Annotated in this window: 193 protein-coding genes, 5 pseudogenes and 1 CRISPR repeat array (1 of these 199 running past the window's edge); of the genes and pseudogenes, 67 read left to right on the top strand and 131 right to left on the bottom strand. The window is 74.3% G+C overall.

The window, feature by feature from the left end; all coding sequences use genetic code 11:
• The 4 genes from dxs to O7628_RS21790 all read right to left on the bottom strand — a co-directional run.
• Positions 1-574: the 5' end (the start) of a 1-deoxy-D-xylulose-5-phosphate synthase gene (dxs, locus tag O7628_RS21805; protein WP_074473988.1), read on the bottom strand. Its footprint begins 1,358 nt before the window's first position; the window shows 574 of its 1,932 coding nt (coding positions 1-574); the start codon lies at positions 572-574; the stop codon falls past the left edge of the window.
• Between the two features lie 73 nt (positions 575-647).
• Positions 648-1,811 carry an anhydro-N-acetylmuramic acid kinase gene (locus O7628_RS21800; protein WP_278133196.1) on the bottom strand — a complete coding sequence of 388 codons (1,164 nt, stop codon included), beginning with the start codon at positions 1,809-1,811 and terminating at the stop codon, positions 648-650.
• Positions 1,812-1,901: 90 nt separating this feature from the next.
• On the bottom strand, positions 1,902-3,383 hold the full coding sequence (locus O7628_RS21795) for a TRAM domain-containing protein (protein WP_278133194.1): 1,482 nt from the start codon (positions 3,381-3,383) through the stop codon (positions 1,902-1,904).
• The gene (locus O7628_RS21790; RefSeq protein WP_278133192.1) at positions 3,380-5,452 is read right to left on the bottom strand and encodes an APC family permease; all 2,073 of its coding nucleotides are present in this window, start codon (positions 5,450-5,452) and stop codon (positions 3,380-3,382) included. Before O7628_RS21790 ends, O7628_RS21795 begins: the two co-directional genes overlap by 4 nt.
• A 162-nt stretch (positions 5,453-5,614) precedes the next feature.
• Between O7628_RS21790 and O7628_RS21785 the strand changes: the two genes are divergently transcribed.
• Positions 5,615-6,280 carry a TrkA family potassium uptake protein gene (locus O7628_RS21785; RefSeq protein ID WP_278133190.1) on the top strand — a complete coding sequence of 222 codons (666 nt, stop codon included), beginning with the start codon at positions 5,615-5,617 and terminating at the stop codon, positions 6,278-6,280.
• A 2-nt stretch (positions 6,281-6,282) separates the two neighbouring features.
• Entirely contained in the window at positions 6,283-6,972 is a 690-nt protein-coding gene (locus O7628_RS21780; RefSeq protein ID WP_074473984.1) for a TrkA family potassium uptake protein, read from the top strand.
• 99 nt (positions 6,973-7,071) lie between these two features.
• On the opposite strand, the gene O7628_RS21775 is transcribed toward O7628_RS21780, so the two are convergent.
• The 4 genes from O7628_RS21775 to dut form a co-directional block, all read right to left on the bottom strand.
• Complete coding sequence (locus tag O7628_RS21775; RefSeq protein WP_278133188.1) at positions 7,072-7,779, bottom strand: DUF3159 domain-containing protein; 708 nt, start codon at positions 7,777-7,779, stop codon at positions 7,072-7,074.
• A gap of 31 nt (positions 7,780-7,810) precedes the next feature.
• Positions 7,811-8,194: an OB-fold nucleic acid binding domain-containing protein gene (locus tag O7628_RS21770; protein ID WP_278133186.1), complete on the bottom strand. Its 384-nt coding sequence runs from the start codon at positions 8,192-8,194 to the stop codon at positions 7,811-7,813.
• A 177-nt stretch (positions 8,195-8,371) separates the two neighbouring features.
• The gene (locus O7628_RS21765) at positions 8,372-9,007 is read right to left on the bottom strand and encodes a DUF3710 domain-containing protein (protein WP_278133184.1); all 636 of its coding nucleotides are present in this window, start codon (positions 9,005-9,007) and stop codon (positions 8,372-8,374) included.
• Between the two features lie 25 nt (positions 9,008-9,032).
• Positions 9,033-9,539, bottom strand: a complete 507-nt coding sequence (gene dut, locus O7628_RS21760) for a dUTP diphosphatase (protein ID WP_043962514.1) — start codon at positions 9,537-9,539, stop codon at positions 9,033-9,035.
• 83 nt (positions 9,540-9,622) lie between these two features.
• Between dut and O7628_RS21755 the strand changes: the two genes are divergently transcribed.
• Positions 9,623-10,117, top strand: a complete 495-nt coding sequence (locus O7628_RS21755) for a DUF3093 domain-containing protein (protein WP_278133181.1) — start codon at positions 9,623-9,625, stop codon at positions 10,115-10,117.
• Positions 10,118-10,175: 58 nt separating this feature from the next.
• Here O7628_RS21755 and O7628_RS21750 read toward each other — a convergent pair whose 3' ends face one another.
• Positions 10,176-11,117, bottom strand: a complete 942-nt coding sequence (locus O7628_RS21750) for a hypothetical protein (RefSeq protein WP_278133179.1) — start codon at positions 11,115-11,117, stop codon at positions 10,176-10,178.
• Between the two features lie 230 nt (positions 11,118-11,347).
• Entirely contained in the window at positions 11,348-11,644 is a 297-nt protein-coding gene (locus O7628_RS21745) for a DUF4193 domain-containing protein (protein ID WP_007075406.1), read from the bottom strand.
• 434 nt (positions 11,645-12,078) lie between these two features.
• Here O7628_RS21745 and O7628_RS21740 point away from each other — a divergent pair, with 434 nt between their 5' ends.
• Positions 12,079-12,594, top strand: coding sequence for a LytR C-terminal domain-containing protein (locus tag O7628_RS21740; protein ID WP_178063931.1), 516 nt, complete (start codon positions 12,079-12,081; stop codon positions 12,592-12,594).
• A gap of 32 nt (positions 12,595-12,626) precedes the next feature.
• Here O7628_RS21740 and O7628_RS21735 read toward each other — a convergent pair whose 3' ends face one another.
• Positions 12,627-13,442, bottom strand: a complete 816-nt coding sequence (locus O7628_RS21735) for an inositol monophosphatase family protein (protein ID WP_178063930.1) — start codon at positions 13,440-13,442, stop codon at positions 12,627-12,629.
• Between the two features lie 287 nt (positions 13,443-13,729).
• Here O7628_RS21735 and O7628_RS21730 point away from each other — a divergent pair, with 287 nt between their 5' ends.
• Both O7628_RS21730 and O7628_RS21725 read left to right on the top strand, forming a co-directional pair.
• On the top strand, positions 13,730-15,331 hold the full coding sequence (locus O7628_RS21730) for an RNA polymerase sigma factor (protein WP_074474067.1): 1,602 nt from the start codon (positions 13,730-13,732) through the stop codon (positions 15,329-15,331).
• A gap of 245 nt (positions 15,332-15,576) precedes the next feature.
• Positions 15,577-15,810 (top strand): hypothetical protein, encoded by a 234-nt coding sequence (locus O7628_RS21725; RefSeq protein WP_074474066.1) that lies wholly within the window; start codon positions 15,577-15,579, stop codon positions 15,808-15,810.
• A gap of 84 nt (positions 15,811-15,894) precedes the next feature.
• On the opposite strand, the gene O7628_RS21720 is transcribed toward O7628_RS21725, so the two are convergent.
• From O7628_RS21720 to O7628_RS21710, 3 genes are all read right to left on the bottom strand, one after another.
• Positions 15,895-17,628, bottom strand: a complete 1,734-nt coding sequence (locus O7628_RS21720; RefSeq protein WP_178063928.1) for a DEAD/DEAH box helicase — start codon at positions 17,626-17,628, stop codon at positions 15,895-15,897.
• A gap of 223 nt (positions 17,629-17,851) precedes the next feature.
• The gene (locus tag O7628_RS21715) at positions 17,852-18,502 is read right to left on the bottom strand and encodes a TRIC cation channel family protein (RefSeq protein WP_278133173.1); all 651 of its coding nucleotides are present in this window, start codon (positions 18,500-18,502) and stop codon (positions 17,852-17,854) included.
• A gap of 40 nt (positions 18,503-18,542) precedes the next feature.
• Positions 18,543-18,761, bottom strand: coding sequence for a DUF3039 domain-containing protein (locus tag O7628_RS21710; RefSeq protein ID WP_278133171.1), 219 nt, complete (start codon positions 18,759-18,761; stop codon positions 18,543-18,545).
• A gap of 87 nt (positions 18,762-18,848) precedes the next feature.
• Here O7628_RS21710 and O7628_RS21705 point away from each other — a divergent pair, with 87 nt between their 5' ends.
• Together O7628_RS21705 and O7628_RS21700 are read left to right on the top strand one after the other, a co-directional pair.
• Complete coding sequence (locus O7628_RS21705; RefSeq protein ID WP_278133169.1) at positions 18,849-19,793, top strand: pseudouridine-5'-phosphate glycosidase; 945 nt, start codon at positions 18,849-18,851, stop codon at positions 19,791-19,793.
• Positions 19,790-20,707, top strand: a complete 918-nt coding sequence (locus O7628_RS21700) for a PfkB family carbohydrate kinase (RefSeq protein WP_278133167.1) — start codon at positions 19,790-19,792, stop codon at positions 20,705-20,707. The genes O7628_RS21705 and O7628_RS21700 overlap by 4 nt, the downstream gene beginning before the upstream one ends.
• 74 nt (positions 20,708-20,781) lie before the next feature.
• Here the strand turns inward: O7628_RS21700 and O7628_RS21695 are convergent, their stop codons facing one another.
• Complete coding sequence (locus O7628_RS21695) at positions 20,782-21,138, bottom strand: DUF3099 domain-containing protein (protein ID WP_074473973.1); 357 nt, start codon at positions 21,136-21,138, stop codon at positions 20,782-20,784.
• 125 nt (positions 21,139-21,263) lie between these two features.
• Here O7628_RS21695 and O7628_RS21690 point away from each other — a divergent pair, with 125 nt between their 5' ends.
• Both O7628_RS21690 and O7628_RS21685 read left to right on the top strand, forming a co-directional pair.
• Positions 21,264-21,578, top strand: coding sequence for a hypothetical protein (locus tag O7628_RS21690; RefSeq protein ID WP_246384501.1), 315 nt, complete (start codon positions 21,264-21,266; stop codon positions 21,576-21,578).
• A gap of 12 nt (positions 21,579-21,590) precedes the next feature.
• Entirely contained in the window at positions 21,591-21,902 is a 312-nt protein-coding gene (locus O7628_RS21685; RefSeq protein ID WP_074473972.1) for a hypothetical protein, read from the top strand.
• Positions 21,903-21,913: 11 nt separating this feature from the next.
• Here the strand turns inward: O7628_RS21685 and O7628_RS21680 are convergent, their stop codons facing one another.
• Positions 21,914-23,158: a low temperature requirement protein A gene (locus O7628_RS21680; RefSeq protein ID WP_278133164.1), complete on the bottom strand. Its 1,245-nt coding sequence runs from the start codon at positions 23,156-23,158 to the stop codon at positions 21,914-21,916.
• Positions 23,159-23,215: 57 nt separating this feature from the next.
• Positions 23,216-23,800: an HhH-GPD-type base excision DNA repair protein gene (locus tag O7628_RS21675; protein ID WP_278136377.1), complete on the bottom strand. Its 585-nt coding sequence runs from the start codon at positions 23,798-23,800 to the stop codon at positions 23,216-23,218.
• A 138-nt stretch (positions 23,801-23,938) separates the two neighbouring features.
• On the opposite strand from O7628_RS21675, the gene O7628_RS21670 reads away from it, so the two are divergent.
• Both O7628_RS21670 and dtd read left to right on the top strand, forming a co-directional pair.
• Positions 23,939-25,423 carry a methyltransferase gene (locus tag O7628_RS21670; RefSeq protein WP_278133162.1) on the top strand — a complete coding sequence of 495 codons (1,485 nt, stop codon included), beginning with the start codon at positions 23,939-23,941 and terminating at the stop codon, positions 25,421-25,423.
• A gap of 52 nt (positions 25,424-25,475) precedes the next feature.
• A complete protein-coding gene (gene dtd, locus O7628_RS21665) occupies positions 25,476-25,898 on the top strand; it encodes a D-aminoacyl-tRNA deacylase (protein WP_278133160.1) in 423 nt (140 codons plus the stop codon).
• A gap of 82 nt (positions 25,899-25,980) precedes the next feature.
• On the opposite strand, the gene O7628_RS21660 is transcribed toward dtd, so the two are convergent.
• Complete coding sequence (locus O7628_RS21660) at positions 25,981-26,769, bottom strand: sporulation protein (RefSeq protein ID WP_178067186.1); 789 nt, start codon at positions 26,767-26,769, stop codon at positions 25,981-25,983.
• Positions 26,770-27,017: 248 nt separating this feature from the next.
• On the opposite strand from O7628_RS21660, the gene sigB reads away from it, so the two are divergent.
• Complete coding sequence (sigB, locus tag O7628_RS21655; RefSeq protein WP_091277515.1) at positions 27,018-28,022, top strand: RNA polymerase sigma factor SigB; 1,005 nt, start codon at positions 27,018-27,020, stop codon at positions 28,020-28,022.
• A gap of 133 nt (positions 28,023-28,155) precedes the next feature.
• Here the strand turns inward: sigB and O7628_RS21650 are convergent, their stop codons facing one another.
• From O7628_RS21650 to O7628_RS21640, 3 genes are all read right to left on the bottom strand, one after another.
• The gene (locus O7628_RS21650) at positions 28,156-30,714 is read right to left on the bottom strand and encodes a bifunctional GNAT family N-acetyltransferase/acetate--CoA ligase family protein (RefSeq protein ID WP_278133157.1); all 2,559 of its coding nucleotides are present in this window, start codon (positions 30,712-30,714) and stop codon (positions 28,156-28,158) included.
• 31 nt (positions 30,715-30,745) lie between these two features.
• Positions 30,746-31,927: an acetoin utilization protein AcuC gene (locus O7628_RS21645; protein WP_278133155.1), complete on the bottom strand. Its 1,182-nt coding sequence runs from the start codon at positions 31,925-31,927 to the stop codon at positions 30,746-30,748.
• Between the two features lie 104 nt (positions 31,928-32,031).
• Positions 32,032-32,880, bottom strand: coding sequence for a sulfurtransferase (locus O7628_RS21640; RefSeq protein ID WP_278133154.1), 849 nt, complete (start codon positions 32,878-32,880; stop codon positions 32,032-32,034).
• Positions 32,881-33,036: 156 nt separating this feature from the next.
• Between O7628_RS21640 and O7628_RS21635 the strand changes: the two genes are divergently transcribed.
• Positions 33,037-33,720 (top strand): metal-dependent transcriptional regulator, encoded by a 684-nt coding sequence (locus O7628_RS21635; protein WP_178063916.1) that lies wholly within the window; start codon positions 33,037-33,039, stop codon positions 33,718-33,720.
• A gap of 65 nt (positions 33,721-33,785) precedes the next feature.
• Here the strand turns inward: O7628_RS21635 and O7628_RS21630 are convergent, their stop codons facing one another.
• From O7628_RS21630 to nrdR, 6 genes are all read right to left on the bottom strand, one after another.
• Positions 33,786-34,337, bottom strand: a complete 552-nt coding sequence (locus O7628_RS21630) for a hypothetical protein (RefSeq protein ID WP_278133152.1) — start codon at positions 34,335-34,337, stop codon at positions 33,786-33,788.
• Between the two features lie 136 nt (positions 34,338-34,473).
• Positions 34,474-34,716, bottom strand: a complete 243-nt coding sequence (locus O7628_RS21625; RefSeq protein ID WP_074473963.1) for a DUF5522 domain-containing protein — start codon at positions 34,714-34,716, stop codon at positions 34,474-34,476.
• Positions 34,717-34,828: 112 nt separating this feature from the next.
• On the bottom strand, positions 34,829-35,509 hold the full coding sequence (locus O7628_RS21620; protein ID WP_278133149.1) for a class I SAM-dependent methyltransferase: 681 nt from the start codon (positions 35,507-35,509) through the stop codon (positions 34,829-34,831).
• 130 nt (positions 35,510-35,639) lie between these two features.
• A complete protein-coding gene (locus O7628_RS21615) occupies positions 35,640-36,593 on the bottom strand; it encodes a DUF2332 domain-containing protein (protein ID WP_278133148.1) in 954 nt (317 codons plus the stop codon).
• Positions 36,594-36,728: 135 nt separating this feature from the next.
• On the bottom strand, positions 36,729-42,038 hold the full coding sequence (locus tag O7628_RS21610) for a vitamin B12-dependent ribonucleotide reductase (protein WP_278136376.1): 5,310 nt from the start codon (positions 42,036-42,038) through the stop codon (positions 36,729-36,731).
• Positions 42,039-42,102: 64 nt separating this feature from the next.
• Positions 42,103-42,615, bottom strand: coding sequence for a transcriptional regulator NrdR (nrdR, locus tag O7628_RS21605; protein WP_074473959.1), 513 nt, complete (start codon positions 42,613-42,615; stop codon positions 42,103-42,105).
• A gap of 577 nt (positions 42,616-43,192) precedes the next feature.
• Between nrdR and lexA the strand changes: the two genes are divergently transcribed.
• On the top strand, positions 43,193-43,978 hold the full coding sequence (gene lexA / locus O7628_RS21600) for a transcriptional repressor LexA (RefSeq protein WP_278133145.1): 786 nt from the start codon (positions 43,193-43,195) through the stop codon (positions 43,976-43,978).
• 154 nt (positions 43,979-44,132) lie between these two features.
• Here lexA and O7628_RS21595 read toward each other — a convergent pair whose 3' ends face one another.
• Positions 44,133-45,809 (bottom strand): hypothetical protein, encoded by a 1,677-nt coding sequence (locus O7628_RS21595; protein WP_278133143.1) that lies wholly within the window; start codon positions 45,807-45,809, stop codon positions 44,133-44,135.
• Between the two features lie 109 nt (positions 45,810-45,918).
• The gene (gene hflX / locus O7628_RS21590; RefSeq protein WP_278133141.1) at positions 45,919-47,367 is read right to left on the bottom strand and encodes a GTPase HflX; all 1,449 of its coding nucleotides are present in this window, start codon (positions 47,365-47,367) and stop codon (positions 45,919-45,921) included.
• A 156-nt stretch (positions 47,368-47,523) separates the two neighbouring features.
• On the opposite strand from hflX, the gene O7628_RS21585 reads away from it, so the two are divergent.
• A complete protein-coding gene (locus O7628_RS21585) occupies positions 47,524-49,050 on the top strand; it encodes an NAD-dependent malic enzyme (RefSeq protein ID WP_176734812.1) in 1,527 nt (508 codons plus the stop codon).
• Here O7628_RS21585 and dapF read toward each other — a convergent pair whose 3' ends face one another.
• Genes dapF through O7628_RS21570 form a run of 3 tightly spaced genes read right to left on the bottom strand, consistent with a single transcriptional unit; the run spans position 49,051 to position 51,678 of the window.
• Positions 49,051-49,896: a diaminopimelate epimerase gene (gene dapF, locus O7628_RS21580; protein ID WP_278133138.1), complete on the bottom strand. Its 846-nt coding sequence runs from the start codon at positions 49,894-49,896 to the stop codon at positions 49,051-49,053.
• Positions 49,897-49,903: 7 nt separating this feature from the next.
• The gene (gene miaA / locus O7628_RS21575; protein WP_278133136.1) at positions 49,904-50,887 is read right to left on the bottom strand and encodes a tRNA (adenosine(37)-N6)-dimethylallyltransferase MiaA; all 984 of its coding nucleotides are present in this window, start codon (positions 50,885-50,887) and stop codon (positions 49,904-49,906) included.
• Entirely contained in the window at positions 50,884-51,678 is a 795-nt protein-coding gene (locus O7628_RS21570) for a hypothetical protein (RefSeq protein ID WP_278133134.1), read from the bottom strand. Before O7628_RS21570 ends, miaA begins: the two co-directional genes overlap by 4 nt.
• Positions 51,679-51,830: 152 nt before the next feature.
• On the opposite strand from O7628_RS21570, the gene O7628_RS21565 reads away from it, so the two are divergent.
• The 3 genes from O7628_RS21565 (at position 51,831) to O7628_RS21555 (ending at position 56,512) form a co-directional block, all read left to right on the top strand.
• Positions 51,831-53,039 carry a DUF349 domain-containing protein gene (locus O7628_RS21565; RefSeq protein ID WP_074473951.1) on the top strand — a complete coding sequence of 403 codons (1,209 nt, stop codon included), beginning with the start codon at positions 51,831-51,833 and terminating at the stop codon, positions 53,037-53,039.
• Positions 53,040-53,596: 557 nt separating this feature from the next.
• The gene (locus O7628_RS21560; RefSeq protein WP_178063909.1) at positions 53,597-55,246 is read left to right on the top strand and encodes a cellulase family glycosylhydrolase; all 1,650 of its coding nucleotides are present in this window, start codon (positions 53,597-53,599) and stop codon (positions 55,244-55,246) included.
• Between the two features lie 300 nt (positions 55,247-55,546).
• On the top strand, positions 55,547-56,512 hold the full coding sequence (locus O7628_RS21555; RefSeq protein WP_278133131.1) for a right-handed parallel beta-helix repeat-containing protein: 966 nt from the start codon (positions 55,547-55,549) through the stop codon (positions 56,510-56,512).
• A 49-nt stretch (positions 56,513-56,561) separates the two neighbouring features.
• Here O7628_RS21555 and miaB read toward each other — a convergent pair whose 3' ends face one another.
• On the bottom strand, positions 56,562-58,133 hold the full coding sequence (gene miaB / locus O7628_RS21550; protein WP_278133129.1) for a tRNA (N6-isopentenyl adenosine(37)-C2)-methylthiotransferase MiaB: 1,572 nt from the start codon (positions 58,131-58,133) through the stop codon (positions 56,562-56,564).
• A gap of 52 nt (positions 58,134-58,185) precedes the next feature.
• Here miaB and O7628_RS21545 point away from each other — a divergent pair, with 52 nt between their 5' ends.
• Positions 58,186-58,422, top strand: coding sequence for a DUF2277 family protein (locus tag O7628_RS21545; RefSeq protein ID WP_074473948.1), 237 nt, complete (start codon positions 58,186-58,188; stop codon positions 58,420-58,422).
• Between the two features lie 189 nt (positions 58,423-58,611).
• Here the strand turns inward: O7628_RS21545 and O7628_RS21540 are convergent, their stop codons facing one another.
• On the bottom strand, positions 58,612-59,091 hold the full coding sequence (locus O7628_RS21540; RefSeq protein WP_074473947.1) for a hypothetical protein: 480 nt from the start codon (positions 59,089-59,091) through the stop codon (positions 58,612-58,614).
• A 217-nt stretch (positions 59,092-59,308) separates the two neighbouring features.
• The gene (gene selD / locus O7628_RS21535; protein WP_278133126.1) at positions 59,309-60,298 is read right to left on the bottom strand and encodes a selenide, water dikinase SelD; all 990 of its coding nucleotides are present in this window, start codon (positions 60,296-60,298) and stop codon (positions 59,309-59,311) included.
• A gap of 194 nt (positions 60,299-60,492) precedes the next feature.
• Here selD and O7628_RS21530 point away from each other — a divergent pair, with 194 nt between their 5' ends.
• The 4 genes from O7628_RS21530 (at position 60,493) to O7628_RS21515 (ending at position 63,845) form a co-directional block, all read left to right on the top strand.
• Positions 60,493-61,248 carry an amino acid ABC transporter ATP-binding protein gene (locus tag O7628_RS21530; RefSeq protein ID WP_074473945.1) on the top strand — a complete coding sequence of 252 codons (756 nt, stop codon included), beginning with the start codon at positions 60,493-60,495 and terminating at the stop codon, positions 61,246-61,248.
• Between the two features lie 58 nt (positions 61,249-61,306).
• Positions 61,307-62,242: a glutamate ABC transporter substrate-binding protein gene (locus O7628_RS21525; RefSeq protein WP_278133125.1), complete on the top strand. Its 936-nt coding sequence runs from the start codon at positions 61,307-61,309 to the stop codon at positions 62,240-62,242.
• Between the two features lie 77 nt (positions 62,243-62,319).
• Positions 62,320-62,976, top strand: coding sequence for an amino acid ABC transporter permease (locus O7628_RS21520; protein ID WP_278133123.1), 657 nt, complete (start codon positions 62,320-62,322; stop codon positions 62,974-62,976).
• Positions 62,973-63,845, top strand: a complete 873-nt coding sequence (locus tag O7628_RS21515; RefSeq protein WP_278133122.1) for an amino acid ABC transporter permease — start codon at positions 62,973-62,975, stop codon at positions 63,843-63,845. Before O7628_RS21520 ends, O7628_RS21515 begins: the two co-directional genes overlap by 4 nt.
• A 99-nt stretch (positions 63,846-63,944) precedes the next feature.
• Here O7628_RS21515 and rny read toward each other — a convergent pair whose 3' ends face one another.
• From rny to O7628_RS21480, 7 genes are all read right to left on the bottom strand, one after another.
• Positions 63,945-65,711: a ribonuclease Y gene (rny, locus tag O7628_RS21510; protein WP_074473942.1), complete on the bottom strand. Its 1,767-nt coding sequence runs from the start codon at positions 65,709-65,711 to the stop codon at positions 63,945-63,947.
• A gap of 728 nt (positions 65,712-66,439) precedes the next feature.
• The gene (locus O7628_RS21505) at positions 66,440-67,162 is read right to left on the bottom strand and encodes a regulatory protein RecX (RefSeq protein ID WP_278133120.1); all 723 of its coding nucleotides are present in this window, start codon (positions 67,160-67,162) and stop codon (positions 66,440-66,442) included.
• 14 nt (positions 67,163-67,176) lie between these two features.
• On the bottom strand, positions 67,177-68,223 hold the full coding sequence (gene recA / locus O7628_RS21500) for a recombinase RecA (protein ID WP_043962471.1): 1,047 nt from the start codon (positions 68,221-68,223) through the stop codon (positions 67,177-67,179).
• Between the two features lie 184 nt (positions 68,224-68,407).
• Positions 68,408-68,608 (bottom strand): DUF3046 domain-containing protein, encoded by a 201-nt coding sequence (locus O7628_RS21495; protein WP_074473940.1) that lies wholly within the window; start codon positions 68,606-68,608, stop codon positions 68,408-68,410.
• Positions 68,609-68,610: 2 nt separating this feature from the next.
• Positions 68,611-69,951, bottom strand: coding sequence for an MFS transporter (locus tag O7628_RS21490; RefSeq protein ID WP_278136375.1), 1,341 nt, complete (start codon positions 69,949-69,951; stop codon positions 68,611-68,613).
• 179 nt (positions 69,952-70,130) lie between these two features.
• Complete coding sequence (locus O7628_RS21485) at positions 70,131-70,835, bottom strand: UdgX family uracil-DNA binding protein (RefSeq protein WP_074473938.1); 705 nt, start codon at positions 70,833-70,835, stop codon at positions 70,131-70,133.
• A 74-nt stretch (positions 70,836-70,909) separates the two neighbouring features.
• Positions 70,910-72,247, bottom strand: a complete 1,338-nt coding sequence (locus tag O7628_RS21480; protein ID WP_278133114.1) for an aminotransferase class I/II-fold pyridoxal phosphate-dependent enzyme — start codon at positions 72,245-72,247, stop codon at positions 70,910-70,912.
• A 38-nt stretch (positions 72,248-72,285) separates the two neighbouring features.
• Here O7628_RS21480 and O7628_RS21475 point away from each other — a divergent pair, with 38 nt between their 5' ends.
• A complete protein-coding gene (locus O7628_RS21475; protein WP_278133113.1) occupies positions 72,286-73,530 on the top strand; it encodes a bifunctional pyridoxamine 5'-phosphate oxidase family protein/GNAT family N-acetyltransferase in 1,245 nt (414 codons plus the stop codon).
• Positions 73,527-74,195: a leucine efflux protein LeuE gene (gene leuE, locus O7628_RS21470; RefSeq protein WP_043962465.1), complete on the top strand. Its 669-nt coding sequence runs from the start codon at positions 73,527-73,529 to the stop codon at positions 74,193-74,195. Before O7628_RS21475 ends, leuE begins: the two co-directional genes overlap by 4 nt.
• Before the next feature lie 126 nt (positions 74,196-74,321).
• On the opposite strand, the gene O7628_RS21465 is transcribed toward leuE, so the two are convergent.
• The 9 genes and pseudogenes from O7628_RS21465 to O7628_RS21425 all read right to left on the bottom strand — a co-directional run bounded on the left by O7628_RS21465 (position 74,322) and on the right by O7628_RS21425 (position 84,483).
• Positions 74,322-75,251, bottom strand: a complete 930-nt coding sequence (locus O7628_RS21465; protein WP_278133111.1) for a sporulation protein — start codon at positions 75,249-75,251, stop codon at positions 74,322-74,324.
• 131 nt (positions 75,252-75,382) lie between these two features.
• Positions 75,383-76,450 (bottom strand): hemolysin family protein, encoded by a 1,068-nt coding sequence (locus tag O7628_RS21460; protein WP_278133110.1) that lies wholly within the window; start codon positions 76,448-76,450, stop codon positions 75,383-75,385.
• A gap of 167 nt (positions 76,451-76,617) precedes the next feature.
• A pseudogene (locus tag O7628_RS21455) lies at positions 76,618-77,937 on the bottom strand (hemolysin family protein); the annotation flags it as partial.
• Between the two features lie 231 nt (positions 77,938-78,168).
• The gene (mnhG, locus tag O7628_RS21450; RefSeq protein WP_278133109.1) at positions 78,169-78,588 is read right to left on the bottom strand and encodes a monovalent cation/H(+) antiporter subunit G; all 420 of its coding nucleotides are present in this window, start codon (positions 78,586-78,588) and stop codon (positions 78,169-78,171) included.
• Positions 78,585-78,848, bottom strand: a complete 264-nt coding sequence (locus tag O7628_RS21445; RefSeq protein ID WP_278133108.1) for a monovalent cation/H+ antiporter complex subunit F — start codon at positions 78,846-78,848, stop codon at positions 78,585-78,587. The genes mnhG and O7628_RS21445 overlap by 4 nt, the downstream gene beginning before the upstream one ends.
• The gene (locus tag O7628_RS21440; protein ID WP_278133107.1) at positions 78,845-79,618 is read right to left on the bottom strand and encodes a Na+/H+ antiporter subunit E; all 774 of its coding nucleotides are present in this window, start codon (positions 79,616-79,618) and stop codon (positions 78,845-78,847) included. Before O7628_RS21440 ends, O7628_RS21445 begins: the two co-directional genes overlap by 4 nt.
• Positions 79,619-79,661: 43 nt before the next feature.
• Positions 79,662-81,176, bottom strand: a complete 1,515-nt coding sequence (locus O7628_RS21435) for a Na+/H+ antiporter subunit D (protein WP_278133104.1) — start codon at positions 81,174-81,176, stop codon at positions 79,662-79,664.
• Positions 81,173-81,646, bottom strand: a complete 474-nt coding sequence (locus tag O7628_RS21430; RefSeq protein WP_278133102.1) for a Na(+)/H(+) antiporter subunit C — start codon at positions 81,644-81,646, stop codon at positions 81,173-81,175. The genes O7628_RS21435 and O7628_RS21430 overlap by 4 nt, the downstream gene beginning before the upstream one ends.
• Positions 81,643-84,483 carry a Na+/H+ antiporter subunit A gene (locus O7628_RS21425; RefSeq protein WP_278133101.1) on the bottom strand — a complete coding sequence of 947 codons (2,841 nt, stop codon included), beginning with the start codon at positions 84,481-84,483 and terminating at the stop codon, positions 81,643-81,645. The genes O7628_RS21430 and O7628_RS21425 overlap by 4 nt, the downstream gene beginning before the upstream one ends.
• A gap of 171 nt (positions 84,484-84,654) precedes the next feature.
• On the opposite strand from O7628_RS21425, the gene O7628_RS21420 reads away from it, so the two are divergent.
• A complete protein-coding gene (locus O7628_RS21420; RefSeq protein ID WP_278133098.1) occupies positions 84,655-86,253 on the top strand; it encodes a DUF4139 domain-containing protein in 1,599 nt (532 codons plus the stop codon).
• Between the two features lie 4 nt (positions 86,254-86,257).
• On the opposite strand, the gene O7628_RS21415 is transcribed toward O7628_RS21420, so the two are convergent.
• Positions 86,258-86,605 carry a hypothetical protein gene (locus O7628_RS21415; protein WP_278136374.1) on the bottom strand — a complete coding sequence of 116 codons (348 nt, stop codon included), beginning with the start codon at positions 86,603-86,605 and terminating at the stop codon, positions 86,258-86,260.
• Positions 86,606-86,795: 190 nt separating this feature from the next.
• On the opposite strand from O7628_RS21415, the gene O7628_RS21410 reads away from it, so the two are divergent.
• Entirely contained in the window at positions 86,796-91,421 is a 4,626-nt protein-coding gene (locus O7628_RS21410) for an ATP-dependent helicase (RefSeq protein WP_278133097.1), read from the top strand.
• A 107-nt stretch (positions 91,422-91,528) separates the two neighbouring features.
• On the opposite strand, the gene O7628_RS21405 is transcribed toward O7628_RS21410, so the two are convergent.
• On the bottom strand, positions 91,529-92,893 hold the full coding sequence (locus O7628_RS21405; RefSeq protein ID WP_278133095.1) for a ricin-type beta-trefoil lectin domain protein: 1,365 nt from the start codon (positions 92,891-92,893) through the stop codon (positions 91,529-91,531).
• A gap of 429 nt (positions 92,894-93,322) precedes the next feature.
• Here O7628_RS21405 and rox point away from each other — a divergent pair, with 429 nt between their 5' ends.
• Entirely contained in the window at positions 93,323-94,750 is a 1,428-nt protein-coding gene (rox, locus tag O7628_RS21400; RefSeq protein WP_278133093.1) for a rifampin monooxygenase, read from the top strand.
• A 224-nt stretch (positions 94,751-94,974) separates the two neighbouring features.
• On the opposite strand, the gene O7628_RS21395 is transcribed toward rox, so the two are convergent.
• Together O7628_RS21395 and O7628_RS21390 are read right to left on the bottom strand one after the other, a co-directional pair.
• A complete protein-coding gene (locus O7628_RS21395) occupies positions 94,975-95,565 on the bottom strand; it encodes a phosphotransferase (RefSeq protein WP_278133091.1) in 591 nt (196 codons plus the stop codon).
• A 388-nt stretch (positions 95,566-95,953) separates the two neighbouring features.
• Positions 95,954-97,273: an MFS transporter gene (locus tag O7628_RS21390; RefSeq protein WP_278133089.1), complete on the bottom strand. Its 1,320-nt coding sequence runs from the start codon at positions 97,271-97,273 to the stop codon at positions 95,954-95,956.
• A 196-nt stretch (positions 97,274-97,469) separates the two neighbouring features.
• Between O7628_RS21390 and O7628_RS21385 the strand changes: the two genes are divergently transcribed.
• Both O7628_RS21385 and O7628_RS21380 read left to right on the top strand, forming a co-directional pair.
• Positions 97,470-97,820, top strand: a complete 351-nt coding sequence (locus O7628_RS21385) for a hypothetical protein (protein ID WP_278133087.1) — start codon at positions 97,470-97,472, stop codon at positions 97,818-97,820.
• Positions 97,817-98,242 (top strand): hypothetical protein, encoded by a 426-nt coding sequence (locus tag O7628_RS21380; RefSeq protein ID WP_278133085.1) that lies wholly within the window; start codon positions 97,817-97,819, stop codon positions 98,240-98,242. The genes O7628_RS21385 and O7628_RS21380 overlap by 4 nt, the downstream gene beginning before the upstream one ends.
• Here O7628_RS21380 and O7628_RS21375 read toward each other — a convergent pair.
• The 3 genes from O7628_RS21375 to O7628_RS21365 form a co-directional block, all read right to left on the bottom strand.
• Complete coding sequence (locus O7628_RS21375; RefSeq protein WP_278133083.1) at positions 98,217-98,957, bottom strand: SHOCT domain-containing protein; 741 nt, start codon at positions 98,955-98,957, stop codon at positions 98,217-98,219. The genes O7628_RS21380 and O7628_RS21375 overlap by 26 nt on opposite strands.
• Before the next feature lie 241 nt (positions 98,958-99,198).
• Positions 99,199-100,398, bottom strand: coding sequence for a helix-turn-helix domain-containing protein (locus O7628_RS21370; protein ID WP_278133081.1), 1,200 nt, complete (start codon positions 100,396-100,398; stop codon positions 99,199-99,201).
• Positions 100,388-100,558: a hypothetical protein gene (locus tag O7628_RS21365; RefSeq protein ID WP_278133079.1), complete on the bottom strand. Its 171-nt coding sequence runs from the start codon at positions 100,556-100,558 to the stop codon at positions 100,388-100,390. Before O7628_RS21365 ends, O7628_RS21370 begins: the two co-directional genes overlap by 11 nt.
• A gap of 500 nt (positions 100,559-101,058) precedes the next feature.
• On the opposite strand from O7628_RS21365, the gene O7628_RS21360 reads away from it, so the two are divergent.
• Positions 101,059-102,108, top strand: a complete 1,050-nt coding sequence (locus tag O7628_RS21360) for a hypothetical protein (RefSeq protein ID WP_278133077.1) — start codon at positions 101,059-101,061, stop codon at positions 102,106-102,108.
• Here the strand turns inward: O7628_RS21360 and O7628_RS21355 are convergent.
• Complete coding sequence (locus tag O7628_RS21355; RefSeq protein ID WP_278133075.1) at positions 102,005-103,216, bottom strand: helix-turn-helix transcriptional regulator; 1,212 nt, start codon at positions 103,214-103,216, stop codon at positions 102,005-102,007. The genes O7628_RS21360 and O7628_RS21355 overlap by 104 nt on opposite strands.
• A gap of 683 nt (positions 103,217-103,899) precedes the next feature.
• On the opposite strand from O7628_RS21355, the gene O7628_RS21350 reads away from it, so the two are divergent.
• On the top strand, positions 103,900-104,220 hold the full coding sequence (locus O7628_RS21350; RefSeq protein WP_091277398.1) for a hypothetical protein: 321 nt from the start codon (positions 103,900-103,902) through the stop codon (positions 104,218-104,220).
• Positions 104,221-104,355: 135 nt separating this feature from the next.
• Here O7628_RS21350 and O7628_RS21345 read toward each other — a convergent pair whose 3' ends face one another.
• The gene (locus tag O7628_RS21345) at positions 104,356-104,889 is read right to left on the bottom strand and encodes an alpha/beta hydrolase (protein WP_278133074.1); all 534 of its coding nucleotides are present in this window, start codon (positions 104,887-104,889) and stop codon (positions 104,356-104,358) included.
• A 91-nt stretch (positions 104,890-104,980) separates the two neighbouring features.
• On the opposite strand from O7628_RS21345, the gene O7628_RS21340 reads away from it, so the two are divergent.
• The 4 genes and pseudogenes from O7628_RS21340 to O7628_RS21325 all read left to right on the top strand — a co-directional run bounded on the left by O7628_RS21340 (position 104,981) and on the right by O7628_RS21325 (position 111,033).
• The gene (locus O7628_RS21340) at positions 104,981-105,763 is read left to right on the top strand and encodes an SAM-dependent chlorinase/fluorinase (protein WP_278133073.1); all 783 of its coding nucleotides are present in this window, start codon (positions 104,981-104,983) and stop codon (positions 105,761-105,763) included.
• A 113-nt stretch (positions 105,764-105,876) separates the two neighbouring features.
• The gene (locus O7628_RS21335) at positions 105,877-106,119 is read left to right on the top strand and encodes a CPCC family cysteine-rich protein (RefSeq protein ID WP_091277528.1); all 243 of its coding nucleotides are present in this window, start codon (positions 105,877-105,879) and stop codon (positions 106,117-106,119) included.
• A gap of 63 nt (positions 106,120-106,182) precedes the next feature.
• Positions 106,183-107,028, top strand: a pseudogene (locus O7628_RS21330) (zinc finger domain-containing protein); the annotation flags it as partial.
• Positions 107,029-107,337: 309 nt separating this feature from the next.
• Positions 107,338-111,033, top strand: a complete 3,696-nt coding sequence (locus O7628_RS21325; protein ID WP_278136373.1) for a multicopper oxidase domain-containing protein — start codon at positions 107,338-107,340, stop codon at positions 111,031-111,033.
• Between the two features lie 6 nt (positions 111,034-111,039).
• Here O7628_RS21325 and O7628_RS21320 read toward each other — a convergent pair whose 3' ends face one another.
• The 7 genes from O7628_RS21320 to O7628_RS21290 form a co-directional block, all read right to left on the bottom strand.
• A complete protein-coding gene (locus O7628_RS21320) occupies positions 111,040-111,873 on the bottom strand; it encodes a hypothetical protein (RefSeq protein WP_278133072.1) in 834 nt (277 codons plus the stop codon).
• 67 nt (positions 111,874-111,940) lie between these two features.
• Entirely contained in the window at positions 111,941-112,822 is an 882-nt protein-coding gene (locus O7628_RS21315; RefSeq protein WP_074473914.1) for a PspA/IM30 family protein, read from the bottom strand.
• Between the two features lie 209 nt (positions 112,823-113,031).
• A complete protein-coding gene (locus O7628_RS21310; RefSeq protein ID WP_178063881.1) occupies positions 113,032-113,490 on the bottom strand; it encodes a helix-turn-helix transcriptional regulator in 459 nt (152 codons plus the stop codon).
• Between the two features lie 156 nt (positions 113,491-113,646).
• Entirely contained in the window at positions 113,647-114,222 is a 576-nt protein-coding gene (locus tag O7628_RS21305) for a CinA family protein (protein ID WP_278133070.1), read from the bottom strand.
• Between the two features lie 50 nt (positions 114,223-114,272).
• Positions 114,273-114,875, bottom strand: a complete 603-nt coding sequence (gene pgsA / locus O7628_RS21300; protein WP_278133069.1) for a CDP-diacylglycerol--glycerol-3-phosphate 3-phosphatidyltransferase — start codon at positions 114,873-114,875, stop codon at positions 114,273-114,275.
• A gap of 77 nt (positions 114,876-114,952) precedes the next feature.
• A complete protein-coding gene (gene rimO, locus O7628_RS21295) occupies positions 114,953-116,452 on the bottom strand; it encodes a 30S ribosomal protein S12 methylthiotransferase RimO (RefSeq protein WP_278133067.1) in 1,500 nt (499 codons plus the stop codon).
• An 85-nt stretch (positions 116,453-116,537) separates the two neighbouring features.
• On the bottom strand, positions 116,538-117,461 hold the full coding sequence (locus O7628_RS21290) for an ornithine cyclodeaminase family protein (protein WP_278133064.1): 924 nt from the start codon (positions 117,459-117,461) through the stop codon (positions 116,538-116,540).
• A 168-nt stretch (positions 117,462-117,629) separates the two neighbouring features.
• Here O7628_RS21290 and O7628_RS21285 point away from each other — a divergent pair, with 168 nt between their 5' ends.
• Both O7628_RS21285 and O7628_RS21280 read left to right on the top strand, forming a co-directional pair.
• Positions 117,630-117,944, top strand: coding sequence for an SMR family transporter (locus O7628_RS21285; RefSeq protein ID WP_278133062.1), 315 nt, complete (start codon positions 117,630-117,632; stop codon positions 117,942-117,944).
• 110 nt (positions 117,945-118,054) lie between these two features.
• On the top strand, positions 118,055-118,300 hold the full coding sequence (locus O7628_RS21280) for a hypothetical protein (RefSeq protein WP_278133060.1): 246 nt from the start codon (positions 118,055-118,057) through the stop codon (positions 118,298-118,300).
• Between the two features lie 436 nt (positions 118,301-118,736).
• Here the strand turns inward: O7628_RS21280 and O7628_RS21275 are convergent, their stop codons facing one another.
• The gene (locus tag O7628_RS21275) at positions 118,737-121,205 is read right to left on the bottom strand and encodes a DNA translocase FtsK (RefSeq protein WP_278133059.1); all 2,469 of its coding nucleotides are present in this window, start codon (positions 121,203-121,205) and stop codon (positions 118,737-118,739) included.
• A gap of 113 nt (positions 121,206-121,318) precedes the next feature.
• Between O7628_RS21275 and O7628_RS21270 the strand changes: the two genes are divergently transcribed.
• Entirely contained in the window at positions 121,319-121,798 is a 480-nt protein-coding gene (locus O7628_RS21270) for a YbjN domain-containing protein (protein ID WP_074473905.1), read from the top strand.
• Positions 121,795-123,603 carry a YbjN domain-containing protein gene (locus O7628_RS21265; RefSeq protein ID WP_278133056.1) on the top strand — a complete coding sequence of 603 codons (1,809 nt, stop codon included), beginning with the start codon at positions 121,795-121,797 and terminating at the stop codon, positions 123,601-123,603. The genes O7628_RS21270 and O7628_RS21265 overlap by 4 nt, the downstream gene beginning before the upstream one ends.
• Positions 123,604-123,664: 61 nt before the next feature.
• Here the strand turns inward: O7628_RS21265 and O7628_RS21260 are convergent, their stop codons facing one another.
• The 6 genes from O7628_RS21260 to O7628_RS21235 all read right to left on the bottom strand — a co-directional run bounded on the left by O7628_RS21260 (position 123,665) and on the right by O7628_RS21235 (position 130,528).
• The gene (locus O7628_RS21260; protein WP_278133054.1) at positions 123,665-124,876 is read right to left on the bottom strand and encodes a S1 family peptidase; all 1,212 of its coding nucleotides are present in this window, start codon (positions 124,874-124,876) and stop codon (positions 123,665-123,667) included.
• A gap of 219 nt (positions 124,877-125,095) precedes the next feature.
• Complete coding sequence (locus tag O7628_RS21255; protein WP_074473902.1) at positions 125,096-126,784, bottom strand: ribonuclease J; 1,689 nt, start codon at positions 126,782-126,784, stop codon at positions 125,096-125,098.
• 57 nt (positions 126,785-126,841) lie between these two features.
• The gene (gene dapA / locus O7628_RS21250) at positions 126,842-127,765 is read right to left on the bottom strand and encodes a 4-hydroxy-tetrahydrodipicolinate synthase (RefSeq protein WP_043962432.1); all 924 of its coding nucleotides are present in this window, start codon (positions 127,763-127,765) and stop codon (positions 126,842-126,844) included.
• Positions 127,766-127,811: 46 nt separating this feature from the next.
• Entirely contained in the window at positions 127,812-128,555 is a 744-nt protein-coding gene (gene thyX, locus O7628_RS21245) for an FAD-dependent thymidylate synthase (RefSeq protein WP_278136372.1), read from the bottom strand.
• Between the two features lie 180 nt (positions 128,556-128,735).
• Complete coding sequence (locus O7628_RS21240; RefSeq protein ID WP_278133052.1) at positions 128,736-129,302, bottom strand: DUF2752 domain-containing protein; 567 nt, start codon at positions 129,300-129,302, stop codon at positions 128,736-128,738.
• Entirely contained in the window at positions 129,299-130,528 is a 1,230-nt protein-coding gene (locus O7628_RS21235; RefSeq protein ID WP_278133050.1) for a crosslink repair DNA glycosylase YcaQ family protein, read from the bottom strand. Before O7628_RS21235 ends, O7628_RS21240 begins: the two co-directional genes overlap by 4 nt.
• A 79-nt stretch (positions 130,529-130,607) precedes the next feature.
• On the opposite strand from O7628_RS21235, the gene O7628_RS21230 reads away from it, so the two are divergent.
• Positions 130,608-131,159 carry a GNAT family N-acetyltransferase gene (locus tag O7628_RS21230; protein WP_278133048.1) on the top strand — a complete coding sequence of 184 codons (552 nt, stop codon included), beginning with the start codon at positions 130,608-130,610 and terminating at the stop codon, positions 131,157-131,159.
• Here O7628_RS21230 and O7628_RS21225 read toward each other — a convergent pair.
• Positions 131,081-132,325, bottom strand: a complete 1,245-nt coding sequence (locus tag O7628_RS21225; RefSeq protein ID WP_278133046.1) for a glycosyltransferase family 87 protein — start codon at positions 132,323-132,325, stop codon at positions 131,081-131,083. The two genes, O7628_RS21230 and O7628_RS21225, sit on opposite strands and share 79 nt — an antisense overlap.
• A gap of 35 nt (positions 132,326-132,360) precedes the next feature.
• Between O7628_RS21225 and O7628_RS21220 the strand changes: the two genes are divergently transcribed.
• On the top strand, positions 132,361-132,954 hold the full coding sequence (locus O7628_RS21220) for a GNAT family N-acetyltransferase (RefSeq protein ID WP_278133045.1): 594 nt from the start codon (positions 132,361-132,363) through the stop codon (positions 132,952-132,954).
• 83 nt (positions 132,955-133,037) lie between these two features.
• On the top strand, positions 133,038-134,006 hold the full coding sequence (locus O7628_RS21215; RefSeq protein ID WP_278133043.1) for a sigma-70 family RNA polymerase sigma factor: 969 nt from the start codon (positions 133,038-133,040) through the stop codon (positions 134,004-134,006).
• Positions 134,007-134,024: 18 nt separating this feature from the next.
• Here the strand turns inward: O7628_RS21215 and O7628_RS21210 are convergent, their stop codons facing one another.
• The 4 genes from O7628_RS21210 to O7628_RS21195 form a co-directional block, all read right to left on the bottom strand.
• Positions 134,025-134,927: a carbohydrate ABC transporter permease gene (locus O7628_RS21210; RefSeq protein WP_278133041.1), complete on the bottom strand. Its 903-nt coding sequence runs from the start codon at positions 134,925-134,927 to the stop codon at positions 134,025-134,027.
• Position 134,928: 1 nt separating this feature from the next.
• Positions 134,929-136,008, bottom strand: a complete 1,080-nt coding sequence (locus O7628_RS21205) for a sugar ABC transporter permease (RefSeq protein ID WP_278133039.1) — start codon at positions 136,006-136,008, stop codon at positions 134,929-134,931.
• Positions 136,009-136,078: 70 nt separating this feature from the next.
• A complete protein-coding gene (locus tag O7628_RS21200) occupies positions 136,079-137,323 on the bottom strand; it encodes an extracellular solute-binding protein (protein ID WP_278133038.1) in 1,245 nt (414 codons plus the stop codon).
• 24 nt (positions 137,324-137,347) lie between these two features.
• Positions 137,348-138,376 carry a substrate-binding domain-containing protein gene (locus tag O7628_RS21195; RefSeq protein ID WP_278133037.1) on the bottom strand — a complete coding sequence of 343 codons (1,029 nt, stop codon included), beginning with the start codon at positions 138,374-138,376 and terminating at the stop codon, positions 137,348-137,350.
• Between the two features lie 121 nt (positions 138,377-138,497).
• On the opposite strand from O7628_RS21195, the gene O7628_RS21190 reads away from it, so the two are divergent.
• A complete protein-coding gene (locus O7628_RS21190) occupies positions 138,498-140,612 on the top strand; it encodes a glycogen debranching N-terminal domain-containing protein (protein ID WP_278133035.1) in 2,115 nt (704 codons plus the stop codon).
• Here O7628_RS21190 and O7628_RS21185 read toward each other — a convergent pair.
• From O7628_RS21185 to truB, 7 genes are all read right to left on the bottom strand, one after another.
• The gene (locus tag O7628_RS21185) at positions 140,593-141,075 is read right to left on the bottom strand and encodes a GNAT family N-acetyltransferase (protein WP_278133033.1); all 483 of its coding nucleotides are present in this window, start codon (positions 141,073-141,075) and stop codon (positions 140,593-140,595) included. The two genes, O7628_RS21190 and O7628_RS21185, sit on opposite strands and share 20 nt — an antisense overlap.
• Before the next feature lie 115 nt (positions 141,076-141,190).
• On the bottom strand, positions 141,191-141,958 hold the full coding sequence (gene dapB, locus O7628_RS21180) for a 4-hydroxy-tetrahydrodipicolinate reductase (protein WP_178063863.1): 768 nt from the start codon (positions 141,956-141,958) through the stop codon (positions 141,191-141,193).
• Between the two features lie 119 nt (positions 141,959-142,077).
• Positions 142,078-143,448 carry a pitrilysin family protein gene (locus O7628_RS21175; protein WP_278133031.1) on the bottom strand — a complete coding sequence of 457 codons (1,371 nt, stop codon included), beginning with the start codon at positions 143,446-143,448 and terminating at the stop codon, positions 142,078-142,080.
• Positions 143,449-143,577: 129 nt separating this feature from the next.
• Positions 143,578-145,959, bottom strand: a complete 2,382-nt coding sequence (locus O7628_RS21170) for a polyribonucleotide nucleotidyltransferase (protein WP_178063861.1) — start codon at positions 145,957-145,959, stop codon at positions 143,578-143,580.
• Between the two features lie 434 nt (positions 145,960-146,393).
• Complete coding sequence (gene rpsO, locus O7628_RS21165) at positions 146,394-146,663, bottom strand: 30S ribosomal protein S15 (protein WP_043962418.1); 270 nt, start codon at positions 146,661-146,663, stop codon at positions 146,394-146,396.
• Positions 146,664-147,237: 574 nt separating this feature from the next.
• Entirely contained in the window at positions 147,238-148,173 is a 936-nt protein-coding gene (locus O7628_RS21160) for a bifunctional riboflavin kinase/FAD synthetase (RefSeq protein WP_278133023.1), read from the bottom strand.
• Positions 148,174-148,254: 81 nt separating this feature from the next.
• Positions 148,255-149,139, bottom strand: a complete 885-nt coding sequence (gene truB, locus O7628_RS21155; RefSeq protein ID WP_278133022.1) for a tRNA pseudouridine(55) synthase TruB — start codon at positions 149,137-149,139, stop codon at positions 148,255-148,257.
• 90 nt (positions 149,140-149,229) lie between these two features.
• On the opposite strand from truB, the gene O7628_RS21150 reads away from it, so the two are divergent.
• Together O7628_RS21150 and O7628_RS21145 are read left to right on the top strand one after the other, a co-directional pair.
• Positions 149,230-149,574 carry a hypothetical protein gene (locus O7628_RS21150; RefSeq protein WP_278133020.1) on the top strand — a complete coding sequence of 115 codons (345 nt, stop codon included), beginning with the start codon at positions 149,230-149,232 and terminating at the stop codon, positions 149,572-149,574.
• Positions 149,575-149,675: 101 nt separating this feature from the next.
• Positions 149,676-150,680, top strand: a complete 1,005-nt coding sequence (locus O7628_RS21145; RefSeq protein ID WP_278133019.1) for a hypothetical protein — start codon at positions 149,676-149,678, stop codon at positions 150,678-150,680.
• A gap of 106 nt (positions 150,681-150,786) precedes the next feature.
• Here the strand turns inward: O7628_RS21145 and O7628_RS21140 are convergent, their stop codons facing one another.
• From O7628_RS21140 to rimP, 11 genes and pseudogenes are all read right to left on the bottom strand, one after another.
• Positions 150,787-152,121: an MATE family efflux transporter gene (locus O7628_RS21140; RefSeq protein ID WP_278133017.1), complete on the bottom strand. Its 1,335-nt coding sequence runs from the start codon at positions 152,119-152,121 to the stop codon at positions 150,787-150,789.
• A gap of 708 nt (positions 152,122-152,829) precedes the next feature.
• Positions 152,830-153,039, bottom strand: coding sequence for a DUF6186 family protein (locus tag O7628_RS21135; protein ID WP_176734820.1), 210 nt, complete (start codon positions 153,037-153,039; stop codon positions 152,830-152,832).
• The gene (locus O7628_RS21130) at positions 153,039-153,446 is read right to left on the bottom strand and encodes a hypothetical protein (protein ID WP_043962414.1); all 408 of its coding nucleotides are present in this window, start codon (positions 153,444-153,446) and stop codon (positions 153,039-153,041) included. Before O7628_RS21130 ends, O7628_RS21135 begins: the two co-directional genes overlap by 1 nt.
• Before the next feature lie 64 nt (positions 153,447-153,510).
• Complete coding sequence (locus O7628_RS21125) at positions 153,511-154,551, bottom strand: bifunctional oligoribonuclease/PAP phosphatase NrnA (protein ID WP_278133015.1); 1,041 nt, start codon at positions 154,549-154,551, stop codon at positions 153,511-153,513.
• Positions 154,548-155,045 (bottom strand): 30S ribosome-binding factor RbfA, encoded by a 498-nt coding sequence (rbfA, locus tag O7628_RS21120; protein WP_278133013.1) that lies wholly within the window; start codon positions 155,043-155,045, stop codon positions 154,548-154,550. The genes O7628_RS21125 and rbfA overlap by 4 nt, the downstream gene beginning before the upstream one ends.
• Before the next feature lie 137 nt (positions 155,046-155,182).
• The gene (locus O7628_RS21115) at positions 155,183-155,476 is read right to left on the bottom strand and encodes a DUF503 domain-containing protein (protein WP_074473882.1); all 294 of its coding nucleotides are present in this window, start codon (positions 155,474-155,476) and stop codon (positions 155,183-155,185) included.
• A 90-nt stretch (positions 155,477-155,566) separates the two neighbouring features.
• Positions 155,567-158,023 (bottom strand): annotated as a pseudogene (gene infB, locus O7628_RS21110) (translation initiation factor IF-2); the annotation flags it as partial.
• Between the two features lie 423 nt (positions 158,024-158,446).
• Positions 158,447-158,587: pseudogene (locus O7628_RS32705) on the bottom strand (translation initiation factor IF-2 N-terminal domain-containing protein); the annotation flags it as partial.
• Positions 158,588-158,680: 93 nt separating this feature from the next.
• Positions 158,681-159,013: a YlxR family protein gene (locus O7628_RS21105; RefSeq protein ID WP_074473880.1), complete on the bottom strand. Its 333-nt coding sequence runs from the start codon at positions 159,011-159,013 to the stop codon at positions 158,681-158,683.
• A gap of 16 nt (positions 159,014-159,029) precedes the next feature.
• The gene (gene nusA, locus O7628_RS21100; RefSeq protein ID WP_278133009.1) at positions 159,030-160,073 is read right to left on the bottom strand and encodes a transcription termination factor NusA; all 1,044 of its coding nucleotides are present in this window, start codon (positions 160,071-160,073) and stop codon (positions 159,030-159,032) included.
• Positions 160,070-160,786 (bottom strand): ribosome maturation factor RimP, encoded by a 717-nt coding sequence (rimP, locus tag O7628_RS21095; RefSeq protein ID WP_278133007.1) that lies wholly within the window; start codon positions 160,784-160,786, stop codon positions 160,070-160,072. Before rimP ends, nusA begins: the two co-directional genes overlap by 4 nt.
• Positions 160,787-160,958: 172 nt before the next feature.
• Between rimP and O7628_RS21090 the strand changes: the two genes are divergently transcribed.
• The 6 genes from O7628_RS21090 (at position 160,959) to O7628_RS21065 (ending at position 166,752) form a co-directional block, all read left to right on the top strand.
• Positions 160,959-161,465, top strand: coding sequence for a hypothetical protein (locus O7628_RS21090; protein WP_278133005.1), 507 nt, complete (start codon positions 160,959-160,961; stop codon positions 161,463-161,465).
• Positions 161,462-161,911, top strand: a complete 450-nt coding sequence (locus O7628_RS21085; protein ID WP_074473877.1) for a ferritin-like domain-containing protein — start codon at positions 161,462-161,464, stop codon at positions 161,909-161,911. Before O7628_RS21090 ends, O7628_RS21085 begins: the two co-directional genes overlap by 4 nt.
• A gap of 91 nt (positions 161,912-162,002) precedes the next feature.
• A complete protein-coding gene (locus O7628_RS21080; protein WP_074473876.1) occupies positions 162,003-162,599 on the top strand; it encodes a PadR family transcriptional regulator in 597 nt (198 codons plus the stop codon).
• Positions 162,596-163,468, top strand: coding sequence for an ABC transporter ATP-binding protein (locus O7628_RS21075; protein ID WP_278133002.1), 873 nt, complete (start codon positions 162,596-162,598; stop codon positions 163,466-163,468). Before O7628_RS21080 ends, O7628_RS21075 begins: the two co-directional genes overlap by 4 nt.
• A complete protein-coding gene (locus O7628_RS21070; RefSeq protein ID WP_278133000.1) occupies positions 163,465-166,194 on the top strand; it encodes an FtsX-like permease family protein in 2,730 nt (909 codons plus the stop codon). The genes O7628_RS21075 and O7628_RS21070 overlap by 4 nt, the downstream gene beginning before the upstream one ends.
• Positions 166,195-166,287: 93 nt before the next feature.
• A complete protein-coding gene (locus O7628_RS21065; RefSeq protein WP_074473874.1) occupies positions 166,288-166,752 on the top strand; it encodes a nitroreductase/quinone reductase family protein in 465 nt (154 codons plus the stop codon).
• A gap of 89 nt (positions 166,753-166,841) precedes the next feature.
• Here the strand turns inward: O7628_RS21065 and O7628_RS21060 are convergent, their stop codons facing one another.
• Both O7628_RS21060 and map read right to left on the bottom strand, forming a co-directional pair.
• The gene (locus O7628_RS21060) at positions 166,842-167,555 is read right to left on the bottom strand and encodes a VIT1/CCC1 transporter family protein (RefSeq protein WP_278132998.1); all 714 of its coding nucleotides are present in this window, start codon (positions 167,553-167,555) and stop codon (positions 166,842-166,844) included.
• Entirely contained in the window at positions 167,552-168,409 is an 858-nt protein-coding gene (gene map, locus O7628_RS21055) for a type I methionyl aminopeptidase (protein WP_278132995.1), read from the bottom strand. The genes O7628_RS21060 and map overlap by 4 nt, the downstream gene beginning before the upstream one ends.
• A gap of 128 nt (positions 168,410-168,537) precedes the next feature.
• Between map and O7628_RS21050 the strand changes: the two genes are divergently transcribed.
• Positions 168,538-168,852, top strand: coding sequence for an STAS domain-containing protein (locus O7628_RS21050; RefSeq protein ID WP_074474049.1), 315 nt, complete (start codon positions 168,538-168,540; stop codon positions 168,850-168,852).
• 58 nt (positions 168,853-168,910) lie between these two features.
• Here the strand turns inward: O7628_RS21050 and O7628_RS21045 are convergent, their stop codons facing one another.
• The 8 genes from O7628_RS21045 to O7628_RS21010 form a co-directional block, all read right to left on the bottom strand.
• On the bottom strand, positions 168,911-172,648 hold the full coding sequence (locus tag O7628_RS21045) for a SpoIIE family protein phosphatase (RefSeq protein ID WP_278132993.1): 3,738 nt from the start codon (positions 172,646-172,648) through the stop codon (positions 168,911-168,913).
• A 151-nt stretch (positions 172,649-172,799) separates the two neighbouring features.
• A complete protein-coding gene (locus O7628_RS21040) occupies positions 172,800-173,348 on the bottom strand; it encodes a pyridoxamine 5'-phosphate oxidase family protein (RefSeq protein ID WP_278132991.1) in 549 nt (182 codons plus the stop codon).
• A gap of 92 nt (positions 173,349-173,440) precedes the next feature.
• On the bottom strand, positions 173,441-174,208 hold the full coding sequence (locus O7628_RS21035) for a 3-oxoacyl-ACP reductase (RefSeq protein WP_074473869.1): 768 nt from the start codon (positions 174,206-174,208) through the stop codon (positions 173,441-173,443).
• Position 174,209: 1 nt separating this feature from the next.
• Complete coding sequence (locus O7628_RS21030; protein WP_278136371.1) at positions 174,210-175,556, bottom strand: aldehyde dehydrogenase family protein; 1,347 nt, start codon at positions 175,554-175,556, stop codon at positions 174,210-174,212.
• A 164-nt stretch (positions 175,557-175,720) separates the two neighbouring features.
• A complete protein-coding gene (locus O7628_RS21025; protein WP_278132990.1) occupies positions 175,721-177,085 on the bottom strand; it encodes a glutamine synthetase family protein in 1,365 nt (454 codons plus the stop codon).
• A gap of 23 nt (positions 177,086-177,108) precedes the next feature.
• Positions 177,109-178,701 carry an amino acid permease gene (locus O7628_RS21020; RefSeq protein WP_278132988.1) on the bottom strand — a complete coding sequence of 531 codons (1,593 nt, stop codon included), beginning with the start codon at positions 178,699-178,701 and terminating at the stop codon, positions 177,109-177,111.
• Positions 178,702-178,768: 67 nt separating this feature from the next.
• On the bottom strand, positions 178,769-179,062 hold the full coding sequence (locus tag O7628_RS21015; RefSeq protein ID WP_278132986.1) for a hypothetical protein: 294 nt from the start codon (positions 179,060-179,062) through the stop codon (positions 178,769-178,771).
• Positions 179,059-179,316 carry a hypothetical protein gene (locus O7628_RS21010; RefSeq protein ID WP_278132984.1) on the bottom strand — a complete coding sequence of 86 codons (258 nt, stop codon included), beginning with the start codon at positions 179,314-179,316 and terminating at the stop codon, positions 179,059-179,061. The genes O7628_RS21015 and O7628_RS21010 overlap by 4 nt, the downstream gene beginning before the upstream one ends.
• A gap of 251 nt (positions 179,317-179,567) precedes the next feature.
• On the opposite strand from O7628_RS21010, the gene O7628_RS21005 reads away from it, so the two are divergent.
• On the top strand, positions 179,568-180,365 hold the full coding sequence (locus tag O7628_RS21005; protein WP_278132982.1) for a helix-turn-helix transcriptional regulator: 798 nt from the start codon (positions 179,568-179,570) through the stop codon (positions 180,363-180,365).
• The gene (locus O7628_RS21000; RefSeq protein ID WP_278132980.1) at positions 180,352-180,540 is read left to right on the top strand and encodes a DUF397 domain-containing protein; all 189 of its coding nucleotides are present in this window, start codon (positions 180,352-180,354) and stop codon (positions 180,538-180,540) included. The genes O7628_RS21005 and O7628_RS21000 overlap by 14 nt, the downstream gene beginning before the upstream one ends.
• A 144-nt stretch (positions 180,541-180,684) precedes the next feature.
• Positions 180,685-181,138: direct repeats of the CRISPR family, unit length 28 nt; unit sequence CTGTTCCCCGCGCACGCGGGGGTGATCC.
• A 522-nt stretch (positions 181,139-181,660) separates the two neighbouring features.
• Here O7628_RS21000 and O7628_RS20995 read toward each other — a convergent pair.
• From O7628_RS20995 to pcaF, 4 genes are all read right to left on the bottom strand, one after another.
• Positions 181,661-182,161, bottom strand: coding sequence for a DUF456 domain-containing protein (locus tag O7628_RS20995; protein WP_278132978.1), 501 nt, complete (start codon positions 182,159-182,161; stop codon positions 181,661-181,663).
• Positions 182,158-184,347: an EAL domain-containing protein gene (locus O7628_RS20990; RefSeq protein ID WP_278132976.1), complete on the bottom strand. Its 2,190-nt coding sequence runs from the start codon at positions 184,345-184,347 to the stop codon at positions 182,158-182,160. Before O7628_RS20990 ends, O7628_RS20995 begins: the two co-directional genes overlap by 4 nt.
• A gap of 123 nt (positions 184,348-184,470) precedes the next feature.
• Positions 184,471-185,283 carry an SAM-dependent methyltransferase gene (locus tag O7628_RS20985; RefSeq protein WP_074473862.1) on the bottom strand — a complete coding sequence of 271 codons (813 nt, stop codon included), beginning with the start codon at positions 185,281-185,283 and terminating at the stop codon, positions 184,471-184,473.
• 180 nt (positions 185,284-185,463) lie between these two features.
• The gene (gene pcaF, locus O7628_RS20980) at positions 185,464-186,669 is read right to left on the bottom strand and encodes a 3-oxoadipyl-CoA thiolase (RefSeq protein WP_278132974.1); all 1,206 of its coding nucleotides are present in this window, start codon (positions 186,667-186,669) and stop codon (positions 185,464-185,466) included.
• A gap of 241 nt (positions 186,670-186,910) precedes the next feature.
• On the opposite strand from pcaF, the gene O7628_RS20975 reads away from it, so the two are divergent.
• From O7628_RS20975 to O7628_RS20965, 3 genes and pseudogenes are all read left to right on the top strand, one after another.
• Positions 186,911-187,048, top strand: coding sequence for a hypothetical protein (locus O7628_RS20975; RefSeq protein WP_278132972.1), 138 nt, complete (start codon positions 186,911-186,913; stop codon positions 187,046-187,048).
• Positions 187,049-187,099: 51 nt separating this feature from the next.
• A pseudogene (locus O7628_RS20970) lies at positions 187,100-188,335 on the top strand (dicarboxylate/amino acid:cation symporter); the annotation flags it as partial.
• Between the two features lie 189 nt (positions 188,336-188,524).
• Positions 188,525-189,592, top strand: a complete 1,068-nt coding sequence (locus tag O7628_RS20965) for an NADH:flavin oxidoreductase/NADH oxidase (RefSeq protein ID WP_278132971.1) — start codon at positions 188,525-188,527, stop codon at positions 189,590-189,592.
• Positions 189,593-189,670: 78 nt separating this feature from the next.
• Here the strand turns inward: O7628_RS20965 and O7628_RS20960 are convergent, their stop codons facing one another.
• Positions 189,671-193,195 (bottom strand): ATP-binding cassette domain-containing protein, encoded by a 3,525-nt coding sequence (locus O7628_RS20960; protein ID WP_278132969.1) that lies wholly within the window; start codon positions 193,193-193,195, stop codon positions 189,671-189,673.
• A 236-nt stretch (positions 193,196-193,431) separates the two neighbouring features.
• On the bottom strand, positions 193,432-194,271 hold the full coding sequence (locus O7628_RS20955) for a DUF4081 domain-containing GNAT family N-acetyltransferase (RefSeq protein ID WP_074473857.1): 840 nt from the start codon (positions 194,269-194,271) through the stop codon (positions 193,432-193,434).
• 173 nt (positions 194,272-194,444) lie between these two features.
• On the opposite strand from O7628_RS20955, the gene O7628_RS20950 reads away from it, so the two are divergent.
• Complete coding sequence (locus O7628_RS20950) at positions 194,445-195,041, top strand: PadR family transcriptional regulator (RefSeq protein WP_278132966.1); 597 nt, start codon at positions 194,445-194,447, stop codon at positions 195,039-195,041.
• 254 nt (positions 195,042-195,295) lie between these two features.
• Here the strand turns inward: O7628_RS20950 and ispG are convergent, their stop codons facing one another.
• From ispG to O7628_RS20925, 5 genes are all read right to left on the bottom strand, one after another.
• Entirely contained in the window at positions 195,296-196,468 is a 1,173-nt protein-coding gene (gene ispG / locus O7628_RS20945) for a flavodoxin-dependent (E)-4-hydroxy-3-methylbut-2-enyl-diphosphate synthase (protein WP_074473855.1), read from the bottom strand.
• A gap of 9 nt (positions 196,469-196,477) precedes the next feature.
• A complete protein-coding gene (locus O7628_RS20940; protein ID WP_278132963.1) occupies positions 196,478-197,728 on the bottom strand; it encodes a site-2 protease family protein in 1,251 nt (416 codons plus the stop codon).
• Complete coding sequence (gene dxr / locus O7628_RS20935) at positions 197,728-198,996, bottom strand: 1-deoxy-D-xylulose-5-phosphate reductoisomerase (protein WP_278132962.1); 1,269 nt, start codon at positions 198,994-198,996, stop codon at positions 197,728-197,730. Before dxr ends, O7628_RS20940 begins: the two co-directional genes overlap by 1 nt.
• 43 nt (positions 198,997-199,039) lie before the next feature.
• On the bottom strand, positions 199,040-199,684 hold the full coding sequence (locus O7628_RS20930) for a Uma2 family endonuclease (RefSeq protein ID WP_278132960.1): 645 nt from the start codon (positions 199,682-199,684) through the stop codon (positions 199,040-199,042).
• A gap of 95 nt (positions 199,685-199,779) precedes the next feature.
• On the bottom strand, positions 199,780-200,328 hold the full coding sequence (locus tag O7628_RS20925; protein ID WP_278132958.1) for a GNAT family N-acetyltransferase: 549 nt from the start codon (positions 200,326-200,328) through the stop codon (positions 199,780-199,782).
• Positions 200,329-200,379: 51 nt separating this feature from the next.
• On the opposite strand from O7628_RS20925, the gene O7628_RS20920 reads away from it, so the two are divergent.
• Entirely contained in the window at positions 200,380-201,219 is an 840-nt protein-coding gene (locus tag O7628_RS20920) for a YhjD/YihY/BrkB family envelope integrity protein (protein ID WP_278132956.1), read from the top strand.
• A gap of 56 nt (positions 201,220-201,275) precedes the next feature.
• On the opposite strand, the gene O7628_RS20915 is transcribed toward O7628_RS20920, so the two are convergent.
• Positions 201,276-201,455 carry a DUF397 domain-containing protein gene (locus O7628_RS20915; RefSeq protein WP_278136370.1) on the bottom strand — a complete coding sequence of 60 codons (180 nt, stop codon included), beginning with the start codon at positions 201,453-201,455 and terminating at the stop codon, positions 201,276-201,278.
• 4 nt (positions 201,456-201,459) lie between these two features.
• Positions 201,460-202,341, bottom strand: a complete 882-nt coding sequence (locus O7628_RS20910; RefSeq protein ID WP_278132954.1) for a helix-turn-helix transcriptional regulator — start codon at positions 202,339-202,341, stop codon at positions 201,460-201,462.
• Positions 202,342-202,521: 180 nt separating this feature from the next.
• Here O7628_RS20910 and O7628_RS20905 point away from each other — a divergent pair, with 180 nt between their 5' ends.
• Together O7628_RS20905 and O7628_RS20900 are read left to right on the top strand one after the other, a co-directional pair.
• On the top strand, positions 202,522-202,716 hold the full coding sequence (locus O7628_RS20905) for a hypothetical protein (protein ID WP_278132953.1): 195 nt from the start codon (positions 202,522-202,524) through the stop codon (positions 202,714-202,716).
• Between the two features lie 92 nt (positions 202,717-202,808).
• A complete protein-coding gene (locus O7628_RS20900) occupies positions 202,809-203,078 on the top strand; it encodes a hypothetical protein (protein WP_278132951.1) in 270 nt (89 codons plus the stop codon).
• Positions 203,079-203,258: 180 nt separating this feature from the next.
• Here O7628_RS20900 and O7628_RS20895 read toward each other — a convergent pair whose 3' ends face one another.
• The 3 genes from O7628_RS20895 to O7628_RS20885 all read right to left on the bottom strand — a co-directional run bounded on the left by O7628_RS20895 (position 203,259) and on the right by O7628_RS20885 (position 212,768).
• Entirely contained in the window at positions 203,259-203,672 is a 414-nt protein-coding gene (locus O7628_RS20895; RefSeq protein WP_278132950.1) for a hypothetical protein, read from the bottom strand.
• Positions 203,673-203,719: 47 nt separating this feature from the next.
• Entirely contained in the window at positions 203,720-203,923 is a 204-nt protein-coding gene (locus O7628_RS20890; protein ID WP_278132949.1) for a hypothetical protein, read from the bottom strand.
• Positions 203,924-204,974: 1,051 nt separating this feature from the next.
• Positions 204,975-212,768 (bottom strand): ricin-type beta-trefoil lectin domain protein, encoded by a 7,794-nt coding sequence (locus O7628_RS20885; protein ID WP_278132948.1) that lies wholly within the window; start codon positions 212,766-212,768, stop codon positions 204,975-204,977.
• A gap of 452 nt (positions 212,769-213,220) precedes the next feature.
• Here O7628_RS20885 and O7628_RS20880 point away from each other — a divergent pair, with 452 nt between their 5' ends.
• Positions 213,221-216,406, top strand: coding sequence for a DNRLRE domain-containing protein (locus O7628_RS20880; protein ID WP_278132946.1), 3,186 nt, complete (start codon positions 213,221-213,223; stop codon positions 216,404-216,406).
• Positions 216,407-216,797: 391 nt separating this feature from the next.
• Here the strand turns inward: O7628_RS20880 and O7628_RS20875 are convergent, their stop codons facing one another.
• Together O7628_RS20875 and O7628_RS20870 are read right to left on the bottom strand one after the other, a co-directional pair.
• On the bottom strand, positions 216,798-217,982 hold the full coding sequence (locus tag O7628_RS20875) for an alkaline phosphatase PhoX (RefSeq protein ID WP_278132944.1): 1,185 nt from the start codon (positions 217,980-217,982) through the stop codon (positions 216,798-216,800).
• A gap of 66 nt (positions 217,983-218,048) precedes the next feature.
• Entirely contained in the window at positions 218,049-220,289 is a 2,241-nt protein-coding gene (locus O7628_RS20870) for an MMPL family transporter (protein WP_278132942.1), read from the bottom strand.
• Between the two features lie 109 nt (positions 220,290-220,398).
• Here O7628_RS20870 and O7628_RS20865 point away from each other — a divergent pair, with 109 nt between their 5' ends.
• Together O7628_RS20865 and O7628_RS20860 are read left to right on the top strand one after the other, a co-directional pair.
• Positions 220,399-221,157: a TetR/AcrR family transcriptional regulator gene (locus O7628_RS20865; RefSeq protein WP_278132940.1), complete on the top strand. Its 759-nt coding sequence runs from the start codon at positions 220,399-220,401 to the stop codon at positions 221,155-221,157.
• An 11-nt stretch (positions 221,158-221,168) separates the two neighbouring features.
• On the top strand, positions 221,169-222,794 hold the full coding sequence (locus O7628_RS20860) for an NAD(P)/FAD-dependent oxidoreductase (protein WP_278132938.1): 1,626 nt from the start codon (positions 221,169-221,171) through the stop codon (positions 222,792-222,794).
• A gap of 87 nt (positions 222,795-222,881) precedes the next feature.
• On the opposite strand, the gene O7628_RS20855 is transcribed toward O7628_RS20860, so the two are convergent.
• Both O7628_RS20855 and O7628_RS20850 read right to left on the bottom strand, forming a co-directional pair.
• Positions 222,882-223,520 carry a TMEM175 family protein gene (locus O7628_RS20855; protein WP_278136369.1) on the bottom strand — a complete coding sequence of 213 codons (639 nt, stop codon included), beginning with the start codon at positions 223,518-223,520 and terminating at the stop codon, positions 222,882-222,884.
• Between the two features lie 170 nt (positions 223,521-223,690).
• On the bottom strand, positions 223,691-225,253 hold the full coding sequence (locus O7628_RS20850) for a Rieske 2Fe-2S domain-containing protein (RefSeq protein WP_278132936.1): 1,563 nt from the start codon (positions 225,251-225,253) through the stop codon (positions 223,691-223,693).
• 266 nt (positions 225,254-225,519) lie between these two features.
• Between O7628_RS20850 and O7628_RS20845 the strand changes: the two genes are divergently transcribed.
• On the top strand, positions 225,520-225,741 hold the full coding sequence (locus tag O7628_RS20845) for a DUF2631 domain-containing protein (RefSeq protein WP_096761598.1): 222 nt from the start codon (positions 225,520-225,522) through the stop codon (positions 225,739-225,741).
• Positions 225,742-225,848: 107 nt separating this feature from the next.
• Here O7628_RS20845 and O7628_RS20840 read toward each other — a convergent pair whose 3' ends face one another.
• The 4 genes from O7628_RS20840 to frr form a co-directional block, all read right to left on the bottom strand.
• Positions 225,849-227,120, bottom strand: coding sequence for a DivIVA domain-containing protein (locus tag O7628_RS20840; protein ID WP_278132933.1), 1,272 nt, complete (start codon positions 227,118-227,120; stop codon positions 225,849-225,851).
• Positions 227,121-227,151: 31 nt separating this feature from the next.
• Positions 227,152-228,303, bottom strand: coding sequence for a 23S rRNA (adenine(2503)-C(2))-methyltransferase RlmN (rlmN, locus tag O7628_RS20835; protein ID WP_278132931.1), 1,152 nt, complete (start codon positions 228,301-228,303; stop codon positions 227,152-227,154).
• Between the two features lie 104 nt (positions 228,304-228,407).
• A complete protein-coding gene (locus O7628_RS20830) occupies positions 228,408-229,736 on the bottom strand; it encodes a phosphatidate cytidylyltransferase (protein WP_278136368.1) in 1,329 nt (442 codons plus the stop codon).
• A 326-nt stretch (positions 229,737-230,062) separates the two neighbouring features.
• Positions 230,063-230,620: a ribosome recycling factor gene (frr, locus tag O7628_RS20825; RefSeq protein WP_043962359.1), complete on the bottom strand. Its 558-nt coding sequence runs from the start codon at positions 230,618-230,620 to the stop codon at positions 230,063-230,065.
• Between the last annotated feature and the right edge of the window lie 66 nt (positions 230,621-230,686).

Raw genomic sequence — 230,686 nt, 5'->3', positions numbered from 1 at the left:
TGGTCGGCGCGTACGACCGGCCGTTGTCGTTGACGACGATCACCAGGGGGTTGCCGGAGGTGGCGATGTTGTTCAGCGCCTCCCAGCACATGCCGCCGGTCAGCGCCCCGTCGCCGACGACGGCTACCACGGAGCGCGCCTCGCCGCGCAGCGCGTACGCCTTGGCCAGCCCGTCGGCGTAGGACAGGGCGGTGGAGGCGTGCGAGTTCTCGATCAGGTCGTGCTCGCTCTCGGCCTGGCTCGGGTAGCCGGAGAGGCCGCCGCGCTGGCGCAGCCTGTCGAAGCCGTCCTGCCGGCCGGTGAGGATCTTGTGCACGTACGCCTGGTGGCCGGTGTCGAACAGGAGCCGGTCCCGGGGGGAGTCGAAGACCCGGTGCATCGCCAGTGTCAGCTCCACCACACCCAGGTTGGGGCCGACGTGCCCGCCGGTGCGGGAGACCTTGGCGATCAGGAAGTCACGGATCTCGGCGGCGAGGATGTCCAGCTGCTCGGCGGTCATCCGCTTCACGTCCTGCGGACCCCGCACCGTGGCCAGCAGCCGGCCGTGGTTGGCCGTGTCCTCTTCAGCACTCATGAGCGAAGAGTCTATCGGCCGCCCGGTAGTCCGCAGCCTGGCCGGTGAACGACCCCGCTGACCGGGTGCGCAGTCAGGAGACGATCACCATGCGGCGGGGCGGGGCGACCGGCGGGGCGTGCCGGGCCGGGCCGGCCGGCGTCCAGGAGCCCAGCACGGTCGCCTCGCGGGCCCCGGTCACCGACGGGACCGCACCCGGCAGGCCGTGCCAGGACAGCCAGCCGAGCAGGGCGAACGCGTACGCCTCCTTGGCCTGGGCCGGCACCCCCAGCGCGTCGCTGGTCCGCAGCCGCCACCGGCCCGCGCCGAGGGCGGCCAGCCGGCCCCACAGGGTGCGGTTGCGCACCCCGCCCCCGGCGGCGACGACCTCGGCCACCTGGTGCCGGTCGCACGCGGCGGCCACCGTCCGGGCCGTCAGCTCGGTCAGCGTGGCCAGCACGTCGTCGGCGGCCACGGGCGCGCCGAGCGCGGCGAGCCGCTCGTCGAGGTACCCGGCGTGGAACAGCTCCTTGCCGGTGGACTTGGGCGGCGGCGCGGCGTAGTACGGCTCGGCGAGCAGCAGCTCCAGCAGCCCGGGGTGCACCCGCCCCGCCGCCGCCCGGGCCCCGTCGAGGTCGCAGGGACGGCCGAGGAACCGCCGGGCCGCCGCGTCCAGCAGCGCGTTGGCCGGGCCCACGTCGTACCCGAGGGTCGGCGCGCCGGGGGCGACCACGGTGAGGTTGGCGATGCCGCCCAGGTTGAGCGCCGCCCGGGGCGGGCCGTCCTCGCCGCCCAGCAACAGCGCGTCGAACGCCGGCACCAGGGGCGCGCCCTGCCCGCCGGCGGCGACGTCGGTCGCGCGCAGGTCCGACAGCACCGGCGCGCCCACCCGCGCGGCCACCCGGGCCGGCGCGCCGAGCTGGAGGGTGCCGCGCACGGCGCCGCCGTCGACCCAGTGGAACACGGTCTGCCCCGGCGAGACGACCGCGTCGACCCGCCCGCCGGCCAGCTCCACGCCGCGCGCCGCCGCGTCGGCGAACACCTCACCGAGCCGGTTGTCCAGCCGGCAGACCGCCTCGATCGTGGTCGGGTGCGGCGGCAGCACCGCCTGGATCTGCGCCCGCAGCCCCGCGTCGTGGTCGAGGCCGAGATGCCCGAGCGGCCGCAGCCGCAGCGTCTCTCCGTCGACGGCGAACTCGGCGGCGACGACGTCCACCCCGTCGTACGACGTCCCCGACATCAACCCCACGATCCGCATGTAAGGAAGGGCCCCCTGTTAACGCTTTCTGTATAGGAAGGGCCCCCTGCAATCAACCCCGCGCACCGCGCGCCGGGCGCCGGGCGCCGGTCACCGACCGGGTCGCAGGAGGCCGACCAGCTCGACGTGCCGGGTCATCGGGAACAGGTCGAAGCCGCGCAGCCCCGCCAGCTCCCAGCCGGCCTCGGCGAAGGTGCGCACGTCCCGGGCGAAGGCGGCCGGGTCACAGGCCACGTAGGCCACGGCGCGCGGCCCGGCCGCGACCACGTCCCGCACCACCCGCGCGCCGGCCCCGCTGCGCGGCGGGTCCAGCACCACCAGGTCCACCGGGCCGGTGATCCGGCGGCGGGCCAGGGCGGTCTCCACCCGGGCCGCCACCACCTCGACGCCGGGCAGGTCCCGCAGGTTGTCCCGGGCGGCGGCGACGCCCGCGCCGGCGGACTCCACGACGGTGACCCGGGCGGCCGGGCCGACCCGGGCGGCCACGGCGGCGGCGAACAGCCCCGCCCCGCCGTAGAGGTCCCAGGCCGACTCGCCCGGCCGCGGGTCGAGCAGGTCGAGCACCGCGTCGACCAGGGTGTCGGCCGCCGCCGGGTGCACCTGCCAGAAGCCGGACGCCGGCAGCGTCCACTCCCGGCCGGCGGCCACCTCCCGGACGGTCTGCGGGCCTGCGGAGGGCGGGGCGACGGCCGGGCCGGTCAGGCCGGCGGCCGGGGCGGCGGGCAAGGCAGCCGGGCCGTCGGGCGCGCCGGCGGGCAGGCCAGCCGGGCCGGCAGCCGGGGCGGCGGGCGGGGCGGTCGCAGCGGCGTCGGGGGGCAGGGCGGTGACGGTGACGTCGCCGCCGGTCGAGGCGACCACCTCCACCGCCTCGGCCGCCGGCCAGGGCCGCCCCAGCACCGGCAGCGCCTGGATCGCCGGGTGGGCGATGAGGCAGCGGTCGACCGGCACCACCTCGTGCGAGCGGTGCTTGAGCAGCCCGGCGCGGCCGGCGGCGTCGACCGCGTACCGGACCCGGGAGCGCCAGCCGAGCGGCCCGCCAGGCAGCGCGGCGACCCGGACCCCGAGCCGCTCGATCTCCGCGTCGGTGAGGCCGGCGAGGCGGCGCAGCTGCTCGCGGACCACCGCGGCCTTCCAGTCGAGCTGGGCCGCGGGCGCGACGTGCTGGAGGTCGCAGCCGCCGCAGAGACCCGGTTTCGCGTACGGGCAGGGCGGCGCGACCCGCTGCGGCGCGGCGTCGAGCACCGTCACCGCGTCGGCGCGGACGAACCCGCGGTGCACCTCGGTGACCTCGGCCACCACCCGCTCGCCGGGCAGCGCGTGCCGGACGAAGACCACCTGCCCGTCGACGCGGGCCACGCAGTGCCCGCCGGGGGCGACGGCGTCGACGGTCAGCTCGACCCGCTCGGCCTCCTCCAGCCCGCGCCGCTCGGCCCCACCCCGCCCGACGCCCGCCGGGCGACCGTCGCCGCCCCCGCCGGCCCGGGAGGCGCCCCCGCCGGCCCGGGAGGCGCCCCCGCCGGCCCGGGAGGCGCCCCCGCCGGCCCGGGACGCGGCCACGCCCGGCCGGGTCATCGCCCGTCTCCCTCGGTCTGGCCGCGCTCGCCGGGCGGGGCGGAGGCCACCGGCGGCACCGGCGGGGGCAGGGTGCTGCGCGGGGCGACCCGGGGGCCGCGCGCCGGGCCCCGGGTCAGCGTCGCGTCGAGCCGGTCGAGATTCTTGCCGGCGGTGGAGGCGAGCTGCCACGGCACGCTGGTGACCATGACGCCCGGCTCGAACAGCAGCCGCCCCTTGAGGCGCAGCGCGCTCTGGTTGTGCAACAGGTTCTCCCACCAGCGTCCGACGACGTACTCGGGAATGAAGACCGTGACCACGTCGCGCGGCGACTCCCGGCGGGTGTTGGCCACGAAGTCGAGGATCGGCCGGGTGATCTCCCGGTACGGCGAGTCGACCACGGTCAGCGGCACCGGCAGCTCCCGCCGCTCCCAGTCGGCCTGGAGGTCCCGGGTGTCCTTCTCGTCGACGTTCACCGTCACCGCGGTCAGCGTGTCCGGGCGGGTGGCCCGGGCGTACGCGATGGCCCGCAGCGTCGGCTGGTGCAGCTTGCTGACCAGCACGATGGCGTGGTTGCGGGCGGGCAGCACGCCCCGGACCTCGGTCGGCTCCAGCTCGGCGGCGACCCGGTCGTAGTGCCGCCGGATGGCCAGCATCAGCACGTAGAGCACCGCCATCGCGGCGATGGCGATCCACGCGCCGAGCAGGAACTTGGTGATCAAAACGATGACCAGCACCGCGGCGGTCATCACCATGCCGAAGGCGTTGATCGCCCGGGACCGGATCATCCGGCGGCGGGCCTGCGGGTCCCGCTCGGTGCGCAGGTGCCGGTTCCAGTGCCGGATCATGCCGGCCTGGGAGAGGGTGAACGAGACGAAGACGCCGACGATGTAGAGCTGGATGAGCCGCGTCACCTCGGCCTGGAACCCGACGATCAGCACGATCGCGGCGACGGCGAGGAAGACGATGCCGTTGGAGAACGCCAGCCGGTCGCCCCGGGTGTGCAGCTGCCGGGGCAGGTAGCGGTCCTGGGCGAGGATGCTGCCGAGCACCGGGAAGCCGTTGAACGCGGTGTTCGCGGCGAGGAAGAGGATCAGGGCGGTCATCCCGGCGACCACGTACAGCAGCACCGACCCGGAGCCGAAGACCGTCTCGCCGAGCTGGGCGGTGACGGTCTTCTGCACGTATCCGTCGGGGCCGGAGAGGATCTGCAGGTTCGGGTCCTCGACGAACTGGAGGCCGGTGAGCCGGGCCAGCCAGATGATGCCGACGAGCATGCTCACCGCGATGGTGCCGAGCAGCAGCAGGGTGGTGGCGGCGTTGCGGCTCTTCGGGGCCTTGAACGCGGGCACCCCGTTGGAGATCGCCTCCACGCCGGTGAGCGCGGCGCAGCCGGAGGAGAAGGTCCGCAGCAGCAGGAAGACCAGGGCGAACCCGGTGACGCTGTGCTCGGCCTGGATCTCCAGGCCGGCGCTGGGCGCGCGCAGGTCGTGGCCGAGGACGAAGTACCGGACCAGGCCGGTGACGATCATGCCGCCGATGACGATCACGAAGCCGTACGTCGGGATGGCGAACGCGGTGCCGGACTCGCGCAGGCCGCGCAGGTTCATCGCGGTGAGCAGCACCACCGCGCTGACGGCGATGAGCACCTTGTGGGTGGCCACGAACGGCACCACCGACCCCAGGTTGGCCACGCCGGAGGAGACCGACACGGCCACGGTGAGCACGTAGTCGACGAGCAGCGCGCTGGCCACCGCGAGGCCGGCCCGGGGGCCGAGGTTGACGGTGGCCACCTCGTAGTCGCCGCCGCCGGAGGGGTAGGCGTGCACGTTCTGCCGGTAGCTGGCCACCACCGTGAGCATCACCACCACCACGGCGAGGGCGATCCACGGCGAGAAGAGGAACGCCGACGCGCCCGCGATGGAGAGCGTCAGCAGGATCTCGTCGGGGGCGTACGCCACGCTGGAGAGGGCGTCGGAGGCGAAGACCGGCAGCGCGATGCGCTTCGGCAGGAGGGTGTGCTGGAGCCGGTCGGACCGGAACGGTCGACCGACGAGCAGCCGCTTCAGCAGCGAGGTGGGACTGGCCACAAGCGCTAAGGGTACGACGACGGTTCCGTGGTCACCCGGGGGTGGCGGGGCGGCGGCTCCGACAGGGCGGAGTACCGTCGTCCCCCGCCGGTAACCCCGACGTGGCAGGCTCGCAGGCGAGGGGTCGACGGCGGGCGGATGCGCGCACCTTGGGAGGGACACGTGCATGTCGTGATCATGGGCTGTGGCCGGGTCGGGTCGACCCTGGCCCAGAGCCTGGAGGCCCGGGGGCACTCGGTGGCGGTGATCGACCAGGACGCCGACGCGTTCCGCCGGCTCAGCCCGGACTTCGCGGGCATCACGGTCACCGGCGCGGGCTTCGACGGCGAGGTGCTCCGGCAGGCCGGCATCGAACGGGCGGACGCCTTCGCGGCGGTCTCCAGCGGCGACAACTCCAACATCATCTCGGCCCGGTTGGCCCGCGAGACGTTCGGCGTCTCCCGGGTCGCCGCGCGCATCTACGACCAGCGCCGGGCCCAGGTCTACGAGCGGCTGGGCATCCCGACCGTGGCCACCGTGCGGTGGACGGCCGACCGGATGCTGCGCCACCTGGTGCCCGAGGGCAACGTGGAGATCTTCCGGGATCCGACCAGCACCGTCTCGATCGTCGAGGTGCCGGTGCACAAGGACTGGATCGGCCGGCCGCTGGGGGCGCTGGAGGAGGCGAGCGGGGCGCGGGTGGCCTACCTGATCCGCTTCGGCATCGGCACCCTGCCCACCGGCTCCACCGCCGTGCAGGAGGGCGACCAGGTCTTCATGCTGGTCACCGACGACATCGTGACGTCGGCGACCTCGGTGGCGGGCAGCCCGCCGGAAGGAGCGCACTGAGCATGCGGATCGCCATCGCCGGCGCCGGCAACGTGGGCCGCTCGATCGCGCAGGAGCTGATCGACAACGGCCACCAGGTGATGCTGATCGAGCGCCAGCCCCGGATGCTGCGGCCCGACCGGGTGCCGGCGGCCGAGTGGGTGCTCGCCGACGCCTGCGAACTGGCCAGCCTGGAGGAGGCCAACGTCGCCGGCTGCGACGTGGTGGTCGCGGCGACCGGGGACGACAAGGTCAACCTGGTGGTGTCGCTGCTGGCCAAGACCGAGTTCGCGGTGCCCCGGGTGGTGGCCCGGGTCAACCGGGCCGAGAACGAGTGGCTGTTCACCGAGCAGTGGGGCGTCGACGTCGCGGTGAGCAAGCCGCGGGTGATGGCGGCCCTGGTCGAGGAGGCGGTGACCGTCGGCGACCTGGTGCGGCTGATGACGTTCCGGCAGGGCGAGGCGAACCTGGTGGAGATCACGCTGCCGCCGACCGCGCCGTACGTGGGGCAGCCGATCCACGCCGTGCCGCTCCCCCGCGACGCCGCCCTGGTGGCCATCCTGCGCGGCAAGCGGGTGCTGGTGCCCAGCCCGGACGACCCGATCGAGGCCGGCGACGAGCTGATCTTCGTGTGCACGGCGGAGGTGGAGGACGACGTCCGCGCGGTGATCCTCGGCACGGACAGCATCGAGCGGACCCGCGGCGCGAGCTGAGCGGCCCCGCACCGGGGCGAGGTCCGGCGGCGTCGGCGGGCGCGGCCCGGGCGGGCCGGCGCGGGGGCCGGGCGGGCCGGTGGCCGCCGCCGCGGGGGCTCAGCCGCCGGGCAGGGGCTCCGGGGCCGCCGTGGCCTCCTGCCCCGCCTCCCGCTCGCGCGTCACCCGGCGCACCGTCCAGACGGTGATCAGCAGCAGCAGCGCGTACGGCGGGTAGCCCAGCGCCAGCCGGGCCACGCCGAGCGCGGTGTCCTGGTGGGCGAGGTAGAGCCCGGCCTGCACGCCGACCTTGGCCAGCCACACCACGCCCCACAGGACGGTGAGCTGGGTGAAGGTGCGCACGAGGCGGGGGTCGTCCCGCCACTCGGAGCGCCCCTTGGCCACCAGCACCGACCAGATCCAGCCCACGAGGGGCTGCCTGACCGCCGCCGAGACCAGCAGCGCCAGCCCGTAGCCGATGCCGTAGAGGATGCCGGGGAGGTAGAAGTCGCGCTCGTCGCCGGTGCGCCAGGCGATGGCCGCGCCGATGCCGACGCCGACCAGGCCGTTGACCGCGTGCCGCACCGGCCGGCGCTGGACCAGCCGCAGCGCGGCGATGAGCAGCGCCACGGCCACCGAGGCGATGACGGCGGGGCGCAGCTCGCCGACGATGTTGGCGACGACGAAGACGACCACCGGGATGCTCGACTCGACCAGCCCACGCCAGCCGCCGAGCTGGTCGGCCATCTGCTCGGCGAGGGTCGGCAGCGGCGCCTCGTCCTCCGGGCCGGCGCCGGGCTCGGTCGCCCGCTGGGCTCCGGTGGTCATCGTGGCCCTCCCGTCGGGGTCGTGCGCGTCGTCACTTCGGCGGCTCCAACTCGTAGTACGGGTTGTAGATGACCTTGCGGTCGTCGCGCACCGCCACCCGGCCCCGGGCGGTGAGGTGCCGGCCCGGCTCGATGCCGGCGATGTGCCGCCGCCCGAGCCAGACCAGGGTCACCACGTCGCTGCCATCATATAGATCAGCTTCGAGGGTGGGGAGGTTCGTCCGGGGGGTGTAGACGACCGTGCGCAGCCGGCCGTTGACGCAGACGACCTGACCCCGCGCGCACTGCCGGGCCGGCACGCCGCCGGACTCGGCGCTCTCCCGGCGCAGCTCCTGCGCCTCGATCTCGGCCTCGCTCGCGGTGAGCCGGTGCAGCAGCCGCCGGAACGAGACCCGGCCGCCCTCGTCGGTCGTCATGACCGCCTCAACCCCTCCTCCGCCGGCAGGCCGCGCCGGCACCGGTCCGGCCTGCGCGGGCGAGGCCGTCCCGCCAGCGTACGCCGGCCGGCGCGCGGCCGGGAGCGGCGGCCCGCCCCGGACCGGGCCGGCGGCGGCGCGCCGACGGCGGGCCCGGGCGGGCCGGGCGACGCCCGATCAGGCCTCGACGGGCGGGGCGGCCTGCTCGGCGACCTCGCGCGGCAGGCGCAGCGGCAGCGGCTCGCGCACCGGCTTCGCCTCCTGGCCGCGGTCGACGACGAGCCCGTCCAGACACTCGCGCAGCGGGCCGGCGGCGGACGGGTCGGTCGCGGCGGCGCCCTGGTAGACGCCGCGCACCATCCAGCGGGGGCCGTCGATCCCGACGAACCGCAGGTCGGTCAGGCCGTCCGGGGTGCGCACCCGGGCGTGCAGCTCCGGGCCGTACTCGCCCTGCGCCTCCTGGGCCGCCGCGCCGTCGTTGAACAGCGACTGCCGGATCTCCTCGCGCACCTCGTCCCAGATGCCCTCGGAGCGGGGCGCGGCGAAGACGCCGAGCTGGAGCGCGCTCTGCCCGTGCACCAGCACGACCTGCTGGATCACGCCCTCCGGGTCGGCCTGCACCCGCACCTCCACGTCGGCCACCGCCGGGATGTGCAGGCTGCCCAGGTCGAGCCGCTGCACCCCGTCGGGGGCCTCGGAGACGTCGTACGGGCCGCGCGCCGGGGCCTCGGCGGCGGAGCCGTCGACGACCTCGGCGGACCGCTCGTCACGGGCCTGCCGACCGTCACCGGCCCGCTTTCGGGAGAAGATCACTGCACCCACCCTCCGCTGTTCGCACTCACCCTGCCACCTCTTCCGGCTGCCCGCCGGCCCGGTCCGCCGGCGGCGGGACGAGCCCGGCGTGCCCGCCGGTCGAGCCGTGCCCGCCGACGCCCCGCCGGGACGGCGGCAGCTCGGCCACCGGCCGGAAATCGGCCCGTGCCACCCGCTGCACAACGAGTTGCGCGATCCGATCGCCACGGGCGATCTTCGCCGGTGTCTCCCGATCATGATTGATCAGGTTGACGAGGATCTCACCCCGGTAGCCGGCGTCGACCGTACCGGGCGCGTTGAGCACCGTCACGCCGAGCCTCGCCGCCAGGCCCGACCGTGGGTGCACCAGGCCCACGTACCCCTCGGGGAGGGCGATCGCCAGCCCGGTCGGAACCAGGGCCCGGCCGCCGGGGGGCAGCTCCACGTCCGCGGCGGCCACCAGGTCCGCCCCGGCGTCGCCGGGATGGGAGTACGCCGGCAGCGGCAGCTGCGGGTCGAGCCGCCGCACGGGCACGGGTACGTCGTCGGTCACGGTCTTCCTCTTCCGTCCGTTTCGCGGGGTGCCCCGTCATCCTGCCGGGTCGGCCGGCCGCCGTGCGCCGTACCCTGGCAGGAGTGAGCCGATCGCCCGCCCCGACGCCCGCCGCCACCGCCACCGCCACCCACTATGCGGAGCGGCTCAGCCTGCCGTGGTGGCTCTGGCTGGCCGGGCCGGCCCTCGGCGGCTTCCTCGCGCTGGAGCTGTGGCTGGGCGCGGGCGGCGTGCGCGCCTGGCTGCCGTTCGTGGTGCTGCTGCCGGCGACCGTGGGCGCCCTGTGGTGGCTGGGCCGGATCCGCGTCGTCGTGGCCGACGGCGAGCTGCGGGTGGACGACGCCCGCCTGCCCGTGCGGTTCGTGGCCGACGCCGTCCCGTTGGACGCCGGCGGCCGCCGCGAGGTGCTCGGTGTCGGGGCGGACCCGCTCGCCTTCGTGGTGCAGCGGCCCTGGATCAGCGGGGCGGTCCAGGTGGTGCTGGACGACCCGGCCGACCCCACCCCGTTCTGGGTGGTCAGCACCCGCGACCCGGTACGCCTGGCCGCCACTCTCCTCGCCGCCCGCGACGCCCGCTGAGGCGGCGTCGGGGCGGAGCGGGCGTCAGGGCAGGGCGGGCGTCAGGGCAGGGCGGGCGTCAGGGCAGGGCGGGCGGCGGGCTGGGCAGCTCGCGCCGCTGCCGGCCGAGGTCCTTGCGGAGCTGCTCGCCGAGGGCCCGGGTGGCCCGCCGGTTGAGATAGCTGGCGACCGCCGCCCCGGTGAGGAACGGGCCGAGCGTGGTCAGGTTGCGCCCGAAGCGCTTGAGCAGGGTGTCCCGCAGCTCCTTGCGGGCCGCCGTGCCGAGCACCGCGCTGACGCCGACACCGGGCAGCATCGGGTTGACCCCCCGCTGGCTGGCCCAGGACTGCACGACGGCCACCGTCCGCTGGGTGCCTCCGGCGGGCAGCGGGGCGCCGTACACCTCGTGCAGCTCGCCGATCAGCTTCAGCTCGACGGCCACCACGGCGACCGTCTCGGCGGCCAGCAGCACCGGCGCGGAGAGCAGGGTCGGCGTGACCGCCCACTCGACGGCCGCGACTCCCCCGCCGGCGGCGCCGATCGCGGCGGTCGTCCGGGCGGCGTTGCGCACCAGCCGGTCGGCGAGGGCCTCGTCGTCCAGGCCGGGAAAGTGCCGGCGCAGGGTGGCCAGGTCCCGGATCGGCACGTGCGGGGCGACGTCGGCGACCGCGTCGGTCATCCAGCGGACGGCGGCGCGCGGCTTGAACAGGTCGGCGAGGCCCCGGCCGCGGACCTGGCCGACCAGCCGGGTCAGCAGTTGCCGCCGGCGGGCCGGCGCGATGTCGTCGGCGGTCAGCGCGGCGACCGTCGCGCCCAGTTGCTCCTCCGCGCCGGCGCCGCCCGGCGGGACGGCCTCCGGCCCGGTGTCGTCGCCGTCGGGCGCAGCGGCCTCCGGCCCGGTGCGGTCGCCGCCGGGCGGAGCGGGCGCGGACCCGCTGCGGCCGCCGGCCGGCGGCGCGGTCTCCGGCCCGCCGACGCCGTCGCTGGCGGGCCGCCCGCCGTCGTCGTTGTGCTCGACCATGCGTCGACCTCCCGGGTGCGTCGGCGGGTGGGGGAACCGTCCTGACGAGTCAAGCAGTTCCCCGCCACCGGCGCACGGCGGTGCCGTGGGCCGGTGGCGCACCGGCGGGTGTGGACGTGCCCGACGCCGGCGACTCCCACAGCGGCGGCCTCACCGATGAGGCCGCCGCTGATGTCGCCGGGTCGAGGCGTGGAGATCCCCCGTTGAGGCGCTGGTGTGCCGTGTCGCGGTCAGACGCACTCGCGGCAGATCAGCTCGCCGTTGCGCTCGACCGCCAGCTGGCTGCGGTGGTGGACCAGGAAGCAGCGGGCGCATCGGAACTCGTCCTGCTGCATCGGTAGCACCTTGACCGTGAGCTCCTCGTCGGCCAGGTCAGCGCCGGGGAGCTCGAAGCTCTCGGCCACCTCGGCCTCGTCGACGTCCACGGCGCCCGACTGTGAGTCGACCCGCCGGGCCTTGAGCTCTTCCAGGCTGTCCTCGCCGAGGTCGACCTCGTCGCGACGCGGGGCGTCGTAGTCGGTGGCCATCGGTTTCACTCTCCCATATCGATATGGTCGCTCCCGGTTGTAACGCCGGAAGGCGCTGTTTCGGTTCCACTGCCGGCCACCAACTTTTGTCGGTCACCCGACCCGGCCACCGGCCGAACCGGGTCCGCCAGAGAAACTCCCCCAGCGAGCGCGGTACCTTACCCCCCTCGGGCGAGGCATGTATACCGCCCTCGCGGCTCAGATGTACGCCCCAGACCTCGAAGTTGTTCCCAATGTGACTCAGGCGACACGAAGATAGGGGTAGTACTACCCGCTTCCCGGTTGGCGCGCCGGCATGTCGGACTGTTTCCACGCGACCGCCGGACAACCGTTAGCCTCAGCGGCGTACTCGGCGGCCGGCGGGGCGGCCCACCCGCCCCCGGCCGCCGCCACCCAATCACCGTCCGGGGAGCGCCAGGATGAGCTTTGCGCGAGTGCGAGCACTCGTAGTCGTCGGTCTGCTGGCGGTCGTCGCCCTGGTCATCGTGGTCGTGGCCGTGGTCCGCGACACCCAGGGCAAGGGCGGCGCGGCCGCCGGCTGCCCCGAGGGCGCGCCGCTGGCGGACGTGACCCTGCACGAGAACAAGGACGTGAAGATCAACGTCTACAACGCCACCGACGAGCCGGGCCTCGCCAAGAAGGTGGCGGACGACTTCCGCAACCGCAAGTTCCAGGTGAAGAAGGAGGGCAACGCCAAGCAGCAGCTCGACGGCGTCGCCGTCCTGCAGTACGGCCCGAAGGGCGTCGGCTCCGCCCACCTGTTGCGCGCGTACTTCCTCAACAACGCCGAGCCGAAGTTCGACATCAAGCGCAAGGACGACACGGTCGACGTGGTCCTGGGCAACAATTTCGCCCAGCTCGCCACGACCACCGAGGTCAACCAGTCCCTCGGCGACCTGGGCGCCCCGGTCGCCCCGGCCGGCACCTGCCCGATGCCCGTCGACAAGTGACGGGGCCGGCCGACCCGGCCGCCTCCGGGCGGTCAGGGGCCGCCCGAGGCGTCCAGGTCGGCCAGCCGGTCGTGCAGCGGGGCGAACAGCGCCGGCGGGGCCGCGATCACCAGGTCCGGGCCCGCCGGCCGCCCGCCGAGGCCGCCGACCAGCAGCCCGGCCTCGACGCCGACCAGCGCCCCGGCCGCGTGGTCCCAGAGGTTCAGGCCCTTCTCGTAGTACGCCTCCAGCCGCCCCTCGGCGGCCAGGCAGAGGTCCACCGAGGCGGCGCCCTGCCGGCGCACGTCCCGCACGTGGCCGATCAGCCCCGCGAGCACCCGGGCCTGGTGGGCCCGGCGGGCCGGGTCGTAGCCGAAGCCGGTGGCGACCAGCGCCTGCCCGAGGTCGGTCTCGGCCGAGCAGCGCAGCCGCTCCCCGGCCCGGTACGCGCCGCCCCCGGCGGTGGCCGTCCACTCGTCGCCGGTGAACACGTTGCGCACCACGCCCGCGACCACCTCGCCGTCGACCTCGGCGGCCAGCGACACCGCGCAGTACGGCAGCCCGTACAGGTAGTTGACCGTCCCGTCGATCGGGTCGACGATCCAGCGCACCCGGGCCGCCGGGGTGGCGTCGCCCGCGCCGTACTCCTCCCCGAGGACGCCGTCGTGCGGGCGGAGCCGGCGCAGCGCGTCGAGCACCTGCCGCTCGACGGCCCGGTCGGCGGCGGTGACGACGTCGGTGACGGTGGACTTGGTGGCGGCCACCGACACGCCCTCGGCCCACATCCGGTGGGCGGTCGCCGCCGCGGCCCGGGCGACATCGACGGCGATCTCCAGCAGTTCCCCGGGTGGCGGCACCGCGCGGTCCATAGGTTCGTCCCCTTCCCGCACGACCGGACCCGTCCGGGTCGCGCGCGAGTATCATCCTTACAAAGTCCACATCTGCGCCCAATCGGCGGTCCCGTCAGTCGGTCCGCCGTGCGGCGCAGGATGATCGCGGCAGACGGCGTTACAATTCACCCTGCCCACGCGCCACGGACCGCCAGCCACCGGCCGGCCCGGGACACGGGGGTCCCTCAACGACATCGCCCGGCACCGTGTTCCATGCCGCGTCGGGCAACCCGGCCGTGCTCGCTCTTCGCCTCCGGAAGGTCTTCGTGACAGAACCCCGCCAGACCGGCGCCGACGTTCGCTCGCTCACCGACACCCTGATCGCCCACGCGCAGAGCGCCGGCGGCCAGCTCACGTCGGCCCAGCTCGCGCGCACCGTCGAGTCCGCCGAGGTGACTCCGGCCCAGGCCAAGAAGATCCTGCGTGCGCTCGCGGAAGCGGGGGTGACCGTGGTCGTCGACGGCTCGGCCAGCCCGCGCCGCCGGGTCGCCGCCGCCCGGTCCGCCACCCCGGCGTCCCGGGCCACCACCGCCAAGACCACGAAGAAGGTGGCCGCGCCCGCCCCGAAGCAGGCGCCGGCCGCCGACGACGCCCCCGCGCCGGCGCCCCGGAAGGCCGCCGCGCGCAAGGCGACGACCGAGGCGGTCGCGAAGGCCGCCGTCCCGGCGAAGGTCGCGCGGCCCACGCGGGCCACCAAGGCGACGGTGGCCGCCGCCGCGGGCAAGCCGGCCAAGGCCGCCGGCAAGCCGAAGGGCGAGGGCGCCGAGGGCGACATCGACCCGGAGGAGCTCGCCGCCGAGATCGAGGACGTGGTGGTCGAGGAGCCGGCGGAGCTGGCCCAGGCCGCCGCGGCCGACGCCGCCAGTTCCGCCACCGACAACGACTTCGAGTGGGACGACGAGGAGTCCGAGGCGCTCAAGCAGGCGCGTCGCGACGCCGAGCTGACCGCCTCAGCCGACTCCGTGCGGGCCTACCTCAAGCAGATCGGCAAGGTGCCCCTGCTCAACGCCGAGCAGGAGGTGGAGCTCGCCAAGCGGATCGAGGCGGGCCTCTACGCCGCCGAGCGGCTGCGCGCCGCCGAGGAGGGCGAGGAGAAGCTGGTCCGGGAGATGGTCCGCGACCTCGGCTGGATCTCCCGCGACGGCGAGCGGGCCAAGAACCACCTGCTGGAGGCCAACCTCCGGCTGGTGGTGTCGCTGGCCAAGCGCTACACCGGCCGGGGCATGGCGTTCCTCGACCTCATCCAGGAGGGCAACCTCGGCCTGATCCGGGCGGTCGAAAAGTTCGACTACACCAAGGGCTACAAGTTCTCCACGTACGCGACCTGGTGGATCCGGCAGGCGATCACCCGGGCGATGGCCGACCAGGCCCGCACCATCCGCATCCCGGTGCACATGGTCGAGGTGATCAACAAGCTCGGCCGGATCCAGCGCGAGCTGCTTCAGGACCTGGGCCGCGAGCCCACCCCGGAGGAGCTGGCCAAGGAGATGGACATCACACCCGAGAAGGTGCTGGAGATCCAGCAGTACGCTCGGGAGCCCATCTCGCTCGACCAGACCATCGGCGACGAGGGCGACAGCCAGCTCGGCGACTTCATCGAGGACTCGGAGGCCGTCGTCGCGGTCGACGCCGTCTCGTTCTCCCTGCTCCAGGACCAGCTCCAGCAGGTGCTCCAGACGCTGTCGGAGCGCGAGGCGGGCGTGGTCCGGCTCCGCTTCGGCCTGACCGACGGCCAGCCGCGCACGCTGGACGAGATCGGTCAGGTCTACGGCGTGACCCGGGAGCGGATCCGGCAGATCGAGTCGAAGACGATGTCGAAACTGCGTCACCCGTCGCGGTCACAGGTTCTCCGTGACTACCTGGACTGACCCGAGTTCGTCAACCGCACGTGTCGCTTTGATCACCAGGCGTACAACACTCGATGGTGATCGGCCGGTTGCACGATTGTGATCGTTGACGTGGCACCCTTGGTGCACGGCACACTGTTGCCGCCAGGTGTGACCTCGGTCCCCCGCGGGCACACAGGGAAGGCAAGACCCTCGTCGGGTGTTGCACGATAGGTGAGCAACGACCGACGAGATTGTTCATCGGTGACGACCAGAGGAGGAAGGCGATGACCCCGACCCTCACGCCGCCGCCCGAGACGGTGGCTCCCCCAGCCGCCGATGAACGGTGCGACCGCTGCAACGCTGCCGGCAAGCTCCGTATCACTCTGGCGGGCGGGAGCGAGCTGGTGTTCTGTGGGCACCACGCGAACAAGTACGCGGAGGATCTCGTGAAGATCACCGTGCGCTTCGCGACGGACCCCGAGTTCAGCTGGCGTGGCGCCGATCTGATGGCGAACTGACCGCAGAAGTCCGCATACCGACCACAAGCCGGCCGGAGGCGCCCCACGGGCCCCTCCGGCCGGCTTGACCGTTTCGAACCTCCGTCACAGGGTCTGGACGGTGGCGATCCGCTCCTCCAGTTGTTCGATCGTGGCCTGCGCGCTGGGCGGGCCGCCGCAGAGGCGGCGCAGCTCGGCATGGATCTTGCCGTGCGGCAGACCGGTCCGGTGGTGCCGCGCGGCCACGAGGGCGTTCAGCTGCCGCCGTAGCGCCACCCGGCGCTGGGCGGCGCTCATGGGCTGAGGTGGGGCCGCCGTGGCGGCAGGGGCCGGCTCAGCGGCCCGCTCGGTGGCCCTGCGGCGCTGGGCCGCCAGCTGCTCGGCCTGCCGCTTGGTGAGCAGCAGGGAGACCTGGTCGGCGGTGAGCAGACCGGGCAGCCCCAGGTATTCCTCCTCCTCGGGCGTGCCGGCCTGGGCGGCGGTGCCGAAGGACGCGCCGTCGAAGATCACCTGGTCCAGCTCGGCCGTGGCGGACAGGGCCGCGAACCGCTTCTCCAGCTCCCCGCTGGCCTGGTCGTCGCGCTGGGCGCGCTCCAGCAGGTCGTCGTCGAACCCCTCGCGGTCCTTCGGCTTGCCGAGCACGTGGTCCCGCTCGGCCTCCATCTCGCTGGCCAGCCCGAGCAGGTGCGGGACGCTGGGCAGGAACACCGACGCGGTCTCCCCCGGGCGGCGGGCCCGGACGAACCGGCCGATGGCCTGGGCGAAATAGAGCGGGGTGCTGGCGCTGGTCGCGTAGACGCCGACCGCCAGGCGGGGGATGTCGACGCCCTCGGAGACCATCCGGACCGCCACCAGCCAGCGCTGCTCGGACGCCGCGAACGTCGCGATCCGGGCGGACGCGCCCTGGTCGTCGGAGAGGACCACCGCAGCCTTCTCGCCCGTGAGCCGCTCGATCAGCTTCGCGTACGAGCGGGCGGTCTGCTGGTCGCTGGCGATGATCAGCCCGCCGGCGTCGGGCATCCCCGCGTTGCGCAGCACGGTCAGCCGGGCGTCGGCGGCCCGCAGGACCTGCGGCATCCAGTCGCCGGCCGGGTCCAGGGCGGTACGCCACGCCTGGGCGACGAGGTCCTGCGTCATCGGCTCGCCCAGCCGGGCGGCCAGCTCGTCCCCGGCGTTCGTCCGCCACCGGGTCTCCCCGGAGTACGCCAGGAACAGCACCGGCCGGACCACGTTGTCGCGCAGCGCGTCGGCGTAGCCGTAGACGGCGTCGGCGCGGGAGCGCAGCAGGCCGTCGCCGCCGCGCTCGTAGGTGACGAACGGGATCGGGTTGTCGTCCGAGCGGAACGGGGTGCCGGTGAGCATCAGCCGGCGCACGGCGGGCTCGAACGCCGCCTTCACCCCGTCGCCCCAGGTGCGGGAGTCGCCGGCGTGGTGGATCTCGTCGAGGATGACCAGGGTGCGCCGGGTCATGGTGCGCCGCCGGTGCACCTGCGGCGCCATGCCCACCTGGGCATAGGTGACCACCGCGCCGTGGAAGTCGGCGGAGGAGTGCAGGTCGGCGTTGCGGAACGCCGCGTCGAGCTGGATGCCGACCCGGGCCGCCGCCTGCGCCCACTGGGTCTTCAGGTGCTCGGTGGGTGCGACCACGGTGACCGCCTCGACGGTGCCGTCGGCGAGCAGCTCGGCGGCGATCCGCAGGGCGAAGGTGGTCTTGCCGGCCCCCGGGGTGGCGACCGCGGTGAAGTCGTCGGTGCGTCGCCGCAGGTACTCCACCAGCGCCTTGCGCTGCCAGGCACGCAGGGGCGGGAACGTCTCGAGCGCCGGCGTCCGGGCTGCCACGCGTCAGGCTCCTCTCCGACCGCGCGACGGCGGGCCCCGGTCGAGGGCCACGGGTGCCGCCGCCCATGAAAAGGCCCTCGCGCATCGGGTGCCGCGAAGGCCGGATCAGCATAACCAGCGCGGGCCGGCGGGCCCAGGCGACGCCACGCTGGTCACATCGACACCGCCCGCCACCACCACGACCGGCGATCCGGCGCTCACCCTGGGTCAGCGCCGACCGTCGTCACGAGGCGGGTCCCCGGGTGCCGGTGCGGGGCGGGCGCAGCGCGGCCACCGGGGCGGACCAGCGCCGCCGCAGTGACACCAGGCGCAGCGCGAAGACGAACACCGCCGCGGCGGTCAACCCGGCGGCGTCGGCCCGCCCGAACGCGTCGAGCAGCGCCACGGCGACCGCCCCGGCGAGGGCCGCCACCGCGTAGATCTCCCGGCGCAGCACCACGGGGATCTCGCCGGTGAGCAGGTCCCGGCCGAGCCCGCCGCCGATGGCGGTGAGCATGCCGAGCAGGCACGCGCCGACGGCCGGCACGCCGGCGTCGAGCGCCTTGAGGGTGCCGGTGACGGTGAACAGCCCGAGGCCGGCGGCGTCGAGCACCAGCACGGTGGTGCGCAGCCGGGCGAGCCTGGGGTGCAGCCAGAAGGTGGCGGCGGCGGTGAGCGCGGCCGTGGCCGCGTACCGCCAGTCGGCGAAGGCCAGCGGCGGCACCTCGTTGATCACCAGGTCGCGGAGGATCCCGCCGCCGAGCGCGGCGACGAAGCCGACGAACACGACGCCGAACAGGTCGAGGCGCTTGGCCACCGCCGCGGAGGCCCCGGAGGCGGCGAAGACGGCCACCCCGGCCAGGTCGGCCAGGAGCAGGGCGGTGGAGGTGGTCACCGCCGAAGGTTACGTGGGCGGCCGGAGGGGCCGCCCGTGGTCACTCGCCCCAGGAGTCGTAGATCTCCTTGCACTTCGGGCAGACCGGTGAGCCCGGCTTGGCGGCCTTGGTCACCGGGAACTTCTCCCCGCACAGCGCGACGACGAAGGTGCCCATGACGGCACTCTCGGCGATCTTGTCCTTACGGACGTAGTGGAACATCTCGGGACCGGTGTCGGCATCCTGCAGGTCCGGACGTTCGAGAACCTGTGTGTTCACTTCTGCACCTCCGACTTTCCAGTCTGGCAGGTCGACCTGGCCGGGTCCACCGTAGGCCGCCCCTTCCCGGCCCGTACCGTAACGGACGTGAACAGCTTCCACACCCGCCTCGGCGTCGAGGTGGCCGCCGCCCTGCGCGACCGGCGTCCGGTCGTCGCACTGGAGAGCACCATCGTCTCGCACGGCCTGCCCCGGCCCGACAACCTGCGGGTGGCCCGCGAGATCGAGCAGGCCGTCCGCGCCGCCGGGGCGGTCCCGGCGACCATCGGCATGGTCGCCGGTCAGCTCGTGGTGGGCCTCGACGACGCGGAGCTGACCCGGCTCGCGACCGTCGACGGGGTGAGCAAGCTCTCGGTGCGCGACCTCGCGATCGCCGCCGCGGCCGGCGCGGACGGGGCCACCACGGTCGCCGCCACCAGCGCGGTGGCCGCCGCCGCCGGGATCGGGGTCTTCGCCACCGGCGGGCTGGGCGGGGTGCACCGGGAGGCCGCGACGACCTTCGACGAGTCGGCCGACCTGGGCACCCTGGCGCGCACGCCGATCGCCGTGGTCTGCGCCGGGGTCAAGTCGATCCTCGACGTCGGGGCCACCCTGGAGCGGCTGGAGACCCTCGGCGTCGCCGTGGTCGGCTACCGCACCCGCCGGTTCCCCGGCTTCTATCTCACCGACGCCGGCTTCGACCTGGACTGGTCGGTCGACTCGCCCGCGCAGGTCGCCGACGTGCTGGCGGCACGGGACGCCCACGGGGTGCACGGCGGCGGGCTGATCGTGGCCAACCCGCTGCCGGCCGACGAGCAGCTCGACCCGGCCCTGCACGACCAGACGCTCGCCGAGGGCCTCGCCCTGCTGGAGCGCGACGGGGTGACCGGCAAGGCCGTGACGCCGTACCTGCTCGCGCACTTCCACTCCGCCACCGAGGGCGCGAGCCTCGCCGTGAACGTGCGGATCATCCTGCGCAACGCCGACCTCGCCGCCCGGATCGCGGTCGCCGCCACCGACCGCGCCGCCGCCACCGACCGCGCCGCCGCATGACCGCTGCGCGCCACCCGGCCGGGCCGGGCCGGGTCGTCGTCGTGGGCGACCTGATCACCGACGTCGTCGCGGTGCTGGGCGGGCCGCTGGCCACCGGCTCCGACACCCCGGCCACGATCCGGGTCACCGGCGGCGGGCAGGCCGCCAACACCGCCGCCTGGCTCGCCGCCCAGGGCGTGCCGGTGACCATGGTCGGCGCCGTCGGCGACGACGACGCGGGCCGCGACCGGGTCGCCGAGCTGGAGCGGGCCGGCGTGGACTGCGCCGTCGAGCGGCACGCCGGGCACACCACGGGCACGGTGATCGTGCTCACCGGCGGCGACGAGCGCACGATGGTGACCGAGCGGGGGGCGAACCTGCGGCTGGGCGCCGGGCACGTCGACGCCGCCCTCGCCGCAGCGCCCGACGCGCGGCACCTGCACCTGTCCGCGTATCCCCTGCTGGACGCCTCCTCGCGCGGCGCCGGGCTGCGCGCGCTGGCCGCGGCGCGCGAGCGCGGGCTCACCACCAGCGTCGACGCGGCGTCCGCGGCGCCGCTGCGGCGGGTCGGCGCGGCGGCCTTCCTGACCTGGGTACGCGACGTCGACCTGCTCCTGGTCAACGCCGACGAGGCGGCCGTGCTGGCCGGCGGGCTGGACCCGGCGGCGCAGGCGCGGGCGCTGACGGCGACGGCCCGGCGGGTGGTGGTGAAGCGCGGCGCGGCCGGGGCGGTGTGGGCGGACCGGACGGCGACGGTCAGCGTGGCGCCGACCCGGCGGGTGGTCGTGGCCGACGTCACCGGGGCCGGGGACGCCTTCGCGGCCGGGCTGCTGTCGGCGTGGCTGGCCGGGGCCGGGCCCCGGGCGGCGCTGGACCGGGCCGGCGACCTGGGCGCGCTGGCCGTGTCGAGCATCGGCGCGCGCCCGACGGCCTGACCGACGGCCCGGCCTGCGGGGCCCGGTGGCGCTACCGGCGCGCGCGCCGGCCACCCGGAGGCCGGTCGGGCTTGTCAGGGCTCGGCGTCGATGACCTTGTGCGGGCGCTCCTCGGCGGCGAGGCTCATCGGCGCGGCCGGGTCGGTGTGCCGGGGCTGGAACCGGTTGGCCAACCGGTGCTTCTCCTTCGGCGGCCGGTCGTTGGCCAGCAGCACCGCCAGCCACGGGATGAGCACCATCCCGAGGCCGCACAGCGGCAGCCAGAGCCAGAGCATGGGCGCCTGCGCGCCGACCAGGATCGCGCCGACGATCACGCAGGCCACCCGGACGCCCATCATCACGACGTAGCGGCGCTGCCGGCTGGTGAGCTGGTCGTCCTGGCTGCGGGCCGCGTCGGTGATCAGGATCGGCTGGTACGCCTGACGCTTCACCACGAACCTCCAAGAGGGATCGCCCCCATCCTGTCACCCCGGGGCGTTGATCGGTTCGTCGCGGGGCGTTGATCAGCGAAATCGACCCGCCCCGGCTCGTGTTACGCCCGTGGTACGCTCCGCTCGTGGGCAGCCGGTTCAGCTTCACCGACGAGGCGTTGGCCAACCTGCGGGTCTACGACGTCTCGCCCGGCGAGGTCTGGGAGGCGCTGCACAGCCCGCGGCGGGTCATCCGGCACCTGGGCGACGACGTGATGGTCGTCTACGCCGCCGCCCGCCACGGCCGGCGGCTGGCCGTGCTGCTCGCCGAGGCCGACGGCGCCGACAACGACTGGGACGTGCTCTCCGCCCGGGAGCTGACCGACGCCGAGGCCAAGCGCTACGACGAGGCCGTCCGCCGGTTTCCCGACGACGACGCCGGCCGCAGATTCCGCCGATGAGGAGGCGTGGCGATGAACCGTAACGACGCGACCAAGCAGTTCCACGGCGGTGGCGACCCGCTCGCCGAGCTGATCGACGCCGGCGCGCCGGTGGAGCTGCCCACCCCCGACACCGACGTGCCGATGGTCAGCCGCTCGGTGCGGCTGCCGTTGGAGACCTACGAGCGGGTGCGGGCCGCCGCCGACGCCCGGGGCATCGGGGTGACCACGCTGATGCGGCAGTGGATCGAGGCCGGCCTGGCCGAGCTGGACGACTCGGCGACGGTCTCCCTCGCCGACGTGCGGCGGGCCCTCGCCGCCCTCTCCCGGCCCACCGCCGCCTGAGCCCCGGCCCCTCACCCTTCCGCCACCTGGGGGTGGGCCGGGCCGGGCCGGTCCAGCGGAGATGCGGGCCGCTCGACCGGGCGGCCCCACGACCGTGCCATGTCGCGCACGGCGATCGCCGCCAGCACGGCGGCGGCCGATGCGAGCGCAACCACCGGCGACATGCGCAGCGCCACCGGGGCCAGCGCGACCAGCGCCAGCACCCCGGCCAGCCGGGAGCGGGAGACCCGGCCGAAGATCTCGTACTCGAAGCGGGCCCGGGCGGCCAGGAACAGGGCGGGACCGCCCATGACGAAGACGGGCCACACCGGCTCCATCCGGGCGTAGGGATGGTCGATGACCAACTCGTAGCCGACGCCCGTGACCAGCACGCCGGCCACGATCACCAGGTGGGTCCAGCTCGCCGACTCACCCAGCAGCCCCGGCGACCGGGCCACCCGGATCGCCTCGGTCAGCAGGTGCCCGGCCCGGTGGAAGTAGATCCGCCAGAACAGCGCCGTAACCAGGAACGAGAGGGCGAACGCCGCGAACCCGGTCGCGGCGAAACCGCTGTTGCTGAACGTGAACCCGATGACGAGGATGGTCTCGCCCAGGGCGATCAGGAAGATCTGCTGGTACCGCTCGGCCAGGTGCTCGCCCATCACGGCCCAGCCGGAGACCCGCGTCGGCCCGAGGCGCGGCACCGGCCAGCCGAGCGCCAACCCCGCGTAGTCCCAGGCCAGCGCGGCGGTCCAGCACACCGCCCGGAGGGCCGGCTGCGGCACCAGGGCACCGGCGAGCCAGGGCACCGCGCCGGCCGCGAACCAGGCCATGATGCGCATCGTCACCCTCCGGCGGGGGTGCCGGCGCAGCGCCACGGTGACCAGGAGCGGCCGGCCGATCTGGATCGCCAGGTACGCACAGACGAAGGGCAGCGCCCGCTCGGCGAAGGCGCGGGGCAGGGCGACGGCCATCACCATGCTGCCGAACATCGTGGCCACCACGACGAACTGGATGATCCCGCGCTCCGGCTCGTAGCGGCTGGTGACCCAGGCCGTGAGGGTCCAGACCAGCCAGAGCGCGAGGAACAGCAGCACGGTCTGCGCGACCTCGCTCCACACGTCCCGGCCGGGGGACGTCACCTCGTCGATGATCCGCTGCGACACCCGGGTCAGCGCGAAGACGAACACCAGATCGAAGAAGAGCTCCAGGAAGCTGGCCCGGGGCGAGCTCACCGCGCCCCGCAGCAGTGCCGCGCCCCGCTGGTCCTCCGTCATCGTCCACCCGTCGCCGCCGCCCGACGGGCTCAACGAGCCCGGCCGGCGCGGGTTGCGTCAGCCCTTCGCGGCCTTCGCCTCCGCCTTCATCCGCTGCTTGTGCTCGCGCACCCGGCGCAGCGAGTCCGCGTCGGCCACGTCGGCCACCGACCGGTACGCGTCGGCGTCGCCGTAGCCGCCGGCCGCCTCCCGCCAGCCGGCCGGGGTGACGCCGTACCGCTTGCCGAGCAGCGCGACGAGGATCTGCGCCTTCTGCCGGCCGAACCCGGGCAGCTCGGTGATCCGGCGCAGCAGCTCCCGCCCGTCGGCGACGTCGGCCCAGAGCCGGGCGGCGTCGCCGTCGTACCGGTCGACCAGCACCCGGCACACCTCCTGCGTCCGGGCGGCCATCGCCTTCGGGAACCGGTGCAGGGCGGGCGGCTCGGCGAACACCGCCACCAGCGCGTCCGGGTCGTACCCGGCCAGCTCGCGGGCGTTCGGCTCGTGCCCGAGGCGCTGCGCCAGCACGTACGGCGAGGAGAACGCCTTCTCCATCGGGATCTGCTGGTCGAGCGTCATCCCCAGCAGCAGGGCCAGCGGGCTGCGCTCCAGCAGCCGGTTTGCCTCGGGGTCGATGGGCAGCGAGAACGTCATGCCGTCCATCCTGCCGCCCCGCCGCGACGCCACGACGCCGACTCCCCGGGCGCGGGCCACCCGACGGTCCCGCCGGCTCGCGCCCGGGAAGTCGGATTCCGGGGCGGCGGTGACGCCTGCCGCCACGGCGGCAGGCAGGATGGCGACGTGGACGAACACGACATGCTGCTCTCCCCCGCCGGCGTCGAGGCGCTCCGCACGGCACTGTCCCGCGCCGCGTACACCTCGAACGGCATCGCCGACCGGCTCGGACCGCAGGCGACCGGCGGGATCGCCCGCAACGACTTCCGGGCGGCCCTGCGCGCCACCGCCGACCGCGACCCGCTGGCCACCCTCATCCGGGTGTTCATCTGCGACCAGACCGAGCCGGAGGCCGCGGTGGCCGCCGCGCTCGCCCCGCTGACCGTGGCCGAGGCGCTGGCCGGGGGCCTGGTCGAGCGGCACGGCGACGGGCTGCGCGCGGGCGTCGACCTGGAGCCGTACGCCGACGACTGGTGGGTCCTCGCCGACCTGCCGGTCAGCTCCCGGCCGGGCCGGCCGCTGCACGCCGAGCACGTGCTCGGCATCGGCGGGGCGACCCAGACGCTGATCGGAGCGGCCGTGCGCCGGCCGGTGGAGACCGCGCTCGACCTGGGCACCGGCTCCGGGGTGCAGGCGCTGCACCTGGCCACCCACGCCCGCCGGGTCACCGCCACCGACGTCTCCGAGCGGGCGCTGCGCTTCGCCGCCACCACCGCCGCGCTCAACGGCCAGGACTGGGAGCTGCTGCGCGGGGACCTGGTCGCCCCGGTCGCCGGGCGCCGGTTCGACCTGGTGGTCAGCAACCCGCCGTTCGTGGTCGGCCCCGGCACCACCACCCACGTGTACCGGGACTCGGGCCGGGTCGGCGACGCGATCGGCGCGGAGCTGGCCGCCGCCGCGCCCGGCCTGCTCACCGAGGGCGGCACCATGCAGTACCTGGCGAACTGGGTGCACGTCGCCGGGGAGGACTGGGGCGAGCGGGTGGCCGGCTGGTTCGCCGGCACCGGCCTGGACGCCTGGGTCGTCCAGCGGGAGGTCGCCGACCCGATGGCGTACGTCAACCTGTGGCTGACCGACGTCGGCGAGGCCGCCGACCCGCAGCGGGCGGCGGCCTGGCTCGACTGGTTCGACGCGCACAAGGTGGAGGCGGTCGGCTTCGGCATCGTCTCGCTGCGCCGCGGCGGCCACGCCGACCCGGTGGTGCGGGTCGAGGACCTGCGGCAGCGGGTGGAGCCGCCGATGGGCGAGCGGATCGCCGCCTGGTTCGACCGCCAGGACTGGCTCCGGGCACGCGGCGCCGACGGGGTGCTCGACGCGCGCTACCGGGCCGCCGAGGGGCTCCAGCTGCGGCAGGAGGCGACGATGGGCGACGAGGGCTGGGCGGTGGACCGGCAGGTCCTGGCGATGCCGCACGGGCTGCGCTGGACGGAGGAGATCGACCCGCTGGTGCTGGCCCTGGTCGGCGGCGCGGACGGCCGGCTGCCGCTGCGCGACCAGCTCGCCCTGCTCGCCGCCGCGCACGACGTGGCCCCCGAGGAGCTGGCCGAGGCGGCCGGCCCGATCGTGGCGCACCTGGTGGAACGTGGCATCGTCGAGCCGGTGACCGACTGATGCGCGCGCTGAGACAGTTGCGGATGCCGGCGGCGGCGCGGGCGGTGCGCTGATGCGGGCGGTCGTGCAGACCGTCGGCCGGGCCAGCGTCACGGTCGACGGGGAGGTCGTCGGCGCGGTCACCGACGGGCTGCTGGTGCTGCTCGGGGTGACCCACACCGACACCGGTGAGACCGCCCGCACCATGGCCCGCAAGATCCACGAGCTGCGCGTCCTGGACGGCGAGCGCAGCGCGGCGGACACCGGGGCGGGCATCCTGGTGGTCAGCCAGTTCACCCTCTACGGCGACGCCCGCAAGGGCCGCCGCCCGAGCTGGACCGCCGCCGCCCCCGCCGAGGTGGCCGAGCCGCTGGTAGAGGCGGTCGTGGCGGCCCTGCGCGAGCGTGGCGCCCCGGTGCAGACGGGCCGCTTCCGCGCCCACATGCTGGTGGAGAGCGTCAACGTGGGCCCCCGCACCCTCCTCCTGGACCTCTGACACGCCCGGTGATCAAGAGGTTTGCGTCAGCCGCCGCCCGGAACCTGACGCAAACCTCTTGATCACCGAAGAGGTCCCGGGGTCAGAAGAAGAGGCCGCGGCGCTGGATGGACTGGCGGAGCCAGCCGTCGAGCTGGGCGGCCCAGTCGGTGTTGTGCACGGTGGCGTGGTCGACGCTGAACCGGCCGAAGGCGTCCCGCCCCTCGGTGAACACGCCGCCCCGCTTGTCGATCTCCAGCACCACCTGCACCTGCTGCGGGTCGGTGACGAAGGTGACCTCCAGCTGGTTGATCGCCTGGGCGTACTGGGGGGCCGGGTAGAACTCGATCTCCTGGTAGAACGGCAGGTGCTGGCGTACCCCGTAGATGTGGCCCCGCTCGACGTCGGCGCGGGCGAACCGGAAGCCCAGCCGCAGCAGCGCCTCCAGCAGCGCCTCCTGGGCCGGCAGCGGGTGCACCGCCACCGCGTCCAGGTCGCCCTTGTCGACCGCCCGCGCCACCTCCAGCTCCGTACGCAGCCCCATCGTCATCCCGTGCAGGTGCTGCCCGTACAGCTCGGTGAGCGGGGTCTCCCACGGCACGTCGAAGCGGAACGGGACGTCGTAGCGCTGCCCCGGCTCCAGCCGGAACGCCCCGGTCACCTGGCGACGGTGGAACTCCTGGGTGGTCTCGTACTCGCTGTCACCGCTCTCCACCTCGACCCGGGTGACCAGGCCCAGCGCGACGTAGTCGATGTCGACCGCGTGCTCGCCGCCGGCCACGTGCACGACGCCCTCCAACTGACCGCCCGGACGGCAGTTCGGATTGCTCAGCACCGTCTCCACCGACGGACCGCCCACACCCATCGCCTGCATGAGCCGCTTGAAGACCACGACGCCCTCCACCCTCTCGAAGATCGACCGTTGCACGCCCGACCTGCTGATTCGGCCCGAACGGCCGACTGCCGGCACGGTAGCCGGGCCTGGCAAGGTCATACCCCGGTACCCCTATCCGCTGTCGGTTCCCCGATCGCCTCACTCCCGTTTCACGTCCCGGTTGCCAGAGTGTGTGTCACCGGCGCCGCTGGGCCGGCAACGCGGCACAGACGTGGACACGGGGAGAGACAGAGATGGTCCTTCAGATGATCGAGAACCAGATCGGCCCGGCCGTCACCACCGACGCCGAGGCTGCCGCCGACACCCTGACCGACCTCGACGCCACCGACGAGCGCGGCGTCTCCACGGACCTGGTCCGGGCATACCTCAACGGCATCGGGCGCACCAAGCTGCTCACCGCCGAGCAGGAGGTGGTGCTCGCCAAGCGGATCGAGGCCGGGCTGTTCGCCGAGGAGAAGCTGGCCACCTGCACGCCCGTCTCGACGGAGCTGCGCGCCGACCTGGAGATCGTCGTCGCCGAGGGGCGCACGGCCAAGGACCACCTGCTGGAGGCCAACCTGCGCCTCGTCGTCAGCATCGCCAAGCGGTACACCGGCCGGGGCATGGCGTTCCTCGACCTCATCCAGGAGGGCAACCTCGGCCTGATCCGGGCGGTCGAGAAGTTCGACTACACCAAGGGCTTCAAGTTCTCCACGTACGCGACCTGGTGGATCCGGCAGGCGATCACCCGGGCGATGGCCGACCAGGCCCGCACCATCCGCATCCCGGTGCACATGGTCGAGCAGGTCAACCGGATGGTCCGGGCCCGCCGCGAGCTGGCCGTCACGCTGGGCCGCGAGCCCACCGTCGCCGAGGTCGCCCGCGCCATGGACGTCCCCGAGTTCCAGGTCATCGAGCTGATCTCGTACGACCGGGAGCCGGTCAGCCTCGACCAGGCCGTCGGCGAGGACGGCGAGAGCGCCCTGGGCGACTTCGTCGCCGCCGTCGACCCGGCCGCCGAGCCCGGCGCGGCCGCCGCCGACGGCGAGCTGCGCAACGAGGTGCAGATCGTGCTGGCCACCCTGTCCCAGCGGGAGCAGGCCGTGATCCGGCTCCGCTTCGGCCTGGACGACGGCCGGCAGCGCACCCTCGACGAGGTGGGCAAGGAGTTCGGCCTGTCCCGGGAGCGGATCCGGCAGATCGAGAAGGTCACGCTGCTCAAGCTGCGCGCCCCGGAGCGGGCGCAGCGGCTGGAGGCGTACGCCTGCTGAAGCGGCACGCGTAAGGAGGGGCCCCGGCGGTTCGCCGGGGCCCCTCGCGCATGCGGTGCACCGCTGGGCGCGGGCCCAGCGGTGTTAGGAGGGGGCCCTTCCTATACAAAAGGCGTTAACAGGGGGCCCTTCCTTACAGGCGGCGGGGGCCCGTGTCGGGGCGGGCGCCCGCCGCGCCGACGCCCACCGTGGCGTGCAGCACCGAGATGCCGTCGGGGCGGGCCAGCACCGGGTTGAGGGTGAGCGAACGCACCCGGGGCTGCTCGTCGGCGAGCCGCCCCACCCGCAGCAGCAGCTCCGCCAGGGCGGCCCGGTCCACCGGCGCGGCCCCCCGGTGCCCGCGCAGCAGCGGCGCGGCCCGGGGCGCGTCGACCAGCTCGGCGGCGTCGACGTCGGTCAGCGGCACCGCCCGCCACGCCCGGTCGCCGAGCAGCTCGGTGGCGACGCCGCCGAGGCCGAAGCCGACCACCGGCCCGAACGCCGGGTCCTCCACCAGCTCCACCACGCAGGGCACGCCGGGCGGGACCATCGCCTGCACCAGGACGTCCGCGCCGAAGACCGCCGACATCTCCGCGTACGCCCGGCGCACCGCCGCCGCGTCGGCCAGGTCGAGCCGGACCGCGCCGAGGTCGAGGCGGTGCCGCAGCCCGGGGGCGGCGGCCTTCAGCGCCACCGGGCAGCCGAGCGCCCCGGCGGCGGCGACCGCCTCGTCGGCCGACCCGGCGCGCACCGACGGCACCACGTCGATCCCGTACGCGCCCAGCAGCCCCGCCGGGTCGGCCCCGTCGGCGCGCAGCGCGGCGGCCGCGGCGGCGGGGTCGATCCGGGGCAGCTCGGGCAGCGCGCCGGTCGGCCGGCGCAGCCAGTCGGCGTACGCGGCGACCCGGGCCAGGGCCCGCACCGCCTCCTCCACGCTCGGGTACGCCGGCACCCCCGCCGGCGGTCGCCCGGCGAGGAAGGTCGCCACCACCGGCTTGCCGGCGTCGAGCGCGCCGGGCAGGGCGGCGGCGAAGTCGGCCCCGGTGTCGGTGAGCTGGCCGGGCAGCGGCGGGGCGAAGACCGCGACGAGGGCGTCCACGTGCTCGTCGGCGGCGGCCGCGCCGAACGCGGCGGCGAACTCCGCCGCCCCGGCCCGGGGGCCCACGTCGGACGGGTAGCCGGCCGCCACCGTCAGCCCCTGCGCGGCGCAGGCGGTGGCGGCCAGCCCGGTCAGCGCCGAGGAGTTGCCGACCACGGCGACCCGCCGCCCGGCGGGCCGGGGCTGGTGGGCCAGCAGCACGCCGACGTCGAGCAGCTCGGCGACCGTGTCGACCCGGATCACCCCGGACTGGGCGAACAGGGCGTCGACCGCGACCGCGTCGGGGCCGGGCGCGTCGCCGTTCAGGCCGGGCGGGCGGGCCGGGGACGCCAGCGCCACCACCGGCTTGTCCCGGCCGATCCGCCGGGCCAGCCGGGCGAACTTGCGCGGGTTGCCGAACGTCTCCAGGTACAACATGATCACGTCGGTGCCGGGGTCGTCCTGCCAGTATTGGAGCAGGTCGTTGCCGGAGACGTCGGCCCGGTTGCCGGCCGAGACGAAGCTGGACAGGCCGAGGCCCCGCCGGGCCGCCTCGGCCAGCAGCGCCACCCCGAACGCGCCGGACTGGCTGAAGATGCCCACCCGGCCGGGGGCCGGCAGCGCGGGCGCGAGGGTCGCGTTGAGGCGTACCTGCCCGGCGGTGTTGGCCACGCCCAGGCAGTTCGGGCCGACGACCCGCATCCCGGCGGCGTGCGCGGCGCGGACCAGGGCCCGCTGGGCCGCCGCGCCGTCCGCGCCGGCCTCGGCGAAGCCGGCCGAGATCACCACCAGGCCGTGCGCGCCGGCCGCCGCCGCGTCGGCCACCACCGCGCCCACCGACTCCGGGGCCACCGCGACCACCGCCAGGTCGATCGCGTGGCCGGCGTCGACCGCCGACGGGTACGCGGGCAGCCCGGCCACCGTCGCCGCGCCCGGGTGCACCGGCACGATCGGCCCCGGGTAACCGCCGTCGCGCAGGTGCCCGAGCAGGGCCGCGCCGACGCCCTGCCCGGTGGCGCTCGCGCCGTAGACGGCCACGCCCCGGGGGGCCAGCAGCCGGGCGATGGAGCGGGCCTCGGTGCGGTGCTCCCGGCCCCGCTGCACCGCCAGCGTCGCCTCGGTGGGGGCGATCGGGAAGCTCAGGTGCACCACGCCGTCGGCGTACTGGCGTTGGACCTGGTAGCCGAAGTCGGCGAAGACGCGCAGCATCGCCCCGTTGGCCGGGAGCACCTCGGCGACGAAGCGCACGATCCCGACCCGCCGGGCCGCGTCGGCCAGGTGCTCCAGCAGCACCGAGCCGATCCCCCGCCCCTGGTGGGCGTCCTCCACCACGAACGCCACCTCGGCCTCGGGGGCCTGCGGGCCGAGCCGCTCGTAGCGGCCCACGGCGACGATCCGCCCGGCGGCGAGCACCACGAACGCCTCCCGGTCGACGTGGTCGACGTGCACGAAGCGGTTCAGGTCCCGCTCCGGGATGCGCGGGTACGGCGAGAAGTAGCGCAGGTAGCGGGTGCGCTCGGAGAAGCGGGCGTGCATCGCCACGATCCCGGGCGCGTCGTCCGGGCGGATCGGGCGCAGCCCGACGGTGCTGCCGTCGCTGAGCAGCACGTCCACCGGCTGGTCGACTGTGGTCACCGGTTCCGGCCCCTCCCCGGGCGCAGCCCGGTCAGTCCCGCGGGTCGTACGGGTCGAGGCCGAGCAGCGGGAACACCGCCTTGCGGGTCGCCGCGATGGCCCGGTCCACCGGGTTCGGCTCGCCGGTCGGCTGCCACGGCGCGAACGCGGGGTCGGCGTCGTCGGTCATCCGCAGCGGCACCTCCCGGGCGGGGCGGCGGGCGGCGGCCAGCGCACGCCAGCCGGGCGGGGTGAGCGTCGCCGGGTCGATCGGGTCGCCGGTCGCCACCGCGAGCAGGTGGGTCCAGGCGCGGGGCACCACCTCGACGAGGGCGTACCCGCCGCCGCCGGTGGCCACCCAGCGGCCCTCGCACAGCTCGTCGGCAAGCGCCCGCAGCGCCAGGTAGGTGGCGCGCTGCCCGTCGACGCTCAGGTGCAGGTCGGCGAGGGGGTCGATGCGGTGCCCGTCCGCCCCGCACTGGGTCACCAGGAGCTGCGGCCGGAACGCCCGCAGCACCGACGGCACGACCGCGTGGAACGCGCGCAGCCAACCGGCGTCGTCGGCCCCGGGCGGCAGCGGCACGTTCACGGCGCTGCCCGGCGCGCCCGGGCCGCCCGTCTCGTCGGGGAACCCGGTGCCGGGGAACAGGGCGAGCGGGGTCTCGTGCAGGCTGACGGTGAGCACCCGGGGGTCGTCCCAGAAGATGGCCTGCACGCCGTCGCCGTGGTGCACGTCCACGTCGACGTAGGCGATCCGCTCCGCGCCGAGGTCGAGCAGGCGGGCGATGGCCACCGCCGGGTCGTTGTAGACGCAGAACCCGGCGGCGCGGGCCGGCATGGCGTGGTGCAGCCCACCGGCCACGTTGACGGCCCGCCGCGCCTCGCCCCGCCACACCGCCTCGGCGGCGGCCACGGTGGCCCCGGCGACCAGCGCGCTGGACTCGTGCATCCCGTCGAAGACCGGATTGTCCGATGTGCCCAGCCCGAACCCGGCGAAGAGCGGGTCGCGGGGGGCGACGCGGACCGCGTCGAGGTAGCGCGGGTCGTGCACCCGGGTCAGCAGGGCGTCGTCGGCCGGCTCCGGCCGGACCAGCCGCACCCCGGGCCGGCCCAGGACGCCCAGCTCCCCGGCGAGCGCGACGGTCAACTCGACCCGCACCGGGTCGAGCGGATGGTCACCCATGTCGTAGGCGAGCAGCGCCTCGTCCCACACCACCACCGTGTCCTCGGACATGGGGCCATCGTCGCACGGGCCACCGCCGCCGCCCACCACCCGCGCTGCCGCCGTGGCCGGTGTCTCCCTGGTCGGCGGCCCTCCCGGCCGCCGGGCCCCGGCGGTCAGCCGCCGGTGGCGACGGGGCGGGACGGGTCGGCCACCCAGTTGCTCCACGATCCGACGTAGAGGGCGGCGTCCGGGCGGCCCGCCAGGTGCAGGGCGAGCACGGCCTGCGCGGCGGTCACCCCGGACCCGCAGTACGCCCCCACCGGCGCGGCGTCGGCGACCCCGGCGGCGGCGAACCGCTCCCGCAGCGCCGCGCCGGACGGGAAGCGGCCGTCCGGGCCGACGTACTCCCCGGCGGGCAGGTTCACCGCGCCCGGCACGTGCCCGGCCACCGGGTCGACCGGCTCGTGCTCGCCCCGGAAGCGGGCCGCGGCCCGCACGTCGAGCAGCGTCCCGTCGCCGGTGGCGGCGAGCGCGGCGGCCGCGTCGGCGTCGAGCACCGGCAGCCCGCCCGGACGGACGGTCACGTCCCCGGGGGCCGGGGTGGGCACGTCCGTCGACACGGGCAGGCCGGCGGCCACCCAGGCCGGGAAGCCGCCGTGCAGCACCCGGACCGGCCGGTGCCCGGCCCAGCGCAGCGTCCACCAGGCCCGCGCCGCGCCGAGGCCGTCGCCGCCGTCGTACACGACGACGGGATGACCGGCGCGGACCCCGGCGGCCCGCAACGCGGCCTGGAGGGCGGCGGGGTCGGGCAGCGGATGACGGCCGGCCGCGCCGGGCGGCCCGCACAGCGCGGCGTCCAGGTCGACGAAGACCGCGCCCGGCAGGTGACCGGCGGCGTGGTCCTCGCGGCCGGGCGGGCCGGCGAGCCGCCACCGGACGTCGAGCAGGGCGGGCGGGTCGGCGGAGTCGAGCTCCGCCGCGAGCCGGTCGGCCTCGACCAGCGACTCCTCGGTACCGGACATGCCGTCCAGTGAACACCATTCGGGCGGTCACCTCGCGATTCGGCGGCGGACGATCTCCAGCGGCCGGGGTACCATCGACCTCCGGGAGGTCGCCGACGTGAAGCACCTGGTCGACACGAGTGGGCGCGGAACTGCCTCCGCCGAGAGGGGGAATCGATGCGCCACGATCTAGTGGACACGACCGAGATGTACCTGCGCACCATCCTCGAACTCGAGGAGGAGGGCGTCCCGCCGTTGCGCGCCCGGATCGCCGAGCGGCTGCGCCAGAGCGGTCCCACCGTCAGCCAGACCGTCGCCCGGATGGAACGCGACGGGCTGCTCACCGTCGAGGGCGACCGGCACCTCGCGCTGACCCCGCTGGGCCGCGCGTCCGCCGTGTCCGTGATGCGCAAGCACCGGCTCGCCGAGCTGCTGCTGGTCAACGTCATCGGGATGCCCTACGAGGAGGCCCACGAGGAGGCCTGCCGGTGGGAGCACGTGATGAGCGACGCGGTCGAGCAGCGGGTGTACGACCTGCTCAACCGCCCCACCCGCTCCCCGTACGGCAACCCGATCCCGGGTCTGGAGGAGCTGGGCACCCCCGAGCAGCCGACCGACCGCAGCGACGGCGAGCGCAACCTGGCGTTCCCGGGGCTCACCGGCACGGTGGTCGTGCGGCGGATCTGCGAGAGCGTGCAGACCGACGCCGACGTGCTGCGGCAGCTGCACGCCGCCGGGGTCGACCCGGGCGCGACCGTGACCGTGGCCCAGGAGCGCGACGGCGTCTCCATCGACCGCTCCGGCGACCGGGTCCGGCTGCCCCGCGAGGTCGCCTCCCGGGTCTTCGTCGCCGCCCGCTGACCTGACCCCGCTCCCCGGGCCCGGCGGGAGGGCTCCGTCCGGTGCCCCGGCGCCGGCGCGCCAGTTCACAGGGCCCGGGTGTCGACCGTCCCCGCCAGCGCGACCAGCTTCCCGGCGACCTCCTCGGCCGCGTCGCGCCCGGCGCCCTTCGGCAGCGTCCAGCGCAGCACGGCCAGCCGGTCCTCGGTGGCCAGCCAGCCCACCTCGGCGACCGGCCCCTGCCCCTTCGTCGCCGCCCCGGTCCGCCGGTAGGCGACCTGACCCAGCCGGCTGACCTTCCGGGCCCCCGCGGGCCACACGTCGGCCGTGAAGTCGGCCACGCCGATCGACGTGTCGGTGACGGCGAGGGTCAGCTCCGGCAGCAGCGCCCGCTTCGCGCGCAGCACGCAGGTGCGGGTGTCGTCGCGCGCGCTGGCCGCCGCCACGTCGAACCGCTCCCCGGTGTGCTCCTCGACCACGGCGAAGTCGAGCAGCCGGCACGCGCCGCCGGAGGACGCCGCCGGCACGTCGACCACGACCGGCGCACCCCGGGGCACCGCCACCGGCTCCGCCGCCTCCGCCCCGCACCCCGCCACCAGCAGCGTCGACACGCCCGCCAGGCAGATCCAACCGCGCACGCCAACCTCCGCGCCTCCCGGCGGTTCCCGCCGACGTCCGCCCGACACCGTACGGGTTGTCCGCCTCGGGCGAAAGCCCACGGTCCGCGGCGACCCGCGCGGGCCGAAGCCCGTCGACGGCGGCACCGGCGCAGGATCAGTCGGCCACGTACGGGCAGTGCCGGCAGCCCCGCCCACAGCAGGTGCCCCGGCGGGCCAGGAAACCGGCGGTGAGCACGAACAGGCCGGTCTCCGGATCGGGATAGCCGGCCTGCCCCGCCGCGAGCGCGGCGGCATGCGCGGCGAGGACCCGCTCCCGGTGCGGGTGCTGCGGCGGCAGCCGCGACGGGTGCGGCTCGGTCAACGGCCGGTCCGCCAACGGCACCCGCTCTCCCCCCACCGCCGCAGTGTAAGGAAGGGCACCTTGTTAACGCATTCTGCATAGGAAGGGCCCCTTCCTAACGCCCGTCGGCGCGCCCACCCGGCGCGCCCGCCGTGCGGCCCGCCGCCGGCTACGTCGGGTCGGCGCGACGGGGCCGGCGGGCCAGCAGGTACGCCTGGGGGCCGCACTCGTAGCCCTCCGGCTCCCGGACCAGGCGGGAGTGCACGGCGAACCCGGCGGCGGCGAGCTGCGCGGCGATCCGGTCCGGCGGCAGCCAGTGCACGTCGTAGGAGACGGTGTGGCCGTACGCCTGCTCCAGGCGGATCCGCTTGTCGCCGGCCTTGAACGCGAGCAGCAGCTCGCCGCCCGGGGCGAGCACCCGATGGAACTCCGCGAAGACGGCCGGCAGCACCTCCGGCGGCAGATGGATGATCGAGTACCAGGCGACGAGCCCGGCGAGGCCGGCGTCGGCCAGCGGCAGGTCGGTCATCGAGGCGACGACGAAGCGCACCCCCGGCCAGGATTGGCGGGCCACGGCGACCATCCCCGGGGAGAGGTCGAGGCCGGCGACGTCCAGCCCGAGGCCACGCAGGTGGGCGGTGATCCGGCCGGTGCCACAGCCGACCTCCACGACCGGCCCGGACGTGGCCGCCCGGGTGGTCCCACCACCGCCGACCAGCTCGGCGAAGGTGGCCAGCAGGGCCCGCTCCAACGGCTTGTGCCTCAGCTCACCGTGGACCAGCCGGGCGTAGTCGACGGCCACCTCGTCGTACGCGGCGCGGGTCTCCCGCAGCCAGTTCGGTTCCCCCATGACGGGCGACCCTAGCCGCCGGACACGACGTGCTGCCCGAGTGCCGCGCGCCGAGGCGGGCCGGGTCAGGAGGCGGCGGTGCCTCAGCGGGGAACGCCCTCCGTCTCCACACGTCACCCCGCTCCGGGCGTCACGCGAACCAGGTGACCGCCTGACCGTGCGGCCTCGTCCAGGCCAGCGGCGTGCCGTCCAGCGCGAGCACGTTGTGCAGCGTCCCGTCCGGTGGCTCCGGCAGCGCGCCGTGCCCCAGCACCTGCGGGGTCTCGTTGGCGAGCCAGTGGCCGGGCAGTGTGCGTACCAGATCGGCGAAGGCCGCCCGGCGCGGAGCCGGCACCAGATAGAGCACGCTGGTGTGGAACACGACCAGGGTCGCGCCGGCGGGCGCCCGCGCGGCCAGCGCCGGCAGGTCGTCGACGAGATCGCCGCGGACGAGCAGCGGCGGGTCGGCCGCCGCGACGGCCGACGCGGCCCGCAGCCGGGCGCGGCGGTGGGTGTGCTCGGGCCAGACGAGGGCGTCGAGCCAGGCGACGTCGGCGGGGTCGGTCACGTCGAGGGGGTTCAGGTCCAGCCCGGCCCGCCACACCACCTCGGGCCGGCGGGTCGGCGGCGCGACGCCGGTGAGCGCGCAGTCGAGGACGGGCTCGCCGTCGCCGAGCCGGTGGTCGCCGTAGCGGTAGGCGTACCGGTCGGGGTAGAGGCACAGCCCCGCCGACGCGCCGACCTCCAGCAGCGCGAGGGGCTGCGGCAGCGTGGCCAGCACCGGCAGGAGCGCCGCGCACCGGCCGGCCTCGTTGGTCTGGGTCGCGCGGGTACGCAGCTGCGCCGCGACCGCCGGCCAGTTGGCCGCCGCGAACTCGCCGAACCCGGCCGGGTCCTCGACCGGCCCGCCGAGCAGCCGGACGACGGCGAACAGCAGGTTGGGCTGCCGTTTGGCCGCCGGCACCGTGCCGAGCAGCGCGAGCAGTCGACCGTCGCGGGCGACGGCGTGGGCCAGCCGCTCGTACGCGGGAGACACGCCGCGCGCCTCGCGGTCGGCGAACTCGACGTAACTGGCGGCGACCGCCGCATCCACACCTGTCGTCATCGCCGAAGGCTAGCCGCTCTGCGGGGTGTGAGAGAGGCACCCCTCTCTACCGTAGGCGTTAACAAGGTGCCCTTCCTTGCACCGACAGGTCGGGCCCGGGCGCTGGCGCGCCCGGGCCCGACCTGCCTGCAACACTCAGCTACAGCCGCTGGTGGACCCGCAGCCCTCGCAGACGTAGCAGCTTCCGGCCGGGCGCATCTTCGTGCCGCAGGTGAAGCACAGCGGCGCGTCGGCGGCCTTGCCGATCACGGCCTCCAGCAGCTCCGTGCTGGAGCCCACCGACGGGGCCGGCTTGGCGGCGGCGACGTCGGCCAGCTCCTGCGTCGGCTGGGCGACCGCCCCGACCGTGGCCGGCTGGCCCGGCGTAGCGGTCTCCGGCGACTCGACCGGCGCGGAGGCCGCCATCGCGGTGAGGTCCGCACCGCTGACCGTCGCGCTCTCCGCCTCCGCCTCGGCCCGCAGCTGGGCGGCCCGCTCCTTGGCGGTGAAGATGCCCAGCTCGGCGCGGCGCTCGTACGGCAGGAAGTCCAGGGCCAGGCGACGGAAGATGTAGTCCATCACCGAGGCGGCCATCCGCACGTCCGGGTCGTCGGTCATGCCGGCCGGCTCGAAGCGCATGTTGGTGAACTTGCTGACGTACGTCTCCAGCGGGACGCCGTACTGGAGGCCGATGGAGATGGCCACCGAGAAGGCGTCCATCACGCCGGCCAGGGTCGAGCCCTGCTTCGACATCTTCAGGAAGACCTCGCCGAGGCCGTCGTCCGGGTACGACGAGGCGGTGAGGTATCCCTCCGCGCCGCCGACGGAGAAGCTGACCGTCTCCGAGGGACGCTTCTTCGGCAGCCGCTTGCGCACCGGGCGGTACTCGACGACCTTCTCCACGACCTTCTCGACGGCCTTCTCCGCCTCGGCCGGGGCCTCGACCGACGCGGTCGCCTTGTTGGGCTTGGCCACCGACAGCGGCTGGCCGACCTTGCAGTTGTCCCGGTAGATCGCCAGCGCCTTCAGGCCGAGCTTCCAGCCCTCGAAGTAGATCTTCTCGACGTCCTCGACGGTCGCCTGCTCCGGCATGTTGACCGTGTTGTGGTTCATGATGCCGTTCGCCACGAAGGCGTGGGTCTCCGGCACCGACAGGTCGAACACCTCCCGCTCACCGGCATCCACGACGGAGTCGACGGGCGAGAAGTGCAGGTTGCCGTCCAGCACCTGGCGCAGCCATCCCGGCAGCACCACCCCGTCGAGGGAGGCCACCCGCTCCACGGTACGACGGGTGACGTGCGTGGTGCGCTCGTCGAGGAGGAACGCGAAGCTCGAACGGTCACCGCGAACGCCGTCCCGGCCCGGCCTTCCCGCTGGAATGAGGTCGTACAGCTCCCGCCCGGTGATGCCGGGCACGACATCCGCCGTCCCCGTGCCATAGGACTGTGCGAGGTAGCGCGCGGCGGCAGCCGCCTTCTCCGGCTCCAGGAACGGCACCATGCTCACCAAGAGCTGCCCCTGGTAGCCGGCGGCGTAGACCTCGTCGTACGACTTGCCGTACTCGGAGTTGAACTTGCTCACCCGGCCGTGCACGACGCCGAGGTTGGTCAACACGGCCTGCAGGTCGTCCAGCAGGGCCGGGCTGTCCAGACAGATCGCCCACTTCGGCGCGGTCGCGGTCGTCACGTACGCGTCGAGCGCGAGCCCACGCAGGAAGGCCAGCACCATGTCGCGGGGCGAACGCAGCACCGCATCGGGGATCCGCTTTTCGGACGCCCGCGAGCCACAGCCGAGCTCCGTCATGAACTCCACGACGGACTTGGATGACAGGACCACCCCCGGGCACTTGCCAGGCTGCCGGTCGATCCGGGCGGTCAGCCCGAACACCGACTGCCAGGCTGCCTGGATCCGCTCCAGCACCGAGTCGACCGAGTTGGTGATGGTGATCGTCCAGTTGCTGCGGCTGGTGTGCCCCTCGGCGGCGTAGGCACCGAGAAGGAATGCCAGCTCCTCCGTCATCTCCTGCGGCAGCGTCACGGCCCGCTGGTTCCCGTAGGACCGCGACGTCACCACGTCGCGCAGGCTCGCCGGGACGGACGACCACAGGTCGGCGCCGTACTGGGTGGCGACGTGGTCACCCGGCTGGAGCTCGCCCAGCGTTTTCCAGACCAGTCCGCCGTCCCCGGCGGTGAGCAGTCGGTGCGGGTAGGTGCCGGTCACCGAGTGCCCCGAACGGAGCGTGACCGTCCGCACCGGCCGGACCCCGCCGTAGTAGAACGCGTCGGTCTTGCGGTCACCGTCCAGGGAGGAGATCTTCAGGAACTCCGTCCGGAAGGTGTCCTCCGCCTCGCCCTGGTAGAGACTGCCCATCCGGACGAGCCCGTCCCCGGAGGCCACCAGGGTCTCCCCGACGACGCACTTGGAGATGGCGCCGGAGATGAACGGCTGGACGGCCGCCATCATCCGCACGTGCCCCATCGGCGCGATCGACCGCTCGCCCATGGCGCAGTCGAAGACCGGGTAGTGCTCCGGCTTGAGGCCGGGGGCGTCCACCACGTGACCGTGGTCGGCGATGTGCTCGACGATCGCCTCGACCTGCTCCTCGGGGTAGCCGAGGCTGCGCAGGGCGCGCGGGACGGTCTGGTTGACGATCTGCATGGAGCCGCCGCCGACCAGCTTCTTGAACTTGACCAGCGCCAAATCGGGCTCAACGCCCGTAGTGTCGCAATCCATCATCAAGCCAATAGTTCCGGTCGGAGCGAGTACTGCGGCCTGGGAGTTGCGCCAGCCGTGCTTGTCGCCGATCTTGTTGCCCTGGGTCCACTGCTTCGTGGCCTCCCGGACGATCGCGGTGGCGACCGTGCCCGTGGGCTTGATCTCGTCGTTCGCGGCGGCGTGCTTGCGCATGACCCGCTTGTGCGGCTCGGCGTTGCGGGCGTAGCCGTCGTACGCGCCGACGATGCCGGCCAGCTCGGCCGAGCGGCGGTACGCCGTGCCGGTCATCAGCGAGGTGATGGCGGCGGCGACGGAGCGGCCCTGCTCCGAGTCGTACGGCAGGCCCGAGGCCATCAGCAGCGCGCCGAGGTTGGCGTACCCGATGCCGAGCTGCCGGTAGGCGCGGGTGGTCTCGCCGATCCGCTCGGTCGGAAAGTCGGCGAAGCAGATCGAGATGTCCATCGCGGTGATGACGAACTCGACCGAGCGGACGAACTTCTCCACCTCGAACCCGCCGTCGGCCCGCAGGAACTTCATCAGGTTCAGCGAGGCCAGGTTGCAGGACGAATTGTCCAAATGAAGGTATTCACTACATGGATTAGATGCGGTGATTCGTCCGGTTTCCGGGCAGGTGTGCCAGTCGTTGATCGTGTCGTCGTACTGGAGGCCGGGGTCGGCGCACTCCCAGGCGGCCTGGGCGATGGTGCGGAACAGCTTCTTGGCGTCGATGGTCTCGATGGTCTGCCCGTCGAGCCGCCCGCGCAGGTCGAAGCCGCCGCCGTTCTCCACGGCCGACATGAACTCGTCGGAGACGCGCACCGAGTTGTTGGCGTTCTGGTACTGCACGCTGACGATGTCGTTGCCGCCGAGGTCCATGTCGAAGCCGGCGTCCCGCAGCGCGCGGATCTTGTCCTCCTCGCGCGCCTTGGTGATCACGAACTCCTCGATGTCCGGGTGGTCGACGTCGAGGATGACCATCTTCGCCGCGCGCCGGGTGGCGCCGCCGGACTTGATCGTGCCGGCGGAGGCGTCCGCGCCGCGCATGAAGCTGACCGGGCCGGAGGCGGTGCCGCCGGAGGAGAGCAGCTCGCGGGAGGAGCGGATCCGGGAGAGGTTGACCCCGGAGCCGGAGCCGCCCTTGAAGATCAGCCCCTCCTCCTTGTACCAGTCGAGGATCGAATCCATCGAGTCGTCGACGGAGAGGATGAAGCAGTTGTGCACCCGGAGGTTGCCGGCGAGGAACTCGCCGCTCTCCGTCTGGATGTCGTAGACCTCCATCGCGCCGAGCGGCTCGATGCGGTCGATCTCCAGCCGCTTGACGCCGCCGGCCGACCGGCCCGCCTTGGCGAAGCTCTGCTCGAGCTTGGCCATCTTCTCCGCGCCGACGAAGCCGATGTGGGTGGCGAAGAGGTCACGGTCGCCGTCGTTCTGGATCCGGACCGACCAGCAGCCCTTGCGGTTCGGGCGCGGGTCGGGCTTGTGCGCGACGCGGGAGAAGATCCCGAAGCGCAGCAGCAGGCTCTGCACGCCCCGGATCAGCTTCTCCGAGACCATGTCCACCGCGACGAGCGTCGAGTGCTCGCGCGCGGAGACGTAGCCCTCGGCCTGGAAGATGCTGCGCAGGTACGCCGCGACGACCGGCAGCGGCGCGGTGAAGAGTTGCCGCGGCACCTCCATCTCGACGCCGCGGGTGAGCAGGTCCCACTTCTGCACGAACGGGCGCAGGTGCTCGCCGTAGAGGCGGGTGCGCCGACAGTCCAGCTCGTCGCTCTGCGTCGTCACCGTGCGCTCGTGCCGGTGTGCGCCGCCGAAGACCTCGTCGAGAGTGACGGTGACCCAGTCCAGCTCGTCGTCGTTGACGGTCATCGCCTCGATCGTCAACGACCGGTTCGTGCCCTCGTCGTACTGCCCCACGAACCCGTCGGACTGCAGCCAGCCGGCGAGCGCGGCCTCGCGGATCTCCCGCAGGTCGATCTCGCTCTCGCCATAGGCGTAGGTGCGGTGCCACTCCAGCTTGTCGCCGGGCGCGAGCGTGCCGGCCTCGACCCACTGGCCCGTGCCGTCGCCCGTGCTCTTCCACACCACGTGGTCCGGCGTGACGTCGAGCTGGTAACCCGCCTTGGTGTGCAGCCGGACGACCTCGCGCACCCCGTTGGCCTTGACGGCGACGATCCTGGTCAGGCCGTTGCTGTCGTACACCTTGGCCCCGACGGCGTTCCCCTCGACCAGCTTGCCGATCGGCACCAGGCCGCCGGGGGTGCTGACCAGCGAGTCGTAGGGCAGGCACGCGCTGACCTGCTGGGGCGAGGGCGTGCCGACGTTGAACCAGACCGGCGAGTTGAAGCTGAACACCTGGTGCAGCAGCATCCAGGTCAGCTCGTGGCCGAACACCTCGGCGTCGGCCGGGGTCGCGAAGTAGCCGTGCTCCTCACCGGCGGCCCGGTAGGTGCTGACCACCCGGTCGATGAGCTGCCGCAGCGACCACTCCCGCTCGGGGGTGCCCACGGCGCCCCGGAAGTACTTGGTGGTGACGATGTTGGCCGCGTTGACGCTCCAGGACTCGGGGAACTCGACCCCGCGCTGCTCGAAGTTGATTGAGCCGTCCCGCCAGTTCGTCATCACGACGTCGCGACGCTCCCACGTCACCTCGTCGTAGGGGTGGACCCCCTCGGTCGTCCACACCCGCTCGATCTTCAGGCCGGTGCTGGCCTTCGTCCGCGTCCGGCTTGCTGTCACGCCGTCCCCCGCCATCTCATCCGCCCCCTCGTCTGCGCGGTCACCCACCGCGCGTCCAAACTGTCAGAAACCAGAAAAATCATTCGGTACGGCCGGCGGCCCCCGCCGCCGCCGTCCCGTCGCCGGCCACGGCGCCCTCCCGGGCGCGGGCGGCGGCCCGCAGCGTCTCGATCTCGCGCTCGAAGTCCGCGAGGGAGTCGAACGAGCGGTAGACGCTGGCGAAGCGCAGGTAGGCCACCTCGTCCAGGTCCCGCAGCGGGCCCAGGATCGCCAGGCCCACGTCGTGGCTGGGGATCTCGGCGGCCCCCTTGGCCCGGATGGTCTCCTCGACCTTCTGCGCGAGCAGGGCGATCGAGTCCTCGTCGACCGGTCGCCCCTGGCACGCCTTGCGCACCCCACCGACGATCTTGATGCGGCTGAACGGCTCGGTCACCCCGCTCCGCTTGACCACGGCGAGCACCGCCTCCTCGACGGTGGTGAACCGCTTGCCGCACTCGGGGCAGGACCGCCGCCGCCGGATCAGCTGGCCGTCGTCGGCCTCCCGCGAGTCGACGACCCGGGAGTCGGCGTGCCGGCAATATGGGCACCGCATCGCCTGACCTCCTTCATCGACGGCGGGCCGACAGGCATCCCCGGGCACGCGAAACCGCGGCGCCGGCCCCGCTCGGGGACCACCACCGGGTGCGGTAGCGGGGAGTGCGGTCGGTAGTCGAACCCAACCTGTAGGCGACTTACGCCCGTGTGACTACTACATCTAGGGGTTGACCGTATGCGTCCGGCGGACCGTGGTCAAGTTCGCCGGGGCGTGTCCGGCGCGTCGCCAGAATCACGTCGGCACCCCCTCCGCGGGGCCGCCGAAAGCCCCAACGCGGCACGCGTCCCCCCGGTCACGCCCTGCGGCCGACCCGCGCCTCGAACGGGGATCGGGCAGGCGCGCATCGAACTGACGTTCGAGCGCGCGTACCATTTATCAGAACAGGCGTTCGGATTTCCCGCTTTTCGAGTCCGACACGCCGACGAAGGTCGTACAGATGTTTGAAAATGACCGATCCCACCTATACGGTCAAGAACAACCGGGCCGGGGAGCACGCGGGCCGGCCGAGGCAACGCGCGGCTCACCCCCACGCCCCGAGCCGCCGGGCAACGAGCGCCGACCAGGGAGGACGGACGTGACCGAGGACCGGGCCAGCCGGCCGAAGAACCCGCAGCAGAGCACCGAGGCGGGTCCGCCGGCCACCCGACGCCCCCGCGCCGCGCGCAGCCGGGCCGCCCAGCCGGCCGTGCGCCCGGTCACCCCGATGGTCAGCAGCTTCCCCGACCCGGCCACGGTCGACCTGACCGCCCGGCAGCGCCGCATCCTGGAGTTCATCCGCACCTGGGTCGAGCGGCACGGCTACCCGCCGAGCGTGCGGGAGATCGGCGAGGCCGTCGGCCTGGTCTCCCCGTCCAGCGTCGCCTACCAGCTCAAGGAGCTGGAGAAGAAGGGCTTCCTGCGGCGCGACCCGAACCGGCCGCGCGCGGTGGACGTCCGGGCTCCCGCCGACACCCTCGACGACGAGGCGAGCCGCTCGCAGCGCCCCGCACCGGCGTACGTGCCGATGCTCGGCCGGATCGCCGCCGGTGGCCCCATCCTCGCCGAGCAGTCGGTGGAGGACGTCTTCCCCCTCCCCCGCGAGCTGGTGGGCGAGGGCGAGGTCTTCATGCTCCAGGTCAAGGGCGACTCGATGCTCGACGCGGCGATCTGCGACGGCGACTGGGTGGTGGTGCGGCAGCAGCCGACCGCCGAGGCCGGCGACATCGTCGCCGCGATGCTCGACGGCGAGGCGACCGTGAAGACCTACCGCCGCCGTGACGGCCACGTCTGGCTGATGCCGCAGAACCCGGCCTTCGACCCGATCCCGGGTGACGACGCCACCATCATGGGTCGGGTCGTCGCGGTCCTGCGCCGCATCTGACGGGTCACGCCCCCTGACGGGCCACCCGGGGCCGGTGGCGCCCACCGCCGACGGTCCGGGTGCCCGCGCACCCGGGTCGGTCTCGGCGGGCAGCCCGGCCAGCACCAGCGGGCCGGCGGGCGAGGACGCCCGCCGCGCCGGGGCGCTACCGCGGTCAGTACCGGTCGCCCCGGTATTCGCGGCCCCCGCCGGGCGGCTGGCCGTAGCCGCCGCGCTCGTCGCCGGGCCCGCCGTCGCCGTGCCGGCCTCCGCGCGGGTCCCTGGGGTCGCGCCCCCGCCGGGGCGGCTCGGCCCGCCCGCCGTAGACCCCGCCACGGCCCGGCTGGGCCGCCCGGTCCGGCGGGGCCGCGCCCCCACCCCGGCCGGGGGGAGCACCCCCGGGCTGCGCGCCGCCGTGCCCGCCGACGCCGGAGGGCCGGCCACCGCCGCCCCCGTACACGCCGCCGCCCTGTGGGGGACGGGCGGCCCCCGCCGGGCGGGCCGCGCCGCCGTACACGCCGCCGGAGGGCGGGCGGGGGCCGGCGGCGGGGGCCGGGGCGGCGGCGTATCCGCCACCGCCGGCCGGCACTCCGCCGTAGACGCCGCCCCGGCCGCCGCCCGGCGGCCGGCCGTCGACCGGCCGCCCCCGGGCCGGTCCGGCCGGACCGGCGTTGAGCGGGAACTCGTCGCGTTCCGGCAGGTCGGCGTCGCCGGACGGGTCGTCGGGCGGCGCGGGACGCCGCCGGGCCCGCAGGATGCCGAAGATGCCGGCACCGACCATCAGCGCGCCGATCACGCCGACGGCCGCGATGAGGTACGTGATCTCGTCGAGGCTCAGCCCCTCGATCCAGGACTTCTCCGCCGCCGGCTTCGGCGGGCCGGCGTCGCCGCCGTTCAGCGCCTCGGCACCGGTGGTGGCGGGGGTGTAGGCGAGGATCTCGATGGCCTCCTCCTCCCCCAGTTCGCCGCCGTCGGAGACGGTGACGAACGACTTGCCGTCGGGGGTGTAGGAGATCGCCTCGCCGAACGGGTCCGTCAGCGGGGTCACCCGGGGCTTGCCGCCGGTCAGCGCGCCGACGATGTCGCCGCCGGAGACGTCGTACTCGAAGGCGTCCGCGTACGTGCGCAGCACCACCTTCTTGCCGTCGGGCGAGCGGGCCGCGCCGGTGATGGCGACCCGGCCGATCGTGTTGAGCACGTTGGGGGTGTTCGTCTTCGGCAGGGAGACCTCGCCGACCCTGGTCATCGGCACGGGGTCGGTGTCGCCGCTGTTGAGCTTGCCCTCCGGGGTGAAGATCTCGGCCTTGCCGCTGGCCACCTTCGTGATGATCAGCGGCTTGCCGTCGTCGCCGATCAGCAGCGCCTCGGCGTCGTGCGGCTTCTTCTCCGGGTACGACAGCCGGTGCAGCACCGGCCGGGCCGACCCGTCGGCCGGCATGCTCCACACGGCGACCCGTTCCCGCCGCTCGGTGCTGGTGATGTTGTCGCCGATGTCGCCGATCCAGAGCTTCTCGCCGTCCGGCGAGAGCGCCAGGTCCTCCGTGTCGAGCGGGCCGTTGCCCGAGTAGCGGACCTCCTTCGACACCTGGCATTTGGTGTCGAGGAAGAAGACGCGCTTGCGCGCCTCGATGGTGGTGCCGTCGTTGATCACGACGTAGCCGCTCCTGGTCGCCACCAGGCCGGAGAGCTCGCGCAGCCGCTCGTCGGTGACGGCGCAGCGCTTCTTGCCGGGGGTCGGCTCGGGGGCGGCGGCGGCCCCGGGGGCGGGCGCGGCCAGGGCGACTCCGGTGAGCGCCACGGTCGCCCCGAGCAGGCCGAGGGCAACCGTGACCGAGGAAACAGCGCGGCGCATGGGGTCAGTGTCGCATGCCCGTGTAAACGCGAGGGGCACGCCGGACCGCCCGTCGCGGGTGGTCCGGCGTGCCCCTCGCTGTCGCGTGCCGGGCCGGGCCGGCCCGGGTTCACCGGGCGGCGGCGACCCGCTCCTCGGCGGCGGCGTACGGCGCCAGCTCGGCGGCGAGCGCCTCGTCGACCCGCACGTGCAGCATCGTGCCCTCCGGCAGGTGGGCGGAGCTGAGCACCTCGCCCTGCCGGTGCACCCGGGCGACCAGGGCCCCCCGGTCGTACGGCAGCACGGCCCGGACCTCCACGGCGGGGCTGGGCAGCCGCGTCTCGATGGCGGCCCGCACCTCGTCGATCCCCCGCCCGGAGCGGGCCGAGGCGAACACGGCGTCGGGCCAGAGCCGCTTGAGGCGCAGCAGCGTCTCCTCGTCGGCCGCGTCGGTCTTGTTGACCACCAGCAGCTCGGGCAGCCGGTCCGCGCCCACCTCGGCGAGCACCTCGCGGACTGCCCGGACCTGCTCCTCCGGGTCCGGGTGGGCACCGTCGACGACGTGCACCACCAGGTCGGCGTCGGCGACCTCCTCCAGCGTCGAGCGGAACGCCTCGACGATCTGGTGCGGCAGGTGCCGGACGAAGCCGACGGTGTCGGACAGGGTGTAGATGCGCCCGTCGGGCGCGGTGGCCTTGCGGGTGGTCGGGTCCAGCGTGGCGAACAGGGCGTCCTCCACCAGCACGCCGGCACCGGTCAGGCGGTTGAGCAGGCTGGACTTGCCGGCGTTGGTGTAGCCGGCGATGGCCACGGCGGGCACCGCGTTGCGGGAGCGGCGGGCGCGCTTGGTCTGGCGTACGGTGCGCATGGCCTTGATCTCGCGGCGCAGCCGGGCGATGCGGTGCCGGATGCGCCGCCGGTCGGTCTCCAGCTTGGTCTCACCGGGGCCGCGGACGCCGACGCCGCCGCCCGCGCCGCCGCCGCGGCCGGAGCCACCGGTCTGGCGGGACAGCGTCTCGCCCCAGCCGCGCAGCCGGGGCAGCAGGTATTCGAGCTGGGCCAGCTCGACCTGCGCCCGGCCCTCCTTGCTCTTGGCGTGCTGGGCGAAGATGTCGAGGATCAGGGCGGTGCGGTCGACCACCTTGACCTTGGTGCGCTGCTCCAGGTTGCGCAGCTGGGACGGGGACAGCTCACCGTCGCAGATCACGGTGTCGGCGCCGCTGGCGAGCACCGCCGCGGCGAGGTCGTCGACCTTGCCCCGGCCGATGTAGGTGGCGGGGTCGGGGCGGCTGCGGCGCTGGATCAGCCCTTCGAGGACCTGCGAGCCGGCCGTCTCGGCAAGCTGCGCCAGCTCGGTGAGGGAGTTGTCGGCGTCGGTCTGCGTGCCCTCGGTCCAGACCCCGACGAGCACGACCCGCTCCAGCCGGAGCTGGCGGTATTCGACCTCGGTGATGTCGGTGAGCTCGGTGGAGAGGCCAGGGACCCGCCGCAGCGCCTGCCGCTCCGACAGCTCGAACTCCCCGGTGGTCGCCTCGAGCTCGTCGTCCATGAGGGGTACGTAGGTCTCCTGGTTGCGCAAACCGCGCCTCCTGTCCGTTATGTGCCGTAGCGACGGATTCTGTCGCGTACGACCAATCCTGACACGTGTCAACGCCGGATGCACCCGCTATATGCCCGTCGCGTGGACCACCGAACGTGGGGGTGAGTGCTCCGCGATCCGGGCGGGCGAGTAGAAATGCGGGGCGAGGAAAGACCGACCCCGATCAGCGTCGACGGAGGGAATCCTGTGGCCATCACCCGACTTCCGAGCGCGGGATTCTCGATCACGATCCGGATCTCCGTGCCGGCGGACGCCTCCTCGATCGGCCGACTGACCACCTCCGTCGGCGAGGCCGGGGCGATCGTCACCGCGCTGGACGTGGTCGACTCCGACCCCACGCACGTGCTGGTCGACCTGACCTGCGACACCGCCGACGCCGGCCACGCCGACCAGGTCGTCGACGCGCTCACCGCCCTGGACGGGGTGGACGTGCGCAAGGTGTCCGACCGCACGTTCCTGCTGCACCTCGGCGGCAAGATCGAGGTGAGTTCGAAGGTCGCGCTGCGCAACCGCGACGAGCTGTCCCGGGCGTACACGCCGGGCGTGGCCCGGGTCTGCATGGCGATCGCGGAGAACCCGGCCGACGCCCGGCGGCTCACCATCAAGCGCAACACGGTCGCGGTGGTCAGCGACGGCTCGGCGGTGCTCGGCCTGGGCAACCTCGGGCCGGCGGCGTCGCTGCCGGTGATGGAGGGCAAGGCGGCGCTGTTCAAGCGCTTCGGCGGGGTGGACGCCTGGCCGGTGGTGCTCGACACCCAGGACACCGACGAGATCGTGGCGATCGTCAAGGCGATCGCGCCCGCGTACGGCGGGATCAACCTGGAGGACATCGCCGCGCCGCGCTGCTTCGAGATCGAGGCCCGGCTGCGTGACGCGCTGGACATCCCGGTGTTCCACGACGACCAGCACGGCACCGCGATCTGCGTGCTGGCCGCGCTGACCAACGCCCTGCGCGTCGTGGGCAAGCAGCTCGCGGACGTGCGGGTGGTCGTCTCGGGCGCGGGCGCGGCCGGCACCGCGATCATGAAGCTGCTGCTGCGCCAGGGCGTCGGCGACATCATCGCGTACGACCGGCAGGGCGCCCTGCACCGCGGCCTGACCGGGCTCAACCCGGCCTGGCAGTGGCTGGCCGAGAACACCAACAAGGAGAACTACTCCGGCGACCTGGCCGGGGCGGTGCGCGGCGCGGACGTGTTCATCGGGGTGAGCGCGCCCAACCTGCTCACCGGCGACGACATCGCCACCATGGCCAAGGACGCGATCGTCTTCGCGCTGGCCAACCCGGACCCGGAGGTCGACCCCCGGGAGGCGCGCAAGCACGCCGCCGTGGTCGCCACGGGCCGGTCCGACCAGCCCAACCAGATCAACAACGTGCTCGCCTTCCCGGGCGTGTTCCGGGGCATGCTCGACGCGCACGCCGAGGAGTTCACCGAGGAGATGGCGATCGCCGCCGCCCGGGCCATCGCGGACGTCGTCGGCGAGGACAAGATCAACCCGACGGTCATCGTGCCCAGCGTGTTCGACGCCCGGGTGGCGCCGGCGGTCGCCGCGGCCGTCCGCGCCGCCGCGCAGACCCCCGCCGCCGCGGTTCCCCCGCCGGCCGCCGACCCGGGCCCGGCGGACCTCCCGGAGATCGCCGCCACCGCCAGCGCCACCCCCTGATCAGCGGCGGAGCGCGGCGGGGTCGACGGCGCCGGTGGCGATCAGGAGGGCCGGGCCCGCCAGCCAGCAGGCGTCGTCGGTCACCGTGACCGTGAGGCGGCCGCCGGGGACGTCGACCGTCACCGTGCCGGCGTCCCGGCCGGCGTCGCGCAGGGCGACCGCGGCGACCGCGCACGCGCCCGTGCCGCAGGACAGCGTCTCGGCGGAGCCCCGCTCGTGGACCCGCATCAGCACGTGGCCGTCGACGCCGTCGACCGGGTCGCCGGGGACGGTGAACTCGACGTTCACCCCGGCCGGGAAGAGCGCCGGGTCGACGGCGGGGGCCCGGGTGAGGTCGAGCGCGCCCAGGTCCAGCCCGGCCGGCAGGGCGCAGACGAGGTGCGGGTTGCCGACGTCCACGGCGGTGCCGGCGAGGGTCAGCCCGCCCAGGGCGGCGGTCGACGTGTCGTACAGCCGGGGGCGGCGCATCTCCACGGCGATGCCGTCGCCCTCGACGCGGGCCCGCACCAGGCCGGCGCGGGTGACCACCGGCACGGTGCCGTCGACGGGCTCGGCCAGCTCCTGCGCCAGCAGGTAGCGGACGAAGACCCGCGCGCCGTTGCCGCACATCTCGGCGAAGGACCCGTCGGCGTTCCAGTAGTCCATGAACCACTCGGCCTCGCCGGCCAGGCCCGCCCCCTCGGGGTGCTTGGCGGCCCGCACCACCCGCAGGACGCCGTCCGCGCCGAGGCCCCGCCGCCGGTCGCAGAGCGCGGCGACCAGGCCCGGGGTCAGGTCGAGCGCGCCGTCCGGGTCGGGGAGGATGACGAAGTCGTTGCCGGTGCCGTGTCCCTTGGTGAACTCCACGCCCCCATCATCGCGCAGCCGCGCCGACGAGACGCAGCGCCGCCTCGGCCAGCCCCGGGTCGGCGGAGTCCAGCCAGTGGATCCGTGGGTCGCGGCGGAACCAGGAGCGCTGCCGGCGGACGAACCGCCGGGTGGCCCGGATCGTCTCGTCGTGCGCCTCGGCCTCGGTCAGCTCGCCGGCGAGGAAGCGCAGCACCTGCTGGTAGCCGAGCGCCCGGCTGGCCGTGCGGCCCTCCGGCAGGCCCCGGTCGAGCAGGCCCCGGACCTCGTCGACCAGGCCGTCGGCCCACATCCGGTCCACCCGCAGCGCGATCCGCTCGTCGAGCGCCGCGGTGTCCAGGTCGACGCCGAGCTGCACCGACGGGTAGTACGGGGTGGGTTCGGGCAGCGCCGCCGTGAAGGGGGCCCCGGTCAGCTCGATGACCTCCAGGGCGCGGACGATCCGCCGGCCGTTGCCGGGCAGGATGCCCTCGGCCGCCGCCGGGTCGGCCGCGCGCAGCCGGGCGTGCAGGGGGGCGGGGCCGACGGCCGCCAGTTCCGCCTCCAGCCGGGCGCGCAGCTGCGGATCGGTGCCGGGAAACTCGAATCGTTCCAGCACCGCCCGCACGTACAGCCCGGAGCCGCCGACCAGCAGCGGCACCCGGCCCCGGGCCAGGATGTCGTCGATCGCCGCGCGGGCCAGCCGCTGGTATTCCGCGACGCTGGCCGGTTCGGTCACCGGCCAGATGTCGAGCAGGTGGTGCGGCACACCGTCCCGCTCGACGGGGGTGAGCTTCGCCGTGCCGACGTCCATGCCCCGGTAGAGCTGCATCGAGTCGGCGTTGACCACCTCGCCGCCGAGGGCGTGGGCGAGGGCGATGCTCAGCGCGGACTTGCCGGCGGCGGTGGGCCCGACGACGGCGACGACGGTGCCGCGCCCGGCGGGCCCGGCGCTGCCGGCGCCGGCGTCGCACCCGGCGGGCCCGTCGGCGCCGGGCCCGGTCGCGGTCACGCCGGCTCCCAGGTGGCCACGAAGTAGGCGACGCCGTAGGGCGCGTCGTGGTAGGTCAGGTCGCCGCGCCAGTCGCCGCCCGCCGCCCGGGCCGCGCCGGCCAGCACCTGCCAGGGCCCGCGCCCGGCGACCTTCAGCCGCGCCGACAGGGCCGGGTCGAGGCCGAGCAGCGCCTCGGCGTCCGCGTCGGCCAGGGCCCGGGCGACCCCGTCGTCGTACGCTCCCGCGAGCGGGTCGGCGTAGCCGGGGGCCTTCGTGCCGTGGCACGCCGAGCCGTCGCCGAGCACCAGCAGCGCCACCCGGGGACGACGCCGGTGCACCTGCCCGGCCAGCTCGGCCAGCTCGGCGGGGCTCGCCCCGGCGGCCACCTGGGCGGCGTCGACCGGCGCCCCGACCCGGTGCCGGGCGAGCAGCCACGCGCCCACGGCCAGGCTCAGCGGGAGGGTGGGCGCATCCGTCGTCGCCGGGAAGCCGCCGGCGGCCGGGACGGCGGGCGGCGGGAACGGGACGGACAGGTCCACCCCCCAGGGCCGGAAGGAGCCGACGGCCGGCGGCGCGATCCACCCGGTCGCCGGCCCGGTGCCCAGCAGCACCAGCCCGTCGGGGGCGCAGGCCAGCAGCCGGGCCACGGCGGCGTCGGCGGCGCGGCGGAGTTCGGCCAGCTCAGCGGCGGCGGCGCCGGCCAGCTCGGGCACGATCAGGGGCGGGTGGGGGCAGACGGCGGCGGCGACCAGGGGCACCCGTTCACCGTAGCGGGACCCACCGGTGCGTCCCCGCGCCGATCCGGTCATCGCGGGGCTAGGACACCGTATGGTCACGGTCGACGACAGGCGCTCGACGCGGACGGGGGCGGACCTGTGACAATGCCGGGAGTAAGTTTGCTGCGCCGTGGCGGCGCTCGCGGGCCCTGGCCCGTCGACGCCGGGAGAACGAGGATGGGCACATGAGCGACTGGACGGCCTTCGGACGGGTGGACGCGGACGGCACCGTGTACGTCAAGACCGCCGAGGGCGAGCGGGTGGTCGGATCCTGGCAGGCGGGCGCTCCGGAGGAGGGACTGGCCCACTTCGCCCGCCGCTTCGCGGACCTGGTCACCGAGGTGGACCTGACCGAGGCACGGCTCAACTCGGGCGCGGCGGACGCCGGACACTCGTTGACCACGATCCGCCGGATCCGCGCCGGGCTGGCCGAGGCGCACGTCGTCGGCGACATCGACGCCCTGACGGCGCGGCTGGACAAGCTCGCCGGGGTCGCCGAGGAGAAGGCGGGCGAGGCGCGCGCCGCGCGGGAGGCCGCCCGGGGCGAGGCCCTGGCGCGCAAGACCGCCCTCGTGGAGGAGGCCGAGAAGCTGGCGGCCGAGTCGACCGGCTGGAAGACCGCCGGGGACCGGCTCAAGGAGATCCTCGACGAGTGGAAGACCATCCGGGGCGTCGACAAGAAGGCCGACGGCGAGCTGTGGAAGCGGTTCGCCGCCGCCCGGGACGGCTTCACCCGCCGCCGGGGCGCCCACTTCGCCTCCCTCGACTCGCAGCGCAAGCAGGCGCAGCAGGTCAAGGAGGACCTGGTCGCCGAGGCCGAGAAGCTGCGGGACTCCACCGACTGGGCGGCCACGGCCAACCAGCTCAAGGACCTGATGACCCAGTGGAAGGCCGCCCCGCGCGCCGCCAAGGAGGCCGAGCAGAAGCTCTGGGAACGGTTCCGGGCGGCCCAGGACGCGTTCTTCACCCGGCGCAGCGAGGTGTTCTCGGCGCGGGACAACGAGCAGCGGGCCAACCTGGAGCGCAAGCAGGCGCTGCTCGCCGAGGCGGAGGCGCTCGACGTCGACGCCGACCCGAAGGGCGCCCAGGCCAAGCTGCGCGAGATCCAGGCGCAGTGGCACGAGGCCGGCCGGGTGCCGCGGGAGGCCGCCGCCGGGCTGGAGCGGCGGCTGCGGGTCGTCGACGACAAGGTCCGCGAGGTGATGGACTCGGCGTGGCGGCGGACCACCAAGGAGGACAATCCGCTGCTGGCCCAGATGCGCGCGCAGGTGGCCGAGGCCGAGGAGCGGCTGGCCCGGGCCCAGGCCGCCGGGGACAACCGGCGGATCAAGGAGGCCGAGCAGGCGCTCGCGTCGAAGCGGCAGTTCCTCCAGCTCGCGGAGCAGGCCGGCTGAGCTGACCGTCCCGGAAGCCCCCGGCCCCCACGCGGGCCGGGGGCTTCCGGCTGTCCGGGGTTCCGGATGCCTCTCCTCCCGCCCCGCGCCCCGCGCCCCGCGCCCCACGCCCCACGCCCCACGCCCCACGCCCCACGCCGAGATCGTGCTCGATCGTGGATCGAGTGGCATCGCCGCCGCCCGGATGCCACTCGATCCACGATCGTGCGGCGGGCACCGACCTTCGGGCGATCCGACCGGCGCGCCCGGCCAGGTTGACGCGTCGAGGCAACCTGATGACAATCATCGGCGGAGCCAAGCAGCAGCACCGGCGCGAGGGCACCGACGGCGGCACCGCCGTCGGGAGTCGCCGGTCCACCGCGAGTGGTCGCGTACGCGTCGTCGCCACATCCGCATTCCGCGTTCCCGGTCGGCATATCGTCGTCACCGGTCGGCAGGCTGCCGCCCCGGTCGGCGCGCCGTCGGCACGCCGACCTGCGGGCACCGGGCGACGGCCCTCCCCCTGGTTTCCGCCCGCGCCGTCGTATGCGGCGGCGGGCATCCGAAGTGGAGTCCGCATGCACAGATCCACCGCCCTCGGCGGCGCGCTCACCGCGCTCGCCACCGCCGCGGCCGGCGTCCTCGTCGCCGCCGCCGTCGGCACCGCGCCGGCGGCCGCCGCCACCGGCGGCACCGGCACCGGCTACCTGCACACCAACGGCAGCAAGATCGTCGACAGCACCGGCGCGACGGTCCGCCTGACCGGCATCAACTGGTTCGGCATGGAGACCGACAACAAGACCTTCCACGGCCTGTGGTCGAACAACCCGTGGCGCGGCCAGCTCGACACGATGGCCCGCCTCGGCTACAACACGCTGCGCATCCCGTACTCGAACGACGCGCTGAAGCCGGGGGCGACGGCGAGCGGCATCAACGACTTCGTGAACCCCGACCTGGTGGGGCTGTCGCCGTTGCAGATCCTCGACAAGGTCATCGCCTACGCGGGCAGCAAGGGGATGCGGGTCATCCTGGACCGGCACCGGCCGACCGCGGCCGGGCAGTCGCCGCTGTGGTACACGTCGACCGTGTCGGAGGCGACCTGGATCAACGACTGGAAGATGCTGGCCCAGCGGTACGCGAACAACCCGACGGTCATCGGGGCGGACCTGCACAACGAGCCGCACGCCGAGGGCACCAACCCGGCGGCCACCGGCGCCTGCTGGGGCTGCGGGGACACGACGCGGGACTGGCGGCTGGCGGCCGAGCGGGCCGGCAACGCGATCCTCGGGGTGCAGCCGAACTGGCTGATCTTCGTCGAGGGGGTGAGCTGCCCCAGCGGCGGCCTGTCGAACGTCTGGGACAACGACCCGAGCAACGACGAGGACTGCGGCTGGTGGGGCGGCAACCTCTCCAAGGCCGGGCAGTTCCCCGTCCGGCTGAACGTGGCGAACCGGCTGGTCTACTCCCCGCACGAGTACGCCACCAGCGTCTACGAGCAGAACTGGTTCAAGGCGCCGGACTACCCGGCGAACCTGCCGGCGATCTGGGACAAGTACTGGGGATACCTCTACAAGCAGAACATCGCCCCGATCATGATGGGCGAGTTCGGCAGCACCCTGGCCGACCCGCGCGACAAGGTGTGGCTGGAGAACCTGATGGCGTACACCGGCACCGGGGTCAACGGCATGTCGTTCACCTACTGGTCGTGGAACCCGAACTCGGGTGACACCGGCGGCATCGCGCTGGACGACTGGACCAACGTCAACACGGCGAAGCAGGCGATCCTCCAGCCGTACCTGATCGCGCCGGTGGGTGGCGGGACCGATCCGACGCCGACCGGAAGCCCGACGGGGACGCCGACCGGCACCCCCACGCCCACGCCGACCTCCACCCCGCCGCCGACCACCACGCCGCCGCCGGCCGGCGGCTGCACCGCCACCTACCAGCAGGTCAGCTCGTGGGCGGGCGGCTTCCAGGGCGAGCTGACCGTGAAGAACGGCGGCTCGTCGGCGGTCAACCCGTGGTCGGTGACCTGGAACTGGCCGGCCGGGGTCACGCTGGTCAGCGGCTGGAACGCCACCGTGACCCAGTCCGGCACGACGGTGACGGCCGCCGCGCCGGCCTGGTCCGCCTCGCTCGCGGCGGGCGCGTCGGTGACCGTCGGCTTCACCGCCAACGGGTCCGCCGCGACGCCCGGCACGGTCAAGCTGAACGGCGTCGCCTGCTGACGCTGCGCGCCACCGAATGACGGCGGCCGGCACCCGACCCGGGTGCCGGCCGCTGATCTTCGTACAGGTCGGGACGGTCGGCGCAAAGGGTTTACATCGATCGATATCTGTGTTTACATCGGGAAAGCGCTTGCCTGAGTAGTCGGCACGCCAGCACGGGAGCCGCTTCTCACCCCAGGACAGTCCACACCGGCGGGGACCCGGACCACCGTCTCCGGCCGACCCAGACGCCACGACCGGGCACCGGCGTCAGCGATCGGCCGATCGGTCCGCGCCCCCGCGACCACCGAAGGGAAGCACATGCGCATCACGGCACGACGTCGCACCACGCTGCTCGCCGCAGCCGCCACCGCCTCCGCCCTCGTCGCCGGAGCCCTCACCGTCGCCACCGCCCCGGCCTCGGCCGGACCCACCGACCTGGTCGGCTGGGCCACCCAAAACGGGGGCACCACGGGCGGCGGCAGCACCCCGGCCACCACGGTCACCAGCGCCTCCGCGCTGACCACCGCCGTCGGGTCCAGCAGCGCGGCGGTGATCCGGGTCTCCGGCACCATCTCCTGCTCCGGCATGCTGCGGGTCCGGTCCAACAAGACCATCCTCGGCAACCCGGGCGCGACCATCAGCGGCTGCGGCTTCAACATCAGCGGCGACCGCAACGTGATCATCCGCAACATCACGTTCAAGAGCTGGAACGACGACGCGATCAACGTGCAGGAGTCGGCGACCAACATCTGGGTCGACCACAACACCTTCACCGGCGGCTACGACGGCGCGGTCGACATCAAGCGCGGCTCGGACTTCGTCACCGTGTCGTGGAACCGGGTCTACAGCCACGACAAGTCGATGCTGCTCGGCCACAGCGACGACAACGCCAGCCAGGACACCGGCCACCTGCGGGTGACCTACCACCACAACTGGTTCGACGCGAGCACCCAGCGGCACCCCCGGGTCCGCTTCGGCAACCCGGTGCACGTCTACAACAACTACTACTACCGCAACAGCGGCTACGGCGTGGCCTCCACCATGAGCGCCGGCGTGCTCGTCGAGGGCAACTACTTCGAGAGCGTCAGCGACCCGTTCCACCTCGGCGAGGGCAGCTCCGGGCCCGGCACCCTGGTCGCCCGGAACAACTACTTCGTCAGCTCCGGCAGCGGCCAGGCCGGCGGCAGCGTGAAGAGCATCCCGTACTCGTACACCCTCGACAGCGCGAGCAGCGTCAAGTCGATCGTGACGGGCGGCGCGGGCGCGGGTCGGATCTCGGTCTGACCCCGCGCGACCTGGTCGGGGCCCGCCGGCGCGGCGGGCCCCGATCGCGTCAGTGCGCCGCGCAGCCGGTCGCCGGCGCGGGCGTCGCGGCCGGCGCGCCGACCGTGGGCAGCCCGAGCAACACCCCGGGGGTACGCGGGGCGCGGCCGGCCTCGGCGGCGTCGCCGGCCCGGGTGCGCCGGTGCGCCAGCGGCGCCCCGTCGGCGTTGAGGTGGTGCGGGGCGGCGTAGGTGACCGTGGTGTGCACGATGTCGCCAGGGCGGATCCGGCCGGCGAGCGACCCGGCCTCGCCGTGCTGGCCGTTCACGCCCGTCGCGCCGTGCCCGCCGTTCGCGCCCGTCGCGCCGTGCCCGCCAGTCGCGAAGTGGACCAGGCGGCCGTCGCGGGCCCGGCCCGACATCCGGCCCGTGCGCTCGTCCTTGCGCCCCTCGCCGACGGCGACCAGCACCTCGACGGGCTGCCCCACCAGCTTGCGGTTCTCCGCCCAGGTGATCTCCTCCACCGTCGCGATCAGCCGCTCGTAGCGCTCCTGCACCACCTGCTTGGGCAGCTGGTCGGGCATCGTCGCGGCCGGCGTGCCGGGGCGCTTGGAATACTGGAACGTGAACGCCGAGGCGAACCGGGCCTCGCGGACCACGTCCAGGGTGCGCTGGAAGTCGGCCTCGGTCTCGCCGGGGAAGCCGACGATGATGTCGGTGGTGATCGCCGCGTCGGGCATCGCCGCCCGGACCCGCTCGATGATCCCCAGGTACTTCTCCGACCGGTAGGACCGGCGCATCGCCTTCAGCACGTCGTCGGAGCCGGACTGCAACGGCATGTGCAGCGAGTGGCAGACGTTCGGGGTCTCGGCCATCGCGGCGATCACGTCGTCGGTGAAGTCCTTCGGGTGCGGGCTGGTGAACCGGACCCGCTCCAGCCCGTCGATCTCGCCGCAGGCGCGCAGCAGCTTGCCGAACGCGTAGCGGTCGCCGAACTCGACGCCGTAGGAGTTGACGTTCTGCCCGAGCAGCGTCACCTCCAGCACGCCCGAGTCGACCAGGGCGCGGACCTCGGCGAGGACGTCGCCCGGGCGGCGGTCCTTCTCCTTGCCGCGCAGGGACGGCACGATGCAGAACGTGCAGGTGTTGTTGCAGCCGACCGAGATCGACACCCAGCCGGCGTACGTCGACTCGCGCCGGGTCGGCAGCGTCGACGGGAAGACGTCGAGCGACTCCAGGATCTCCACCTCGGCGGCGGCGTTGTGCCGGGCCCGCTCCAGCAGCGCCGGCAGCGACCCGATGTTGTGCGTGCCGAACACCACGTCCACCCAGGGCGCCTTGCGGACGATGTCGCCGCGGTCCTTCTGGGCGAGGCAGCCACCGACGGCGATCTGCATCCCGGGGTGCTTGTCCTTCACGGGGCGCAGGTGACCCAGGTTGCCGTAGAGCCGGTTGTCGGCGTTCTCCCGGACGGCGCAGGTGTTGAACACCACCACGTCGGGCTCGCCGTCGGCCTCGACGGCGCGCACGTAACCCGCCTGTTCCAGCAGGCCGGAAATGCGCTCGGAGTCGTGCACGTTCATCTGGCAGCCGTACGTGCGCACCTGGTAGGTGCGCGGGCTGCCCGCGGCTGCGGTAGTCATGACCCGCACAGCGTATCCGCACGAGCCGACAGAACCCGAACGAGGAGGAGCCGTGTGCCGCAGCATCAAGACCCTGCGTGAGCCGTACGTGCCGGAGGTGAGCCGGGCCGACATCGAGGCGGCGGCGTTGCAGTACGTCCGGAAGATCTCCGGGTTCCGCGCGCCGGCCGCGCACAACGCGGCGGCGTTCGACGCGGCCGTGGCCGCCGTCGCCGAGGCCACCGCGACGCTGCTGGACCAGCTCGTGGTGCGCGGCGGCACCCCGCAGCGCCCGGCCGCCGAGGGCTGAGCCGGGGCTGCCGCGGTCCCGGGCCGGCAAGCGCCGTGCCCGGGCCACCGGGGCCGGACCGGGCCGGGCCGGGCGAGCCACGGGACCGGGCCGGGGCTGGGCCGGGGCCGAACCGCACAGGGGCCGAGCCGGACCGGGCCGGGGCCGCCGGGGCAGCGCCCGGGGCTCCGGGCGGCCGGCCCCGGGCGGTCAGGCCGCGGCGAGGGCCGGGAAGACCGAGTCCGGGGCCCACCTCGACCGGTGGCAGCGCGACCAGCCCCGGCAGCCGGGGTGGGCCACGGTGCACAGCCGCTGGCCGCTGAGCACCTCGCCGTCGTCGGTCTCCCGCACGTCGAAGTGCACCGGCCGGATCGTGCCGTCCGGCGCGACCAGCAGGTGCCGGCCGGCGTCGAGGGTGTCGTCGCGCAGCACGCAGTTGCGGCCGAGCAGCCGGGCCAGCGCGGCGACGCAGGGCAGCTCCGTCAGGCTCTCGGGCACCCCGTAGCAGTCCACCATGGTGCCGAACACCCCCGGCGCCTCCCAGACGTCGCAGATCACCGCGTACGTCGGCAGCCGGGCCGGGTCGGCCACCGCGAGCGGCATCACCACCCGCCCCAGGGCCTCGGCCAACGCCGGGTACACCTCCACCGGGGGTGCCCCGTCGATTCTCCAGTTCCACAGCTCGGTCACGCCGCCTCCTCGCTGCGTTCGTCCCACCAGCCTCCGGATCGGGCCTTACTGACGATGGTGGGGGGCATTTGACCGCAGCCGGGGGCAAGTTACCGGTCTGTGACCATTCCGGGCAAAATTTCCTACGCCGCGGTCGCGGACAGTGGCGGAAAGACGACAGTTTATCGGCTATGGTGCGCAGGCCGGAAAGCCCGCAGGCCGCGCGGGCGAGCCGAGATCAGCGCACGACCAGCAGGTGCTCGCCACGCGGCAGCAGCTCCCCGACCACCGGGGCCCCCGGCAGCTCCCCGGCGACCAGCAGCCCGCCCGAGGTCTGCGCGTCGGCCAGCAGCAGCCGCTCCGCCTCGTCGACGCCGCCGAAGTCGGTCCAGGGCGTCACCCAGTCCAGGTTGCGCCGGGTGCCGCCGCTGACGTACCCGTCGCGCAGCGCCTCCCGCGCGCCCGGCAGGTAGGGCACCCGGGCCGCGTCGATCGCCACCGTGAGCCGGCTCGCCCGGGCCAGCTTGGAGGCGTGCCCGAGCAGCCCGAACCCGGTCACGTCGGTGCCGCACCGGACGCCGGCGGCGACCGCCGCCCGCGCGGCGTCCCGGTTCAGCGCCGCCATCGAGGCGACCGCCTCGGCGAACCGCTCGCCGGTGGCCTTGTGCCGGGTGTTGAGCACCCCGACGCCGAGCGGCTTGGTCAGCGACAGCGGCAGCCCGGCCCGCCCGGCGTCGAGGGTGATCAGCTCGTCGGGCCGGACCACGCCGGTGACCGCCAGCCCGTACTTCGGGCCGTCGTCGTCGACGCTGTGCCCGCCGGCCAGGTGGCAGCCGGCCTCCCGGGCCACGTCCTGACCGCCGCGCAGCACCTCCCGGGCCAGCTCCAGCGGCAGCCGCTCGCGGGGCCAGCAGAGCAGGTTGAGCGCGACGAGCGGGGTGCCGCCCATGGCGTACACGTCGGAGAGCGCGTTGGCGGCGGCGATGCGGCCCCAGTCGTAGGCGTCGTCGACGACCGGGGTGAAGAAGTCGGCGGTGCTGACCAGGCCGGTGCGCTCGTCGAGGCGGACCACCGCGGCGTCGTCGCCGTTCTCCAGGCCGACCAGCAGCTCGGCCGCGCCGGCGGACGGGCCGAGGCCGGCGACCATCGCCTCCAGCTCGCCGGGCGGGATCTTGCACGCGCAGCCGCCGCCACGGGCGTAGTCGGTCAGTCGCACCGGCTCGGTCATCCCCTCATGATCGCTTCCAGCCGGCCCCGCCGCCACCCGGACGGGCCGGTCGGGGACGGATACCTGACTCCCGGTGCGGATCGTTACCGGTGTTACCGCACCGTGACCAGATGAGTGGCGATCCGCCATGTCGACCCGCCTACAGTGGCCGGACCGGGGGTCATCCGACTCGGACGTACGTGACGACAGGGACGGTGGACGACGTGACGACGGGCGAACCGCTCATCGTGCTGGACGGGGTCAACAAGCACTTCGGGCCGCTGCACGTGCTGCAGGACGTCTCGCTCTCGGTCGGCCGGGGCGAGGTCGTCGTCGTGATCGGCCCGTCGGGCTCGGGCAAGTCGACGCTGTGCCGGGCGATCAACCGGCTGGAGCCGATCAGCTCCGGCACGATCACCTTCGACGGCACCCCGCTGCCCGCCGAGGGCAGGGCGCTGGCCCGGCTGCGCAGCGAGGTCGGCATGGTGTTCCAGTCGTTCAACCTCTTCGCGCACAAGACGATCCTGGAGAACGTCACGCTCGGCCCCGTCAAGGTCCGCAAGGAGAAGCCGGCCGCCGCGCGCGAGCGCGGGCTGGCCCTGCTGGACCGGGTCGGCATCGCCAACCAGGCCGACAAGTATCCCGCCCAGCTCTCCGGCGGCCAGCAGCAGCGGGCCGCGATCGCCCGCGCGCTGGCGATGCAGCCCAAGGCGATGCTCTTCGACGAGCCGACCAGCGCGCTCGACCCGGAGATGGTCGGCGAGGTGCTGGAGGTGATGACCTCCCTGGCCCGCGACGGCATGACCATGGTCGTGGTCACCCACGAGATGGGCTTCGCCCGGCACGCGGCCAACCGGGTCATCTTCATGGCCGACGGCCAACTCGTCGAGGACGCTCCCCCGGCCGAGTTCTTCGCCAACCCGCGCAGCGAGCGCGCCAAGGACTTCCTGTCGAAGATCCTGACGCACTAGGCGTCCGTCCGTGGAGCGCGTCGTCCCCCGGCGGGCTCCGTCGAAGAAGGAGAGAAGTATGCGTATGAAGCGCGTGGCGGCGGTCGCCATGATGGCCTCACTCGCCCTGTCGGCTGCGGCCTGCGGCAAGGAGGGCACCCCGGCACCGAGCAGCGGCGGCAACGCCTCCGGTGGCGCCCAGGGTGACGCCTGCACGACCTCGGGCGCGACCTTCACCCCGAAGGCGGACGCCAACGTCGCGGGCAGCCCGACGTTCGAAAAGATCAAGTCTGCCGGCACGGTCACCGTGGGCGTCAAGTTCGACCAGCCGAACCTCGGCTACAAGGACGCCCAGGGCAAGCGGTGCGGCTTCGACATCGAGATCGCCCAGTACGTCGCCAGCACCCTCGGCGTGGACCCGGCGAAGATCGAGTACAAGGAGATCGCGTCGGCCAACCGGGAGACGGCGATCAAGGGCGGTGAGATCGACTACTACGTCGGCACCTACTCGATCACCGACAAGCGCAAGAACGACATCTCCTTCGCCGGCCCGTACTTCGTCGCCGGCCAGGACCTGCTGGTCCGCAAGGACGAGACGGCGATCACCGGCAAGGACACCCTCAAGGGCAAGAAGGTCTGCTCGGCCACCGGCTCCACCCCGATCCAGAAGGTCCGCGACGAGGGCCTGACCGAGCCGGAGAACATCGTCGAGTTCAAGACCTACTCCGAGTGCGTGTCGCAGCTGCTCGACAAGAAGGTCGACGCCGTCACCACCGACGACGCCATCCTCAAGGGCTACGCCGCGCAGAACCCCGACGAGCTCAAGGTCGTCGGCCAGCCGTTCAGCACCGAGAAGTACGGCATCGGCCTGCCCAAGGACGACAAGGCCCTGCGCGACTACGTCAACGACCAGATCGAGGCCGCGGCCAAGGACGGCACCTGGCAGAAGATCTACGACGGCACGCTGGGCAAGTCGGGTTCGGCGGGCAGCCCGCCGGCGCTCGAGCGCTACTGACCGTCGGTTCACCACGTGACGTGGTGCCGGGCGGGGGTTCTCCCGCCCGGCACCCGCCCGAGGACTGAGAGCGAGGCATGGGCGAGTTCCTCCGTGTCCTGACGGACAACTGGACCCTGTACCGGGAAGGGTTCACCAACACCGTTCAGCTGTTCCTGATCGCCGCGGTCGGCAGCCTCGTCCTCGGCACCCTCCTCGGCGCGATGCGGGTCTCCCCCGTGCCGGCGCTACGGGCCTTCGGCGCGACGTACGTCAACATCGTCCGCAACACCCCGTTGACCCTGGTCTTCGCGTTCCTGGTCTTCGCCGTGCCGAAGCTGGACGTGAACATCGACTACTTTCCCAGCGCCTGCATCGCGCTGACCGTCTACACCGCGGCGTTCGTCTGCGAGGTGATCCGCTCCGGCGTCAACACGGTCGGCACCGGGCAGGCCGAGGCCGCCCGCGCGCTGGGCATGACCTTCGCCCAGGTGCTGACCCTGATCGTGCTGCCGCAGGCGCTGCGGGCGATGGTGCCGCCGATGATGAGCGTGTTCATCGCGATGCTGAAGAACACCACGATCGCCGCCGGCTTCTCGGTGCTGGAGGCGGGCGCGATCCCGGCCTACATGGCCGAGCGCGGCGAGCCCCAGTTCGCCGTGCTGCTCTGGATCACCATCGGCTTCCTCATCCTGATCCTGCCGCTGGTGGCGCTCCAGCGGTTTCTCGAGCGCAAGTGGAGGGTCGCCCGGTGAGTCAGGCCTCGGTTCTCTACGACCTGCCCGGCCCTAAGGCCCGTCGACGCAACGCGATCCTCGGCGTCGTCTCGATCGCCGGCATCGTCGCGCTGCTCGCCTTCGTCGGCTGGAAGTTCTACGAGACGGGCCAGTTCGAGGCCCGCAAGTGGGAGCAGTTCGAATATGCTGCCGTGCAGCGCGAGCTCCTCGCCGGGCTGTGGGCCACCCTCAAGGCCGCCGGCATCGCCGCCGTGCTGGCCCTGCTGTTCGGCGCGGTCTTCGCCAGCGCCCGGCTCAGCGACAAGTGGGTGCTGCGGGCCCCGGCCAGCTTCGTGGTCGAGCTGTTCCGTGCCGTCCCACTGCTGATCCTGATCTTCTTCGGGTACTACGTGCCGTTGCAGTACGGCTGGTCGATCGACAAGCTGTGGGCGCTGGTCATCGGCCTCATGCTCTACAACGGCTCGGTGCTGGCGGAGATCTTCCGGGCCGGCATCAACGCCGTGCCGTACGGCCAGACCGAGGGCGCGTACGCGATCGGCCTGCGCAAGAACCAGGTGCTGCGGCTGATCCTGCTGCCGCAGGCGTTCCGGTCGATGCTGCCGGCGATCGTCAGCCAGCTCGTCGTGCTGCTCAAGGACACCGCGCTCGGGTTCATCATCACCTACCCGGAGCTGCTCTTCGTCGGCAAGCAGATCGGCGGCCGGCTGGCGTTCGGGCTGCCCTACGTGCCGACGTACCTGATCGTCGCGGTGATCTACATCGCCATCTGCGGGCTGCTGTCGATCTTCGCGTGGTGGCTACAGAAGCGGCTGGGGCGGATGCCGCGCACAGCCGCGAAGGTGCTACCAGCCCAGGACGCCGGCGAGGACGCCGCCCGCATGGTCTGACCCCACCCTGATTCACCCCGTTTCGCCGGTGTGGCGGTGTCCCAGCGCTGGGACACCGCCTCAGCATTCCGGCGCGGTGGCGAGTGTTGGGAGTGGCTGTCAGCGGGCGATCTCGGTGACCCGGGACTCGCGGACCACAGTCACCCGGATCTGCCCCGGGTAGGTCAGCTCCTCCTCGATCTGCTTGGCCACGTCCCGGGCCAGGACCGCCGCGCCGATGTCGTCGACGTCGTCGGGCTTGACCATCACCCGGATCTCCCGGCCCGCCTGCATGGCGAAGACCTTCTCCACGCCGAGCTTCCCGGCCGCGATCTCCTCGATCCGCTCCAGCCGCTTGACGTACGCCTCAAGGCTCTCCCGCCGCGCCCCCGGCCGCCCGCCGGAGCAGGCGTCGGACGCCTGGGTGAGCACGGCCTCGATGGTCTGCGGCGGCACCTCGTTGTGGTGCGCCTCGATCGCGTGGACGACGTCCTCGCTCTCGCCGTACTTGCGGGCCAGGTCAGCGCCGATGATGGCGTGGCTGCCCTCGACCTCGTGGGTGAGCGCCTTGCCGATGTCGTGCAGGAACGCCGACCGCTTGATGGTCGGCACGTCCAGCCGCAGTTCGGCGGCCATGATCCCGGCGATGTGCGCGGTCTCCACGAGGTGCTTGAGCACGTTCTGCCCGTAGGAGGTGCGGTAGCGCAGCCGCCCGAGCAGGCTCACCAGCTCGGGGTGGATCTCGGTGATGCCGACCTCGACGAGGGCGTCCTCGGCGGCCCGGTGGCAGAGCTGCTCCACCTCCTGCCGGGCCAGGTCGTAGACCTCCTCGATCCGGTGCGGGTGGATCCGGCCGTCGAGCACGAGCTTCTCCAGCGTCAACCGGCCGACCTCGCGGCGGACCGGGTCGAAGCAGGACAGCAGCACGGCCTCCGGGGTGTCGTCGATGATCAGGTTGACCCCGGTGACCGACTCGAAGGCGCGGATGTTGCGCCCCTCCCGGCCGATGATCCGCCCCTTCATCTCGTCACCGGGCAGGTGCAGGACGCTGACCACGCTCTCCGCGGTCTGCTCGCTGGCCACCCGCTGGATGGCGTCCACCACGATGTGCCGGGCGCGCTGCTCGGCGGTGTTGCGGGCGTCGGACTCGATGTCCCGCACCAGCAGCGCGGCCTCCCGCTTCGCCTGGGTCTCGATCACCTCGATCAGCTCGGCGCGGGCGGCGTCGGCGGTCAGCCCGGCGACGCGCTCCAACTCGCGGCGGCGCTGCTCCTCGGCCTCGGCGACGGCCTGCTCGCGCTCGGCCAGCGCGGACTCGCGGGCGGCGAGCGCGGCGCTGGCGGCGGTGAGCTGCCGCTCCCGGTCGGCCAGCCGCTCCACCTCCTCGGTGTGCAGCCGCTCCCGCTCGTCCATCCGGGCGGCCCGCCGCTCCACCTCGGCGGCCTGCTCCCGGGTGGTCGCGGCGAGCACCGCGACCTCGCGTTCCCCGCTGCGGCGGGCCGCCGTGCGCAGCTGCTCGGCGTCGGCCTCGGCCTGCTTGTGGGCCCGCTCCAGGACGGTGTCGGCCTCCGCGCGGGCGTCGTCGAGCACCCGACGGGCCTCGGCCCGGGCCGCCTTCGCCTCGGCCTTCGCGGCGGCGGCCTCGGCGCGCGCCGCCGACGCGGCTGACTTGGCCACGTCGATGGTGCTGTTCACCTCGTCGGCGGCGGTGCGCAGGGCGGCCAGCGACTGCTCCTGGCGGTCCTTCTCGGCGATGTAGGCCGGGTCCTCCGGGCGGGGCGCCGCGCTGAGCCGGCGCATCGTCCGCACGCCCACCAGCACCGCGCCGACCACGACCAGGACGAGGACGAGCACCACCCCGAGGAGGACGGCGTCGAAGGCGTTCACGGCCGCGTCTCCGCGCCGGACCGGCACCGCGCCGCCGCCCGTGCGCCGTTGCCGGCCGCCGCCGGCCTGCCGCTGTCGCCGGCCGCAACCCGCCTGCCGGCCGACGCCTGCGGACCACTGTCGTCTGCCGCCCGCGCACTGCGGCGTGCGCCGTCGCCGACCGCCGCCCTGCCGGGACCACCCGTGGACCTCTGCCGCCCCGCCATGGCCGCCTCCCCTGAACGTCGGCACCGCAGTGAGCGTGCCGGGTGGGCACGTGCGCTGCGGCTCTGAGACGCCCGACCTGAGCGACTGGCCGTGGATAGCTTTCCGCCGGCGGTGCCCACGGGGCATCGCCGACGGCCGGGTGCAGTTGTCGTGCCGACCCCGGACCGGCCTGTCCGGAGCTGACACCGCAGGCCGGCGAGCCGGCCAAAGTGATGCTGTTCTGTTACGCGATCTATGTTGTGCGCTTTGCTTGCGCTTGGTCGGGCAATGTGAGCCTGTATGGCGAGGCTAGGTCTCCGGGTGCCGTCTGGTCAAGGACTCATGATCAAACCCCCCGAACGGAGAGAAGTTGACGAGTCACTAACCGCTGATACCGCGCCGGACACGACCGGACAAAGGAGACCGGACCCGTCCCGCTCAGCGGGAATCGCCGACGCCGCTCGGCCGGGGCCGCCCCGGCGCGCGCCCAGCCGGGCCGGACTGCGGCCCGACGCCGGCCAGGCGCGCCTCGACGGGCCCGCTCAGTCGAGCGGGCGGGAGTCCGGGGTGAGCTCGCCCTCCGCGTCGGCGAGCGCGTCGGCGTCGATGCCGTCGGCGAACTCGGCCGCCTCGGCGCTCTGCGCGGCGAGCGCGTCCTTCACGGCCCGGATCGCCACGCCCGGCGGGTAGCCCTTGCGGGCGAGCATGCCGACGAGGCGGCGGAAGACGGCGTCCGGCTCCCCCCGGGCCGTGCGCAGCTTCCGGTCGACCAGCGCCCGGGCCGTCTCGGCCTCGGTCTCCTCGTCCAGCACGCCGAGGGCCTCGCTGGCCACCTCGCCGTCCACGCCCCGCCGCCGCAGCTCGTTGGCCAGGGCCCGGCGGGCCAGCCCCCGGCCGGCGTGCCGGCTGGACACCCAGGCGCGGGCGAACGCGGCGTCGTCGATGATGCCGACCTCGTCGTAGCGGTCGAGCACCCCGGCGGACACCTCCTCGGAGATCCCCCGCTTGGCCAGCGCGGCGGCCAGCTCGGCCCGGGTACGCGGGCGCACGGCGAGCTGGCGCAGGCAGACCTCCCGGGCCAGCTCCGCCTCGTCACGTGGCGGCGCCTCGGTGTCGTGCGGGGCGTCCGCGCCGACCTCCGGGGGGATCGCCCCGTCGGTGGGGGCACGCCGGCCACGTCGGGGACGGGGCGGGCCGTCGGCGTCACCCGCGCGGGGCGGGCTGGCATCCCAGCCCCGCCCCGTGCGGGCGCGTCGTCCTGTCACTGGTCAGCGGCCGGTCAGAAGTCGACCGGCGGCAGCTCCGGGCCACCGGCGGCGTCGCCCGCGCCGACCCCGACGCCGAGCTTCTCCAGGATCTTCTTCTCGATCTCGGCCGCCACGTCCGGGTTCTCGCGGAGGAACTCGCGGGCCTTCTCCTTGCCCTGGCCGAGCTGGTCGCCGTCGTAGGTGTACCAGGCGCCGGACTTGCGGATGATCGCCTGCTCCACGCCCACGTCGATGAGCGAGCCCTCGCGGGAGATGCCCTTGCCGTACATGATGTCGAACTCGGCCTGCTTGAACGGCGCGGCGACCTTGTTCTTCACCACCTTGACCCGGGTGCGGTTGCCGACCACGTCGGTGCCGTCCTTCAGGCTCTCGATGCGACGCACGTCGAGCCGGACCGAGGCGTAGAACTTCAGCGCCCGGCCACCGGTGGTGGTCTCGGGCGAGCCGAACATGACCCCGATCTTCTCGCGGAGCTGGTTGATGAAGATCGCCGTGGTGCCGGTGTTGTTGAGCACACCGGTGATCTTCCGCAGCGCCTGGCTCATCAGCCGGGCCTGGAGGCCCACGTGGCTGTCGCCCATCTCGCCCTCGATCTCGGCGCGCGGCACCAGGGCCGCCACCGAGTCGATCACGATGATGTCGATCGCGCCGGAGCGGACCAGCATGTCCGCGATCTCCAGCGCCTGCTCGCCGGTGTCGGGCTGCGAGACCAGCAGGGCGTCGGTGTCGACGCCGAGGGCCTTCGCGTATTCCGGGTCGAGCGCGTGCTCGGCGTCGACGAACGCGGCGATGCCGCCGGCCCGCTGGGCGTTGGCCACCGCGTGCAGGGCCACCGTCGTCTTACCGCTGGATTCCGGGCCGTAGATCTCGACCACCCGGCCGCGGGGCAGGCCCCCCACGCCGAGGGCCACGTCGAGGGCGATGGACCCGGTCGGGATGACCGAGGTCTGCACGACAGGGCGCTCCCCCAGGCGCATCACCGAACCCTTGCCGAACTGCTTGTCGATCTGAGCGAGAGCAAGGTCGAGCGCCTTCTCCCGGTCAGGACCTGCCGCCATCGTTGCCACCCCTGCCTTCGCCGGCGTCTTTCCTGAGCTTCGCGTCACGCGGACACGCTAGGCGCTGGGTCCGACAGAAAACCAGCCGACGGGCCGCGAGCTGTGGACGAGCACCCCGCTGTGGACAATAGCCGAACAGGTGTACGACTCGACAAGCGACACGCGGGAGGAAGGAAAAGGCTGCTCAGCGTAGTCGCGCGGGCACCCGGTCGGGGTACGCGGCGACCACCGCCCGCCACACGACGTGGGTCTGCTCACCCGAGCGGAGCGCCTGCTCGATGGTCCGCCCGCCGAGCTGGGACAGCACCTGGTCCGAGGCGATGCTGCCCGCGTACCCCGGGCCGAACGCCTCCTCCAGCCGGGCCCAGAAGTCGGTCAGCCGCACGGTCACTCCTCCTCGTCCGGCGCCCGCCCGGGCACCGCACGCAACGCTAGCGCCAGCAGCGGCACCGTCGCGATCGCGGCCAGCAGGGTCAGCGTCGGATACCCGGCGACCTGCATGACGAACCCGCTCAGCGCGCCGGCGGCGGCCCCCGCCAGGCCCATCGTCAGGTCGGAGAGGCCCTGCACGCTGGGCCGCACGTCGGCGGGCACCGACTCCGACAGCAGGGTGGAGCCGGCCACCATGGTCCCGGACCAGCCGAGCCCGAGCAGGACCAGGCCGACCGAGAGGCCGGGCGTGTGGTGCCCGGAGGCGCCCGCCACCGCGCAGGCGACCAGCAGCACGGCCAGGCCGCCGAGGATCACCGGCCGCCGGCCGAGCCGGTCGGTAAGCCAGCCGACCACCGGGGAGAACGCGTACATGCCGGCGATGTGCAGGCTGAGCACCACCCCGACCACCCCGAGCACGGCGGAGTCGTCGTGGTACTCGCCGAGGCGTACCGGGGTCATCGACATCACCGCGACCATCACGAGGTGGCCGACCGCGACGGCGGCGATGCCCAGCCGGGCCGCCGGCCGCTCGCGGACCACCCGCCAGGCGACCCGCATGCCCGCGCCGCGCCGCCCGGTCGCCGCCGGCCCGGCGGCCTTGCCGGGAGCGGCGGCGTCGGGAGCGGCGGTGTCGGGAGCGGCCTCGACGTCCGCCAGCCGGCGCGCGGTGAGCAGCGGGTCGGGCCGCAACAGTACCAGCAGTACGCCGGCGGTCAGGGCGAACGCCACCGCGCTGAACGCGAACGGGCCGGCCAGCGACGGCAGCCCCCACCCCCGGGTGGTGCGGTCGGCCAGCGCGGCGAAGTTCGGCGCGGCCACCGCACCGATCGTGGTGGCCCAGACGACCAGGGAGAGCTGGCGGCCCCGGCGGGCCGGCTCGGCGAGGTCCACGGCCGTGTAGCGGGCCTGGAGGTTGGCCGCCGAGCCCCCGCCGAACAGCAGCATGCCGAGGAAGAGCAGCGGCACCTGGCGGGTCGCCGCGGCGAGCACCACCAGCACGCCCCCCACCGCCCCGACCAGGTACGCGGTGACCAGCCCCGGCCGGCGGCCGTGCCCGGTCATGATCCGGGTGACCGGGACGGCGAGCAACGCGCCGCCGACCACCGCCGCGCTCTGCGCCAGGCCGGCGATCGCCGTGCCGGCGACCCGGGCCGCGAGCAGCGCGCCGACCGAGATGCCGATGGTGACCCCGATGCCGCCGATGATCTGGGTCACGACGAGCAGCCGCAGCGTGCGGCGCTGGATCGGCGCGACGTCGGCGCGGCTCGGTGCCGGCGCGGTGAGGTCGGTGGCCATCGGCGGCTCCTCGGTGACGGCGGGGGGTGCGGCCCGCCCATCCTCACGCACGCACCCGGACCTTGGACAGTTGCGGTCCCGCCGGAACCACAACCGTCCATGGTCGGCGGCGGACCAGCCCGCCGACGGGGCGGCGGCCAGGGCCGGGGGCGGTCGGCGGCGGACCGGTCGGCGGCGGGTCAGGCCGCGAGGGCCCGGGCGGCGACCGTCAGGTCGGCGACCAGCCCGGCGTACGCGGTGTCCTGGTCGTCGGCGCGCAGCACCGCCGACGGGTGGATGGTGGCCAGGAGCCGGGCCGCCGGGGCGTCGGCGACCCCGCCCGCCGAGTCGACCGGCACCCGGGCGAAGTCCTCCGGCCGCTCGGCCGACGCCGGCCAGGGCATCAGCGTGCCGCGCTGCCGGGTGACCCGGAACGACGGGCCGAGCAGCGCCTTGGCGGCGGTCGCGCCGAGCACGACGACGAGCTCCGGGCGCAGCCGGGCGAACTCGGCCACCAGCCAGGGGCGGCACGCGGTGACGTGCACCCGGTCCGGGGTCTGGTGGATGCGCCGCCGGCCGCGCAGCTCGAAGCGGAAGTGCTTCACGGCGTTGGTGAGGTAGAGCCCCGTCGGGTCGAGCCCGGCGTCGTCGACCGCCCGGCGCAGCAGCCGGCCGGCCGGCCCGACGAACGGCAGCCCCTTCTGGTCCTCCATGTCGCCGGGCTGCTCGCCGACCAGCACCACCCGGGCGTCGGCGCCGCCGCGGCCGAAGACCGTCTGGGTGGCGTCCCGGTGCAGCTCGCAGCCCCGACAGCCGCCCGCGGCGGCGCGCAGCGCGTCGAGGGTGTCGGCCTGTGGAGGGATGAACTGCTGCGCACCGGGGGCGGTGTCGGTCTTGTCCGTCATGCCGATCTTTCTACCCCCCGCCGCCCCGCCCACGCGGGCACCCCCACCCGGCGCGCCCACCCGGGGACGGCCTGTCAGGCCGTGAAGGGGGGTGGGGGATGGGGGGTGACGGCGGCGGCCAGGGCGTTCGCTAGGGGTGGGAGGTCGGCGGGGTCCAGCTGGCTGACCGTGACGCGCACGCCGGGGGCGGCGGCGATGCGGAACAGCGCGCCCGGGGCCACCGCCCAGCCGGCGTCGCGCAGGGCGGTGACGGCGCTGGTCTCGTCGGGCACCGGGAGCCAGACGTTGATGCCGGTGCGGCCGTGCCCAACCAGCCCCCGCGCGGCCAGCGCGGCGAGCAGGTCGCCGCGGCGGCGCTCGTAGTCGACGCCGGCCCGGTCGACCAGGGCGGCCGTGCCCGGGTCGCGCCACAGGGCGAGCACGAGGCGTTGCAGCACGGTGGAGACCCAGCCGGCGCCGACGCGGGCCCGGCCGGCGACCCGGGCCACGGTGGCCTCGTCACCGGCCAGCACGGCCAGCCGCAGGTCGGGCCCGTAGGGCTTACTCACCGACCGGACGAAGGCCCACGCGCCGGTCACCCCGGCGAGCGGGTGCAGCGGTACGCGGGCCAGCTCGGCGGCGTGGTCGTCCTCGATCAGCAGCAGGTCCTCGCGGCCGGCGAGGAGGGCGCGCAGCGCGGCGGCCCGGTCGGCGGAGACGGCCGCCCCGGTCGGGTTCTGCGCCCGGCTGGTCACCACCAGGGCGCGGGCCCCGGCGGCCAGCGCGGCGCGTACCCCGGCCTCGACCGGGCCCTCGTCGTCCACGGGCACCCCGATCGGGCGCAGCCCGAGGGCGGCGACGAGGTCGAGGAGGTTGGCCCATCCCGGGTCCTCGACGGCGACCGCGTCGCCGGGGCGCAGGTGGGCGGCGAGCAGCCGCTCGATGCCGTCGAGCGCACCGCCGGTGACCGTGACGTCGTCGGCCGGCACCCCGTCGGCGGCGAGCCGCTCCCGGGCCGCGTCGGCCAGCTCGGGCAGGACGCCGGCCGACGCGTACCCGGTGGGGGTGCCGAACTCGGCGGCGAGGGCGGCCAGGTGCGGACCGAGCGGCGGGAGCAGCCGGGTGTCGGGCTCGCCGAGGGACAGGTCGCGGACGCCGGGCGCGGTGCTCGGGCGCAGCGCGCGGCGGGTGGCGACCGGCGGGCGGGGGCGGACCCGGGTGCCGTGCCGGCCGGCGGTGGCGAGCAGGCCGCGCTGCCGCAGGTCCTGGTAGGCGCGGGCCACCGTGGCCGGGCTGACGCCCAGCTCGGCGGCGAGGGCCCGCACCGGGGGCAGGGCGGCCCCGGCCGGCAGGTCGCCGGCGCGGACGCCCGACTCGATGCTGGCGGAGATCTCGGCGGCCGTCCCGCCGGTGACCTGATATCGTGCTGACACAATTCGAGGATTGTACTAGCACGAAAGCGGGTCCTCGCATGTACCCACCCACCCCCCGGACCACCGCCACCCGCAGCCGCGACCGGATGAGCTACGACCGGGCCGCCGCGCACGCCGTGCTCGACGAGGCGTACCACTGCGCGCTCGCGTTCACCGTCGACGGCGAGCCCCGGGTGCTGCCCACCCTGCACGTCCGCGTCGGCGACACGCTCTACCTGCACGGCTCCACCGGCAGCCGGCCGCTGCTCGCCGCCCGGGGCGACGGCCTGCCCGTCTGCGTGGCGGTCACCCTGCTCGACGGGCTGATCTACGGCCGCTCCCAGTTCCACCACAGCGCCAACTACCGGTCGGTGGTCGCGCACGGCACCGCGCACCTGGTCACCGACGCCGGGGAGAAGTCGGCCGTGCTGACCGCCCTGGTGGAGAAGGCCGCCGCCGGGCGCAGCGCCGACAGCCGCCCGCCCAGCCGCCGCGAACTCGCCGAGACCGCCGTGCTGGCGCTGCCGCTGCGCGAGGTCTCCGTCCGCGCCCGCGCCGGCGGTGTGCGCGACGAACCCGGCGACCACGACCTGCCGCACTGGGCCGGGGTGCTGCCGCTGCGGCTGACCGCCGGGCGGCCCGAGCCCGACACGGGCGTGACCGCGCCGCTGCCGGCGTACCTGCGGCCGGACCGCTCGCCCTGGCTGGAGCCCGCCGTGCTGCGGGGCGCGCACGTCGTCCTCGAACCGCTGGACCTCGCGCACGCCGACGAGCTGCACGCCGCCACCGCCGACCCGCAGGTGTGGCAGCACCTGGGCAGCCACCGCCCCGCCGACCCGGCCGGCACGGCCGAGACGATCCGGGCCGCCCTCGACGCCCACCACCGCGGCGAGCGGGTGCCGTGGGTGCAGCGCTGCGCCGTCACCGGGGCGGTCGTCGGCAGCACGTCGTACTACGAGGTCGACCCCGACCGTCGGGCGGTCGCCATCGGCTACACCTACCTGGGCCGGCCCTGGTGGCGCACCGGCGTCAACACGGAGGCGAAGCTGCTGCTGCTCACCCGCGCCTTCGAGGAGCTGGGCGCGGTGCGGGTGGTCTGGCACACCGACATCCGCAACGAGCGCTCCCAGCGGGCCATCGAGCGGCTCGGCGCCACCCGCGAGGGGGTGCTGCGCCGGCACCGGCTGCGCCCCGACGGCACCTGGCGGGACACCGTGCAGTATTCGCTGACCGACGAGGAGTGGCCGAACGCACAGGCCAGGCTGCGGGAACGGCTTCGCCCCGGCCCGGTGCCGGCGCGATGATGTCGGGCGTGCTGGGCATCACCGACATCTGGACGTACGTGCTGGGGACCGTGGCGATCGTGCTGCTCCCCGGCCCCAACTCGCTCTTCGTGCTCTCCACCGCCGCCAAGCGCGGGGTACGCGCCGGCTACCGGGCCGCCGGCGGGGTCTTCCTCGGCGACGCGGCGCTGATGACGCTCTCCGCCGCCGGGGTGGCGTCGCTGCTCAAGGCGTACCCGCCGCTGTTCCTGGTGGTGAAGTACGCGGGCGCGGCGTACCTCGGGTGGGTCGGGCTGACCATGCTGCGCGGCGCGTGGCGGCGCTGGCGGGACCGCAACGACCCGGCCACGCCGCGCCTGATCGACGCCGCCGAGCCGGCGGAGCTCCGCAGCCCGTTCCGGCGGGCGCTGGTGATCAGCCTGCTCAACCCGAAGGCGATCCTGTTCTTCGTGTCGTTCTTCATCCAGTTCGTCGACCCCGGGTACGCCTGGCCGGCGCTGTCGTTCCTGCTGCTCGGGCTGATCGCCCAGGTCACCAGCGCGCTGTACCTGACCGCGCTGATCTTCGCGGGCACGTTCCTGGCGGCGCAGTTCCGGCAGCGGCGGCGGCTGGCCGCCGGGGCGACCACCGGCGTGGCGGCGGTCTTCCTCGGCTTCAGCGTCAAGCTCGCCACCGCCTCGGTGTAAGGAAGGGCCCCTTGTTAACGCATACGGTATAGAAGGGTCCCCTTCTTACCGCGGCGGGCGGCGGCGGGCGGCGCACGGCCGCGGCGGGCGGCGGCGGGCCGCGGGCGGCACGAGAGGCAGGGCGCGTCAGGTGCCGTCGCCGCCCCCGCCACCGCCGCCGATGCCCGCCCCGCCGGCGGTGCCGCCGAGGCCGTAGCCGGGGCGGACCGGCTGGTCCGGGGGCCGGCTGACGTGCGCCGACTCGGTGATCCGGGCCGACCAGTGGGCGTGCGACGCCGCGGCGGCGTGCCGGTTGATCGCGTGCCGCAGCCAGCCGTCGACCACCGCGACCCAGTCCACCCGGTCCGCGCCCGCGTGCCAGACCCGGAACCGGCTGATGCTCTGGTGGGTGACGCCGGCGAGGGAGAGCCGCCGGTCGGCCCACAGCAGCACCTCCAGCCCCGCCGGGTTCGCCACGAAGACCACCTCCAGCTCGGTGATCGGCCCGGCGTACAGCGGGGCCACCCACCAGCCGAGCCGCTGGTGCAGCGGGAGCACCTGCTCCACCCCGGGCAGCCGGCCGTCGACCAGGCCGGCCTGGCGCATGCTGAAGCCGAGCGCGTCCAACGCGGCGAGGACGTGCTGCTGGGTCGGCAGGGGGTGTACGAAGACCGGCACCAGCGCGCCCTGCTCCAGGTCCACGTCGAGGGACGCCTCCGTGCGCAGCCCCGTCCGCAGGCTCATCAGCGGCACCCCGCCGAAGACCGTCACCGGGGTCTCCCAGGGCAGCGGCACGGCGAAGTCGACCGCCCGCCGCCGCCCGGCCGGCACCACGAACGCGCCCGCGATCGTCACCTGGTGGAACTGGACGAGCCGCCTCGGCGCGCCCGGGTCGTCCGGCTCGACCTGGCTGACCAGGCCGAGCCGGAGCCGCCGGACCGGCACGTCGTCGGGCCCGGCGCGCAGGACCACCCGGCCGGGCAGCCGCAGCCCCGGCCGCGTGCTCGGGTTGGGCAACGTGGTCCGCACGGACAGCCCGGTCCAGCCGGACTCCGGCGACACCCCGGTCAACCGCACGGCGCTTCCTCCGTACCCCCTCGGTGTGGCACGGCTTTCCCCGCCGCCGGCCGGACAGTCCTGCCCGGCCGGCGCGGACGCCGGGGCCGGCCCGGTGACGCCGGGCCGGCCGCACGGACGTCGGCGGGGCGTCAGCGCATCCGGCGGCCCCGCGGCACCGGGTCGGTCTCGTCGTCGAACTCGCCGATGACCTCCTCCAGCAGGTCCTCCAGCGCCACGAAACCGATCGGGCGGGTCGGGCCGCCGCCGTTGCGGACCAGGGCGAGCTGGGCCCGCCGGTCCTTCATCGCGGTCACGGCCTCCGTCACCGACGCGGACGCCGGCAGCGTGAACGCGTCGGTCATCAGCTCCCCGGCGGTCGCCGCCCGGCCCGTCGTGGTGGCCCGCACGGCCTCCCGCACGTGCACCAGGCCGCACACCTCGCCGCCGGCGTCGAGCACGGCCAACCGGGACCGGCCGCTGCCGCGGGAGACCTCCTCGACCCGCTCGGCCGGGTCGTCCCGGCCGACCGTGACGATCCGGTCGAAGGGCTCCATCACCTGCGCGACCGTGGTGCCCTGGAGCTCCAGCATGCTGGTGAGCATCCGGTGCTGCTCCGCGCCGAGCAGCCCGTGCTCGCGGGACTGCTCCAGCAGGATCCGCAGCTCGTCGGGGCCGTGCACCTGGGCGAGCTGGTCCTGCGGGCGCACCCGCACCAGCCGCAGCATCGCGTTGGCGACCGCGTTCAGCGCCGACAGCACCGGCCGCGCCACCCGGGCGAAGGCCCGGAACGGCAGCGCCAGCAGGGTCGCCGACCGCTCCGCGTCGGTGATCGCCCACGACTTCGGGGCCATCTCGCCGACCACCAGGTGCAGGAAGGTGACCAGGCCGAGGGCGAAGACCAGCGCCACGACGTGGCTCGCCGCGGCCGGCAGCCCCACGGCGTGCAGCAGCGGGCTGAGCAGGTGCTCGATCGCCGGCTCGGCCAGCGCGCCGAGGCCCAGGGTGCACAGCGTGATGCCGAGCTGCGCGCCGGCCAGCATCAGGGACAGCTCGCGCACGCCGTCCAGCGCCGCGCGGGCCCCCCGGCCACCGCCGGTGGCGACGGCCTGCTCCAGCCGGTACCGCTTGCTGGCCACCAGCGCGAACTCGGCGGCCACGAAGAACCCGTTCAGCGCCAGCAGCACGACGGAGACGACCAGGGCGACGCCGGGGCTCATGCCGCCTCCTCCGTGCCCCGCGCCCGGCCCGCGGCGCCGCCCGGCCCACGGCCATGAGCGGCGTCGACGGTGCGGGGTGCGTCGGCGGGGCCGCGTGCGCCGGCGGGGCCAGCCGTGTCGGCGGGGCCGCGTGCGCCAGCGGAGTCGGCCGCGTCGGCGGCACCGGCGAGCCGGAGTCGCACCGAGTCGGCGACGTGGCGGTCCACGGCCAGCACCTCGACCAGGGCCCGCGCCTCGTTCGCGGCGTCGCCGTCGACCGGAAGCGCGATCTCCAGCCGGTCGCCCACCTCGGGCACCCGGCCCAGCTCCCGCATGACCAGCCCCGAGACCGTGTCGTACTCGGGGGCCTCGGGCAGCTCGATGCCGGTGCTGTCGGCGACCTCGTCGATCCGCCAGCGCGCCGGCACCACCCAGGACCCGTCGTCCTGCCGGGCCGGGGCCCGGTCCGGCGGATCGTCCTCGTCGCGGATCGGGCCCACCAGCTCCTCGGCCAGATCCTCCAGCGTGATCACGCCGGCGAAGCCGCCGTACTCGTCGACCACGCAGGCGAGCTGCCGGTGCCCGGCCCGCAGCCGGTCCAGCACCGTCGGCAGCGGCAAGGTCTCGGGCACCAGCAACGGGGGTACGGCCACCGCGCTGACCGGGGTCGTCGCGCGCTCGGCCGGCGGCACCGTCAGCACGTCGGCGATGCCGACCACGCCGACCAGGTCGTCGACGCCGTCGGCGCCGCGTACGGGAAACCGGGAGTGCCCGGTGTCGAGCAGCTCCACCACCCGGCTCAACGGCTCGTGCGCCCGGACGGTGTGCACGTCGACCCGGGGCACCATGGCCTCCCCGGCGGTCAGCTCCCGGAAGTCGAGCCCCCGGTCGAGCAGGTCGGACATCTCCGCGTCGAGGTGCCCCTCCTCGCGGGACTCGGCGATGATCTGCTCCAGATCCTCCGGGGTGGCCCCGCTGGGCAGCTCCTCGATCGGCTCGATGCCGAGCCGGCGCAGCAGCCGTACGGCGGCCTTGTCGAACAGGGTGATCACCGGCCCGGCGATCTTCAGGTAGAGGAGGGTGGACCGGCTCAGCGCCCGGGCCAGCGGCTCGGCGCGGGCGATCGCCAGGTTCTTCGGGGCCAGCTCGCCGAGGACCATCTGCACGACGGTCGCGATGACCAGCGCCAACGCGACCGACAGCGGCAGGGCCACGGCCGTGGAGACCCCGGCCACGCCGAGCAGCTCGGCCAGCCCCGCGCCCAGGTACGGCTCGGCGACGTAGCCGACCAGCAGCGCGGTCACGGTGATGCCGAGCTGCGCTCCGGAGAGCATGAACGACAGCCGGCCGGTGACCTCCAGGGCCCGCGCGGCGGCCTGGTCGCCGTCGTCGGCGAGCTGCCGGAGGCGGCCCCGGTCCACGGCGACGTAGCCGAACTCCTGGGCCACGAAGTAGCCGGTGGCGGCGGTGAGAACGGTGATGAGGACGAGTCCGACGACGATCAACACGGGCCGCTCAGGGCTCCCGGGGTCGTCGGAACGGGAAGATGCCGGGCACGACCCGGCTGGCTACTGCTGCCCTCCTGGGCAGAAGAGTCGATCATGCCGCCATTTTATCGGCCTCACCTGAGCGCCCGCTGAAGGTGTAAGGAAGGGCCCCTTGTTAACGCATACGGTATAGAAGGGCTCCCTTCTCACCCGCTGGGTGGAACGAGCCCCCTGCTAACAGGGGGCCCTTCCTTACCCCTCGTCGGCGAGTTCGTCGGTGTCGAGGAGAGAGCGGTCGACCCGGCCCGAGCGGTACGCGGCGCGGCCGACCATCTGGGCCGCCACCGGGGCGGTGGCCAGTTGGAAGACCGCCACCAGCACGATCATGCCAATGTCGTCCGGGGTACGCAGGCGCAGCGCCACCCCGGCGAGCAGCAGCAGCACGCCGAGCACCTGCGGCTTGGTCGCCGCGTGCATCCGGTCGAGCACGTCCGGGAAGCGCAGCACGCCGATCCCGGCGGCGAGGCTGAGCAGCCCCCCGGCGACCAGGCAGCCCGCGCCCAGCCAGTCGGCCACGACACCGGCGCTCGGCCAGTCGGGCGCGGCCCAGACGCCGGGTGGAGCGTCGAGAGCCGCCCTCAGCGGGGCGGCGAGGACGTGGGCCGCGGTCACGGCTCCTCCCGGACGGCGAAGCGGACCAGGGCCACCGCGCCGACGAAGCCGAGCAGGGAGAGCACCACGAGCACGGGCAGGGTGGTGGCGTGCCGGTTGACCGCCGCCTCCGCGCCGACCGCGCCGGCCATCGTGTTGAGCAGGACGTCGGCGGCGATCACGCGGTCGAGCAGGGACGGGCCGCGGTACATCCGGACCAGCGCCAGCAGCGCGGTGACCGACAGGAGCACGGTGAGCACGGTGGCGAGAGCGACCTTCACTGGTCGGCCCCCCTCTCGGTGGGCGGAACGGGACCGCTGGGCGGAGCGGAACCGGTGGGCGGAACGGGACCGGTGGGCGGAGCGGAACCGGTGGGCGGAGCGGGACCGGTGGGCGGAACAGGACCGGTGGGCGGAACGGGGCGGGAGGCCAGGCCGGGAGGGGCGGCGAGGGCGGTGAGGAGGCGGAGTTCGGCGGCCGAGCCGATCGCGCGGACGATCCGGCCCTCGGTGGCGAGGATCCGGTCGCGGCTGTCGGCCAGGTCCTGCGGCCCGCGTACGTCGAGCACGTGCACGTAGAGCAGGCCCCGCCCCCGGTCCACCTCGACGATCAGGGTGCCGGGCACCAGCGAGATCGCCTCCGCCGTGAGCGCCAGGTTCAGGTCGGTGCGCACGCGCAGCCGTACCGCGATGATCGCGCCGCGGGGCCGGTAGCCCGGCCGCACCGCGATCCAGGCCACGTGGATGCTGGCGCTGACCAGCTCGGTGACGAACCGGACGGCCAGGTCCAGCAGCGCCCGTGGGCGCAGCCGGCCGCCGAAGGTGACCGGCGGCAACGGGAAAAACAGCAGCACCGCCCCGCCGACGAGCAGTCCACCGAGCAGGTTTCCCCAGGAGAACCGCCCCCAGAGCAGGCACCAGATCAGCGCCATCCAGGCCAGCGTGAGCAGCCGGTCCCGCCAGCGACCGATCCGGGCGCGCGCCCGGGTCACCGGGGCGTCGGGGTCGACGACCGGCCCCCGACGCCGGCCCCCACCGGCCCGCCCGGTCACCGCACACCCCGCCCAGGACCGCCGGGGCCGCCGGCCCGCCCGGTCACGGCGCGCCGCCGGGGAGGACGGCGCGCACGTACGGGGTGCGGGCGCGCAGGTCGGTCGCCGCGTCGGTGGTCACCCCGAACAGCGGGCCGGCGGCCACGGTGAGCACCAGGCCCAGCGCGACCAGCGCCGTGGTGGCGCCGACCATCAGGGCGGGCAGTCGGGTCGGCGGGTCGGCGGCGGCCAGCCGGGGGGCCCGCCAGAACGCGATGTTCCACACCCGGGACGCGACGTAGAGGGTGAGCAGGCTGGTGACGGTGCCGGCGGCGACCAGCACCCAGGGCAGCACGCCGCCTTCGCCGACACCCGCCTGGAGCAGGCCCAGCTTGCCGAGGAAGCCGGACAGCGGCGGGATCCCGGCCAGGTTCATCGCCGGCACGAAGAAGAGCACCCCGAGCAGCGGGGCGACCCGGGCCAGGCCGCCGAGCCGGCGCAGGTCGGTGCTGCCGGCGCGCGCCTCGACCAGCCCGGCGACCAGGAACAGGGTGGTCTGGATGGTGATGTGGTGCACCACGTAGAAGATCGCCCCGGACAGGCCGGCGACGCTGCTCAGCGCCACCCCGAAGATCATGTAGCCGATATGGCTGACCAGGGTGAACGAGAAGAGCCGCTTCATGTCCGACTGGGCGACCGCGCCGAGGATGCCGACCACCATGGTCAGCCCGGCCACCACCATCAGCAGCCCGGCGACCTGGCCGCCGGGGAACAGCAGGGTCTCGGTGCGGATGACCGCGTACACGCCGACCTTGGTGAGCAGGCCCGCGAAGACGGCGGTGACGGGGGCGGGCGCGGTCGGGTAGCTGTCCGGCAGCCAGGCCGACAGCGGGAACACGGCCGCCTTGATCCCGAAGGCGAGCAGCAGGGTGAGTTGCAGGGCGAGGCGTACGTCGGCGGGCAGCGCGTCGAGCCGCCCGGCGAGCTGGGCCATGTTGACGGTGCCGGTGGCGGCGTAGACGAGCCCCACCCCGGCCAGGAAGATCATCGAGGACAGGATGCTGACCACCACGTACGTCGACCCGGTCCGGATCCGACCCTCGGTGCCGCCGAGCGTGATCAGCACGAAGCTCGCCGCCAGCAGGATCTCGAAGCCGACGAAGAGGTTGAACAGGTCGCCGGCGAGGAAGGCGTTGGTGACGCCGGCGGTGAGCACCAGGTAGGTGGGGTGGTAGATGGTGACGGGGGCCGACTCGCCGATGTCCCCCCGGCCCTGCCCGATCGAGTAGAGCAGCACGCACAGCGTCACGGCGGAGGAGACCACCAGCATCAGCGCGGCGAGCTGGTCGGCGACCAGCACGATCCCCACCGGCGGGGGCCAGCCGCCGACGCTCACCACGACCGGCCCGTGCCGGTACGCCTCGACGAGCAGCACCACGGCGACCGCGAGGGTGGCGGCCAGCACCACCACGCTGACGGCGCGCTGGAGCCGGGGGCGGTTGGCCAGCAGCAGGGTGAGGGCGGCGCCCAGCAGCGGCACCACCACCGGCAGCGGCACGAGCGGCCCGTACCCCGTCACGGCGTCTCCCCCCGGTGCTGCCGGCGCAGGTGCGGCTCCGGGTCGACCTGTTCCGGGTCGCCGTCGGCGCCCTCGCCGCCGAGGTCACGCGCGGGCAGCTCGTTGCGGGCGGCCAGCTCGGCGACCTGGCGGTCCTCCAGGTCGTCCTGCACCTCGTCGTTGCCGGTGAGATACCAGCTGCGGTACGCCACGGCCAGCAGGAACGCGGTGAGCCCGAAGGTGATGACGATGGCGGTGAGGACCATCGCCTGCGGCAGCGCGTCGCTCATCCGGTCGACGGGCGCGGCGCCGACGACGGGCGCGTCGCCGGACCGGCCGGCGAGCAGGATCAGCAGGTTGACCCCGTTGCCGAGCAGGATGAGGCCGAGCAGGATCCGGGTCAGGCTGCGCTCCAGCAGCAGGGTGACGCCGGTGCCGGCGAGCACCCCGACGGCGACGACCAGCACCAGGGTCGATCCGCTGCTGTTCACGGCCGCCGCCCCTGCGGGTCGACGATCAGCCCGCGTTCGGTCTTGCCGGCCGCCTCGATGTGCCGGTCGACCTCCGCGCCGAGGCTGCGCAGGATGTCCAGCACCAGGCCGACCACGATCAGGTACACCCCGATGTCAAAGAAGAGCGACGTGACGACGTAGAAGTCGCCGACGCCGGGCAACCACAGGTCGAGTTTCGCGCTCTGGAGCACGGACCCGCCGGCGAGGAGGGCGAACGCGCCGGTGCCGACGGACACCGCCAGGCCGGCCCCGAGGATCGTGCCGGCCCCGACGGGGGCCGCCTCGGCCAGCTCGTACCGGCCGCCGGCGAGGTAGCGCACGGCCAGGGCGAGGCTGGCGACCAGGCCGCCGGAGAAGCCGCCGCCGGGCGCGTTGTGGCCGGAGAAGAGCAGGAACAGGGAGAACAGCACGATGGTGTGGAAGAGCAGCCGGGTGACCACCTCGAAGACGATGGACCGGCGGCGCTCCGCGAGGGTGGGGCCGCCGCGCAGCCACACCGGCCGCTGCGGACCCCGCCGGGCAGGGCGCTCGGGGCGGGGGCGGCGCGGGCGGGGACCGGTGCGGGACCGCCGGAAGATCAGGCTGGCCACCCCGGTCGCGGTCACCACGAGCACCGAGAGCTCGCCCATGGTGTCCCAGGCCCGGATGTCGACCAGGGTCACGTTGACCACGTTGCGGCCGTGCCCCTCGCTGACGGCGAGGCCGGGGAAAGCCAGCGAGACCGACGGCGCGGTGCGGGCGCCCACCGCGACCAGGCAGAGCCCGGCGAGGACGAGCCCGACGGCGGCCCCCACCGCGCGGCGCGCCCACCGGCTGCGGCGCAACGGGCGGGCGGAGAACCGTTCGGGCAGGCGGCGCAGCACCAGCACGAAGACCGCGATGGTCGCCGTCTCCACCAGGAACTGGGTGAGCGCCAGGTCGGGCGCGCCGTGCAGGACGAACATCATCGCGGTGCCGTAGCCGGTGACCCCGACCAGCAGCATGGCGGTGAGCCGGCGACGCGCGCCGACGGCGAGCAGCGCGGCGACCGCCGCCACCACGCCGACGACCAGTTGCAGCGGCGTGTCCCACAGCGGGACCCGCTGCCGCCACGGGCCGGCGGCCAGCATCGCCCCGCCGGGCACGACGACGAGGACCAGCAGGATCGTGCCGAGGTACAGCGGCAGGGAGCCGCGCTGGGTGGCGCTGGTGACCTCGATGGCGAGCCGGTCGAAGCGGTGGGTCAGCCACTCGTACCCCTGCGCGCCGCTCACGGGCGCGCGCAGCCGGGCCAGCGCGGGGGCGAGCGGGCCGCGCAGCGCGAACAGGGCCGCGCCGCCGGCCAGGGCCAGGACGGACAGGCCGAGTGCCAGGGTCGGCCCGTGCCAGAGCGCGAGGTGCTCGGGCACCGGGCCGAAGAGCTCGGCGTACGGGCGCAGCAGCGCGCCCGCCGGGCCGGCGGCCAACCCGGCGGCCAGCCCGGCGACGGCCAGCAGGGCGGGCGGCACGAGCATGGCGGCGGGCACGGGCTGCGGCTCGGTCCGTTCGGCGTGCGGGCGCGTGCCGAACGCCCCCCAGACGAACCGGGCCGTGTAGGCGACGGTGAGCACCGTGCCGGCGACGAGCCCGGCGAGGACCACCGGCTGGTCGGTGAACGCGGCGAGGACGGCCTCCTTCGCGACGAAGCCGACCAGCGGGGGCAGCCCGGCCATCGAGGCGGCGGCCAGCGTCCCGACGGCGGCCAGCAGCGGGGCCCGCCGCCCGAGCCCGGACAGTTCCCGCAGGTCGCGGGTGCCGGCGCTGTGGTCGATCGCGCCGACGACGAGGAACAGGGCCGCCTTGAACAGGGCGTGCGCGAGCAGCATCGCCGTGCCCGCGAGGGCCGCCTGCGGGGTGCCCGCGCCGAGCGCCACGGTGAGCAGGCCGAGCTGGCTGACGGTGCCGTAGGCCAGCAGCAGCTTCAGGTCGCACTGGCGCAGCGCGGCCCACCCGCCCGCCAGCATGGTGAGCAGGCCGGCGGTGACCGTCACGGGCCGCCACGGGCCGGCGGTGGCCAGCACGGGGGCGAGCAGGCCGAGCAGGTAGACGCCGGCCTTCACCATCGCCGCCGCGTGCAGGTAGGCGCTGACCGGCGTCGGCGCGCACATCGCCTGCGGCAGCCAGCCGCTGAACGGCAGGACAGCCGACTTGGCCAGCGCCCCGGCCAGCACCAGCAGCACGGCGGTGACCAGGTAGCCGCCGGCCGGCAGCCCGGCCCCGGCGAGTTCCGACCAGCGGTAGCCGCCGGTGTGCCGGCCGAGCATCAGGAAGCCGACGAGCATCGCCAGCCCGCCGAACGTGGTGACCGTGAGCGCCTGCGCCGCCGCCCACCGGCTGGCCCGCCGCTCGGCGCTGTGCCCGATCAGCAGGTAGGAGAAGACCGTGGTCAGCTCCCAGAAGACGTAGAGCAGCAGCAGGTCGTCGGCGAGGACGAGGCCGAGCATCGCGCCGGCGAAGGCCACGAGCACGGCCGCGAACCGGGCCAGCCCGGCCGAGCCGGCGGCGAAGTAGCGCGCGCAGTAGACCAGCACGAGCGCGCCGACGCCACCGACGAGCAGGGTCATCAGCCAGGACAGGGTGGTCAGCCGCAGCGCCAGCTCCAGCCGCAGTTGCGGCACCCAGTGGTACGCCTCGACGACCGCGCCGCCGTCGCGCACGGCCGGCGTGCGGGCCACGGCCCAGCCGAACGCGGAGGCCGGCACGAGCGCGAGGGGGTAGCAGGCGCGCGGTCCCCACCACCGGACCAGCAGCGGCGCGACGAGCGCCGCCACCAGGTGGAGGATCAGCAGTACGAGCACCCGCGCTCCCGGTCGTGGTGGCAGCAGCGCGCCCGAGGGAGACGCCTATTAGCGATCAGACGCCAGTTTCCGGCCCGATGGGCGCTTTTGCCGGAATTTTCCGGGCCCCGACGCGCATGGGCCGGCTCCGCGCGCCGGGGCCGCGAGCGTCGCTTGGCTATCCTCGCCGCCGTGAACGCAGTGGAGATCGAAGCACCCGTCGTCGGCGTCACCGTCTATCCGGACCGGGCCCGGGTCACCCGCCGGGGCAGCGCCCGGCTGGCCGCCGGCGAGCACCGGGTACGCGTCGCCCCGTTGCCGCTGGGGTTGCACCGGGACTCGCTGCGGGTCGGCGGCCGGGGCGCGGCGAGGGTGCTCGGCGTGGACGTGACCACGTGGCGGCAGGCGCGCAGCGCCGACGGGCAGGTCCGCGAGCTGGAGGAGCGCAGCCGGGAGCTGACCGACGAGCTGGCCGGGGTCGACGACGCGTACGCGGTCGAGGAGCAGCGGGGACAGTTCCTCTCCGGGCTGGCCGAGCGGGCCGGTGGCACGTACGCCCGCGCGCTCGCCGCCCGTGACGCCGAGCCGGCCGACGTGGCGGCCTTCGCCGACTCGGTGGCCGGGCAGCTCGCCGACTCCCACGGGCGGCGTCGGGAGTTGACCCGGCGGCGGACCGAGCTGGCCGAGGAGCTGGCGGCGGTGCGGCGGCAGTTGGAGGCCGCGCACGGAAAGCGGGAGCCGGACCGGCTGGCCGCCGAGGTGACGGTGGCGGTGGACGCCGACGACGCCGAGCTGGACCTGGAGCTGACCTACCTGGTCGACGGGGCCCGCTGGCAGCCCTCCTACGACCTGCGGCTGGTCGACGACGCGGTGACCGTGACCTGGTTCGGCCTGGTCAGTCAGGACACCGGCGAGGACTGGCCGGAGTGCGTGCTCCAGCTCTCGACCGCCCGGCCGGCGGCGGCGACGGGCGTGCCCGAGCTGTCGCCCTGGTATCTCGACCGGGTCCGGCCGCTGCCCCGGGCAGCCATGCCGGCGGCGAGCTTCGGCGGGCCGCCGGTGCCCGCGCCGCCCGCCGGGCCGGCGTTCGAGGTCGCCGTGGGGGGCGGGGCGGCCCGCGCGGGCGCGCCGCGCCCCAAGGTGCACGAGAGCGTGGCCACGGTCGAGCAGGGCGTCAGCGCCGCCACCTACCGGCCGGCGCGGCCGGTGGCGGTGCCGGCGGACGGCAGCGCGTACCGGGCGACGATCGCCGTGCTGGAGCTGCCGGCGCGGCTGGACCACGTGACCGTGCCGGTGCGCGCGGCCGAGGCGCACCTGCGGGCGACGGTGCGCAACACCTCGGCGCACACGCTGCTGCCCGGCCCGGCGGCGGTCTTCCACGGGGCCGACTTCGTCGCGGCCACCCGGCTGCCGACGTGGGCGCCCGGCGAGGAGACCGAGCTGGCGCTCGGGGTGGACGACCGGGTGCGGGTGGAGCGGAAGCTGGGCCGGCGCGCCGAGACCCGGGCCACGCTCGGCTCGACCCGGCGACGGGACGTGGAATACCGGATCTCGGTGGCCAACCACACGCCCCGGCCGGCGACGGTGGAGGTGCGCGACCAGTTGCCGGTGTCGCGCGACGAGGCGGTGGTCGTGCGGGAGGCCACCATCGCCCCGCCGCCGGCCGAGCGCACCGAGCTGGGCGAGCTGACCTGGCGGCTGCGGCTTGAACCGGGCGACAGCGGCGAGGTCGTCATGGGCTTCCGGGTCGAGCTGGCCAAGGGGGTGGAGCTGGCCGGCTGGCGGGAGTGACGGCTCAGACCAGCAGGTCGCGGCGGGTCTCGACGAGCAGGTCGGGGCGGTCGAGCTGGACGACGACCCGGTTGACCACGCGCTGCGCGGCGGCGAGCGAGCGCACGGCGAGCAGCCGCCCCCGGCTCTCCCGGCGCAGGACGAAGAAGTGGACGGCGGCGCGGACCTGCCCCCGGTCGGCCGCGCTGGACTGGGCGGTCTGCCGGACCAGCTCGCGCAGGCAGGCCGCGAGCCGCTCGGCGAGCTCCAACTCGGGGCCGTGCAGGCCGGCGCGGAGTGCGGCAAGATGGCTGTCGACCTTCCGGATGAGCACGTCGGTGCCCGCACCGACACTCCGCTCCTCGACGATCATCCGCACTCCTCCATGTCTCACCGCCCCGAAGTTACTCTAAGTCGCGACATGGAAGCAAGCAGTTAAGTAAGACTTAACGGAACAAAGCGCCATTTCCTCCACGGTCCGGCCGCGGTTCGTCGCGCGCGCCGGCCGCCGGCACCGGTACCAGCCCGCCCGGATGTCCCACCCCCGAGGCAGGATGGATGCCGTGGTGGAGGTGACGGCCGGGTTCGGCCCGGCGGAGGCGGCCCGGGTGCTGGCGGGTTTCGGCCCGGCGACCCGCGAGTGGTTCTCGGCGGCCTTCGCCACGCCCACCCCCGCCCAGATCGGGGCCTGGCGGTCGGTGGCGGCCCGCAGCAACGCCCTGGTGGTCGCGCCCACCGGCTCCGGCAAGACCCTCGCGGCGTTCCTCTGGTCGCTCGACCGGCTGGCCGCCGCGCCGCCGCCGGCCGAGCCCCGCCAGCGCTGCCGGGTGCTCTACGTCAGCCCGCTCAAGGCCCTCGCCGTCGACGTGGAGCGCAACCTGCGCGGGCCCCTGGCCGGCATCCGGCAGGCCGCCACCCGGCTCGGCGTCGCCCCGCCGGAGATCACCGTCGGGATGCGCACCGGCGACACCCCCGCCGACGAGCGGCGGGCCTTCGCCCGTACCCCGCCGGACATCCTCATCACCACCCCCGAGTCGCTGTTCCTGCTGCTCACCTCCGCCGCGCGGGACTCGCTGCGCGGGGTCGAGACGGTCATCGTCGACGAGGTGCACGCGGTCGCCGGGACGAAGCGCGGGGCGCACCTGGCGCTCTCCCTGGAACGGCTCGACGAGCTGCTGCCGGCCCCCGCCCAGCGCATCGGCCTGTCCGCCACGGTCCGGCCGATCGACGCGTGCGCCCGGTTCCTCGGCGGGGCCCGCCCGGTCGACGTGGTGCAGCCGCCCAGCGCCAAGACCATCGAGGTCAGCGTCGAGGTCCCGGTGGAGGACATGACCCGCCTCGACGACCAGGAGCCGCCCCCCGACGCCCTGGGCGGCCCCGGGCCGCGCCGGGCCTCGATCTGGCCCGCCGTCGAGGAACGGGTCTACGCGCTGGTCCGCGCGCACCGGTCGACCATCGTCTTCACCAACTCCCGGCGCAGCGCCGAGCGGCTCTGCGCCCGCCTCAACGAGCTGGCCGCCGAGGAGCTGGCCGGCGCGGAGGCGACCGGCGGGGCGCCCGCCCGGCCGCCGGCCGAGGTGATGGCCCAGGCGGGGGCGGCGGCCGGGGTCGCCCCGGTGGTCGCCCGCGCCCACCACGGCAGCGTCTCGCGGGAGGAGCGCAAGCACATCGAGGAGGCCCTCAAGTCCGGCCAGCTCCCCGCCGTGGTCGCCACCTCCAGCCTGGAGCTGGGCATCGACATGGGCACCGTCGACCTGGTGGTGCAGATCGCCGCCCCGCCCAGCGTCGCCGCCGGCCTGCAACGCGTCGGCCGGGCCGGGCATCAGGTCGGCGCGGTCTCCCGGGGCGTGGTCTTCCCCAAGCACCGGGGTGACCTGCTCTCCTGCACCGTCGTCGCCGAGCGGATGGCCGCCGGGGCGATCGAGGAGCTGCACCACCCGCGCAACCCCCTCGACGTGCTGGCCCAGCAGATCGTCGCGATGGTGGCCCTCGAACCGTGGCGGGTCGGCGACCTGGCCGTCGTCGTCCGCCGGGCCGCGCCGTTCGCCGAGCTGCCCGACTCCGCGCTGCACGCCGTGCTGGACATGCTCTCCGGGCGTTACCCGTCGACCGCGTTCGCGGAGCTGCGCCCCCGGCTGGTCTGGGACCGCGCCGCCGACGTGCTCACCGGCCGGCCCGGCGCGCAGCGGCTCGCCGTCACCAGCGGCGGCACCATCCCCGACCGGGGCCTGTTCGGCGTCTTCCTCGCCGGGGCGGAGCGGGCCGCCCGGGTCGGCGAGCTGGACGAGGAGATGGTCTACGAGTCGCGGGTCGGCGACGTGTTCCTGCTCGGCTCGTCGTCCTGGCGGATCGAGGACATCACCCCCGACCGGGTGCTGGTCTCCCCCGCCCCGGGCCAGGCCGCCCGGATGCCGTTCTGGAAGGGCGACCAGCTCGGCCGCCCGGTGGAGCTGGGCCGGGCCATCGGCGCGCGGGTGCGGGCCCTGCTGCGCCACGGCGACGAGGCGGCGGTGGCCGCGCTGCGCGCCGGCGGGCTCGACGACTGGGCCGCCGGCAACCTGGTGGCCTACCTGCGGGAGCAGCAGGCCGCGACGCGGTCCCTGCCCGACGACCGCACCGTGCTGGTCGAGCGGTTCCGCGACGAGCTGGGCGACTGGCGGCTCGCCGTGCACAGCGTGCTCGGCGCCCGCGTCAACGGCCCGTGGGCGCTGGCCATCGGCCGCCGGCTCGCCGAGCGGTACGGCGTGGACGCCCAGGTCATGCCGTCCGACGACGGGATCGTGGTGCGGCTGCCCGACACCGCCGACTCCCCGCCCGGCGCCGACGTGGTGCTCTTCGAGCCCGACGAGATCGCCCAGCTCGTCGAGGAGTCGGTGGGCACGTCGGCGCTGTTCGCGTCCCGGTTCCGGGAGTGCGCGGCCCGGTCGCTGCTGCTGCCCCGCCGCGACCCGCGCCGCCGCCAGCCGCTGTGGCAGCAGCGCCAGCGGGCCGCCCAACTGCTCGACGTGGCCCGCGAGTACGCCGACTTCCCGGTCACCCTGGAGGCCGCCCGGGAGTGCCTCCAGGACGTCTTCGACCAGCCGGCCCTCGCCGGGCTGATGCGCGACCTGGCCGCCCGCAGGGTGCGCCTGGTCGAGGTCGAGACCGAGCGGCCGTCGCCGTTCGCCCGCTCGCTGCTGTTCGGCTACGTGGGGGCGTTCCTCTACGAGGGCGACGCGCCCCTCGCCGAGCGGCGGGCCGCCGCCCTGGCGCTGGACTCGGCGCTGCTCGGCGAGCTGCTCGGCCGGGTCGACCTGCGGGAGCTGCTCGACCCGGCGGTGCTCGCCGAGACCGACCGGCAGCTGCGCTGGCTGACCGCGCAGCGCCGGCCCCGCGACGCGGAGGACGCCGTCGAGCTGCTGCGCACCGTCGGCGACCTGTCGGAGGCGGAGCTGGCCGAGCGGGGCGTGCCCGTCGACTGGCTCACCGCTCTGGCGGCGGCCCGCCGGGTGCTGCGCGTGCGGGTCGCCGGCGAGGAGCGCTGGGTCGTCGTCGAGGACGCCGCCCGGCTGCGCGACGCCCTCGGCGTGGCCCTGCCCGTCGGGGTGGCGGGGGCGCACCTCGCCCCGGTGGCCGACCCGCTCGGCGACCTGGTCGCCCGCTACGCCCGCACCCACGGCCCGTTCGCCGCCGCCACCTGCGCCGCCCGCTTCGGGCTCGGCGTGGCCGTCGTCGAGCAGGAGCTGCGCCGGCTCGCCGCCGCCGGGCGGGTCGTCTCCGGCGAGTTCGCCCCCGACACCGTGGGCACCCAGTGGTGCGACGCCGAGGTGCTGCGGCTGCTGCGCCGCCGTTCCCTCGCCGCGCTGCGCCGGGAGATCGAGCCGGTGTCACCGAGGGCCCTGGCCGCGTTCCTGCCCCGCTGGCAGCAGGTCGGCACGTCGGCGCGGGGGCTGGACGCCGTCGCCGCCGCCGTCGAGCAGTTGCAGGGCGCGGCCGTGCCGGCGTCCGCCCTGGAACGTCTGGTGCTGCCCGGCCGGGTCGCCGACTACTCCCCCGCCCAGCTCGACGAGCTGTGCGCCGGTGGCGAGGTGCTGTGGGCCGGGTCCGGGGCGATCTCCGGCGGCGACGGTTGGGTCACCCTCGCGTACGCCGACGCCGCGCCGCTGCTGCTGCCGCCGCCCGACGACGCGCTGACGCGTACCCCGTTGCACGACGCCGTGCTCGACGCACTCGGCGACGGGCAGGCGCTGTTCTTCCGGTCGCTGTCCGACCGGGTGGGCTGCACCGACGACGCGGCGCTGACCGCCGCGATCTGGGACCTGGTGTGGGCGGGGCACCTCACCAACGACACCCTCGCCCCGCTGCGGGCGGCGCTCGGCGGCGGCGGGGCGCACCGGTCCCGGCCGACCGCGCCGCGCACCCGGTTGCGCCGACCCGGCCGGGTGGCGCTGCCCAGCCGCAGCGGCCCGCCCAGCGTGGCGGGCCGCTGGTCGCGGCTGCCGGAACGCGACCTCGACCCGACCCGGCGGGCCGCCGCGCTCGCCGACGTGCTGCTGGAGCGGCACGGGGTCGTCACCCGGGGCGCGGTCGCCGCCGAGCAGGTGACGGGCGGGTTCGCGGCCGTCTACCCGGTGCTGGCGGCGCTGGAGGAGCGCGGGGCGGCCCGGCGGGGCTACTTCGTGGAGGGGCTGGGCGCGGCCCAGTTCGCGGTGCCCGGGGCGGTCGACCGGATCCGCGCCCTCGCCGACCCGGCGGCGGGCCGGGGCGGCGACGGTCACGAGGCCGGGGGGCGCGGCGGGGGCGAGGCCGGGAGCCGGGGCCGGGCGCTCGTCCTCGCCGCCACCGACCCGGCCAACCCGTACGGTGCGGCGCTGCCCTGGCCCGAGCGGGCGGTCGACTCCGGCGACGGGGTCGCCCCCGTGAGCGGGCACCGGGCGGGGCGCAAGGCCGGCGCGTTGGTCGTGCTGGTCGGCGGCGACCTGGTGCTCTACGTCGAGCGGGGCGGCCGGACGATCCTCTCCTTCGCCGACGCCCCGGACGCCCTCGCGGCGGCCGGCAGGGCGCTCGCCGACGCGGTGCGCACGGGCGCGCTCGGCGCGATCTCGGTGGAGCGGGCCGACGGGGAGGCCGTGTCGGCGTCCCCGCTGCGCGACGCGCTGACCGCCGCCGGCTTCCGGGCCACCCCGCGTGGCCTGCGCCTGCGCGGCTGAGGCCGCTGACCGGCGCGCCGACCCCCACGAGCGAGCGACGCCGGCCCGGCGGAACGCCGGGCCGGCATCAGCCCATCACCAACGGACCGGCCAAGCCAGCCTCACGGTCAGCGCAGGCTCCACTGCTGGTTCTGCTGGCCGTTGCACGACCAGAGGATGAGCCTGGTGCCGTTGGCGGTGCCCGCGGCGTTGGCGTCCAGGCAGAGCCCGGACTGGGCGTTGGTGATGGTGCCGTTGGCGTTGACGTTCCACTGCTGGTTGGCGCCGCCGTGGCAGTCCCAGATGATCACCTGGGTGCCGTTGCTGGTGCCGGCGCCGCTGGCGTCGAGGCACTTGGTGCCGTACACCTGGAGTTGCCTGCCCGCGGTCTGGGTCCAGCTCTGGGCGGCGGCGCCGCCGGCGCAGTCCCAGAGTTGGGTCTGGGTGCCGTTGGTGGTGCTGCCGTTCGGCACGTCGACGCAGCGCCCGGACTGGCCGCCGACGATCTGCCTGCCCTGGGCGGGGCTGCTGGTCGGGGTCGGCGTGGGCGTCGGCGGGGTGGTGCCGTCGAACTGGGTGAAGAAGCTCCACACCACCGGCCGGGTCCAGGACTTCTCGCCGGGGGCGTACGGGTCGGCGGAGCCGTCGACGGCGTTGGGGGCGTGCGGGCCGTCGAACGGGGCCCAGGCCACCGGGTAGCCGGCCCGGCATCCCGAGTAGTAGGTGAGGGTGTGGGTGAGGCTGCCCTGCGCCGGCTCGGGCGGGTTCTGCGGGGTGCAGCCGTTGTTCCTGACGAACCGGTCGCGCAGCGACCGCCCGGTGGAGATGGGGATGGTGCCGTCGCGCAGGCCGTGGATGCCGATGTACGCGATGGGCTGGGTGCCGCCGCTGCATCCGCTGAGCTCCGCGCCGGAGTAGACGGCGACCGCCCGGAAGACCGTGGCCCGCGCGCAGGCGATGGCGTAGCTCATGCCGCCGCCGTAGCTGAAGCCCATGGCGAAGCGCTGCGTGGTGTCGACGCACAGACCCGCCTCGATCTGCCGCATCATGTCGTCGACGAAGGTCAGGTCCCGGCCGCCGCTGTTGGCCCAGCCGTTGCCGATGCCCTGGGGCGCGACGAAGATCGCCGAGTTGTTCGACAGCGCGCGGAGGCCGTAGTAGGACCACGGGTAGCCGCTGGTGCCGCCCGAGTCGACCTCGTTGGCGGTGCCGCCGTTCCAGTGGAACGCAAAGATCAACCGGTAGGGATGGTTGCGGTCGTAGTTGTCGGGGATCCGCAGGATGAACGTGCGGTTCTGGCCGCCGCTGGAGATCGTGCGGGTGCCGCTGGTCAGGGTGGGCGCCTGGCCACAGCCGGCGGTCGTCGCGAGGGTGCCGACGTCGTTGGCGTACGCGACCGGGCCGGCTCCGGCGGCGACCGCCGCGCCGCCCGCCGCGAGGACGAGCGCCGCCGCGCCCGCGACGGCACCGACGACGAGCCGATGTCTCCACATGTGGCGACTCCTTCTTGGATCGGGTCCTTGGCGGATCGGCCGTCCGGCGGGCAGGCGTCGGGCACGCGACCGGAAGCAGCCTCAATCCATCGATTAACGTTAAAGTAATACGTATGACGTATGCCGTCAACACGGCCCGATTACGCGCGGAGAGCCTGCGGATCCGGCGCGGCAGGTCCACGGCGGTCTCGCCACCGCCACGACACCGGGACAAAGCCGGCAACCGGGCCGACAACGGGCCGCCAACCGGGCCGGAAAAGACGAAAGGCAAGGAGTCGACGACTCCCTGCCACTCTCAACATATACCGCACCCCCGGCCTTGCGGCAAGACCCGGGTCATGCCGCAGAATCGTCCGCCGGGCCCCGTAGCTGCGCATTTCGGCGATCCGCGCGGCTTTGGACGGGCTCGTCTATTTATGGGGGAGATTCATGTTCGACGTGATCGTGGTCGGGGGCGGCCCGACCGGCCTGATGCTGGCCGGCGAGCTGCGGCTGCACGGCGTGCGCACCCTGCTGCTGGAGAAGGAGACGGAACCGACCCCGGTCGTACGCGCGCTCGGGCTGCACGCGCGCAGCATCGAGATCATGGACCAGCGCGGCCTGCTGGAGCGGTTCCTCGCGCTCGGCACGGTGTACCCGGTGGGCGGCTTCTTCGCCGCCATCCCCAAGCCGCCGCCGACCGGGCTGGACAGCGCGCACGCGTACGTGCTCGGCATCCCGCAGACCACCACCGACCGCCTGCTGGCCGAGCGCGCCGTCGAGCTCGGCGTCGAGATCCGGCGCGGGGGCGAACTGGTCGGGCTCAGCCAGGACGACCACGGGGTGACCGCCGAACTGGCCGACGGCACCCGGCTGCGCTGCCGCTACCTCGTCGGCTGCGACGGTGGCCGCAGCACGGTGCGCAAGCTGCTCGGCGTCGCCTTCCCCGGCGAGTCCAGCAGGGTCGACACGCTGCTGGGCGAGATGCGGCTGACCGCCTCGCCCGAGACCCTCGCCGCCGTGAGCGCCGAGGTCCGCAAGACCCAGCTGCGCTTCGGCGCGATGCCCCTCGGCGACGGCGTGTACCGCGTCGTCGTGCCCGCCGAGGGGGTGGCCGAGGACCGCCGGGTCCCGCCGACCCTCGACGAGGTCAAACGGCAACTGCTGGCGTACGGCGGCACCGACTTCGGCGTGCACTCGCCACGCTGGCTGTCCCGCTTCGGCGACGCCACCCGGCTGGCCGAGCGCTACCGGGTCGGCCGGGTGCTGCTCGCCGGCGACGCGGCGCACGTCCACCCGCCGACCGGCGGGCAGGGGCTCAACCTCGGCGTCCAGGACGCTTTCAACCTCGGCTGGAAGCTCGCCGCCCAGATCGACGGCTGGGCGCCGCCGGGGCTGCTGGACAGCTACGAGACCGAGCGGCGTCCGGTCGCCGTCGACGTGCTGGACAACACCCGGGCGCAGATGGAGCTGATGTCGACCGAGCCGGGGGCCCAGGCCGTACGCCGGCTGGTGGCGGAGCTGATGGACTACGAGGACGTGAGCCGACACCTGACCGAGAAGATCATCGCCATCAGCGTCCGGTACGACTTCGGCGCGGGCCACCACCTGCTCGGCCGGCGGCTACGCGACGTCCGGCTGGGGCGCGGACGCCTCTACGAGCTGACCCGCGGCGGCCGGGGGCTGCTGCTCGACCGGACCGGCGGGCTCTCGGTGACGGGCTGGGCCGACCGGATCGACCACGTCGTCGACAGCAGCGACGAGCTCGACGTGCCCGCCGTGCTGCTGCGGCCCGACGGCCACGTGGCGTGGGTCGGCGACGACCAGCAGGACCTGCGCGACCACCTACCCACCTGGTTCGGCCCCGCCACGACCTGACCCACCACCCACCCACCCCGCCCGCCCCGCCCCGCCCCACCCTGCCCCGGGTCGGGTCGGGTCGGGGCGGGGCGGGGCGGTGATCAAGAGAAAAGCGTCAGAGTTGATCTCCACGATGACACAAACCTCTTGATCACCGGGGCGGTGGGCGGGGCGGTGGGTGGGGCGGAGGGTGGGGCGGAGGGTGGGGCGGAGGGTGGGGCGGTGGGGTGGGCGGGGTGGGGTCAGGTGAGGGTGGCGATGACCGCGCGGACCATGTGGCGGCCGTGTTCGGCCATGCGGGGGAAGGTGTGCCGGTAGTAGTCGATGCCGGTCAGCGAGGGCGCGAGCGCCCAGCCGCAGGCGCGCCGCCAGGTGGTGTCGTCGTACCCGATCGCCTCCCGGTAGGTCTCCCGGGCCGCGCCGGTGAACGTCCACAGCGCCGGGGCCACGTCCGGGGCCGGATCGCCGACGCCGAGCGCGCCGAAGTCGATGGCCGCGACCAGCCGGCCGTCGTCGTCGACGACCAGGTTGCCCGGCTGCAGGTCACCGTGGATCCACACCGGCTCGCGGTCCCACTCGGGAGCGGCCAGGCAGACCTCCCACGCCGCCTCGGCGGCGCGCACGTCGAAGCCGTCGTCGTGCGCGGCGAGCCGGGGCAGCACCCGCCGCACGGCGTCGTCGGCGTGGCGCAGGGCGGCCCCCCGGGAACCGGGCGGCTTGGCCGGCCCCCGGCCGGGTCCACCCCGTGCAGGGCCCGCACGAAGCCCGCCAGGTCGCGGGCCAGGGACACGTCGGCGCAGCCGAGCCGGGGCGGCGTGCGTCCCGCGAACCACGGCACCACGGTCCACGGCCACGGGAATCCGGCACCCGGCTCGCCGATGTGCACCGGGACGGGCACCCGCGCGGGCAGGTGGGGGGCGAGCGCGGGCAGCCACCGCGCGTCGGACTCGGCCTGGCCGACCGCCCAGGCGATCTTGGGCATCCGGGCGACGAGTCGATCGCCGATGCGGAAGAGGACGTGGTCGGTGCCCTCCACCTCGTCGGGCAGGGGCGTCACGGGAAGGTCGGCCCACTGGGGACACTGGGCCGCCACCAGGCGGCGCACCTGCTCGGCGGTGGCGCGGATCTCATCGGCGTGAATGGGCACGACCGGCACGGTAGAAGACACCGCCGCGGGCATCCACCGGTTATCCGGGCGGGAGCGGAGCGGGACCTGCCGCGTCAGGCGACCGTGGCCGCGTCGGCGGTGCCGCCACCCGCCTCTCCCCGCGCCGGGTCGGCCGGCCGGCCGCCGGCGGCGGGCGGCTCCCCGGCGGCCCGCGCCTCCTCGGCGGCCCGGCCGGGTGGCAACGCCCGCAGCCGGCGCACGTCCCGGCTGGCCAGCATGCCCCCGACGGCGAGCACCACCAGCCCGGCGAGGGCCAGCAGCGTGTCGCGGGCCCCGATCGTCGCGGCGAGCGGCCCGACCGCCACCTGGCCGAGCGGCATGGCGATCCAGGACCCCAACATGTCGTACGAGTAGACGCGCGCCAGCCGGTCGGCCGGGATGTGCTGGGCGATCGACGTGTCCCAGGCCACCGTGAACTGTTCGACGGCGATGCCGACGGCCAACGCGGCGGCCACCAGCACGAGGATCGTGGGCGCCAGGGCCAGCCCCAGCAGCAGGAGCGACTCGGCGAACATGCAGGCCACGCCGAGCAGCAGCAGCCGGCGCACCCGGATCCGCAGGGCGATCAGCCCGCCCAGCACCATCCCGACGGTCTGCGCGGCCAGCACCACGCCCCAGCCGCTGCGGCCGACCGTCGAGTCGGCGACGGCCGGGCCGAGCACGTTGACGCCGCCGGCCAGGCACGCGTTGAGGACCATGAAGCCGAGCACCACCGCCCACACCCACGTGCGTGCGGTGAACTCCGTCCAGCCCACCCGCAGGTCGGCGACGACACCCGTACGGCTGCTCCTGGCCTTCGGGGCGGCGACCCGGACGCCGGCGAAGGCCACGGCCGCGACGGCGAAGGTGGCCGCGTCGACGGCGAGCCCCCAGCCGGGCCCGACAGCGGCCACGAGGAGGCCCCCCGCCGCCGCGCCGCCGATCGAGCCCGCGTTGATGCCGAGCCGGATGAGCGCGTTGGCCTGCTGGAGCAGATCGGGCGGCACGGTCTGCGGCGTCGCGGCGGCCGACGCCGGCTGGGCCAGGGCGCTCACGACGCCGTTGGCCGCGCCGAGCGCCAGCAGCAGCGGGATCGTCGCCGTGCCGGTGAGCACGACGGCGGCCACCGCCGCCTGCGTCGCCGCGCCCAGCGCGTTGGAGCCGACCAGCACCAGCCGGCGCGGAATTCGGTCGGCCACCACGCCGCCGAAGAGCACGAACAGCACGGTCATCAGGGATCTGACGCCGACCACCAGGCCCAGGTCACGCACCGAACCGGTCAGGTCGAGCACGGCGAAGGCCAGGGCGATGGGCGCGACGCCGTTGCCCAGCATGTTGACCATGCGGCCGGCGGCCAGCCAGCGGAACGCGCGATGGCGCAGCGGAGCGAGCACCGGTCCCCCAGGTGACGTCGGTCGCGTCCGGCCGGCCGCGAGACACCCGCAATGATCGCCGTTCGGCGCGTCCCGATCGACCCGTTTCGGGCCGACGGCGGCTGACGCGGAAGGGCGGCCGTCGCCGGGTCGGGGTATCCGGAATGAGTATGGATGCGGATGGGCCAGGCGGCACCGCCCTGGCAACGTCACGTACATGAATGATGCGGAAGCGCCGCGCCGGGGCTCGTTCGGGTTGAGCCTCCTCGTCGCATTCGGCTGGTACGCCACCGTGCTCGCCGCGATCTTCGTCGGACGCGCAGGCGTGCCGACGAACCCGAACCGGGACTGCTCCGCGGCGTTCGACTGCCTGAAGCCGCAGGAGGAGTTCCTGCTGGCGGCGATCATCGGCGCGCCGGTTCTCGCGGCCATGCTGCTCACCACGCTGGCGATCACCGCGCCGCTCGCGCGCCGGATCCCCTCCCCCGCCCTCGCCGGCACCCTGGCGGCGTCGATCACCGCCGGGCTCGCCGTGCTGGCCGGCGGATTCTGGCAGGCCGCCCGGTGAGGCGCGTCGGGCTCGGCGCGCTCTTCTTCGCCTGGCTCTATGGCGTGCCGTTCCTGTTCGTCGTCGGGCTGGTCCGCCGGGTGTCCTCGCCCTACGTGCCGACCCACGCGGCGGCGCGGGCGTTCGGCGCGACCACGGAGACCCTCCTGACCACGGCGCTGGTGCTCAACCTGGTGCTTCCGGTGGTCGGGGCGCTGCTGGCGCGGCTCGCCCGCGACGCATACTGGACGTGCCACTTCGCCTGGTCCCCTGCGGGCGTGGTGCTGATCTACCTGGTGGTGGCGATGGCGGGGAGCCTGGCCACGGGGCCGTTGTTCAGCTGGACGCCGCCCGTGGGCGCGCCGCCCAGCGTCGTCGTCCCGCATGTCCCGGCCGGCGACGGCCTCGACGCCGCGATCAGTCGACCCGCTCACCCGGCATGAGGCCGCGCTTTTTGGCCTCGAACTCCGCCGTGCTCAGCGCGCCCGAGGCCCGCTGGTCGGCGTACCGCCGGATCAGGGCGACGCGGTCGATCGCCGGCACCCGGCGGCGGCCCGCAGCAGAGTCGGCCAGGTCGGCTCTGAGCGCGACGAACTCCTCCCGCGTCAGCGCCCCGGTGCTCCGCAGCTCGTTCAGGGCCTTCATCCGCGACCAGGCATCGGGCCCGGCAGCCGGCTGCCCGTCCCGATGCCGCAGGTCGCCGGTGTTCGTCCGGCGGGACCCGGTGCCGCCTCCGCGCCGCCTTCGGACGAGCTGCACGAGACCGACGACCCCGACGATCAGGCCCATCGGGATGGATATCGCGGCCACGATGGACGCGCCCAGCTTCGCGTCCGGCGGCATGGTCGGCTGCGTGAGCACCTTTACCAGCATGGCCGCGCCGCCTCCGGCGAAGCCGACGGTCCACAGGATCTGCCCGGAGCCCGGCTCGGTGAAGCTCCGCCCGCCTCCGACGAGACCCACGATCCACATGACCGCACCGGCCATCGGCACCCAGAACCAGACCGCCGAGCCCTCGGGGCACGGGTTGGCGACCACGTAGGAGCCGCCCGTGGAACAGCTGCCGATGTCGAGCACATGATCCAGCCCGATGCCCAGCAGCACGATGCCGGTCAGCCCGACGACCAGGCTCACGATCTCACGTGCTGAGGCCTTCATTCTGCGCTCCCCGGGACGGTCGAGGCTCGATGATCGCAAGCCCCGTCAAGGACGGCGGCACGGCGGCGGCGTCCTGTCCGGAAGCCGACGTCGAGCGGCACCGGCCCCGCGCCGGCGGCCCGGCCGACGAGGAGTCTGCCGGCCGCCGTGGTCCAGACGGCGTCCTCGCGGAACAGGGAGACGAACCCCTCTGTACCGGACTTCAGGTCAACAGCGGCGGGCCCGGAACGCAACGTCGCCGTCAGGGCAGGCCGAGGGCGAGCGCGAGCTGGACGAGGGTGGCCGGGGCGTGCGGAGCGCGGGTCGCCTGGGCGATCACCTGCCGGGCGGCGGGGCGGTGACGCAGCTCGGCCGGGGCGGTGCGTTCGGCGTCGAGCAGCGCCCGGCCGGCTGCGCGTGGGTCGTCGGTGCGCAGGTACGCCCGCGCGGCATCGAGCAGGTGCGCGGCGCGGTGCTCGGGCGGCAGCCACCGCCAGGCGTTCCGCCTGACCGCCCTCTCGTGCCAGGCGACCGCGTCGCGGGCCGCGCCCAGCTCGACGGCTGCGGCGGCGCGAGCCAGGTCGACCACCGTCGGGCCGAACGCCGTCGCATGATGCTCGTGGCCGTCGCCCACCCGCGCCGCCAGGTCACCGGCCTCGTCGAGCAGGTCGGCCACCGACCGGTGGTCTCCGTCGCGGGCAGCCGCGAGGGCGGCCTGCACGAGCAGCGTTCCGCACAACGACAGCTCCGCCGGGACGCCGTCGTCGGGGTCGGCCGGGGCGATCCGGTACGCGGCGGCCAACGCCACCGACCTCGCCTCCCGCGCCCGCCCCGTCGCCCGCAGCGCCTGGCCGAGCTGCACGCAGGCGGCGGCCACCAGCACCGGATCGCCGGCTGCGGCGGCCACCGCCCGGTCGGCGGCCAGCCACGCCAGCTCGCCCTCGTCGAGCTTCACCAGCAGCGACGCGGTCACCCGGTACGCCTCCACCAGCGCCGCCCGCCCCTGCTCGGGATCGTCGGCGTGGGCGCGCTGCGCCGCCGCCAGCAGACCCGGCACCAGCGCGAGCACCTGCGGATACCGAGCATGCTGGAACGTGACCCACGCGTGCGCGACGTCCCGGGCCAACCGGTCCGCCGGCAACACGTCGCTCCGGGCCGCCGACGTGCCAAGAGCCATGTCGTACGTCGACAGGGCCGCCCGGATCCGCTCGACGCCCTCGACGCGTTCGGTCACCTCGGCCGGCTGCACGTCACGGCCCAGCAGCACCGAAGCGTTGATGCGCAGGACGACGGCGATGTCCCGGAAGGTGGACACCTTGTCCAGGGCGCGGACGCCCCGTTCGACCTTGTCCACCCAGCTCTTCGACCTGCCCAACCGGTCGGCCAGCATCTGCTGCGTCATCCCACGCCGCACCCGCCACTGCGCCACCCGACGACCCGCCGGCAGTTCGTCACCGGCCACGACGCCACCGCCGATCCGGCACCGCCCGCGTCGTCTCCTCCACCGGTATCCGCTCCGCCTCGGCCTGCGCGAGAATGCGCTGCCGGGCCGCCTCCCGCTCCGCCTCCTCCATCCGCTCGCCCCGGCTGGACGTCGACTCATCACCGCGATCAGATGCCATTGCGCTCACTCCGCCTTCGGTCGGGGTGCGGCGGGGTGTTCATGGGAAGGCCCGATGCCGGCGGGCCCAGCCAGTGATCGTGGCCGGCTGGAATGCGGTGCCGGACACGGCAGGGCAGTTCGGCCCCACAGCGGCAGACCCGTCGCCGCCTCCACCAGGACCACACCGGCCGATGCCTGCCGACCAGGGTGAGAGCGACCGCGATCAGGTGCTCCTCGTACGGGACAGGCGTCACGCGCGTACCTCCCACACGGACAACGACCGGGCGGCCGGCATCACCAGATGCCCCCGAATCAATGCCATGACAGAGATACGGCGCGGAACCGATCGCCCTAAAGCTGGGCTATCGTCGACGTCATCGCTCAACGTAGTCACACCGATACTTCAGTCGATTGCAGCTCGTCGCGGTAACCCCACCGTTGGGTCCCCTCACGGGGCTCGGTGGTGGACGTGAACGCGATACCGTGACCGCCCAACAGCCTCCCGGTGGGGGGAGCCACGTGGACACACGACCAGGCCGCGTGTTTCCCCGGCACCTGCTCGAACTCCCGCAGATCATCCATGCGCTCGCCAAACGTGACTTCACCCCTGTCTTTGCTGCGGCGAAGGCGGCCGGGCTGAGCTACAACGCGATCGCCGCAGCGTGCGAGATGAAGACGGAGCGGGTCAGCCTCATCGCACGTGGCAGCGCCACCGTCACGAGCATCGACACCGTCGAGCGGATCGCGGACGGGTTGCACATTCCGGGTGGGATGGTCGGTCTCGCCGCGCGATGCTGGGAGAAGCAGGCTGCATCTCATCCGCCGAGCAACACAGGAGACGATCTCATGAAGCGCCGTCAACTCCTGCGGGGCGCGCTCGCCGCCGGCTTGACCAGCACCTCGCTGATGCACATCGCTGAGGCTCGGCAGGGCGGCGACAGGGCGCTGACCACTACGGACACGGTCGACATCGCTCACATCGAGTCGGCCGCCGAGCAACACAGCTATGGCTACCGGGGGCGTCCGCCCGTCGACGTACTCGCCAACCTCGTCGCGGAATTCAGCGAGATCACCCCCTTGCTACGCCGACCGCAACGCGCGTCGGGTCGGGTCAGGCTCGCACATCTCGCCGGAATGGTCGCCGGAATGGCTGCCGTCGTGCTGCACGACCTCGGCAACCGATGCGAAGCGCACGCCTGGTTCCGCACCGCCGCCCGCGCCGCCGAGGAGTCCGGCGATCGGACGCTCCACGCCTGGGTGCTGGCCCGGGAAGCCATGGTGCCCCTCAACTTCGGCGCGCCGCGAACAGCCGCAAACCTCGCCGAGCAGGCCCGGCAGATCGCCGGCAGAGGCACCACTGCGGCGGCCACCCTCGCCACCGCCGTGGCCGCCCGCGCCTACGCCAGCAGCGGCCAGCGTGACAAGGCTCTGGCCGCGCTAACCGAAGCCGACTTGCACACCCCTGTCAGGAGGCGAGGCCTACCTTCAGCGCGAGATCATGTACGCCGTTTCGCGCCGACCTGGGCCCGTCCAGCAGGTCGAGGGTGGCCTGACGGGCGTAGCCGTTGAAGCGGATCGTCTCCGGTGCCGCGTCGTACGCCTGGCGAAGAGCCTCCACGGTGGACCCGGTGTCGCTCTTGGCGCGGTGTGCGCGAGCCACCTCGATCAGGTGCCGGGCGCGGCGTGGCCGCGACGGGACGGCGGCCGGATCGAGACGGTTGGCCTGTCGCAGCGCTTCACCGGGCTTCTGCAACTCGACGGCGAGGGTCACCGCGTGCGCGGCCATGATGATCCGGGAGAACGACGTCTGCTGCTGGTAGAAGCCCTTCGGCAGCCGCCGGGACACCTCGTCGGCGAGATCCCAGTACCGCCAGGCGCGGCCCTCCTCCCCCGCCCGCGCGGCCACGTAGGCGGCCTCGAAGTGCAGAGCGCCCCAGAGGGCGAGCAGGTTCGGGCTCGCGTCGGCCGCTCGTGCCTCCAGTGCCGAGATCAGCTCCAGCGCCACCGTCGTGGCGGTGTCCCAGTCGCCCGAGTCCCGGTGGAGTTGGCACAGGAACCAGCCCGCCCGGGCCACCGCCTCCGGGTCGCCGGACTCCTGCGCCGCCATCATCGACCGGTCGGCGACGCGCCAGATCAGCTCGGCGGCAGGTTGGTAGGCGAGGTACATCTGGGCCAGCCCGAGGGTTTCGGCCAGCAGCGCGTGCGCCCGGCGGCGATCGGCCCCCTCGTACGTCAGCGCGGCGAGTTGCGCGTCCCGGACCAGGTTCGGCAGCACGGCTGCCAGCACCGTCCGGTGGTCCGAGGACTCGTGGCGGGCCCGCCAGGCTGCGGCAAGACGGTCGCTGAGCTGCGCCAACGGCGGCGCGGCCGCAGTGCCGGGCATGGCGACGTGGTTGACGGCGTCGCGCACCGAGGCGAGCGCGGGATGCTCCGGCCCGTTGACGACGGCGGACCGGTCACTCAGCTCCCCGACCAGGGCGGAAACGTCGACCTTCAGGGCGCGGGCGATCCGATCCAGCATGTGCACGCGTGGCGGCAGGATGCGGTCGTTCTCCACTGCCTTCACCCACTCGGCGCTGCGGCCCACCAACCCGCCGAGCACCGCGCGGGTCTTGCCCGCCTGTTCGCGGTAGAGCTTCAGCCGCTGCCCGAAGGTCAGCTCCGGCATGGCGTCCATCCCGACCTCCCCGCGTGACGCGCCACCCACCCGGGGTCGCCATCCCACGGTACTCATGAGCGTGGGAGCTCGTCACCCTTGCGGCAGCCAGCAGCATTGAAGTCACCGCTCGGGCATTTGCCCGATATGACTTGACTTATGGCGTGAATCGAACTCTGGAGTCGGATGGCCGACAACCGCCAGGCGGAGGCGGATGTTGCGGCCACGCCCCTACGGCTCGACGATGGGCCCTTCTCACATTCGGCAATCACTCAGACACGAAAAGCAAGGTCGCAACTTGGTGGGCACGCGCCCGAAGGACGCAGCCCGAAAGGACTCCATCCATGCACACACCCACCCAGGCAGGCGAACTCCCTGGTCGAACGCCTATTCGACGAAGCCGCACCGAGGGTGACTTGGCCGGATGGTGGATCCATCGGCGCACCGACCATGCCACCATTGCAGCACGGAGGGCGTTCACCCAGTGACACGACCCCGTCACGCTAAGGGTGGCGCATACGAGGACTTGCTGAGAGAGGCGGAACGAGCCGGTTGGACCGTCACGGGCGGGGGAACAAGCACTACAAGCTGAAGTGCCCAAACTCGTGCAGGTGCATCAAGACCATGTCGACCACGCCATCCAACCCGAACTACCTGCGCAACATGCGGGCGCAGCTGCACCGGGTGACTTGCTGGGAGGACAGATGAAGACCGAGATCCGTCTCGCTGCCGAAATGACCTTCTTCGCCGACCCGGACGGCACCGACGAGCAGTTCGAGGCGTTCCTGGACGAGGTGATGGAGCAACTGAACGCCATCGGCCGGGAGGACGTCGACCTCGCCGCGAGGCTGCCCGACCGGTACGCGGAGTTCGAGACCACCGTCGAGGCCGCCGACTTCAACATCGCAGGGGCGGGTTTCATGATGGACCTGCGTACGGCCCTGCACGCAGCCGGGTGCAACACCGCAGACTGGCCCCGGTTCGCGCCCAGCCACCAACACGTTCGCGAGCTACAGACGGCCTGACCGAGCGTTGACCCGAAGCCCCCCTCAGCCCGAGGCGGGGCTTCGTCGTGCGCGGGCCGAAGCGAGCGAGCATCCGAGATCTTGGAAGATCCCGGCCCCTGGAGGGGCCACCAGCTTCCAAGGTCTACCGGTCCCCTACCGACGGGGGGCCAGGCGGGCGATGAGGTGCTCCGCGAGGGGCCACGGGCCGTAGCCGTCGGCCGTCGTCAGGTGCCCGGCGTCGCCGAGGTCGACCAGCTCGGCTCCCCAGCACTCGGCCCGGTGCGCCGCCCGGTCGTACGTCATCACCGGGTCGGTGCGGCTGGCCGCCAGGATCGACGGGAACGGCAGCGGGTCGTCGGGCAGGGCCGGCAGCACCGACGTCCCGTCCGTCCACGGCTCGACGATGTCGGGCGGGGTGACCAGCAGCGCGCCCCGCACCGGGCCCGGCCCGGCGGACGCCGCCCACAAGGCGACGGTGAGGCAGCCGGCGCTGTGCGCCACCAGCACCGTCGGCTCGGTGACCCCGTCGAGGGCGGCGGCGACGGCGGCGACGCGCTCGTCGGCCACGTACCGGCCCCGGGTGGCGTGCCGGACCCAGCAACGCGCGGGGTCACGGCCGGCCAGCCACTCCTGCCAGTGCTCGGGCAGGGGGTCGTTGCGGCCGGGCACCAGCAGCACGCGCGTCATGCCTCGGGAGGCTAGCGTCGAGCCGGGAGCCGCACCGCCCCACACGAGCAGCGCGAGCACGAAGCACGAGCGAGCACGAAGGAGGATGTCGATGGCGTGGATCTCGTTGACCACCGACTACGGCCTGGCCGACGGGTTCGTGGCCGCCTGCCACGGGGTGATCGCCCGGCTCGCTCCGGCCGTCCGGGTGATCGACGTGACCCACCTCGTCCCGCCGGCCGACGTGCGGCGGGGCGCGGCCGTGCTCGCCCAGACGGTGCCGTACCTGCCGGTGGGGGTGCACGTCGCGGTGGTCGACCCGGGGGTGGGCACCGCGCGGCGCGGGGTGGCCCTGGCCACGCCGGGCGGGACGCTGGTCGGGCCGGACAACGGGCTGCTGCCGGACGCCGCCGCCGCGCTCGGCGGGGTGACGGCCGCCGTGGAGCTGACCAACCCGCAGTGGCTGGCACCCGAGGTGTCGCGCACCTTCCACGGCCGGGACGTCTTCGCCCCGGTGGCCGCCCGGCTGGCGGCGGGCGCGCCGCTGGCCGACGCGGGGCCGGCGGTCGACCCGGCGGGCCTGGTCCGGCTGCCCGAGCCGGTGCTGCGGGCCGAGCCGGGCGGGTTCGCCGCCGAGGTGCTGACCGTGGACCACTTCGGCAACGTGCAGCTCGCCGCGCCGGGCGACCGGCTCGCCCCGCTGCCGGCCCGGCTGCGGGTGGCCGGTCGGGTGGCGGCCCACGGGCGCACGTTCGGCGACGCCCCGCCCGGCGCGCTGGTCGCGTACGTCGACTCGGCCGGCCTGGTCGCCGCCGCCGTCAACGGCGGCCGGGCCGCCGACGTGCTGGGCGTCGCACCCGGCGACCTGGTGACCGTCACCGCCGAGGAAGGCTGACCGTCACCGCCGAGGAAGGCTGAGGCGTGACCGCCGACAAGGACGTCGCCGGAACGTGAAATCGGCCCACCGTCGGAGTGATACCGGATCGTCGGTTGTGGAATGCTCTCCCGGTGGGTGTTCAGTGGGTTCCTTCGGCATGTCCCTGTTGCGCCTCGCTGACCGGGGGCGGCACGTGCCCGGTCTGCTTCTGGACCGACGACGGTCAGAGCGACGCCGACGCGGACGTGGTCCGGGGCGGCCCCAACGGCGACCTGAGCCTGACCCTCGCCCGGCTCAACTTCGCCGTCTACGGCGCCAGCCACCCCCGCTACCAGGACATGGTGCGCCCGGCCCGCCCGGAGGAGCGCCCCTGACCCTCGGGGTGCCCACACCGCCCCGGCCAGGGTGAACACCGCCCCGGCGGGGACAATGGCGGCATGCCCGAAGGCGACACCGTCTGGAACACCGCCCGCGTGCTGGGGCGGGCGCTCGACGGTGCGCGGCTGACCGCATCCGACTTCCGGGTGCCCCGGCTGGCGGGCACCGACCTGGCCGGCTGGACGGTGCGCGAGTCGGCGAGCCGGGGCAAGCACCTGCTGCTGCGGCTCGCCGCCCCGGTGCCGGTCGACCCCGGCTCCGGCCCCGCCGGGCGGTCGGCGACGCGCGGGCCGGGTGGGGTCACCGGCTGGACGCTGCACTCGCACCTGCGGATGGACGGGGCGTGGCGGGCGTACGCGCCGGGGGAACGCTGGACGGGCCGGCCCGCGCACCTGATCCGGGTGGTGCTGCGCGCCCCCGACGCGGTCGCCGTGGGCTACCACCTGCACGAGCTGGCGCTGGTGCCGACCACCGAGGAGGACGCCCTCGTCGGCCACCTCGGGCCGGACCTGCTCGGCGCGGACTGGGACCCGGCCGAGGCGGTCCGCCGGCTCGCCGCCGCGCCGGAGGCGACGATCGGCGAGGCGCTGCTCGACCAGCGCAACCTGGCCGGGGTGGGCAACCTCTACAAGTGCGAGGTGCTGTTCCTGCGCGGGCTGTCGCCGTGGACGCCGGTCGGCGCGGTGCCCGACCTGGCCGGCACGGTGGCGCTCGCCCAGCGGCTGCTGGCCGCCAACCGGGGGCGGTGGACGCAGAGCACCACCGGGTCGCTGCGCCGGGGCGAGACGAGCTACGTGTACGGCCGGCGCGCCCAGCCGTGCCGCCGCTGCGGCACGGCGATCCGCAGGGAGGAGCTGGGCGAGCGGGTCACCTACTGGTGCCCGGCCTGCCAGCCGGAGCCGGGGGTCGGGACAGGGCCCGGGCGGCCCGCGCCGCCGCCGACCGGAACAAGGGCCGAGCCGCCCGGGCGGCCCGCGCCGCCGACCGGGACACGGGCCGGGACAGGGGTCGAGCCGCCCGCGCCAACACCCTGACCTGCGGCGACACGCCGTCCCAGCCGCCGGGACGTGGAGCAGATAGGGACGATTGGGTAGTTCCGCACCGACCCTCCGACGTCGCATGCTGCGGTTGAGTGCTCACCGACCGTCAACAGGCGGGTGCGGCCGCCCCGAGGGGGTGGCGGCCGCCACGCCACGACCGATCCGGGGAGAGCCATCGTGCTGTTCCGCAGACTGCGCTCCAACTTCGTCGACCGGCCCCCGCGTACCGGCGCGGAGCCGGGGCCGACCGTGCCGGCGGCCCGGACCGCCGAGGCGACCGAGCCCGACGTGGCCGAAGCCGAGGAGGTGGCGCCGGCCAGCCTCGACCCGGCGGCCGTCCCGCGCTGCTTCGGCCCGGTGCCCAACTTCGCCGCCAGCCCGCTGCCGGTGCCGGTCCCCGCGCCGGACGAACGCGGCGGGGCCGCCGCCGGCACGGGCCTGCGCAAGTTCGTCGACGCGCTGCCCCGCCCCGGCGAGGGGGGCCGCACCGAGCTGGGCGGGTGGCTGCCGGTCGCCGTGCCGGACACCATCACCTGGCCGGGCTGCGACTACTACGAGATCGGCCTCCAGGAGTACGCGCAGCGCCTGCACCGCGACCTGCCCGCCACCCGGCTGCGCGGCTACCGGCAGCTCAACCTCGGCACCGACGGCACCGGGCACAACACGGTGGCCCCGCCCGACCGGCCGTACCTGTGCGGTCCGGTGATCGTGGCCCGGCGCGGCCGGCCGGTGCGGATCAAGTTCATCAACCAGTTGCCCACCGGCCGGGCCGGGGAGCTGTTCCTGCCCGTCGACGCGACGCTGGACGGGGCCGGGCCGGGCCCACTGGACGGTCCGGCGCCCTACCCGCAGAACCGGGCGGTGCCGCACCTGTACGGCGGGCAGACCGGCTGGATCAGCGCCGGCAACCCGTGGCAGTGGGTGACGCCGGCCGGGGAGATCACCCCGTACCCGACGGGGGTGGGGTTGACCCACGTGCCGGACATGCCGCCACCCGGCCCGGGGGCGACCACGCTCTACTACCCCAACGAGCAGAGCGGCCGGCTCATGTGGCTGCACGACAACACCCTCGGCCTGTCCCGGCTCACCGTCTGCTCCGGGCAGCTCGCGCTCTATCTGCTCACCGACGAGGCCGAGGAGGGCCTCGTCGCCGACGGGGTGCTGCCCGCCGAGCAGCTCCCGCTGGTGGTCACCGACCGCACGTTCGTGCCCGACGACACGCAGCTCGCCGGCCAGGACCCGACGTGGGACCGGGACCGCTGGGGGGCCCGGGGCAGCCTCTGGCATCCGCACGTCTACCAGCCCCGGCAGCACCCGTCCCGCCCGTCGGGGACGAACCCGACCGGCCGCTGGGACTACGGCCCGTGGACCCGCCCCGCGCCCCCGGCCGACGCGCCGCCGGGCCGGCCCGGGCCCGACGACGCCGCCCCGTCGACCGCGCCGGGGGCCACGGGCGGGCCCGTGCCGAACCCGCACCACGATCCCGTCGCCGACCCCGACGAGCCGCCGCTGGCCCCGGGCGTGCCACACCCGTCGGCGGTGCCCGAGGCGTACGGGGACACCCCGCTGGTCAACGGCGTCGCGTACCCGTACCTGACGGTCGCGCCGAAGGCGTACCGGTTCCGGATCCTCAACGCCTGCGCGGACCGCTCCCTCAACCTCCAGCTCTACCGGGCCCGCTCCGACGGGCCGATGTGGGACGCGGACGGCGGGCTGCTCGACGCCGACGCGGGCGAGGTGCCGATGGTGGAGGCCGCCCGCGCGCCCGGCCGCCCGCCGCACTGGCCCGTCGACGGGCGCGACGGCGGGGTGCCCGACCCGGCTGCCGCCGGGCCGGCGATGATCCAGGTCGGCAACGAGTGCGGCCTGCTGCCGGCCCCGGCGGTGCTGCCGAACCGGCCGGTCGGCTACCGGTACGACCGGCAGGACCCGACGGTGCTCAACGTCGACGGGCACACCCTGCTGCTCGCCCCCGGGGAGCGGGCCGACGTCGTCGTCGACTTCTCGGCCGTCCCGCCCGGGGCCGTCCTGATCCTCTACAACGACTGCCCGGCCCCGCTGCCCCGCTTCGACCCCCGTAACGACCACCACACGGGCGCCCCGGACCGCACCGCCGTCGGCGGCGTCCCCGGCACCCTGCCCGGGTACGGGCCGAACACCCGCACCCTGCTCCAGTTCCGGGTGGCCGGCGAGCCGGCCGAGCCGTACGACCTCGACCGGCTGGCCGGGCGGCTGCCCGCCGCGTACGCCGCGAGCCAGCGCCCGCCGATCGTGCCGCAACCGGCGTACGACCGCGCGTTCGGCACCCGCACGGCCCGGGAGACGGTCGGCACGGCGCACGCCATCGCGGTCAGCTTCACCCCGGTCGGGGCCGCCGCGCCGGTGACGCTGCCGCTGACGGTGAAGGCGGTGCAGCACGTCTTCGACCCGGCGTACGGGCGGGTCGCCGGCCGGCTCGGGGTGGCCCACCCGCACGCCGGGCCGCTGGGCCCGGCCACCCTGCCGCTCGGGCCGGTCGACCCGGCCACCGAGACGCTGGTGATCGCCGACCCGACGGTGCAGGTCGGCGCGCCCGCCGACGGCACCCAGCTCTGGCGGATCGTCGGCAACGCCCCGCAGACCCACCCGGTGCACGTCGGCGGCTGCGACGTGCAGCTGGTCAACCGGGTCGGCTGGGACGGGGCGGTCCGCCCGCCCGAGCCCAACGAGCTGGGCTGGAAGGAGACGGTGCGGGTCAACCCCCGCGAGGACGTGATCGTGGCGCTGCGGCCGGTCGCCCCCGCCCTGCCGTTCAAGATCGGCGACAGCGTACGGCTGCTCGACCCGACCCGCCCGGCCGGCGCCCGGATCGGCTCCACGGCGGTCAGCCCCGTCGACGGGCGGCCGGCGGCGGTGGTCAACCAGCTGGTCAACCTGGGCTGGGAGTACCGCTGGCACAGCCAGCTCGCCGGTCACCGCGACCAGGGCATGAGCCGCCCGCTGGTGCTGCGGGTCGCCCCGCTCGCCCCGACCGGGCTGACCGCCACGCCGGTGCCCGGCTCGGCGACCGTGCTGCCGGCGATCGCGCTGACCTGGACCGGCAACGGCAGCCGACCCCCGGCCAGCAGCCACCTGCTCCAGCGGGCCACCGACGTCGCGTTCACCGAGGGGGTCACCGCGATCACCGTGGCCGCCGCCGCGACCCGCTACACCGACTCCACGGTCACCCCCGGCGTCACCTACCACTACCGGATCCGGGCGGAGAACGAGGTGAGCTGCTCCGCCTGGTCCAACGGCGTCCCGGCGTCGGTACGCCTCGCCGCGCCGAGCGGGCTGGCCGCGGTGATCCCGCCGGCCGCCCCGCTGCGGGTGGCGCTGCGCTGGGCGAACCGCTCCTTCGCCACCGGCGTCGACGTGCAGCGGGCCACCAACCCGACGTTCACCAGCGGCCCCGCCACCACGGCCATCGGGGTGCAGGAGCAGCACGTCGACGCCGTCGTGGCCCCGGAGACCACCTACTACTACCGGGTGCGCACCACGTACCTGGGGGTCGCCTCGCCGTGGTCGACGGTCGCCGCCGTCACCAGCCCGCCCCGGCCGGCCCCGCCGACCGGGCTGACCGCCGTCGTGGGCGCCCCCGGCCCGGACACCGCGACGGTGACCCTGACCTGGGCGGCGGACCCGCCGGGCGGGCCGGGGGCCGGTTTCCTGGTGCAGCGGGCGGTCGACCCGGCGTTCGAGCGGGAGGTCGCCGCGTTCACGGTGCACGGGCGGGCGTTCGTCAACACGGGCCTGGCCCGGGGCGTGACCTACCACTACCGGGTGCGGGCCGGCAACGTCGTCGGCAGCTCCCCGTTCACCCCGGCGGTCGCGGTGACCACCCCCGACTGAGTCGGCTCAGTGGGTGGGGGCGCGCAGCGGGTCGCCGACGGTGCGCAGGGGCTCGCCGACGGTCCGCAGCTCGGCCAGCGCCGACGCCACCCCGTGCAGCAGGTCCGTCGCCTCGGCGAGCCGGGACGCGGCGGCCTGCTCGCCGGCGGCCCGGCCGCCGAGGTGGCCGGCGTCGGAGCGGGCGTCCTCGGCGAGGTAGCCGGCGGCGGCCACCACCAGCCGCTCGTACGCCGTCACCCCGCTCTCCAGCTGCGCGGACAGCTCGCGGTGGGCCTCGGCGAGGGGGGCGCGGGCGTCGGCGGGGGCGAGCCGCAGGGCCCGCTCGACGCTGGCCACCCGCCCGGCCAGCTCGCGCAGCGACCGGTCGGCGGCGGCGGCCTCGGACACGGCCGGCTCGGCCAGGCCGGTCAGCCGGCCGGTCATCCCGCCGAGGGTGAGCGCCGCCCGGTCCAGCCGGGCCCACGGCTGCGCCACGCTGGTGCCGCGCAGGGCCAGCCGGGACCGGGCGCGGCGCACCTCCGCCACCACCCCCTGCCCGGCGGGGAGCCGCTCCACGGCGGCGACCAGCCGGGCCCGGGACCGGGCCGCGGCCTCGGCCGGGTCGAGGGCCGGGGGCGCGGGGCTCGCCGCGAGGGCCCGCAGGTCGATCCACCGCCAGACGGCCAGGGCCACCGCGCTGCCGGCCGCGCCGGCCCACGCCGCATCGGGCAGACCCAGCCCCGCGTACGGGGTGAGCACCGCCGCCGCCCCGGTCAGCCCGCCGCCCAGCACGCTCCACCGGCGGGCGGACCGCCGCAGCCTGCGGAGCTGGCGGAAGTATCGTGCTCGCTCGTCTGCCACCCGTGCCTCCTCGTTCCGGCCGCCGGGGCGGTGCCGAAGCCGCCCGGCCGGCAGTCGCTGGCGCCGCTCAGCCGGCGGCGCTGGTGTCGCCGGTGCCGCGGTCCTGCCCCATGCTGGCCCGGAGCTGGTCGAGCCGGGCCGCGGCGGCCGGGTCGACGGCCGGGGTGGCGGGCGCGGCCTGACCCTGCTGCCCCACGGCCGGGCGGTCCTGCCGGCCGGCGAGCTGCTCGCCGGCCATGCTGGCGCGGATCTGCTCCAGCCGGGACGAGCCGGCCGAGTCGAGGGACGCCTTCTGGATCTCCAGCATCCGGCCCTCGACGGAGTTGCCGGCCAGCTCGGCGCGGCCCATCGCGGTGGCGTAGCGCTGCTCGATGCGGTCCCGCACCGCGTCCAGCGACGGGGTGCTGCCGGAGGCGGTGAGCGACGACATCGACTCCAGCGACTGGGCCACGCTCTCCTGCATCTTGGCCTGTTCGAGCTGGCTGAGCAGCTTGGTGCGCTCGGCCAGCTTCTGCTGGAGGATCATCGAGTTGTTCTCCACCGCCCGGCGGGCCTGCGCGGCGGCGCCGAGCGCCTGGTCGTGCAGGGTCTTCAGGTCCTCGGTGGCCTGCTCGGCGGAGACGAGCTGGGTGGCGAGCACCTGGGCGGTCTGCTCGTACTTCCCGGCCTCCGCCTCGTCGCCCCGGGCACGGGCCTGGTCGGCGAGGACCAGGGCCTGCCGGGCGTTGCCCTGGAGCCGCTCGACCTCGGTCATCTGGCGGGACAGCTTCATCTCCAGCTGCCGCTGGTTGCCGATCACCGCCGCCGCCTGCTGCACCAGCGCCTGGTGCTGGCGCTGCGCCTCCTCGATCGCCTGCTGGATCTGCACCTTGGGGTCGGCGTGTTCGTCGATCCGGGCACCGAAGAGCGCCATCAGGTATTTCCAGCCCTTGACGAACGGGTTCGCCATCTCCGCGGTATCCCCTCAGTAGAGTCGCGCCGCCCCGGCCAGGCCGGGCGGTCCGGCCGGTGGTCGTGCGGCGGTGACCCCCATCGTCCCAGCCGGGCGCCAGCCCGGCATCCGTACGTCACCGGCGGCACGCCACCGTCTGATCAACAGTACGCGGCGTGGGAAAGCCCGACCACGTCCTCGGGCGACCTGCGGAAGGGCGGATGGGATCAGGCGGCGCAGACGACGTCGCGGTCGCGCTCGGCGGGGCGCACCCGCGTGCGCAGGGTCGCCTTCAGCGGGGAGTCCTGGTGCACCGCCACGGCCACCGGGCCGCCGGTCGTGACCTGCCGGACCCCCCGGCCGGTCGACTTGCGCACCGGGGCGCGGCCCACCGGGGACTCGACGGGCTCGGCCGGCTCGTCCTGCACCGGCACCAGCACCCCGGGAAGCTGCTCGGCGAGCGCCACCGTGTCGCTGACCTCGCGCAGCAGCTCGGAGAGGCGGGCGCCGAGGGCGTCGCAGATGGCGGCCAGCAGCTCGCTGGAGGGCTCCTTCTGGCCGCGCTCGATCTCGGAGAGGTAGCCCAGGCTGACGTTGGCCGCGGAGGAGACCTCGCGCAGGGTGCGGTGCTGCCCCTGCCGGCGCGCCCGCAGTGCGTCACCGATCACCCGGCGTAGCAGGACCATCGCACCTCCCCTGACGGGTCTCACCCTCTTCACCGACGCCGTGCCGGCGCGGCGTGCCGCCCCGGCGTCGACGCCACGCGTCGGAGCCTTCCCGCAACCGTACCCGCTGCGGGCCCCGGTGACATCCCACCCCGCCCGTCCTTCTGGCCGCGGGGCTCAGCGGCGGGCCGCCCCGGCGGGCGCGGCGTCGCCGTCGCCGGAGCGCGGCACGCCCGACCCGGGCCCCGGCACGGCCGCGTCGATCCGCTCGGCGAGCAGCCGCAACGCCTCGATGACCGCGGCGGTCCGGATGTGGTCGCGGCCCCCGTCGAGGTCGAGCCGGCGGACCTCGGCGCCGGCCGGCCCGGCCACCGCGACGTAGACCAGCCCGACCGGCTTGCCGTCCTGCGGCTGCGGCCCGGCGACGCCGGTGGTGGCCAGCCCCCAGTCCGCGCCGCAGCGCCGCCGGCCGCCCTCGGCCAGGGCGCGGGCCACGTCCGGGTCGACCGGGCCGCGCTCGGCCAGCAGGTCCTCCGGTACGCCCGCCAGCGCCGACTTCAGCTCGGTGGCGTAGACGACGAGGCCGCCCCGGTAGACGCCGCTGACCCCGGCGATCTCCACGACCGAGGCGGAGAGCAGGCCGCCGGTGAGCGACTCGACGGTGGCCAGCGTCTCGTGGCGATCGGCGAGGCGGTGCACCACGCCGGCCGCCGGGCTGCCGGCCGGCCGGTGCCCGTTCGCGTCAGTTCCCATGGAAATGTCCCTTTCCCCGCGCCGGCCGGTCTACGCGTCCCCGCGCCGCTCTACGCATCCTCGCGCGCGGGCCGGCGCAGGCGCAGCGCCTGGGCCACGTAGTCGAAGCCGGTGACCACCGTGACGCCGACCGCGGCGGCCATCAGCCAGGGGCCGACGGCGGCGAGCCCGGCCGGCATCGGCCACAGGTACCAGGTGATCGCCAGGATCTGCAACGCCGTCTTGATCTTGCCGCCCCGGCTGGCCGCGATGACGCCGTGCCGGATCACCCAGAACCGCAGCGCCGTGATGCCCAGCTCACGGGCGAGGATGACGCCGGTCACCCACCAGGGCAGCAGGTCGTACCAGGACAGCAGCAGCAGGGCCGCGCCGGTGAGCGCCTTGTCGGCGATCGGGTCGGCCACCTTGCCGACCGAGGTGACCAGGCCGAACCGGCGGGCGATCCAGCCGTCCACCAGGTCGGTCACCGAGGCGACGGCGAAGATCAGGCAGGCGGCGATCCGCCACCCGGCGTGGGTCGCGCCGGAGGCGACCACCGAGGCGGCGAAGACCGGCACCAGCACCAGCCGCAGCAGGGTCAGCCCGTTGGCCGCGTTGAGCACCGGGACCCGGGCGACCACCGGCGGCTGCGCCGACTCAGCCGCCGGCGTCACCGGCGCACCCCGCTCGGGCCGCCGCGGCGAACCTGGCACCGCACCACGTGGCTCCCCCGCCTTCTCAGGGCCCGCCGTCACCGTGCCGCGCCGGGCGCAGCCGAGATCATCTCATCCGGGACGGCGACGAGATCCACCCCTTCGGTGGCGGTCACGGTGGCGCGAACGAGGTCGCCGGGGCGCAGCGCCGCCAGGTCCACCCCGCCGTCGGCCGGGGTGACCAGGGTGGTGGAGCCGTCGACCTCGGGGGCCTGGTGCGCCGCCCGGCCCTCGACCACGCCGTCGTCGACCGAGTCGACCAGCACCTCGACCGTGGAGCCGAGCCGCTCCTCGGCCCGCTGCGAGCAGAGCTCGTCGGCGAGGGCGCTGAGCCGGTCGTACCGGCGCTTGATCGTCGCGGCGGAGACCTTGCCGGGCAGGCCGGCGGCCTCGGTGCCGTCCTCGTCGCTGTAGTCGAACATGCCGATCGCGTCGAGCCGGGCCGCGCTGAGGAACCGGACCAGCTCGTCGACGTCGCCCCGGGTCTCGCCGGGGAAGCCGACGATGAAGTTGCTCCGCGCGCCGGCCTCCGGGGCCAGGGCGCGGGCGGCGGCCAGCAGCTCCAGGAACCGGTCGGTGGAGCCGAAGCGGCGCATCCGGCGCAGCACCGGCTCGCTGGAGTGCTGGAACGACAGGTCGAAGTAGGGCGCGACGCCGGGTGTCGTGGCGATCGCCTCGACCAGGCCGGGGCGGGTCTCGGCGGGCTGGAGGTAGCTCGCCCGGACCCGGACGATCCCGTCGACCGCGGCGAGCTGCGGCAGCAGCTTCTCCAGCGCCCGGGGGTCGCCGAGGTCCTTGCCGTAGGACGTGGAGTTCTCGCTGACCAGCACGAGCTCCCGCACGCCTGTCTTGGCCAGCCACTCCGCCTCGGCGAGCAGCTCGTCGGGCGTCCGCGAGACGAACGCGCCGCGGAAGGCGGGGATGGCGCAGAACGCGCAGCGGCGGTCGCACCCGCTGGCCAGCTTGAGCGACGCGACGGGGCCGGTGTCGAGCCGACGCCGCAGCACCTGCCGCAGGTGGGCCGGGGTGTGCTCGTCGGTGGCCACGACGGCCCGGTTCGTGCCGTGGCCGGGCAGCGAGACGGCGCTGTCGCGCCGGGCGACCGGGGTCAGCGGCAGCAGCTCCCGGCGGTCGCGCGGGGTGTGCGCGTCGAGCGCCTCGCCGGCGACGACCGCGTCGAGGCGGGCGGCGATGTCGGGGTAGTCGTCGAAGCTGAGCACCGCCTGGGCCTCGGGCAGGCTGTCGGCCAGCTCCCGGCCGTACCGCTCGGCCATGCAGCCGGCGGCGACCACCTTCGCGCCGGTGTCGGCGGCGGCGAGCAGCGTCTGGATCGAGTCCTGCTTGGCCTTCTCCACGAAGCCGCAGGTGTTGACGACCACCACGTCGGCCCCCTCGCCGTCGGTGGTGACCTGCCAGCCGTCGGCGTGCAGCCGGGCGGCCAGCTCCTCCGAGTCGACCTCGTTGCGGGCGCAGCCGAGGGTCAGCAGGGCGACGCGGCGGCCGGCGGATTGCGGGGAGGGGGCGGTGGCAGACACCATCCGAGGGTACCGGGCGGGCGGACGGCGGCCCGCAACGGCGGCCACCCGGATCGCCCCCGCACGCCACCCGCCGGCCGGGGCCGGCTCAGGCCACGGCCGCGCCCACCCGGACCAGCCGGTCGAGCAGGAAGACCTCCGTGCCGGCCAGGCCGGTCGAGCAGAAGACCGACACCTGGTCCGCGCCGGTCCGGCCGCGAGCCTCGCCGGCCAGCACCGCGCCCAGGTCACCCAACCGCCCGGCGTACGCGGGCAGCGTCGCCAGCATCGGCGGGTCGTACGCGGCCGCCTGCGCCGGCGAGTCGGTGACCAGCAGATCGGCGGCGTCGAGCAGGTCGGTGCCGAACTCGTGCCGGTCGGCCTGCTTGAAGCCGACCGTGTTGACGTGGGTGCCGGGGGCCAGGTCGGCGGCGTCGAGCACGGGGGCGACGGCGGTGGTGGCGAGCACCACGACGTCGCGCTCCCGCACGGCGGCCCGCGCCGAGTCGACCGCCCGCGCCGGCACGCCCAGCTCGGCCCGGACGCGGGCGGCGAACGCCTCCCGCCGGGCGGCCGAGCGGCTGTGCACGGTGACCTCGCGCAGCGGGCGCACCGCGGCGGCGGCCCACACCTGGGTCCACGCCTGCGTGCCCGAGCCGACCACGCCCAGCGTGGCGGCGTCCGGCCGGGCCAGGGCGTCCACGGCGACCCCGCCGAGCCCCCCGGTGCGCCGGGAGCCCAGCTCGTCCCCGACCGCGACCGCCCGCACCGCCCCGGTGCGCCCGTCGTGCAGCACGACCACCTGTTCGCCCTCCGGGTGCCCGAACGTGTCGTAGGAACGGAAGCCGTACCACTCGCCGGTGAGGTGCCCGGCGGTGAGCACCATCCGTCCCCCGCCCAGCGCCGCGGCGGCCCGGGGCGGGGCCACCAGGCGGCCGGCGTGCGCGGCGAGCAGGGCCTCGCGCATCGCGGCCACCGTGGTGGCGGCGTCCAGCGCGGCGGCGACGTCGGGGTCGGCGAAGAGCAGCGGCATGACCCGAATACTGCAACTTGAAGTCAGGTTTACGTCAACCGGTGGTGGCCCGGCTCACCCCGCCGCCGCCCCGGCCGGTGCTACCGTCGGTCGCGGCGGCCCCAGGGCCGCCCCGGACGAGTGGTGGGCGCCCCGCAGGCCCGGGCACCGAAGCAGAGGTGTTGCGGCATGGCCTGGATCGTGTTGGTGATCTCCGGACTCCTCGAGACCGCGTGGGCGGTCGCCCTCGACCGCAGCGCCGGCTTCAGCCGGCTCGTGCCGTCGGTCGTGTTCGCGGTCACGCTGGCGCTCAGCATGGCCGGGCTGGCGTACGCGCTGCGCGAGATCCCCGTCGGCACCGGCTACGCGGTCTGGGTGGGCATCGGCGCGGTCGGCACCGCGCTGGTCGGCATGCTGGCGCTGCACGAGTCGGCGAGCCTGCCCCGCATCGTCTGCCTGCTGCTGGTCGTCGCCGGGGTGGTCGGCCTCAAGGTCTTCCACTGACCGGTCCCCCGCTGACCCGTCTTCCCCTGACCGACCGGCATGCGTAGTTTTCGGCACCGGTGGGTAGTGATCCGGTCGACGGTAGAACGAGGCTCACCACGGAGGACGTCATGACCGACACCCACGCCACCACCCGCCCGCGCACCAACGCCGCCCGGATCTGCACGATCGTCGCGTTCGTCTTCGCCGCCCTCGCGGTCTTCGTGTCGCCGGTGATCTTCGGCCTGCTCGGCGTGATCCTCGGCGTGGTCGGCGCGGTCCTCGGCGACAAGCCGCTCGGCTGGTACGCCGCCGCCGCCAGCGTGGCCGGCGCCGTGCTCGGCATGATCCTCAGCGCGGTGATCCTGAACGCCTGAGCACCCCACCCGCTCAGCCACCGCGACCGCGGCCGAAGGGCCCGCCGGGATTCCCGGCGGGCCCTCGCCGTTCCCCCCGCCCTGACCGCCGGAGGCGGCCGGCGGCAGCGAATGGCCGCGCTCTACCCGCCCCCGGACCGTGACACGCAGCGACCGCTCCCGCTCGACGCCACCACCACCTTCGTTCCCTTTGCTCTGCACCCGAATACGCAACAGTTCACGCAACGCAATCGGCTGCCCCTTTCCCACCGCCTATCGGTTTCACAAAGCTGCTGGCCAATGGGGTGATGCGTCCCTGGGTGCAGAGCAAAGGGAGCGCGGGGAGTCCTGCACGCCGGACTGAACATGACCCTGAGTCAGGTTGACAGATCCGTCACCCAAGGTGAGCAAGCACGGCCGACCCGCATCGGGCCGGGAAGGGGGTCCAGCGGGCTGGTCAGTCGTCCGCGCCGCCGAGGCCGGCGAGGACCTCCTCCAGCTCGTCCGGCTTGACCAGCACGTCGCGGGCCTTGGAACCCTCGGACGGGCCGACCACGCCCCGGGTCTCCATCAGGTCCATCAGGCGGCCGGCCTTCGCGAAGCCCACCCGCAGCTTGCGCTGGAGCATCGACGTCGAGCCGAACTGCGAGGTGACCACCAGCTCGACCGCCTGCACCAGCAGGTCCAGGTCGTCGCCGATCTCCTCGTCGATCTTCTTCTTGCTGTCCTGCGCCGGGGCCAGCACGTCCGGGCGGAACTCCGGCTCCCGCTGGTCCTTGCAGAACTTCACCACGTCGGCGATCTCGCGTTCGGTGACCCAGGCCCCCTGGATGCGGATCGGCTTCGACGCGCCCATCGGCAGGAAGAGGCCGTCGCCGCGTCCCAGCAGCTTCTCCGCGCCCGGCTGGTCGAGGATGACCCGCGAGTCGGCCAGCGACGAGGTGGCGAAGGCCAGCCGGGACGGCACGTTGGCCTTGATCAGGCCGGTGACCACGTCCACGCTCGGCCGCTGGGTGGCCAGCACCAGATGGATGCCGGCGGCCCGGGCGAGCTGCGTGATCCGCACGACCGAGTCCTCCACGTCGCGCGGCGCGACCATCATCAGGTCGGCCAGTTCGTCCACGATCACCAGCAGGTACGGGTACGGCCGCATCTCCCGCTCGCTGCCCGGCGGGGCCTTGATCTCCCCCGTGCGCACCTTGCGGTTGAAGTCGTCGATGTGCCGGACCCCGTTCGCGGCGAGGTCGTCGTAGCGCATGTCCATCTCGCGGACGACCCACTCCAGCGAGTCGGCCGCCTTCTTCGCGTTGGTCACGATCGGGGTGACCAGGTGGGGGATGCCCTCGTAGCCGGTCATCTCGACGCGCTTCGGGTCGATCAGCAGCAGCCGCACCTCGTCCGGGGTGGCCCGGGTGAGGATGGACACCAGCAGGGTGTTCAGGCAGCTCGACTTCCCGGCTCCGGTGGCCCCGGCGATCAGGATGTGGGGCATCTTCGCGAGGTTGGCCACCACGAAGCCGCCCTCGATGTCCTTGCCGAGCGCCACCACCATCGGGTGGTGGTCGCTGGTGGCGGCGCGGGAGCGCAGCACGTCGCCGAGCGCCACGTTCTCCGGGTCGGTGTTCGGGATCTCGACGCCGACCGCGCTCTTGCCCGGGATCGGGCTGAGGATGCGCACGTCGGGGGACTTCACCGCGTACGCGATGTTGCGGGAGAGCTGGGTGATCCGCTCGACCTTCACGCCCGGGCCCAGCTCCACCTCGTACCGGGTGACCGTCGGGCCCCGGGTGAAGCCGGTGACCTCGGCGTCGACGCCGAACTGGTCGAACACGCCGGTGAGCGCGGCGATCACCTCGTCGTTGGCCTTGCTGCGGGTCTTCGGCGCGGCCCCGCCGCTGAGCAGGTTGGCCGGGGGCAGCGTGTAGTCGCCGGCCAGGCCGGTGAGCGCGAGCTGCTCGGCCCGGGTGGGCGGCGGCGAGTGCTCCGGCGGCTCGACCGGCTTGCGGGTGGCGGGCACCTTCGCCGGGGCCTTGCGGGGCAGCACCACGGTCTCCTGGAGGTCCGCGCCCTCGTACGCCTCCCCGTCGAAGTCGTCCGGGTCCGGCAGCGGCGGCGCGGCGCGCTTGGCCGGGCGGCGGCGGGCCGGCTTCTTCTCGGCGGGCTCCGCCTCGGCCTCGTCGGCGGCCGGCGGCGGGCCGACCACCGCGCCGGCGAGCAGCCCGAGCCGCTCCGGGATCTTGTTGATCGGCGTGGCGGTGACCACCAGCAGGCCGAAGACGAGCAGCAGGAGCAGCAGCGGCACGGCGACCCAGGCCGTCACGGCGGTCTCCAGCACGTCGCCGACGCCCGCGCCGATCAGGCCACCCGCGTAGTCGCGCTGGACCGGGTCCACCGGGTTCTGTCCGATGTGCAGCATCGCGGCGGTGGCGACCAGCATGGACCCCCAGCCGACCAGGCCCCGCCCCCGGTGCTCCGGGTCGCCCGGCGTGCGCATCAGCCGCCACGCCCCGATCGACAGCAGCACCGGCACGACGATCGAGATCGCGCCGAGGAAGAGCCGCACGGTGTCGGCGAGCCGGGCACCGACCGGCCCGGCCCCGGAGAACCAGATGGCCACCGCGCTGAGCAGGGAGAGGCCGAGCAGCAGCAGGCCCGCGCCGTCGCGGCGGTGCTCCGGGTCGAGGTCGCGGGCGGAGGCGGCCTGCCGGCCGGCGGCCCGCACCGCCCAGCCGACGCCGTGCGCGAGCCCCATCCACACCGTGCCGATCGCCCGGCCGACGTGGACGGCCGGGCCCTGCCGCGCGGCGGGGCGCCGCCGGGGCGCCGCCTTGGTGGTCTTCTTCGCCGGCTGACGGGCACGACTGTTCGTGGTGCCACGCGGCGACGCGCCGCGTCGCCGGCTCGCCTGAGAGGTACGGCCCGCCATAGAGTCACCGTAACGGCGGGACCCGGTGGATCGCCGCTTTTCCGGGTCGTGTCCGCGCGTCGCAGCACGGGCGACGCCGCCTGTTGTGTTATTCGCCTCAGAAGGGATGCCCGATGGCGTCGCCCGAGATCGAGGACGACCCGGACGGCCCCCTGGCCGGGCATCCCGGGGCGTTGCGGCCGTTGACCGACGAGCTGATCGCGGCCGTGCTGCGTCGCCGGGGGTACGCGGTCGCGGCGGATCCGGCGGGCCGGCTGCTCGGCCGCTGGGAGGACGCGCTCGTCTGGTTCCTGCGGATGGGGGCGGCCGGCGAGATCCTCCAGGTCCGCACGGTAGCCGCGCCGACCTTCCCGATCGAGTACGTGCCGACCCTGCACGCCTTCTGCAACTCGTGGAACCACGACCGCTACTGGCCCAAGGCGTTCGTGCACGTCGACGACGACGGGCGGGCCCTGGTCTGCGGCGAGGTGATCGCCGACCTGGAGCGCGGGGTGACCCCGCACCAGCTCGACCAGTTGCTCGACTGTGGCATCTCGACCGGCTGCCAGCTCGCCGCCGCCGTCGGGCAGCTCGCGGGCGGGGCGCGGCCGTGACCGGGCAGCCGCGCCCGTGGGCCGACCGGCTGGCCGCCGCCGGGGACCTGCCCGACGGGGAGGAACGCGCCGTCGAGCTGGACCGGATCGCCTCGGCCGCCGACGCGGCCGGCGACCTGGCCACCGGGGTGGACGCCCGGTTCGCGCTGATGGACCTGCATCTGCGGCGGGGCGAGCGGTGGCGGCTGTTCGAGCCGGTCCGCCGCTGCCGGGAGCTGCTCGACGCCGCGTCGCCGGACGCCACCGCCGAGCGGGCCGCCGAGCTGCGCCGCTACCAGCGCTTCGCGGTCGAGGCCGCGTTCGGCACGCCCCGGGTCGGGCTGGGCCAGACCCGCGCGGCGCTGGACGACCTGGCCCGGCAGACGCCGGGGCCGATGGACGGGACCGGGCCCGCGCCGGGTGGGGCCGGCGACGCGGCGGTGACCGACCTGGTGGCCGAGCTGCGCTGCCGCCTCGCCGACCACCTCGGCGACGAGCCGGAGGCCCGCCGCTGGTACGACCGCTGGCGCACCGCCCCCGCCGACCCGGCCGCCGGCTGTCCGGGCTGCGCCCCGTCGCGCCGCGCCGACCTGCTGGCCGGGTGGGGCGACTGGGCGGCGGCGCTGGCCGAGCTGCGCCCGGTCGTCGACGGCCCGACGGCGGCGACCCCCGCCGGGACGGGCGGGGCCGGGGCCACCGGAGACGGGACGGCCGGGGCCGGCGGGGCGTACTGCACCGACCAGCCGGAGCGGGCACTGGCCGGGGCGCTGCTGCCGCTGCTGCGCGCCGGCGAGCCGGAGCGGGCGGGCCGGGCGCACGTCACGGCGTACCGGCGGCACCGGCGGGAGCGGACGGCGTTCGGGCAGCTCGCCGCGCACCTGCGGTTCTGCGCGCTGGGCGGGCACCTGGACCGGGGGCTGGACATCCTGGCCGAGCAGCTGCCCCGGCTGGACCGTCCGACCGACGACCTGGCCGCGATGGAGTTCGCCGCCGCCGGGGCGCTGCTGTGCGCCCTCGCCGCCGAGGCGGGGCGGGGCGACCGGCGGATGCCCGGACCCGCCGCCCCCGCCGGTCGGGCCGGTCGGGCCGCCGACGACATCGACGTGGCCCGCCTCGGCGGGCTGCTCGCCGAGCTGGCGACGGGGCTCGCCGGCAGCTTCGACGCCCGCAACGGCACCGGCCACCAGTCCGGCCGGATCGCGGCCCTGCTCGCCGAGCGGCCGGTCGCCGGTCCGGTGACGCCGCTGCCCACCGACGACGCGCCCGACGACGGCGACCCCGGCCGTGAGGGCGACGACGGCGACCCCGACGGTGGGGGCGCCGACGACGCGACCGGCGGCGATCCTGACGGTGCGGGCGGCGAGCGCGCGGGCGGCGGCGGGCCGGCGGGGCGGGAGGCCGGGCGCAGGCTGGCCGGGGACGAGGTGGGGGCGCTGACCGTCGCCCTGGTCACCGAGGCCCTGGACCGGCGCGGCGACGCCTGGACGATGCGCGGCCCGGCGGTGGTCGGGCGCTGGGGGCCGGCGGTGATCGAGTTCCGGCAGGCCGGTGAGCGGGGCGACATCCTGCACGCCCGGGTGCTGGCCGTCCGACGCCTCCCGGCGGCGCGGCGCGCGGAGGCGTACGCCTTCTGCAACGTGTGGAACCACGACCGGCTGCTGCCGAAGGCCTACGCGCACGACGACGGCAGCGAGGAGCTGGTGCTGGCCGGCGACGTGACCACGGACCTGGCCCACGGCGTCGCCCCCACCCAGCTCGACGTGCTGGTCACCGCGGCCGTCGCCACCGGCGTCGCGTACGCGGAGGCGGTCGCGGCGCTGCCCTGACCGGCTCGCCCTGACCGGCCCGCGCGGTGGTGCCGGGCCGGTCAGGGCGCACGGGGCGGGGTCAGCGCCGCACGCGGCGACCGCCCTGGAGGGTGTTGCCGCCGTCGGCGGTGGCCAGGGTCAGCCCGTTGACCCGGAGGATCTCGTTGACCGGCTGGAAGAAGGTTATCCCGCCGGCCGTGCAGTCGCCGGCCCCGCCCGAGGTGACCCCCTGCGCCTGGTCACCGGAGATCCACGACCCGCCGGAGTCGCCCGGCTCGGCGCAGACGTTGGTCTGGGTCAGCCCGGTGACCGTGCCCTCCGGGTAGTTGACCGTCGCGTTCTTCGCCTGGATCACCCCGCAGAACGCCCCGGTGGTGGAGCCGGAGCGGCAGATCGACGCGCCGACGGGGGCCTCCTGCGAGCCGTTGACGGGCACCGCGCCGCCGTTGAAGTCGTTCACCACGGGCTGCGGCTGGAAGTCGCCGGTGACCCGCACGACGCCCCAGTCGTCGCGGGGGAAGGACGACGCGGCGAAGACGCCCTGCGGCGAGCCGTCGACCCCGGTGGTGCGGTCGCCGGCCCGGCCGCAGTGCCCGGCGGTGACGAAGCCGCCGACCACGGCGAAGCCGACCGAGCAGCGGGAGTTGCCGTTGATGAGGTAGGCGTCGCCGCCGGCAAGGTCGGCGAGCAGCCGGGGGGCCCGCGTGGAGCCGACCACCCGCACCGCCGAGGCCGGGAGCCCGCTGGCCGCCGCGAACCGGCGACCGGCCGCCTCCTGGCCCGCCCGCGCCACCACCACGACCGAGTTGGTGGGCGCGTCGACGTACCAGCCGGTGACGGCCCGGCCGACCGCGCCGCCGGACCGGTCGAGCCGGGTCTTCATGGTGTCCAGCTCCCCCACGCCCCGGGCGACCTGCTTCGGCACCGCGCCCGCCGCGCGCACGGCGTCGGCCCGGCCGGGATCGGCGACCGCGACGGTCAGGGTACGGCCGTCGGCGCTGAGCCAGGCGCCGCCGTAGTCCTCGCCCAGCTCGGTCCGGAGCCTGTCGACGGTGCCGGCGGCCCAGCGCTCGGTCTTGAGCCGCTGCGTCGCCTGCTCGCGGGTGAGCCGCAGGTCGCGGCTCATCGCGTCCACGACCTTCTGGTCCGCCCCGGCCGGGGCGGTGGCCCGCCCGGAGTCCCCGGCCGGCGGCGCGGCACCCTCCCCGGCGAACGACGGCAGGGCCACGACCGCCGCCGCTCCCGCCGCCACCACCAGTACGCCGATGGCTGTCATCCGTCTGCGGTCCATCCGCCACGCTCCTCCCGGCCGGCGCGGGTACGCCTGCCGCGACGGAGTACGGGACAGACCGCCGGATGGTTGAACGATCGACCCGGAACAATTTTCCCGTCGACGTTGAACCGTGCGGCGTCGGTGTCCGTACCCCAGGCCGGCGGGAGAAGCGCCGACGCCGGCCCACCGCTCGGGGGTGGGTCGGCGTCGGTACGCGCGGACGCGGCGGTGCGGGCGTCAGACCTCGACGACCGTCGGCACGATCATGGGTCGGCGGCGGTACTTGTCGTTGACCCACCGGCCGACGGTGCGCCGGACGATCTGCTGGAGCTGGTGCGGGTCGGTGATGCCGTCGGCGGCGGCCCGGTTGAGCGCCTCGGTGACCAGCGGCACGACCGGGTTGAACGCCTCCGGGTCCTCCGAGAAGCCCTTCGCCGAGACGGTGGGGCCGCCCACGACCTTGCCGGTGACCGAGTCGACCACGACGGTGGTGGCGATGAACCCGCCGTCGCCGAGGATCCGCCGCTCGGTGAGCAGCGACTCGCTGACGTCGCCCACGGCGAGGCCGTCGACGTAGACGTACCGGCTCTTGACGTGGCCGACGAGGCTGGCGCGGCCCTCGACCAGGTCGACCACGTCGCCGTCCTCGCAGAGCACCACCCGGTCCGGGGCGACCCCGGACTCGATGCCGAGGCGGGCGTGGGCCCGCAGGTGCCGCCACTCGCCGTGCACCGGCATCAGGTTGCTCGGGCGGGTCACGTTGAGCAGGTAGAGCAGCTCACCGGCGGGGGCGTGACCGGAGACGTGGACCTTCGCCACGTCCTTGTGCACGACGACCGCCCCGGCCCGGGCCAGCCGGTTGATCACCCGGTAGACCGAGGTCTCGTTGCCGGGCACCAGCGAGGACGCCAGCACGACCGTGTCGCCGGGGGCGATGGTGATGTGCCGGTGGTCGCCGCTGGCCATCCGGCCGAGCGCGCTCATCGGCTCGCCCTGCGAGCCGGTGGACATCAGCACGATCCGCTCCGGCGGGAGCGCCGTCGCCTCCTCGATGCTGATCACCAGGCCGGCGGGGATGTTGAGCAGGCCCAGGTCCCGGGCAATGCCCATGTTGCGGACCATCGAGCGGCCGATCAGCGCCACCTTGCGGCCGTGCTCGACGGCCGAGTCGAAGACCTGCTGCACCCGGTGCACGTGCGAGGCGAACGAGGCGACGATGATCCGCCCCTTCGCCTTCGCGAAGATCGAGTCGAGGACCGGCCCGATCTCGCGTTCCGGGGTGACGAAGCCGGGGATCTCCGCGTTCGTGGAGTCCGACAGCAGCAGGTCGACGCCCTCCGCGCCGAGCCGGGCGAAGCCGGCCAGGTCGGTGATCCGGCCGTCCAGGGGGAGCTGGTCCATCTTGAAGTCGCCGGTGTGCAGCACCAGGCCGGCGGGGGTGCGGATGGCCACCGCGAGCGCGTCGGGGATCGAGTGGTTGACGGCGAAGAACTCGCACTCGAACGGGCCGAGCCGCTCCCGGCCGCCCTCCCGCACGGTCAGCGTGTAGGGCTGGATGCGCCGCTCGGCCAGCTTCGCCTCGACCAGGGCGAGGGTGAACTGCGAGCCGACCAGCGGAATGTCCGGCTTGTGGGCGAGCAGGTACGGCACCGCGCCGATGTGGTCCTCGTGGCCGTGGGTGAGCACGATCGCCTGCACGTCGGCGAGCCGGTCCAGGATCGGCCCGAAGTCGGGCAGGATCAGGTCCACGCCCGGTTGCTCGACGTCGGGGAAGAGCACCCCGCAGTCGACGATGAGCAGCTTGCCGTCGTACTCGAAGACGGTCATGTTCCGACCGATGGCGCCGAGCCCGCCGAGCGGGATGATCCGCAGGCCGCCCTCGGGCAGCGGTGGGGGCAGCTCACCCTCGTTGTGCGCCTCGGTCACGCGTCCACCTCATTCTGCGACGCCGTCGCCCGGCGTCCGTCGTGTCGTTCGATCATGTCAGGGGAGCTCCAGACCCGCCGCCGCGCAGTCCGCGCGCAGCTGGGCGATCTCGTCGGGGGTGGCGTCCACCAGCGGGGGCCGCACCGGGCCGGCCGGCAGGCCCAGGGCCGCCAGGCCCGCCTTGACCAGGATCGTGCCCTGGGTGCGGAAGACGCCGGTGAACAGGGGCAGCAGCCGCCGGTGCAGGGCGAGCGCGGTGCCGGGGTCGCCCGCGTCGTACGCCTCGATCATCCGCTGCGTCAGCGCACCGGTGAAGTGGGTCGAGGTGCCGACGACCCCGACGCAGCCGACCGCCAGCGCGGGCAGGACGAGGGAGTCCTCCCCGCTGTAGAAGGCCAGGTCGGTGCGGCTGGTCACCCACGAGGTCGCGGTGAGGTCACCCTTGGCGTCCTTGACCGCGACGATGCGGTCGTGCTCGGCGAGCCGGACCAGGGTCTCGGTCTCGATCGGCACCCCGGAGCGGTGCGGGATGTCGTAGAGCATGATCGGCAGCCCGGTGGCGTCCGCGACGGCGGTGAAGTGCCGGACCAGCCCGCTCTGCGGCGGCTTGTTGTAGTACGGGGTCACCACCAGCAGGCCGTGCGCGCCGGCCTTCTCGGCCGACGCGGCCAGCTCGATGGTGTGCCGGGTGTCGTTGGTGCCGACCCCGGCGACCACCCTGGCCCGGTCGCCGATCGCCTCCACCACGGCCCGGATCAGGCGTTCCTTCTCCGCGTCGGTGGTGGTGGGCGACTCGCCGGTGGTGCCGTTGAGCACGAGCGCGTCGTTGCCCTGCTCGTCGACGAGGTGGTTCGCGAGGCGTACGGCGCCGTCGAGGTCCAGGGAACCGTCGGAGGTGAACGGGGTCACCATGGCCGTGAGCACTCGGCCGAACGGGCGGGACACCGCCCGGTCGGCGGCAACAGGGTGGTCGTGCGTCATGCTCACAACCTAGCGGACGACCACCGGCGGGCCGGTGGGGAAGGGTTCAGGACAGCTCGGCGAGCGGGCTGGCCGCCACCTCCGTGCCGTCGGGCAGCGTGGAGATGACGAAGTCGGCGAACACGTTCGGGGCGACCCGCTGGAGCTGGCGCAGGCACTCCACGGCCAGCTCGCGGATCTCCACGTCGGCGTGCTCGGTGGCCCGCATCGCGACGAAGTGCCGCCAGGCCCGGTAGTTGCCGGTGACCACGATCCGGGTCTCGGTGGCGTTGGGCAGCACCGCGCGGGCCGCCTGCCGGGCCTGCTTGCGGCGCAGCGTCGGGTTGGGCTCGGCGGAGAAGCGCTGCTCCAGGCCCTCCAGCAGCTCCGTGTACGCCCGCACGCTCGCCTCGGCGGCCTCGACGAACCGCTTGTGCAGCTCCGGGTCGTCGGCGATCACCGCCGGCTCGACCATCGCGGCATCGCGCTCGGGGACGTACCGCTGGGAGAGCTGGGAGTAGGAGAAGTGCCGGTGCCGGATCAGCTCGTGGGTGAACGAGCGGGACACCCCGGTGAAGTAGAAGCTCACCGAGCCGTGCTCCAGCACCGACAGGTGCCCCACCTCCAGGATGTGCGCCAGGTAGCCGGCGTTGGTGGCGGTGGCCGGGTTCGGCTTGGACCAGCTCTGGTAGCAGGCCCGGCCGGCGAACTCGGCGAGCGCCTGGCCGCCCTCGGCGTCGGTGGACCACGGCACGTCGTCCGGGGCCTGGAACTGGGTCCACGCGATCAGCTTGACCTGGGGCTGCACCATCTCCGGCATGCCAGGGACTGTAGTGGTCCGCCGGCCGGCCGCCCAAGTCGGGCGCGCCTGGTGCAGCGGCGGTCACCCGCCGGTCGGGCGCGTCGCTCCTCCGGCCGGGACCACCCGGTCTCCCGGCTAGGGAGCTGAGTCGTTCACGACATCAGGGCCGGGGTCGGGCTCGGCGCCGGGTCAGACGTAGAGGGAGGTGAAGGGGGCCCAGGGCAGGTTGCGGGCCACCGAGAAGGCCAGCCACAGGGCCAGGAAGCCGCCGATCACCTTCGAGCTGACCTGCGGCTGCGGCAGCCGCCAGCCGAACGCCTGCCGGCCCGCCCAGGCGACGAAGAGGTAGGCCAGGAAGGGCAGCACGAAGACGAAGAGGAAGTGGTGCCGGGCGGCGGCCGGCAGGTCGCCGTGCAACACGTACCACAGCGCGCGGGTGCCGCCGCAGCCCGGACAGTCCAGCCCGGTGGTGAGCTTCAGCAGGCAGCTGGGGGCGGCGTCGGGCGCGGCCCGGGTCGGGTCGCTGAGCAGCGCGTACGCCATGCCGAGGCCGACGCAGCCGAGCGCGGCCAGGGGCGCCGCCCAGCGCGGCGACCGGGCGTGCACCCGCATCACGAGGCGGGTCAGCCGATCGGGCTCCGCCACCGGGTACGCCCCCGGCGGCCACTCCCCCGGCGCGGGCGCGGGGGCCTGCGCGTCAGGGTGCGGGTGTGGGTGCGGGGCCGCCGGGCCGTCGACGCTCGTCACGCCACTCACGGTACACCGGCCACGCTCCGCAACGCGGCGGTCAGCCCGACGGCGAGGTCACCGGCGGCGGGCGGGGCGACCGCGCTCAGCCCCAGCCAGCCGGCCAGCCGGTGCAGCTCGGCGGCCAGGGCCACCGCCGTCTCCCCCGGATCGGCCCCCGGCTCGGCCCAGGCGGCCGGCACCAGCAGCACGCCGGCCCGGCGGTCGGCCTTCAGGTCGACCCGGGCGGTGAACCGCTCCCCCTGGAGGAACGGCAGCACGTAGTAGCCGTGGACCCGCTGCGGGGCCGGGACGTAGATCTCGATGCGGTAGGCGAAGTCGAAGAGCCGCTCGGTGCGCCCCCGCTCCCACACCAGCGGGTCGAACGGGCTGACCAGGGTGTTGCCCCGCACCCAGCGGGGCAGCCGGGCGGCGGCGTGCAGGTAGGCCGGGTGCCGCCAACCCTCGACCGTGACCGGGGTCAGCTCGCCGGACTCGACCAGCTCGGCGACCGCCTGCCGGGCCCCGGCGACGGGCAGCCGGAAGTAGTCGCGCAGCTCCGGCTCGGCGGCGACGCCGAGCGAACGGGCGGCGACCGCGACCAGGGCGCGGTGCGCCTCGGCGTCGGTCGGGGTGGGCGCGTCCAGCACGGCGGCCGGCAGCACCCGCTCGGGCAGGTCGTAGCGGCGGGCGAACGAGGGGGTGCGGTCGGCGGCGGTGACCTCGCCGGCCCAGAAGAGGAACTCCAGCGCCCGCTTGACGGTCGACCAGTTCCAGCCCCAGTTGCCGGTCTCCCGGGGCGCGTCGTGCTCGATCTCGGCGGCCGTGAGCGGGCCCCGGGCGGCCACCTCGTCGCGCACCCACGCCACCAGCTCGGGCTGCTCCTGCGCGATGCGGCGCATCCCGCCCCACGCCTCGTCGCGGGCCTTGGCCATCCGCCAGCGCAGCGCCGCGTGCAGCCCGACGGGGACCAGCGACGCCTCGTGCCCCCAGTATTCGAACAGCTCGCGGGGGCGGCGGTAGGCGGCGGCGTCGAGCAGGGCCGTCGGGTAGGGCCCGAGCCGGCTGTAGAGCGGCAGGTAGTGCGCGCGTTGCAGCACGTTGACCGAGTCCATCTGGATCAGCCCGACCCGGTCGAGCACCCGGCGCAGGTGCCGGCGGGTGGGCACACCGGCCGGCGGCGGGTCGGCGAAGCCCTGGGCGGCCAGGGCGACCCGGCGGGCCTGGGCGAGCGAGAGCGATTCCGGTGCGGTCATCGTCGGGCACCCTAATCCAGGGGTACGACACCGGTGCGGCTGGCTGGACCTCACGCCCGGCGGGGCATAGAACGGACGCATGCTGATCATCCGCCCCGAGGAGCCGGACGACGCCGAGGCGGTGGCCCGGGTGCACGTGCACGGCTGGCAGCACGGCTACGCCGGCCTCATGCCGCCGGAGGTGCTGGCGCGGCTCAACGTGGCGGCCTGGGCGCAGCGCCGCCGGGACCTGGGCACGGCCGACCCGGAGCACCCGTTCACCACCCTGCTCGCCGAGCGCGACGGCGCGGTGATCGGGTTCACCACGTTCGGCCCGTACCGCAACAACCAGGACCGGGCCGACCTCGACCACACGCTCGGCGAGGTGCTCACCATGTACGTCGACCGGGCGTTCTGGGGCGACGGGACGGCCGGGCGGCTGCTGGCGGCGGCGAAGCAGCGGCTGGCCGGGCGGGGCTGGACGGCGTACCGGCTGTGGGTGTTGCGGGACAACCGGCGGGCCCGGCGGTTCTACGAGCGGGCCGGGCTGGCGCCCGACGGCGAGTCGACCACCTACCCGGTGCCGCTGGCCGGCGGCGCGCCCCCGCTGGGGCTGGTCGAGCTGAGGTACGCGGGGCTGCTCGACGGCTGATCCGCCGGGCGGCGCACGGGCAGGAACAGCAGCAGCGCGAGGCTGATCCAGACGTAGGTGTTGCTGCCGAGGAACCCGTCGACGCCGGTGAAGTCCTTCTCCCAGGCCCAGACGATCCGGCTGCACAGCAGGGCGTACCCGATGATCGCGGCGGCCAGCAGGACGCGGCGTCGGCGGCTGCGCGCGGGGGCCGCGGTGCCGTTGTCGACCAGCAGGATCAGCCCGGGCAGCAGCCAGACCAGGTGGTGCACCCAGGTCACGGGGCTGACCAGGCACATCAGCGCGCCGGTGAGGGCGAGGCCGGTGGCCTCGTCGCCGGCCCGGGCGGCGGCCCGCGAGCGCCACGCCCAGGCGGCGAGGGTGGCGAGCACCAGCGCCAGCCAGGCCACGGTGCTCGGGTGTTCGGGGTTGAGCCGGGCGACCACGCCCTGCAACGACTGGTTCGACACGAACGCCAGCTCGCCGACGCGGCCGGTGTTCCACAGCGCGGAGGTCCAGAACTCGCGGGACGCGTCGGCGAACAGCGCGGCGGCGACCAGGGTCGCCCCGGCGGCCGTGCCGGCGGCGGTCAGGGCGGCCCGCCAGCGGCCGGTGACCAGCAGGTAGACGAGGAAGATCCCCGGGGTCAGTTTGATCGCGGTGGCCAGCCCGATGCCCACCCCCGCCCAGCGGTTGCCCGCCGGCAGCAGCCGCAGCAGGTCCACCGCGACGAGGAAGAGCAGCAGCATGTTGACCTGGCCGAAGTTGACCGTCTCGCGCATCGGCTCGAACGCGGCGGCCAGGCAGAGCGCCACGGCGAGGGCGAACCAGCCGGTCCAGCCGCAGCGGCGGGCGACCGGGGCGAGCAGCCACCAGATCAGCACGGTGCTGACCACGACCGACGCGGCGACGCTCACCGCGATCGCGGCGGGCCACGGCAGCAGGGCCATCGGCAGCATGACCAGGGCGGCGAAGGGCGGGTAGGTGAAGCCGTACTGGGTGCCGGGCTTGAGGAAGTCGTAGATCTCCCCGCCGTCGTGCACCCAGAAGTGGAGCGCGCCGTAGTAGACCTTGAGGTCGAAGAAGCCGTGCCGCACGGCCGCCACGGACAGGAACGCGGTCACCGCGACGGCGAGCCCGACCACCGCGGCGACCTGCCCGATCGTCCGTTTGGCACCCTGCGCCACCGTGGCCTCCCTCGCCCTGCGTAGGCTTCCGTCCCATGGCTCTCGGGTACGTCCGCCCGGCGCGTCCGGAAGACGCCGGCGAGATCGCACGCATCCAGCTCGCGACCTGGCGGGTCGCGTATCGCCGGATCCTGCCCCGGCACGTGCTCGACAACCTGGACGAGGAGTATCTCGCCAGGCGGTGGAGCGCGGCGGTGCAGGAGCCGCCCTCGGGCGCGCACCGGGTGCTCGTCGCCGTCGAACAGGCCGAACAATCGTATCTGGTGGGATTTGCCGCGTCCGGGCCGGCCGACGCCGAGTCCCTCGCCCCGAACGAGCCGGCCGAGGCGCTCGGGTCCGGCGTGGTGGCCGTGACGGACCTGCTGGTCGAGCCGCGCTGGGGCCGGCGCGGGCACGGCAGCCGGCTGCTGGCCGCGAGCGTGGACCTGTGGCGCTCCGACGGCTTCGGGCGGGCGGTGGCGTGGGCGTTCGACGCCGACGCGGCGACCCGGAAGTTCCTCACCGGCGCGGGCTGGGAGCCCGACGGCGCGGCCCGGGCCCTCGACGTGGACGACATGCTGGTCAACCAGCTCCGGCTGCACGTGGCGGTGCCCGCCGAGGGCGCGGCGGAGGGCGACGCCGCCGGCTGACCGGGCGCGCTCCGCCGGCCGGGCCGGCCTGCCGGCGCGTCGGGGTTGCCGGGAATGTCGGTGGTGCCGCCTACGGTGGCGGGATGAGCGTGTCGACGCCGCCGTCGGAGCGGCAACTGGAGGAGCACCGGGTGGAGCTCACCGGCTACTGCTACCGGATGCTCGGCTCGGCCTTCGACGCGGAGGACGCCGTCCAGGAGACGCTGCTGCGCGCCTGGCGGGGGCTGGCCGGCTTCGACGGCCGGTCCAGCGTGCGCACCTGGGTCTACCGGATCGCCACCAACGTGTGCCTGGACCTGCTGCGCGGGCGGTCCCGCCGGGCGGTCCCGACCGATCTCACCGGCCCGTCGGCGCCGGTGCTGGCGGCGCTGGGCGAGCCCCGGCCCGCCGGGGAGTGGGTCGGGCCGGCCCCCGACGCCCGGGTGCTGCCCACCGGCGGGGACCCGGCCGAGGTGGCGGTGGCCCGGGAGTCGGTGCGGCTGGCCTTCGTCGCCGCGTTGCAGCACCTGCCGCCCCGGCAGCGGGCCGTGCTGCTCCTGCGCGACGTGCTGCGCTGGCGGGCCGACGAGGTCGCCGGCCTGCTCGACACCAGCGTGGCGGCGGTCAACAGCGCGTTGCAGCGGGCCCGCGCGACGCTGGCCGCCCGGTGCGTCGACGCCGACCCGCCGGCCGCCGCCCTCGACAGCGGGCACCGCGAGCTGCTCGACCGCTACGTGCGCGCCTTCGAGCGCTACGACATCGACACGCTGGTCGCGCTGCTGCGGGCCGACGCCGTGCAGACCATGCCGCCCTACCGGCTCTGGCTGCGGGGCGCGGGCGACATCGGGCGCTGGATGACGGGCCCGGGCGCCGGTTGCGCGGGGTCCCGGCTGGTCCCGGTGGCGGTCAACGGCAGCCCGGGGTTCGCGCAGTACCGGCGGGATCCGGCGGGCGGGCACCGGCCGTTCTCGATCCAGCTCGTCGGCTGCTGGGGCGGCCGGGTCGCCCGGCTCAGTTACTTCCTCGACCCGGCCCTGTTCCCGCTGTTCGGCCTGCCGGGCCGGCTGCCCTGAGCCGGCCCGGCAGGCCGGTCAGCCCTTGTCCGCGCCGTCGTTGGCGTCCCGCACGAAATACCGCTGGAAGACCACGAAGATCACCGCGACCGGGATGGTCGCCAACAGCGCCGCGCCGAGCTTGAGCGGATACTGGGTGCCCTTGCCGAGCGAGCCGCTGACCAGGTCGGCCAGGCCGCGCGGCAGGGTGAACAGGTCCGGGTCCTGCACCGCGACCAGGCTGTGCGGGAACTCGTTCCAGGAGCCCTGGAACGACAGGATGGTCAGCGTGATCAGCGCCGGCTTCGCCATCGGCAGCACCACCGACCAGAACGTGCGGAAGACGCTCGCCCCGTCGATGCGGGCGGCCTCCTCCACGCTGACCGGGATCGACTCGAAGAACTGCTTCATGATGAACACGCCGGCCGCGTCGGCGAGCAGCGGCACCACCAGGCCGGCGTAGCTGTCATACATGCCGAGCTGGTTGAGCACGAGGAACTTCGGGATCAGCAGCACCACGCCGGGCACCGCCATCACCGCGACGACCGCGGCGAACAGCCCGGCGCGGCCCCGGAAGCGCAGCCGGGCCAGGGCGTAGCCGGCGAGCGAGTCGAAGAACACCCGGCCGGCGGTGACCAGCACCGTGACCAGCAGCGAGTTGCCGAGCCAGAGCGGGAAGGCGGTGCCCGCGAAGATCCGTTCGAAGCCGGCCAGCGACAGCGGGTCCGGGATCGGCGAGAGCGGGTTGGCGGCCGCGTCCGGCTCGGTCTTGAGCGCGTTGCCGATCTGGATGACGAACGGGTAGAGGAACACCAGCGCGAAGAAGACCAGGACCGCGTACCCCACGAGGCGGCTCGCCAGGGTGCGGGCCCCACGGTCGCGGGCACGGCGCGGCCGGGCGGGCGGCGCGGGTGCCGCCGGCCGGTCGGTCAGCACGGCCATCTCAACCCCCTTCCGGTACGCGTCGACGCCACCACCGGCCGCGCCCGGGCGCGGCGGGCTCCCGGTCGGCCATCAGCCGGCGCTGGAGCAGGGTGAGCACGATGATGATCAGGAACAGCACGAACGAGATGGCCGCGCCGGAGCCGTAGTCGAAGTCCCGGAACGCGGTGCGGTACGACAGGTACGCGGGGGTGAGCGTGGTCTTGGCCGGCTCGCCCTGGCTCATCACGTACACCTGGTCGAAGACCTGCCAGGAGCCGATCAGGCCGAGGGTGAGCACGAGGAACGTGGTCGGCTTGATCATCGGCAGGGTGACGTGCCGGAAGCGCTGCCAGCGGCCGGCCCCGTCGAGGGTGCTGGCCTCGTCGAGGGCCACCGGGACGTTCTGGAGCGCGGCGAGGAACATCAGCATGAACGTGCCGGAGGTGGTCCAGACGACCAGCGTGATGATCGAGACCATGGCGACGCTCGGCCCGGACAGCCAGTCCCACCAGCTCAGCCCGAACGGCCCGCCGTCGGCGAGCGCGGCCGGCGGCGCGTCCACCCCGACCGCGCCGAGCAGCAGGTGCAGCACGCCCCGGGGGTCGGCGAACCACTGCGGCCCCCGGACGCCGAGCATGCCGAGCAGGGCGTTGACCGCGCCGGAGTTGGCGAACAGGAACAGGAAGACCACGCTGATCGCCACCGAGCTGGTCACCGAGGGAAAGTAGAACGCGGTGCGGAAGAATCCCCGGCCCCGCAGCATCCGGTTGTTGACGACGAGGGCGAGCCCGAGGGCCAGCGCCGTCTGGGTCGGCACCACGATCGCCACGTAGTAGGCGTTGTTGCGCAGGCTGGTCATGAAGTCGCGGCGGGCCAGCCCCTCCTCGGTGAACAGCCGGGTGTAGTTGTCGGCCCCGACGAACGGGGCCCGGCCGGTGAACGGGCTGCCCTGGCCGTTCCAGCCGGTGAGGCTCACCCAGAGCGCCATCAGGATCGGCAGCAGCAGGAACAACCCGAGGATGACGACCACCGGGGCGACGAAGAGCCACCCGGCGAGGTTCTCGTTGCTCCGGACGCCCCGGGCGACGCGGTTGCCCATCTTCCCTCCTCCCTGGAAGGAAGGGCCCCTTGTTAACGCATACGGTTAATAGGGGGCCCTTCCTTGCGCCTCAGCCGGCGAGTGCCGCCCTGGCGTTGGCGTCGAAGCGGGCGAGGACGGCCTTGGGGTCGCCGGTGGCCAGCCCCTGCAGGCCGGTGTCGAGGTCGCCGAGGACGCTGTCCATCTTCGGGGCGTTCACCGGGCCCTGGGCGTACTGCGCGCCGTCGACGAAGGGCTTGTCGGCCGGGAAGGCGGCGGTGTACTGGTCGCGCACGGACTGCCGGGACGGCATCACGCCGAACGCCTTGGCGAACGCCATCTGCTGGTCGCCGGCGGTCATCGCCTCGACGAACTTGATCGCCTGCTCCTTGTGCCGGCTCTTCGCGGCGATGCCCCAGCACTGGGTGAAGGAGAGCGTCCCCTTGCCCTTGGGGCCGGCGGGCAGCTCGACGACGCGGTACTTGACGTCGGGGAAGTCGTTCTGGAGGGCGCCCTTGATCCAGTTGCCCTCGATGGTCATGACGGCCTTGCCCTTGCCGAACGCCTCGCCGGACCAGCCGGCGTCGAGCTGCTTCGGGTACCGGGCCAGGCCCTCGTCCAGCATCGTCCGCACGTACTGGAGGGCGGCCAGGTTCTCCGGGGTGTCGGCGGTGGCCTGCTTGCCGTCGGGGCTGACCAGCCAGCCGCCGCTCTGCACGAGGAACGCGCCGATCCGGTCCCGGGTGTCGCCGAGGGCCAGCGGCACCAGCCCCCTGGCCTTGATCTTCCGGGCGGCGGCGGTGAGCTGGTCCCAGGTGGTCGGCACGTCGGCGTCGGTCAGGCCGGCCTTCGCCCACAGCTCCGTGTTGATCTGGAGGGCGAGGGTGGAGAAGTCCTTGGGCGCGCAGTAGAGCTTGCCGTCGTACGTGAACGTGGTGCGCAGGCTGGGGTAGAAGTCGTCCGGGCTGCTGATCCGGTCGCCGTATGGCTCCAGCGCGCCGACGCTGGCGTAGTCGGCGAACCGGCTGGCGTCGACGTAGAAGACGTCGGGCGGGCTGCCGCCGGCGAGGGCCTGGCCGAGCTGCTGGGTGAGGTCCTGCGCCGGGGTGACGGTGGCGCTGTTGCCGGAGCCGGCGGCCCACGTCGCGGCGGCGGCCTGGACGGCCTTCGTCTCGGCGTCGCCGGAGGAGCCGATCAGGATCTGGAGGCTGGCCGGGCCGGCGGACTGGGCGGCGTCGGTGGAGTCGTCGAAGCCGCTGCCGCAGGCCGCGGAGCCGAGCAGCGCCACGGCGGCGACGCCGGCGACTGCCGCGCGGCGCAGGGATCGGGGTGTCATCTCACTCTCCTGGGGGTGGTGGGGTCACGCGGTCTGGCGTCGCACCAGCGACGGCTGGAGCAGCACCGGCGAGTCGACGGGCTGCCCGTCGAGCACGCCGGTGAGCAGGTCGACGCAGCGGGCGGCGGCCACGCCGAGGGGCTGGCTGACGCTGGTCAGGCCGACGGCGGCGGCGACGGGGGTGTCGTCGAAGCCGACGACGGCGACGGGCCCGCCGGGCGTCGGGGGGCCGGCGGGCGGGGCGTACGCGGCACTGCCGCGCACCGCCTGGAGCGCGCCGAGGGCGAGGGAGTCGCTGGCGCAGACGACGGCGGTCGGCGGCTCGGCCACGGCGAGCAGTTCGCGCATCGTCCGCTCGCCCTCGGCGATGCCGTCGACGGTCTCGCGATCCAGCCCGCCGGGGTCGACGCCGGCCTCGCGCAGCGTCTCGTGCCAGCCGGAGCGGCGCTCGCCGCCGACCGCCGAGGTGGGCAGCGGCCAGCCGATGTAGCCGATCCGCCGGTGGCCGGTGGCCAGCAGGTGACGGGTGGCCTGGGCCGTCCCGGCGGCGTTGTCGACGTCGACCCAGGGGTGCGGGTCGGGCGCGTCCCACGGGCGGCCGAACGTCACGAACGGCACGTCCCGCCCGGCCAGCCAGGCGGTACGGGGGTCGCCGCGCTCGGTGCCGGTGAGCACGAACGCGTCCAGGTCGTACGCGCCGAGCAGGTCGTCGAAGGCGTCGATCTCCTGGTGGGCGTCGGTGGCGGTGTAGAGCATGACCCGGTAGCCGGCGCTCTCGGCGGTCTCGGTGAGCCCGTGCAGGAACCGGTCGAGCACGGAGCCGTTGATCCCGTCCCGGGTCGGCTCGATGCGGACGGCGATGAGCCGGGACCGGCCGGTGCGCATCTGCCGGGCGGCCTGGTTGGCGCGGTAGCCGAGCTCGGTGATCGCCTCCTGCACCCGGCGGCGGGTCTCCTCCCGGACGATGTGCGGCGCGTTGAGCACGTTGGACACCGTCTGGCGGCTCACCCGGGCGTGCGCGGCCACAGTGGAGATGGTCACCTTCTGCGACATGAATCCCCCTTGCGGTCTTGAACGATCAAATGCCGATCCGGCAGGATTAGATCGTTCAAGTTGCCGGAATGTTTCGAACCTTGCACCGCCCCGGACGATCTGTCAAGACTGGAGCCCCGCCGTGCCCCCACCCCGCCTGCAACCCCTGCTGCACGACCTCGTCGGGCTGGTCCACGCCCCGACCAGCGCGCTGGGCGACGCGGCCGGACAGGTCCGCCCGTCCGGCGTGCAGGGCGTCTTCCACGCCGACGCCCGCGTGCTGTCCCGGGCCGAGCTGCGCGTCGACGACCGCGAGCCCGAGGCGCTGGCCCGGGGGCCCGTCGGCCCGCACGCCGCCCGCTTCGCCGGCCTCGCCCGGTGGCTCGGCGACCCCGGGCCCGACCCGACCGTCCGGGTCGACCGGGTCCGCAGCCTCGCACCGGCCGGCCTCACCGAGGAGATCCACGTCGTCTCCACCGCCGCCACCGGGGTACGGGCCACCGTCAGCGTCGACCTCGGCTGCGACCTCGCCCCGATCGAGCTGGTCAAGGCCGGCGACGCCGCCGACCCGCTGGCGGCACGGGCCGACGGCCCCGGCCGCCTCGCCTGGTCCGGCGGCGGCACCACCGTCACCGTCACCGGCGAGGGCGCGGCCGTCGACGCCACCGGCGACCGGGCCACCGCGCCCCGGCTGAGCTGGCCGGTCGAGCTGCCCCCGCGCGGCGCGGTCACGCTGCGCTGGCGGCTCGCCGTCGACGACCCCCGCGCCGTGGTGACCGCCCCGCCCGCCGCGCCCACCTGGGCCCGCCCCGAGGTCACCGCCGACGACCGGCGGCTGGTGCGCCTGCTCGACCGCTCCCTGGACGACCTGCACGCCCTGCGTTTGGCCGAGCCCGCCCACCCCGGCGACGTCTTCCTCGCCGCCGGGGTGCCCTGGTTCCTCACCCTCTTCGGGCGCGACAGCCTGTGGGCGGCCCGGATGCTGCTGCCGCTGGGCACCGAGCTGGCCGCCGGCACGCTGCGGGTGCTGGCCCGCCGGCAGGGCACGCGGGTCGACCCGGTCACCGGCGAGGCCCCCGGCAAGATCCTGCACGAGCTGCGCCGGCACGAGTTCGCCGCCGGCGCGGGGCTGCGGCTGCCCCCGGCGTACTACGGCACCGTCGACGCCACGCTGCTCTGGGTCGCGCTGCTGCACGACGCGTGGCGCTGGGGGCTGCCGGCCGAGCAGGTGCAGCCGCTCCTGCCGCACCTGGAGGCCGCGCTGGCCTGGCTCGGCGAGCACGCCGACGCCGACGGCGACGGCCTCGTCGAGTACGTCGACACCACCGGCCACGGCCTGTCCAACCAGGGCTGGAAGGACTCCGGCGACGCCGTCCGGTTCCGCGACGGCCGGCAGGCGCAGGCGCCGATCGTCCTGGCCGAGGTGCAGGGCTACGCGTACGAGGCGGCGGTCGCCGGCGCGGCGCTGCTGGACGCGTTCGACCGCCCCGGCGGGGACCGGTGGCGCGCCCACGCGGCCCGGCTGGCCGACCGGTTCCGGGCCACCTTCTGGGTCGACGGGCCGCACGGCCCCCAGCCGGCGCTGGCGCTGGACCGGGACAAGCGCCCGGTCGACTCGCTGACCAGCAACATCGGCCACCTCCTCGGCACCGGTCTGCTCACCGCCGACGAGTCGGCACAGGTCGCCCGGCTGCTCACCACCGAGTCCCTGGCCGGCGGCTTCGGGCTGCGCACCATGTCCACCGGCGACGCCGGGTTCAGCCCGCTGTCGTACCACTGCGGTTCGATCTGGACCCACGACACGGCGATCGTGCTCGCCGGGCTGGCCCGGGCCGGCTTCCGCACGGCGGCGCTCGGCCTGGCCGACGGGCTGCTCGCCGCCGCCGAGGCGTTCGACCACCGGCTGCCCGAGCTCTACGGCGGCGACGACCGGGGGCTGCTCGGGCGGCCCGTGCCGTACCCGGCGGCCTGCCGGCCGCAGGCGTGGTCCGCCGCGTCTGCGGTGCTGCTGCTCCAGGCCGGCGTCGGGCTCTACCCCGACGTGCCGGCCGGCCGGGTGCGCCTGGCCCCGCTCGCCGGCCCGGGGCTCGGGGCCCTCGCCGCGCGCAACCTGCGCGTCGCGGGCGCCCGGGTCGACGTCACGGTAACCGCCGCCGGCGAGGCCACCGTCGACCGCCTCCCGCCGGCCCTGACCGCCGCCCCGGTCCCCGCCCCCCGCCCCGCCGCCGCGGCGGGCGTCAGGGGGTCGGCGGGGTGACCAGCTCGGCGACCACCTCGTCGTCCTCCCGCTCGCCGGTCAGGGCGAAGCCCAGGCGGGGATAGAGGGTGGCCGCGGCCGGGTTGTCGGGGTGGTACGACAGGCGCACGGCGGCGCAGCCGGGCTGGGCGCGCAGCCACGTCGCCAGGGTCGCCACCGTGGCCGCCCCGACGCCCCGGCCCTGCTCGGCGGCGTCGACGACCATCCCGCCGATCCAGCGCGCGCCGTCGTCGTCGACGCCCCACATGACGTGCCCGACGACGGTGTCGTCGGCGCAGACGGCCAGCGAGGTCCACACGTCGCCGCGCAGGCTGGTCAGCAGGTAACGGGCGGCCATCGGGTAGACCCAGGCGCGCTGGTCGTCGCGGGGCGCGACGTCGGCGACGGCCCGCCAGTTGTCGTCGTCGACCGGGCGCAGGGTGACGTGCCGGCCGGCCCGGTCGTGGAGCTTCGAGTCGATCACCGGGGCAGCCTAGGCGCGGCGCGGCGGGCCGGCGACCGCTTTCCCCACCGGGGCCGGTCGTCCCCGGCGGCATCGACCCGCCCGCGCGGCCGCGGCCCCGGGGGCGCGCCGCCCGTCAGTCGAGCAGCGGGTCCAGGCCGATGGTCAGGCCCGGGCGGGTACGCACCGCGCGCACCGCCAGCAGCACGCCCGGCATGAACGACGCCCGGTCGTACGAGTCGTGCCGGATGGTCAGCGTCTCGCCGGCCGTGCCGAACAGCACCTCCTGGTGCGCGACCAGGCCGGTGGCGCGGACGGCGTGCACGCGTACCCCGTCGATGTCGGCCCCCCGCGCGCCCGGCACCTCGTCCTTCGTGGCGTCCGGGGCCGGGCCCAGCCCGGCCTCGGCGCGGGCCTGCGCGATCCGGCGGGCGGTGTGGGTGGCGGTGCCGCTGGGGGCGTCCAGCTTGCGCGGGTGGTGCTGCTCGATGATCTCGACGGACTCGAAGTGGCGGGCCGCCCGCTCCGCGAACTGCATCATCAGCACCGCGCCGATGCCGAAGTTGGGGGCGATCACCACGCCGACCTCCGGCCGGGCGGCCAGCCAGTCGCGCACCTGGTCGAGCCGCCGCCCGGTGAAGCCGGTGGTGCCGACCACGGCGTGCACGCCCGCCTCGACGCACCAGCGCAGGTTGTCCAGCACGACGTCGGGGGTGGTGAAGTCGACGGCCACCTCGGCGCCGGCGGCGGCGGACCGGTCGTCGCCCTGGTCGATCGCCGCCACCAGCTCCAGGTCGGCGGCCGCCTCGACGGCCCGGCACACCTCGACGCCCATCCGGCCCCGGGCACCCAGCACGGCGACCCGGATCGGCCCCTGCGGGCCCTTCCCCTGCTCGTCAGTCACGGCCACAACCTATCCCAGCCGCACCGGCCGCACGGGGCCGGTCGCCGGCCGTCCCACGGGCGGACGGCGACGCCGACGGCTCACGGTCGGGCAGCCGGTCGGCGTGGTCGGGCTGCCGGTCAGGCGGAGAAGTCGCGCTCGCCGAACGGCCCGACGACGGCCAGGGACATCGGCTGGGTCAGCAGCTCGGCGGCGAGGGTGTTCACGTCGGCCACGGTCACCGCGTCGACGCGGGCCAGCAGCTCGTCCACCGGCATCAGGTCGCCGTAGAGCAGCTCGCCCTTGGCCAGCCGGCTCATCCGGGAGCCGGTGTCCTCCAGGCCCAGCACGAACGAGCCCTTGCTCATCCCCTTGCCCCGGGCCACCTCGGCCTCCGTCAGCCCGTCGGCGGCCACCCGGCGCAGCTCGGCGCGGGTCAGCTCCAGCACCTCGTCGACCTTGCCGGGGGCGCACCCGGCGTACACGGCGAACACGCCGCTGTCGGCGTACTGGCTGGCGTAGGAGTAGACCGAGTAGGCCAGGCCGCGCCGCTCCCGGATCTCCTGGAACAGGCGGCTGGACATGCCTCCGCCGAGGACGTTGTTGAGCACCCCGAGGGCGAAGCGCCGCCCGTCGACGCGGTCGATGCCGGGGCAGCCGAGGACGACGTGCGCCTGCTCGGTCTCCTTCGGCTCGACCAGGGTGGCCGCGGGCTGCATGCGTACGACCGGGGTGGCCGGCCGGTGCGGGGCCGGCGCGGCCGGGTCGGTGTCCAGCGGGGTGCCGGCGAGCGCCTCGCGGACCAGCCGGACCACGACGGCGTGGTCGAGGTTGCCGGCGGCGGCGACCACGATCTGGGGCGCGGTGTAGTGGCGGCGGTAGAAGTCCTGGATCTGCCGGCGGGTCATCGGGGTGACCGTCTCCTCCGTGCCGGAGATCAGCCGGCCGAGGGGATGGTCGCCGTAGACGACGCGGGTGAACAGGTCGTGCACCTCGTCGCCGGGCTCGTCGTCGTGCATGGCGATCTCTTCGAGGATGACGCCGCGCTCGGTCTCCACGTCGGCCGGCTCCAGCAGCGAGTCGGCGACGGCGTCGCACATGACGTCGATGGCCAGCGGCAGGTCCTCGTCCAGCACGCGGGCGTAGTAGCAGGTGTATTCCTTCGTGGTGAAGGCGTTCGTCTCGCCGCCCACCGCCTCGATCTCGGCGGAGATCTCCAGGGCGGTGCGCTTGTGGGTGCCCTTGAAGAGCAGGTGCTCCAGGAAGTGCGCGGCACCGGCCTGGGGGCCGGTCTCGTCGCGGGAGCCGACGGACACCCAGATGCCGAACGACACGCTGCGCATCGCGGGGATCGCCTCGGTGAGCACGCGCAGCCCGCTGGGCAGCACGGTACGGCGCACCGTCCCGCCCAGCGGGTCGTCGCTCAGCGTGCGGGTGACCGCGCGGGCCGACCCGCCGGCCCGCCCGGGCTGCCCCCCGGCGGCGTGCCGGACGGCCCCGGACGGGGCCACCCCCCGTCGACCCGCAGGGAAAGACGCGCGCTGGGCCCGGCTCACGGAAACCTGCTCTCAGTTCGACGAGGGGTGGGTGGTGCGGTGCCGCCGGCCGCCCGGGGCGGGCGGCCGGCGGTGGTGGGAACGTCAGCTGTGCCGGGTCCGGCGGCGCGGACGCTCGCCGCCCTCGCCACCCTCGCCGCCGCCCTGGCCGCGCTCGCCGCCGCCCGGGCCACGACCGCCCCGGTCGCCGCGCTCGCGGTCCCCGCGGTCACGCGGGCCCCGGTCGCCGCCCCGGCCGGCCGGGCGCTCGTCGCCGGCGACCTCGCCGGTGGCGGCCGGCGCCTCGGCGCCCTCCGGGCGGACCTTGTCCAGGTAGATCTTGCCGCGGGCGTCGATGTCCGCGATCTCCACCTCGACCTTGTCGCCGACGTTGAGGAAGTCCTCGACCTTGTCGACCCGCTTGCCGTCGCCCACCTTGGAGATGTGCAGCAGGCCGTCGCGGCCCGGCAGCAGCGAGATGAACGCGCCGAACGCGGCGGTCTTGACCACCGTGCCCAGGAACCGCTCCCCCGCCTTCGGCAGGGTCGGGTTGGCGATCCCGTTGATCCGGTCGACGGCGGCCTGGGCCGACGGGCCGTTGGTCGCGCCGACGTAGATGGTGCCGTCGTCCTCGATGGAGATCTCGGCGCCGGTCTCGTCCTGGATGGCGTTGATCGTCTGCCCCTTCGGGCCGATCACCATGCCGATCTTGTCGACCGGGATCTTCACGGTGGTGACCCGCGGCGCGTACTCCGACATCTCGGCCGGCGCCTCGATGGCCCGCTGCATCACGTCGAGGATGGTCTGCCGGGCCTCGTACGCCTGCTGGAGCGCGGCGGCCAGCACGTCCGACGGGATGCCGTCGAGCTTGGTGTCGAGCTGGAGGGCGGTGACGAACTCCGGCGTGCCGGCGACCTTGAAGTCCATGTCGCCGAACGCGTCCTCGGCGCCGAGGATGTCGGTCAGCGTCACGTACCGCGTCTTGCCCTCGACCTCGTCGGAGATGAGGCCCATGGCGATGCCGGCCACCGGCGCCTTCAGCGGCACACCGGCCGAGAGCAGGCCCAGCGTCGAGGCGCAGACCGAGCCCATCGAGGTGGAGCCGTTGGAGCCGAGCGCCTCCGAGACCTGCCGGATGGCGTACGGGAACTCCTCGCGCGAGGGCAGCACCGGGATCAGCGCCCGCTCGGCGAGCGCGCCGTGGCCGATCTCGCGCCGCTTCGGCGAGCCGACCCGGCCGGTCTCCCCGGTCGAGTACGGCGGGAAGTTGTAGTTGTGCATGTAGCGCTTGCGGTTCTCCGGCGAGAGGGTGTCCACCATCTGCTCCATGCGCAGCATGTTGAGGGTGGTCACGCCCAGGATCTGGGTCTCGCCGCGCTCGAACAGCGCCGAGCCGTGCACCCGCGGCAGGACGCCGACCTCGGCGGTCAGCGGGCGGATGTCGCGCGGGCCCCGGCCGTCGATCCGAACCTGCTCGCGCAGCACCCGGTTGCGGACCTCGGACTTGGTCAGCGACCGGAAGGCGGCGGACAGCTCCTTCTCCCGGCCCTCGAAGCGGGCGCCCAGCTCCTCGGCGACCTTGGCCTTGATCCGGTCCAGGGCCTCCTCGCGGTCGGCCTTGCCGGCGATCTTGAGGGCCTCGGCGACCTCGGCGCGGGCCACGTCGGCCACCGCGTCGTAGACGTCGGGCTGGTAGTCGAGGAAGACCGGGAACTCGGCGACCGGCTTGGCGGCCACCTCGGCCAGCTCGCTCTGCGCGCGGCACAGCTCACGGATGGCCGGCTTGGCGGCCTCCAGGCCGCTCGCGACGACCTCCTCGGTCGGCGCGGTGGCGCCGCCCGCGATCAGGGTCACGGCGTGCGGGGTCGCCTCGGCCTCGACCATCATGATCGCGACCTCGCCGTCGGCGAGGGTGCGGCCGGCCACGACCATGTCGAAGGTGGCCCGGGCCAGCTCCTCCAGGGTCGGGAAGGCGACCCACTGGCCGTCGACGTGCGCGACCCGGGTCGCGCCGATCGGGCCGGAGAACGGCAGGCCGGAGAGCTTGGTCGACATCGACGCGGCGTTGATCGCGACCACGTCGTACGGGTGCTGCGGGTCGAGCGCGAGGACGGTCTCGACGACCTGGACCTCGTTGCGCAGGCCCTTGACGAACGACGGGCGCAGCGGCCGGTCGATCAGCCGGCAGGTGAGGATCGCGTCCTCGCTGGGCCGGCCCTCGCGGCGGAAGAACGAGCCGGGGATCCGGCCCGCGGCGTACATCCGCTCCTCGACGTCGACGGTCAGCGGGAAGAAGTCGAACTGCTCCTTCGGCTGCTTGCCGGCGGTGGTGGCCGACAGGACGACCGTCTCGCCGAGCTGGGCGACGACGGAGCCGGCGGCCTGGCGGGCCAGCCGGCCGGTGGAGAAGGTGATCTCACGGGTGCCGAAGGACCCGTTGTCGATCACGGCGGTGCGGGACTCGGTGCCGAGGTTGTGCTCGGTCATGGTGCGGTGGTGCTCCTTCGCATCGGGGGGTCCGCGACGCGGGGAGCTGCTCAGACGGCCGGTCTTCGATCGAAGCGCCCGGGGTGCCGGCGACTGCCGGGGCTCCCGGGGGCCACTACCGGAGACCGGTACGCTGACCGGCTCCCTGTCGGGTGGTCGCGCGGCCCCTGTTGTTCCTTGGTGCCCTCGACACTGCGAGGGCCGTTCTGTTCCTTCGTGCCCTCGGCGCTCCGAGGGCCGTTCCTTCTCGGTCGCCGGAAGGCGGATCCCTTCCGGGCTTCCTTCCGGCTCTGCCGGGCCTTTCCTACGGGCCCTTGCGGGCCCTCTTCCTGCCGGCCCGGCGGCCTGTTCCGCCGGTCCCGGACGCCGAACGGGCGTTCAGGAGGTGGAGGCCGAACGGGGGAGCGGCCCACGCGGGCCGCTCCCCCGTGACGTCATCGGCGCAGGCCGAGCCGCTCGATGAGCGACCGGTAGCGGTTGATGTCCTTCTTCTGGACGTAGTTGAGCAGCCGACGGCGACGGCCGACCAGCAGCAGCAGCCCGCGGCGGCTGTGGTGGTCGTGCTTGTGCACCTTCAGGTGCTCGGTGAGCTCGGCGATCCGCTTGGTGAGGACCGCGACCTGCACCTCCGGCGAGCCGGTGTCGCCCTCGGCGGTCGCGTACTCCGCGCGGATCTTGGCCTTGGCTTCCTGGTCGAGCGCCATGTTCTCCCTGTTTCGTGGGTTATTCGGTGATGCCCGTCGGATCGGTCAGGGGACCGGAAACGGGCCGGTTCCTCGCGCCCGCGGCGTCGTGCAGGCACGCGAGGCCCCACGTCGGTCAGCCGACGTCCCCGCCAGCCTACCAGCCCCCGGCGGAACCGCCCGCCAAGGCCGGCCCGACGGGCCGCCGGCGCGCCTCGCCCGGCGGTTGCCGGCGCGTCATGCCGGCGGCTGCCGGCGCGTCATGCCGGCGGCTGCCGGCGCGTCATGCCGGCGGCTGCCGGCGCGCCTCGCGGGCTGCCGGCGCGTCATGCCGGCGGCTGCCGGCGCGCCTCGCGGGCTGCCGGCGCGTCATGCCGGCGGCTGCCGGCGCGCCTCGCGGGCTGCCGGCGCGTCATGCCGGCGGCTGCCGGCGCGCCTCGCGGGCTGCCGGCGCGTCATGTCGGTGACATGGGGGTATCCCGGCGGCGGGAAAGCGCCATGTCGCCGACATGGCGACGCCGCCAGCCGTCCGGCCCGCCGGGCCGGACGGAAGGCCAGCCAGTCGGCCGGGCAGCCAGTCGGCCGGTCAGCCGGGTCAGGGGATGCCCAGCATCCGGCGGATCCGCGCCACGTCGACGTTCATCTGGGCGATCAGCGGCTCCACCCCGTCGAACCGCACCTGGCCGCGCACGTGCTCGGTGAAGTCCAGGGCCACCCGCTCGCCGTAGAGGTCGCCGGAGAAGTCCAGCACGTGCGCCTCGACCCGCCGCTCCCGGCCGGAGAACGTCGGGTTGGTGCCCACCGAGATCGCGGCGGGCAGCCGCTCCCGGCCCTCCTTGCGCAGGAACCAGCCGGCGTAGACGCCGTCGGCGGGCACCGCCGCGTGCGGGTGGCAGAGCAGGTTCGCCGTCGGGAAGCCCAGCTCCCGGCCGCGCTGGTCGCCCAGGACCACGACCCCCTCCAGCCGGTGCGGACGGCCGAGCACGGCCGCCGCCGCGGCGACCTCACCGGCGTCGACCCGGGCCCGGATGTACGTGGACGAGAAGACGGTGTCGTCCTCCGCCACCAGCGGCGCGTCCTCGACGGCGAAGCCGAACGTCCGGCCGAGCTCCTCCAACAGCGCCACGTCGCCGGCCGCCCGGTGCCCGAACCGGAAGTTCTGCCCCACCACCACGAGGGTGGCGTGCAGGTGCTCGACCAGGATGTCGTGCACGAACGCGTCGGCGGGCAGCCGGGAGAACTCCGGCGTGAACGGCACCACGCAGAGCACGTCCACGCCCAGCGCCTCGATCAGCTCGGCCTTGCGGGTCAGCTCGGTGAGCACCGCCGGGTGCGAGCCGGGGCGCACCACCTCGGCCGGATGGGGGTCGAAGGTCACCACCACCGACCGCACCCCCAGCTCGCGGGCGCGGGCCACGGTGTGCCCGATCGTCGCCTGGTGGCCCCTGTGCACGCCGTCGAAGACGCCGATGGTGACGACCGAACTGCCCCAGCCGTCGGGCGTGGCGTCGTACCCCCGCCACCGCTGCATGACGCTCCTCCCCTGTCGTTGCCCTGCCGGCCTCGGCCGGTCGTACCCCGCCGGCCGGGCCGGCGGTCGCCTGTCCCGCCGTCACGCCGGGGCGAGCACGATCTCCGCGCGCGCCCGACCGTCCCGCTCGCTGACGATAGCGAGCAGAGCGCCGGCGGGGCCGAAGACGGCGTACGGCCCCGCGATCCCGACCGGGTCGAGCGGTCCGCCGTGGGAGAGCACCTTCGCCTCGTCGGCGGTGGCCTCCCGGCGCGGGAAGAACCGGTCGGCCGCCGCGTCGAGGGGGAGGTTGACCACCTCGGGGGCCCGCCGCTCCAGCTCGTCGAGGGTCGCGGCCTCGCCGAGGGCGAAGCCGCCGACGGCCGTGCGGCGCAGCGCGGTGAGGTGGCCGCCGACCTCCAGCGCCAGGCCCGCGTCCCGGGCCAGCGCCCGGATGTACGTGCCGGACGAGCAGGTCACGTCGATGTCCACGTCCACCACGCCGGGCGTGTCCCGGCGGACGGCCAGCACGTCGAGTCGGCTGACGGTGACCCGGCGGGCGGGCAGGTCGACGCTCTCGCCGTCGCGCACCCGCTTGTACGCCCGCTCGCCGTTGATCTTGATGGCGCTCACCGCGCTCGGCACCTGGTCGATGTCGCCGGTGAGCGCGGCGAACGCCGCCCGGATCGCCTCGTCGGCGACGGCGTCGGCCGGCATGACCGCGATCACGTCCCCCTCGGCGTCGTCGGTCACGGTGGCCTGCCCGAGCCGAACGGTCGCGGTATAGCTCTTGCCGGCGCCGATGACGTACGTCAGCAGCCGGGTGGCCCGACCGACCCCGATCACCAGCACGCCGGTGGCCATCGGGTCGAGGGTGCCGCCGTGCCCGACCCGCCGGGTGCGCGCCAGGCGACGGACCCGCGCCACCACGTCGTGCGACGTCATGCCGCCGGGCTTGTCGACCACGATCAGACCGTCTGCGCTCACGACCGCCAAGCCTGCCAGACGGGGTCGTGCCCTCCGTCACCGCACGGCACAATGCGGCGTACCCCTGCGCGTTCGTCCCCCAGGAGCCCCGTGAGCACACCGCCGCGCCCGTCGCCGGGCACGCCCGCCTCGCCCTCGCCCTCGCCCTCGCCCTCGCCCGAGCATCGCGCCCGGGTCGACCTGCCCGAATGGATGCGCAACCCCCCGCCCGCGCGGCCGACCCTCGGCCGACGCCTCGCCGGCCTGGTGGAGGCCGCGCCGAGGCTGCGGGAGGCCCGGCGGGCGCTGTGGCGTTGGCGGGACCGGAGCCGGTTCAGCGAGCGACGCCCCGCCGTCGCGGCGATCGCGTCGTTCGTGGTCGTCGCCGGGGTGGCCACGATCCTCGTCGCGGGCACCCTGTACGTGTTCGTGAGGATGCGGGCCGGGGAGCCGTGAGTCCGGCGCGCGGCCGGCCCGACGAAACCGTGCTGCGCGGCCGGGGCGGCGGGTGCGAAGATCATGCGCCTTCGTCCCGTCGTAGACCAGGATCCCGCGCGATGACCGACCCGCAGCCGCCCGTCGCGGCGCCCACCGACGATCCGAGCGCCGCCGGGCCGGGTCGGTCGCCCGCCTCCCGGGTCGACGAGGAGGTGCGGCTGCCGGACTGGATGCGCCAGGTGGGCACGGAGCAGGTGCTGGACCGGTCGGAGCGGCGGCGGCTGGCCTGGGGCCGGCACCGTGGCAAGCTCCTCGTCGCCGTCGTCGCCCTGGGCGCGGCGGGCCTGCTCGGCGCGACGGCGGTCGTCGTGGGCACCGTCGCCGAGGGCGTACGCACCGCCACCGCGCCGACGCCGGCCCCCTTGCCCAGCGGGCCGCAGGACTACTTCGCCGGCACCCCTGCCGCCGGCTTCGCCGTCGGGGAGCGGGGCATCGCGCTGCCCCCGGCGCGGGCCACGGGCCCGTTCAGCGAGGCGCAGGTCCGTACGGCGCTCGACACGACCCGGCGGGCACTGGTCGAGAGCCGCCTGGCCGACACCATGCTGCGCGGCAATCCCGACCGGTTCCTCGGCGTGCTGGCGAAGGATTCCCGCAAGAACCTCGAGCCGTTCCTCGACGACGGGCGGCAGCGACACTTCGTCACCTGGCTCGTCAACGACTTTCGCCTGGTGGACGAGATCCGGGTCGCGGGGAAGGTCACCTACACGGCCACCGAGGACGACAGCGGGGTCCGGGTGCTGGCGGTCACCACGAGGTTCTCCTGGGTGTACGCCTTCGAACGGCTGGCCGGCGAGGCCCCACCCGAGGCGAACCTGGTGGTCGTCCGGGACACCCTCACCTGGCACTTCCCCCACCCCGACGACGTCGCGCCCACGGCACGAGGCCTCTGGCTGGCTTCGGCCGAGGCGTTCTACTGGAACGCCATGTGCGACGAGCTGAGCCGGCGGGGCAGGCTCGACGTCGATCCCGGGCAGTACCCGTCGCAGGGCTGGCGGGCCAACCGGCTGCCCCTGGCAGAGGTCTTCGACCCGGAACGGGCCGCCCGCGTTCCCGGCACCTGCTGACCCGTCCCGCACCCACGCCCCGCAGCCGCAAGCGCGAGGGCATGCCGCGAAGCGGGTGTGAGAAGGGTGCCCTTCTCTACCGAATGCGTTAACAGGGGGCCCTTCCTTACATCCCCCGCACGGCGCCGACGACCGCCCAGCCGCCGGAGCGCAGCCGCAGCAGCAGGGCCGCCAGCCGCAGCAGCACGAACAGCGTCAGCCCGGCCCAGATGCCGCCGAGGCCGAGGTCGAACGCGTACGCCAGCCAGATCGCCGGCAGGAACCCGCCGAGGGCGGCGACGATCGTGAGGTTGCGCAGGTAGCGGACGTCACCCGCGCCGATCAGCACCCCGTCGAGGGCGAACACCACGCCGCCGATCGGCTGCAACGCCACCAGCCACGGCCAGGCGACCATCGCCTGCCCGCGCACCTGGGCGTCGGAGCTGAACAGGCCGGGCACGATGCCGGCCCCGGCGGCGATGAGCGCTGCGAACGCCACCCCGCAGACCGCGCCGAGCAGCGCCATCCGCCGGGCCAGGGCCCGCGCCCCGGCGGAGTCGCCGGCCCCGAGCGCCGCACCGATCAGCGCCTGCGCGGCGATCGCGAGGGCGTCGAGCACCAGGGCGGTGAAGAACCACAGTTGTACGGCGATCTGGTGCCCGCCGACGGCCGCCGCCCCGAACCGGGCGGCCACGGCGGTGGCGGACAGGAAGCTGGCCTGGAAGGCGACGCCCCGCACCAGCAGGTCCCGGCTGAGCAGCAGTTGCTGGCGGATCACCCGCAGCCGGGGGCGCAGCGGCACCCGCTCGCGGGCCAGGGCGGCGGCGAACAGCACGCCGGAGACGGTCTGCGCCACCGCGTTGGCCACCGCCGAGCCGGTCAGCCCCCAGCCGACCGGATAGACCAGCAGGACGCAGAGCAGGGCGGAGAGCAGGTTGGGGCCGAGCACGAACCACAGCGGCCGGCGGGTGTCCTGCACGCCGCGCAGCCAGCCGTTGCCGGCGGCGGCGAGCAGCAGGCCGGGCGCGCCGAGCGCGGCGACCCGCAGCCACCGCGCCGCCGCGTCGGCGACCTCCCCGGGGCCGGCGAGCGCCTCGGCCAGCGGGCCCGCGCCGAGCTGCATGCCGGCCGCGACCAGCACCCCGGCGCCGAACGCGAGCCAGGACGCCTGGACCCCCTCGGCGACGGCGCCGGCGCGGTCCCCGGCGCCGAAGCGGCGGGCGGCCCGCCCGGTGATCCCGTACGCCAGGACGGTGCCGAGCCAGGCGATCAGGGTCAGCACGGTGCCGGAGACGGCGAGCGCGGCCAGCGGCACCCGGCCCAGGTGGCCGATGACCGCCGTGTCGACCAGCACGTAGAGCGGCTCGGCGGCGAGCACCACGAGCGCGGGCAGGGCGAGCGCGGCGATCCGGCGCGGCGACGCGCCGGCGGACGGGGCGGGGGCGGGGGCGGGCTGAGTCATCGACGCCGATCCTGACACGGCCCGGGTAAGGACTGCAAGAACGACGGTCCCTTACTCGAAGCTCGCGCCCGGCTTCGGCGGAGTGATCACCGGGACGCTTGCACTCGAACAGGGAAGGAGTGGCCTCGACATCGGGCGGACACCACTCTTTCCGGCATCGAGCGCGATCTTCGAGGTGGCGCGGGCACGGCGCGGGCGAAGGCTCAGCGGGCGGGACCGGTCGGGCGGGACCGGTCGGGCGGTGATGCCGGCGGCGCGCGGCCCCGGCGGCATCAGCGCCGGTCGGCGTGGGTCACTGACGGGTGTCCATCGACGTCTGGAGCGCGCGGCGGGCCTGCTCGCGCGCCTCGTCGGTGTTCTCGGTCTTGGGCTTGCTGGGCATGGCGATTCCCTCCAGGGAGGCGGGTCACGGGGGACACGGTGGCCCGACGGCCGGTCGTGCTGGACGCCCGTCGGCGGCCCGGGATCACCGGAGCGGCCGGTCTGGACGCGTGCGCCCGGGTCGGTCCGACCCTGGGAGGAGGCGGCGTCGGGTGCGACGCCACCGCCTGCGGACCAGCGCCGCAGCCACGGCGCCGATCGATTCCCAAGTTATCGTTCAGGTCCACATGCTGCCCACTGTTCCCGACATTTGGACACATGGGAGTGGTCCGCGACACGTCGGCGGGGCGTTCGCGCCGGTCACGACGCCCTCGCCGCCGACGCTGCTCAGCGGGCGAGGAAGTGCCAGCCGAGCCACCACCAGAAGCCGAACAGGCCGATCCGGCCGACGGGGACCGGGCCCACCTCGTAGCGCATGACGTAGGCGCAGACGTCGGCCAGCGACGGGATGCGCGAGCCGGGGCGGCGGGCCGCCCACTCGACGGCGGCGAAGAGCGTCAGGGCGGTGAGGAAGCCGCCGATGGCGAGGGCCCGCATCATCGCCGCACCAGCCCCCAGAAGGCGGCCAGCCAGGCGAACCAGGCCGCGGAGCGGACCAGCTCGTCCTCCAGCAGGGGGTCGGCCAGCCGGGAGAAGGTGGGGAACTCGTCGCCGACGGCCAGCACGAAGGTGACCCCCTCGAAGACGCCGAACACGGCCACCGGCAACACCCACCAGACCGCCCCCGCGCCGAGTCTGCGCGGCGCCGGCCGGCGCGGCACCCGGTTGCCCAGGCCCAGCCAGATCAACGCTCCCCCGGTGCCGAGGGTGTAGAGGTTCGCCGAGGCGGAGAACGAGGGCAGTTGCCCACCGACCAGGGAGAGACAGACCAGCACCGGCACGGTGACCACGGGGCGCTCCCACGCCCGGGTCTCCGCGACGGAGAGCTCGCTCGGGTGCTCCATCACCCGATTCTCCCCGCCGTCACCCACCGCAGGAAGGCCGACACCCCCCGGAGTCGCCCCTGATCTACGCCCCGATCAGCGCCTTGTCCAGCTCGGCGCGGATGCTGGCCACCACGTCGTCGGCGCTGCCCCGCCCGGTGAAGCCGGCCGCGAACTTGTGGCCGCCGCCGCCGAGCGCAACCGCGACCCGGCTCACGTCCACCGCGCCCTTGCTGCGCATCGAGACGGCCCACTCGTCGGGGCGGACCTGCTTGACCACGCAGCTCACGTCCGCCTCGGCGGTGCACCGCACCGAGTCGATCAGCGCCTCCAGCACGTACGGCCGCTGGTCGTGCCGGGCCAGGTCGTCGAGAGTGGCGTACGTCCAGACCAGGCCGTTGCCCCCAGCCGCCGCCGGCTCCAGACGGGCCCGGCACATCACCTCGCCGAAGAGCCGCACCGCCCCGAAGGGCCGGGTGTCGAAGACCCGGCGGGAGATGTCGCCGGGGCGGATGCCGGTGGCCAGCAGCCGCGCCGCCAGCTCGTGCACCGCCGGGGTGGTCGCCTCGAACCGGAACGACCCGGTGTCGGTGGTCAGGGCGACGTAGAGGCCCTCGGCGATCCCCGCGTCCAGCCGCACCCCGAGGCGGGCCAGCAGCTCCTCGGCCACCACGGAGGTGGCCGCGGCCCGGGGGTCGACGAGGTTGATCCCGCCGAACATGGTGTTCGACGCGTGGTGGTCGAGCACCAGCGCCGTGCCGGCCGTGGCGAGCCGGTCGACCAGGCCGCCGAGCCGCGACTCGCTCGCCGCGTCGAAGCAGACGACCAGGTCCGGCGTCGGGTACGCGTCCTGCTCGGCGACCAGCAGGTCGAGGCCGGGCAGCGCGCGGAACGGCTCCGGCACCTCCGGCGGGCCGGGGAAGGTCGCCCGGAGCTGGCGTACGCCGAGCTGGCGCAGCCCCAGCCCGAAGCCGAGCATGCTGCCGAGCGCGTCGCCGTCGGGGTTGACGTGACAGATGAGCTGGACCTGCGCGTCGGCCGGCAGGTCGCGTACGGCCGCCACGGCCGCCGCCCAGTCGGCCTCCCCGGGCCCGGTGCCGGCCGCGCCGGCCGCCGGGTCGGTCACGGCCGGTCCGCGCCGCGTGGTGCGTCGGAGTCGGCGGCGGAGCCAGCGGCCTCGTCGGCCTCGTCCTCGTCGGAGTCCTCGTCGAGCCGGTACGGCTGGGCGTCGCCCGCGTACTTGGCCTGGGCGGCGAGGCGTTGCACCTCGGCGTCGGCGTGGCGGGCCGCCGCGAGCAGGTCGTCGATCTGCTTGACCTGGTCCTGCACGTCGTCGAGGACGAAGGTCAGGCTCGGCGAGTGGCGCAGCCCGAGGGCCTTGCCGACCGTGCTGCGCAGCATCCCCTTGGCGCTCTCCAGCGCCGCCGCCGTGCTGGCCTGGGCGGCCGAGTCACCGAGGACGGTGTAGAACACCGTGGCGTCGCGCAGATCGGCGGTGATCCGGGCGTCGGTGATGGTGATCATGCCGAGGCGCGGGTCCTTGATCTGACTCCGCACCACCGACGCGACCAGTTCGCGAATGCGCTCCGCGTGCCGGCGTACCTTGGCCGGATCCGTCATCTCGCCCACCTCCACGGCGTCGGACTCCCGGTCGGCTCCGGCGGCGCGGGACGCCGCCGGAGCCGACCGGCCAACAGTTCGAACACTACCTTCGCGATCGGGCCGGCCGCCGGTGCAGGGCGGCACCGCCCGCGCTGTCAGTCGTCGTCGCCGTAGAGGCGTCGCCGGGCCGACAGCAGCTCGACCTCCGGGCGGCCCGCCACCAGGCGCTCGCAGGAGTCGAGCACCTCGCGCACGTGCGCGCCCTCCGCGGCCACCACGGCCACGGCAATCTCCGCCCGACCGTGCAGGTCGAGCGCCCCCACCTCGGCGGCCGACACCTCGAAGCGGCGCAGCGCCGCCACGATCGGCCGTACGTAGGATCTCTTGGCTTTGAGCGACCGGGAGTCGCCCGGCAGCAGCAGGTCGAAGACCACGGTTCCGGTGAACATCGCCCCGGACGATACCCGCGGTGACCCCCGCATGATCAAGGGGTTTACGCCGTTGCGGGCGTAAACCCCTCGATCAGTGCGTCGGACGCGTCAGGCGCGCGGCTTCTCCCGCATCTCGAAGGTCTCGATGACGTCGCCGACCTGGACGTTGTTGTAACCGCCCAGCGTCAGACCACACTCGAAGCCCTCGCGGACCTCCGTCGCGTCGTCCTTGAACCGCTTGAGGGAGCTGATCGTGAGGTTGTCCGCCACGACCGACCCGTCCCGCAGCAGCCGCGCCTTGGCGTTGCGGCGGATGATGCCCGACCGGACGATACAGCCGGAGATGTTGCCGACCTTGGACGAGCGGAACACGTCGCGGATCTCCGCGCTGCCCAGCTCGACCTCCTCGTACTCCGGCTTGAGCAGCCCCTTGAGCGCGGCGTCGATCTCCTCGATGGCCTGGTAGATGACGGTGTAGTACCGGATCTCCACGCCCTCGCGGTCGGCCATCTCGCGGACCTTGTTGGCGGCCCGCACGTTGAAGCCGATGATCGTGACCGCCTCGGACGAGGCGCTCGCGAGCATGACGTCGCTCTCGGTGATCGCGCCCACGCCCCGGTGGATGATCCGGAGCTGGACCTCCTCGGGGATGTCCAGGTTGAACAGCGCGTCCTCGAGCGCCTCCACGGAACCGGAGACGTCGCCCTTGAGCACCAGGTTGAGCGAGGTCTTCTCGCCCTCCTTGAGCTGCTCCATGAGCGTCTCGAGGGTGGCCCGGCCGCGGGAGTTGGCGAAGGACGCCGCCCGCCGCCGTGCCTGCCGCTGCTCGGCGATCTGCCGCACCGTGCGGTCGTCGGCCGCCGCGAGGAAGGTGTCGCCCGCCCCGGGGACCGCGGTGAGACCGAGCACCAGCACCGGACGGGCGGGACCCGCCTCGGCGACCTGGTTGCCGTTCTCGTCGAGCATCGCCCGGACCCGGCCGTGCGCCCCACCGGCGACGATCGAGTCGCCCGCCCGCAGGGTGCCCTTCTGCACCAGCACCGTCGCCACCGCGCCCCGGCCCTTGTCCAGGTGCGCCTCGATGGCCACACCCTGCGCCGGCCCGTCGATCGGAGCGGTCAGCTCCAGCGACGCGTCGGCGGTGAGCAGCACGGCCTCGAGCAGGTCGTCGATGCCGATGCCCGGCTTCGCGGCCACGTTGACGAACATGGTGTCGCCGCCGTACTCCTCGGCGACCAGCCCGTACTCGGTCAGCTGCTGGCGGACCTTGTCGGGGTTGGCCTCCGGCTTGTCGACCTTGTTGACCGCCACCACGATCGGCACGTCCGCCGCCTTGGCGTGGTTGAGCGCCTCGATGGTCTGCGGCATCACGCCGTCGTCGGCCGCCACCACCAGGACCACGATGTCCGTGACCTGGGCGCCACGGGCACGCATGGCGGTGAACGCCTCGTGACCCGGGGTGTCGATGAAGGTGACCGCCCGGTCCTCGCCCTCGTGCGGGACGTGGACCTGGTAGGCGCCGATGTGCTGGGTGATGCCGCCGGCCTCGCCCGCCACCACGTTCGCCTTGCGGATCGCGTCGAGCAGCTTGGTCTTACCGTGGTCGACGTGACCCATGACGGTCACGACCGGCGCACGGCTGACCAGGCGGTCCTCCGCGACCTCGGCGTCGAGGTCGATGTTGAACTGCGCGAGCAGCTCGCGGTCCTCGTCCTCCGGGCTGACGATCTGCACGTCGAAGCCGAGGTGCTCACCCAGCAGCAGCAGGGTCTCGTCGGAGCAGGACTGGGTCGCGGTGACCATCTCGCCCAGGTTGAACATCTCCTGGACCAGCGAACCCGGGTTGGCGTTGATCTTGTCGGCGAAGTCCGACAGCGACGCGCCACGGGAGAGCCGGACGACCTGACCCTGACCCCGGGGGGCACCCGAGCTCATGGTCGGGGCCGACAGGTTGTCGAACTCCTGTCTGCGCTGCTTCTTGGACTTGCGACCCCGCGTCGGCTTGCCGCCCGGACGCCCGAAGGCACCCGCGGCGCCGCCGCCACGGCCGCGACCGCCACCACCCGGACGGCCACCACCGCCGGCCGGGCCACCCGGCCGGAAACCGCCACCGGCGCCGGGAGCGCCGCCGCCGCCACCGGGACCGCCACGGTAGCCACCGCCACCGCCGCCGCCACCGGGACCGCCACGGTAGCCACCGCCACCGCCGCCACCACCGGGACCGCCGCGGAAGCCGCCGCCACCACCGGGACGACCGGCACCGCCGCCACCGCCGGGACGACCCGCGCCGGGGCCACCGGGGCCACCGGGCCGGCCGGGGCGCTGGCTCGGCATGGACGCCGGGCTGGGCCGCGGCGGCATGGACGCCGGGCTGGGCCGCGGCGGCATGCCCGCCGGGCTGGGCCGGGGGCCGCCGGCACCGGCGGCCGGGGGCCGCTGCTGCTGACCGCCCTGGATGCCGAACGGGTTGTTACCGGCGCCGCGCGCCGGCGGGCGACCGCCCGGCCGGGCGCCGGGGCCCTGACCCTGACCCGGGCCACCGGGGCGACCGGCGGCCGGGGAACCCGGGCGGGGCGGCATCGCGCCCGGACCGGGACGCGGGCCGGGACGGGGACCGCCCTCCGCCGGAGGCTCCCGGCGGACGTTCTCACGCTGCTGCTGGCGGGCGGCCTGGGCGGCCTTGACCGCGGCCTCCTGCTCGGCCTTCAGCGCGGCGGCGCGCGCCTCGGCGGCGGCCACCTCGATGTCGTGGGCACTCGCCGGCTTGGCGACCGGGGTCGCCGGCTGCGGCGGGCCGGGGACCGGGCCCTTGGGCTTCGGTCCGGGGGTCGGCGGGCCGGGCCGCCGGGGCGGCATCGGCTTCGCCGTGACCCGGGGGGCACCCGGGGTCGGGGACGGCGTCGGAGTCGGGGTCGACGTCGGGCTCTGGTTGGCCGCCGGAGGGGCGGACGGCGCCGGCGAGCCGGCGGAGGCGACGAAGGCGTTGCGCAGCCGACGGGCGACGGGCGCCTCGACGGTGCTGGACGCGGACTTCACGAACTCGCCCATTTCCTTCAGCTTGGCGAGAACTGTCTTACTTTCGACCCCGAGCTCCTTGGCAAGCTCGTGTACGCGGGCCTTACCTGCCACTGCACTCCTCACTCCGAGGTCGTGCGGGCAGCACCCGCAGCGACCTCACTCCTGCACTTGAAGCCTGGTCATTTCAGGGACTTCATCGTGTGCTCATGTCGGTCGTCCTACCTTGCTAGCGACCCTCGCCCGGTCGGGATGACCGGACGTAGTGGTTGGCGCATCGACGTGCTCGGCCAGCACACCGTGGTCGACGACCCCGGTGACGCGCAACGCGCGCCCGAAGGCACGGCGGCGCACTGCCAGCGCGAAGCAGGCCGGATCCGGGTGCATGTTCGCTCCCCGACCCGGCAGCCTGCGGGCCGGATCGGGCCGGAGGCTGTGACCAGCCCCGTCGCCGACCGCGACGATCCGCAGCAATTCGCTGGCCGGCGCACGTCGCCGGCAGCCCACACAGGTGCGCTCCGGCAGCGCGCGTCGTACCACTGGAAGAAGTCTACCCCTAGCTCCCCGAGATCGCGCCGCCCGGCTCCCGGACGTGATCGGTCCCGCCCCGCGCGGCGGTCGTCGCCTGCTCCGCGTCCGAGCGGATGTCGATCCGCCAACCGGTCAATCGGGCGGCAAGGCGGGCATTCTGCCCCTCCCGGCCGATCGCGAGGGAGAGCTGGAAGTCCGGCACGGTCACCCGGGCGGTCCGGGTGGCCAGGTCGACCACCTCGACCCGCAGCGCCTTGGCCGGCGAGAGCGCGTTGCCGACGAAGGTGGCCGGGTCGTCCGACCAGTCGATGATGTCGATCTTTTCGCCGTGCAGCTCGCTCATCACGGCGCGGACCCGCTGCCCCATCGGCCCGATGCAGGCGCCCTTGGCGTTGACGCCCGGCGTGGTGGACCGCACCGCGATCTTCGTGCGGTGGCCGGCCTCCCGGGCGATGGCCCCGATCTCCACGGTGCCGTCGGCGATCTCCGGCACCTCCAGGGCGAACAGCTTCTTCACCAGCGCCGGGTGGGACCGGGACAGGGTGATCTGGGGGCCGCGCATGCCCTTGGCGACGTGCACCACGACGCAGCGGATCCGCTCGCCGTGGGCGTACCGCTCGCCGGGGACCTGCTCCGACTGCGGCAGCACGCCCTCCAGCTTGCCCAGGTCGACGCTGACGATGCCCTTCTCGCTGCGCGCCTCGTGCGCCTGCACCACGCCGGTGACCAGGTCGCCGTCGCGGCCGACGTACTCGCCGAAGTGCACCTCGTCGGTGGCCTCCCGCAGCCGCTGGAGGATCACCTGCTTGGCGGTCATGGCCGCGATCCGGCCGAAGTCGTGCGGGGTGTCGTCCCACTCCCGCACCACCGTGCCGTCGTCGTCCAGCTCCTGGGCGTAGACCAGGGCCGCGCCGGTCTTGCGGTCGATCTCGACCCGGGCGTGCGGCTCGGCCCCGTCGGTGTGCCGGTAGGCGGTCAGCAGCGCGGTCTCGATCGCCGCGAGGATCGTGTCGAACGGGATCTCCCGCTCGCGCTCGAGTGCGCGCAGCGCCGCGAGGTCGATGTTCACCTCTCCTCGTCCTCCACATCATCTTCGTCGTCGATGTCGTCAGTGTCTGAGCTGTCGCCGGACCCGTCGTCGGCGATCTCGTCGAGCTCGTCGTCGGCCACCTCGTCGAGGCGGTGGAACTCCACCTGCACCCGGCCGGGGCCGAGCTCGGCGTGAGCGAACTCCGTGCGGCCGGAGTCGGTCTCCAGCACCACGCGCTCGTCGTCGGCCTCGACCACCCGGCCGGTGACCTGGCGGTCGCCGGCGGGCTGCTCGGCGCGTTGCCCGGGCAGCGCGGCCCGGACCGTCACCTTCACCAGCCGGCCGACGTTGCGCCGCCAGTGCCGGGGCAGCATGAGCGGGCGGTCCACCCCGGGGGAGCTGACCTCCAGCTGGTATTCGCCTGCGAGGATGTCGCCGCCGGACTCCTCGGCGGCGTCGAGCGCGGCGGAGACGGCCCGGGAGACGTCGGCGACGGCGTCCAGGCTGATCCCGCCGTCGGCGTCGACGATCACCCGCACCACGTGCCGGCGGCCGGCGCGGGAGACGGAGACGTCCTCCAGGTCGTAGCCAGCCCCGTTGACCACCGGCTCGATCACCGCCCGCAACCGGGCCCGCCGCGCCGCGAGGTCCACCCGGGGGCCGCCGACGCGGTCACCGCCACGCGGGCCGTCGGCGCGCCGGGGTCTCCCCGTCGGCCCCGTCGACCTGGTGGTACGGCCCCGCTGCGTCATCTGGCGCACCCCTTCGTGAACGACGACGCCCGGTCGGACGCCATGCCGGCACGCCACCGGGGCAGACGCGCCGGTGGCTGCGCAGAGCGTAACGCGCCTACGGCGCGGCGGGCCGGGCGGCGCACCGACGCCCCTGGCCCACGTGTCCGCCGCGATGGTGTTGACTTGTCCGGTGGCAAGGGGCAGAACGACACCGCACGACCGAGCACTCGGGCATTCCCGGCGAAACCTTTTGCGCGCGGGCGCGCTCCTGGCGCTCGGCGGGGCCGTCGCGCCGCTGACCGGCTGCGACCTCCTCGACCGTGGCGACGAGCAGGACCAGGCCCCCGACCCGCTCGAACCCCTCGCCACGCAGGCCCGCGAGCTGGCCGCCCGGCACCGCGCCGCGCTGGCCGCCGACCCGGGCCTGGCCCCGCTGCTCACCCCGATCGCCGACGCCCACGAGGCGCACGCCGCCGAGCTGGCGAAGCTGACGGGCCGCCCGCCGGCCTCGCCGGGGCCGTCGCCGGAGGCCACCACCGGCGGCGACCGGGCGGCGGTGCTGGCCGCGTTGCGCAAGGCCGAGCAGGACGGCCGCGAGGCGGCCGCGAAGCTGTGCGCGGCGGCCCCGGCCGACCGGGCGGCCCTGGTCGGCTCGATCGCCGCCGCGCGGGCGACCCACGTGGAGGCGCTGAAGTGAGACACCGCCAGGCACCGTCCGGCCCGGCCGAGGCCCTGGGCGGCGCGCTCACCGCCGAGTACGCCGCGGTCTTCGCGTACGGGGTGATCGGGGTGCGCCTCGCCGACGCCGCCCGCACGGCCGCCCGCCGCGCCGAGGCGGCGCACCGGTCCCGGCGGGACGCGCTGGTGCTCCAGCTCAGCGCGGCCGGCGGCACCGTCCCCGCCGACAAGGCCGGCTACACGCTGCCGTTCCCCGTCACCGACGCCGCGAGCGCCCTGCGGCTGGCGGTGGAGGTGGAGGAACGCACCGCGGCCTTCTGGCGCGTGGCGCTGCCGCACACCACGGGCGAGGACCGCAACCGGGCCCTCGCGGCGCTGACCGACTGCGCGGTGCGGGCCACCAAGTGGCGGCGCACCGCCGGGGTGACTCCCGTCACCGTGGCCTTCCCCGGCCGCCCCACCTGACCGCGCTGACCGGGGCCGCAGCGTTTGCGCTGGTCGCACCGGCGGGACCCGCGATTGCGGATGGCATACCAGGTATGCATACTTCGGAGCCATGTCCATCCGTCACGGCCTGCTCGCGCTCCTCGAACGCGGCCAGATGTACGGCTACCAGCTCCGGGCCGCGTTCGAGGAGTCGACCGGCTCGACCTGGCCGCTGAACATCGGGCAGGTCTACACCACCCTCTCCCGGCTGGAACGGGACGGGCTGGTCCGGCCGCTGCCGGAGAGCGAGGCGGGGCAGCGCCCGTACGAGATCACCGACGCCGGACGGGCGGACCTGGCGCTGTGGTTCGCGACCCCGATCAGCCGCACCGACCGCCCCCGCGACGAGCTGGCGATCAAGCTGGCCCTGGCGCTGACCACCCCCGGAGTCGACGTGCGGGCGGTGGTGCAGACCCAGCGCACCGCGACCATGCGGGCGTTGCAGGAGTTCACCCGGTTGAAGTACGCCAGCGACCGGCCCGAGGACCTGCCCTGGCGGCTGGTGCTCGACGCGATGGTGTTCCAGGCCGAGGCGGAGATCCGCTGGCTGGACCACTGCGAGACGAGCCTGGTCCGGCACCGGCCGGCCGGGTCCGGCGGGCGGGCGGGCCCGGGGCGGCCGGCGGAGGCGGAGGCGGACCGGGACGGCGAGGAGGCGCGGCGATGAGCGGGACGGGCGGCGCGCCGACGACCCGCCCCGACCCACCCGACCCGCGCCACGGCCCGGGCGACCCGGCGGGCCCCGGCGGTTCCGGCGGCCGGGTCGACCCCGACGCGGCGGCCCGCCCCGGCGACGACCCCTGCGGGCCGGCGGCGACGGCCGTGCTCGACGTCCGCGACGTGCACCGCACCCACGGCAACGGCGACGCCGCCGTGCACGCCCTGCGCGGGGTGAGCCTCACCGTCGCCCCCGGCGAGCTGGTCGCGGTGATGGGCCCCTCCGGCTCCGGCAAGTCCACCCTGCTCGCCCTCGCCGGCGGCCTGGACGGCCCGACCGCGGGCGAGGTCCGCGTCGAGGGGCAGGCGCTCGGCGCGCTGGACCCGCGCGCGCTGGCCCGGCTGCGCCGCCGGCGGATCGGCTACATCTTCCAGAACCTGAACCTGCTGGGCAGCCTCACCGCCGCCGAGAACGTCGCGCTCCCCCTCGAACTCGACGGCGTCGGCGTGCGCCAGGGCCGGCGGGCGGCCCGGGCCGCGCTCGCCGAGGTGGGCCTCGCCGAGCTGGGCGACCGTTTCCCCGACCAGCTCTCCGGCGGCCAGCAGCAGCGGGTGGCCATCGCCCGCGCCCTGGTCGGCGAGCGGCGACTCGTGCTGGCCGACGAGCCGACCGGCGCGCTGGACTCGCAGACCGGCGAGGCGGTGCTGCGCCTGCTGCGCCGCCGGGTCGACGCGGGCGCCGCCGCCGTCCTGGTCACCCACGAGGCCCGGCACGCCGGCTGGGCCGACCGCGTCGTGTTCCTGCGCGACGGGGTCATGGTGGACTCGACGGCCCCGCTGGGCGGTGTCGAGCAACTGCTGGCCGGCAGCGGCCGGTGACCGGCGGGCGACCCGGCCGCGACCGGCGGTTGCTGGCGGCGCTGCGCTCGTGGCGGGCCGCCCTGCGCATCGCCCGGCGGGAGGCGCGCCGGGCCCGCGGCCGGACCGCGCTGGTCCTCGCGATGATCACCCTGCCGGTCCTGGGGCTGACCCTCTCCGCCGTCAGCTACGACATGGCGGAGTTGAGCCGGGCCGAGCGGATCGACCGGCGGCTCGGCGTCGCCGACGCGGAGCTGCGCTGGGTCGCCGAGGGCCCGGTGGCGCAGGACGCCTGGGGCGACACCACCTACCAGCGCGACGGCGTGCCGAGCCGGAGCCGCCCGGTCGCCGCCGACGAGCTGACCGCCCTGCTGCCGGCCGGCAGCCGCGTCGCCGAGGTCCGCTGGTGGGTGCCGTTCGAGGCCCGCGCCGGGGGCAGGCGCGAGTCGGTCGACGGGCGGCTGCTGGACCTGACCGACCCGCTGTTGCGGGGGCAGGGCCGGGTGCTCGCCGGCCGTCCCCCGACGGCGGCCGACGAGGTCGGGCTCAACCGCGCGGCGCTGCGCCGGTTGGGCGCGGAGCTCGGCGACCGGATCGTCCCGGCCGACGGGTCGGCCGAGCGGACCGTGGTCGGGGTGGTGGAGTTCCCCGACAACCTGCGGCCGACCGTGGCGCTGCCGCCCACGGATCGACCGGGCGACCCGCGCAACGAGTCGAGCTGGCTCGTCGACCTGCCGGCCGACGCCGATCCCGGGCTGACGGAGCGGCTCAACGCGCGCGGGATCGTGGTGGCCGCCCGCACCCCGGCGCCGCACCCCACGGCGGAGGCCGGCAGCACGGGGGTCGCGCTCAACGTCGAGGACACCAGCACCACGCTGCTGGTGGCCGGCCTCGGCCTGCTCGAGGTGGTGCTGCTCGTGGGGCCGGCGTTCGCCGTCGGCGTGCGGCGTCGCCGCCGCGACCTCGCCCTGGTCGCGGTGGCCGGTGGTGACGCCGCGCACCTGCGCCGCATCGTGCTGGCCGACGGGGTGGTGCTGGGCGGCGCGGGGGCCGTCGCCGGGCTGGCGCTGGGCATCGCCGGCGCGTTCGCGGCCCGGCCGCTCATCGAGGAGTACGTCTTCGGGGCGCGCTTCGGGGCGTACCGCGTCTTCCCGGCCGCGCTGGCGGCGATCGCCGCGGTCGCGGTGCTGGCCGGGGTGCTCGCGGCCCTGGCGCCGGCCTGGGCCGCCGCCCGGCAGGACGTGGTGGCCGGGCTGGCCGGGCGGCGCACCCCGCCGGAGCACCGGCGGCGCTGGCCGCTGATCGGCGTGCTGCTGGCCGCCGTCGGCGTGGCGGTGGCCGCCCTCGGGGCCACCTGGGACGCCACGGCGGTGCTCTTCGCCGGCCTGGTCCTGGGCGAGCTCGGGCTGGTCTTCGTCACCCCGACGCTGGTCGGGCTGCTCGCCCGGGCCGGCCGGTGGTTGCCGCTCGCGCCCCGGATCGCGCTGCGCGACGCCAGCCGCAACCGTTCCTCGGCGGCGCCCGCGATCTCGGCGGTGATGGCCGCGGTCGCCGGCAGCGTCGCCCTCGGCGTCTACGTGGCCAGCGACAGCGCCCGGACCCACGCCAGCTACGTGCCGGCCATGCCGTACGGGCACGCCATGGTCGTCGGCCCCGGCGACCAGACGACGCCGCCGCCGGTGTCCCGGGTCGCCGAGGTGGTCGCCGCGACGCTGCCGGGCAGCACGGTGGCCCGGGTCGACGCCCCGGCCTGTCCCGCCCGGTTCGGCTCGGACAACTGGTGCGACGTCCGGGTGGAGCTGCCGGCCGGGCGGGCCTGCCCGTACCAGGTGGGGCAGTTGCGCGACGCGGCCGTGCGGGCCCAGGCCCGCAGCGACCCGCGGTGCGGCGGTTGGGTGGAGGAGGGCTACCCCACGGGCTACGCCGTGTCCGTCTCGGTCGACGACGGCGACGCGCTGGCGGCGCTGACCGGGGCCGGCCCCGAGGAGCTGGCCGCCGCCCGGCGGGTGCTGGCGGCCGGCGGCGCGGTCGTCACCGACGAGCGGTACCTCCTCGCCGGCCGGCTCACCCTCACGGCGATCCGGGTGGGTGCGGAGCCGGAGCCCGTGGTGACCGCGACCGCCACCGTCCCCGGCTACGCGCTGCGCGGCGGCGTCGGAACGGACCAGCTCACCGTGTCCCGCGCCGCCGCCGCCCGGCTCGGGCTCGACACCCGCCAGATCGGCTACGCGGTGGACACCGCCGCCGCTCCGACCCCCGGCCAGCAGGACCGCCTCGACGTGGAGCTGCGCCGGCTCGGCCAGCTCGACGTGATCGTCGAGCGGGGGACGTGGGGCAGCGACGACCGTTCCCTGCTGCTGGTGCTGGCCGTCGGATCCGGCCTGATCACGGTGGGCGCGGCGGCCGTCGCCACCGGCCTCGCCGCGGCCGAGGGGCGGGCGGACCTGTCCACCCTGGGTGCCGTGGGCGCCAGCCCCCGGATGCGGCGGGTGCTCTCGCTGTGCCAGGCCGGGGTGATCGCCGTGCTCGGCTCGGCGCTGGGCATCGTGGTCGGGCTGGGCACGGCGGTGATCATCCTGGTCGCCCTCAACCGCCGGTTCGACACGGCGTGGCCGGTGCCGGAGCCGTACCCGATCGTGGTCCCGTGGCTCAACCTGGGCGTGCTGGTGGTGGTGCCGCTGGTGGCGATGGTCGGCGCGGCCCTGTTCACCCGGTCCCGGCTGGCCGTCGAACGCCGGCTCGACTGACTGCCGGCCTGACCGGCTGCCGGCCTGACCGGCTGCCGGCCTGACCGGCTGCCGGCCTGACCGGCTGCCGGCCTCAGGTGCCACACTGACGGGGTGTCCGCTATCGGTACCCTGACCCGCCGCCTCGGCCACCACCGCTGGTTCGGCGTCACGATCCGGCTGCTCGTCCCCGTCGACCGGGCGGTCGGCCGGCTCACCAAGGGACGGGTGGTCGCGCTGGGCCTGGTCCCCTCGCTGGTCATCACCACCACCGGGCGTCGCTCGGGCCTGCCACGCAGCAACCCCCTGCTGTACGTGCCGGACGGCGACGCCTTCGTGGTGGTCGGCTCCAACTGGGGGCAGCAGCACCAGCCCGCCTGGGCGCTGAACCTGCTCGCCGACCCGGCCGCCGAGGTCGACGTGCGGGGGCGGCGGCTGGCGGTGCGCGCCGAGGTGGCCACCGGCGCGGAACGCGACCGGCTCTGGGAGCTGCTGACGACCGAGTGGCCGGCCTACGAGACGTACGTCGAGCGGGCCGGCGGGCGGGAGATCCGCGTCTTCCGGCTGGTGCCCCGCTGACCCGCCCCTCGACGACCTCCTCGCGGCCCCCTTTGAAGGGTGAGAAGGGAACCCTTCTCGACCGCAGGCGTTAACAGGGGGCCCTTCCTTTACAGGCCGCCCTGGATGCCGATGAGGGCGCCGATCAGGTAGGTCGCGGCGGCCGCCGCCGCGCCGAGGAGGAGCTGCCGCAGGCCGCTGCTCCACCAGGCGCGGTTGGTGAACCGGGCCACGATCGCCCCGGCCGTGAAGAGCCCGACCCCGCCGACGGCCAGCGCGAGCCACAGGCTGGTGGCCCCGAGCAGGTAGGTCAGCAGCGGGACCAGCGCCCCGACCGAGAAGAACAGGAACGACGAGATCGCCGCCGCCCACGGGCTCGGCTGGTCGTCCGGGTCGACGCCCAGCTCCTCCCGGACGTGCACCCGCAGCGCCTCCTCCGGGTTGGCCCGCACCGCCTCGGCGACCTGCGTGGCGAGGTCGCGGGACAGGCCCCGGGCCACCCACGCGTCGGCCAGCTCGCGGGCCTCCGCGTCCGGGTGCCGCTCCAGCTCGCGGCGCTCCTTGGCGACCTCGGCGGCGACCTGCTCGTTGGCCGAGCGGACGCTCGTGTACTCGCCGAGGCCCATCGAGATCGCGCCGGCGACCAGGCCGGCGGTGCCGGTGAGCACGATGCTGCGCGGCGACACCCCGCCACCGCCGACGCCCGCGATCAGGGCGATGTTGGTGACCAGGCCGTCCATCGCGCCGAACACGGCCGGCCGCAGCCAGCCGCCGGACACGTCCGCGTGGTGCGCCTCGCGCAGCGCCGCCGGGGTGTCGCTCACGGCAGGGTCAGGATCTCGTGGCCGTCCTCGGTGACGAGGATCGTGTGCTCGAACTGGGCGGTCCACTTCCGGTCCTTCGTGACGACCGTCCAGCCGTCGTCCCACATGTCGTACTGGTGGGTGCCGAGGGTGATCATCGGCTCGATGGTGAACGTCATGCCCGGCTCCATCACGTCGGTGGGCCGGGGGCTGTCGTAGTGCGGCACGTAGAGGCCGCTGTGGAAGGCCTCCCCGATGCCGTGGCCGGTGAAGTCGCGGACCACCCCGTAGCCGAACCGCCTGGCGTACGACTCGATGACCCGGCCGATCACGTTGATCTGCCGGCCCGGGGCGACGGCCCTGATCCCCCGCAGCATCGCCTCGTGGGTCCGCTCGACCAGCAGCCGGGCCTCCTCGGCGACCTCGCCGACGCAGAAGGTGGCGTCGGTGTCGCCGTGCACCCCGCCGATGTACGCGGTGACGTCGACGTTGACGATGTCGCCGTCGAGCAGCACGGTGGAGTCGGGGATGCCGTGGCAGATCACCTCGTTGAGGCTGGTGCAGCAGGACTTCGGGAAGCCCTTGTAGCCCAGCGTCGACGGGTAGGCACCGTGGTCGCAGAGGAACTCGTGCACCACCCGGTCGATCTCGTCGGTGGTCACCCCCGGCTTGCAGTGCTCGCCGGCGAGCTGCGTGGCCTGGGCGGCGAGCCGGCCGGCGACCCGCATCCGCTCGATGGTCTCCGGGGTCTGCACGTGCGATCCGGTCCACTGGCGGGGCTGCTTCTTGCCCACGTACTCCGGGCGGACGATGTGGGGCGGCACCGGTCGCGTCGGGGTGAGCGTGCCGGGGGTCAGCGGCGCACGGGCGGTCATGGGGCAAGCCTATCGCCGGGCCGGCGTCGGGCGGGGCGGCCGGTGCCCGGCGACGCCGGCGACACCGGGGCGCGGCCTCGGCCGACCGGTTGTTGCCGACCCCCTGCCGCTGTGCCATCGTGTTCTGCGTGGATCAAGGGGGTGCCGCTCCCGTCTTCTCCGCCCGCACGGAGACCGACGGCGACCACGTCCGCGTGGTGGTCGCCGGCGAGGTGGACATGGCCACCGCCGACACGATGCTCCAGGCCGCGCTGCGTGAGCCGGCCGGTCGGGTGACCCTCGACCTGCGGGGGGTCACGTTCTTCGACTCGGCGGCGATCCACGCCGTGGTCCGGCTCGCCCAGCGCTTCCCGGGCGCGCTCACCGTGCTGCCGTCGCGGCAGGTCCGCCGGGTGCTGGAGATCTCCGGCCTGGCCGGTCAGGGGTGGGTCGCCCCCGCCTGAGCCCCGCCCGGTGGGGCCCCGGCCACCGCCCGGCGGCCCCGGCCCGAGGCACCCGCGCTCAGCCCCGCAGCCGCCGGCTCAGCGTCACCTGCGTGCCCTCGGCGGTACGGCTGACCGTCAGGTCGCCGAGGGCCCTGATCAACGCCAGCCCGCGCCCGCGGAAGCCCGCGCCGGTCGACTCCCGCCACTGCCCGCTGTCCCGGATCGTCGCCACCACCGTGCCGTCGGCGATGGTCACCTCCACGCCGATGGTCGGCTCGGCCGGGGAGACCGGGTGCTCGATGGCGTTCGCCGCGGCCTCGGAGACCGCGACGGTGAGGTCGAACAGGTCGTTCTCGCCGACCCGGTGGGCGGTGAGGAAGTCCTCCAGCCGCCGGCGCAGCACGCTCAGCCGGGTGGGGTCGGCGGGCAGCCGCAGCGCGAACCGGTGCGGTTCGGTCGCCTCCAGCGCGAGCACCGCCACGTCGTCGCGGCGGGGGCGCGCGGCGACCCGCGCCACGACCGCGTCGACCAGGTCGGCAACGTGCTCGCCGCCGGCGGCGTCGGCGCGGAGCTGCTCCAGGGCCGCGTCGAGGCCGAGCTGCCGGTCCTCGATCAGCCCGTCGGTGTAGAGCAGCAGCCGGGCCCCCGGGGCCAGCGCGTCGTCCACGGTCCGGTACGACGCGCCGGGGATCGCGCCGACCGGCGGCCCGAGCGCGCGGTCGTGCAGGAACGCCACGTCGTCTCCTCGGATCAGCAGGGGGGACGGATGCCCGGCGCTGGCGTAGCGGAGCCGGCCGGTGCGGGGCGCGAAGCGCAGGCAGACCACGGTCGCGAAGGACGGCTGCTCGGCGGAGCCGACCAGCCGGTTGAGCCGGGTCAGCGACTCGCCGGGGTCGTAGCCCTCCAGCACGTACGCCCGCAGCGCGTTGCGGAGCTGGCCCATCGAGGCGGCGGCCCGCACGCCCTTGCCGACGACGTCGCCGATGACCAGGACCAGTTCGTCGTCGTCGAGCCGGATCACGTCGTACCAGTCGCCGCCGACCTCGGCGTCGGCGCTGCCGGGCAGGTAGCGGCTGGCCACCACCGCCCCGGGCAGCCGGGGCAGCGACCGGGGCAGCAGGCTGTGCTGGAGGGTGGTGGCGATGCGGTGCTCGGCCTCGTAGAGCTGGGCGTTCTCCAGCCGCACGCCGACCAGCCGGGCGAGCTGGGTCAGCGCGGCGTGGCCGGGGTCGGTGGCGTCCTCGGCGTGCCCCCAGACCCGCAGCTCGCCCAGTGTCTCCCCGGCGCTGCCGGTCAACGGCAGCACGGCGGACGGTTCGACGGCGGCCGTCCCGCCGCCGTCCGCCTCGTAGCGGGCCCCGGTGGCGGTGGCCACCACCCGGACCGCCTCGGCGAGGCCGAGCGCGTGCCGGGCTGCCACCTGGAGCACCTCGGCGGTGGTGCGGGCGGTGTTCACGGCGACGGCGGCGTCGGCCAGGGCGCGCAGCCGCCGGATGATCTGCCCCCGGAGCTGGCCCAGCTCGACGTTCGCCCGGACCCGGGCGATCAGCTCCTCGCCGGAGAACGGTTTGGTCAGGTAGTCGTCCGCGCCGACGGCGAGGCCGGCGACGGCCTCCGCCGAGCCGGCCCGGGCCGACAGCAGCACGATCGGCACGTGCCGGGTACGCGGGTCGGCGCGCAGCGCGGTCACCAGGCCGAAGCCGTCGAGCCGGGGCATCATCACGTCGGTGAGCACCAGGTCGAAGGGCGTCTCCACGGCCAGGCGCAGCGCCTCGACGCCGTCCGGCACGGCCACCACCTCCCACGACGCGCCCAGCAACCGGCTGACGTGTTCGCGCAGGTCGGCGTTGTCGTCGGCGATCAGGATGCGGCCCGCCGCGGCCCGCCCACCGCCGGTCGAGCCGGTCGCCGCGCCCGTCCCCCCGGCCGCGGGTTGGCCGGGCGGGCCGGTCCACAGCGCGGTCTCGGCCGCGAAGAGGCGGGCCTGGCCCAGCTCCGCCGGCTCGGCCGGCGCGTCGGCCGCGACCCGGTCGGCCGGCAGGTGGGCGGTGCCGAACGGCACGGTCACGACGAACGTGCTGCCCCCGTCGACGACGCTGCGCGCCTCGGCCCGGCCGCCGTGCATCTCCACCAGCTCCCGGACCAGCGCCAGCCCGATCCCGGTGCCCTCGTGGGTGCGGGAGCGGACGCCGGGGACCCGGTGGAACCGCTCGAAGACGTGCGGCAGCTCCTCGGGCGCGATGCCGACGCCGGTGTCGGCGACCTCCAGCCGGGCCGCGCCGTCCACCGCCCGGACGCGGACCCGGACCTCGCCGTCGAAGGTGAACTTGACCGCGTTGGCGACGAGGTTGAGCACGACCTTCTCCCACATGTCCCGGTCGACGTGGACCGGCGCGGGCAGCGGCGGGCAGTCGACGACCAGGCGCAGGCCGGCGCGTTCGGTGGCCGAGCGGAAGGTGCTGGCCAGCCGGGCGGTGTAGTCGGCCAGGTCGGTGGGCTGGTAGTGGGCGGCGAGCCGGCCGGACTCCAGGCGGGAGAAGTCGAGCACCGTGTTGACCAGCTTGAGCAGGCGCAGCGCGTTGCGGTGCATCATGGTGAGCCGGTCGAGGTGGGGGTCGGGCAGCGTCGGGTCGGCGAGCAGCTCCTCCAGCGGGCCCAGCACGAGGGTCAGCGGGGTGCGGAACTCGTGGCTGACGTTGGCGAAGAAGCTCGTCTTGGCGCGGTCCAGCGCGGCCAGCTCGGCCGCCCGGGCCCGCTCCTGCTCGTACGCCCGCTGCCGGCCCACGGCGCGGGAGAGCTGGGCGGCGATCAGGTCGAAGAAGGTGCGGTACTCGTCGGTGAGCGGCAGCCGGGCGGAGACGCCCACGACGAGCGCGCCCACCGGCTCGTGGGTCGCGGTGACCGGCAGCACCAGCGCCCGCGCGGCCGTGCCGGCGTCGAGCTGCGGCAGCAGGTCGGCCGCGTCGATGGTGGCGGCGGACCCGCCGTCGGCGACGCGGCTCACGACCGCCGTGGCCGCCTCGCCGAGCGGCAGCCGCCCGGCCGCCCCGGTGGCGTCGCCGCCGCCGCGCCCGCCGGGGGCGGGCGACCCGGTGCCGCTGCGCCCGGCGAGGGTGAGCCGCCCCGCGTCGTCGCGGAGGTAGATCAGGGCGAACGGCACGTCCGCCCGGTGCTGGTCGAGCACCCCGGCGGCGACCCGGCCCAGGGCCGCGACGTCCTCCGCCTCGGCCAGCTCGGAGCCCAGCTCGGCCAGGGCGCGCAGCCGGCGCTCGCCGAGCACCCGCCCGGTGGTCTCGTTGACCAGGCAGAGGACGCCGTCGATGCCGCCGTCGGCGGCGCGGATCGGGTCGTACGAGATGTCGAAGTAGACGTCCTCCAGGAAGCCGTGCCGGTGCAGCACGAAGGGGTGGTTCTCGCCCCGGTAGGGCTCGCCGGTCTTGTGCACCGAGTCCAGCAGGGGCCCGAGCACGTCCCAGGTCTCCCGCCAGTGCTGGTGGGCGGGCTGGCCGACGGCGTGGGGGTGCTTGTCGCCGATGGTCGGCAGGTAGGCGTCGTTGTAGAAGGCGCGGTGCTCCGGGCCCCAGAACATGACGATCTGCGCCCGGGAGGAGAGCATCATGGCGACCGCGTGGCACAGCGCCGGCGGCCAGCCGGACGGGGCGCCGAGCGGGCTGGCCGCCCAGTCGAAGCGGAGCAGGCGTTCCCCCATCTCGCCGCCGGCGGCGCACGCGGCCGTGAGCAGCGGCGGGAACGCCTCCTCGACGGCTCCGACGGACGGATGCTGCCCGTCCTCGCCCCCCTGGGCCGAGCTCATGCATCCTCCCGCGCCGGCCGTTGCCCCCCGGCGACCGCATGATCGCCGCCGCCGTGCCCCGCCTTCTACCCAGACGGACCAGCAACGTAACGCATCCCCGCCGTGATGCGCTGGTTACCCGCGTCTCATCCGCGCGGGACGCCGCCGGGGGTCAGAAGACCGACAGGCCGTCGATGCTCGCGGCGTTCTTCGTGGCCCGGTAGGTCACCAGGTCCTCGGCGGTGCGGCGGGAGTGCGCGCGGATCAACAGGTCCCGGTCGCCCTCGTACCGCATCAGGGGGACGGCGTACCCGCAGGAGTCGCTGACCCGCTCGACGTCGACGGTGATCACCGCGCGGGCGGAGTGCAGGTCCGGCGGGTCGGGGAAGTCGGCGAGCCGCTCGGCGAAGCCGGCGTCCTCCACCGTCACCGCCGTGCCCCGGCCGTGCAGCCGGACGATGTTCGGCGGCCCGGTGAAGGCGCAGAACATGAGCGTGATGCGGCCGTTCTGCCGCAGGTGGGCGATCGTCTCCGCGCCGCTGCCGTGGAAGTCGATCCACGCCACCCGGTGTGGGCCGAGGATGACGAAGGTGCCGCGCATGCCCTTCGGCGAGAGGTTGACGTGCCCGTCGGCCCCGGAGGGCGCGGTGGCGACGAAGAAGACGGGCTGCTCCTCGATGAACTCGCGCAGCCGCCCGTCGATGGCCTCGTGAACCTTCATGTCGCCATCCTGGCACCGCCTACCGAAAAGTGGGACAACCCTTCCGCATGGCGGGACGGCGGGGCCGGGGTGCGGGCCGGCCCCGCCGCGGCTCACAGCGGGGTGACGTACGCGCCGGTGATCCCGCCGTCGACCACGAACTGCGCGGCCGTCATGAACGACGAGTCGTCGCTGGCCAGGAACGCCACCGCCGCGGCGATCTCCTCCGGCTGGCCGAACCGGCCCATCGGCACGTGCACGAGGCGGCGGGCGGCCCGCTCCGGGTCGGCGGCGAACAGCTCCATCAGCAGCGGGGTGGCGATCGGCCCGGGGCACAGCGCGTTGACCCGGATGCCCTCCCGGGCGAACTGCACGCCCAGCTCCCGGGTCATCGCCAGCACCCCGCCCTTGCTCGCCGTGTACGCGATCTGCGAGGTGGCCGCCCCCATCAGCGCCACGAACGACGCCGTGTTGATGATCGAGCCCTTGCCCTGCCGGCGCATGTGCGGGATCGCGTACTTGCAGCACAGGTAGACGCTCGTCGTGTTGACCCGCAGCACCCGCTCCCAGGCGTCGAGCCCCGTCTCCAGGATCGAGTCGTCGTCCGGCGGGGAGATGCCGGCGTTGTTGAACGCCACGTCCACCCGGCCGTGCCGCTGGGCCACCCCGTCGAACAGGTCCCGCACGGCCGCCTCGTCGGCCACGTCGCAGGCGACGAACTCGCCGCCCACCTCCTGCGCCGCCCGCCCGCCCGCCGCCGCGTCGACGTCGACGCAGACCACCCGCGCCCCCTCGGCGGCGAACCGCCGCGCGGTGGCCAGCCCGATCCCGCTGCCCGCCCCGGTCACGACCGCGACCCGGTCCTCAAGCCGTCCCTGCATCTCACTCCTCCGTGCTGATGAACACGTTCTTGACGTCGGTGAAGGCGTGCAGCGCGTCCGGGCCCAGCTCGCGGCCCAGCCCGGAACGCTTCATCCCGCCGAACGGGGTCCAGTAGCGCACCGAGGAGTGCGAGTTGACGCTGAGGTTGCCCGCCTCGACCGCCCGCGCCATCCGCAGCGCCCGGCCCACGTCCCGCGTCCAGACCGAGCCGGACAGGCCGTAGTCGGTGTCGTTGGCCAGCCGGACCGCGTCCGCCTCGTCGTCGAAGGGGAGCACCGACACGACCGGGCCGAAGATCTCCTCCCGCCAGTGCCGGTCGGCCGGGGAGTCGGCGAGCAGCACCGTCGGGGCGTACCAGAAGCCGGGGCCGTCGGGGCGGGAGCCGGTGAACGCCACCCGCGCCCCGTCGACGTACCCGGCGACCCGGTCCCGATGGGCGGCGGAGATCAGCGGGCCCATCTCGGCCGTCTCCCGCGCCGGGTCCTCCACCCGCAGCGCCCGCACGGCCGGCTCCAGCAGCTCCAGGAACCGGTCGTACGCCGGGCGCTGCACCAGGATCCGCGACCGGGCGCAGCAGTCCTGGCCGGCGTTGTCGAAGACGGCGTACGGCGCGGTGGCCGCCGCCCGCTCCAGGTCGGCGTCGGCGAAGACGACGTTCGCGCTCTTGCCGCCCAGCTCCAGGGTCACCCGCTTCACCTGGGCGGCGCAGCCGGCCATGATCCGGGTGCCGACCTCGGTGGACCCGGTGAAGCACACCTTGCGGACGGCCGGATGGGTGACGAACCGCTCACCGACCACGTCGCCGCGGCCCGGCAGCACGGTGAACACGTCCTCGGGCAGGCCGGCGTCGCGGCCCAGCTCGGCCAGGCGCAGCGCGGTCAGCGGGGTCAGCTCGGCCGGCTTGAGCACCACCGTGTTGCCGGCGGCGAGCGCCGGGGCGAACCCCCACGCGGCGATGGGCATCGGGAAGTTCCACGGCACGATCACCCCGACCACGCCCAGCGGCTCGTGGAAGGTGACGTCCAGCCCGCCGGGCACGGGGATCTGCCGCCCGGTCAGCCGCTCCGGCGCGCCCGCGTAGTAGTCGAGCACGTCGCGGACGTTGCCGGCCTCCCAGCGGGCGTTACCGATGGTGTGCCCCGAGTTGCGCACCTCCAGCAGCGCCAGCTCCTCCAGGTGTGCGTCGACCAGGGCGGCGAACCGCCGCAGCAGCCGCGCCCGCTCCCCCGGCGCGACGTCGCGCCACCGCGGAAAGGCGGCGGCGGCCCGCCCGATGGCGGCATCGACCTCCCCGGCCGTCGTGGCGCCGACCTCCCCCACCACCGCCCCGCTGGCGGGATCAACCACCCGCGTCACGTCCCCCACCCTGCTGCCCTCCCTCTCCAGCTCCAGCTCCCGGTCCCGGTCCCGCTCCCGGTCCCGCGATCTTGCAGTTTCGGCCCCCACAAATGCCGCCAAGCTCCCATGGCAGGGGCCCCAACTGCAAGATCGCGGGAGAGAAAAGGGGTGGGTCAGAGGCGTTCGAAGCCGCGTTGGAGTTCCCAGTCCGTCACCGCGGCGTCGAAGGCGCGCAGCTCCACGCGCGCCATGTTGGCGTAGTGGGCGTGGACCTCGTCGCCGAAGACCGCGCGGGCGATCGTCGACGACTCCCACAGGCCGAGGGCGTCGCGCAGGGTGCCGGGGACCCGCTCGGCGGCCGGATCGTCGTACGCGTTGCCGGTGCACTCCTCGCCCAGCTCCAACTCCCGCTCGATGCCGTGCACCGCCCCCGCCACCAGGGCGGCGATCGCCAGGTACGGGTTGACGTCCGCCCCCGGCACCCGGTTCTCCACCCGCATGCCCTGGCCGTGGCCGACCAGCCGCAGCGCGCAGGTGCGGTTGTCGGTGCCCCAGCGCAGCGCCGTCGGGGCGAACGAGCCCGGCTGGTAACGCTTGTAGGAGTTGACGTTCGGGGCGAACAGCAGGCTGAACTCCCGCATCGTGTCGAGCAGCCCGGCCAGCACCCGCTGCCCGGTGACGCTCAGGTGCGCCGGCCCGTCGCCGAGCATCGCCGAGCGCCCGTCGGCGTCGCGCAGCGAGAAGTGGATGTGGCAGGAGTTGCCCTCCCGCGCGTTCGGCTTGGCCATGAAGGTGATCGACATGCCCTCCTGGGCGGCGATCTCCTTCGCCCCGTTCTTGTAGATCACGTGGTGGTCGGCGCAGGCCACCGCCTCGTCGTAGCGGAAGGCGATCTCGTGCTGGCCGAGGTTGCACTCGCCCTTCGCGCTCTCCGGGGTCAGGCCCGCGCCGGCCATCTCGGTGCGGATGCGCCGCAGCAGCGGCTCCACCCGGGACGTGCCGAGCAGCGAATAGTCCACGTTGTATTGGTTTGCCGGGGTCAACTCACGGTAGCCGCGCCGCCACGCGTCCTCGTACGAGTCGCGGTAGAGGACGAACTCCAGCTCCGTGCCCGCGTACGCGGTCAGGCCGTGCGCGGCGAGCCGGTCGAGCTGGCGGCGCAGGATCTGCCGGGGCGACGCGGCCACCGGGCCGGACCCGTCCAGCCACGCCAGGTCGGCCAGGAGCATCGCCGTCCCCGGCTGCCACGGCACCCGGCGCAGCGTCTCAAGGTCGGGCACCATGGCGAAGTCGCCGTACCCGCGCTCCCAGCTCGACATCGCGTAGCCGTCGACGGTGTTCATGTCGACGTCGACGGCGAGCAGGTAGTTGCACCCCTCGCTGCCGTGCTCCGCCACCTGGTCGAGGAAGAACGGCGCATGGAACCGCTTGCCCTGCAACCGGCCCTGCATGTCGACCAGGGCCAGCACCACGGTGTCGAGCTTGCCGGCGGCGACCGCCGCCCGTAACTCTTCGAGGGACAGCGGTGCTCTGCTCATGCGCGGGCCTCCATCACCAAGGTCTACTGCCTGACCGGATCACCGTCAATGCCCGCCCCGGGCGCGTCGGCAAACCCCTCGATCGTGCGGCGGGGGCCGGTGAACCACGTGCGCGCCGAGGCGTACCACCAGACGGCCACCACCAGCAGCACCCCGCCCACGGCGAGCGGCGCGTAGTTGACCGCCGACCAGCTGAAGTCGGCGTGGCCGGGCACCCCGGCGGGCACGATCGGCAGCACGAAGTAGACCGAGATGATCGCGATCTCGACCACCGCGACCCAGCCGAGCACCTTGTAGCGGCGGCCGAGCGTCCACGGGCCGGGGGTGAACCGGTCGCCCATCCGCAGCCGCAGCACGATAGGAATGACGAAGGAGAGGTAGAGCCCGATCACCGCGACCGAGACCACCGCGTAGAAAGCGACCGGGATGCCGGACGGGCTCTCGTAGAGCGCCGGCAGGGTGAGCACCAGCCCGGCCACGGTCGCGCCGACGATCGCGTTGACCGGGGTGCCGTTGCGGTCCACCTTCGACCAGAGCCGCCAGCCCGGCACCGCCCGGTCCCGGCTGAACGCGTACGCCATCCGCGACATCGACGTCACGCAGCTCATGCCGCAGAAGAACTGCCCGATGGTGGAAATGATGATGACGGCCTTGAAGAAGAACGGGGTGAGCGCCGTTTCGAAGATCGCGCCGGAGAACCCGCCGGCCGCGTTGATGGCGTCCACGTCGGTGGCGGCGAACAGGAACGCGAGCAGCAGGATCCAGCCGCCCACCGCCGAATAGAAGATCGACCGCCACAGCCCCTGCGCGGCGGCCTTCGACGCGCCCCGGGTCTCCTCCGACACGTGCGCGCAGGCGTCGAAGCCGGTGATCGTGTACTGGGTGAGCAGGAAGCCCAGCGGCAGCACGTAGAACCAGAAGGTCCACCCGCCGGTGCCGCCGTCGCCGAAGCCGGAGTTGTCGAACCGCTCGGTGAAGACGAACTGGAAGCTCTGGTGCTCCTCCGGGACGAACACCAGGATGGCGACCACGGCCGCCGCGCCGGCCACGTGCCACCACACCGAGACGTTCTGGAGTACGTCGATGATCCGGTGCCCGAAGATGTTGATCAGCCCGTGCAGCGCCAGAATGATCACGAACAGCACGAACGCCTGCCGCAGCGTCCCCGCCCAGCCGTCGAACAGCGCCGACAGGGTGAGATTGAGGAACGTGGCGCAGCCGTAGTCGACCGACGCGGTGACCGCCACCAGGCCGATCAGGTTGAGCCAGCCGGTGAACCAGCCGTGCACCGGCCGGCCCATCTTCGCCGCCCACCAGTAGATGCCGCCCGCCGTCGGGTACGCCGACACCAGCTCGGCCAGGCAGAACCCGATGACCAGGATGAACAGCGAGATCAGCGGCCAGCCCCAGGAGATGGCGACCGGCCCACCGTTGTTCCACGCCTGGCCGAACGTGGTGAAGCAGCCGGCCAGGATCGAGATGATCGAGAACGAGATCGCGAAGTTGGAGAAGCCGCTCCACTTGCGGCGCAACTCCTGCTGGTAACCGAGTTCGGCGAGCCGCCGGGCGTCGTCGTCCATCGGCTGATCGGCGGTCGGTGCGGGCGTCGTGGCCACTGCACACCTCCTGGCGAGGATTGCCGGAAACGCGTGCGCCCGAGTCTCGTCCCGCCGATCACGATGGTCAATACGCCACGGCCTGTCGCCCCGGACGCGCCGCCACCGGACGCGGGGCGTCGGCCAACCGGCGCAGCCCCGCCGGCTGCACGAAGATCGAGCGGCGGGCCACGGCGTAGCCCCGCGCGTCGACCTCGTAGCCGTCCAGCCACAGCCACCCGTGGTAGGTGTGCCAGTCCTCGTGGTCCCGGATCACCCGGAAGAGGATCGGCCGGACGAACTGCACGCTGGCGGCCCCCGTGACGTGCAGCAGGTCCCCGCACCTCAGCTCCGCGTACCTCGGCGGGTGTCGGCCCGTCACCGCCCCCGCACCTCCGGCACCGGGCGGACCGGCGGGGTGTCGCGGATCGCCTGCACCCGGACCATGACGACGCGCTCCCGGCCCGGCGTGCCGTCGGGGCGCAGCTCCAGCCCCTCCAGCCGCACCCACGACGACGCCAGGAAGTTCGCGTACCGGGGAACGTAGGTGACCTTCAGCCGCAGCACCACCTGCCCGATGCAGTAGTCACACGGCTGAAGCGTCAGCACGTCACGCACGACGACCAGCGGATTCACCGTGGACACCCCGGGTGCCGCCCACCACGATTCCTGCGCATGTGCCCCTCCCTGACTCGAAGACCGGGCGGGCAACACCCTGCACACCGGCCCGCCGGGTGACAGTCTGCTGATCGCGGAACTACGCTGAGAAGCCATCGCGCCTGGTCCCGGAGCACCTCCGGAGTCACCGCGCCGCGCTCGGCAGCCCTCGACGACGCCCAGCAGGACCGGGCGACGCCTGGCGAGCACGACGAAGATCTGGAGAAGGCATGGAAAGCGAACAGACCGCCGATCTGATACGCACGCAGCTCCGTCGCATCCGGACAGCCGCCGGCCTCAACCAGGAGGAACTCGGCCGACGCGCGAACTACTCCGCCTCGACGATCTCGGCGGTGGAAACCGGCACCCGGCCGCTCGACAAGGCGTACGTCAAGCGCATGGACGAGGTGCTCGACACGGGCGGCCTGTTCGAGTCCCTGCTGCGGATGGCCGAACGGGACGGCCAGCCCTCGTGGTTCCGCCCGTGGCTGGAGGCCGAGCGCAACGCCACGCAGCTCCGATACTTCAACCCCACGCTCGTCCCCGGCCTGCTCCAGACCGAGAACTACGCCCGCGCCGTGCTGCGCTTCGACGACACCAAGCCCGAGGCGGAGGTCGAGCGGCAGGTCGCGGCCCGCCTGGAGCGGCAGGACATCCTGGTACGCGAACACCCGCCCCAAGTGATTGCCGTGATCGACGAGGCAGCCCTACGCCGCACCGACGCCATCATGGCCGAACAACTCGCTCACCTGCTGCGAATGGCCGACCTCCCCCACGTCCACATCCACGTCATCCCGAGCTACACCGGCCTGCACGTCGGACTGTCCGGCCCACTCGCTCTGGCCAGGTCCGCCGATGGGGGCTGGGTGGGACACCTGGAGAACCAGCTCTCCGGCTTGGTCACCGACAGCGAGGATGAGATGGCTACGCTTCTGGGACGATGGGAGGGTGTGAGAGGACTCGCCCTGCCGCGCGACCTGTCCCTCGCTCTGATGAAGGAAGTGGAGAGCCAACATGGACCTCAGTAGCGCGCGATGGAAGAAGTCCACCCGAAGCGGCACGAGCGGCGGCGACTGCGTGGAGGTGGCCGCCAACCTGACCAATGTCGTCGCCGTCCGGGACAGCAAGGACCCCTCCGGTCCCGTGCTCGCGTTCACCCCGCAGACCTGGCGCGCGTTCGTCGAGCACGCCAAGCACCCCTGACCTTGCTCTGGCCCGCACGCGAGGCCACCCGGTGACAGCACAGCCTCGCGTGCGTCGCCGAACAGTCGCAGCCAGGAGAGGATCTTGTGGTGCAAAGTGAAGGAAAACGAGGTAGTTGATCTTTAGCGGCCCAGGTCAGCAAGTCTGTTCCCCGCGCACGCGGGGGTGATCCCAACGCCCGCGCGTCCCTGGACGCGCTGCTGGGCTGTTCCCCGCGCACGCGGGGGTGATCCCGTCGCGATGCGCCCGTCCGTCCGCGCGCTCGCCTGTTCCCCGCGCACGCGGGGGTGATCCTATGAGGTTTACGATTTACAGATAGCGGAAGGGCTGTTCCCCGCGCACGCGGGGGTGATCCCATGGGCAAGGATCTGTCAGACGCTTTTCTTGCCTGTTCCCCGCGCACGCGGGGGTGATCCGTCGGCAACGACGGGACCGGCAAGCCGGGCCGACTGTTCCCCGCGCACGCGGGGGTGATCCGGTCGATCTCAGCGGGAAGATCGCGCTCGTGACCTGTTCCCCGCGCACGCGGGGTGATCCGGAGGTACCGACCGTGTCGACCACTAGCGCGCCCTGTTCCCCGCGCACGCGGGGGTAATCCCAACCGGACTCGACCGGCCGGCAGCCCGACACCCGATGCCGGCGGTTGCCGCCCGCAAGATCGCGCTCAATCAATGAAAGAGTGGCTTCCCACTCGCAGCGTGGGGACTCTTTCCCTGATCGAGCACGATCTTTCCCCCTGGCAGCCGCGCACCCCGTCGAATGGCACCGCGCGTGCGCGGATGGACCGCAAGCAGGTCAGGGGTTCGCCGGGGCCCGCCCGCGCAGGGATCAAGCCTGACCGCCCGGAGCGGGCGGGCCCCGGCGAACCCCCACCACGACGCACCGCAACGAACACGCCCCACCACCACACACCGCAACGAACGCGCCCCACCCCCGTACCCAGGTAATCGCCTTGCCGCGACCAGCCCGCGACGGGCATCCTTGAGCCTGTGACCAGGCCCGATCCGGACGGGCCCCGCCGGGCGCTCGGCACCGCCCGGCCCGCGGCGGCGCGGGGCGTTCACCTCTCTCTCACACGTGGCGCACCGCCCCGCGCCGCCGCACCGGCCACACCCGACGCTCAGGCGAAGATCAGCCCGCCCACCCAGAGCACGGCGATCACCAGCCCGGCGAGGAACTCCACCAGCATCGACAGCCCGGCGGCCTTGAGCGCGTGCACCGTCGACGGCCAGGCGAGCTGGTTGCTGCCCAGCCGCAGCCGTTCGGCTCCCCAGATCCCGCCGACGAACCCGACGACCAGGCCGACGACCGGGAGCACGAAGAAGCCGACCAGCCCCAGCACCCCGCCGGCGAGCAGCGACGACGTCGGCACGCCGGCATTCTTCAGGTTGCGCCCCGGCCACAGGTACTTGACGACGCCGCCGCCGACGGCGACGACCGTGGCGGCGGCCAGCACCAGCCAGCGGCCCGCCCCGGCGGTGCCGAAGATCGCCCAGACCAGCACGCCGCCCCAGCACAGCGGCAGCGCGGGCAGGCCCGGCACGATCACCCCGGCGAGCCCGGCCAGGATGGCCAGCGCGGCCACGATCGACACCACGGCCTGCGAGTCGGTGAGACTCATGGCGCACCCTCCGCATCGTCGCGCAGCCGGGCGGTGATCTGGGCCGCCGGCACGGGCGGGCCGAACCAGCGCCCCTGCCCGGTGTCGCAGCGCAGCGACCGCAGCCGCTCCGCCTGCGCCTCCGTCTCCACCGCCTCGGCGGTCACCCACAGTTCCAGCGCGTGCGCCAGCCGCACCAGCGCGTCCACGATCCGTTCGTCGCGGTGGTCGGCGGAGGCTGCGGAAGTGGCAGCGTCCGTGGACAGGTCCACCCCGCCGGGCCGGATGCCCTCCACGAACGGCCCCGCCAGCTTGAGGCAGTGGATGGGCATCCGCCGCAGGTACGCCAGGTTCGAGTATCCGGTGCCGAAGTCGTCGATCGCCAGCCGTACGCCCAGGTCGGCGAGCTGGTGCAGCGCGCGCAGCGGCTCACCGGCGGTGCCCATCACGGCGCTCTCGGTCAGTTCGAGCTGGAGCAGCGCGGCCGGGAGGCCGGTGCGGCCCAGCGCGCCCGCGACCGTCTCGACGATGGCCGGGTCGTTGGCCTGCCGGGCCGCCAGGTTGACGCTGACGATCAGTTTCGCCTCGGGGAACTCGCGACGCCACGCCTCGGCGTCGCGGCACGCCTGCCCCAGCACCCATTCGCCGAGGCGGACGATGAGCCCGGTCTCCTCGGCCAGCCCGATGAACTGGTCCGGCCCGACCAGGCCCAACTCCGGGTGCTGCCAGCGGACCAGCGCCTCCACGGCCACCATCGACGAGTCGAGCAGCGACACGATCGGCTGGTAGTGGACCACGAACTCGCCCCGGTCCAGCGCGGCGGGCAGGCCGGCGACCAGCGCGGAGCGGGCGATGTCGCGGGCGCTGCGTTCGGGGTCGTAGACGGCCCACCGGCCCCGGCCCTCGGCCTTCGCCCAGTACAGGGTGGTGTCGGCGGCCTTCATCAGCTCCGACGGGCTGGTCTCCCCCGCCGGGCACTCGACGATGCCGATGCTGGCGGAGACGGCCAGCTGCTGGTCGCCGACGTGCACGGGGGCGGAGACGGCGGCGAGGGCCATCTCGGCGACGCCCACCGCGTCGTCGATGTCCTCGCCGCCGTCGACGAGGATGACGAACTCGTCGCCGCCCATCCGGGCGACGAGGTGCCCGTGCCCGGCGACGCACTCGGCCAGCCGCCGGGCGATCACCACCAGCAGCCGGTCGCCGAGGTCGTGCCCGAGGCTGTCGTTGACCGCCTTGAAACCGTCGAGGTCGAGGAAGCAGACCCCGATCCGGTGGTCCGGGCCCGCGTCGGCGAGGACCTGGCCGAGGGTCTCGAAGAACAGCGTACGGTTGGGCAGGCCGGTGAGCGGGTCGTGCAGCGCCTGGAAGCGCAGCCGCTGTTGCAGCTCGTACCGCTCGGTGATGTCCTCGATCATCGCCACGGTGAAGCGTGGCCGGCCGTCGTCGTGCCGGATCAGCGAGACGGCCAGGTCCGTCCAGACGATGCTGCCGTCCTTGCGGTAGTAGCGCTTCTCCACCCGGGCCGCGTCGTGCTTGCCCTCGATGAGGGCCTGGTAGAGCTCCCACATGCCGGCGGCGTCGTCGGGGTGGAACAACGATGCCACGTTCGTGCGGCGCAGCTCGTCGACGCTGTAGCCCAGCATGTCGGCGAACGCCTGGTTCACCTCGATGATCTGCCCGTCGACGCCGGCGATGCCGATGCCGATGGCCGCACCGACGAAGACGGCCCGGAACCGCGCCTCGCTGTCGCGCAGCGCCTGCTCGACGAGGTCCCGCGCCTGCCAGGCGCTGCGGGCGATGCGTTCCTGCTGGGTGAAGGTGCGGTCGCGCAGCGCCCGGGCGAACCCGGCGGCGAGCCCGCCCTGGAGCGCGGCGACCCGCTGGGCGGTGCCGGGGCGGCCCGCCCTCTCGGGCAGCACCTGGGCGACGAACCGGTCCCCGAGCGCCGCGACCGACCAGTCGAGCAGGCCCGGCTCGGCCAGGTGCGCCTCGACCAGCGCCCGGCCGACGTTCTCTGCCGGCCGGGCGGTGAACGCCTCGGCCAGCAGCGCCCCGGCCAGGTGCTCGGTGTGGCCGAGGAGCAGCCGCTCGGTCTCGGCGGCGCTGAGCGGCACGAAGCCGAGCCGGCGGGCCGCGCGGGCCCACGCGGCGGCGTACGACTGGGCGCCGGCCCGGCTGAAGCCCGCACCGCCGGTCGCCGGCACGGCGGTGCTGGTGTCGCCGGCTGTCGCGTCGTCGCCGGCTGCCGGCGCGGCTGTCGCGTCATCGCCGGGTTCCGGCCTGGCTGTGGCGTCGCCGCCGGCTTCCGGCACGGCTGTCACGTCGGCCTAGCCGGCGGGTTGGTCGTACCGGGCGACGCCGCCGAACGCGCCGAACCGCTCGGGGTGGGCGTCCACGTCGGACGGCGAGTCGGGACGCCAGAGCGGCATGTGCACCACGCCCGGCTCCAGGATCGTCCAGTCGCCGAAGAAGCCGGTGATCTCGGCGCGGGAGCGCAGCGTGATCTCGGTGGCGGTACGCGCCGACAGCCGCTGGGCGTCCAGCATCTCCTGCGGCTGGTCCTCGAAGGTGGAGTGCGACACGACAAGGAAGCTACCCGGGGCGGCGGCCGCCCGCAGGGTGGCGAGGACGTCGGCCGGGCGGTCGGCGTCCGGGACGAAGTGGACCACCCCGGCGAGCAGGATGCCGACCGGGCGGTCGAGGTCGAGCAGGCCCATGGCCCGGCTCGCGGCGAGGATCGCCTCGGGCTGCCGCAGGTCGGCGTGGATCACCCCGGTCAGGTCGTTGCCGGCCAGCAGCTCCCGGCTGTGCGCCACGGCCACCGGGTCGATGTCGACGTACACCACCCGGGCCTTCGGGTTCGCGGCCTGCGCTACCTCGTGGACGTTGCCGACGGTGGGAATTCCCGAGCCGATGTCGAGGAACTGGTCGATGCCGGCGTCGAGCAGCGCCCGGACCGCCCGGCGCAGGAACTCCCGGCCCGCCCGCATGGTGGCGGCCAGGTTCGGCGTCATGCTGGCGATCTGCTCGGCCAACTGCCGGTCGATCTCGAAGTTGTGCGCGCCGCCGAGGAAGTAGTCGTAGACCCGGGCCGCGCTCGGTCGACTCAGGTCGATCTCGGTGGGAAGTCCGTCCGCCATCCTGTGTCGCTCCCGCCAGTGGTCGCCGCGGCACGGGCCGTGCCGGTCGTCGGACACGGCACGGGGACGCCGGGCACGCCGACCGGCAGACCCGCGGGTCTGTGGTGTTCCACACTCTAAGCCGCAGGTTCCACCATCCGCGAGGTCTGTTTCCCGACCGGGACGTGGCCGGGCGGCCGGTCAGCCGGCTGACTCCAGCATCAGCGCGATGCCCTGTCCCACCCCGACGCACATGGTCGCCACCGCCCGCCGGGCGTCGCGGCGGCGCAGCTCCAGGGCGGCGGTCAGGGCCAGCCGGGCGCCGCTGGCCCCCAGCGGGTGGCCCAGGGCGATGGCCCCGCCGTTGGGGTTGACGTGCTCGGCGTCCTCGGGCAGGCCCCACTCGCGCAGCACCGCCACCGACTGCGCGGCGAACGCCTCGTTCAGCTCGATCACGTCGACGGCGTCGAGGCCGACGCCGAGCCGGTCGAGCAGCTTGCGGGTCGCCGGGACCGGCCCGATCCCCATGATCCTCGGCGGCACGCCGGCCGCCGCCGCCCCGGCGACGCGGGCCAGCGGGGTCAGACCGTAGCGGGCCACCGCCGCCTCGCCGGCCACCAGCAACGCCACCGCGCCGTCATTGACCCCGGAGGAGTTGCCGGCGGTCACCGTGCCGCCCTCGCGGAACGGGGTGGGCAGCGCGGCGAGCTTCGGAAGCGTCGTCTCCCGGGGGTGCTCGTCGACGTCGACCAGCTTCGTCTCGCGCCGGCCCGCCGGCACCGTCACCGGCACGATCTCCTCGGCGAACCGGCCGTCGGCCTGCGCCTTCGCGGCCCGCTGCTGCGACCGGTACGCGAACGCGTCCTGCGCGGCGCGGTCCACGCCGAATTCGGCGGCCACGTTCTCCGCCGTCTCCGGCATCGAGTCGATGCCCCAGCCCCGCTCCATCAGCGGGTTGACCAGCCGCCAGCCGATCGTGGTGTCGTAGACCTCGGCGGCGCGGGAGAACGCGGTCGTGGCCTTCGGCATGACGAACGGCGCGCGGCTCATGCTCTCCACGCCGCCGGCCACGACCAGTTCCGCCTCGCCGGCCACGACCTGCCGGGCGGCGGTGGCCAGGGCGTCCAGGCCGGAGCCGCAGAGCCGGTTGACGGTGCTGCCGGGCACCTCGCCGGGCAGCCCGGCCAGCAGCGCCGCCATCCGGGCGACGTTGCGGTTGTCCTCGCCCGCCTGGTTGGCGCAGCCGAGGACCACGTCGTCGACGCGGGCCCAGTCCACCGACGGGTGGCGGGCCACCAGCTCCCGGATCACGTGCGCGGCGAGGTCGTCGGGGCGCACCCCGGCGAGTGCGCCGGCGTACCGGCCGATCGGGGTGCGGACACCGGCCACGAGGTATGCCACGGTCATCGACGTAGTCCTTCGGGGTGGGAAGGCCGACATTGCGGGCCCGCCGGGTCGCGGCGGGGCGGCCCCAGGATATCCGCGGGGGCAGCCGCCCGGCGCGGCCCGCCCACCCGCCGGGGGGCAAGGAAGGGCCCCTTGTTAACGCATTCTGTTGTACAGGGGGCCCTTCCTAACGTTCTGACGCAGGGCCCGCGGCACGCGACCCTCGCATCGACGGGCGACTGTGTAAGGAGCCTCACGCGGAGTGATCCTTCCACCCGGCGAGTGGCGGGCGTATCGTCGGCTGGCGATGACCAACGTCTGGGACCTCACCGTCCGCCTGTACGTCGACCTCCGACGGCAGGCCAGCGGCGTCTGTCCGGCGCGGCCCGTCTCCTCCTGACGCCCGCCCGACCGCCGATCTCCCCGCTTGGACGTTCCCATGGCTTCCGCCCTGCGCAAGTTTCCCTTCTCCCTCCAGATCCTGCTGGGCCTCGTGCTCGGCGTGGTGCTGGGCTTCGTCGCCCGCGCCAACGACCTGAGCTGGCTGGCCGGCACCCTCGACACCGTCGGCGGCCTCTTCGTCCAGCTGCTCAAGCTGGCCGTGCCGCCCCTGGTCTTCACCGCCATCGTGGTCAGCGTGGTCAGCCTGCGCGGCGTCGCCAACGCCGCCCGGCTGGCGCTCAAGACGCTGCTCTGGTTCGGCGCGACCGCGCTGATCGCGGTGAGCATCGGCATCGGCCTCGGCCTGCTCACCGACCCCGGCCGGGGCGTCACCCTCGACGTGGGCGCCGCCGCCCCGCCGAAGACCACCGGCTCCTGGACCGACTTCCTCACCGGAATCGTGCCGACCAACCCCGTCGGCGCGTTCGTCGAGGGCAACGTGCTCCAGATCGTCTTCCTCGCCCTCGTGGTGGGCGCGGCGGCACTGCTGGTCGGCGAGGCCGCCGAGCCGTTCGTGGCGCTCAACCGGTCGCTGCTGAGCATCGTGCAGAAGGCGCTGTGGTGGGTGATCCGGCTCGCCCCGGTCGGCACCCTCGGCCTCATCGGCAACGCCGTCGCCTCGTACGGCTGGGACCTGCTGGCCCCGCTCGCGAAGTTCACCACCGCCGTGTACGTCGGCTGCGCGATCGTGTTGTTCGTGGTCTACCCGCTGCTGCTGCTCGCCGCCGGCCGCCTCAACCCGCTGCGCTTCTTCGCCGGGGCGTGGCCGGCGATCGAGCTGGCGTTCGTCTCCCGCTCCTCGGTCGGCACCATGCCGGTGACCCAGCGTTCCGTCGAGCGCCTCGGCGTCCCCCGCGAGTACGCCTCGTTCGCGGTGCCGTTCGGCGCGACCACGAAGATGGACGGCTGCGCCGCGATCTACCCGGCCCTCGCGGCGATCTTCGTCGCGCAGGTCTTCGGGGTGGAGCTGGGCGTCGGCGACTACCTGCTCATCGCGTTCGTGTCCGTGGTCGGCTCGGCGGCCACCGCCGGCCTGACCGGCGCGATCGTGATGCTCACCCTGACCCTGAGCACGCTGGGCCTGCCGCTGGCCGGCGCCGGCCTGCTGCTGGCCATCGACCCGATCCTGGACATGATCCGCACCGCCACCAACGTGGCCGGCCAGGCCGTCGTGCCGACCATCGTGGCCGCCCGGGAGGGCACGCTCGACCGGGCCGCGTACGACTCGGCCGGCCGCCGCGACCTCACCGACCCCGAGCCTGCCGACACCGGCCGCCGCGGCCTCACCGACCCCGAGCCGGCCGACACCGACCACCCCGAACCCGATACGAGCGACACCGGCCGCGCCGGACCCGCGACGGGCGACGCCGGCCGGCCCGCCCGCGCCGGGGAGCCGGCTCCCGCCCCCGCCTGACAGCTCGGAGAGGATCACCGCATGAGCAGCCTGTTCACGCCCCTGGCGCTGCGCGCCGTCACCCTGCCCAACCGGGTCGCCCTGGCCCCGATGTGCCAGTACAGCGCGGGCCCCGACGGCCTGCCGACCGACTGGCACCGCGTACACCTGGGTTCCCGCGCGGTGGGCGGCGCGGGCCTGGTGCTCACCGAGGCGACCGCCGTGGTGCCCGAGGGCCGGATCAGCCCGCAGGACGTCGGGCTCTGGTCCGACGCGCACGTCGACGCGTGGCGGCCGGTCACCGCGTTCGTCGCGGCGCAGGGCGCGGTGCCGGCGGTGCAGCTCGCGCACGCCGGGTTCAAGGCGTCGACGTACGGGCCGTGGGCGCCCCGGCGCGGCGGGGTGCCCGACGCCGACGGCGGTTGGACGCCGGTCGGCCCCGGCGCGGAGCCGTTCGTGCCGGACTACCGGGTGCCGACCGCGCTCGACGAGGCGGGGATCGCGGCGGTGGTGTCGGCGTTCGCCACCGCCGCCGGCCGCGCGGTGGACGCCGGCTTCGCCGCGGTGGAGATCCACGCCGCGCACGGGTACCTGCTGCACGAGTTCCTCTCGCCGCTGACCAACCACCGCGCCGACGGCTGGGGTGGGGACCGGGCGGGCCGGATGCGGCTGACCCTCCAGGTGGCCCGCGCGGTGCGCGCGGCGGTCGGCGAGCGCGTCCCGGTGCTGGCCCGGATCTCCGCCACCGACTGGACCGAGGGCGGCTGGACCGTCGAGGACAGCGTGGTGCTCGCCGGGGAGCTGGCGGCGGCCGGCGTCGACCTGGTGGACGCCTCGTCCGGCGGCGCGGCCCCCCAGGCGACCATCCCGGTCGGCCCCGGCTACCAGGTGCCGCTCGCGGCCCGGATCCGCCGGGAGGCGGGCGTCCCGACGGGGGCGGTCGGCCTGATCGTCGAGCCGGAACAGGCCGAGCAGATCGTGGCCGGCGGGGAGGCGGACCTGGTGCTGCTGGGGCGGGAGCTGCTGCGCGACCCGTACTGGCCCCGCCGGGCGGCGGCGAAGCTCGGCGCGACGCCCGACTGGCCCGCCCAGTACGAGCGCGCCTTCTGACCCACCCGTCGGCTGTCCCCGGGCCGGCCCGGGGACAGCCGACGGACTCGATGCTGGCCGCAGGGTGGGCGCGGCGGGTCAGCCGGCCAGGTGGCCCCAGTCCCGCTCCAGGTCCCGCCAGGGGCCGTGGGCCGCGACGGTGCCGTCGACGAGCACCACCACCTGATCGGCACGGACCAGCGCCGCCCGCTTCGACGTCGAGCCCACCACCGTCACCCCGTGCCCGCGCAGCGCCGCCCACAGCTCCAGCTCCGTGGTGACGTCCAGCGCCGAGGACACGTCGTCGGCGACCAGCAGTTCCGTACGCGGGGCCAGCGCCCGGGCCAGCGCCAGCCGCTGGAGCTGCCCGCCGGACAGCCGGGTGCCCTTGTGCCCGATGAGCAGCCCGAGCCCGCCCCCGTCGCCACCGGCCGCCGCCAGGTCGTGTTCGAGCTGGGCCGTCGTCACCGCCGCCGCCGCGTCCACGTCGTGCCCGAGCGCCACGTTGTCGGCGACGGTGCCGGAGAGCACCCGGGGCAGCTGGCCGACGTAGCCGACCTGCTGGGGGCGCAGGAACACCTCCGGCTCGGTGACCGGCTCGCCGTTCCAGCGCAGGGCGCCGGTGTGGTGCACGATCCCGGCGAGGGCGCGCAGCAGCGACGACTTGCCCGACCCGACCGGCCCGACGACGAGCACGAGCTGCCCGCGTTCGACGGTCAGGTCGACGTCGTGGACGGCGAGCGTCCCGTCGGTGTGCAGCGCACCGAAGCCGACCAGCTCCAGCCGGCGCAGCGGACGCCGCGGCGGGGGCTCCGGCGCGGGCGCGGTCCCGGCGGTCAGGTCGACCCCGGGCACCGACGCGGAGTACGCCCCGACCCCGGCCATCGCGACCGTCCGGCGCGTCCACACCCGGGCGGACGGCAGCTGGGACACCAGCGACGCCGTCGTCCACGCGAACCAGCGGGCCGCGCCGAGCGTGGAGACCGCGACCAGGGTCGCCCCGGCGGACAGCCCGCCGCCGAGGTAGAGCGCCCAGGCGCCGATCGGCAGCAGGCCGCTGGCCAGGGCGGGCGTCGACCGGGCCCAGACCTGCACGGAGATCTCCCGCCGTTGCCGCTCGCTGCGCGTGGTGTCGAGGTCGGCGAGGTGGTCCAGCACCGGCCGGGTCGCGCCGGCCAGCTTCACCGTGCGGGCCGCCGACAGCGACGACACCAGCGCGGTGGCGAACGCCGCCCGCGCCGCCACGGTGGCCCGCGCCGACCGTTCCAGGCGCGGCCCGAACAGCGTCGCCGCCAGCCCGGAGACGACCATCGTGCCGGCGAAGAACAGGGCCGGGACCCAGCTGCCGGAGACCAGCGTCATGGCCACCACGATGAGCACGGAGATGGCCTGGTCGAGCATGTTGTCGGCGAGGATCACCACCCGTTCGGTGTCGCCGCCCTGGGCGACGACCTCCGCCGGGGTGTGCCCGCCGACCCGGCGCGGGCCGGTCTGCCCGTGCACCAGCCGCAGGCTGATCCGCAGCATCTGCCGGGTCCACCAGTTGGGGAACATGGTGCTGGTGAAGTAGGGCACCGGCGTCGTCACCAGCAGCCCGGCGACGATCCCGACCGCCGGCCACCACGGGCCGCCCACCCCGTCGACCAGGTCGGCCCACAGCCAGGGCAGCACCACGCCGTCGAGGCCGAGCAGGCCCCCGAACCCGAACAGCGCGATCGCCGCGAGACCGTACCGTGGGTTGTTGGTGGTGAGGCGGAGGATCTCCCGCATCGTGCGGGTGCGCGGGGCCGGCGGCAGCGGGGGCGGCTCGACCTTCACCCGCGCGGCCCCGACCGGCGCGGCGGCCCCGGCGGCGCCGGGCGCGTCCGACGGCGGCGGCGGATCGGTCAGTACGGCCGCGCCGCCGGCCCGCCCGCCGGCGCCCCCACCGACCCCCGCCCCGGCGTACGCGGAGGCGTGGCTCACGGCCAGCAGCTCGGCGAACCGCTCCGAGGTGTGCAGCGGCCCCGCCTCGACGACCGCGCCGTCGGCCAGCACGACCACCTCGTCGCACCGGCGCACCGAGGAGAGCCGGTGGGCGACGACGATGCCGATCCGGCCGGCGAGCAGCCGGTCGGTGGCCCGCTGCACCAGCGTCTCCGTGACCGGGTCCAGCCGCGCGGTGGCCTCGTCGAGGATCACCACGTGCGGGTCGCGGACCAGGATCCGGGCGAACGCGACGAGCTGCTCCTGGCCGGCGGACAGCACGTGGCCGCCCTCACCCAGCCGGGTGTCCAGGCCGTCGGGCAGCCCGGCGATCCAGGCGGTCAGCCCCAGCTCGTCGAGCGCCCGGGCGGCGTCGCCGAGCAGGTCGGGGTCGAACAGCGCGACGTTCTCGGCGACGGTGCCGGCCAGGATCTCGGTGCGCTGCGGCACCACGGCGATCCACCGGCGCAGCCGCTCGACGTCGAGGTCGAGCAGGTCGGTGTCGCCGAGCAGGACGGTGCCGCGCGGCAGGTCCACGGCCCGGGTGAGCACCTTGGCCAGGGTCGACTTGCCGGACCCGGTGCGGCCCACGAGGGCGTACGACCGACCCCGGGCGAACGTCAGCGACACGTCGCGCAGCGCCGGCGGCCGGTCGTCGTCGGAGCCGCCGGTCGGGTAGCGGTAGGTGAGGTGGCGCACGACCAGGTCGCCCTCGACGGGCTCCCGGCCGCCGGCCGGCTCCTGCGGGGCGTCCTGGAGCAGTTGCACCCGCCCCCAGGCGCCGAGCGCGTACTGCAACTCGGGCACCATCCGGCTGACGTTCTCGACGGTCGCGCCGAACGCGAGCACGAGCAGCCACACGGCGGTCAGCCGGGCCGCGTCGATCCGGCCGGCGGCAAGCGCCCACGCCCCGCCCAGGACCACCCCGACGATGCCGACCCGGATGACGCCGGCGCCGGTCGCGGTCACCCAGGCCGACATCCGCCACACCAGGTTGCCCCGGGCCAGCACCGCCGCGGCGCGTTGGGCGAAGAGCCGCAGCACGTACGGCCGGGCGAGGCTGGTGCGCACGTCGTCCTGGCCGTGGACGGCCTCCTCCATGACGGCGGCGAGGTCGGTCCAGGCTTCCTCCTCGGCCATCCGGGCCGGGGCGATCCGCCGCGTCGGGCGGTGCAGGACGAGGGCGAGCAGCGTGGTCAGCGCGAACATGCTCACCCCGGCCGGCCACCAGACGAACAGGGCCACGACCATGGAGAGCAGGCCGGTGGCGCTCAGCTGGGCGATGCGTACGCCGTGCCCGCGCACCTCGGAGGCCACCTGGTAGACGTCGCCGTCGATGCGGTCGAGCAGCTCGCCGACCGGGGTGCCCTCCAGGGTGGGCAGGTCCTGCCCGAGGGCCACCCGGCACAGCCGCCGCCGCACGTCGGCCGACCAGTCGGCGGTGACGCCGGCCATCACGAGCCCGATGGTGAGGTCGGTCACGACGGCCGCGCACAGCGCCACGGCCAGGACCGCGAACAGGAGGCCCGAGCGGTGCACCAGCACCGGGCCGGCGAGCGCCGCGGCGGCGGCCTGGCCGGCGGCCCCGAGCACGATCAGGGTCGCCACCAGCGTCATCCGGCGGGCCGAGGTGGCCCACAGGTCACGGAAAAGGCGCATGTCGGTCCCTCCGGACACTCGGCTGGCGGTGTTCCCACCCTCCGTGATCCGACCGATGCCTTCAACGCATTTACCGCCCGCGCCACCCGCCCGGGTGTCGCCCCTCCCCCGCCTCCTGCCGCTCCCTGCGCTCCCGCCGCTTTCGCGCCTCCCGCCGCTCCCGCGCCTTCGGCGCTCGCGGTGAGAGGGGAACCCTTCTCTACCGCAGGCGTTAAGAGGGGGCCCTTCCTTGCACCTCAGAAGAGGACGGTGGCGAGGGTGCCGACCGGGCGGAACCCGCAGCGTTCGTAGACGCGGCGGGCCGGCAGGTTGAAGTCGTTGACGTAGAGGCTGACGCTCGGGGCGACCCGCAGCAGCGCGTCCCGGGTGACCGCCGCCATCGCCGCCGTGGCGATGCCCCGGCCGCGCCACTCCGGGGCGACCCAGACCCCCTGGACCTGCGCGGTGTGCCGGGTCACCACCGCCAGCTCGGCCTTGAAGACGACCTGGCCGTCGACGAACCGCGCGTACGCCCGCCCGGCCCGGACCAGGTCGACGACCCGCCGCCGGTAGCCGCGCCCGCCGTCCTCGACCAGCGGCGAGACGCCGACCTCCTCGGTGTACATGGCCACGGCGGCGGGGAAGAGGCGGTCCACCTCGTTGCCGCGCACCAGCCGCACCTCGGGGTCGGTGGCGATCGACGGGAGCGCGTCGGTGGCCAGCAGCGGCTGGTTGGGCCGGACGTCCCGGGCCGGCCCCCAGTGCGCGCAGAGCCGGTCCCAGAGGCCGAGCACCGCGTCGGCCCGCCCGACGATCGACGAGCAGAGCCGTTCCTCGGCGGCGAGCAGCTCGGCGTAGGCGGCGACGGCCGACTCCGAGGCGAGCACGGGGGTGAGGTTGCCGCCGAGCCAGCAGATCGATTCGAGGTTGCGGCGCGCGCCGTAGCCCAGGATGCGGGCCTCGGCCCGCCACCAGGCCAGCCCGCGCGCGGTGACCCGCTCGGCGACCTGCGCGCCCGCGAACGGGTCGAGGTCGAGCAGCCGCTCGACCGCGCGCCGCTCCGATTCCCCGAGTTGCCGCACCGGCGCCGTCAGCACGCCTCCAGCCTGCCAGATCGGCCGCCCGCCCCGCCGGCCGAGTACGGAGTCCGCCGCAGGCTGGACCGGGGGCACGGCGCGTACGGCAGCCGGCGCGCGAAAACGAGTTGTTGCCGACCCGTTGCCGATATATCGTTGATGCATCAGCGACAGAACTTCGAGGGGAGAACACCGTGGGGTTCCACCGACGGACACACATGCACGAGGCGCGGATGCGGGGCTTCGGCTTCCCGCCGTTCCCGCCCGGCCCACCGTTCCCGCCGGTCCCACCCGGCCACGGGGGCCCGCACGGCGGCGGGCGGGGCGGTCACCGGGGGCGCGGCCGGGGGCGGCGGCCCAACGTCCGCGCCGCCGTGCTGGCCCTGCTCACCGAGCGGCCGATGCACGGCTACGAGATGATCCAGGAGATCGACTCCCGCACCGGCGGGGCCTGGCGGCCCAGCCCCGGGTCGATCTACCCGACCCTCCAGCTCCTGGAGGACGAGGGCGTCGTCGCCGCCACGACCGAGGAGGCCGGCGGCGGGCGCAAGCGGTTCACCGTCACCGAGGCGGGCCGGGCCGAGGCCGACGAGGCGGCGCAGGCCCCGCCGTGGGGCGAGTTCGCCGAGGACACCGTCGCGAGCTGGCACGACATCCGCGACGCCGGCACGCAGGCGATGCACGCGCTGCGGCAGGTGATGATGACCGGCACCGACGACCAGCGGGAGCGGGCCGCGCAGGTGCTCGCCGAGACCCGGCGCAAGCTCTACGCCATCCTCGCCGAGGGGTAAGGAAGGGCCCCTTGTTAACGCATACGGTCGAGAAGGGTCCCCTTCTCACGCCCCGGGCACCGCCCGCGCGCGGCAGGCGGGGCCCGTGGGGCACGCGCGGCGCGCGGGGCGCGCGGGGCAGGGGCGCGCGGGGCAGGGGCACGCGCCACGGCAGCCGGGTGGGCGGAGGGGCACACGGCTCAGGGCACACGGCAGGGGGCCGTTCCCGGCGGAACGGCCCCCTGCCGGCGCGTGGTGCGGCGTGGTGCGGCGGGTCAGTGCACCGTGACGGTGGCCCCCGGGAGCAGGTCCCGCAGCTCCTCGGGCAGCTCCGCGCCCATCTCGTCGGCGATCCGCAGCGCCTCTTCGATCAGCGTCTCCACGATCTGGCCCTCGGGGACGGTCTTGACGACCTTGCCCTTCACGAAGATCTGCCCCTTGCCGTTGCCCGAGGCGACGCCCAGGTCGGCCTCGCGGGCCTCCCCCGGACCGTTGACGACGCAGCCCATGACGGCCACCCGCAGCGGCACCGGCAGCCCCTCCAGGCCGGCGGTGACCTCCTCGGCCAGCTTGTAGACGTCGACCTGGGCCCGCCCGCAGGACGGGCAGGAGACGATCTCCAGGCCCCGCTCGCGCAGCCCCAGCGACTCCAGGATCTGGTTGCCGACCTTGATCTCCTCCACCGGCGGGGCGGACAGCGACACCCGGATCGTGTCGCCGATCCCCTCGGCCAGCAGCGCGCCGAAGGCGACCGCCGACTTGATGGTGCCCTGGAACGCCGGCCCGGCCTCGGTGACGCCGAGGTGCAGCGGGTAGTCGCAGCGCTCGGCGAGCTGCCGGTAGGCCCGGATCATCACCACCGGGTCGTTGTGCTTCACCGAGATCTTGATGTCGCGGAAGCCGTGCTCCTCGAACAGCGAGCACTCCCACAGCGCCGACTCGACCAGCGCCTCGGCGGTGGCCTTGCCGTACTTGGCGAGCAGCCGCTTGTCCAGTGAGCCGGCGTTGACGCCGATCCGGATCGGCACCCCGGCGTCGCCGGCCGCCTTCGCGATCTCCTTGACCTTGTCGTCGAACTGCCGGATGTTGCCCGGGTTCACCCGCACGGCGGCGCAGCCGGCGTCGATCGCGGCGAAGACGTACTTGGGCTGGAAGTGGATGTCGGCGATCACCGGGATCTGCGACTTGCGGGCGATCGCCGGCAGCGCCTCCACGTCGTCCTGCGAGGGCACGGCGACCCGGACGATCTGGCAGCCGGACGCGGTCAGCTCGGCGATCTGCTGGAGGGTGGCGTTGACGTCGGAGGTGAGGGTGGTGGTCATCGACTGCACCGACACCGGCGCGCCCCCACCGACCGGCACCGGGCCGACCATGATCTGGCGGCTGGCCCGGCGCGGGGCGAGCGCGGGGGGCGGCGCGACGGGCATACCGAGACTGACTGCGGTCACTTCAGGCACTCACCTTGAGAAGAGCGTGATCGGGTTGACGACGTCCGCGGTGACGGTCAGCAGCGTGAACACGCCGCCGATCAGGATCACCACGTACGTGATGGGCATGAGCTTGAGATAGTCGACGCGGCCCGGGTCCGGGCGGCCGAACCGGGCGAAGACCCAGGACCGGACCCGCTCGAACCAGGCGATCGCGATGTGCCCGCCGTCGAGCGGGAGCAACGGCAGCAGGTTGAACACGCCGATGAAGAAGTTCAGCGACACGAACAGCATGAAGAACACCAGCCAGGCGTTGTTCTCCACGGCCTCGCCGCCGAGCCGGCTCGCGCCGACCACGCTGATCGGGGTGTCCACGTCCCGCTCGCCGCCGCTGATGGCCGTCCAGAGGGCGGGCACCTTCTGCGGGATGCGCTTCATCGCCTCGTACGTGCCGACGGCCATGTCGCCGGTGAACCGCGCGGTCCCGCCGAGGGCGGCGACCGGACCGTACTGGACCCGGGTGGGGGTGCTGAACTGGAGGCCGATGCCGAGCGCGGCGACCGGGCCGACCGCGCCCTTCGGGTCGTCCAGGGGCGGGCGCTGGGTCTGCGCGAGCACGGTGCTCGTGGTGCCGGGCTGGCCGTCGCGGACGTACCCGATCTGGGCGGTGTCGCCCGGCTTGGTGGCCCGCAGCGCGGTCAGCAGCTCGCCGTAGTTGCCGATCGGGGTGCCGTTGAGCGAGGTGATCCGGTCGCCGTCGCGCAGGTTGCCCGTCGCGGCCGGGCTGGCCGGGTCGCTCGCGGCGCACTCGCGCACGGTGTTCTCCGGCACCACGCACTTGGCCAGGGCGATCACCGCCGGCTCCTGGCGGGCCTCGGCGTCGGTGGTCGGGAAGTCCGGGTTGGGCAGGCCGGCGGAGACGGCGATGATCCAGGTCGCGACGAGGGCCAGCGCGAAGTGGGTGACCGACCCGGCGGACATCACGATCGTCCGCTTCCAGACCGGGTAGCGCCACATCGCGCGGTGCTCGTCGCCCGGCTCGACGTCGTCGTCCTGCGGCGTCATGCCGACGATCTTGCAGAAGCCGCCGAGCGGGATGCCCTTGAGGCCGTACTCGGTCTCGCCCCGCTTGAAGCTCCAGATGGTGGGGCCGAAGCCGACGAAGTAGCGGGTGACCTTCATCCCGAACGCCTTGGCGGTGAGCATGTGCCCCGCCTCGTGCAGGCTGACCGAGACGAGGATGGCCAGGGCGAACAGGACCACCCCGAGCAGGTACGCCATCAAGCTCCTTCCACCGATGCCGATGCCGATGACGACGACGCCGAGACCGACGACGCTGACGCCGCCGACGGTGACGCCACGATGATCTCCTGCGCGTGCGCGCGCGCCCACGACTCGGCGGCGAGCACGTCCTCGACGGTACCTGGTTCGGCGAAATCGGGAGCATCGTCCAGCACCCGCCGGAGGGTGTCGACGATGCCGAGGAACGGCAGCCGGCCGGCGACGAACGCCGCGACGCACTCCTCGTTGGCCGCGTTGTAGATCGCCGGGCGGCAGCGCCCCGCCTCGCCCGCCGCCTTGGCCAGCGCCACCGCCGGGAACGCCTCGTCGTCGAGCGGGGCGAACTCCCAGGTGTGCGCGGTGGTCCAGTCGACGGCGGCGGCGGCGTCCGGCACCCGGTCGGGCCAGCCGATGCCCAGCGCGATGGGCAGCCGCATGTCGGGCGGGCTGGCCTGGGCCAGCGTCGACCCGTCGGCGAACTCGACCATCGAGTGGATCACCGACTGCGGGTGCACCATGACGGTGATGTCGGCGTAGGGCACGTCGAACAGCTCGTGCGCCTCGATCACCTCCAGCGCCTTGTTGACCATCGTCGCGGAGTTGATCGTGACGACGGGCCCCATGTTCCAGGTCGGGTGCGCGAGCGCCTGCTCGGGCGTGACCTGCGTCAACTCGTCGCGCCGCCGCCCCCGGAACGGCCCGCCGCTGGCGGTGACCACCAGCCGGCGCACCTCGCCCCGGGCGCCGCCGCGCAGGCACTGGGCCAGCGCCGAGTGCTCCGAGTCGACCGGCACGATCTGCCCCGGCCGCGTCACCGCGGCCTTCACCGCCGGGCCGCCGGCCACGAGCGACTCCTTGTTGGCCAGCGCGAGGGTACGCCCGGCGCGCAGCGCGGCCAGGGTCGGCGCGAGCCCCAGCGAGCCGACCACCCCGTTGAGCACGACGTCGCAGGGCCACTGCGCCAGCTCGGTCATGGCGTCCGGCCCCGCCACGATCTTGGGCAGCTTGAAGTCGCCGCTGGACCAGCCGCGCCGGCTCGCCTCGGCGTAGAAGGCGAGCTGGAGGTCCTGCGCGGCCGACGCCTTCGCCACCCCGACCGCCTCGACGCGCAGTTCGAGGGCCTGCGCGGCGAGCAGCTCGACGTTGCCGCCCCCGGCGCCGAGCGCCACCACCCGGAACCGGTCGGGGTTGCGCCGGACGATGTCGACGGCCTGGGTGCCGATCGAGCCGGTCGAGCCGAGCAGCACAAGATCGCGGGGAGTTGTCACCCGCCCATTCTTCCCCAGCCGGGCTGTGCGCCCGCCGGGAGCCTCAGCCCTCGGCGTCGGGCTCCTCCGGCGGCGCCTCCTCGCCAAGCAGGTCAGCTGGGTCGATGGAGAACTCGAATGGCTCCCGCATCACGAACCGCGTGCCTGCGGCAGCGGCAGCCACCGGCCGGTATTCTCCCTCAACCAGCTCGAACAACGCGATGGTGGGCACACGGTTGCGCAGGTCGACGCGGAGGAAGAACGGCACACCGACGGCGGCGTACTCCCTGGGCCGGTCGATGATGTCCTTACGTCGGTTGCCGGGCGAGAGAATCTCACCGAGCAGTTTGGCGTGGCGGATGTGCATCGTCGTTCGTCCGCCTCCCGGGACGTCGAGAATGACGATGTCCGGGATGAAGAGATCGTCGCCCGAGACGACGTTCGATTCGAGGTAGAGCCACAGCTTGGCGCGACGGGCCGCCTGCTTGAGCAGGTACGCGAGATCCAGCTCCACGTCTTGATGGTCGTATCCGGCATGTGGTGTCACGATCACGCTTCCGCTCAGGACCTCGACCTTGGGGCCGTTGGTTTCCGGCAAGAGGTCGAGGGCGAGCCGCGCGGTCCACGGCTCGTCGTGCCACCGGAGCACGTCGAACGACGGCTCGGGTTGCTGCGGCGCCGGCTCGGGCGCAAACGCTGCCTGGGCCATCCGGGCTCACCCCCTCAGCGGAACATCCTGCTGGCACCCACCCTAGTCGCGCAGCCCCGATCCGCCCTGCTCGCACACGGTGTCCGACCGCGCCGTCAGGCTCCGGCGCGGAGGGTGAAGGCGTCCAGCTCCTCGCCGCCGTACCAGTCGGTGCGCCGGCCCACGTAGGCCATGCCGAGCCGCCGGGCCACCGCCGCCGACGCCGTGTTGCCCGGCGACACCACCGCCCACACCTGCGGGGTGCCCGTCGCCAGCTCCCGCGCCACCAGCGCGCGGGCCGCCTCCGTGGCGTAGCCGTGGCCCCACGAGTCGGGGTGCAGGTGCCAGCCGACCTCGATGTCGGTGGTCGGCACGCGCTCGTCGCGGCCCGGCAGCGGCTTGAGCAGCACCGTGCCGACGACCCGCCCGTCGGCGCGCGTCTCGATCGCCCAGGTGCCGTACCGGTCGCCGTGGGCGGCGTGCCGCTCCCGCCAGGCGGCGAGCCGGTCGACCGCCCCGGACGGGTCGGTCAGCGGCAGGCCCGGGGCCGCGCCCAGCCAGCGCACCACCTCGATGCGGGAGTAGATGTCGTAGATCCGGGCCAGGTCGCCCGGCTCGGCGGTCCAGTCGCGGATGCTGAGGCGTTCCGTGGTGAGCACGGTCATGACGCGGGATCGTAATGCGTGACGGGGCGTGGGGCGGGGAAGAAGGTCGCGGTGGCAGACGGATGGCAGCGGGCGAAGCGGATCGTCAGCGCCGCGTTCCGGCCGGTACGCGGGCGGGACCTGTCGCTGCACGCCGCCGCCATCACGTTCTACGGCGCGATCGCCGTGGTGCCCGTGGCGCTGCTGGCCATCTGGACGACGGGGTTGGTCGCCGGGGCGGACCGGGTGCGGCGGCTCACCTCGTACGCCATCGAGACGCTGCCCACCGACATCGGCGCGCACCGGGCGGTGGCCGCGCTGCTGGAGGCCGGGCTCGGCCTGACCCCGGCGCTGGCCCTGGCCTCGCTGCTGCCGGCGTCGCTGTACGGCGAGGGGCTGCGCCGGGCGTTCGTGTCGGTGGCCGCCCCGCGCGAGCCGGGCGGGGCGCTGGTCGGCTGGCGGGGCCGGCTGCTGCTGCTCCCGCTGCTCGCGCCCGCCCCCGCGCTGCTGCTGTCGATCCTGCTGGCCCTGCCGGTGACGACCCACCTGGTGCGCCAGGGCGGCTGGCGGGGCGCGCTCGGCGTGGTGCTGTCGTTCCTCGGCGTCTGGCTGGTGCTCACCCCGGTGCTGATGTGGGTGTTCCGGGTGGTGGGGCCGGCGTCGCCGGACTTCCTGTCGACGTTGTCGCTCGGGTCGTTCACGGCGGCGAACCTGTCGGGCTTCCTGCACGGGTTCGTGCTGTTCGCCTCGCTGCCGCTCGACCTCGGGGTGCCGTTCGGCGGCTTCGACGCGATCGGCGGCGGGGTGGCGGTGCTGCTGTGGCTCTATCTCTTCCACGTGATCGTGCTGGCCGGGTATTCGGCGACGCTCGCCCTGTCGGACTGGCGGTCCCGCCGCGCCGCCGCACGATGAGCATGCGCGGGGGCGCGGCGGGCCTCCCGCCCGGGTGTCGCTGGGCCGGGGTTTCGCTAGGGGCGGTCGAGCACGCCCGCCCGGGTCGCCTCGACGAAGCCGGCCCAGGCCGCCGGGGCGAAGCTCAGCGCCGGGCCCTGCCGGTCCTTGCTGTCGCGCACGCCGACCGCCTCGGCGAACGCCGCCACCTCGACGCAGTCGCCCTCCCCGCCGGAGCGGGTGGACGTGCGCCACACACCGTCACGCTGCACTGGACATCTCCTTCGCCATCGATGCGATCAGCTCGCGGGACTCGGCCCCGCTCAGCGCCCGCTCGGCGAGCGAGCGCCAGGCCTCCTCGTACGTCTCGATCTCGTGCGGCCGGTCCAGGTAGACCGCGCCGCACGGCCCGTCGGAGTAGATGGTGGTCGGCTCGGGCTCCCGCACCTGCTGCGGGAAGTCGAGCATGGTGAAGGTGCCCGCCTGCGACCAGCGGAACAGCCCGGCGTCCAGCGGCAACACCCGCACGGTCACGTTGTGCTGCTCGCCCGCCACCGTCAGGGCGTCGAGCTGGCGGGCCATCGCCGCCCGGTCGCGCAGCGGCCGGCGCAGCACCGCCTCGCTGAGGATCACGTCGAGCTGCGGCGCCCGGGGGATCGCCCGGACGAGCAGCCGCTGCCGGCGCAGCCGCACGTCTGCCTTCGCCCGGCGTTCCGCCTCACTCAACTGCGGGCAGTCGGTGGCGATCACCTCGGTCATGTACTCGACGGTCTGCAACAGGCCCGGCACCAGGTCGGCCTCATACTTGCGGATCCGCGTCGCGGCGGACTCCAGGCCGACGTACAGCTTGAACCAGTCCTTGATCGCCTCCCCGTAGCTGTGCCACCAGCCGTGCGCCTTGGTCTCCCGGGCCAGGGCGCGCATGGTGTCGATGGTCTCGCGGGACGCGCCGTAGACCCGGCACATGGCCTCCACGTCGTTCGGGTGCATCGAGACCTGACCGGTCTCGTAGCGCCAGATCCGGGGTGCCGACCATTCGAGTTCCTTGGCCGCCGCCGCGACCGTCACGTACGCGTTCTCGCGAAGCTCCCTCAGATATCTGCCGAGCTGCCTACGCGGGACTGTGCTGCCCGAGTCGTCCACGTCATCCCCTTATCTGTCGTCGCGTAAGGCACCTCATCCCTTGATCCGCATTCTTCTCCGAAGCATTGCTCACCGCCAGCAACGAAACGAGCATCATCAGTGACCACCGCTTCGCGGCGTGGTCCCCCCGAGGGGGCAGGAGCCTCCCCCGACCTCATCCCGGCTCCTGCCCCCACCCCCATGAACCGACCCGACCCGGAGGCGCACGTGGGCATCCCCGGAAGACGCCGCACCGACCGGCCCGTGCCGCTGGGCCCGACGCACCGCCGCGACTGGTCCCGCTGGGGGCGGCACTGCGTGTGCGGCCTGCGCTGGCCCTGCCCCGACCGCATGCTGCGCCGGCCCGGCCCGCACCGACAGGCGGGCAGGCGGTGAGCCGGCCACGCCGCCCCGACCGCCCGGCTGGTGGCCCCGGCGACCGCGCCACACCGGGCCGCCGGGCCCCTGCGGCGGAGCGGGCGACGGCCATGAGCAGCGGGTACGGGGTGTCGCTGGCCGAACTGCGTCGGCACGTGGCGGCCCGCCCGACGTGGCGGTGTCGGGTGTGTGCTGCGCCGTGGCCCTGCCAGCCGGCGAAGCTCTGCCTACGCGCCGAGTACGCGCGCGACCGGGTCGGGCTGGCGATCTACCTGTGCGTGCTGATGCACGACGCGATCGCCGACCGGCTGCGCACCCATCCGGAGGAGATGGATCCGGCGGACTACTTCGCCCGATTCATCGCCTGGACCCGCCACTGACCGCCCAAGAAGCGGAACACAGCAAGGTCCAGGGTCTGCAACAAGTTGTCGCCGAGCCACACGTTGCGATCACCCCGCACGTTGCCTGGCCACGCTAATCGCATGACGTGTCTACCCAGACCGCCACCGACGTCGACCGCAAGCCGCATTGCCTGCTCACCACTGGCTCAACTCACCGATTCAGACACCACCCTTTTCACCAACACTTTTAACCGCATCCCAGAGAACCCAATGAAGCAATCGATCACGATCGACTGCGGCAGCGTTACGCAAGCTTTGGAACTCATCTATCGCCACGTCAAGGCGGGAGTAGTGCAGCTCGACCCGCTCAACGCCGGATGCTTTCGCGGGATTCTTGACCGCCGCCACAACGCACATCCAACACGGCACAGGAGACGACTCTTGAAGGTAGGGCAGGAGATAGTAGCACCAGCCCTCTTGGACCACGAGACCACTGCCCTTACGGCTTAATCCAGAGCTTTTGGCGGCATCGACAAGCGTGGAAATCTCACGTGACGAGACCTCCTTGGCAACCCGGGGAACAGGCCATCCGAAGCGCGACCTGATCACACCTTCACGCCACAGCCTCCTCATCACGATCACCCCTCCGACACGACCACACACTCAAGGAACATCAAATATCACCGAACAACCAAAAATTCAGTGTCGGGCGTGATCTCCTTGAAGAATGGATCATTCATTCTCCGCAGAGCTTCCCCAATTCTGTGGTTTCCATTAACAACCGTACGACCATCAAGCACCATACTTCCCCCCAACTCATCTGGGTTGTTGATCGAATCAATCAACTGCCGATCAGACATTCCTCGCACTTGCGAGACCTTCACCTGATCCCCATAGTCAGGAAGCTCAACTCCCTCCAGGTCACGAAGCCTAACTGGAGTACGGCCGCCCGGGCCACGCGCGCACGCGCTACAGCCGTTCCGACCCGCGCGCACGCGCCCACGCAACAGACCACCCGAACCCGGCAGCCTTCTGCCCACAACGTCACGACGGGCACGACCATCTGGTCCACCAAGCCGTGACGCTCGCTTCACAGGTCAAGCACCACGACGATTCAGGCGATCGACGCCACGACGCTACGCGCCGCGCCACCGGCCACGTAGGGCACCGCCGGGATCGGACCGCAAGCATCCACTAATTCGCATACGCAGCTACCATCTGACATCAACCGTGACAGCAACCGGCATGCACAGCCACGAACTCCAGTGCACAAAATTACGGCACCGCTACGGAACGCAGCGTCGACCTGGCGCTCGTCATAGTCGATGTCAACGCCCCATGCGGAGACCCTTTTTGGAAGACGAATTCGCAGAAGTCGGCTGAGCCGGAATGAACACTACCGTAGACCCGAAGGGCCGGGCCAGGCTTTACCAAAAACCCGCCTGGCCCCTCCGGGCCGCCATTGACGTCACGCCGCGCGCCGACAGGCGCCCTGTTCTGGATTTACAACCCTCTCCCGCGAGATGGTTGCCACAGCCGCCTGCAGCACCTCGGAAAGCTCATCCCGAACACCCCAATAGCTACACTACGGGCTCCCGCCAATCCGTCGGATGATGCTTGCCATTCCCTCCGCAGCAGCTCTCAACGCATGGTCAAGAGCAGCAAGATACTCCACTCGATTTTGAGCATAAGAGTCGGAGGACACCTTTTGCCACGCATCTCGGTAAGCATCCTCTAGATCAAGGACCTCTTCGACAAGTTCTGCTCGCTGGTCGAATGAAAGACCAACCCTGCCCTGCAGGAGCATGCTTAGTTGAGCCCTGGTCGAAATAACATCCCCGACGAGGCGAATATGCGCTAGACCAACCCTCTCGCTTAAGAGGATCTCCGCAAGAACAGCATCGTGATGTTCCTCTTGACCTAGCAACGCAGCCCCTAGCCTAGAGTCCTTCTGAGCGCAACCATTCCTCGCGCCCCTGCCGGTATATCCACGCCACCAGCTCGCAAAATCGACACGCAGTAGGTTACGCAACTGTTGTGAATGCCATCATAGCCGCCGAGGTCCGCCCCAATTGAGCGTTGCTGGGCCCGCATGGCCGCTCCCACGTCAGGAACATCGAAGGTTCGCTCAATAACGTTTGGGCCAAGTGGCTCCGCTCGCGCACCCGTCGTCGGGAGACCATTTGGGCTTCCTACCCCATCCCATCCTGGGATTACTTGTTCAGTCTCCAGTGACCTGCCGCCGCCCTCTACCCGAATCGTGGCATGCTCCATATCGGCGTCCCAACGCACGGTTGCCTTACCACCACAGTTGTGTGCGAGTACCGGCGCATCGCCGGCTACGACATGGTACGTGTGGGTGTTGGCGATGGTGAGGTTGTGGACGGTGGCCCAGGTGGTGACGTGTCGTTGGACCGCGGTGATCTGGACGTGGGTGCCGGCGCTGGTCTGGAGCCACTGTCCGGGCTGGAGGTCGGTGGCGTCGATCCACTGCCGGAGTTCGGGTACCCAGAAGGGGTGTCCGTCGGTGGCGGTGATCTTGCTGGCGCCGTCGTCGTCCGCGTCGCCCTTGCTCGGGGTGTCGCTGGTGGTGATGGTGACGAGGTGTTTGGTGCCGGTGCCGGTGATCGTGGCGGTGACCGTCTCGACCTCGGTTTCGCCGGTGTCGGGATTGGTGGCGAGGACCTTGTCGCTGGGTTCGATGTCCTCGATGGGTTTGGTGGTGCCGTCGGCCATCAGGACCTTGGTGCCGGGGATGAAACTGTTGTCGGTGTTGCAGCCACCACCGCCGTCGGCTTTGCCGGTGCCGCCGCCTCCGCTGGTGCCGCCGTTGGAGCGGTTGGAGCCGCCGGAGCTGCCGCCGGGTTTGGAGCCCGTTGACTTTCCGCCGCCACCGTTTCTGGTGGTGGCTGCGGTGGAGCCCTTGGGATTGGCGCGGGCCTGAGCCTGCTTCTGGACGGGGTTGCCGGTCTTCTTGGCCTGTTCGGTGGCGCGGTTGCTGACCGTGTTGACCTTGTCCTGAACCTTCTTCTTCGCAGCTTGGGCCGCCTGCTTCGCGCGTTCGATGGCGAGTTTCTTGGCGTTGAGGGCGGCGGTCTCCGCGGCCCTCGCGGCACGCAGGACGTTCTCGGCGGCGCGTTTGGCGTTCTGGAGGGCGCGGATGGCGCTGAAGGTGCGTTTCACCGCGCTGGCGATCTTCAGCGCGCTCCTGGCGGCCTTCAAGCCTGGGCTCAGCATGCTGGTGACGAGGTCGATGCAGGACCAGACGCTGCCGCCGAAGCAGCCGAGGGCGGCGTTGATGCCGAGGAAGTCCTTCAGGACGTCCCAGGCGACGGACAGGATGATCGAGGTGACGGACTTGCCCATGATGGCTTGGGCGTCGGCGACCTGGGCTGCGGACAGGCCAGCGCCGGCGAGGGCCGCGGCGGTCTCCGACGGGGTCAGCGAGATGGAAAGCCCGGAGGGGTCGGTGTGGGTGGCCGGGTTGTTGTGGGCGTAGGTGTAGCCGTTGGACTGCAACGGGTCGGCGGTGTCCAGCACCGGGTCGGCGGAGAGGAACCGGCCCACGCTCGGGTCGTAGAGGCGGGCACCCAACGGGACGTACCCGGAAGGGTCGTCGCGCCGGGCGCCGAGGAACCCGGTCGGGGTCTGCATGTTGGCCGCCAGGGCGGCGGTGCCGCGCTGGTTGCCGAACGGGTCCTGCTTGCGGATCCGGGTGGTCATGGTGGCGTCGAGGGTGACCTCGGCGTACGGGGTGCCCTGGTGGTCACCGACGACGGCGGCGAGGGCGGACGGGTTGGTGCCGTGGGCGTAGCGCAGCACCGACCCGCCCGGGGCCGCATAGGAGCGCTGGCTGCTCACCAGGCCGCCGCCCTGCTGCGTGGTCACCTGCGACTCGCCCAATTGGAGGGTGGCCTGCCGACCCTGCACGGTCAGCAACCGCGAGCCACCCGGCCCGTAGACGTGCCGCGTCTCGTTCTGCGCCTGCCACTGCTGCGCCGCCGCCCCACCCGCACACGCGGCCAGGACGATCGGGGTGCCGTCGGCGGTGGCCGCGTCGTGCACCGCGAGGCACAGCCCCGACGAGGTGTGCCGGAGCTGCCCGGTCGACAGGCGCTCCACCCGCTGGTCGGCGCCACCGTCACACGCGCGGATCTGCGCCGCCGACCCGACCGTCGTGCCGGTCGGCTGCACGCACCACGTGTCGTAGATGGACAGGGTGCCCAGGTTGGGGTCGGGCTGGCCGCCGGCCGGGGTGAACGCCCACTTCTGCGCCACGGTGTCGTTGCAGGCGAAAAGTTGTACCGGCTGACCGGCCGCCGCGTGGCCGGCGTTCAGGTCCAGGCACTTGCCGCCCAGGCCCACGTACGGGGTGCGGCCCTTGCTGCCCTGCCCGGTGATCCGCTCGACCTGGCCGTCGTACGTCCAGGTCAGGGTCTGCTCGTCGCCGTTCTGCACCGAGGTGACCGACTTCGTCTCGCCGGTCAGCTCGTACAGCCGCTGGGCGGCGGCGGTGATCGCGGCGCCGGCCGGGGTGACGTAGTTCTTCGTGACCGTGGTGAGGGTGCGAGGCTGGCTGCCGTCGGCCCTGCCGTAGGCGTAGGTGGTGGTGGCGTCCTTGGCGGCGTCGCCGGTGAGGTCCTTCTCCACCAGCTTCGTGCGGTTGCCGAGCAGGTCGTAGTCGTACTCCTGCCAGTAGCCGGAGCCGTCCGCGCCGGCCGCCACGTTGAGCACGCCGCCCGTGCCCGCCGGGCCTGGTGCGCAGGATGCCTGGTCGGCGGCGGTCCACGCCCGCTTGAGCTGGCCGAGGGCGTCGTACTGGAAGCACTGCCGTTCCTGGATGCCGCTGGCCTGCTCGCGGATGGCGAGGACGTTGCCGGCGTTGTCGTACCAGTAGTGGCGGTTCGACACCAGGTTGCCGCCCACGACGCCGGTGTCGCCGGCCTTCTCGCGGTAGACCTGCTGGCTGGTCAGGGCGCCGCTGGCGTCGTCGTAGGAGGCCATGGCCCAGACCCGGTGCGGCTGCGCGCCGAGCGTCGAGCGCAACACCTGGCCGTACGGCGAGTAGACCGTCTCCGCGCCGTACCAGTCCTTGCCGGAGACCGACAGGGGCAGGCCGTCCCTGGTGTAGCGGACCAGCACCTTCTCGGTGGGCAGCGCCCCGACGCCGGGCAGCACGGTCGACTCGGGCATCCCCGTGTCGGTGTAGGTGTAGCCGTACGTGTAGGAGGTTTGCAGCCCCCAGGTGCTGGCGATGGTCGCGGGCAGCGTCAGCGTGGTCGACGTCGGCTGGTAGTCGTCGGTGTAGCCGCCGATGCTCTGGGTGTACGGCAGCCCGTCGGTGTAGCGGGTGGCGGTCGCCGGCAGGCCCTTCCCGCCGGCCACCGTGTCGTAGGTGTACTCGCCGAGCAGGGTGCCGCCGCTGCCGCCGAGCCGCTGCTGGACGGGCCGGGACAGCTCGTCGTAGCCGTTCCACACCGTGACGCCCCGGGCGTTGGTGCTGGTGACCTGCCGGTCCCGGTGGTCGTAGGTGAGGGTGGTGACGCCGGTGTCGGGGTCGGTGGCGCTGACCGGCCGGCCCCGGTGGTCGTAGCTCCAGGTCCACTCCTTCGGGTTCTCGGAGTGGGTGGCCCGCGTCAGTTGGCCCTGCGGGTCGTACTGGTAGCGCATGGAGACGAAGGCGCTGCGGTCGCCCTTGGTGTAGGTGTCGACCCGCGCCGTGCGGCCCAGGGCGTCGGTGAACAACCGGTACGAGGCCGCGCCCGCCGGGTTGAGCACCGTGGAGTGGTCCGCGCCGTACTCGTAGCGGGTGGACCTCAGCGGCACCTCGACGCCGTTGTGGACGGGCATCTCCTCGACGACCCGTCCGAGCCCGTCGTAGGTGTAACGGGTGGCGTTGGGCACGGCGGTGTCGGCGGCCGGGGTGAACAGGGTGCCGCTCGGGTTGCCGTCGGCGTAGTAGGCGTTGCGGGTCTGCCCCACCTCGCCGGCCCGGTTGTAGAGGGTGTCGGTGATCAGCCGTCCGCCGCCGACCGCCTCCTGCTGGCTCTGCCGTTCGCGGCCCAGGCCGTCGTAGATGGTGACCGCGGTCTCCACCCGGTTCTCGTGGCTGCGGGCCTTCGTGGTGACGTACGGGGGCTTGCCGGCCTGGATGGTGTACTCGGCCCGGAAGTCGGGGATCGCCCCGGCCGACGGGGTGCGGCCGGCGGCCCACGCCTCGACGAGGCGGCCCAGGGCGTCGAACTTCGACTCGCTGACCCGGTCGTTGAGGTCGGTGCTGCGCACCACGACGCCGCGACCGGGGTCGAACTCCTGGATCTGCCGGTGGTCGAGGGAGTTCTTCTCCTCGACCTGGAAGGGCTGGCCGGTGGTCGGGGTGTAGGTGGTCGTGGAGGTCTTCAGGTCGGGGTCGGTGCGGGAGACGACCCGGCCGAGGGCGTCGAAGCCGACGGTGCCGTCGGACTGGAAGCCGGAGCCGTCGCCCTTCAGCGACCAGGTCTGGGTGACCAGGGCGCGGGTGTTCGCCGCCAGGGCGGTCCCGTACGCCGCGCCGTCGTAGCCGATGCGGCTGGCGGAGCTCAGCGACGCCAGGTTCGTCCAGGTGGCGGCGGCGCAGGTGGTGGGGCTGGTCAGCATCTGCTGGGTCAGGCCGACCAGGTTCCGGTCGAGCCGGTGCAGGTAGCTGAGCTGGGTGCACGTCTCGTCGCCGGTCCTACCGGTGTCGCCGAGCGACTCGATCTGCGTCGGCAGGCCGTGCGTGGCGTCGTAGCTGGTCTTCGTCTCGACCTTCCGCGTGGTGCGGGTGTCGTCGCCGGTGCCGGAGGAGCGGCTGTGCGCGACCACCCGGGAGTCGGTGACCCGCCAGGCGCGCAGCGGGCTGAGCCCGTCGTCCCGGTCCCGCCGGCCGAGTTCCTCGGCCTGTGGGTAGGTGACGCTGCGGGTGAGCCAGTCGCCGGTGGCGGCGTCGGCGGTGGGGTAGGTGAGTTCCTCGGCGATGCGGCCGGCGAACGGCTCGCGGTCCTTGGCGATCTCCTGGCCGGCGGTGTCCTCGACGGACACGTCGTCGCCCATGCCCCGGAAGTAGCGGGTGACGGACTTGGTCGCCACGCTGCCGTCGCCGTGGTCCGCGTCGGTCTCGCCGGTGCGGACGGTGACCTGCGCGAAGCCGGCGAACTGCGAGTACGTCCGGGCCGACTTCTTGGTGAACTCCTGCTCGGCGAGCTTCCACCCGGGGTCGACGTAGGTGTAGCGGGTGAGGGTGCTGACCGCCGGGCCGTCGATGGCGGGGAGTTCCTCGACGCTGTCCACCACGTACTTGTGGAACCAGTCGATCTCCTCGGCGCTGGGGTCGGGGTGCCAGAACGACGGGTAGCAGAGCCGGTTGTTGTTCTTCAGCGCGGTGGTGTCCGTCTTGCCGGGCAGCCCGGTGCCGGTGGCGCAGCCGCCCGTCGGCTGCTTGTAGCTGACGACGGTCTCGCCGCCGTACTCGTTGATGATCCGGGCGATGCGCAGCCGGGAGAACCCGGGGCGGTCGTCGTTGCGCACCCGGTTCGGCATGTCCTCGGGGTTCGCCTCGAAGCGCACCGGGTTCAGGGTGATCTTGTCGGTGCCGCCGGTGGGCCCGTACCCGGTGCGGGTGATCGACTCCAGCCAGAGCGCGGTGTTCGGGCCGGTCCGGGTGGTGGGGAACGCCTGCGCGAGCTGGTACTCGTCGACCACCTGACGCGCGGTGCTGCCGGGCTGTCGCTGCGCCGACGTGGTGATCTTGTCGAGCCGCTTGCGGGTGAAGAAGGACGGGGAGGCGTTCCAGCACTTCTTGTCGTCGCCGCAACGCAGGTCGGCCGGGGTGTCGTACCAGATCCGGTACTTGGCCGGGTCGCTGCTGGTGAAGTTGGCCTCGGTGCAGGTGACGGTGCCCTCGGCGAAGCACCGCTCCGCCACCGTGAAGGTGATCTGGGCGGCCGGGGCGGCGGAGAACATGGTGCTGGCGCGCTGCCCGTAGTCGATCCGGGTGAGATAGCCGCCCCGGTCGTACGAGACGGGGGACTTGAAGTTGAAGTTGCGGGCGTAGTGGTTGGTCTCCTTCGCCCACCACAGGCTCATCGCGTTGCCGTGGACGTCCTCGACGTAGTCCAGCGACCAGCGCCAGGCCTGGGTGCAGACCGAGCCGGCCCAGTTGCCCGACTGGTAGCAGTCCTCGCCCGCGTGGTTGCCGTAGACCGGGACGGTCAGCACCGAGTTGGTGACCGGGTCCCCGGTGGACCAGCCAGGGAGGCGGTGCATCCCGAAGTGGTGGCGGGTGCCGTCGCGGGTGGTGACGATCCAGTACTCACCGTCGGCGTCACCGTTCGCCTTGCCGGTGTCCTCGACCAGCTCCACCCGGGAGCCGTCGCCGTTGGCGGTGAACCAGGTTTCCTCGTCAGCGTCCCAGACGAGCTCGGTGGTCATGCCGCCGAGGGAGAGGGTCGCGTTGTCGGAGCCCCAGCACAGGTCGCCGGTGCGGTGCGTGGAGTTGTTCGCACCCGACTTCTTCGAGTCCTGCGTGCAGTTGGCGTAGCTGCGGGTGATGGATCCGGCGCTGTAGTCCCAGCCGTCGCCGATCCAGGAGGCCTGGTTGTTGGTGGCCGAGGTCCGGCCGTCGACCGACTGCGAGGAGTAGCCCAGGTTCACCCGGGGCATCAGGCCACCGGGAGCCTCCGGCACCTGCACCTGGTAGCCGTAGGTGAACGCGCCGGAGGATGCGCCGGCCGCCCAGGAACCAGAGGAGAGCAACGGGGTGGCGGTGTAGTCGCCACCGGCCGAGGCCCCGGTGTCGAGCACGCCGACGACCCCGGCGCCGGCGGCGGCGCTCGCCGCGCTACGCGCGCCCGCGGCGCCGCTCGGGCCGGCGAGCAGCGACCCGATCGAGACACTGCCGTTGACGAGCCGGCGGATGCCGTCGTCGTCGGTCGCCGTCGGCGCCTCGTCGGCCGGCACCAGCTCCGTCTCGCTGGACACGGCCGCCCCGGCGTCCGGGCCGGGTGCCTGGTAGGGGGCGAACGACGGGGGCGGCGGGGCACCCGTGTCGGGGGCGCAGTCTCCGCCGTCCGGGTCATCGTAGACGCAGCTGGGCAGCAGCACCAGGCCGAACCGGTCGGCCGCCTGCGGGCCGTAGAGGTCGGCGAAGGGCGTGTAGTCGACGCTGAGGGCCACCTCCGCGTCCGGGTCGGCGGTCACCGGCGGGGTGATCTTCATGATCAGGCCGGGGGCCCCGACGGCCTGAGACGCCTCCGGGCTGGAAAGGTCGACCTTCCAGGTGCCGGCCAGGTCGGCCGGATCGCCGCCCTCGGGCACGCCGAGGGCGACCGGCAGGTCCTCGACCGGCAGCGACGTGCCGGGGGTCGCGGCCGTCAGGTCCACCTCGCCGCTGTCCTGCTGCCACGGGGTGACCGCCTGCGGCTCGTACGGGTCCACCGGCACCTCGGCGGCGGTGGTCAGCTCCGTCTCGGCGTCCGCGTCGTGGTCGACGTGCCTGATGGTGGGGATGTCGGGCAGCTCGACCGGCATCCCGGTGCGGCTCATCCCGGCGCCCGGCACCGCCCACGCCTGCGCGGGGGCGATCGCCACCAGCAGGTTCACCGAGAGCGCCAGCGCCAGGGCCCGACGGGTGGGCGACCACCGCCGGCGGCCCGTGGCCGGGCGGGCGGGTCGGCCGGGACGCCGTCGGGACAGCAATCCGGTTCCAGGCATACGTCGGCTCCCACCCAGGCGCGAAGACGGAAGAGATCGCGGTACGACCGCGACGGCACGGCACGCGCCGGGCGTGGCACGCCCGAGCACTGTGGATCAATCAGCGCTCTTACTCAAGGTGACCGGACGTAATCGGAGCGGCACGACAGTGATCCTGGCCACCGCCCATTTCCCCACGAGAGCCGCCGGGCCAATGAAGTCACCTTTGACGGATCTATTCGCAGATGCCCGTCAAGCCCGGCTGATGAAAGCCGCATAGGTCAACTCTCGGTCGCGAACTCCGACGACAGCGCGTACAAGATCACGAATTGATAACGGAAGAAAGTGTGACGAGCCGGCGACGGGTTGTGCGATCGTGTGCCCGCGCTTGCTGCCCCGTGGCCCTCCGCCGGACGGGATCGCTCGTCGTTGCCGCCGCCCTGTCCGCCCGGCCCCCACGGGAGTAGACCGCCGTGACCGTGCCTCGCCTGCTCAGCCCTTTCCTGCGTACGCGTACCCGGCAGCTCTGCACCCTGGGCTTCCTGCTGGTCGCGCTCCTCGTGGCCGGGCTGCCGTACTGGCTACGCGCCGACGACAGCCGGCCCTCCCGACCGCAGCGGGCCACCGAGGCCGCGCCCGTGGACACCGTCGGCCGGGACTACGCGGCCGCGATGGCCGAGGCCCGGCGCACCGGTCAGGAGGTGCCCGTCGACACCGCGACCACCGCCACCTCGCTCACCTGGGCGCGCCCGGACGGCAAGCTCCGCACCACCTTCCGCGCCCTGCCCCAACGCGCGAAGACCGCCTCCGGGCAGTGGGCCCCGATCGACACCACCCTCACCCGCGCCGGCGACACCCCCACCGGGCTGGATGTCACGCCGGCCAACGCGCCGGCGCCGGTCCGCTTCTCCGCCGGCAGCCCTTCCGCGGCGAAGCAGGGCGGGCAGTCGAGCGGCACCACCACGAACTCGCTGCGGCTCGCCCCGGCCGCCCAGCCCGAGAGCCCCGCCGAGACCGCCCTCGCCGAGGTGCAGATCGACGGCCACACGATCACGTACCTGTGGCCCGGCCTCCTGCCGGAACCGGTGCTGGACGGGCCCCGCGCGCTCTACCCCGAGGTGTTGCCCGGTGTCGACCTGCTCGTCGTCGCCCGCGAAGAGGGCGGGTTCGGGCAACTGCTGATCGTCAAGAACCGCAACGCCGCCACCCTCGACGCCGTCGACACCCTGACCTACGGACTGCGGTCCGCGACGGCCGTCTTCCGCCACCAGCAGCCCACCAACGGGGTGCAGATCCTCGACCCCGTCAGCGGTGCGGAGATCGGCTCCATCCCCAGCCCGTTCGCCTGGGACTCCGCCGGCCGGGAACCCACCTCGCCCGAGACGCCGCTGCGCACGGCGGTGGACACCAGCGCCCACGTGCTGCAACTCTCCGGCCTCAGCGGCGCCGAGCCCGGTTCCCGGCAGGGCCCGATGCCCACCCGACTCGACGGTGAGGACACCGGCGAGGCCCGGTTGCACCTGGACGCCGCCGCCACCGGCCTGCTCACCGACCCCGAGGCGCTCTTCCCGCTCTTCCTCGACCCGACCCTCAAGACGGGACTGCAGTCCTGGGCCACCGTCTACAAGCAGAGCCCGAACACCAACACCTACCACAGCACCAACTTCAACAGCGGCACCTCGGACGCCCGGGTCGGCTACGACGAGGACACCCCGCTGACGACGCGTTCCTTCTGGCGGATGGGCTTCGACAGCAAGATCCAGGGAACGGTGGTCAGCGAGGCCGGCTTCCGGGTGCTGAACAACCACTCCTGGTCCTGCACGGCCCGGGAGATGCAGCTCTGGCTCACCGGCACTATCTCCTCCAGCAGCACCTGGCAGAAGCAACCGGCCTGGGAGTCCCTGCAGCAGAAGCGGTCCTTCGCCCACGGCTACGGCAGTAGCTGCGACGACGAGTACGTCCGGTTCGACGTGCTGGGCGCGGCCCAGGAGGCCGCCACCAAGGGCTGGGGAAGCATCACCCTCGGCATGCGCGCCACCAGCGAGTCCGACACGCTGACCTGGCGCAAGTTCAAGGCCAACACGGCCGAGCTGGAGGTCGTCCACAACCGTCCCCCGGGCGAGCCGACGGACGGCCGGACCTCGCCCGGCGGCGCCTGCGTGCCCGGCCCCGGCGGCGGCGCCATCATCGCCCGGACCACGATCTCCCTGTCGGCGAAGGCCATCGACCCGGACGGCAACCTCAAGGGGCTGCGCTTCCGCTTCTGGCGGACCGGCACCACGGTGCCCGCCGGCACCCTCGTCACCCACTCCAGTGACGGCAGGGCCAGCCGGACGATCCTCCCCAGCGACCTGGAGGACGGGGTCACCTACTCCTGGGACGTCCGCGCCGAGGACCACTCGAACGCGTCGTCCTCGTACTATCCGCCGGGCACCGAGCCGTGCCGCTTCACCATCGACGCGTCCGCGCCGCCGGCACCCGACGTCGCCAGTGACGTGTGGCTAGAGGCGACCCCGGACGGCGCCACCTGGTCCACCGTGAAGTTCGGGCAGACCGGGCCGGTCGAGTTCAGCGCGGCCGGTGCCGCCCAGTTCACCTACTCGTTCGAGAGCATCAACCCCCTCACGATCCCGGCCGTCGGGGGCAAGGCCACCGTGGCCGGTCTGGCTCCCCGGCACGCCGGCCCGAACACCCTGCACGTGTACGCCCTCGACGCGGTCGGAAACCGCAGCGTCCGCACCGACTACACCTTCTACGTGCCGCCCAGCGAGACTGCCGACAAGCCCGGCGACGTCACCGGCGACGACCTGCCCGACCTGCTCCTCGTCGACGCTACGGGCAACCTGCGTACCTACGCGGGTGACGAGGGCGGCGAGTTGTACTCGTGGCTCGCCGCCTCCTACACCACCGGCAACGAACTGAACCCGCCGGGACACTGGTGGGACGCGGGTGCCGCCAAGGCGGCCCTGATCGCCAAGTACGACGACGCCTACCCGGGCGACGGCGTCACCGACCTGTTCGCCCGCACCCCCGACGGCCGGTTCTGGCTCTACCCCGGCGACGGGTACGGCAGTTTCGACGTCAACCGCCGGCTGCGGGTCCTGCTGCCGCCCGGCGTGCCGGATCCGGGCACCTGGACCCAGCTCAAGGCCGTCGGTGACGTCACCGGCGATCAACGGCCGGACCTGGTGGTGCGGGCCGGGACGGCGTTCTGGATGCTCGGTGGCTACACCGGGGCGAGCTTCCAGGAGGCGACCCTGATGGAGGGGTCCGCCTGGGCCCGCCGGGACATCGTCAACGTGGCGGACATCGACGTCGACGGCACCCCCGACCTGCTCTGGCGCAACCTGGACAACGGCAACATGTACGTCCGCCACGGCCTGCCCGGCCCGGCAGCGGGCAGCGTCGACCTGCACTCGCTCAAGCAAGCCGCCAACTCGCGTGACGGCGACGTCTCCTATGGCACCGGCTGGACGGAGACGGCGATGAGCGCGGTGATCGCGATCCCGGACGTCAGCGGCGACCAGGTGCCCGACCTCTGGGTGCGGTATGGCGCCGACGGTCAGATCCGGGTCTACCACCCCTCCGCGACGAGCGCCGGTTCCCCGGTGAAGGTCGTGCTGGGCTCGGACTGGAGCACGATGAAGTCCTTCGGCTGATCCAGCTCACGACAGCCAGCAGGCCCCGCAAGCAGAACCCGCCAATGCTGTAGACAGCCGCTAGGGAGCTGAGTCACTTACGCCATCACGCCGCCCCACCCTCCGCACCCTCCGCACCGATCCCGCCGGTCCCGCCCGCCGCGGCGTCCCGTCCGGCCCGGTGATCAAGAGGAACGTGTCAGCGTCGAGATCATTCTTGACGCATTCCTCTTGATCACCGGGGGTGCTGGGGTGGCCATCGGGGGGCAGGGTGGGGGCAGGGTGGGTGGGTGGGTGGGTGGGTGATGTCGTATGTGACTCAGCTCCCTAGCGGGCGGGACGGGCCACCTCGACAGCGTCCGGACATCCGGCGGCGCAGCCGCTCGGAGGGCAATCGCTGGCGGGGGCCGGGTTAGCGGCGGAAGGGGCCGGTGATCTCGTACGTGATGCCGTCGGAGCCGGTGACCGCCCCGCTGACGCCCCGCTGCGAGGAGAAGTAGAGGCGGCTGCCGTCCGGGGAGAAGGCCGGGCCGGTCAGCTCCGAGCCCGACTGGCCGAGCAGGCGCAGGAACGGGGTGACCACGCCGGCCGGGGTGATCATGTTGATCTCCATGTTGCCGCCGTCCTCGGCGACGTACAGGTCACCGGAGCGGGTGCCGGTGATGTTGTCGACGCCGGTGAGCGGGGCCGCCCCGGCGGGCACCAGCGAGTCGTCGTACGCCAGGTCGAGGCGCTGGCCGGCGGCGTCGTACGCCCAGACCCGGTTGTCGCCCTTGGTGGTGAACCAGCAGGTGCCCCGGTCGTACCAGCAGCCCTCGCCGCCGTCGAAGTGCTGCGCCGCGCCGACCTGGCGGCGGGTGGGGACGGGAAAGCCGTCGCGGTCGGGCACGTCGGCCCAGGTCACCGGGCCGGTGACCTGACCGGTCGGCGCGCAGAGCACCTGGAGCCGGCCGGTGCGCAGGTCGCCCCAGGTGTCGGGGACGAACCGGTAGAAGCAGCCGTCCTCCTCGTCCTCGGTGAGGTAGACGACGCGCCGGTCGGGGTCGCAGGCGGCGGCCTCGTGGGTGAACCGGCCCATCCGGGTGCGTTCCTCGGCGGCGCGGCTGCCGTCGGGCCAGGTTTCCATGACCCGGCCGAGCGGGGCCTCCTCGCAGGAGAGCCAGGTGCCCCACGGGGTCGCCCCGCCGGCGCAGTTGAGGTTGGTCCCGCCGAGGATCCGGTACGCCGAGGCGATGCTGCCGTCGGCGCGGAACCGCACGGCCGACGTGCCGCCGGCGAGGGGGATCTCGGAGTTGGAGACGTAGATCCAGCCGTCGGGGGCGGGGAAGCACGCGCCGCCGTCGGGGGCCCAGTGCCACAGGTAGGAGGTGCCGGCGACCCGCTGCCCGGAGCGGGCGACCACCCGGCTGGTGAAGCCGGCGGGCAGTTGGATGCCGTTGGCGTCGGCGGCGAGCAGGTCCCCGTACGGGCCGGGGCCGGGCTGGGCCGGCCCGGCGGCGAGGGCCGGCGCGGAGCGGGCGGCGGAGGCCCAGAGGCTGCCGCAGAAGGCGGCGGCCCCGCCGGCGACGGTGGCGCGCAGGACGGTACGACGGTCCATCGGTTACCTCCCGGTAGGGTCGATGCCCCACCGACGGTAGAGCCGGCGGGGCATCGACACCAGTGACTACCCGATGAACGCGGGGTGACGGCTCTCCGGCCCGGCGGGCTCCGGCTCGGCCGCGTCCGGCGCGGCCTGTTCCGCCGCGCCGCCGGCCACGGGTCCGGCCGGGTCGTCCGACTCGCGGATGCCGAAGCGGCGGTAGACCGTGCCGAGCGGGCCGGGGGCCCACCAGTTCCAGCGGCCGAGCAGGCGCATGGTGGCCGGCACGAGCAGCGCCCGCACCAGAGTCGCGTCGACCACGATCGCCACGATCATGCCGATCCCGATCAGCTTGATGTACGCCATCGCGCCGGTGGCGAAGCCGGCGACCACGATGACCAGCAGCAGGGCGGCGGCGGTGATGATCCGGCCGGTGCGTTGCAGGCCGGCGGCCACCGACGCGGTGTTGTCGCCGGTGCGGTCCCACTCCTCGCGGACCCGGGAGAGCAGGAACACCTCGTAGTCGGTGGCCAGGCCGAACAGCACGGCGAGCATGAGGATCACGTTGCTCGGCTCGATGAACCCGGTCGGGGTGAAGCCGAGCAGGCCGGACAGGTGGCCGTCCTGGAAGATCCAGACCACCACGCCGAACGACGCGCCGATGGAGAGCAGGTTCATCAGCACCGCCTTGACCGGCAGCACCACCGAGCCGAACGCGAGGAAGAGCAGCAGCAGGGTCGCGCCGGCCATCAGCAGGGCCATCCAGGGCAGCCGGTCGCCGAGGCTGTCCAGCAGGTCCCGGTCGACGCCGGGCCGGCCGCCGACGAGCACCCGCGCGCCGTCCGGGGCGGGCAGGGCGCGCAGGTCGCCGACGAGGTCCCGGGCGGCGTCGCCGGTCGGCTCGCCGGGGTAGGCGACGGCGAGCAGCGTGGAGGACCCGTCGGTCGCGGCGACCCGCACGCCGGTGACCCCGGGCACCGCCGCGATCCGGTCGGCAAACGGCCCGACCGCGTCGGCCGGCACGCCGGTGACCAGCACGTCGATGGGGGCGATGGTGCCGCCGGGGAACTGTGCGGCGATCCGCTCGGAGACCACCCGGGGCCCGGCGTCGGCCGGCAGCACCCGCTCGTCGACCCCGCCGAACCCGGCGCGCAGGAACGGGGTGGCCAGCAGCCCCAGGATCAGGGCCACCCCGACCAGGTAGGGCACCGGGCGGCGCATCACGCTGCGCGCGATCCGGGCCCAGGCGCCGCCGGTGTCGGCCTGCGCCGGGCCGGCGCGGTGCGCCCCGCGCCGCCACGGCAGCGGTACGCGCACCGCGTCGACCCGGCGGCCGAGCACCGCGAGCAGGGCCGGCAGCACGGTGAGCGCCGCGAGCATGGCGACCAGCACGGCGGCCATCCCGCCGAGGCCCATCGAGCGCAGGAACGGCTGCGGGAAGACCAGCAGGCTGGCCATGGCGAGGGCGACGGTGAGCCCGGAGACCAGCACGGTGCGGCCGGCGGTGGCCATGGTGCGGCGTACCGCCTCGGCGGTGTCGCGCCCGGCGGCGAGCTCCTCGCGGAACCGGCTGACCACGAACAGGGCGTAGTCGACGGCCATGCCGAGGCCGATCAGGGTGATCACGTTGATCGCGAAGACCGACACGTCGGTGACCATGCTGAGCAGGCGGACGGCGACCAGCGCGCCGAGGATGGCGAGCCCGCCGACGAGCAGCGGGGTGGTGGCGGCGACCAGCCCGCCGAAGATCAGCACGAGCAGGACCAGCAGCACCGGCATGGAGAACAGCTCGGCGCGGGTGATGTCCTCGCTGGTCTGCTCGGTGGCGTACCGCTGGAAGGCCACCGCGCCGCCGAGCTCGGTGCGCAGGCCGGGGGCGTCGAACGCGGGCCGCACCGCGTCGAACGCCTCGGCGCGGGCGTCCTCGTCGACGCCGTCGAGCTGGACCAGGGCGTAGGTGGACCGGCGGTCGGTGGAGACCAGGTGGGGCGCCGGGGCGTCGTAGAAGGTGGTCACGCTGGTGACCTCGGGACGCTGGCGCAGCGCCGCGACGGTGCCGGCGACCGGGTCGCGGAACGCCGGCTGGTCGACGGTGGCGGTGTCGCTGGACCAGAGCACGATCACGTCGGCGCCCTGCCGGCCCAGTTCGGCGGTGATCCGCTCGGCCGTGCGGCTGGACTCGCTGGCCGGGTCGGCGAACCCGCCGCCGCTGAGCTGGCCGAAGACGCCGGTCCCCCAGGTCGCGCCGAGCGCCATGAGCGCCACGGCGGCGGCCAGCACGGCCCAGCGGGCCCGCACCACCGCCCGCCCCCACCAGTCGAACATCGCAATCCCCCTCACCGACCGTTAAGGTCGTGGTCAGTAACCATGGCTCTCCGAAGTGAACGCCGTTTACTATTACTACGTCGTTCGCTCCAGTCAAGGGGGTTCACGCATGTCCGCACCGACTCGGCGGGAACGGCTACGCGCGGCCACCCTCTGCGAGATCAAGAACGGGGCGCGCCGGCTGTTGGTGACCGGCGGGGTCGAGGCGGTCTCCCTGCGCGCCATCGCCCGCGACATGGGGATGACCGCGCCCGCCATCTACCGCTACTTCCCCAACCTGGAGGGCCTGGTCGGCGCGCTGACCGGCGACCTCTACGACGAGCTGCGCGCCATCAGCGAGGCGGCCCGGGACACGGCCGGCGACGACCCGGTCGACCAGCTCACGGCCATGTGCCGGGCGATGCGCCGCTGGGCCGTCGCGCACCCCGCCGAGTTCACCCTGATCTTCGGCAACCCCGTCCCGGGGGTCGCCACGTTCACCGACGCCTGCGCCGACGCCGAGCACCCCGGCGCGCGGCTCGGGGCGGTCTTCCTCGCCCCGTTCCTCGCGCTGACCCGGGACGGAGCGCTGCCCGGGCCACCGGCCGACGCGCTGCGCCAGCAGCTCGGCTGCCACCTCGCCCCGCTCACCACCAAGCACGACGACCTGCCGATCGAGGTCGCGTACGCGTTCCTGTCCGCCTGGACCCGACTCTACGGGCTCGTCGCCATGGAGGTCTTCGGCCACCTCGCCTGGGCCGTGGACTCCCCCGAGGCGCTGTTCGAGACCGAACTCGCCGCGCTGTTCGCCCCGCTGCGCGGGACGCCCGGCGCCGGCCCGCCGACCGGGAACGGCGACGGCCCCCCGGCCGGGTCCGCGCGGCACTAGGCTGCCCGAGCATGAGCGAGCGCAGCGGCACGACCGCGACGAGCAAGGCGAGTGAACTGCCGGCCCGCGCCGACGTGGTGGTCGTCGGCTCCGGGCACAACGGGCTGGTCTCGGCGATCCTGCTGGCCCGCGCCGGCCTCGACGTGCTGGTGCTGGAGGCCGCCGGGGTGATCGGCGGGGCCACCCGCACCGAGAACCCGTTCCCGAAGGTCCCCGGGCTGCGCCACTCCACCGGGTCCTACCTGCTCGGCCTGATGCCGCCGGAGCTGCTCGCCACGCTCGACGTGCGCATCCCCGTGCTGCGCCGCGACCCGCACTACTTCCTGCCCACCCCGGGCGGCCCCGGGTCGCCGTACCTGCTGATGGGCAGCGACACGGCCGCCACCCGGCGGCAGCTCACGGAGTTCTTCTCCCCCGCCGACGTGGCCGCCGACGACGCCATGCAGGCCGAGCTGGCCCAGCTCCGCGACGACCTCGCCCCCGCCTGGCTGGCCGAGCCGCTGCCGGTCGAGGAGATCGCGCAGCGGCACGTCCGGCCCGCCCTGCGGCAGGTCTTCGTCGACCTCGTGCGCGGCTCCGTGGCCGACTACCTGGCCCGCTTCGACTTCCGCTCCGAGCTGCTGGTCAGCATGTACGCGGTCACCGACGGCCTCTCCGGGCTCAACGCCGGCCCCGACGACCCCGGGACCGGCCACAACTTCCTCGTCCACAACATGTGCCGGCTGCCCGGCTCCGACGGCACCTGGATGATCGCCGAGGGCGGCATGGGCACCGTCTCGCGCACCTTCGCCGCCGCGGCCCGCGCCGCCGGGGCCACCATCCTGACCGACGCCCCGGTCACCGCGATCACCCTCGACGGCGGCGCGGCCAGCGGCGTGACCCTCGCCGACGGCCGGCACGTGGCCGCGCGGGTGGTGCTCGGGGCGTGCGACCCGTACCGGCTGATGGACCTGCTGCCCGACGGCGCGCTCCCGGCGGAGCTGGGCGCGCGGATGGCGGCCGTCCGCCGGCCCGGCACCACCCTCAAGGTCAACCTGGCGCTGACCGGGCTGCCCCGCTTCTCCTGCCTGCCCGACGACGCGCCCAGCCCGTTCGGCTCCACCATCCACCTGCTGCCCGGGTCGGCGTCGCTGGTCGGCGGCGGGGGCGAGCCGCCGATGGCGGCGCTGCGCGCGATGTGGGCCGACGTGCAGGCCGGGCGGCTGCCCGCCGAGCCCACCATCGAGTGGTACCTGCACACCACCGTCGACCCGTCGCTGTCCGACGCCGAGGGCCACCACTCGTCGGCGCTGTTCGTGCAGTCGGTGCCCTACGCCCTCGCCGACGGCACCTGGGACGCTGCCCTGCCCGGCTACGTCGACCTGCTGATCGGCATCTGCGAGCGGTACGCGCCCGGCACCGGGGACCTGATCGCCGACGCCGTGCCGCTGCCCCCGCCCGGCATCGAGGCGCACTTCGGCATCACCGGCGGGCACATCCACCACGTCGACAACACGGTCAGCTTCACCGACCGGATGCCGTACGCCACCGGCGTCGACGGCGTGTACGCCGGCAGCGCCGGCTGCCACCCGGCGGGCAGCGTCATCGGGGCGGCCGGTCACAACGCGGCCCGCCGCATCCTCGCCGATTGGGGGTAAGGAGGGGCCCCTTGTTAACGCCTACGGTAGAGAGGGGTCCCCTTCTCACCCCGTCGGGCGGGGCGCTCACCCCGTCGGGCGGGGCGCTCAGCCCTCGGCTGGAGCGATCTCCTTCGACGGGGGCAGGTCGCCGGGGCCACGGATCAGGTAGAGGCCCACGAGCAGGAGGTAGGCGACCAGGCTGAGCACCGGGTCGACGAAGACCACCGCGAAGGCGACCACGTAGAGCAGCGGCCCGAGCAGGAACCGGCGGGCCACCGCCCGGGCCAGCCGGGGGTCCAGGTCCGGGTGGAGCAGGTGGCGCCGCCGCGCCCACCACCAGCTCAGGTTGAAGAACAGCGCCTCGCCGAGCACCGTGCCCGCGTAGAGGGCGGCGGTGAGCCGCTGGTCGCCGACCGGGCCGCGCAGGTTGTCCGACAGCAGGTTCGCGGCGAACGGGATGGCCGCGACGAAGAGCAGCAGGAGCAGGTTCAGCACCAGCAGCAGCTGGTCGATGCGGACCACGTACCGCCACATGTTGTGGTGGGTGAGCCACACCTGGCCGACGATCGCGAAGGTGATCACGTACGCCAGGTACGACGGCCACTCGTGGAACAGCGCGCCCGCCAGGTCCGTCCCGGTGGGGTTCTGCGGGGCGAACTGGAGCAGCTCGACCGCCATCAGGGTCAGCACGATGGCGATCACGGCGTCGCTGAACGCCTCCACCCGGGAGGCGTCGCGGGCCATCTCGCTACGCCGGCCGTACCGGTAGCCGGCCCCCTCGTCCGCCCCGCCCGTCACGGCGTCGACCCGCCGGTCACGACTCCGCCCCGCCCGTCACGACTCCATGGTCACCTGCGGGCGGGGCGGAACGGGAAGGAACGGCACAACGGGGATGAACGGGGCGGAAGGTAGGGTCAGGACGTCGGGGCGGACGCGTCCGCGCGGTGCGCCCGGACCTTGTGCCCGACACTGGTCAGGCAGCGCCCGCTGGGCAGGTCGAACTTCCAGCCGTGCAGCTGGCAGGTGAGCTGGTCGCCCTCGACGATGCCGAACCGGGTGAGGTCCGCCTTCAGGTGCGGGCAGCGGCGCTGCACCACCCAGTCGCCGAGGGTGATGTCCTCGGCGTCGCTGGTGCGCTCGTGCTCGTCGTACCAGCCCTCGGCGTACTGGAGGCGCTCCGTGGACAGGCACTTGAAGAAGGCGTACACGAACTCGTTGTACTGGCCGATCCGGGCCGCCGAGAACCGGCAGGACAGGAAGAGCGAGTTGACCCAGTCGACCTCGCCGATGTGCAGCAGGTGCTCCACGAGGGCCCGCTCGGTGCGGAACCGGTAGCGCACCTTCTCGTCGGCGTACGGCCGGACCTCCTTGCCGGGGAAGTCCACCACGATCGACTCGACGGACTCGCCGTCGTAGTCGACCAGGTCGAAGCGGACCGGGCCGCCGACGCCCTTGGCCAGGTAGATCGACTCCTCCAGCAGCGGCTCGATGCGGAGCTTCATCCCGGCCAGCACGTCGACCTCGGGGTGCCGCCAGGACGCCTTCTCCGCCTCGATGACGCCGCGCTTGCGCTCCCGCATCTCCTCCAGGTGGGCCGTCTTGTCCGCGAAGAACTCCTCGACCGGCTGCGGGTGGGTGGTGGTCGCCCCCGAGGTGGTCACCTCGGCGACGCTGCCCGGCAGCAGCACGATGCCGTTGGTGCCGCCGACCTTCGCGTACTCGGCGAGGAAGACCGACTGGTCGGGGAAGATGTTGCCCTCGTCGCCGTGGATGTCGTTGAACTGCCACAGGTCGTCGTCGAGGAAGCACGGCGGGCCGGCGATCGGGAAGACGTGGTCGGCCTTCAGGTCGGCGATGTAGCGCCAGGTGCGGTCGAACTGCCGCTCCCGCTTCTGCTTGCCGAACGCGGTCTTCGCCGACTGCGGCAGCTCGTAGACCATCGGATACCAGATCGCCCCGGAGAACTGGAGCAGGTGCGCGTGCACGTGCCCCAACTCGGCGAAGACGCTCAGGTCGGTCGGGCGGGCGTCATTCTGGTTGAGCAGCCGCACCCCCTCGTGCTCCACCCACAGCGAGGAGTCGCCGATCGGGCCGTCGGTCGGGCTGGTGAGCGCCTGGATCATGATCCGCAGGCCGCCGTCGAGCTCCACGACCTGCTCGTTCGGGGCCCGCAGGAACTTCGTGAAGCCCAGCGCCCGCAGCTCGTCCTCCATCTCGGAGGTGGGGAACTCGGGCAGCAGGACGGTGGCGTCCTTGGACACGAAGTCGCGCAGGTGCGCGGCGTCGAAGTGGTCCCGGTGCAGGTGCGACACGTACAGGTAGTCGACGTCGCCGAGGGTCTCCCAGTCGAGCTGGGAGTTGTCGGGGAACGGGAACCACGAGGCGAAGTAGGCGGGATTGACCCACGGGTCGCACAGGATGCTGCCCGCGGCCGTGTCGATCCGCATGCTGGCGTGTCCCGTACCGGTCACTCGCACCGCAGTCCCCCTCAAAAAGACAATCAAGGTGTACGTCCCGACGCTACCGGAGGCAGTCTGGCCGCCGGCCCGCGACGCCGGTAGTGCCGTCCGGCCCGGGTCCTCCGGCCTCCGGCCGGTCCACTCGGCGCGGGTGGCCGGCACGGGGCACCGGCGGCGGCTGCGGGCCGGTGTGTGCCGGGCCGGCGGGAAACCCCCACCGCACGAGGTCAGCCGCGGGGCGTGCCAGACTAACCGGAGATCCGATCGCGAGGGAAGGACCGACAGTGGCAGGAAGCGAGCCGGTGACGTCGCCAGATCAGCACAAGCCCGGGCACCGCAAGGCCGGGCGGATCGGCGCGGTGGTCTCCGCGCTGGCGCTGTTGGCCATGCTGTGCGGCAACCACGAGGGCAGGGTCGAGGACATCTGGCTGGTGGGCCTGGCCGTGCTGCTGCTGGCCATCGTCGTGGGCGACACGGTGCTGCGCCGCAACGGCCTGCGGTCCTGACCCCGGCCGGACCGGCAACGCGCGAAGGGCCCGCCCCGTCGGGGTGGGCCCTTCGTCGTGTCCGCGTGCCCGGCGGCGCGGGCGGATCGCCCGCGCCCGCCGGACGGTCAGCGGCCGAAGAGGATGTCCTGGACGTCCTTGAGCGCGGCGTCGACCTCGGCCTCGAAGTAGCCGCCCGGGACCAGGCCGAAGCGCAGGGTGTCCAGGTCCTTCGGGTTGACCGGCATCGGGCCCCGGCCGGCCATCCCACCGAGGATGCCCTCGAAGAGCCGGTCGACCTGGTCCGGGTCGTATCCACTGCCGAACCGGCGCACCTGGAAACTGCGGCGGATCTGGTCCACCCGGTGCAGGTCGCTGCCGGGCGGACCGGCCATCGGCGGGCCACCGGCCGGCGGGCCACCGACGGACGGGCCACCCATCGGGGGGCCGCCCACGGGCGGGCCGGCCAGCGGCGGCGGGCCCCCGATCGGCTGCGGCGGCATGGGCGGGGGCCCGGCCGGGCCACGGCCGCGCAGCTCACGAAGGTCGCGCTCGGGCATCCGGATCTCGGCGGTCATGTCGGCCCGCCCGTGCCGGCCCGCCTCGAAGCCGTCGAAGCGCTGCTCGTCGGGGGCGTAGCCGCCGGGGCCCGGGGGCAGGCCCCGGGGCGGCGGGCCGCCGGGACCCATGCCAGGGCCGGGACCCATGCCAGGGCCGGGACCCATGCCAGGGCCGGGACCCATGCCAGGGCCGGGACCCATCGGGCCGCCCGGACCCAGCGGGCCGCCGCCCGGGCCGCGAGGTGCGTCGTAGCCGCCGCGAGGCCCGTCGTAGCCGCCGCCGGAGAAGCCACCGGTCGGCTCGTCGTATCCGCCGCCGCCGGAGAAGCCGCCGGTCGGCTCGTCGTACCGGCCGTAGCGGTCGCCGGGCGGGCCGGCCTGCGCCGGCATCGGCCGGGGCGGCATGGGCTGCGGCATCGGCGCGGGCCCCCGGTCGTCGCGCAGGAGCGGCCCACGGTCGTCGCGCATCGGCAGGGGGCCGCGGTCGTCGCGCATCGGGACGGGCCCCCGGTCGTCCCGCATCGGCGGGCCCATCCGGTCCGGCGGGCCCATCCGGTCGGACATCCGGGGGTCTGCGCCGCGACCGGGCGAGCCGCCGCGCTCCTCCAGCTCGGCCAGTTGCCGCTCGACGCGGTCGAGGTGCAGGTCGACCTGCCACTCGTCGTAGCCGTTGAAGCGGACCCGGAAGACGACGTCGTGAACCTCCTGGGAGGCCACGGGCGCGCCAACGGGCCGGCCGTCGAGCGTCGCCTCGACCCGGTCCAGGAAGGCGTCCACCTCGTCGACCTTGTATCCCCGGCGGAGCGCCTTGCGCCGGAAACGCTGACCCTGACTCGCCACTATGTCTCCTGGTCTCGTTCGGTACGCCCCGTCACGCCGTTGCCTCCTGCGGCGTCCCGCTGTCCCCGTCGCCGGCGGCGGCGAGCTGCCCGCACGCGCCGTCGATCTCGCGCCCCCTGGTGTCCCGGACCGTCGTCGAGACCCCGGCGGCGCGCAGACGCCGGACGAACTCCCGCTCGACGGGCTTCGGGCTCGCGTCCCACCGGCTGCCCGGGGTCGGGTTGAGCGGGATGAGGTTGACGTGGGCCAACCTGCCGGCCAGCAGCTTGCCGAGGAGGTCGGCCCGCCACGGCTGGTCGTTCACGTTTTTGATCATCGCGTATTCGATCGACACCCGACGCCCCGTGCGGGCCGCGTAGTCCCACGCCGTGTCCAGCACCTCGGCGACCTTCCACCGCTGGTTGACCGGCACGAGTTCGTCGCGCAGCTCATCATCGGGCGCGTGCAGGGACAACGCAAGGGTCACCGACAGGTCTTCGCTGGCCAGCCGCCGGATCGCCGGCACCAGGCCGACCGTGGAGACCGTGATGTGCCGCTGGGACAGGCCGAGCCCCTCGGGGGCGGGGGCGACCAGCCTGCGGATCGCCGCGACGACGCGCGAGTAGTTGGCCAACGGCTCACCCATGCCCATGAACACGACGTGGGACAGCCGCGGCGGTGAGCCGGCGACCGCGCCGGAGGCGGCCACGCCAGCCAGGTAGACCGCCTGGTCGACGATCTCGGCCGTCGACAGGTTGCGGGTCAACCCGGCCTGGCCGGTAGCGCAGAACGGGCAGGCCATGCCGCAGCCCGCCTGGCTGGAGATGCAGACGGTCACGCGGTCCGGATATCCCATCAGCACGCTCTCCACCAGCGAGCCGTCGTGCAGCCGCCAGAGCGCCTTGCGGGTGGCGCCGTCGTCGCAGGCGAGCTCGCGGACCGGGGTGAGCAGGGTGGGCAGCAGCTCGGCGGCCAGCCTGTCCCGGGTGGCCGCGGGCAGGTCGGTCATCGACGCGGCGTCGCGGACCAGGCGGCCGAAGTAGTGGGTGGACATCTGCTTCGCGCGGAACGCCGGCTCGCCCAGCTCGGCCACCAGGGCCTGCCGGGCGGGCAGGTCGAGGTCGGCGAGGTGGCGGGGCGGCATGGCCGCGCGGCGTGCGGCGGGGATGTCCGGGGTGACGGGGATCAGGGGAAGGCTCGTCATGACCCGTCCAGTCTCCCACGCCGTTCGCCCGACGCACCTGGCCGGAGGTGCCGAATCGGACCCGACCACGCGGCCGGAACGGGCTGACCGGCGTGATTCATGCCTCAGCCCACCACCGGGACGAAGACCGCCAGCAACAGGTACGCGGTGGGCACCGCGAACAGGATCGAGTCGAGGCGGTCCATCAGGCCGCCGTGCCCGGGCAGCAGGTTGCTCATGTCCTTCACGCCGAGATCCCGCTTGATCATGGACTCGGCCAGGTCGCCGAGGACCGCCGCGCAGGACACGGCCACGCCGAACAGGGCGCCCCACCAGGGGGCCACGTCGAACAGCAGCCAGATCAGCAGGGCGCTGCCCGCCGCCGCCGCGGTGACCGAGCCGCCGAAGCCCTCCCAGGACTTCTTCGGGCTGATCGAGGGCGCCATCGGGTGCTTGCCGAGATTGGCTCCCGCCGCGTACCCGCCGGTGTCGGAGAGCACCACCGCGACCAGGGTTACCAGCACGCGCAGGTGCCCGTCGCCGGGCGCGGCGGCGAGCATCGCCGCGAAGCCGCCGAGGAACGGCACGTACACGGCGATGAGGGTGGCCGCCGTCAGGTCGCGCTGGTAGTCGCCCGGCCCGTCGCCCAGCCGCCAGATCATCGTGCCGAGCACGGTGACCAGCAGGCCGAGACAGAGCGCGTCGGGGCCGGCGAACCAGGCCAGGCCGATCGTGAGCACGCCACCGGCGATCAGCGGCACCAGCGGCGGATGGGCCCCGCTGCGGCGGACCGCCCGGGCCATCTCCCAGCTGCCGATCGCGATCGCGGCGGCGAGCACGAGGAGGAAGGCGGGCAGGTAGAAGAAGAGCGGCAGCAGGACGGCCGCGCCGAGGCCGACGCCCACCCCGATCGCCGCCGGCAGGTTGCGGCCGGCGCGGCCGGCCGGGGCCTGCTGGGTGGGCGGACGCTCCGCGCTCGCCCGTCGCCGGCCGGGCCCGCGCCGGCCCCGGGGCGGCTCAGGCTCGGCGACGTCGCCGGCCGGCCCGTCCGACGGGTACGCCGGACCGGCCGGCTCGTCGGGCGGGTACGCCGGCCCCGTCGGCGGGTGGGCGGGGAAGGGCCCGTCGGGCTCGGGAGCGAAGCGGCCGCCCGCCCCGGGGGCGCCACGCCAGCCCGGCGGGTCGACGGGGTCACCGGGTCGCGGCGGCTCGTCGGGCACCGGGCGGGCGCCGTACGGGTCGGTGGCGTCGGCGTCGAACGGCTCCGGCCGCCCCGCCGGGCGGCGCGTCTCGGGCCGACCGCCCGGCGCCACCGGGGCGTACGCGTCGGTGGTGGCGCTGCGGGCCCACTGCCCCGGCTCCAGCTCGCGGTCGGGCCAGGGGAGCGCGGCGGGGGCGTCCGGCCGGTCCCAGCTGCGGGACTCGGGGCTGCGGTAGGGGTCGAGGTGGGACATCACGCACCGAGCGGACGCGGTACGGGGTTCACCACATGACGTACGACCAAGACCATCCCCTACGACGACTGTTCCGTCCGATTGACCGGCGCGACGGCCGGGCGATCCCGCCCGTTCACCGCGTGGTGGCCGGAATCGTGCCGAGCCTACTGCACGGGTCGCCCCGGGAGGGTGGACGAGCCCTCCGTGCGCCGCCGGCGGTGCGCCCCGGGTTCGCCCGGTTCCGGCCCGTGACGACGGAGGCACCGGCGCCGCCGCCCGACGACGGCGGCACACCGGTGCCACGACAACAGGTCTCGCGTGCCGGCCCGGGGGCCGGTCGCGGCTCAGACCTCGAGCAGCTCGCTCTCCTTGTGCTTGACCAGCTCGTCGACGGTGGCCACGAACTTCTGGGTCAGGTCGTCGAGGTCCTTCTCGGCGCGGCGGCCCTCGTCCTCACCGACCTCGCCGTCCTTGACCAGCCGGTCCAGCTCCTCCTTGCCCTTGCGGCGGATGTTGCGCACCGCCACCTTGGCCTCCTCGCCCTTGTGCCGGGCCACCTTGATCATCTCGCGGCGGCGCTCCTCGGTCATCTGCGGGAGCAGGATGCGCAGCTGGTTGCCCTCGTTGTTCGGGTTCACGCCGAGGTCCGAGTCGCGGATTGCCCGCTCCATCGCGCCGATCTGCGAGTTGTCGTACGGCTTGATGATGACCATGCGCGGCTCGGGGACCCCGATGGACGCCATCTGGGGCAGCGGCGTGGGGGTGCCGTAGTAGTCGATGATGACCTTGGAGAACATGGCGGCGTTGGCGCGACCGGTGCGGATGGCGCCGAACTCCTCCTTGGCGTGCTCGATGGCCCGCTCCATCTTCTCCTCGGCCTCGAGGAGGGTGTCGTCGATCACCGGTCTCCTCGCCTCCTTCTTTGTGCTCGTCGTGGGCTGTGCTGTGTGTCGCGGGGCCGCCTCGCG

It is taken from the genome of Micromonospora sp. WMMD956 (genome assembly GCF_029626125.1).
In the GTDB taxonomy this organism is placed as follows: Bacteria; Actinomycetota; Actinomycetes; order Mycobacteriales; family Micromonosporaceae; genus Micromonospora; species Micromonospora carbonacea.
This window is presented reverse-complemented; position numbering and strand designations above follow the sequence as displayed.

What these genes read in the sequence shown, in the direction of transcription:
- O7628_RS20900 (WP_278132951.1), top strand. Translation starts at nt 202,809, where the DNA reads ATGAGCAGCGGGTACGGGGTGTCGCTGGCCGAACTGCGTCGGCACGTG.
- O7628_RS21610 (WP_278136376.1), bottom strand. Translation starts at nt 42,038, where the DNA reads ATGGCGGGGGACGGCGTGACAGCAAGCCGGACGCGGACGAAGGCCAGC.
- pcaF (WP_278132974.1), bottom strand. Translation starts at nt 186,669, where the DNA reads ATGACCGTGGCATACCTCGTGGCCGGTGTCCGCACCCCGATCGGCCGG.
- O7628_RS21560 (WP_178063909.1), top strand. Translation starts at nt 53,597, where the DNA reads ATGCACAGATCCACCGCCCTCGGCGGCGCGCTCACCGCGCTCGCCACC.
- rimO (WP_278133067.1), bottom strand. Translation starts at nt 116,452, where the DNA reads ATGGTGTCTGCCACCGCCCCCTCCCCGCAATCCGCCGGCCGCCGCGTC.
- O7628_RS21035 (WP_074473869.1), bottom strand. Translation starts at nt 174,208, where the DNA reads ATGCAGGGACGGCTTGAGGACCGGGTCGCGGTCGTGACCGGGGCGGGC.
- O7628_RS21270 (WP_074473905.1), top strand. Translation starts at nt 121,319, where the DNA reads ATGGCGTCGCCCGAGATCGAGGACGACCCGGACGGCCCCCTGGCCGGG.
- O7628_RS21310 (WP_178063881.1), bottom strand. Translation starts at nt 113,490, where the DNA reads ATGGTCCTGCTACGCCGGGTGATCGGTGACGCACTGCGGGCGCGCCGG.
- O7628_RS20885 (WP_278132948.1), bottom strand. Translation starts at nt 212,768, where the DNA reads ATGCCTGGAACCGGATTGCTGTCCCGACGGCGTCCCGGCCGACCCGCC.
- rimP (WP_278133007.1), bottom strand. Translation starts at nt 160,786, where the DNA reads ATGACGCAGCGGGGCCGTACCACCAGGTCGACGGGGCCGACGGGGAGA.
- O7628_RS21080 (WP_074473876.1), top strand. Translation starts at nt 162,003, where the DNA reads ATGTCCATCCGTCACGGCCTGCTCGCGCTCCTCGAACGCGGCCAGATG.
- O7628_RS21525 (WP_278133125.1), top strand. Translation starts at nt 61,307, where the DNA reads ATGCGTATGAAGCGCGTGGCGGCGGTCGCCATGATGGCCTCACTCGCC.
- O7628_RS21285 (WP_278133062.1), top strand. Translation starts at nt 117,630, where the DNA reads ATGGCCTGGATCGTGTTGGTGATCTCCGGACTCCTCGAGACCGCGTGG.
- O7628_RS21615 (WP_278133148.1), bottom strand. Translation starts at nt 36,593, where the DNA reads ATGACGACAGGTGTGGATGCGGCGGTCGCCGCCAGTTACGTCGAGTTC.
- rox (WP_278133093.1), top strand. Translation starts at nt 93,323, where the DNA reads ATGTTCGACGTGATCGTGGTCGGGGGCGGCCCGACCGGCCTGATGCTG.
- O7628_RS20940 (WP_278132963.1), bottom strand. Translation starts at nt 197,728, where the DNA reads ATGGCGTACCTGCTCGGGGTGGTCCTGTTCGCCCTGGCCATCCTCGTC.
- O7628_RS21595 (WP_278133143.1), bottom strand. Translation starts at nt 45,809, where the DNA reads ATGCGCCGCGCTGTTTCCTCGGTCACGGTTGCCCTCGGCCTGCTCGGG.
- selD (WP_278133126.1), bottom strand. Translation starts at nt 60,298, where the DNA reads ATGACCGAGCCGGTGCGACTGACCGACTACGCCCGTGGCGGCGGCTGC.
- rbfA (WP_278133013.1), bottom strand. Translation starts at nt 155,045, where the DNA reads ATGACGGATCCGGCCAAGGTACGCCGGCACGCGGAGCGCATTCGCGAA.
- O7628_RS21220 (WP_278133045.1), top strand. Translation starts at nt 132,361, where the DNA reads ATGGCTCTCGGGTACGTCCGCCCGGCGCGTCCGGAAGACGCCGGCGAG.
- O7628_RS21340 (WP_278133073.1), top strand. Translation starts at nt 104,981, where the DNA reads ATGGCGTGGATCTCGTTGACCACCGACTACGGCCTGGCCGACGGGTTC.
- O7628_RS21275 (WP_278133059.1), bottom strand. Translation starts at nt 121,205, where the DNA reads ATGGCGGGCCGTACCTCTCAGGCGAGCCGGCGACGCGGCGCGTCGCCG.
- O7628_RS20930 (WP_278132960.1), bottom strand. Translation starts at nt 199,684, where the DNA reads ATGGCCCAGGCAGCGTTTGCGCCCGAGCCGGCGCCGCAGCAACCCGAG.
- O7628_RS21115 (WP_074473882.1), bottom strand. Translation starts at nt 155,476, where the DNA reads ATGTTCACCGGAACCGTGGTCTTCGACCTGCTGCTGCCGGGCGACTCC.
- O7628_RS21350 (WP_091277398.1), top strand. Translation starts at nt 103,900, where the DNA reads ATGAAGACCGAGATCCGTCTCGCTGCCGAAATGACCTTCTTCGCCGAC.
- thyX (WP_278136372.1), bottom strand. Translation starts at nt 128,555, where the DNA reads ATGGTGCAGCCCCAGGTCAAGCTGATCGCGTGGACCCAGTTCCAGGCC.
- O7628_RS21750 (WP_278133179.1), bottom strand. Translation starts at nt 11,117, where the DNA reads ATGGTCGAGCACAACGACGACGGCGGGCGGCCCGCCAGCGACGGCGTC.
- O7628_RS21025 (WP_278132990.1), bottom strand. Translation starts at nt 177,085, where the DNA reads ATGAGCAGAGCACCGCTGTCCCTCGAAGAGTTACGGGCGGCGGTCGCC.
- O7628_RS21800 (WP_278133196.1), bottom strand. Translation starts at nt 1,811, where the DNA reads ATGCGGATCGTGGGGTTGATGTCGGGGACGTCGTACGACGGGGTGGAC.
- map (WP_278132995.1), bottom strand. Translation starts at nt 168,409, where the DNA reads ATGACCGCCCGTGCGCCGCTGACCCCCGGCACGCTCACCCCGACGCGA.
- O7628_RS21795 (WP_278133194.1), bottom strand. Translation starts at nt 3,383, where the DNA reads ATGACCCGGCCGGGCGTGGCCGCGTCCCGGGCCGGCGGGGGCGCCTCC.
- rpsO (WP_043962418.1), bottom strand. Translation starts at nt 146,663, where the DNA reads ATGGCGCTCGACCAGGAAGCCAAGGCCAAGATCCGCGCGGAGTACGCG.
- O7628_RS21385 (WP_278133087.1), top strand. Translation starts at nt 97,470, where the DNA reads ATGAATGATGCGGAAGCGCCGCGCCGGGGCTCGTTCGGGTTGAGCCTC.
- O7628_RS21725 (WP_074474066.1), top strand. Translation starts at nt 15,577, where the DNA reads ATGACCCCGACCCTCACGCCGCCGCCCGAGACGGTGGCTCCCCCAGCC.
- O7628_RS21365 (WP_278133079.1), bottom strand. Translation starts at nt 100,558, where the DNA reads ATGGCATCTGATCGCGGTGATGAGTCGACGTCCAGCCGGGGCGAGCGG.
- O7628_RS20960 (WP_278132969.1), bottom strand. Translation starts at nt 193,195, where the DNA reads ATGCGCCTTTTCCGTGACCTGTGGGCCACCTCGGCCCGCCGGATGACG.
- O7628_RS21585 (WP_176734812.1), top strand. Translation starts at nt 47,524, where the DNA reads ATGCGGGGCGAGGAAAGACCGACCCCGATCAGCGTCGACGGAGGGAAT.
- O7628_RS21315 (WP_074473914.1), bottom strand. Translation starts at nt 112,822, where the DNA reads ATGGCGAACCCGTTCGTCAAGGGCTGGAAATACCTGATGGCGCTCTTC.
- O7628_RS21205 (WP_278133039.1), bottom strand. Translation starts at nt 136,008, where the DNA reads ATGGGCAACCGCGTCGCCCGGGGCGTCCGGAGCAACGAGAACCTCGCC.
- O7628_RS21780 (WP_074473984.1), top strand. Translation starts at nt 6,283, where the DNA reads ATGCGGATCGCCATCGCCGGCGCCGGCAACGTGGGCCGCTCGATCGCG.
- O7628_RS21130 (WP_043962414.1), bottom strand. Translation starts at nt 153,446, where the DNA reads ATGGAGCACCCGAGCGAGCTCTCCGTCGCGGAGACCCGGGCGTGGGAG.
- O7628_RS21475 (WP_278133113.1), top strand. Translation starts at nt 72,286, where the DNA reads ATGTACCCACCCACCCCCCGGACCACCGCCACCCGCAGCCGCGACCGG.
- O7628_RS20830 (WP_278136368.1), bottom strand. Translation starts at nt 229,736, where the DNA reads ATGTCCCACCTCGACCCCTACCGCAGCCCCGAGTCCCGCAGCTGGGAC.
- O7628_RS21645 (WP_278133155.1), bottom strand. Translation starts at nt 31,927, where the DNA reads ATGTCCGAGGACACGGTGGTGGTGTGGGACGAGGCGCTGCTCGCCTAC.
- O7628_RS21555 (WP_278133131.1), top strand. Translation starts at nt 55,547, where the DNA reads ATGCGCATCACGGCACGACGTCGCACCACGCTGCTCGCCGCAGCCGCC.
- O7628_RS21135 (WP_176734820.1), bottom strand. Translation starts at nt 153,039, where the DNA reads ATGCGGGCCCTCGCCATCGGCGGCTTCCTCACCGCCCTGACGCTCTTC.
- O7628_RS21305 (WP_278133070.1), bottom strand. Translation starts at nt 114,222, where the DNA reads ATGGGAACTGACGCGAACGGGCACCGGCCGGCCGGCAGCCCGGCGGCC.
- O7628_RS21210 (WP_278133041.1), bottom strand. Translation starts at nt 134,927, where the DNA reads ATGGCCGTGCTGACCGACCGGCCGGCGGCACCCGCGCCGCCCGCCCGG.
- O7628_RS21375 (WP_278133083.1), bottom strand. Translation starts at nt 98,957, where the DNA reads ATGAAGGCCTCAGCACGTGAGATCGTGAGCCTGGTCGTCGGGCTGACC.
- O7628_RS21745 (WP_007075406.1), bottom strand. Translation starts at nt 11,644, where the DNA reads ATGGCCACCGACTACGACGCCCCGCGTCGCGACGAGGTCGACCTCGGC.
- O7628_RS21675 (WP_278136377.1), bottom strand. Translation starts at nt 23,800, where the DNA reads ATGGACGGCATGACGTTCTCGCTGCCCATCGACCCCGAGGCAAACCGG.
- recA (WP_043962471.1), bottom strand. Translation starts at nt 68,223, where the DNA reads ATGGCGGCAGGTCCTGACCGGGAGAAGGCGCTCGACCTTGCTCTCGCT.
- O7628_RS21075 (WP_278133002.1), top strand. Translation starts at nt 162,596, where the DNA reads ATGAGCGGGACGGGCGGCGCGCCGACGACCCGCCCCGACCCACCCGAC.
- O7628_RS20895 (WP_278132950.1), bottom strand. Translation starts at nt 203,672, where the DNA reads ATGAGGAGGCTGTGGCGTGAAGGTGTGATCAGGTCGCGCTTCGGATGG.
- O7628_RS21685 (WP_074473972.1), top strand. Translation starts at nt 21,591, where the DNA reads ATGAACCGTAACGACGCGACCAAGCAGTTCCACGGCGGTGGCGACCCG.
- O7628_RS21345 (WP_278133074.1), bottom strand. Translation starts at nt 104,889, where the DNA reads ATGACGCGCGTGCTGCTGGTGCCCGGCCGCAACGACCCCCTGCCCGAG.
- O7628_RS20855 (WP_278136369.1), bottom strand. Translation starts at nt 223,520, where the DNA reads ATGGCCCGCGACGCCTCCCGGGTGGAGGCGTTCAGCGACGCCGTGATC.
- O7628_RS21200 (WP_278133038.1), bottom strand. Translation starts at nt 137,323, where the DNA reads ATGACACCCCGATCCCTGCGCCGCGCGGCAGTCGCCGGCGTCGCCGCC.
- rlmN (WP_278132931.1), bottom strand. Translation starts at nt 228,303, where the DNA reads ATGACGAGCCTTCCCCTGATCCCCGTCACCCCGGACATCCCCGCCGCA.
- O7628_RS21140 (WP_278133017.1), bottom strand. Translation starts at nt 152,121, where the DNA reads ATGACTCAGCCCGCCCCCGCCCCCGCCCCGTCCGCCGGCGCGTCGCCG.
- O7628_RS21170 (WP_178063861.1), bottom strand. Translation starts at nt 145,959, where the DNA reads ATGACCGAGCACAACCTCGGCACCGAGTCCCGCACCGCCGTGATCGAC.
- O7628_RS21145 (WP_278133019.1), top strand. Translation starts at nt 149,676, where the DNA reads ATGACCGACCCGCAGCCGCCCGTCGCGGCGCCCACCGACGATCCGAGC.
- leuE (WP_043962465.1), top strand. Translation starts at nt 73,527, where the DNA reads ATGATGTCGGGCGTGCTGGGCATCACCGACATCTGGACGTACGTGCTG.
- O7628_RS21215 (WP_278133043.1), top strand. Translation starts at nt 133,038, where the DNA reads ATGAGCGTGTCGACGCCGCCGTCGGAGCGGCAACTGGAGGAGCACCGG.
- O7628_RS21040 (WP_278132991.1), bottom strand. Translation starts at nt 173,348, where the DNA reads ATGAAGGTTCACGAGGCCATCGACGGGCGGCTGCGCGAGTTCATCGAG.
- O7628_RS21230 (WP_278133048.1), top strand. Translation starts at nt 130,608, where the DNA reads ATGCTGATCATCCGCCCCGAGGAGCCGGACGACGCCGAGGCGGTGGCC.
- O7628_RS21775 (WP_278133188.1), bottom strand. Translation starts at nt 7,779, where the DNA reads ATGACCACCGGAGCCCAGCGGGCGACCGAGCCCGGCGCCGGCCCGGAG.
- O7628_RS20995 (WP_278132978.1), bottom strand. Translation starts at nt 182,161, where the DNA reads ATGAGTCTCACCGACTCGCAGGCCGTGGTGTCGATCGTGGCCGCGCTG.
- O7628_RS21405 (WP_278133095.1), bottom strand. Translation starts at nt 92,893, where the DNA reads ATGTGGAGACATCGGCTCGTCGTCGGTGCCGTCGCGGGCGCGGCGGCG.
- O7628_RS21565 (WP_074473951.1), top strand. Translation starts at nt 51,831, where the DNA reads ATGAGCGACTGGACGGCCTTCGGACGGGTGGACGCGGACGGCACCGTG.
- O7628_RS21290 (WP_278133064.1), bottom strand. Translation starts at nt 117,461, where the DNA reads ATGCCGCTGCTCTTCGCCGACCCCGACGTCGCCGCCGCGCTGGACGCC.
- O7628_RS21160 (WP_278133023.1), bottom strand. Translation starts at nt 148,173, where the DNA reads ATGCAGCGGTGGCGGGGGTACGACGCCACGCCCGACGGCTGGGGCAGT.
- O7628_RS21620 (WP_278133149.1), bottom strand. Translation starts at nt 35,509, where the DNA reads ATGGGGGAACCGAACTGGCTGCGGGAGACCCGCGCCGCGTACGACGAG.
- O7628_RS20860 (WP_278132938.1), top strand. Translation starts at nt 221,169, where the DNA reads ATGAGCGAGCGCAGCGGCACGACCGCGACGAGCAAGGCGAGTGAACTG.
- O7628_RS21770 (WP_278133186.1), bottom strand. Translation starts at nt 8,194, where the DNA reads ATGACGACCGACGAGGGCGGCCGGGTCTCGTTCCGGCGGCTGCTGCAC.
- O7628_RS21260 (WP_278133054.1), bottom strand. Translation starts at nt 124,876, where the DNA reads ATGGACCGCAGACGGATGACAGCCATCGGCGTACTGGTGGTGGCGGCG.
- sigB (WP_091277515.1), top strand. Translation starts at nt 27,018, where the DNA reads ATGATCGAGAACCAGATCGGCCCGGCCGTCACCACCGACGCCGAGGCT.
- O7628_RS21045 (WP_278132993.1), bottom strand. Translation starts at nt 172,648, where the DNA reads ATGAGCTCGGCCCAGGGGGGCGAGGACGGGCAGCATCCGTCCGTCGGA.
- O7628_RS21005 (WP_278132982.1), top strand. Translation starts at nt 179,568, where the DNA reads ATGGAAAGCGAACAGACCGCCGATCTGATACGCACGCAGCTCCGTCGC.
- O7628_RS21640 (WP_278133154.1), bottom strand. Translation starts at nt 32,880, where the DNA reads ATGTCCGGTACCGAGGAGTCGCTGGTCGAGGCCGACCGGCTCGCGGCG.
- nrdR (WP_074473959.1), bottom strand. Translation starts at nt 42,615, where the DNA reads ATGCGGTGCCCATATTGCCGGCACGCCGACTCCCGGGTCGTCGACTCG.
- O7628_RS21520 (WP_278133123.1), top strand. Translation starts at nt 62,320, where the DNA reads ATGGGCGAGTTCCTCCGTGTCCTGACGGACAACTGGACCCTGTACCGG.
- dapA (WP_043962432.1), bottom strand. Translation starts at nt 127,765, where the DNA reads ATGACGCACGACCACCCTGTTGCCGCCGACCGGGCGGTGTCCCGCCCG.
- O7628_RS21635 (WP_178063916.1), top strand. Translation starts at nt 33,037, where the DNA reads ATGCGCCACGATCTAGTGGACACGACCGAGATGTACCTGCGCACCATC.
- O7628_RS20870 (WP_278132942.1), bottom strand. Translation starts at nt 220,289, where the DNA reads ATGTTCGACTGGTGGGGGCGGGCGGTGGTGCGGGCCCGCTGGGCCGTG.
- O7628_RS21235 (WP_278133050.1), bottom strand. Translation starts at nt 130,528, where the DNA reads ATGACCGCACCGGAATCGCTCTCGCTCGCCCAGGCCCGCCGGGTCGCC.
- O7628_RS21680 (WP_278133164.1), bottom strand. Translation starts at nt 23,158, where the DNA reads ATGACGGAGGACCAGCGGGGCGCGGCACTGCTGCGGGGCGCGGTGAGC.
- O7628_RS21280 (WP_278133060.1), top strand. Translation starts at nt 118,055, where the DNA reads ATGACCGACACCCACGCCACCACCCGCCCGCGCACCAACGCCGCCCGG.
- O7628_RS21485 (WP_074473938.1), bottom strand. Translation starts at nt 70,835, where the DNA reads ATGACGGACAAGACCGACACCGCCCCCGGTGCGCAGCAGTTCATCCCT.
- O7628_RS21355 (WP_278133075.1), bottom strand. Translation starts at nt 103,216, where the DNA reads ATGGACGCCATGCCGGAGCTGACCTTCGGGCAGCGGCTGAAGCTCTAC.
- O7628_RS21195 (WP_278133037.1), bottom strand. Translation starts at nt 138,376, where the DNA reads ATGTCGCAGAAGGTGACCATCTCCACTGTGGCCGCGCACGCCCGGGTG.
- O7628_RS20905 (WP_278132953.1), top strand. Translation starts at nt 202,522, where the DNA reads ATGAACCGACCCGACCCGGAGGCGCACGTGGGCATCCCCGGAAGACGC.
- O7628_RS21570 (WP_278133134.1), bottom strand. Translation starts at nt 51,678, where the DNA reads ATGACCGGATCGGCGCGGGGACGCACCGGTGGGTCCCGCTACGGTGAA.
- O7628_RS21460 (WP_278133110.1), bottom strand. Translation starts at nt 76,450, where the DNA reads ATGAGCCCCGGCGTCGCCCTGGTCGTCTCCGTCGTGCTGCTGGCGCTG.
- O7628_RS21700 (WP_278133167.1), top strand. Translation starts at nt 19,790, where the DNA reads ATGACCGCTGCGCGCCACCCGGCCGGGCCGGGCCGGGTCGTCGTCGTG.
- dtd (WP_278133160.1), top strand. Translation starts at nt 25,476, where the DNA reads ATGCGGGCGGTCGTGCAGACCGTCGGCCGGGCCAGCGTCACGGTCGAC.
- O7628_RS20865 (WP_278132940.1), top strand. Translation starts at nt 220,399, where the DNA reads ATGTCCGCACCGACTCGGCGGGAACGGCTACGCGCGGCCACCCTCTGC.
- O7628_RS21415 (WP_278136374.1), bottom strand. Translation starts at nt 86,605, where the DNA reads ATGATCGTCGAGGAGCGGAGTGTCGGTGCGGGCACCGACGTGCTCATC.
- O7628_RS20925 (WP_278132958.1), bottom strand. Translation starts at nt 200,328, where the DNA reads ATGACCGTGCTCACCACGGAACGCCTCAGCATCCGCGACTGGACCGCC.
- O7628_RS20985 (WP_074473862.1), bottom strand. Translation starts at nt 185,283, where the DNA reads ATGGCGGACGGACTTCCCACCGAGATCGACCTGAGTCGACCGAGCGCG.
- O7628_RS21490 (WP_278136375.1), bottom strand. Translation starts at nt 69,951, where the DNA reads ATGGCCACCGACCTCACCGCGCCGGCACCGAGCCGCGCCGACGTCGCG.
- O7628_RS20875 (WP_278132944.1), bottom strand. Translation starts at nt 217,982, where the DNA reads ATGGACCGTCGTACCGTCCTGCGCGCCACCGTCGCCGGCGGGGCCGCC.
- O7628_RS20965 (WP_278132971.1), top strand. Translation starts at nt 188,525, where the DNA reads ATGAGCAGCCTGTTCACGCCCCTGGCGCTGCGCGCCGTCACCCTGCCC.
- O7628_RS21000 (WP_278132980.1), top strand. Translation starts at nt 180,352, where the DNA reads ATGGACCTCAGTAGCGCGCGATGGAAGAAGTCCACCCGAAGCGGCACG.
- miaB (WP_278133129.1), bottom strand. Translation starts at nt 58,133, where the DNA reads ATGACTACCGCAGCCGCGGGCAGCCCGCGCACCTACCAGGTGCGCACG.
- O7628_RS21735 (WP_178063930.1), bottom strand. Translation starts at nt 13,442, where the DNA reads ATGGACCGCGCGGTGCCGCCACCCGGGGAACTGCTGGAGATCGCCGTC.